Genomic DNA, 226,899 nt, shown 5'->3' on the forward strand with positions numbered 1-226,899 from the left:
TCGATGACGCGCATGGCATTTCGATCTTTGGCGATAAAGGACAAGGCTTTGCCCGCTCCCAGCTTGAGGGCCCGCTTGGGGACAGCACAATTATCGCGGCTTCGCTCGGAAAGGGGTTCGGCGCATCCGGCGGTTTGCTGATGCTCGGAACGGAGCGGCAAGAGGAGCTTTTTCGCAGATACGCGATCGCTCATGCGCCCTTCGGATCCGCTCCTTCGGAACGGCCGGGATCATGATCAAAGGCGTTGGCCGCGCCAACTCGCACTTCTGTTAGTGGATCGGCACGCCGATCTGAAGGAACCTGATGCTGTTCAATCCAAACAACATCAGACAGGGACAACCGTAAATGAAGAAGCCCTCCTCCAGGATCCGCGAAGAAATCGCCAAGCTTCAGGAACAGCTGAAGCACGCCGAGACGCGTGAAGCCGAACGGATCGGTCGCATCGCACTCAAGGCCGGACTCGGTGAAATCGAGATCGAGGAGGCGGATCTTCAGAAGGCCTTCGAGGATATGGCCAAACACTTTCGCGGAGGCAAAGTCGGATCGAACGGAAAGGGGCGGGCAGGGGTTGGCGTCGCGGCCACGACGGAAAGTGCGACGGTCTCGGCTGGCGCGACTTCGGGGAGCGGTCACGAGGCTTGAGCGCATGCGCCGCACTACGACTTCAAAGGCGCGCAAAAAGGACACGCGCGACAAGATCGAACTTGGCGACCTGATCGTCAAAGCAGGTCTGCGATACGAGAAGCGCGCGCTTATTCTGGGCGCGCTCATCGAACTCGCTCGCCGCCTCAAATACGATGAAGGCGAGCGAACCAGGCTGATCGCTATCGGTGCGGAGGCCTTCAGCAATGACGGCGACTAGGACCCTGTTGGTCGTCGCACCGGTCGCACTCATGGTGACCGCCATCTTTGTCACGACCGGAATGGAGACTTGGCTTCAAGGCTTCGGAAACACGGAAGCGGCAAAGGTCGCTCTTGGTCGCGTTGGAATTTCTGCGCCGTATATTGCAGCGTCGGCGGTGGGTGTCGTCTTCCTATTCGCGTCTGCTGGTTCGGCAAGTGTCCGCTTTTCCGGCTGGGGTGTCGTTGCCGGGAGCGGTGCAACAATCCTGATCGCCGCGTTGCGTGAAGCGGTACGTCTTGCCGCGTTTGCGGGGAAGATGCCGGCAGGCAAGAACCTGGCGGCCTCTCTTGACCCCGCAACAGTGCTCGGCGCTGCGATCGCGCTGATGGCGGCGTCTTTCGCTTTGAGGGTCGTGTTGATCGGCAACGCCGCTTTTGCGCGTCCAGAACCGAAGCGTGTCAACGGAAGACGGGCACTTCATGGAGAAGCGGACTGGATGAAGCTCGCATCGGCCGCAAGGCTTTTTCCCGAATCCGGAGGAATCGTTGTCGGAGAGCTTTACCGGGTCGATAAGGATAGCACTGCAGCACAGTCGTTTCGCGCGGATAGTCCCGACACCTGGGGTGCCGGTGGCAAATCGCCGCTCCTTTGCTTCGACGGGTCATTCGGCTCCTCACACGGGATCGTATTCGCCGGATCCGGCGGCTTCAAGACGACGTCAGTGACGATCCCGACGGCACTCAAATGGGGTGGCTCGGTAGTCATCCTTGATCCGTCGAAAGAAGTAGCGCCAATGGTCTCGAAGCATAGGCGAGACGCCGACCGGGACGTCTTCGTCCTCGATCCAATGGCCCCGGAGACGGGATTCAACGCGTTGGATTGGGTCGGTCGGTTTGGTGGAACGAAGGAAGAGGATATTGCGTCGGTCGCTTCGTGGATCATGAGCGAAAGCGGTGGTGTACGTGGCGTGCGCGATGACTTCTTTCGCGCGTCAGCGCTACAGTTGTTGACGGCTCTGATCGCCGATGTGTGCCTGTCGGGACGCACTGACAAAGCGGACCAAACTTTGCGTCAGGTACGCAAGAACCTCTCCGAACCGGAGCCGAAGCTTCGCGAGCGGTTGCAAACAATCTATGACAATTCGGATTCCGACTTCGTGAAGGAGAACGTTGCGGCCTTCGTGAACATGACGCCGGAGACTTTTTCGGGCGTCTATGCAAACGCGGTTAGGGAAACGCATTGGCTGTCCTACTCAAACTACGCCGCACTTGTATCCGGCTCGACGTTCTCAACCGGAGAGATTGCCACCGGACACGCGGACGTTTTCATCAACGTGGATCTGAAAACATTGGAAGGCCACTCCGGTCTTGCCCGTGTCATCATCGGCGCGTTGCTCAACGCGATCTACAATCGCAATGGGGAGATGAACGGTCGCACCTTGTTCCTTCTCGACGAGGTGTCCCGGCTCGGTTACATGCGCGTTCTTGAAACGGCAAGGGACGCCGGTCGCAAGTACGGTATCACGCTCACGATGATCTATCAGTCGATTGGTCAGATGCGAGAAGCTTATGGCGGGCGCGACGCGGCAAGCAAGTGGTTCGAAAGTGTAAGCTGGATCAGTTTCGCTGCCATCAACGATCCTGAAACCGCCGACTACATTTCCCGGCGATGCGGAATGACGACTGTCGAGATCGATCAGGTGAGCCGCAGTTTCCAGTCACGGGGATCCTCGCGGACACGTTCGAAGCAACTCGCGGCAAGACCATTGATCCAGCCGCACGAAGTGCTGCAAATGCGAGCCGACGAGCAGATCGTATTTACTGCTGGCAATCCGCCGCTTCGCTGCGGCCGAGCGATTTGGTTTCGCCGTGCAGACATGAAAAGTTGCGTAGCGGAAAACAGATTCGAAAAAATGAAATAGGAAGCAAGCATGAATTTTCTCAAAGGCTCGTTGGCCATCGCGGGCACGCTGCTCTGTATGGCTGGGCCGGCAGTCTCGCATGCCGCGGCGCGTGAGAGCCTTTCGGCACAGTTTTCGATCTGCTCCAACGCCCCGCGCGTCAATTGCGTCGTAGATGGGGACACCTTCTGGTTTCGCGGTCAAAAAATCCGCATCGCCGACATCGACACACCGGAGCTCAGTCCGCCGCGTTGCGTGCGCGAAGCAGAGCTCGGTGAAGCCGCAAAGTACCGTCTGCTCGTGCTCCTAAATGCCGGGGAATTTTCGCTCACCAGCGGCTTGCGCGATGCAGATCGCAACGGCCGGAAGCTGCGGACAGTGCTGCGCAACGGATCATCGCTCGGCGAAATCATGATATCCGAGGGCCTGGCGCGCAGCTGGGAGGGACAGCGTCGGAGCTGGTGCAACTGACGCAGCAAAAGGCGATGAGACCTGTCGCGGCTTTCGCCCCGCCACTCTTGAGGCAATGAGCGTATCAGGCAGAGGACGCATCCTGCGTCCGGCGCCAATTCGCGCGCCGCTTGACCGGTTAAAAGGGTCGCCGCAGGAGGGTTAGCATAGCGCCGCCGCCAGGCGGAACCCGGGACCGACTATCCCCGGCAAGCGGCTCCATTGAAGCCACCTTTACGAAACATCACCCTCGTGAATCGATTGGCTGCGATCGATTCATATAAGTCGTTGGAGGTGCAACTGCCCGATCGGCGATGCTCGAGCCATGGGGCGTATAGGCCCGCGCGGGCGAGAGCGGGTGACGACAACGAATGAAATCGCCGACAAGATCGCAACCAACCATGGCCTCACCAAAGTGCAAAGCAAGGCGATCGTCGAAGCAGTTTTCTCTGCGATCACGACTGCCGCGGAATCGCCGAGACTTCCATTCCGGGCTTCGGCAGGTTCAAGGTGAAGGATACGCCTGAACGCGAGGCACGCAATCCGGCCACGGGAGCGACGATCAAGGTCGCGGCAGCCAAAAAGCTCACTTTCGCGCCCGCCAAGGCGTTGAAAGATGCCTTGAACCAATGAGCTTTGTTCGCGTGCGCGATCGGGCGCGTCGCGAAAACTCTCTTTGCATGCGCAGGCCGCCATGGCGGCCTTCGCATGCAAAGAGACCGAGTCCGGCGGACTCGATTCCATCTTCGATCCATAGCCGCTGGCAAGACACTGAATGGGAAATGCCGGCTTAGAAGGGCGGCTCAGGTACAGCTCTGTCTTCCTGCTGCGCCGTGATGATTGCCAATTCGGCTTGCGCCAGTTCCAGCTCAATTTTGATCTCGCGCCGTTCACTGTCGCTGATGGTCCCGGTCAGTTCAGCCGGCAGTTCTTCGATCTGGATTTCGAGAGAATGGGTCATCTTCGTTTCCCTGACGTTTGTGAAAGATGACCGACAGTTCCGAGAAGGGGATGGCGAAGTCAGGGATCGCAACAGCGACCGGCAGAGCCGGCGAGTGGGGGAGCCGATTTCCGGGGCAGCAATCAGGCTGCGGGAGGAAATTGGGGGCACCGCTCGTCCTTGAGGCCTGCATGCCCGCTTGGTACAATCGGATATTCTGAGCAGCTTTTCCGCAAGCCGTATGGCACCAGGAAAGCCGGACCGGGCTCGTTGCCGGGTCCGGCTTCGTCTTCTCGACACAAGAAGAGGCCTCACCGGCGCGCGAAGCCACCCGCGCCTGTTGCTCCTACACCGACCGCGGCAAACTGAGCTCGAGCCAAAGTTCCGGCCAGGTTCGCCAAATTGATGTCGCGCGGAGTGAACATCGTCGGCGAATTCCTTCAAATTCATGGCGATACGGGCTATGTCGTCATTGAAGCTGAGGGGGATTTTTCCTGATACGCGGACGACATCCTTTACGCGCTTCGCCAAATTCCTGGAAGCACGGAAATTCGGTTGCGTGGAAGAGATAGCTGGGTGGCGATGGCTATTCGTTCGATCCGGGATACAACAAATCGATGTCGATTGTAGGTCATCGAGACGCATTAAGACGTGTTTGAGACATCTGACAAACTGCGCAAGAGCAAATCCCAACATCGGGTAGGTACGGCGGTTGGCGCGCCTTTGCAGATATTCGGACTGCACAAAACCGGCCCGAGAAATTTGCAACTGATGAAATCCCGCTTCCCGTACCAAGACCGCCAAGACGGAGCCATGTTTTCCTGCATTGCTGGGGGCCCCGCCGGCGGCGGGGCCCCTGGAAACCTCAGTCCCTGCTCGGGCGGGACCAGATGAGCTGGAGTCCGTCTTCGCCTTCCACTTCAGCGAGCGTTGCGTAGATCGGGGCAGGGAAGCTCGGATCGTCAAGCTTGACCGACAGGTAGTCGCGGCCCTGCTCGGAGGTCTTCTGCCAGGCGGCGCCGAGTTCAACGCTGCCGGCGTAGACGCGGAACTGCGGGCCCTTGTCGGAAGGGTTCTCGACCCGGGCGATGCGCGCCTTGACGTTGAGCGCGAGGGTGCGAATGGAGCCGGTGAAGCCGTTTTCGGTGGAGGTGAAGGTGCCGATGGTTGCCATTGTCGTATTCCTTTTCTTGTGTATCGGGCCGCGCCCATCGCGGCCTCGATGGCTGTCGCAAAGACCGGTGACGATCGGACCGCACCCAGCCGGGGTCCCCTTCGCGCCCGCGCGTTGGGGTGGCGATTAGGCCGCAATAAAATGGAGGGCGGCAAGTCGCAGATTTGTTAGTGGGAGAGGAGGAGACCGAGCTGGGGTCCTCGCTCGACTTTTCGAGTGGGGTAGGTGGCTCCGGGGTAAGAAATCTGAGGCTGCCGTTGCGGCAAGACGATCGAGGCGAAGCCGGTCTCCGGTCAGACATGCCTCATCGAGCCCGCAGATGGGTTGCCGGAAACTCTGACGTGAAGGGATATGGCAAAGGCGTGTCGCAGCGCTCGCCGGTGCACAAACGGCACCCGTCGCCTTGACCCACCATGGCCTTTGTCAACCCGCATCAATCGGGGCATCCGCTTCCGCCTCAATGTGCCCGTTTGCCCGACATACCCGGTCGGATATCGTTGCTCTCGCTTGTCGCAGCCTGGAGGATCAATGCGTCAGCAGATCAAGCCGTTCATCGTCGAACGCAAACCGTCCCGCAAACCCAAACCCGATGCCGAGAGACCATCGATCTGGGGAAGGCTGGACGCTGACATCATCGCACAAGGTCTCAAGGAGCCGTTGGATACGGATCAGGCGGCCGCCACCGGTGGTGACGGCCGCGCGAACATCATGCCGCTGCCTTCACTTCCGCCTCTGGCTGCAACGAATGCAGGAAGCTGACGGCGCGCTGCGCGTGAGCCGCCGCCTGGAAAATCGCCTGTTTGTCGTTGGCCACTGCGCCCTCCGCTGCCATTCTGAGCGCGTGGGACTGGACCTCCCTGTCGGCCGCGAACTCCCGCTTGCGTTGGGCGGCGCTGTCACAGCCAACCGGGCCATCGAGGGCATCGTTGGACGCCTTGGCGGTGGCGTCGCGCGGCTCGGTCACGGCGCGGGAGTAGAACTGTCCAGCGCCGCGCGCCGATCCGACAAAGGTCCCGACGATGCGCTGCAGATGGATTTGCATGGCCTTTTAGCCCAGGCCTTCGGAGAGGCACTTGGAAGTGTGGATGATCAACCGTTCATGAAGGCTGCGGATGCCATCGCTGTCGACGACTGCTGTCCGAAGCTTTCGGCGATCTTCAATGCCTGGGTGGCGTGGGGGCAGGAAAGGCGGACCATTGCGAGGGTGGTGCCGCGGCGAGGTTGCGATGACCTGGTGTTGGCAATCCGGTTCGGGCCCGATATCAGTTCCAGACCGAGAGAAGACGACATGGCCAAGCCCGGCATGCCGACCGAAACCGGGCAAGTGTAGCACTGGCGCCGTCGTCTCAGGTCCGCCTATTCCCGCCTGTACCCCACAGCCGCATGATCGCGATATTCAAGCTCGCCGATAACCTGCTTGCCTGTTTGCAACGGCGTCGAGTTCCCGCCATCATTCGAAGGTCAGGCAGATGCGAGAGACGGGGATTGGATCGGCGCCTTTCCGCCTCCGGACCTTCACCGTCGTCGCCTGTCTTTCGGCAGGCGCCGCAATCTGCCGGGTCAGGGCAATCGAGATGCCGCTGCGCGTCATCGTCGCAAGCGGCCGACGGACAGCGACAGCACTCACGAGACAGGTAAAGGCGCTGGATGCCGTGACTATATCCAGCACCAGATCACCAATGCGGGCAACGGCCAAAACATCCGCGCTGCTGGAAAACTCCACCCCCGTGGGTGATGCGATGTTCGATTGAATGGCGGAGGGTCATGCTGCAGCCCTCTTATCGATGTCATGATCATTCTTCTCGTCGGCTGGTAGAACTGCATCCAGTGGATCGCCATCGACCGCGTCGTCGTGATCCTCTTCGGCGGGATCGTGCCCATCGCCGACGCCACATTCTGAGGTCCCGCGCCGATGATATCGGTCGCAGCGCCGGCGCGGACCCAGCCCAGCAGCTCGTCGGCTGGCGGCGCGAAGCGGCCCAACGCATGGACGAAGTGCTCGTTTGCGAAATGCTCGACGAGCGCCGCACGGGTTTCACGTACCTTCGGCCGGGGCTGGACGGACGCCTCCGCGCAAGAGCCTTCCAGCGCCTGGCGCGACAGGCATAACAAGAACTCCTCCGAACCCATGTTCGGCAGAAATTCGTCGGGAGGCTCAATGAGCCGCAAAGGGATAGAGCTCGTGGATGACCTCAAGGTCATCGCCAGCGTCGATCTCGTCAGAGGGAAGGACGCCGTATTCGCCGTCGACTTCGAAGACGGTGACCGGGACCATCAGGTCGCGAGAAAGCTGGAACGCGTGGGCCTGTGCAAGAGAAAGGTCGTGCGACATATGGAAGGCTCCATCTCAGGAGCGGGCCAATTCCCGATCGACGGCGTCCTGGCTCAGGGCCGGATCTCTTCGTCTGCCGGTCATTTCATGCTGCGCTTCAGATCGAAAATCTGGATCATAGCGGTCGAATTTCGACCGCGAAATTGCAGGATTCACCAATGGACCAAACGACGCCAGGAAGCAGCGCGCGTTCCTGATTTCGGCCCGCGTGGCTTAATCAGTGTTCGATGGTCATTGTCGGCTCCCGGCGTTGAAAGAGAGGCCCCGCCTGGCGGCGGGGCCTGCTGCTTGTTAGTCCCGGGTCGGGCGCGACCAGATCAGCTGGTAGCCATCTTCACCTTCGACCCCCGCAAGTGTCGCGTAGATCGGAGCAGGAAAGCTGGGATCATCGAGTTTCACCGAGAGGTAGTCTTTACCGGTCTGCTCGGAGCTCTTCTGCCAGGCCGCCCCGAACTCGACGTTGCCGGCATAGATGCGGAAGTGGGGGCCCTTGTCGGAGGGAGATTCGATCCGGGCGATGCGAGCCTTGACGTTGAGGGCCAGGGTGCGGATCGAGCCGTTGAAGCCATTTTCAGTGGAGGTGAAGGTGCCGATGGTTGCCATGTCGAAGTTCCTTTCTGTGGTTTCGGGCCGCGCCCTTCGCGGCCTCGATGGCTGTCGAAAGGACCGGGGACGATCGGACCGCACCCATTGGGCCGCAATGAAATGGAGGACGGCAAGGGACACTTTTGTTGGTTGGCGGGGAATGGCGGCCTGGGCCGCCAGGGGCAAGAAAAGTGCGCCTGCCGTTGCGGGCGGACGATCGAGGCGTCAGCCGTTTTCCGGTCAGACACGCCCCATCGAGCCCGCGTAGGGAGCGGCCCGAGGCACGGAAGAAACATCTTCATGGCAATGAAGCGGGCCAGCACCGATCAAAACGTTCGGCGGTCGTCCACTGCCGGCGAATGGCGCCGGAACCGACTTTCGCCGTTGCTGTCTCCATCCTCGATCAAGGCCCGGCTGCCAATCCCGTCGCGCGAATTCGTTTGATCGCGACCCGCCCAGTGGAGGAGACATGCGCCAGCAGACAAGACCGTTCGTCGTTGAAATCAAGCCGTCCAGAAAACCGCGGAACTAGGCGCAAAAGGCGTCGATCTGGGGAAAAATGGACCTGCGCGTGACCGACGAACCCATTGCAGCCAATTCGGCAGAACAGGGCCCGTCCACGGCCACCGATGTCGTCGCTCACCGTCAGAGCGAGCGTCCTTCAGTTGCCTGATGGATGCCCATGGGCGCTTGTCCCAATCCAGCGTTGCTGCACATCCAGTGCCAGACCGACCAGGCAAACTGTCCAGGTCGACGCGAGCGTCCTTCGCGCTGGCGTCTTCCGGGTGGGCAGGGGAGTTTGAGGGGCGGGGCTTTGGGGCGCCCCTCAAGGCACGCGATCGTCTCGCGTCCAGATGGATACCGGACGCGAGGAAATCGATCGGCCGAGAAGGTCAGCGGCGGAGCAATGCGGCCATTCTCTCACCAATGAGCCAAAGAGCCTTGTTGAGCTTGATGTCCTGATCGATGCCGTTAATCGGTCGAGACGTCGATCGGCGCGCTCTGCCGAATTCATCACGCCTTACACCACGCAATCCACCTTTAACGCTGTTCTCCTGAACGACATTCCACACGGTCCAAAGGTCTTCTGCCCTGTCCTCGATGCGGCGTGGCACCAGCAATTGCTCCGGTTTGATCGGGTTCGTCACCGACCCTTCGGTGTCGCCAAAACGAACGAGATGTGCAGCCTCGGCCAGGACTTCCCTTGCCTCAGGCCCCACTCTTAAGCCTGACCAGTCCTGCGGCGCCGCCAGAGTGCGCTCCGCCTCCCCAAGGACGCGATAGGTGCCCTCGATCACCTTGCCTTGAACATCACCGGAGTGTCGGACTTTGATCGCGTCGATCGTTCCCGTTTGCGCAACGAGCGAGTTGAGGCAGCACACGCGGAAAAGCCCTGCGAGCAATTCGTATGCACTCGTTCCGTCATTTGCATTCTTGAGAAGGATTTCGCAGACGGTATCGCCGACGTGATAGATATTGCCATCATCGAGACGGCGAAGCCGGATGAGGTGCTTTGTAAAATTCGCCTTTCCTTCGGTGCGGCTAATCGACTGGCGCGCTCCGACCGGCATGAACCCCTCCTTTGCGAGACCGCGCAAAATCTCGATTGTCGGGATCGGCTTGAAGCGCTCGGAGCGGCTCTCGTGCGCTGAGGTGGCAAATATCGAAGGTGCAAAGCCACGCATCTCGTCCTCGGTGAGAGCTCGACCGGTGTCAAATCGGGCAGTTTTGGCGTAAATGCTCATTGTCATTTCTCCTTTTCCCTTGGACCGCGAAGCAGGGCCGCGTCCTGCTTCCCGGGGCCGCGCGAGCGGTGGGGACGGAGGGGAAAACAGTCTTTGCGGGGAACCGCCTGCACGAAAGCGCAAGCGAAGGAAGGTGGGCGAAAGACTGTTTAGGGGAGAGAAGGGGCAAAGACCCTCGGCCCCCTCGACCGATCGCGGTCGATCGGTCAACCAACAATGAAGCGTATCGGAGCTTTCAGCATAGCGCCGCTTCAGCGGGAAAGCGGGAATTCGCGTCACGCGAAGGGCGGGAAAAGGGCCGCCGCAGGAGCTTTAACATAGTGGCCCGAAGGGGAAGCGGGACCGACTGCCCCCGACCGTAGCGTTCCACCTATCAGGCACGTGAAGCCCTCGCGTTGGCAGCGCACTCTCGAGCATTCACGCGTGCGGGCAAAATGCTTCCTTTGACGCGCGTTGCTGAAACTCGGGGACAATAGCTGCGGCCGACCAAGCACGGACGAACGTCGGAGAAGGCTAGGACTGGAAACCGTTCGAGGGTGAAAACGCTCCCGAGATTTCGTTGCATTTAGTCCAGGGGGTGAGGTTTGGCGGGGAAGATCGTCTCTCCCGATCCGACAATCACATGCACAGACACAGGCACAGGCTGTAGGCAGCGGGCGTTGATAATTCCTGTCGCATTGCCGACACTGATTCGGGTGACAGGGGGACAACGCAACGGTGATTGTCCTGCAAGTGACGGCGTCGAGCTTAACAAATGTGTGCGCAGTTTCAGCCGCCGGGAGCGTTGCGTTTGGGAAAAACACACGCGATTCCAACGACTAGCGCGGGTTTGGTCACCGAGTCGTCACAATCGACGTTAAAGCTTTGTTAACCCTATAATTCTGGACGGTTCAGGAGAATCGTGTTCTATCTCTTGGCGGATAATGGCCGTCAAACCGGTCTTTGACCGCCAAGAGGGAAAAATGGCGATAGCTCAACGCGCAGAAAATGACGTTCAACTCAAGGAAGACGCAGCCGCAAAGATCTTGCGGCACGCCGGTCTTTTGTCGAACCAGCTGCAGCAACTGCGGACACGGATGTACCCGCCGAGGTCGGAAAAGGCCTTGAGGTCGTTTCTCACGAACGAAGTCTCGAAGCTGACGTCCATACCGGATTCGACGCTGAAGCTGATGTCATCGGAAGGGCGCGGGCCGACGCCGGGCCGCCTTGAGAACAACCATCGCGTCTACACGCTCGCACAAATCAACGAACTGCGAGAGCTGTTTGCCAAGCAGAAGCCTGCGGAAGCACTCCGCTTCCTGCCTCGCCGCCGACCGGGTGAGCACCTCCAGGTGCTGGCGATCGCGAACTTCAAGGGCGGCAGTGCCAAGACCACCACGTGTGTTCATCTGGCGCATTACCTTGCCCTCCATGGTTATCGCGTCCTCACACTCGATCTTGACCCCCAGGCATCGCTGTCTGCAATGTTCGGTGCGCAGCCGGAAATCGATGTCGGTGCGAACGAAACGATCTACGCAGCGCTTCGCTACGATGACGCCGAGCGGCGACCGATCAAGGACATCATTCGCAAAACCTATTTCGATGGCGTCGATCTCGTTCCGGGCAACCTTGAAGTCATGGAATACGAGCACGAAACGCCTCGTGTTCTGGCAAACAAGTCGAGCTCTGGCGCGATCTTTTTCGAACGCCTGAAGCTTGCCTTGGCAGACGTCGAACAGGACTACGACGTCGTCATCCTGGACACCCCGCCCTCCCTTGGCTTCCTGACCTTAAGCGCGATCTATGCGGCAACCAGTATGGTCATCACGGTCCATCCTGCGATGCTGGACGTGGCATCCATGAGCCAGTTCCTCTTGATGATGGGCGATCTGATCAGCGTTTTGAATGAAAGCGGCGCCCAGCTCGACCAGGATTTCATCCGATATCTCGTGACGCGGCATGACCCGAACGATGCGCCGCAGTCGCAGGTGGTTGCGATGTTGCGACATATGTTCGGGACAGACGTCCTCTTGCCGACCGCCATCGAAAGCACGGCCGTCGAAGCCGCGGGCCTCGCCAAACGCTCGATTTACGAGCTCGAAATGGGCCAGATTGGTCGTGACACCCATAAGCGCGCCCGTGAAGCCGTCGACTCGGTCAATGAGGCGATTATCCGCCTTATCAACGATAGCTGGGGGCGGACATGAGCAAGTCATCTCGCAAGTCAATTGTCGCGAGCTTCGGTCTGCTGTCGCAAGAACTGGAGAACAAGCTCGCGGACGATCCGCAACCTGCGCCACCAGCCCCGTCGCCGCGCGTCGGGGCTGGCGTTGTCGGCGCAGCGCATCGCGCGATCGATGACATCAGGGCAGAGCGGGACCGTTTAAAGGCCATCGTCGAAGCCGGCGGCGGAACAGTCCTTGAGCTCGATCCTGCGCTGATCGATCCTTCCCCCTACCCGGACCGATTGTCGGATGATGACGGCAGCGATTTCGAGACGTTCAAACGCTCGATCGAGGCCGAGGGCCAAAAGGTTCCCATCCAGGTTCGGCAGCATCCCTCGTCTGCAGGGCGCTACCAGATTGTCTACGGTCACCGGCGTTGGCGTGCTGCCAAGGAACTTCTGCGGAACGTTCGCGCGCTCGAGGTCGACATCTCCGATCTCGATCTCGTCGTCGCACAAGGCATCGAGAACGCGAGCCGGCAAGATCTGACCTGGATTGAGCGCACATTGTTTGCATCGCGGATGGATGACGCCGGCATCAAAGCCCGCAACATCTATGCGGCACTGTCGATTGCGGACGCAGAACTTGCTCGAATGCGCGGCGTTTATCGAACGATCCCGGCAGACGTGATCGAAGCGATTGGTCGTGCCCCCAAGGTGGGGCGGCCGCGCTGGATAGAGTTTGCAAGAACGATCGCAAGCGATCCAGGATCGCTTTCGGTGGTGCGTCAGGTCCTCTCGCATGCGCGTGAAGGCGGCTCCCTATCGGATCAACGCTTCCAGCGTGCTTTCGAGGCAATAAAGCCCTCGAGCCCGCCGCGGGAGGACAGTCGTGAACTTTTGGACCATGCAGGATCGAAGCTCGGCGCTTGGAAAATTTCGACCAAGGAGCTTCGGATTTCTGCAGATGGCCCGCTCGGTCAGGACTTCGTGAAGTTCGTCGGCGACGAATTGCCGGCTCTCATCGAACGCTTCTCGCGTGAGCGTCAAAGCTAGACGTTATAGACAAGCTGTCAGCTGGTCTATTCGACAAGGAAATTACGGAAAGGAATACCGCAAAAGAAAAAGGCCCCCTTAACGTTGCCGTCGTGGAAGCCTCTCTCATATCTGGACAATCTGAGAATCGCATTTCCACGAATCCCAGTCAAGAGTTTTTGGCACCGAATTGGGTGAGCGGACATCTTTTGCCTTCTGAAGGGTGAAGGAAGATGCAAAGTGGAAGTGTGACGACGCCTTTTGGGCGGCGGCCGATGACGCTTGCGCTGTTAAAGCGACAAAAAGCGTCCATAGAGATCCTGCCGAACAAATCGGCCGACAAATGGAAAGTGTTCCGGGATGCCTGTGAAGCCAGGGCGCATCTTGGACTGCAGGATCGTGCTCTTGCCGTCCTTGACGCGCTTTTGAGCTTCTATCCTGAGACTTATCTCCGGCAGGGAGATTCTCTCATCGTTTTTCCTTCGAATGCCCAACTGTCGGTGCGTGCGCACGGTATTGCCGGCGCGACGCTGCGACGGCACCTGGCAGCGCTTGTTGATGCCGGGCTGATCAATCGCAAAGACAGTGCAAACGGCAAGCGCTACGCCCGCAAGGACAGGGCTGGCGATGTTCAGGATGCTTTCGGTTTCGATCTTTCCCCACTTCTCGTCCGATCGGAGGAACTTGCGCAGATGGCGCAGCAGGTGGCTGCCGAACACGCCTTGCTTCGGAAGACCAAAGAAGCGCTCACGATCCGTAGACGCGACGCCCGCAAGCTCATCTCTGCAGCAATTGAAGAAGGTGCGAGCGGCGATTGGAGAAAGATCGAAGGTATTTATCAGGCTCTCGTTGCGCGGATACCGCGATCCCCAACCATCCACGACCTGACACCGATCCTCGACGAGATGGAACTGCTTTGCTCGGAGATCGTCAATCAGTTGGATATTTTGGATAATTCCGGAAGTTTGAGCAGCAATGATGCTCAAAATGAGCGCCACATACAGAATTCACATACCGAATCCCTATATGAACTTGAACCTGGCTCTGGAGAGGAGCTGGAGGCAAAATCCGAACCAGCAAAGCGGGTGGTGAACGAGCCGATCAAGGCTTTTCCGCTCAGCATGGTGATGCGAGCCTGCCCCGAGATCGCTCTGTACGCCCAGGATGGAACCGTATCGAGCTGGCGTGACCTGATGTCCGCTGCCGTCGTGGTGCGTTCGATGTTGGGGGTAAGCCCGAACGCCTATCAGGACGCTTGCGATGTGATGGGACCTGAGAATGCTGCGGTTGCGGTCGCTTGCATCCTTGAGCGGGCAGGACACATCAATTCCGCCGGAGGGTACCTGCGCGATCTGACGACAAAGGCACGGCGCGGCGAATTCTCTCTCGGACCAATGCTGATGGCTTTGTTGAGGGCAAATGGAGGCTCGGATCGGCGCGTTGGATAGACCCCCGGCTACCATTGCTTTCATTGTAGATCGAAATCCTTCCGCGAAACGAGGCTGATCTCTCCCGAAATGGAACCGGACCTGCTGACGAGAAACGGTTTCTCCATCGGTATGGTGGGCCCGATCTCAAAAGGGCGGCGATTCCAACCTGGTGAGATCATTGTCTGTCACTTCAATGGGCCGTTCGACCATTGGACATTTTGGGGTGCTCAATGGCGGCTTTTCGTTAGTAAGGAGAAAAGTGTGGCTTCATTGGTCATTCGCCCGCTTTCCCTTTCACTGAGCTGGCTATCGATCTCATGCGTCCAGAATGTCGGTACCCAGATCGCAAAGATCCCGCTGAACAGAAACCCGGTCCCGTTCGGTCCATTGGCGGGTTTCGTGTGTGCAACGGCGTGAAGCACTCGATTGCGGTGCCGTCTGTGATTGATGTCGTGGATGAAGCGGGCTGCGGTTGAGTGGCTTCTTGATCAGACTGCCCGTGAGAAACCCTGGCAGCTGTCAGGGTTTTTGAATGTGAACGTCCCCAACCATGACGGAAGAGCTGTACACTTCGTGCCTCACATAGCAAACACGGGCCACCGACTTAATGCGCTCTCCCGCCCAGTCAAACGACCGGTTTCCATCAAACCCTGACAGCTGTCAGGGTTTTGGATTTTACGGTTCCACGGTTCCATGGTTTGAACTGGTCACTTGGAGCCTAGTTATGGCGACTCCTCTGGCGAACCACTCGGCGCGTTGTGCAGCCTCTTGCCGAAAAACATCGCGCGCCGACGCAAATGGGAACGCTGGTCCGCCTCTTTAAACCGAACAGCAGCCCGCGCTGAGATCGTGACCGCTTATTGGACTTCTTTCGGTATGAGCGACCAGCGAGCAACTGCGTGTGTGCGTGGGCTCAAAGGGATTGGAACACGCAGGTGACGAGGACGCAGATCATGGCGTCCGGAGCTTCTGGAAAGGCTACCTGAAACTATCGCTGGTTATTTGCCTCGTGGCAATGACACCGACGGTGAGCGAAATTGAAAAGGTCCACTCGAGCATTATTGTGATCGCGCATCGACCTCGCATACGACGCCCTTTGGGTCATAGGTGATTTTGACCGTGCCATTGAGCTCGGCGGCCATCAGGCTCTCGATCAGCCGGGAACCAAAACCTCTTCGGGTCGGTGGGGTCACCGGCGGGCCTCCCACTTCCTCCCATCGAACGACCCGTCTCGCGGGAGACCCGGTCCCAATTTGTACTGCCCAAACGATCGAGACGCGGCCCTGGTCCACCGCAAATGCGCCATACGTGGCTGCATTCGTCCGCCGCATCTATTTGGCCGTGGCCAAGCGTTTGGCGCGCGATCGCAAGCACAATCGCTAAAAGGTTCTTCACCCGATGGTTCAGTTCACCGACGAGGACGCTCTGTAGGCGTTCAGCATCTTTTCGGGCCGAGATGTCATGCGAAATTTTCGAAGCGCCGACGATCACGCCATAGGCGTCATAGATCCGTGAGACACTGAGGAGGACATCGACGCTTCGACCGTCCTTGTGGAGCCTTGCCGTGTCGTATGGCTCGACCTTTAGGCCGACGCTGACCTGGCGCAAAATTGCAGGCTCCTCACCCCGGCGCCTCCGGAACCAAGATCTGGACGGATCGGCCTATGACCTCGTCAGCCATGTGTACGCAGAGCTGTTCAGCTCCAGTGTTCCAACGCATGATTTCCATTCCGAGATCGATGCCAAGGATGACATCGTTGGACGAAGCGATGATCGCGGCCAGGCGACGCTCGAAGTCGTGCGCGCGCTTGCGTTCGATAATGTCGACGATGATGGCGGTCATCTGCTGGAAACCGCCACCTTTTCGCAGAAGGCGGGTCTCCATCTCAAATGTCTGGACACGTTCAGCCATCGTTTCAAAGAGCCGGTCTGCCTCGGCGATGTCTCCGGCGACACAGATATCCCGCATTTGCATCGATAACAGCTCGCTTTCGCTATAGCCGAGGATCTCGCAGAAGCGGTTGTCGACCGGGAGAATGCGGCCGGTGAGGTCCGAATGAACGATCCCTGCGGCGGACTGCGAAAAAATCGCCCTCAGTCGCTCTTCGCTCGCCTGCAATGCACTCTCGAACTTCACCCGGTCCGTTGTTTCGTTGACGATGCAAAGAACCCCGCGAACGCGGCGCTCCTCGTCGCGGACGGGCGAATAGGAGATGTCGAAGTGGACCGTTTCCGGGTAGCCGTGGTGTTCGATGTAGAAGGGACGGTCCTTTGCAAAGACCGTCTCCCAGCCGTTAAGGACCCGTCGAAGCAGGGGCTCGAGATCATTCCAGAGTTCACCCCAGTTTTCTCAGGCAGAACGTCCAAATGAGCGAGGGTGCTTGTCACCGACGGAGGGTGCTTAGGCTTCGTTGTAAAGGGCGACGAACTCTTCGCCCCAAACAGCACGATCTGGGCCTGCGCCGGCAACAGAATATCCATTGCGGCGCTTAGACAGTTTGGCCAACGCTCCGTGGGGGTGAGAGGGCTGGCCTGCCAGTGCTAGGTTTCGATTAGGCGCTCAATTGTCCCAGCTGCTGTAAAATCGTTGCTGCTCTTTAGGGCCAAACGCCTCACCGATATGTGCGTGCACTTCGACCTTTTGAGACGGTTGGGTCATCAAGCAAGTGAGGGAACCTGCTGGGCACTATGGTCACGTTTCGGTATGGCCGGGACGGATCGGAAGGGCAGGGAACTGCCGCGGCACGGACCTTTGAAAGGGGCTCGGGCTTGCCTGCAAGTTCGGCATCGCGCAGGCCGTCACCTCGATCACTGGCGGCCAGGCAAGCAAGGCCGGTTCGGCGCAGGGAGTGTGTCACGTCAGCCAAGGAGCTCGGCGTTGCTGACATTCCTTCGGCAGAATGTCGGCCATGGTGCCTGATAGAATGCGCCTCAGCGGTGGATGAGGCCGAACCGATGCGCCTCGTCCAGCAAGTCTCGGACGGAAGAGGTGATCCATTTTCTGGTGCCTCCCATCGGCCGCTCTCCCAGTTTGTCCAGTTCGGCGGCAATTTGGCGAAGCGACAGATCGGGGTTGGCGATCGCGATCGCCGCCACCAGTTGCATTAAATGGTCTTCGGGGGCGCGACGTGGGGATCGGGCCAGCAGATCATTTTCCGCGAGCTTTGCGCGGACCATTCGATGCACGGCGCGACGAAGGCGTTCGACGGTCCAGTCCTGGCCACGACGGTTGAGAACGCGAACGACATTATCCCAACTGTGCTGAGGCCGGAGTTGCCGCACCATCGGAAGCCATGCCTGTGCGGACGCGATCAGCTCATCGAGATAGAGCTTTTCCCGCGCCTTTGAAACCGCGGCAATGGCCTCCGGCCGCCGTTCTCGAAGGCCCGGGTTTCCAGGCAGCCTGCCCCGAGCCTTCGCGGCCTTGATGCCCGCTTTGGTTCGCTCGGCGTTCAGCGAACGCTCGAGCTTTTCGACGGCATCAAGGACCGTGAGGGAAAACAGGCCTTGCGGAGTTGAGGTATCGATCGGATCGTGGATTGACCGAAAGTGTACGCCGCGATGTTCAAGATCCCGGACTACTTGCAGCAAATGGCTCACGGATCTGGCTAGCCGATCGAGACGGACGACGACCAGGACGTCTCCCGAGGTGAGCTCGCCCAGCAATTTGGTCAAGACAGGCCGAGCGCGCGAAACCCCGGTGCCATGCTCCTGATAGATCCGGCCGCAGCCGGCGCCCCGCAGCTCGTCCAACTGGGTATCGTTGGCCTGGTCATCCGTCGACATGCGGGCGTAACCGATTAGCCGCTGCGGAGTTTGGACATCAGCTGTTTGTTGCTTCGCCATCGCGCCTTCGAACCGTCATTTGATTGAGGATGAGAAGGTGCGTGAGAAATAGGTAAGTTGCAAGCGTGTTTTATGGTAGAAATTGGGGGCCATCAGACGCAAAACGGAAGGGAAGATGGTGAGCTGATGGTAAACGATAGCAAAAGCGCTCCAGCGGGCTTCTGCGGGCGAAATCATGACAATTGGCAGCTCCAGACGATGTCGCAAGCCGTCGTAACTCATTGGAAGGAGAATCTGGAGGATAATGCGAGGCGGATAGCGCTCACACTGGACCCGCCCCTTCGGTCAGTCCATTCTATCTAGCAGGTGATTCTCCCCGTGCTGATCCGGGGACCCGAGTCTTTGCGTCCTCGGAGCTATCACTATCCAAACCTGAAACCTATCGATAGGTATACGCCACGAAAAGAGACGTCCGGATGACGGAAGCATATGTCCAATTGATTTCCGTTTGTGAAATTTAAGACGTTAATACAGGTGGTTAATGACCGCCTAAGAAGGCAAAGTCGCTGTATGAGACGGTAACCGGGGCAGATTTAGTGGCACTGCCGCTTTGATGGTCGTGAGCGCTACGCTGCGATCGAATCATAGGGGCATGAGTGCACGAGGCGAATGGCGACGGCGGGTCGGCCTCGAGGAGCGCAAAACGTAGTTTGGCGCCAGTTGATTGGCTCGGTCGGCCCGAAGCTGCGCGTGACATTAGGATGGCTCCGGTCACGTCCTGTAACATTGGGCGAAAGGCCACCCAATTGTGATACGTCGCAAGTGTAGCTTTTATCTGTAACGCTGGAGCGCACCCAAAAGCGACAGCTTCACGGCCATGCCTTCAACACCTGCACACCTTCCGGTTCGGTCATAGGCCAAAGCTGCACGAGGTAGCAGTCGTTCCCTTTGAGTCCGTCTTCGCTGAGTGTGTCGAGACCGGAGAGATTCGCCCGCACGCCGAGCGGCCCGACTTTCACCGCAAGTCGTGGAGCAGTAGGATCGTAGTCCGTCAGACCGGCCAGTACGAGCTGGCCCGATGGACAGTCGAAACTGGCTTCGACCACATGTTGGTAGGCGTCGAGGTCAGGGGCAGGGCGTCGATCATGCCATTCGACGTGGACCGGCACAGTCATATTGCGCACCGTGTGGAGAATGACCGCATACGGTCCGGCCGCAAGGCGGCGGGTGATCGCTTCATCCGTGTAGTCGTCAGGCAGATCGGGATGAGTTTCGTCGCGCAGGTACATTTGAAAGTAGTCGGCAAAGAGATTGCCCTGATACAGGACTTTAAACACGGGCAATCCAGCGGCCACCGACCCCATCGTTGCAAATCCTCCAGTGGCCAGCAGTGTGCGCCGGGTTACGGTCCTACCGTATGTTCTTATATTTGACGCCTTGGATAATGAAAATCCGGCAAATTTTACGATTTACCGTTGTCGTTCTCTACGTCGCCTTTTTCGCAGCTTCGGGCCGACCGGGTCTTATTGTGGTTGGCGACGGACAGCCTGAGGAAAGAACGCCGGGCAGCTTGGCGCCCTGTACTTGCGGGAGGCAGGCGCTGGCTTTTGCCGCGACCAGGGCGGCCAACGGCGGAATGGCCTGGCCTTTGAGACCGATGCGATCGCCGAGATACCGCCAGAAGGAAAGTCCGAGCTTTCTGCAGGTCTTCATCAGTCCGAGCATGGTGTGGCGTGCGACGCGGCCATCGCGGCTCACCGTGCCGCCGGAAATCTTTCGCTTGGTGACGAAGCTGCGCAGATCGTTCTCCGAGGCATTGGTGTGGAGTGGGGTGTCTGGCCGTTCCAGCACCTTGAGCAGTTCGTCCTTGCGGCGAAACAGGCGCGCCAAAAGCTTGTCGAGATCGTGATAGCCGGTGCGCAGCGAGAAGATCCGCGCGAAGCGTTTGTGGAATGCGGCGGCAAGGCCGGGCGAGGGCTTTCGCCTGACGCTCTTCAGCGTCCGGTAGAACCGCCACACGAGATCCCGCACCGTCTAGACGTTGCGGGCCTGCCGCGGCGTTGCCGGCATCAGTTTTTGCAGCAGTCGCTCTGCGTGAACCCAACACAGCGCGTGGTTGCCGACCCGGAACTGGCCGGCATCGTCAGAGACGATGACGGTGTCGCCGAGAAGACCGTGATGGCGAATGGATCCCCAGATGCCGGCTTCCGCGAGCACACGGACCGCTTGCCTGTTGAAGATGTCGATACCCTTGCGGGCCAGATATTCGAGGAACGGCACCTGGTTGCAAAAGCGTCGCGGTTCATGGCTGCAGAGTTTGGCCGCAAGTGCCGGATCGGCGCGACGGTCGTCGAGATAGTCGAAGGCGGCGTCGTTCAAGACATAGTCCTGATAGCTGCCTCTCAGCAGCGACAGGAAGTTCAGCCGGGACTTTGAGGCGGTGGTGCGGAAGACGGTAAAATGCTCGGCCCCGATCTGGGTGGTGTGGCAGTTTTCGCGCGCATGCCGAGCGCCGGTATCGTCGACGGTGATGTAGGGGGCCGAGACAAGGCGGCATGCAGCACCGCCGCATCCTCGGCAACAAAGCCGTCGAGTCCCCCTGTCAGAAGCCGCACGACCTGGCGCTTGGAGACGCTGACGCCGACATCGTTCAATAGCGTCGTCAGCCGCGCCATCGTCACCTGTCCTTGCGCGTGTAGCATCAGGCAAAACCGCCTGAGGTTTGGGCCGTAGCCGCCGACGACCCCTTGCGGCAACGGCGCCAGCACCGCCTTGCCATTCGGCAGGATCCAGCATTCTCGCCGGTAATGCACGAGCTCAGCGGTGACAATCAGTTCCCGGACATGGCAGCTTTTGTAGCCCTTGAAGCGCGAGCCGGGCGGAACATCGAGGTGCAAGACTTCCTCGCGGCTTATCCGCTTGAGATCGAGCTTCGGGCCGCGCGGTTTCTTGCTGGTCGCTTGGCGAGCATCTCGTTTGTCATCTGTCGCCTTGTCCATGCCCGACGGGCGAAACGGCGGTCGGGGCGGCAGGTTCTTCAGCCGCGCGATCTCGTCGCGCAAAAGCTGGTTATCGACCTTGAGGCGGGCGCTCTCCTGGCGAAGTGCTTCATTGTCCTCACGCAGGGCGGCGTTTTTGACACGAAGGTTTTTGACCTCTGTTGAGAGCTCGCGCACCTCATCGACCAAACCTGTCACGAGCTCGCGCAACGCCTTCAGGGAAAGCGTGTCGGCATGTTCGGGCGAGGCAAGTCGCTTCTTCGGCATGATCGAAAGGAATCATGATTTGCCCCAGACGCGGAATCCCACCCACTACTCCGCCCCCCCCCACATCTCCTGCTTATACACAGGTCTCGCATCCCGTCGGCGAAAAGTCACCCAATCGGCACGGGTTAACGATGAGGCTAACCGGGGCATGCCGGATCGAATTTGTAGCTATGGCAGGACGTCGAACCCTGCAGAGGTGGACCAAAATCGCCAGCAATCACTCGCATGACATGCTCCTGGATTGCCGTTGCACTAGCCTCCGCTGATTTCGAAGTAACGTCCAAATCCGCGGCAAAGGGATGTTGGGGATTGAAGACCTGAGCTCTTCTGCTTCTCTGTCTGGAGGCTCGTGCGTCGATCGACTTTAGACGCTCGCGGCGTGCGGGTGTGGAAACGCGACGCGCCAACTCGTCCTCATCACAGAGCAATCTTATAGGTATGAGCGGCGTAGAGCATTGCTGTGCCGCGCCAGAGATCTGTTGAAACGTGCGAAGACTACCTTCGTTGCCTTCGACAAGCGCCTGCGTGAAGATGAAGCTTTCCGACGGAGGGCTGTAGGCCACAATCGCGTCTAGGACGACCTGTCGGATTCTCCCAGTGTATTCCGATATCCCGTCTGGGAGGGGCGTCATCCCGTCGTCGTCCAGCAGGCGAAATATTGGATTGTTGAACCAATGATTATCAATGACTTTTGCAGAAACGAGGGTGCGCAACTCATTGGCTATCGTCAGCTTCCCGACGCCTGGGAAGCCCATGAGCAAGACGAAAACGCGCATAAATACTAGCCTCGTAGCGGTTGATCGTGACAACATTAAGCGATTTCTCGAGCACAACAACCTCCGCCGTGCCACCAAAAGTGCCCCAGTTACGTATGAGACGGAAGCCGGGGCGGATTGGGTGTAGCTTTGGCCTCGTGATTTCAATTGAAGCGCTCAGCGGTAAATACGACGCCGAACTTTCACCTAACGACTTCAGGTCGAGCAAGGGGAGGGAGCTTTCAAAGCCCGGGTGCCCTGGGAAGATTGTGCCGGAAGCGGCGGCCGATACTGTGGTTTGTGCCGCGCTGGCACGCCCGGGATTTAGCACGAACGCTCGTCGACTACCGTTGGTCGCGAACTGCTGTAGCTGCCGTTGATGTTCGATCTTGCAATGACCTGGCAAAAAGTGGCTCACCGAAATCGTTAGCGGAGTACGGCGTTTATCGTCTAAACCCAACGACCATAAGACAATTTTCGGTTTGAAACGGTAAAGCAAAACCCACACCGGGGCTGCGCTCGCGCGTCTGGATGAGCGGATCGCCCCCTCGACCGTCGGCGCCGACTTCCTTGAGCGAATGCATTTTGCCGATGCCTGCGCCTCGCTGTGGATCGACGGCGAGCTATGCGGCGGACATCTCGGCGGACGAAGCAACGGGTGACCCCGGGCCGAGCGTTGTGGTTGAGCTGGTCGGGGAGGGGGATAGGCCCGAAATCGATCCCGCCGATCCCCTGGCACAGGAACTGGCGACGATCGACGCCATTTTGGCGCGCTCGGAAGCGGCCATCACCGAGGTGACGTCGGCCGCCCGGCGCCCAGAGCGGGACAAGGAGACGCTGGTCTACGATCTTGACTGGGACGAGGACGAATGGCGCGCCGTCGCTCGACGAGACCGATTGCCTGCTGCCCTCGACGCCTGGAACGAACTGCAAGTCTTGCAGCGTTGCGCCGTGGCTGGGCCGGCTGCTCGCGGCGGTCCTGCGCCGAGGAAGTAGAGACGCTATTGCTGGCCGACCTGCCACCAGCGCTGATGACCAAGCCGAAGCCGATTGCAGATTTGGGATTCCTATGTTCTCTAGGCAACCAAGAGTATTCACTGCCAAGAAATGCCAGGAAGAATAACCATGGACTACGCTCCGATCATCGCACGGATTTTTGATCACCTTGAAGACGATAAGATCGAAAAGGCAGTTATGGGATGCCTGCGTTTGGCTCGCCATTTGAAGGACTATCCGTCCTCAGCGATATTCCTGCGCGAGCTCAATCCGAACAAACACGAAGTAGCTCGCGTGATCTTCGATGATGCGTCCCATCTGACTAAGGAAGCTCACAAATACCTGTCCGAGTTCTCTCTTGAGCGATGGCTCGAAGTCCATACATTGGACTACAGCCTTGGGCAGAACGAGGATGGAGATGACAGGAACGTCTTGCGAGTTGGTGCAGGCGAGATAGACTCTGAACTGGATCAGTGGGAGCGCACAATTGGTGACATGGCGCTCCCTTCTGGCATGGCTCCGTTCGATATCGCTGTATTCACGGATCGAAACGCGCAAGAAAAAGCAACCATACGTCTGCGCATGGCGGCGCTCAATACCATTCGAGCCCGTCTCAAGACTAGGTGCCTCAACTATGCCATCCAGGTCGAGCGGCAGCTACAGTTGCAAACCAATCCACAGAACTTCTTGGTCGAGGTTCAGACCGAAGTGAACAATTACTTTCGAGCCCATTCCAACGAAATTTACGTCAAGCTGGCCAAGGCTGCCCAGCTGGTGGCCTCTCGTGATAGCGAGGATTCATCGCTGCTGCTTACAGAAGTCAGACGTTCGCTTAAATCGGTCGCCGACCATTTTTTCCCGGCGATGGACGGGTTGGTGCGTTGCGCCGATGGGAAGGAGCGATCCCTCGGCGAGGAACAATACATGAATAGGCTCCAGGAATTTATCGCGCGGAACCTAAGCCGCTCGACGGCGAAGGATTTGCTCCGCGAGGAGCTTGATCAGCTCTCGCTGTTTTCTCGAAGGCTGAATGACATTGCCTCGAAGGGGGTACATGCCGAGGTCAAGCTGGCCGAATCCAAACAGGGGCTGATAGGTCTATATTTTTTTCTGTTCAATCTCATTCAGCATCTACAAACCGCTGAGTTATCGACCACAGCATCATCACCAAATTAAGATCGACTATCCTCGCGAACGGTGCCAGCGGAGATCGCAATGCCACCAGCAACGTCGCGGGTATCTCATCACGAAGATGTCTCTGTTCGCGTTTAGCGGCGACCCCGGATCTGTTGGAGCACCGTGTCGCGTGGCGGCTGACCAACGCCAAAGGCCGAAGCAATGGTACCCCAGGCAGGCACAAGCGCGTCTAACCACTGCTCCTCATTTGTCCCGTTGAGAGTGAATCTGGCCTCGGCACTCTCCTCGAGTGCAATCGGATTTCCGCCCCAGCGGGTTTCCGTTACCCAGTGACGTCCTTTCAAGCCGGTAACGCCCATGATCACTTCAAAAGGTCCTTTAGCGCCTTGGCGAGCAAGGACAGGTAGATTGTCTCTGATGAAGGCGAAGAAATGGCTGATCGCCGCATCGGCGAAGAAGCGCTCGCCAGTCTCTCCATTTGCCTCGAACGGATCGACGCCCCAGAGTTCTCCGCTCTCGCGAAACTGCATGACCATGTTGCGCAGCGGCAGCTCGAGCCCCGCCCGAAAGCTGCCAGTAAACACGAGAAAGCCGCCCTTCGTCGAGCCCCAGCTGCTCCCTTGCGTCGGCCCCAAAATTACAGGTCGCTGGCCGTCCAGGCCGAACTCCGCTGGAACTTTCCAAAACCGTGGTAGGATCCGGACATACCTGTAAGGGCCGGGGCTCATTTCCTTTGTTCCCGGTCTACCATCTTCGTTGATCGTTAGGCGGTTTTCCGGGTTGAACCAGAGCCCGGGTGATTGACCGGTCGGCTGCCACGACGGCACGGACGGGGCCGCTGCGGAAGAGCCGACCGCAATAGAGAGCCTCAACGCGTCTCGAAGTCCTTTGCGCAGCTTCTCGCGGACAACGCGGAGCTCGGCTGTCGTTGCCTCGATTGGCAAATGAAAGGACATGGGCGCACGACGTCCGCGCATATCGAAAGGCAGTTTGTCGATTGTCGCGCCCTCGAAGGCGCTGTTCCAGACGAGGATCACCCGCTCAAGCCCGATTGCCCGCTTTGCATAGCCAAGCTCGATCAGGACATTGGGGTTCGCTAGTGCCTTGCCCTTTGGCGAAACTGCAAGTGGGGTGACGTCGCCGACGAAGACCTGCGCCGTGGCGATCTTCGCGAGGATGGTTGCAACGATGTCGGGCGATCCCGCTACACCCTGCGTGTCTGAAGTAAGCTCGTGCCGTTCGTCAAGCTCGACATCAAGATCCTCGATTGCTCCCGCAAGAGCCTCCCGGATGACATTCCGTGTCACCCGCTCCTCAAGGTCACTCTGCCATGACCAGAAAATCGTGTTCATTTGGCCCTAGTCCTCGTCATCGAAGGCAGCGGCCTCCGCAAGTGTTTGCGCAATGTTTCGTTGAGCATTTTCGTGGATACGCCGATATAGCCTGTACGCTGGAGACAACCGCGACATTGAAGCAAGAATTGCTGCTGAAGCATCTCGCGCCTCGACGTCACGTGGCATGGGCTCGCCGGCCGTCCCTGACCAACTGCCACTCACTGCAGCTGAGCCGAGCTGATCGATGGCGAGATCGACCAATCGCGGCTCCACCGCTTTGCAGCGATTGAGATAGGCCTCGATGAATCGCCGTTGGGTGATCACGAACGTATGATGCGCCTTGTGAAGGATACGGCCGATCCACTCGAGATCACCAGCAGTCGCACGCTCGAGCATCGTGTCAAGGAACTCAACGACCGGCGGACTATCCAGTTTGACCATGGCCGCGATGGTCTCGCCAATTGAATAGCGTGCTCTCGCCCAAACGTCGTCATGCGTATCCAGCCACCGCCAAACCCGCTTCAAAATTGCGGAGATGTCCGGGGACGTCTCAAGCCTAAGGCCACCGCCGCGATGCCCATATCCAACCGCGCGATAGTCCTCGCCGTCTTTCTTTGCGAGAGCAATGTCTGCTCTGTCGAGCAAGAATTCCGCCACGGCAAGTCCGTGCTTTTGGGCGAGGCGGGTGACGAGTTCGCCCGCCCAGTAATCGTCCAGGCGACGCAGGGATTTCATGCGTTCGAGAAGGGTGTCGACTTCTGTCGGCCCCATTTCTTCTAGCGCGCATTCGAAGCGTTGGGTCAACGCGGCTGCGACGTCGTCAAAGAGGGCGGCATTTTCGCCAAATTCGACGCAAAGCAGGAGAGGAACCGCTTCGCGAGCGGACATACCCCGCCAGTTCTGTAGTGCTTTCACGGCATGTGAGGCTACGTCGGGGTGAGCGGACGACAGGGCTGAACTCAGCAGGTCTACATCCGCCTGGTCGTAGTGTCGCCTGAGGCCAATCAGACCTTCCGCCCCCCTCGTTCGGATCTCCGGATCATTTGCTTCAATCATCCGCGCTATCAGCGAACGGCCCTGATCTGCTTGCGTCTCGAACACCGCGCCCACAGCAAGGCCGAGGTAGGTCCGCAATATCGTATCGGGATCCGAGAGGGACCTTTCGATGATGCTTGCGCCGATTCCCGGGTCAGCATTGATCATTTTTTCGACGAGTTGAGCGGCCGGGAACACCGACATGCCAACCGATTTCACAGTTTTTAACCTCTCGACGAGCGCATCGCAAAGGACATTCCGGTCGGGATACGCGGCAAGCAGTTCGCTTACGAACGCAGTACGCCATTCCTTCTCCCGGCTCCAGGAGTCAAAGGGTGTCTGCCCGACGAATGTGAATTCCGCACCTTCAGCAATGCCTGCATGGAAACGGAAGTCGAGGTCGGCCGGCAACATGCGAAACAGCTCACTCACCTGATCATGGAGCAGGCCGCTGCCATACTTCGCATACCAGTCGAGCGACCTGATAAGTCGGATAACAGTAGTAGGCGCGAGCGTGCCCTTGGCGAGAAGTGCCGCGATCCGAACGATCGTCTCGGAGAATTCGCTTTCATACTTTGATCTCAAGTCTGCCGGGACAGAGCTGTTCAGCATGCCATACGGCGAGCGAACGCTGTCCTCGATTATGCGAGCCGCACAGAATGCTGCTCGCTCATTGTCGGACTCCAGCAGTTCGATGATACGGTCAATCAGCCGGCCGCGCAGTTTGGCCACAACGTCATAGTCGACGAGAAAAGGCGACATGGAAATCCCTCTCCCCGTCGATCTTGTCGTCATTCCTTCGCCGCTCAACAGCGGCTTGACGATGTCGAAGGGTGTATACCGTCTGCTCCAGACGTCTGGCTTTTCCAGCAGTTCGAAACCAAACTCCGCCACGGCCTCGTTGAAAGACACCGGCTTGTATTCATCATAACCGACGAGGTCCGCCAGAATCCTGATAGGATGGGTGGGATGGGGGTTCGTGTCGCGATCATCGGTCTGACCTAGATCCCACAGCAATCCCAGCGCGTCGCGGCGATGTTCAGGACTGTACGCTACGCGCTTCAGGATGTTCCCGAACTCCCTCAGGATTCGGCCTTGTTCAATCTGCGCCTGAACGAACAAAAGTGCCTGCGCAGGTTGATAGTAGGCGACGGCCTCGACGGCGGCAATTCGCCCATCATGCGGCTCGTCGATCGCTCGCAGCGATTGCCAGATCGGCTCGAGCCGCTGGCTATTCGAGGGGTCTCCGTCGGCCATACGCCAATCCGTGCGCCCAAGGTTTACAAGTACCTGCGTCAATCGATCCGCCTCGACGTGGTCCGCTACCGCGACAGCGAAATCGGCGAGCCGGCCTTCCGCTCCGATGCAGGTGTCTTCGATTAGAAAGTCGCCGAGAAGGTCTGGCATGAGACGGTAAAGCGTGCCGCGCTTGTATAGGACGCCGCCGTCGACGAGTAGCTTCAGAGCGCGGACTACGTCATTAGAGTGTATGCTGGAACGTGTAATTTGGACCAGCTCGGCGACACGGCGATCGTCGATGTGAAATGGCTGGATGAGTGCGATCACTTCCAACACAGCGCGCAAAAGCGGGGCGTCGGATGGTGCTCCGAGATGCCCGGTAATCACGTTAGTGAAGCGCGAGAGGATGAACCGCCGCAATTTCGCCTCGCCGCGTGCCAGCTCTGGAGCCAACCCCTCCTCGGCGACAACGCGAGCTGCCATCGCTGCGACAAGCGGGCTGTCTGACGCTGCAGCCAGGATCGCGTCGGCCGAGCCGGGATCGCCGCCAAATTCAATCAGCACGTCGATAACGAGCTTGCGCAACGAATCCCTGTCAAGCCTGTCAAGCGTGATCGATTGCGGCTCTGCGATCCCATACAGCGCCAACTCGTTCCTGATCCTTTGCTCGGCATATGGCCGCGAAGCAATCAACAGCTTTGTCTGATTTCCCTCGTTCACGGCATATTCGACAAGCAGCTTCAGCCCTTCGCGATCGTGGGCATCATCGACAACCAACAGCTTGCGGCCAGTACCGAGCGCGGCGAGGCTGGCCGCATTAGGCTCCTGCGAAGCCGACAGGAAGCGGACCAGAGTCCCACGGTGTTGACGGATATATCGAGCGATCGCTTCCTTAAGAATGCGAGTTTTGCCGATCCCACCCGGCCCGAAAAGCAGCATGAATTGATCGGCCGGATTCCCAAGTGCTCTTACCACTCTCTCGACGTCACTGTCGCGGCCAACAAGAGGCCAGTCGTGCGTAAAGATCGCGCTGCGTCCCTGGAATGGGGCGAAATACTCCTCGCTGCTGACCCAGGGGCCGGGTTCGTTACGCCCGAGCAGCGCCATACGCTGGCCTCGGAAGTAGATGTCAACGAGGCGTTCCTGCGCTTCGATGCGCAGAGAGCGAACCTTGCGCGTTAGCACCTGCTTGTCCCAAACGCTCCAACCTGGGTGCGCGGTGACCGTTTCGATTGCGGCCGGCGTCGCGATCTTGCTCAGCACCAGGAATTTGCGTTCCGCGTCGAGCGTGTGGTCAGCTATGGCCTTTTCGATGTCTGCTATCCCAAAGCGCTCGACCCGCTTACACTGGAAGCTCAACACGCGCCCATCTGGGTACGTTACGATAACATCGGAACCCTTTTGGGCATGGCCGCGACTGCCGAGGATGTTGACCTCCGCTTCTGGATAGAGATCGCCGAGTAACGCTTCGACAAAGCGTTCGAAAACATCCGGGGGTAGGGCCTCGACGGGAAAAAGGGTCGATAGGCTGGAGGCAGCAGGCCGGCCGTATTCGGCGAGTGTCATAAGGGTCGAGCTCTCCTCTTCGATCAGCTTAGCGAGTGCAGGAACCTGATCCACACTGGGGCGATGGGTCCCGGCCTCCCAACGGCTGATGGCCTGCTGTTTGAGTCCGAGTTCCGCGGCCAGCTCCGTCTGTGAAAGACCAAGTCGCATGCGACCTTCGGTTATTTTCGCCGCCAGTTCGCCGTATTGCTTTGTCGATTTTTCTTGTCTCATTCTCACACATTACATGAGTGGAATTTATATTGCAATCTTGCACTCATCTAATGTGTAATAATCTTCAGAACTGTTTTCTGGTGCGATAACTGCGTAGGTCGACTGACCGGTCAGGTGTACTTCCGGAGGGACGGTTGCGAGCTTACCCCTTTCAGATCCGAAAATCGGGATGCCTATTGAGCCCCTAGTCGAGGCACTCGAAAGGCTCCAGCGCCCGGTGCTGGGGACAAAATAGCGGCCACCGGGTTCGCCCCGACCGCGGCGGCCGCATCGGGCTACAATGAGTTCGAAGCTTCGTGCCGAATCGGAATCGGCACTGGGAACATGAGCCGTGTCGATGCTAATGACGAACTCTTTGCGTCGATCGTCGGGAAGATGCATTTCGAGCTGGCGCCCTTCATCAGTTTCATGAGGCCTTGCGCGCCGTTCTTCCTGTGCAATCTGATCGCCTAGTCGTTCGCAGATCTTGCGCACAGTGGCATGCGTTTCCGTCGGCTCGACGGATAGGAACTCGGCCAGCAACCTTCAGCTCAAGCTGCTGAACCCGCCCTATCCGGGGCGCCGTTGCCGACGCGCCATTCGCCCAGCTTGGCCACCCTGCCGGCCCGCTGTGGGATCCTGACCCGACCGTACTTGCGGTCGGCGCCCTGGTTGCGCAGGCCGACCCCACCATAGTGCAGATCCATACCTGGACGCGGCAGCTTCAGGGCGAGGTGCAGAGGCACAGGCACGTGCAAAGGAAAGGTGGGATCGACGTCGCGACGCCTGGCGGTGTCGGGATTGGCGACCTTGAAGGTCCATCGCTCGCCGAGCAGATCCGTGCCGGCATTCGGATCGACAGGCCGACCTGAAGGCCCAAAGGAAAGGACGCGGATTCCTCTACGTTATGGAGCGGAGAACCGACGTGTTGCTTGGTACCTAAATGCGAGAATCCCAAGTTCTGATCGCGGTCGCCGAGTTCGGGCTGAAGAAACACGACCGGCTGGCGCTGACGCGGCAACTGATTGGAACGCAAGCTCACTGGCCGGCGCACTTCACCGAAACTGCCGGAGCTGATCGAACTCGTCATGGCCAAACCGCTCGTCTTCGCCGGCATGTTCATAAGAACACCTGACGTCACGCCGCAGGCGGCCCGGCGGATTGTTTTGGGGTTCGGCCACAGAGAGATGACGGGGGAGGGAAAGGCTTCGGGCCTGGGGCGCTATTTTTAAAGCGCCACCCAAATCCGGCCTATCGTAGTAGGCGCACCAGCTCCTTAACGACTTTCTTTCGAGGCAGATCTTCGTGGGAAGTTCCTGTGCTCGAGATCTTTGAGAACGTGATATCTTCCTCGCCGATCAACACCGAACGGTTTTCATCGAATTTCAGCGTCGCTCCGACTGGTGCATCGATGATTTGCCGCGCCTGATCACGGGAAAAGTTGTCGGACCAAGTCCATCCAAATCCGGTATCCATTGAGAAAGAGACTTGTGACATTGAGGGAACCTTCGGATCGTTGAAATAACCTGAAACTGCAACCACGGCCTCTAACGGCAGCAGCCGAAGCGTCATAAGATCCAGAGATTGAGGGATTATTTATTTCCACGACGGCCATCTGGGTGATCCGCGATATCGTGAATTATTATGAGTTGTTGGTAACTCCCGGACGTCGGCAAACTCTTGACTAATTGTCTTGACGGCCAGTATTTCGCAGACCCATTTTCATATTATGAAGTATGATTTCGCGACACTGTCTCCCGACGATTTCGAAGATTTGAGCCGCGACCTTGTCGGCGCGGAACTTGGTGTTCGGTTTGAGGCATTCACCGCCGGCACAGACGAAGGAATGGATGGACGTCACGCAAAGGCGGATGGTTCAATCATCCTTCAGGCCAAGCATTACTTTCGGTCAGGTTTGACAAAACTAAAATCGAAGATGCGCGACGAGCGCGCTTCGATCGACGGACTTGCGCCGCAACGTTACATTCTCACCACTTCAGTGGCCCTGACCCCTGCAAACAAAGCGACGCTTGCGGATATCGTCGGGCCAGCGCTCTTGAGCCCAGGCGATATTTTCGGTCTGGACGATCTCAACGCTTTGCTTCGTTCATACCCCGGTATTCAGAAGGCGCACCAGAAGCTTTGGGCTCATAGCACCGCGGTACTTGAAGAGATTCTGACCTCGGTCGTTCGTCAGGCCATGGCTCCCGTCGATGTGCCGGCTCCGCTGGCGAGGTTGATGCCTCCCGCTTCGTCAGCGCAGGGAGGTGAAACTGAGCCCGTTGAACGCGATACCATTTTCTTGATCAAGGGCGCGACTGTCGACGATGAGTTCACGCTGTGGCTCGCCCCCAAGCTTGAAGCCGAAGGCTATCAGGTGTTTGCCGATATCCTTACGCTTCAACCCGGCGATCGCTGGAGACGAGAGATTTCTGCCGCACTTCGTTACCGGGCTGCCAAAGTTCTCCTTTTTTGTCGAGATACCACTCTCGCCGATAGCAACGTTGAGGACGACCTCGATATAGCCCTGGAGCTGGCGAAGGAACTCGGCGACCAGCGTTTCGTAATCCCGTTGCGCCTGCAGACATTTCGAAAGATCAAGGGGCTTGGAGACACAATTCCCGTTGATTTTGTCAGGAACTGGGGAGGCGGCTTGATCAAGCTGCTCGATACTCTGCAAAGGCAGAAGGTTCCACGCAATTTCGACAAGGTGCAGATCAATCCAAACTGGGAGATCTTTCGCCGCCGCGGCGCTGTCCCCATAGTCGACGAGCCGGAGCGCCTTACCTCGAACTGGTTACGGGTAGCCGAGGCGCCAGATGTCATCCGGTATTACGAAGCTTCCGGCGTGATCGACAATAATCGTCTGCAACGCGCAATCGAACGATATGGCCACCCGTGTGCTTTGGCCGGGGCATCGGGGTTTCTGGCGTTCGGTGAGCCGCCGGAAATCGATATGGCGTTCGAGGCCGCTGGTCGCTTTGAAGTAAAACATGAAATTCCGCTCGTTGCGTTCACTGAAAGCGGATTCGCAAAACTACGCATCGATCGCCAGACCGCTGCCAATCTCGTTATCGCCATGCTCAAGACGGCGTGGTCGAACTACTGCAAGCGCAAAGGGTTCGTCGAGTACAGCTATTCGAATGCAGTTGGCTTCCACGCCTCTCCTGAACTGGCGCCAACCGGAAAGCGCATCCCGTGGGGTAATCAGGCCGAGAAAAAGCGATCATCGATGCTGCGTAATGCCTCGAAGGGCCACATTTGGCAGTTCGGGGTGACGGCGATGCCTGCCTTCTGGCCGTTCTGGCATGTCAAACTAAAGTCTAGAGTGCTCTTCTCTCAAGACAATGGCACACCAGCGGGCGTCGCTATCGATGACGTGAAGAAACTTCATCGACTCAGACGCTCCATTTGTAAGGGATGGCGCAACAAGCAATGGTATGGCCGCATGCTCGCGTTCCTCGAGCTGCTTTCTGGCGAGTCTGCCTTCGTCCGGCTTCCTTTGTCTGAATCGGCCAGCGTCGTTCTTGAGGCAACGCCGATGCTGTTCTCATCTCCAGTGAGCACACTGCTTCCGAATGAACTCGATAGCGATGCTGAGGAAACGGATGAAAGCACTCTAGGACGACCTGACAGCGATGGGGAGGGTGACGAATGAAGCTTCCGGAGCGCTCGCTCGAGGTTGACCATATCCGAGAGCCGGACCTGGAATTTGCGTTTGATCAAAAGAGCGCACATCCAAAAGATGGACTTCACCTTTACGGGCCACATGCGAAGGCGAAGAAGGCGAAAGAGATCCGTGTCGGGGTTATTGGCACCAGTGATGGGATCGCACATTTCCGAACCTGGAGCCGAGAATTACAGTCGATCGTTCAGGTTCCACCGCCTGGCAAGGGCGAGAAGGCTAACCGACTACACCTCGCCAACTTCCCGGGTCTCGAGGAGACATTCGGGATCTTCTATGATCCGGATGAGGTGAGCGCACTTTCGATCCCGCTTTCCGACATCGACCGCGCAACCAGGGTTACCAACCAGCACGAAGCAGTCGACAAGGTCTCCCGTCTTTATATCGATCGGGTGAATAAGTACCTGCATAATGAGGAGCGGGCAGTCGATATCTGGGTGCTCGTCCTTCCGGAAATTGTCTACGAAAGATGTCGGCCGAACTCGAAGCGCACTGGTCTGCCTACCGAGTTGGGTGACTTCGGAAAGCGACAGAAGAGGCGCGAAAGCCTGCCCCTTTTCGCTGGCGTTATCGATCAGAGTGACGAAACCATCTTCGACGACGTGCCGGATTTCCATCGTCGCATTAAGGCCGATTTTCTCAACATCGCCCCGACACAGCTCATTCGTGATACGACCCTTGCCCCGGGGGCTTTCCTCAACAAAGCCGGCTATCCGGTAAGGAAAACTCAGGATCGTGCAACCGTCGCATGGAACCTTGCGACGGGGCTCTATTACAAAACCCAGCCTCGTCCACCGTGGCGTCTGTCAACCATTAGACCGGGAGTGTGCTATCTCGGCATGGTTTATAAGAGCCTCCCGAATGATCCCGATGGACATGCTTGTTGCGCAGCGCAAATGTTCTTGAATGAAGGCGACGGCGTAGTGTTTCGCGGAGCGAACGGGCCATGGAAAACAGGCGACTATGATTACCATCTCAAGGGTCCGGCCGCCAAGGATCTCCTCAAGCTCGTTCTTGAAAGCTACGTCAGCACGCACGGAGAACCCCCAAAAGAGCTTTTTATTCACGGGCAGACGTATTTCAGCGATGAGGAATGGAATGCCTTCGCAGACGCCGCGCCGGCGGGGACAAACGTCGTTGGCGTGCGGATTCGTTCCACGGGAGGCGAAACCAAGCTGTTTCGAGATGGCGACTACCCTGTTCTCCGCGGCACCGCACTGATTCTGGATCCGCAGACCGCATACATCTGGACGACCGGTTATGTACCGCAGCTTGATACCTACATTGGACCGGAGACACCAAATCCGCTGCATATAACCGTGACGCGCAGCAAGGAAAAAAAGCCCGATATTCGCAACGTTCTCGCCGACATCATGGGTCTTACAAAAATCAATTACAACTCATGCAACTTCAACGATGGCTTGCCGGTCACCGTTCGATTTGCCCGCATGGTCGGCGATGTCCTCACCATGGGATCGGCGGCGAAAGGCAAAAAAAAGCAACCGTTTAAGTTCTATGTTTAGGTCGGTTCGATCCTCGAACTTCCACCTAATGTTTGGGGCTGCTGGCGCCTAGAACATCCCTGCGTCAGATCCTACGGATGATATCGACGAAGGCTCTCTGCCAGGCTGAATCGATCTCATCCCCGGTAAATCGTGATCGCACGATGGCCGGATCGAGCTTTCGGACGGCAATTTCCTTCAGCGAGAGTGATGCAGTGTTATTGTCGCTGTCTATAGGGATAGGCCAGTCACCGGTGCACCGCCTCCTTGGAAGCGCTTTGCAAGTAGGCGTACTTCCTTCTCTTCCCTCCAAGTCGCCGGGAGGAAATATACCCCGATGCGCAAAACTCCCTTCAAGATGAAGGTAGGGGAGACGAATTCGCTCATGGAGTCGGCCCGGATCCGCGTGATGCACCCGGGCCTGTCCTACAGCCGAGGGACATGTTCACGCCGGATCTTCATTATCGATACGCTGAAGGTGAAGGCTCGAAACTTCCGTTAGGTTGAACTTTGTCGACCAAGAGAATGGCGTGACCGCACTGCTCCACTCCTACCCCCTGCCCCCTTTGAAACCCCAGTAGCACGGTGAGCACGGAAGAGAACGTGAAGCACGGGAACACGGTGAGCACACCAAAAAAAATACAAACGATTGATTTGGCATCGAAAAATTGAACGACCTGCGCGATATCGCGCAATTGCGATCTTATAACAGCGTGAAATCGCGTTAATGCCTATTGTCGAATAGCCTGATTCATCCCATTGTATAGCGCGAAGCTGAGCGTATCCAATCATTGTTCCTGACGCTTGCTTGAAGCATTGTCGACGGCAAGTCGAAAGGAAACAAAGATATGGCCAACGGTAGACAAGCAAGCGCGAAACGCATGAAAATGGCGGAGCGTGCGCAGCAACAGATGGATGTTCATTTCCCGAACTTTCACCCAGCATGGATTTGGACACGCAAAACAAACGATGGCTTCTTCACCGTGCCGCGCACGATGCCGGTGGTAATGCAGATCATCGATGCTCAGACAAAGGGGCAACCGGCTGGGCACACCCTGCTTTGTCTGTGGGCGCGGTCACCAGACCATCCCGTCATCACCATTGAGAACCCTGCCACCTTTGCAGCAGAGGCAGGGTTTATCGGTGAGCGCGCGGTCGATACGTGGCGGAAACGGATGCGGCAATTGCGAGACCTCCTCTTCATTCAGACCAAGCCGGGTGCGTCGGGCGAGTTTCACTACATCCTGCTGGTGAATCCGAACGCAGCTGTTGAGTGGATGAGAACTCAAGGCAAGGTCCAGGATATCCTTTACGGACGGTTCCTGGATCGGCTCGTCGAGGTCGGTGCTTACGGCGAAATCGAGGCAGTGCGGGAAATCGGGCAGGCCGAGGCGGCCGCTGCTACGGCTGCAGCGGCGGCGACAGCGGCCCAGGCATCGGTCATCGTCCCTCCGCCGCCCCCGCCGGAGAAGGAAAACGCAGCATGACCTGGCTCACCTTCTTCGTGCGCATTCCCGCACTCGCGGTCGCGACGCCAATTGCCATCGTGGCTGCAATCCTGATTGCAGCTATCTATGGTTATCGCCTCGAGATTGACGCGATCGGCTTGCGCTTTGACAAAAGCCCCGCGCCACTTTCCCTGGAAGCGGCTCAGCGATGAGGTTGAACGTCAATCTCTTAACCGCTTTGGCATAAGCGCCGCAACGCGCTTGTGCCTCGCTGCCAAAGCCTCCACGTCTAGCGTTCAATAAACGTCCAGGTCGCCGATGATACATATCCAGCAGGACCTTCGGGCTCATTGCATACGAACGGCCTAGGAGGCCTATAGCGGCGGCGTTCGTTTTGCCGTTAATCTTGAACACTGTTGGAAAAAAGGCAATTGTGACCGGGGACAGTACGATTCCATGCGGGCTGGTGGCGAAGCCATAAAGTCATGTATAGACCTGCTCTGCGACCTGCGACCGGCAGGCGTGAGAAGACTTTTTCAACTATTTGAGTTACGATTCGCGTTGCCGCGAGTTTAAGTCCAAAACCCTTCAGAAACGACCGACATGGCCCGAAGCGACCTTCTCATTTCCCTTGTACGCGCCGGTGCGTCTGGCGATCGGGCGATGCTGAAATCTGCCACGGAAGCGCTCGTCGCCGAAGAGCGGGCACAGAACCACCACATCGTCGCCGATCGACTTGAGCGGGCCCTCTCAGCGGTCGCCGTCACGCCGCCGGCGCTGACGGCCGCCTCCAGCCCTGCCGGTTCCGGCAAGGACACGATACTCGAACTCGAGCCGCGACTTCAGCTCAATCAACTGATGCTTCCTTTTCCGGTGGAACAGGGCGGCCGTCAACTCATCGAAGAACACACGCGCGCCGACGTCTTGCGCGCTCATGGCTATGAGCCGCGCCATCGGATTCTGCTCTCAGGACCACCAGGCAACGGCAAAACCTCCTTTGCCGAGGCTGTGGCGGAGGCCCTCGGGCTCCCGTTTTTCGTTGTACGATACGATGCCCTGATCGGAAGCTACCTCGGCGAGACGAATGCGCGCCTTAGTAAGCTCTTCGACTATGTCCGCACGCGGCCGAGCGTGCTGTTTTTTGACGAATTCGACTCAATCGGCAAGGAGCGCGGCGATACCCACGAGACCGGCGAAATCAAGCGCGTGGTCTCGTTCCTGCTGATGCAGCTCGACCAACTGCCCAGCTACGTCGTCGTGGTCGCCGCGACCAACCACGCCGAGCTGCTGGACCGGGCAGTCTGGCGGCGCTTCCAGATGCGGCTGGCCTTCCCAGCCCCCGACCGGCAGAGGATCGGGGACTTCCTCGACCGCATCATTTCGCAATGGCCCGATACGCCCAAGGCTGCGTCGAATTCGATCGCCAAGAAATTGGGTACCGTAAGTTTTGCAGAGGCTTTGGATTTCTGCCAAAACGTGCGAAGACGACAGATATTGGGCTTGGGGGAGCTTTCCATCGACGATGCACTTCGTTCAGAAGTGGACCTCTGGGCAACAAGAGTTAGCCCCGAGGTTTTGAATGGCGAGCGATCCGACCAAGCCGATATTGAGACTGCATCCGAGCGCCCCGCAGCCAAGAGCACCCGGCCGACAAGCCGTCGTGCGCGGCCCTCAACCAAACTCGACCGCTGACCAGAATCAGCGCTTTGGCCCGCAATTTCGACGCCTGACAGAGGTGCTGCAGCGCGATCCGGCGGGTCTCGCGCTTCGCGCCGATCCAGCGGCGTTGGCGCCCGAGCGACTCCTCGTATTCGAAGTGAAGGGAAGCGTTGCGGCCTTTGCCCGAGCGATTGCCAATGTCCGGGGTCTCGAACTTATCGACGAGGAGGAGCTGCCGAACGATGAGGACAAGGCACCCGTCGCCTACCTGCTCGTTCCGGATTTGCGGGCGCTCCAGCAGATTGAATCTCTCTGGCGAACATGGGTAGGAGGCAGAGCTCTACCACAAGGATTTACCCCATGGCGGGACGTCTTCGCCTGTCTTCGTGACCTTCGTGTTTGGGGGCCGGCCGATCGCGTCCAATCCCTGGATGCGGATGTGCTGGTTGAGGAGATCGAAGGTCGGGAGGATGACGAACTCGTTCCTCTCGAAATCGAACTCGTGTTCCGTGCGTCGCCCGAAGCCGGGGCGATCAGTGAAGCGACGGTCACCGCTGCGGTCCGGCAAAGCGGCGGCCAGCTTCTCAGCCGCGCCCGGCTGGACGACATCGCCTACCACGCTATCCTCGCCGAATTGCCAGTCGCGGCCGTTCGAACTGTGGTCGAGCGTGCTCCCGGCAGCTTGGCCGGTGTCGAGCCGATCATGCACATACGCCCGCAGAGTGTCGTCACCGGGATTGAGTCCAATGATCTTTTGCAAGCTGCTCCCGCTCCCGCCCCGGGACCCGTCACCGCAGACCCGATCCTTGCGCTTCTCGACGGTGTCCCGGTCGCTGGCCACTCCTTGCTCCAGCATCATCTGAGCGTCGAAGATCACTTCGGGCTCGAGCCGGGCGCGCTTGTCTCGCAACGCTTCCACGGCTCGGCCATGGCCTCCCTCATCGTTCACGGAGACCGAAACAGGCCGGAGCCGCCGCTGCCCCGTCAGGTGCACTGCATACCGGTGCTCGGTAACAATGACCGCTTTCCTCCGGACAGGCTGATCATCGACCTGATCTATCAGGCGGTCATGCGTATGCGTACTGGCGATCAACCGTCGGCGCCGCACGTCATCATCGCCAACATTTCGCTCGGAAATGTCAGACGGCCATTTTACGGGCAGCTTTCGCCCTGGGCACGACTTCTCGACAGGCTGGCGTTCCGGTTCGGCATCCTGTTCCTCGTCAGTGCCGGCAATATCACGGCGCAATTTCCTGTGGCCGCCTTTGCAAACAGGGTCGCGTTCGAGGATGCCAACGCCGATCAGCGCGCACGCGGTGTTATCAACGCGGTCGCAGATCTCGTCGCCGACCGCCGGCTGTTGTCTCCATCGGAAACGATCAATGGACTGACAATCGGCGCACGCAATCTTGATTGGGTGCCTGCCGCTGACCGGGCATTGACGCGTGCAAATGTCAATCCTTATTCCGAGCTCGATACAGCCAATCCGTCCAGCGCTTTAGGACCCGGCTTTGCGGGCTCCGTAAAGCCAGACATTCTGATGCCGGGTGCACGAGAGCATCTTCGCGTCGTCGCGAGCGCGGAGAACATCACGGTCGCGCCGGCGAGCGCAAGTCGAGGAGCGGGACTCAAAGTTGCCGCGCCGCCGCGTGCTGGCCTTGAGAATGCCGAGGGGTTCACAAACGGGACGAGTGCGGCAACAGCGCTGGCCTCTCGCACAGCACATCGCATTCACGATGCCCTTGAGGCCGCTTACGGTCAGGAGTTCCTCCAGCTGACGAATGTGCAGCGGGCTGTTCTCATCAAGGCCCTGCTTGTGCACCCGGCGCGCTGGCCGAATGCGGCGGCCGGCCTGGTCAAAGAACTTCTCGGGCCATTTGGGCAGGGCCAGGCTCCGCGTCAAAAGGACAACATCCGCCGCTTCCTCGGCTATGGCGTGTTTGACAGCGATGATGCGGTCGCCTGTGCTGCGGACCGCGCTACCTTCTGGTGCGTGGGGTCACTTGGTCGCGAGCGAAGCGTCGATGTGCTGGTGCCGATTCCGGCTGCGATCGGCGGGCAGGCACGTGCTCATTCGGTGTCAGCCACATTGGCTTGGTTCACACCGGTCATTCCCGGTCGGAAATCCTATCGCGCTGTCAGGATGAAAATCCTCGATCCAGCCGAAATCGATGGCCTTGCCGTTTCGGCGGATGCGTGGCAACCGGATGGCAACCAGACTAATCGTGGCACCGTCTTCACGCGGGTGTGGAGCGGGGGACAGGCCGCGGTCGTCGCCAACGGCATGAATTTGCGCCTGAAAATCCAACGAGAGCCTGATCCGGCTTCCCCCATTGACGATCTGGTGCCTTTCGGTCTGGCCGTCACGCTCGCCATGCCCGGCGAGCTCAGGCTCTATGATCAGGTGAGAAACCAGGTTCAGCCGCGTCCGGCGCAGCGAGCTACCCCATAATCGAGGAAGACAGATATCGTGGTCGAGATACCTTCAAATTTCATCGGCGATTTCAAGGTTGGCGACAATCTCGTCTACAACGCCGGTGTGCTGCGCTCCCTCTGTGAGCACAATGGCGACAGCAGCCTGAATAAGCTCGTGGTTGTTCAGGTCGGCGCCATTATCGAGGCGGCGCTTGGGCAAATCATCTATCGCGCGCAAAATTTCAACCGCGAAGGCGTGCCCAACATCGCTGAAGCCGATAGGCAGGCAATCGAAGGCAAAAAGATCGACAAGCTCAACAACATCATCGATGTGATGCGCAAATACGACCTTCTCAATGAGCTCGGAGGAGGCATCTACGACGAGCTGCACACCCTGCGCAGATACCGGAACAAGGTCCACATTCAGGACGATAATGCGGACGTACCGCGTGACGAGGAAGTGGCTTTCACTTCAGAAAGATGCGTGTGGTCGCTGGGGCTCTGCGTGACTGTCCTTGATCTGTTAAGCCAGAAGTTTCCCCGCCCGGCCGGCATCGACAAATATGTCCAGCCGCTCTCCATTCCGGACGCCTAAAGGCGGAGGAGGTAGGCTCGCAGCGGGCGACAATTGAGAAGCGCCCGTACACCCCGTTATGACCCGCGTGTACGCCTCTTGTTCCCGTTCTGTGCGTTTAAGATCGCATAATGTATCGATCGGAACGGCCCGCAGGTTATCGAGGGGGCTGGCGGAAAGGCTAATCCAATTCTGCTTTGCTCATGATTTCAAACGGGTCGGCGCCGATCGCGCGGCTGATCTTCACGAATTCGGCCGCATCCAACCGGCGTTCCCCAAGTTCAAACTTGGAAACGAACGTTTGCCGTTGGCCAATACGCTGCCCTAGTTCGACCTGAGTGATGTTCGCAGCTTTGCGAGCCTCTATGAGCCCGTCGATCATTCGACCGTAAACTATTGCGTGGAACGAAGACAAATTAGCGCGCCAGTTAGAGAAACTGACGCCTTCAATAAAACCGATTTTCGGATACCCCAAAATAGGGTATCAATGGTTGCGTAGGCGCGGCTCACTCGCGTCTGCGCGGGCCGAAATCGGAGCATGAACATGGAACTGCGCCAACTCTCATTCTTCGTAGCCGTCGCGGAGGAGCTGCATTTCAATCGGGCGGCGGCACGCATGTGCATCGCCCAGCCGGCCTTGAGTGCGCACATCCAGGCGTTGGAGAAGGAGCTCGGTGTCCGGCTGCTTGATCGGTCGACGCGTCGGGTCGAGCTGACGCGGGCAGGGGAGGTGTTCTACGATCGGGCCGTGCGGATCATCGGCGATGTCGGGCTGTCGATGGATGTGGCGCGGTCGGCTGCCGGCAAGGCCGCGCGGACGATCAAGATCGGGACCGTCTATCCCGCGACCATCGGCGTGCTGCCGGCGTTTCTATCGCGTATCGGCCGGAAGTTTCCTGATGTGGCGCTGCATGTGACGAGCGGCTCGACCAGCGACATCATCCGCGGCTTGGAAAACGGCCAGATCAATCTCGGCTTCATTCGTCCCGTCGAAAACATCGGTTCCTTGCGCTTCTTCTCGATCGCCCATGAGCGCTATCTGCTGGCAGTCGAGAAGACGAGTCCTCTGGCACTTCGAAGCGAGATCGACATCGAAGATCTGAGGAAAGAGAAGATAATCGCCTTTTCCCGTCAGAACCTTTCCTATTCAGAGCGCTATTTCTCCGAGATGTTCGAGACCCATGGGCTGACTGGCAACATCGCCTACAGCTGCGACGACACGTTCTCACTGGTGTCGCTGGTCTCCGCCGGCCTGGGCATCGGCTTTGCGCCGGAATGGACGAAGTATTTGCCCAACCGCAGTTTCGAGCTTCGGCCCGTGCGCGGCGTCGATCTGAAGATCGGGCTTGGAGTTGCCTGGAACAAGGAAGACCCAACGGCGTCGCGGGACGACATCATTGATATTGCCCGGTCGCTGGCGCGGCCGGGAAGGTGAGGTAAGCGCTCAATTGCGCCCTGCTGACGCCTTTCGCGGCAACGTGCTTCTAGGACAGCATCTCTAGACCGTGTTTCCGGACGATCGCGAGCAGCTTCAGTGCGGGGCCGCTCGGCCGCTTGGCGCCGGTTTCCCACTTTTGCACGGTCGACTCGCTGGTGTTCAGGTAGCGCGCGAAGACTGGCTGGCTGACATGGTTGTTCTCGCGCAGCGCCTTGATCTCACCCGGCGACAGCTCCTGCGGGATGGACAAGCAAGTCTCATCAAATGTCTTCATAGTTTCCTTGTCGATGGTGCCTGCCGCATACATATCTTCGACGGCGCTATGGATCGCCTCAAAGGCATCGCTCTTGAACTTGCGCTTAGTCGTCATTGCAAATCTCCAGTAGGGCGCCGGTCCCGATTTCCGTATCAAGCTCGGCCTGCGTCTTGCGCCGATAGAGTTCGGCGAGCTTCCGGAAAGCCATGAGCTCGTCGTCATCGATGTTTGCGCGGTCCTTCTTCGCAAACAGATAGGCGAACACCCAATATTCACCGGCTTTCGCCAGAACGATCGAACGATGCATGTTATCGTTGAGCCGCTTCTTGAACACGCCGCCACCGAGATCGTCAGCCTGTCCGCGTGCGACTTGCTCAATCGCCTTGCAAAGGGCTTTGTCGGAGATCCGCGCTTTCTTCGCTGCCTTGGAAAACCACGCCGTTTTGAAAGTCCGTTCTGACATCGCTTCATATAGCACTAGGTGCTACACCTATCAAGTTGTCGGGAAAGATTGCGGAGACTACGCTGCTTCCCATACCTGATTCAAAATCCTGGCAGCAAGCGCCGCCTTGTCCTGCGGCAAGAAGCGGCCGTAATGGTTCGCAACCATCTCCGGTGTGTCTTGGATGGCGTAGCTTGCCTGCTCGTAGGACCCGGTTTGCTTCAGGATATGCGTGGCAAGGACATCTCGGACGTTATGGGGACCATGCGGAAGCAAGCCCTTGATGGCGCCGCGACCGGTATATGGATTGTAGATCCCATAGCGTTGGATCGCCGTTCGCCAAGCCTCGTAAAAGGTCGTCTGGTCGTAAGACGCATCCTTGGTCTTGGTTTTGACCGTCTTCACGAACAGGGTGCCCGGGTCTTCGGCGCCAGCGAGCAGCACGGTGCGATGACGCTCGATATACGCGTTCAGATGGGGATAGAGATCCTGCAGGTTCGGAAGCACCAGACGGAACGGCTTCGAACCGAAGAATGAGGAGTTTGCATTTTTGAAGGCATTGGAAGGGATCAGAACTTCCCAACCGCCATCGCGGTCGCTCCAGCGGATCTCTCCACGCTTCATGTCTTCAAGACGGCGCTCCGACGTCGGGAAATGTCCTCGCGGGCAAACAAGCAGTTGCCTGAGGTTCTTCTGGCGCAGTCCGAGATGGAGGCCGAGGCGCAACATCAGGAAGGATCGAACCGCTTCGGCCGCTGACCGCGGGTAACGATCTTGATCCGGCATGCGTCTGATGATTTCGTCGGTGATCTTGCGATACTCGGCGAGCGGACTATCGGCCTCGAGCACGGACATGATCGGCTCGAAGGGATCGCGGTGAACGCCCGCGACTCGCTGAATCTCCCTCGAACGTTGCGACGCATGCTTGAAGACGATGTCGCACGACGCATGCCAGTCCTTCTGCGCCGCAGCGATCTCCGCAGTTGTCACGAGACCGGGGATTGGTTTGGTGTTCTGGACGAGTTCCGGATGCTGCCACATCCAACCCGTTTCGGGCCGAACCATGCCGAGAAGCACGCTCAGCATGTCTTCTTCCCATTTGGTGTAGAAGCCACGCCGCTTCTCGCGCCACTGCAGGTACCAATCCCATATCCCCGGGAAGACAAGCAGACCAAAGGTCAGCTGGCTGAGCGGCACACCATAGCCTTTGACCGCGCTCTTAGGTGAAGCTGCCAGGGCGCCGAACATGAGGCCCAGATGCTCAATCTTCTGTGCAGCCGTCTCCTCTCCCCAGACGCCATTGCGCTGGAACCCGAGCGTCGTCAGGGTCGCCGTCTTAAAGCGTACGAGGTTTGCCATCTCCATGGCGAGCCGGGGAGGGGCATCGACAACACCAGCAAGCAGGTCCGGATCGTCAATCGCCACGTGATCGGATTCTCTACTCCACTCCATGTTGTTCGATGCAAGTCGCGGAGAAAGCGAGCTTCCATAAGAGATGCCAGGAAAGCGAATGGCATATCGCTGCCGGATCGCGGCTGCCTGGAAGCGTCGATAGTCGGTCGTGCCGGAGATGATCACGCGGCGTACCCAATCGATGATCTCCTCGCGCTTGCTGAAGGGCAGGCTATTGAAGTCATCCGGCAGGTGCCAGGCGAGCCGCCGCCGCTCGGCAGGACTGACGTCACTCTCGAACTCATGTCCGGATACTGATCGTGACTGATGTGGCAGCCGTTCTTTGAAGTATCCGCTAGGGAGCCGATAACGTTCCTCAATGAGGGGCGAGGATCTCGAAACTGTCCGTCGACCTTGGGACGCGTGTGCCGTTCGTCCAACTGAGCAGTGTCTTATTATCGAAGGTCTCATGGTCGCCGGCGACTGCCCGGTGGAGATGCCAGTACGTGTCACCGTGTCGGCGCATCTGGTAGTTCAGCGCTTCTTGGAAATCTGACGGATTTTCAGTCCAATCGAAGAGAGGCGCCGGATGCTCCTCGATCGCCCTTGGTGGAACACCTGGCTTTGCCCTCGGCCGCGTCGACGGTGTTAGTCGTGCTGCGCTCGACGTATTGCTTTGCTTCACAATAGGTTCGCGGGTAGCGCGGCGGGGGCTCTCGATCGGCGGCGTGGGCGTCGGCCGGTCGTGCTCGACAGGTCGTTCCTGATCGATCCAGCGGATGATCGCTTCGAGCCCGGATTGCAGGCCCTTTTTGAGCGCGGGGGACATCTCATCTTCCAAGCCGCAGACGTCAGAAACGGATTGCCAATCGATCCGGCCCATCCGCGTCGGCGGATGTTTGCGGTAAAGGATCAAGCTGGAGAGATAGGGCTTGATGTTTTCTAGGGTCCGCCCGGAAACAAGTGGCGCGACGCGGGCATCGCAGAAGTCGGAAATCTTACGCTGAAAATGAAGTGATGAAGCAGATTGGGTTTTCATGAGATCCAGAATTCGTATCGCTGATCGGCACGGGTGCCGGGGCGTGGCCTGCTAAGGCCATGTGGTAAACGAACTCTAAATTCGACCCGGAGATGCGTGTGAAATCGTATCGGCAAACGCTCCGGCTGTGCTAAGCGTCAATCATGGGATTCGGGGTCTTCATTCATCGCTCAGATTCGATTTACGACGACAGCCCGGCAGATCAGTACCAGTTTCCAAGCCAATATCTTGGACGGGTGCGGGCCTGCCTTGGCGATTGGATCATCTACTATGAGCCGCGGAAGGTTGCGGCGACGCGGGGCTATTTCGCTGTCGCCAAGGTGGCCGAGATCATCCCAGATCCAAAGGCGCCGGGCATGTATCTCGCGCTCATCGAACCGGGTAGCTATCTCGACTTCATCAATCCGGTTCCTTTCAGCGGAACAGACGGTGTGGTTGAGCGGGGCGTTCTAAACGAAGAGGGCAAGATATCGGGCAGGGCACAGTCTGCGGTAAGGCCTATTTCGAACGCAGACTTCAACCGTATCGTCGGCAGTGGTCTTGACGAGCAAGAGCCAGAGTTGCCGCGGACCGGGGAATTGGACACTAGGATCTCGGTTGAAGGACTGGGGGAAGGCGTTCAAACGCCGTTTGTGTTCGAGCAAGAGCGCAACCGCGTCACACAGCTCTCGTCACGGATTGTTCGTGACCGGTTGTTCCGCCGCCTCGTCGTTCAGGCCTACGACAAGCGCTGTGCAATCACTGGCCTGAAGCTCATCAACGGCGGTGGGCGCGCCGAAGTCGATGCAGCGCACATACGGCCGGTTGAGGCGAAAGGGCCGGATATCCTGACCAATGGTATCGCTCTGTCCGGCACGGCGCACTGGATGTTCGATCGCGGCCTGATCAGCCTTTCCGATGACCTCGACATCTTGGTTTCCAGGCATGCCAACGACCCAGACAGCATTCTAGGACTGATCAACAAGACCGGGCGGGCGATCGTGCCGACGCGGGCATTTGAGAGGCCGCATCCACATTTCCTGCGCTGGCATCGCGAGAATTGTTTCAAGCAGTGACGAGCTAACGGAGAAACGCACAGAATGTCTCGATCGAATTTCAGCGAAAATACTAGGCTCATCTTGGCGCACCGCGCGGCTTTTCGGTGCTCTGCGCCGCATTGTGACCGGCTGACTGTCGGTCCGGGCCTGAAACCGGATCAAGTTGAGAAGACGGGGCAAGCGGCCCATATTTATAGTGCCTCTGAGCTTGGACCCCGCGGTCAGGGCGGCTTAGAGCCCGAGGAGCTCAAAGATGCAAGCAATGGCATCTGGATGTGCGGTCATCACTCTGATCTGATCGACAAGAATACCGGTGTTCGTTATCCCGCTACGGTTCTGAAGAGCTGGAAAGCGTTGCACGAGTTTCGTATCGCCTACGAGCACAGCGGTCGGACCAACGCGTTTGGGTTCATTCGCGAATTGCGGATCGAACGGTCGGCGCTGTTTGAGCCCGGTACGACCGTCGAACTCGGCAAGACAACTTTTCTAATTGGCGGTAATTCCGCGGGAAAGACAGCGCTTTGCCAGTGGTTCTCGGTAATCGATAGCCCACAGCATCTTTCGCGTTGGCTGGAGCCGACGGAGCTCGCATACACGATTGAGTTCGATGTGCTGAGTGAGCACAGGCTTGCGGTCCGCACAGGTGACGGCAAAGTGCAGATTAAATTGAACGAGACAGAGGTTGCCTTTAACCATCATCGCGTTGCAGTCGTCTTTGTAGAGGACAAGGGCGAGCGTAAGTATCGCGACGATCTTCAACTGTTCAGTGATGTCTTGAAACTGGATCCCGTAAGCGTTCGGTCCCTGGCCGGGTTAGTCACGGGGCTATCCTTTGTGGAGTCGGCCGAGTTTGTTCACGAAGAAAGTGATGAGGGCGAATGGCAAGATAACCTTTATTGCCGCATTCCCAATCGAGGCAGAATAAGGTATCGCGCGCTTTCAGGTGGTGAAAGAAGCCGAGTTCTGCTGGAATTCGCAATCAGCCAGGCCCGGAGTGTTTCTACGTTTGCTCCAGCGCTGCTCATTATGGAATGGAACGGCTTTGCGATTGACGAGGCTGGCTTCGAACACTACACCACCTATCTCTCGGGGCCGGATTGCCCTTTTCAAACTATTATCACGCGATACGAGACGACGCCATTGATCGAAGGCCTAGGTTGGCAGACATACCGTATCGCGCGCAAATACGGTGAGGTCGGAACGATCTTACCTGCAGTCGTGGGACAGAACACCGCGTTTCCTTGATCGGATCGATGCGCTTTTAACAGCTCAAAATCATCACCCGTGACTGCTTGCAACCTCTCACATTTCTTTGGTCGATTTGACCTGAGACCCATCTTCCCTCCAGTTTTCGGGAGAGTCTTTGGTTTTCAATCTGGCCTCATGCGGCCTGTTTTTCCAGAGCGATTTTCATTGCAGTCATTGGGCGTGATATTGCCCAGTGAGGAATGTGGTCGTTTTCGGTTGTAGTCCTCCTTCCATTCGGTGATGTCTGTCCGCGCTTGTGCCAGCGGTGAGAACAGGGTTTCGTTGAGGCATTCGTCGCGGAAGCTGCCGTTGAAGCTTTCCACGAAACCGTTTTGCATCGGTTTGCCTGGTGCGATGTAATGCCATTCGACGCGCGTGCCTTGGCACCACTTGAGAACGGCCATGCTCGTCATCTCCGTGCCGTTGTCGGAAACAATGATCCGTGGCTTTCCGCGCCGGGCGATGATGGCATCCAGTTCCCGTGCAAGCCGCAGCCCTGAGAGCGATGTGTCGGCGACCAGCGCCAGGCATTCGCGGGTGAAGTCGTCAACGACAGCCAGAACCCGAAAGCGACGACCATCCGTGAAAGGGTCGCTGACGAAGTCGAGGCTCCAGCGCTCATTGGCATGCGGCCGTCGCGTGCCCAAGGCACGCTTGCGACCACCACGTTTGCGCAGGATCAGCTTCTCTTCCCGATAGAGACGCCGGAGCTTCTTCAGGTTCATGACGATCCCCTGCCGATCCAGCATGACGTGAATGCGCCGATAACCGAAACGACGGCGCTCGGACACCACCATCTTCATAGCTTCACGGATATGACCGTCGTTGGGCCGGATGCTGCGGTACCGCACGCTCGACCGATCAATGGACAAAACCTCGCACGCCCGACGCTGGCTCACACCATGCTTCTCGCAGACATGAGCTACAGCATCCCGCTTCACATCGGGCGTCAAATTTTTTTGCGGCAACATCCTTCAAAATGGCATTATCCAGCATGGTCTCGGCCAACAGCTTCTTCAGGTTGGCGTTCTCATCTTCGAGAGCCTTCAGCTTGCGGGCGTCGGAAACCTCCATGCCGCCAAACTTCGCCTTGTATTTGTAGAAGGTCGCCTCGGATACACCGTGCTTGCGGCAGACATCGGCCGTCTTCAAGCCGATCTCCTGCTCCTTCAAAATCCCGATAATCTGTTCGTCCGTGAACCGTGAATGCTTCATGCCCGTCTCCTCGTTGTGACGGACTCTACCAAAAATTGGAGGAAGATCAGGGTCTCAGGTCATCCACCAATTCCACCGTTCCGCTCGACCAATATTACGCGGAGTGTGCCATCGGCGGCGGCGGCTCGTTCATTATCCCCGTGCGCAAGGCGCGCGACTTTGCGAGCGCAATCCGCCGGAAGCTGCTGCTCGAAGTGAGCGGGCTAACGCCTGGCTGGACTCCCCAGCCAGCCGCCGTGACACCTCCAGTCGATTGTTTGATCGGCGAGAAATATCCGGGCTTTCTTGAACCGGCATTCCGGAACCTGTTCATACAGCTCTTGCCGGTGTTGCTTAGGTAATTTATTTTCAGTGCTGGTCAGGCAAGCGTCCATGTTCAGCAGCCTAGATGGTTTCAAACGACCAATCTGCTGGCTCGTCAGAGCGCGATTTAGTCCTGGTGGGCGGCGGCGGTTCACCTCTACGGTCTTCCTTTGGCTCATCATGGACCCATTGACCTGCCACTCCGGTTTCATCAGGCTGCGATTGGAGCCTTGGCGGCTCTTGAACCCAGGTTTTTGGACGACCAGAGTTGGAGTTCCCCGCTTCATTCAGGTGCGGCTGGTTGCGCCTCGGAAATCATAAACGAGGTCATGGGGCCGAACCTTCTTTGCAGTCTCTAGACCATCCTCCGTCTTTCGCGCGCATTTGCAGGCGCTCGGAATGCTATCATGCAGGGTACGATCGTTTGTCGCGACAGCGCACTTTATGAAAACGGCTTGGGTCACAATTACACGCTTGACGGGAATTTAATTAAGCGTACTCTAAAGTAACGTTTGTCGGGGAGGCGAAAATGAGCAATGGCAAATACACGACACTAGTAGTAGGCGAAGAAAACCCACCCATCACAACTCTGGCGCTAGGAGAGGAAGATCCCCCTTTGACCACCCTTGCAAAAGGGGAAGAAGATCCGATCGACACTATGGGAGGTGGCCCGAGAACCATGGTAGTCGGAGAAGGAGATCCTCCAATTACGACACTTCCGCTGAGCGAGGAGACCAATGTGGTCACCACATTGGCTATCGGAGAAGAGGATCCAGACGTAACAACAAAGGCAGTTGGTGAAGAAGACAAGATGTAAGCAGTGGGAAGTTTACATTGCTGCTCGTTGCCGGTGGACAGCTCGACCAAAATATTGGTCGACTTTTGAAACGTATCCTAGAACGAGGGGTGCCGTATTTCGACATTCTGCTCGGTCCGGAGTTGATCCCACGTATCGTCATCGACCTCGATGACGAAGTGTTGGTGGTGAATGGAAGAGCCCTGAATCCATCTAGCTGTTTCATTCGCCATGATGTCTTCTTGCAGCAGGCCATCAAGAGCGCAGAAGCCCAGGCCGCTGCGCTGAACTGGTACTATGCCGTGCGAGGCTGGGCTCTCAGTCAAGATAAAATACGGGGCTTCAATCGGCGCTCGTATATGAGCGAAAATAGCAAGATTCAAAATCTATTATGCGCTCGAAAATTGGGACTCAAGATTCCGAGGACGATCGTCGCGAGCCGGCCCTTTGAAAACATTGCAACTCTGCCAGACTCTTGCGTTTGGATACAAAAGCCGGTTGCTGGCGGGTCCTACACTACCTTGCTCTCAGATTGTCATCCTCGAAACAAACTGGATGAGTTCCCGCGCTTCATCCAACACCGTCTCCTGCGGCCGGAAATGCGCGTTTATAACATCGCGGGAAAGCTATCGGCCTTTAGGCTGGAGAGCCCAGATGTAGACTACCGAATTTCGCATGACGTCAAAATTAGTGCTGTTGAAGTTCCAGACGAGATTAAATTGCCGCTCACAGCACTTTGCAATGAACTCGGAATAGATTTCAGTGCGTCCGATTTCATGCTTGATGATACCGGGGACTTCAATTTCTTAGAGATCAATACGCAGCCGATGTTCGCTGCGTTTGATCGTATCGTGGAGGGGCGGTTGTGTGACGACATTATAAACCACCTCGCGGATCAACAGAACTGACGGAGGAATGCATGGCAAATACGATGGTATATGTCGGCGTTGGAGCAACGTTGGAAGATGCAGTGAAGGCAGCTCACGATCAGATCCCCTTTCGTCCGGAGTCGGACTATACCGTTTCGCGCGTAATCGATTGGGGGATGCAGTTTGGGGGGTTCATCCCGGATAGGCTGATATACGTGAAAGTCGTTCAAGATGAGCACGCTCCATTCATGACGCCCGGTAAGCTGACCGAAGGTGAAGCGCTAACTTAGAGGTGTGTCTTGCAAAAATAATCGTTTTAAACGTAATGGCGAGTTGTACCTCTGTTCTGACGAGGCTTGCTTTTAGCTTGTTGCCCGTATGTTCACGTTCGGGAGATCCTAACTGAAGTGCAACACGCCGGTTTTCAGGGTAGGGGTTCAGCCTCCCTCTTGCAAATGTGCCCGGAACACTTCGGCGGGTGTTCTGTAGTCGAGGCACTTTCTCGGCTGGTCGTTGAGATGGCGAGCAAGCTGGATGAGCTTGCGTTGCGACACGCCTGCAAGGTCGGTATCGCCTGGCATGTATCGACGGATGCGCTTGTTGATGTTTTCCACGGCACCTTTCTGCCACGGCGCGCTGGGGTCACAGAACCAGCTCCGCGCGCCGATGCCATCTTCCAAAGCCCCGAAGCCGGCAAACTCCGTGCCGCGATCAAAGGTGAAGCTCTGCCGGGCAAAGGCCGGCAAGGGAGAGAACGTTTCGATGATGTTGTCCATGATCGGCCGCGAGTGGCGGCTCTGGTTCTTGATCATGACGGTGTAGCGGCTCTTGCGCTCGATCAGCGAGGTTACGTTGGCGTTGCCCAAATCACGTTGGAAGATCAACAAGTCGCCTTCCCAATGCCCAAACTGCGAACGATCACCAATGAAATCAGGACGTTGCGATATCCTGCAGTCAGCGGGAAAAGTGCCGTCGCGCGGCTTCCTCGAGCCGCGGGGGCGGCGTTTGCGGCGGCCTTCCGACAGATGCTGATAGAGCTCCAGCGCCTGATCGTCCTTGCCGTAGATGAAGCGATAGATCGTCTCGGTACAGACCCGCACGGCGCTCACGCCATCGGCGAGCAGACGACCGGCGATCTGTTGCGGGGACCAAAGCGCCTTCAGCTGCTCGATCACCAGTTCGCGCAATTGTGGGTGCCGCACAAGCTTCCTCAAACGCTGCCGCCGCTCTTTGCGGATATCGTCAGCAACGGTCGGGAAGTAACCGCTATAGTCGGGCAGCTCGCGATCGCGGAAGGTGTTGCGCCGGATCTCACGATAAATCGTCGATCGATGACGACCAAGTTCGCGTGCCATTTCTTTGATCGGCAGTTTTCGTTCGACAAAGTGGAAGAGGCGGCGTCGATCGGCCAGATTCAGCTGCGAATAGCGTCGGGACATGCCAAAATCTCCAAGGGGAAACCATTGAAATCATTGGCATGTCGCACTTCAAATTAGAATGTACCTTCTGTGCTCCGATAGTCGCATAATGTATCGGGCCCTTATCAACCAAAGACAGCAACGGCTGATTTGACGATGATCCCACCATCCGGACTTCTGCGTAGCTGACGGCCGGTGGCGGCGCGAAAGACTTGCAACAATTGTAGCGCCGGCGGCACCCGCGACCACAGGGTTTTGATGCGTTCCACGCCATTTCGGCTTTTTCGCACTGCCTGGCCCGTCACAATGCGCTGTGACCAGCGGAAGCCGATCTCGTGGAAATACAGATCGGCGTGCTGCGGGCTGATATGATGAAAGACACCGGGAATGGTGCGGCGGACGCGGGCATTGAAACCTTCGACCGAATCGACATGAACGGCGTCACGAACATAGTCGCGGCTGGAATGCTTCACAGTGTCATGCCTGGCATAGTTCTCGCCAAGGGCCATGAACGCTGTCGCCTCATCGCTCATCAAATAGGCGTCGGGGTCGATCTGCGCTTCGGCGGTGCGCGCCGCTGCACGGAGCGAAAGACCCGTCACCACCGCAGCACGCGCGTCACCGGCCGGAGTGCCGGGTGTGACGTCATCTGGTCGCTGCACGATCACCATGACCGGCGTCTTCTGGGTGTTCGGCAGTCCTTTTCGGCCTCGGCCAGGCGGTGGATCGTCCGGATTTATTCTTGCTCGCCCACCGAGATAAAAATGGTCGATCTCCACCGTGCCATCGAGCATGTGTTCGCGCGCCGCCATGAGACGCAGCGCGTGTCCCATCCGCCAGGCCGTCGGTTGGCTCACCCCCAGAGCCTCGGCCAGGCGCACCGAGGACAAACCTTTATCCGACTGCAGCATCAGCCACATGCCCTTCTCAGAGGAAGCTTTGTGGAATGCATCGGCGTGTGGGTCGTCACCGTAAACTGGAAGCGACAATCGCCGCTGGAGCATTGATAGAGACCCGGGCGCGCACGCGGCCTGCCCATATCGCGCCTGGCGATTGCGATCGAGCGCTTGTAACCACAGGCATGGCAAACTCTCCCGGCCGGCCACACCATGCTTTCCAGCAATCGCCGACACTACTCCTCATTTCGAAGGCCACGACCATATCTTCCGCGGTCCGAATGTTGGTAAGCGCTGCAAGCATCCCCGACATTCTCATCTCCTTCGGATCACCCCCGAAGAATCGCACGGCAGCCCTTGAGCATCAAGCTTCTTGCTGTCTTTGGTTGATAAAGGCCATGTATCGTCGGGAATTCTTGAGGCAGACCGTGCCGACTCTGCGGGCGTTTGCCTATCAGGAGAGTGGGTCGTTGCAAGTGGCTTGAGGCTCAGCGAGGGAGGCAGTTGCAACCTCGGAAGTCTATTCGCCATTATCGGGATTTCTTGGTCGCGGCGATATCGGCATCGACTAGAAACGTTGGCGTGAACCTATTCGACGCCGCGCTGTTAAATCGAAAACTTTCGTTCGGGAGCATGTTCGCGTCGATGGCGAAGCCGTCCGGCGCGAGCGGATGCCATGGGTTACAGTAGGTTGAATTCGGCGGAGATGCGGAAATCCGGTTCGTGCGATACCAATGGCTGCGCTTCTCGCATATGGGGCCCGGGCGGAGCTGGCGAAAATGGAAGAGGTCGGCCAAAAGACGCAGGGATAGGCACACGTCTCCTCACAGCGGGCCGCCAACGACGCCAGGAACGGCTGGTGTGTAGCGGGCGACCACGTTGCCTGCTTGTGAATCTGTCAAACCAATACCCAGATTGAGTATGTTCACAACTTCATGGCGAAATGTGACAATGTAAGGCAGGCCGATGAAGGCTTGCGCGATCAAGTTTTGTGCGGTCATTCGATGACAAATTACGGGAGGCGGTCATGGCGGCAAAGGTTTATGAAGTGGCGAAGCTCGAGCTTCGTTTCGCAACTACTACTGAGCAGACTCCACTCTTGAGCGTGTCGGCAGAAGGGCGCGCGATCACTAACGGCTGGACCGACCCGGAACTGGCTGTTTGGTCCTATGCCGAAGCGCCAGCCGACGGCATCCTGGATCTCGACTTCATCGCCAACCCTCCGGCAGATGATCTAGGAGGCAATGCCGCCACAGAAGGTACCCGCGCGTCGCTGATCTTGCCCGTGCCCGGATGGGTGAAAGGGGTGCGTGTACACTGCTCGCGGAACCACGAAGAGGCCATGCTCACTGAAGACGCAAAAGGTGAGGCGGTTTCGGATGCAATGCCACTGCCTTGGCCATTTCCTTGGTATCGTCCGCCCGAAGCCATTCTCCGGATGGAGGAGCCTCCGGGTGGCCCTGTTGACACGGGTGGACGATCTGACATCACGACCGAGCCCAGCGAAACTTCGGATCCATCGAACTCCGGTGAGCGTAGCAACTAATGGCCGCTGTCCTGGCCGCACTTGAGCTTTGGCTAGAGGACCATGACAAGTTGGTTTCTCTCGTTGGTGGAGTTGTCGGTTTTCTCGGATTTCTTCTGGCGATAGGTAGCCTAATCTATAATATTCGAAACAACACCAGAACTCGCGACTTCACATCCGTGATTGCGCTGCAGAAGCTGATTAACGAGGAAAAGCTGCGGTTTCAGGAAGTCGCGAGGGTGAAACCTCGAAATCAAGAGCACTACAAATGGGCTGCCGCGGATTATTTCAACACGTTGGAGCTTGTGGCGTTCACGCTGAACAAAAGCCTCATAGGCAGCAGAACTGGAGATTACCTTGTCGATTGGATGAAGGCAGAGCTGGACTGGATTTATCAATCCAAAACTCAGGGTTCTGTGATGCGCGAACTTATGGCTGGCTCCGCGATCAACCCGTTCAAAGAGATTTTTGAGTTTCATCCGCCTCGCCGCCCACTTCCCGAATCTGAACTTCGGATCCCGATAAAATATCCCAACTCGGACAACTCTCCGAAGTGACAGGTATAGTTCTGATCGCGGTTGCCGCGCCGAAATTATAGTTGCGCTACACCGCAACGGCGATGGGTATCGTCGGAAAATCGCCCGCAACGCCAATGCCGTTTCGATGATGCTGGTGTAGCCAAGCTTGCGGCGCGAAGGGGCACGATTTCGACTATTGGCTGGGTTCTGTCAGTGCCGCTCGAATTCTCTGGTCGTGCACCCGCACCGATCTCGACGATGCCGAACGTCGGGCGCTCCTGAAGAAGTATCTCAAAGGCTGGGCGATGGGCAGCGAATTTGCCGACCGCAATCCCCGCGCCGCCACCGATCCGCTTCGGTGCGACATCGAAAGCCGAGCGCGCATCCGCCTGATCGATGCTGAAGCGATCGTATTGAAATCGGAGCCGGTCGGGCTCGATCGCGAGATGCGGGTGATGCAGAGCTTCCCGCACCATGGCGCTTGACGCGCCGGCGGAGCTGCGTGATCGATCAGTCAATTTCGCCGAAGCGGTACTCGACCACGAGCGCCGCAAGATGAAGAATCACGGTCGCGCGCTCACCAAGGTCAGAGACGAGGAGCGGCACGAGGCGCGCAAGGATGCCAAGAAGCTGCGCTACGCCGCTGAATTCTCCGCCGTTCTGTTTGGCAACAAGCGCTTCACTGCACGCTCGCCGACACCCGCTGGCCCGCCAGTGTCAGACCACCGGCTTCGTTTGATTCAAAACCGCATCCCATTCTTCGATTTCCGTGTCGAAGCCTTGATTGGGCTCCAGATTGTTCTTGAAAATACTGTCATCGGGAACCGGGCGGAGATCGCCCTTTGCCGCCTTGATCAGCGCGGCGACCTCCTCATGTGCCTCCCGGACGTACTGGCGTTTGCCACCAATGTCGAAGGCGGAAAGTATGCCGTCCTTGCGCTTTGACGGACCAACGGGCATCGGCCCGCTGGCTGCTTGGGCATTGAACCAAAATCGCTCGCCGACGGGTTGAGTCAAGCTGGAAAGAGTTGACAACTCAGCCTGTACCGCCTTTACGGCCTCGGGCGTAAGCTCTTGCACGTATTCAGATCTATTCACATCGAGAAGCGTGTTACCCAGGTCTTCATCGAAGCCCTTTATAGTTTTGCGAATCCGTAGCACCTTCGTGCCATCAAGCTCGAATTTCTGACCATTTGCCCAAGTGAATGTGATCATTTTGCCCTCCACCCTCCTGGCATTCTCCCGGCCGCCACGTTTGCAAGTGCAACTTGTATTAGAGAAGCATAAAACTGCATGTCGGGCAAGTGGGACACTGTAACGGGGGTTCGCGTGCCGGTACTTTCGAGGCTTGGCGCACTCCCTGTTAGTCGATCATGGTTGGCGGCCAGTTTTGACCACGGCCCACCGATTCGCGGCCGTCCCACAGTCGATCCAGTCGTAGTCGCGGCGAGGCGTAACAAAGCAAAGACGCGGTTCGAGCGCACGAGCTTGTACGGCTCCTTGAAATCCTTCCGCCGCGGTCAGTCCCGTCAATAGAACAGAAGTGATTCGCGGCCTGGGAGGCACTAAGGCTATTTAGCGTTATCCCGCTCGGTGAAGCGGCATCGGGGCTGTCAACTTGACGCTCTTTCACGCATTTTGGCCGAAGTGCTTTCCTCTCTGAGTTTGCCGGGGGCGACGGCTCGATTGTAGAGGAGGCAGCCTCCGGCCGTTGCCGGGCAGCTGTATGGACATTCACCACATCGTCAGTGATCTCGTCAATTGTTTTTGGCTCTTGCCATGGTCAGCGTTCGACGCATTACTTGGCCTGGGTCGTCTGCTCGGTGTCGGTCGCTGGCTGTTTAAAGCCCATTTCGGTCAGCGCCTGAATATTCTCTGGCATAGATTCAGTCCCCGGCGTCGCGCCGTTCACTTTGACGATGAGAGCGACGAGGTGGAGATACTCCGTCGGCGTGAGACTCCCAGGGCTCACCTTCGGCATCCGAGTCTTGACAAAATCGTAGAGCGCACCAACCGAACCCTCGTACCATTTGTTTCGGAACAGAGGGCCCGCGAGCGGCGGGCCAAGGCCACCCAACAACGTCGCCCCATGACACCCCCTGCAGCGGCCGCTATACACGATGCCGCCGGTCGTCGATTGTTCAGCGGTGAATTGAAGAGGTCCCAACGCCGTGGGTGTGGCCTGCGGGCCAGCGGCGATCTCCTCAGTCGTGTGAAGGCCCACGGCCGCAAAGGCCAATCTGACTTGTTCGCAGTCGGGAGTGGTCGCCACCTGCGCGAAAACGAGTTCGTTGCACGCATCGTAGCTCGCCTTTGCGGCATCTAAGAACGTCGAGGTCGGGATGAGTTTAGTCGTAAGCGCTCGATATACGATGCGGCCAACCTTACCCGTTCCGATGCCCGCAACGGTGACACCCGACTGGCTACCCCCTTGCGAGGCAAGGAAGAGGGCTCGGTTGACGATTCCACTATTGATATGAACGCACCCGTTGAAGAAATCCGTCGTACTACTGCAGATGCGGTCAAAGGTCGTGACACGATCGCTGTAGTGGTCTGGCTGGCCCTTGTTGGCAGCGGAAAAGTTTGCAGACTTTAGAAAGCCCCCTGTGGTTGGCTGCTCCAGGCTACGGACGGGGTTCGAAGCTGAGTGACCCGGCAGATCTTCGCCTATCAACCAGTCGTCGTCACCACCGGATCTAGAAGCAAGAGTTCCGAAAAAATCGGCAAAGGATTCGTTGAGGGCGCCTGACTCGTTCACGTAAATAAGGTCGGCCTCGGAAGCGATTACGCCATGCATAACTTCATGGGCGGCAATGTCGAGCGAGCGTGTATAGCCTGTGCCGTATACCATTACATTTGGAGCAGGACAGGTGTTTCCGGGGCGAGGGCACCATTGCGCGTTCGCAAATCCTCCGTAGCGAACGTGGGAAACAAGGGGGCCGCCCAGAGCATCGAAACTGAGTCGGCCAAACTCGGATTCCAGGTACCTGTAGACGATTTCGGAATTTGCGTACGCCGCCTGCGCTTCGGCGTCAGGAGCCGCAGCGCCTTGTTGGTTGGTGACTTCGTCGTAGCTCAAGGAGCCCGGGAAGACCTGCCCGTCGGCCAGATCAAATACCTGCCTTCTAAGCGCTGACCTGTGGTCTCGGAAGAAGTAGACTACCTCTGAGGTTGCCGCGTCGACGAAAAACGAAAAGTTGCCGATGTCGACCTTCCACGTGAGCTTAGCCTTTCCTGGCGCGAGATGCAGGACCGCAGGATCGAAGATCGCCAGATCGGCCTTCACTGCCGGCGCTTCTCCTTCTTCGGCAGCCAACTGAGATTTGAGCTGCTCGGCGGCGTTGGTGAGGATGCGCTTATGTTCCGTCTCGGCCGTCGTTATGGCCACTTCGCGCGATATGCTCGGCTGCATTTGGGTCGGAGGAGTGATACTGGCGAAGTTGCCTGTGATCGACGTCACATCCGCCGTCGGCGTCACCAGGACTCTGCTTTTCGCTCCGAATACCGGGATGCCTTCGACCGCTTGCTGAACGTTAACAACGGAACTGGCTGGGAAGTCGGGATCGGGCGCTACCCCTTCGACGACGAACTGTTCGCCGGTGATCGCGGTTGGAAACAGTTGACTGCCGGCTCCGGTGGAGCCGAAAAAGTCGACAACAGCTCGGCGGGCGTTGTCTCTCATCGCATCGAGCGCAGACTGGGACAACGATCCCGTCGGAACGACGGTCGGCTGGTCCGAAAGAGCTTTAGGTGACAAGCCTTGCACGCTGTTCGGTAAACCGGTCACGTCGTCCAACTGGATCGTCAAACCGGGCAGCTTCGTACGAAGCGACTCCGCGTTCTTGAGAACCTGTTCCTTGAGGTCTTGGGCCGCGCTCGGCGTAACGATGCCGATCGCAAGTAGCGATGCGAAACAGGTGACGAGGGAACGAACGGATGGATATCTGGAGAGTGCCATGGACGTATCCTCAGTTTCCGGTTTCGCTGTAGGCGCGGAACGGAATCGACCAAAGGAAATCGATCTGACGGTACCGTTGGCCGCCTGACTCAAAAACCGGTTCGGGAGTGCCGACATCGATGAAGCTGGCCCCTGGGCTTATCGAGCCCACCTTTCCAAGAAATAGTGGGATTGAGGGGCCCGGTGGTAGATTGCTGGCTTGTGGCGCGACGGCCGCCCTAGCGTGACACGTGATGCATGACGAGTTTTGGTTTTGTCTCTCGATGACGGGATTGGAGAGGATCGTGTCCTTGCCGAGAGCATCGGTGAATGCCACCTGTGTGCCGTGCATCACATAGTTTTCCCACTTAGTGCCGCGTGCTTCGTTTCTGACACCATTCGCTCCCGCTGTGGCATTGGGCCCCCGGGTAGTCGTGTCTACAGGAGCTACGGCATCGCCGGAATCGGGCGGCACATCCACACAATCAACATGCCCGAAATCGACCCAGAACCAGTTCGGCAGATCCTTCGTGATGATATGCAGGGATACCAGACCCCAGGTTTGCACCTCGGGCTGTCCTGCTGCATCCGCGCCGGTCAGTGTCCGCCAGTGATATCGCTGCTTGGCAGTGTCGAGATCCGCCCCGTCTGGATTGCATTCGTTCTTTTGATCAATTCTCACCCACCGGGCTTTGACTTCCTTGGCAGATTGCTCGAAGTCAACGATCATAGGGTTACCTGTGGCCTCTGCTGCGGCATATGCGCGGTCGAGTCCTTCCAAGCTGTACAAGTCTTTGTCGCGTATGGTGTCGTAAGTTATCCGGTTCATACGCGTCTCATCGAAACCGGCAATGTTTGCATGGGGAGCGAGTTCAGCCTGCAAAGTTCCGGCGGCCAAGTTGCGAAGTGCGCCCGGTTGCAGCGTGATCAACGGCGAACTTTTCAGCGACGGCGCAAGAATTTTTTGTCGCTCCGGGCGCACCAACTCTTCCCAAGCTACTGGCTTGGTCGCCGGCGACTTGAAGACTTCGCTTACGTTTTCAGCGCCCGCGAGTTCGCCGCCTGTCGCTAGCGCCCACGTTTCCCAGACCACTGGCTTGTCTGAGTCGTACTGCGCGAAGCTCGTTTTGCTATCGTCCGGTACACCGGCCTTGTCTGCACGTGCTTGCTGATTGACGTAGAAGAAGAGTTGCCATCCAAATTCATCTTTGGCGAAGGTGGCTTGATGTGTCGCCGCCGCTGTCCCACCAGGCTCGACGAGATCCGCGGAAAATGACACCCCCGTCAATCCGGCAGCAACTGCGAATGCGGAAATACTTAGTGACCTCGAGGTGTGCATAATGCCCTCCGAACTTCAGAGTGAGACATTTCCAAAGCTGCTGAAGATCGTCATCCACCGGATGGCGCAGTTTCGCGCACAAGCTCGACTCTCTGGATCACAGGGTCTGAACCCGCGGCTACCGGATCAACCGGGACGAAGTAGTAGGTAAACACATCGATCTGGGTCAGTTGGACGTTTGCCTGTCCAAGGGCGTCGGTAACGTCGAACACCAGCCGTTTGGGTTTCGCGGCCTGCTGACCCAGAGGTACCGCGTCGAAAAAGTTTACCGATCCCAGATACACGCCTTTGTCGGGCGAACGGCTGCCGACTTTTCCATACACGTCGAACACTGTCCCTGGTTGCGCGGAGGCAGTGACGCCATCCATAATCAACAACAAGCGTGCGTCTCCCAAGGCTCCCAGGGTGGCAGTCGCTGCTGGCGACAACGGCGCCAGTGACGCTGTGGTGACGTCTTGTCCCAATTTGACTGTCTCGGCGTTTCGGGCAAGCGGTTGAACGGCCTGAGCGATGACGGTCAATTCCGCCGCTTGGGCAGATGGGACAGGAGGGAGAGTGTCATACGAATAGCCGACGTCAGTTAGGTTGCTCACTTTCCCGTTCGTTGCTTCCACACGGTTACCGTCTTTGTCGGCAAAAACATGTTTGACGTCCGTCCAACCAGCGTCCGTGGGGTTTGCCCTCCCAGCCTGGTTCCAAGCGGCCCATAAACGATCGATGTTGCAGTGATGGAGCCAGAAGATCGGGTCGCGGCCCGCAAAGTCGACGGATCCCATGTTCTGGGTGGTGCCGACGTTGACGTGAACGGCTCCGTGAATGCCGCCATCTATTTCATTGTTGAACCCTAGCCGCGTCGCACTCTCGTAGTAACCGGGATTGCGCAATGCATTGAGATTTACGGAGGCGGTGGTGATGGAAGCCCCGGTATTGACCGACGCCCGACGTTCATCAACGTAGAGAACACCCCAGAGGGGATCTCCGGGTCGCCGGAACTCTTCCGGAAGAACGCCGTCAACCGTGTAGTCCCAGTAAGGAAGATTGAATTCTTTCACTCCACTCACGTGGCGAACAATCTCCTCAAAATAATGCAAGCAGGCCCGATGCCATGGAAGGAAGTTGTAGGGGCTCATACCTGAGCCGTGGGGCTGGCATGAGCTCCACATCAGATTTGCTAGGTCCTTTGCAGGGTTGTCCGCGTCACCGAAGAAGTTGGTGAGTTCGATCAGCTTGTCGCTGTCACCGCGAACCCAATGCGTGTACCACTGAAACACCCAGGATTTTGGGTCTGCCCCTGAGAGAGCTTTCATACCCGCGACACCCTTAGCGTACGCCTCTAGCATTCTCTTGCCATTAGGTGTGGTAGCGCCATAGCGAACTCGCTGCACAGCTGTGCGTGCAGCCGCAGGCAAAAGCGAGATTGCTGCGACAGCGCCCACTCCGTTTGCTAAGAGTTCTCTGCGAGACAACTGCATGGCGACCCCCGAAATTTGGACGCAGCAGACTTCCTCCGCATGACGATGCGGCAGTTGTTTCTAGGCTTTATGTAACTTAGGGTATGCTAAAACAGAAGGTGCGAAGTGTAAATAGCGCAACTGTTAATTCGTGCTGACTACAACCGCCTTTCAGGGGTGACTGGTATGGATAATTTACCCCTGGCTTCGCGTGAAAGCGTCACCTGGGCGGATGGAAAGGTTGGAATGGGCTTGTCCTTGCAGAACCTACTAGCATCGGCGGACGGATCGAGATCAGCGCCAATAAGAACAATTGCTGCAGTGTGAGATTACGGATCTGAACGTCTGACCGAGGCAGCGTTTGGCTACTAGATATCGTCGCACAATGCCTCTGGGGCTACATCGTATTTGGCCCTAGAGGAAATGCGCCTTCGTCGCGGAGCCTCATCTCGGAAGTGATGCGCGCCTGTCCGGGACGTCGACAGCGTAGAACTTGAGGCGATGGCGAGTTCGCCAACGTACCCGCGACGTGGCGCGTCTGTCGGTCAGACGGTTCCTTCAAGTTAGAGGTGCGCGATTGCTCGCCTTCGCGCGACCTACTTTCGTGATCTGTTCCCGTTTGGCGCCGAACGCACGCGCGTCGCGAGAAGCGTTTGGAAGCGAACCGGCGGCTTCGTATGTCGAGTTTCCAATGACGAGCGCCAGGCGTCGACCGCTTTCGGCTGCAAACGCATCAGTGGACGCGATCAGAGTCAGTGCGAGCAAGGATAACCATGGAAACCGCCTCTCCCTAAGGCCGTCACAGAATCGAACGTTTGATATCGCTTGAATATTCCCCGCAACCGGCGGACTGGCGTATTCGCTTCAATTGGCTGCCACCCGATATTGCATATTAGCAATTGATGTTGTTTGGGCAAGCACCCGCATGCCGCTCGCCAAGAGGATCGCATTGACGACCTATCAAGCCTCATTCAACTAAGTTGCAGACAATATTCTTGTGAAAAACCGTTCCTTGGGGCACAATTTATAAACGCAACTGAAACTGCGGCGCTCTCTGAATTCCGGCCATCAAGCGCCGCGAAATAGTTCGCGCGGGAGAGGCTGCGTCATGGGCCAGGGGTTCTTCCTTCTGTTTGCTGCGGGGGCCGTCGTTACCGCCCTTACACTCGTCCTGGCACGGAACCCTGTTCACAGCGCATTGGCGCTGATGGCGTGTTTCCTGCAAATCTCGGCAATCTTTGTCCTGCTTGAAGCGCCGCTCCTCGCAGTCGTGCAGATCTTCGTCTATGTCGGCGCCATCATGGTCCTCTTCCTGTTCGTGATCATGATGATCGACGTGCGCGAAGCGGTGTTGCAACGTTTTGTGCCCGGACGAAATCTACCCGCACTGACCCTCCTCGTCCTGCTTGGGGTCGAGATGCTTGCGCTTGTGCTCTGGAGTGGCCGCTTTTCGGCGGTTGAGCCCGTCGCGTCGGGCGGCGGTGACCAGGTGAGGCAGCTGAGCACGGTCCTTTTCGCTGATTATCTCCTGCCGTTCGAAGTCGCTTCGATCATCCTTCTGGCGGCACTTGTTGGTGCCATTGTGCTCGCCCGGAAGGAGACCGGGTGATGGTTCCGCTCTGGTGGTACATTTGCCTCGCCGTGATCCTCTTCGTGATCGGAGCCGCGGGTGTGCTGCTAAGGCGCAACATCCTGGTCGTGCTGATGTCGCTGGAGTTGATGCTCAACTCGGTCAACATCAATTTCATCGCCTTTGGACGGTACTACGGTGACTTTCGCGGGCAGATCTTCGCGATCTTCGTCATCGCCATCACCGCGGCGGAAGTTGCCGTCGCACTCGGCATTCTGGTCGCCCTCGTGAGGAACAAGCCCACCCTCAAGATCGACGACGTGACGACGATGAAAGGATAGCGGCTTGGATCCGGTGCTTTCAATCCGGCCGCTACTTGCCGTCGCCGTCGCAGGACTGGCGGCACTGGCAGTTCTCCTCTTGAACAAGCACGACAAAATCCGGGACGCCGTCTCGCCGCTTGCCGCGGTCGTCATGTTCGCGATCGTCATCTCGATGGCACCCACGGTGCTTTCGGGTGGTACGCTCGATCTCCGCCTGTTCGAGATCCTGCCGGGCATCGCCTTCGCTTTCCGTGTCGATGCGCTCGGCATGGTGTTCTCAACCGTATCGTCGCTCCTTTGGATCGTCGCAGCGGTCTATTCCATCGGCTACATGCGGCACCTGAACGAGCACGCGCAGACCCGCTTCTTCGCCTGCTTCGCCGCCAGTCTCGCCGCCGCCGTCGGGGGTGCCTTCGCAGCCAATCTGTTCACACTGGTGATCTTCTACGAGGCGCTGAGCCTCGTGACCTATCCGCTCGTCTACCATCACGAGGACGAAGAAGCCTGGGCAGGCAGCCGAAAGTATCTTGTCTACCTGATGGGCGCATCGAAAAGCGTGCTCCTTGCCGCGCTGGCGCTGACCTACCAGATTGCCGGATCGCTCGACTTTGTGCCCGGGGGCCTGTTGGCGAAAGTGGACGCCTCGGCGCCGCTGCTGACGGTTGTCTATTTCTGCTACCTTTTCGGCTTCGCCAAGGCCGCCGTGATGCCGATGCACGCCTGGCTGCCCGCCGCAATGGTTGCACCGACGCCGGTGAGCGCGCTCTTGCATGCAGTGGCCGTGGTCAAGATGGGCGTGTTTTGCCTGCTGCGCTTGGTGTTCGATGTCTTCGGCGTGGATCTGGTCGCAAGGCTGGGGCTCGGCATCGCAACGGCCTATCTCGTCTCCTTCACCATCCTTATGGCGTCGATCTATGCTCTGACCCGCGACGACCTGAAGGCTCGGCTTGCCTATTCGACGGTGAGCCAGCTCTCCTACGTGGTGCTGGGTGCTGTGCTTTTGTCTCCGGTCGCGATGATCGGCGGCATCATTCATATCGCCGTGCACGCCTTCTCCAAGATCACGCTCTTCTTCTGCGCCGGATCGATCTACTGTGCCTCGGGAAAACGAAACATCAGCGACATGGCCGGCATCGGCCGCCGGCTGCCCTGGACAATGGGAGCCTTTTTCGTCGCGTCGCTGAGCATGATCGGCGTGCCGCCAACTGCGGGCTTCGTCAGCAAGTGGTATCTGGCGCTCGGTTCGGTCGAAGCAGGCGAGATGGCTTTCCTCGTCGTCCTCCTGGCAAGCTCGGTCCTCAACGCCGCCTACTTCCTGCCGGTGAGCTATATCGCCTTTTTCGGAAGAGAGGCGCCGCAAGGGGCAGAGCCTGTCCGTGAAATTCCGCTGGTAACGATCCCGCTCGTGGCGACCGCTGCCCTGTCGGTGCTGATGGGCATCTTCCCCGGCTATTTCATCGCCTTGGCGGAAGGAGTGGTCAGATGATCAGGCACATCGTCGATTTCTTTGGCGACGAGCGCTATGCGCGGCCTCGCCGCCGGTTGTTTTATCTCGTGCTCGTTCTGATCGTCGTCGCCGATTTCCTGGTTCCGCGCGAGCACGCCGAATATCTGTGGGACCGCTTGCCCGGCTGGTCGGCGGCTTATGGTTTCGGCTCCTGCGTGCTCATCATTTTCGTTTCCAAGTTCCTCGGCCACCAAGTCGGCCTCATGCGGCGCGAGGACGACTATGATTGACTTCGTCCATCCCGGCATCCTGCTCATTCTCGGCGCCGTGCCGATCCCGTTCCTGAAGGGATCGGTCCGCAAGGTCTTTCTGGTGCTCGTTCCTGCTCTTGCCATCGTTGCGGTGCTGACGATGGAGCCAGGCAGTTATGGCGCGGCGCGCGTCTTCGGGCAGGAAATCCTGTTTGCAAAGGTCGACAAGCTCAGCATCGTCTTTGCCACCGTCTTCACCATCATGGCGCTGATCGGCATGGTTTACGCACTGCATCTGCCGCGGGCAGGTCAGCATGTGGCGGCCTTCGTCTATGTCGGCAGTGCGCTGGGCGTGGTGTTTGCCGGTGACTATCTGACCCTTTACCTCTTCTGGGAGGGCATGGCGTTCGCCTCGGCCTATCTGGTCTTCGCGCAAGGGGGCGAACGCGCGATCCGTGCGGCCTTCCGCTATCTGATGGTGCACGTCACGGGCGGCGTCGCTCTGCTTGGTGGCATCGTTCTCCACGGGTTCGCCGCCGGTTCGTTGCTCTTCGGCCCGATCGCCGGAGGCGGTGCCGCGGGAGCAATGGATATTGGCGGCTATCTGATCCTCGCGGGCTTTTTGCTGAATGCTGCGGTGCCGCCGCTGAACGCCTGGCTGACGGACGCCTATCCCGAAGCGACCGTCACAGGGGCGGTGTTCATGAGCGCCTTCACCACCAAGACGGCCGTCTACGTGCTGGCGCGCGCATTCCCGGGGACCGAGCTTCTCGTCTGGCTCGGTGCTGTGATGGCACTCTATGGCGTCATCTATGCGGTGTTGGAAAACGACTGTCGGCGGCTGCTTGCCTATCACATCGTCAGCCAGGTGGGTTACATGGTGGCGGGCATCGGGATCGGCACTGAAATGGCGGTAAACGGAGCCACCAGCCACGCCTTCGCACACATCCTTTACAAGGCGCTTCTCTTCATGGGGGCAGGGGCGGTGGTTGAGGTCACCGGACGGCGGAAACTGACCGAGCTCGGCGGGCTCTACAAAGCCATGCCGCTGACGGTCGCGCTCTATATGGTTGGCGCCTTCGCGATCTCAGCCTTTCCGTTCTTCTCGGGTTTCGTCACCAAGTCGATGGTGATCGCCGCCGCCGGTCAGGATCACAGGGCACTCGTGGTTCTGGTACTCACGATGGCATCGGCAGGCACGTTCCTGCACACGGGCCTCAAGCTGCCCTACTACATGTTTTTCGGGCCTGATCGAAAGCTGGAGGCGCGGGAGCCGCCCAGTAACATGCTGGTTGCCATGGGTATGGCGGCACTGCTTTGCATCGCGATTGGCGTGTTCCCGGGACCGCTCTATGCGCTCCTTCCCTATCCGGTCGCCTTCGAGCCCTATACGGGCGCGCATGTCACCGAGAGCCTCAGCGTGCTGATGTTTACCGCTCTGGGCTTCGTGCTCTTCCTGAAAGCGCTCGATCCGGAAAATACCATCAGCGTCGATACGGACTGGTTCTACCGCAAGGGCGCGCGAGCCTTCCTGTGGCTCGCCGAGAAACCGCTGGCGCGATACGAAAAGGCAGTGAGCAATGTGTCCGAGGCTCTGGTCCTGCCGCTCCTGCACGGGACGGCGCGCGCCGGACTGCGGGTGGATCTAAATGGCGTCGATGCGGCGGTGAATGGGCTTGCCCGCGCCATCCTTGCTGGCGGCGGCGCGTTGCGGCGGTTGCAGACCGGCATGGTCACCCACTACGCGCTGGCGATGATCGCCGGCGTGATCGCGGCGATCACTGTTTTTGCCGTCGTGTGGCAGTAGGGGGTGTGATGGCGTTCCCGCTGCTCAGCCTGATCGTCTTCGTACCGGTCGCCGGGGCGGCGGTCGTGATGCTCCTGCGCAGCGACGAGACGGTTCGGTGGGCAGCGCTCGGCTTCACCTTGCTCGACGTGGCGCTCGCCATTGCGATGCTGTCCGGTTTTAATACCGGGAGCTCAGAGATGCAGTTCGTCGAGAAGCACCCGTGGGTGCCGGCGCTCGGCATAACCTTTGCGCTCGGCGTCGACGGGATCAGCGCGCTCTTCGTGTTCCTGACCGCGCTTTTGGGCTCTGTCTCGGTGCTCGCCTCATGGGTCGCCATCGACCGCAAAGTGAAGCAGTTCATGGTCTGCCTGCTCGCCATGCAGACCCTGATGTTGGGTGTATTCACGGCGCTCGATCTGTTTCTGTTCTATGTCTGCTGGGAGGCGATGCTGATCCCGATGTATCTGATCATCGGGGTCTGGGGCGGCGACGGCCGGGTCTACGCGGCGTTCAAGTTCTTCCTCTACACTCTGGCGGGCAGCCTCCTGTTCCTGATCGGCGTCATCGTTCTTTACTTCGAGGGGGGCAGGACGTTCGACATCCTCGACTTGATGGCACTCGACCTGCCGTTCGACGTTCAATCCTGGCTGTTTTTTGCCTTCCTCGTCGCATTCGCGGTCAAGGTGCCGATGGTCCCGCTCCATACCTGGCTGCCGGACGCCCATGTGCAGGCTCCAACGGCCGGCAGCGTCATCCTCGCCGGTGTACTCCTGAAGATGGGGGCCTATGGATTTCTGAGGTTCTCGCTGCCGATGTTGCCGGAGGCTTCAGTCTATTATTCGACCTTGATGATGGCTCTCTCGGCACTCGCGATCGTTTATGGCGGGCTGCTTGCCCTGGCGCAGGACGACTTGAAGAAGCTCGTGGCCTATTCCAGCATCAGCCATATGGGCTTCGTGACGCTTGGGATTTTCGCCCTCAACCCGCTCGGGCTTCAAGGCAGCATCCTGCAGATGTTCAATCACGGCGTGACGACCGGCGCGCTCTTTCTGTTCGTCGGCCTGATCTACGAGCGGACCCACACCCGCAGCATCGCCGACTATGGCGGTTTGATGAAGGTGGCTCCCGTTTACACCGGATTTCTGGCGCTGTTCGTGCTGTCGTCGATGGCGTTGCCGGGAACGAACGCGTTCGTGGGCGAGTTGCTGGTGCTATCGGGCGGGTTTGCGGCCAACCTCACCCTTGGCGCAGTCGCAGTATCGGGCGCATTGCTGAGCGCGGCCTATCTGCTTGGCATGTACCGGAAAGTGGCGCTCGGTCCGCCGACCGTCGGCGCGCGGTTCAAGGTTCGTGACGTCAACGGCCGCGAACTGGTGGCGATCCTGCCGCTCGCCGTCTTCGTGCTTTGGGTCGGGTTCTACCCCAAGCCCTTTCTCGCCATCATCGACAGCTCGGTCACGCATCTTTTGCAGCAGGTCCACGACAGGGGGAACGGCCCATGACCGCCGCAGCGCTCCTTGCGTCGATCCTTGTAAGCCTGCCCGAAATCATCGTGATTATCGGGTCCTCAATCCTGTTGATTGGCGGACAACTCTTGCCGAAGGGAAAGGACGCTCTTCTTGTGTGGGCGTCGGTCGCGGTCGTGCTGCTTGCCGCCCTGGCGACATTCACGCTGTCAGGAGGGGCAGAGCCGGCTTATGCGGGCATGTTCGTCGCCGACCCCTTCTCCATCTTCTTCAAATCACTGTTCTACCTGTCGATCCTGCTCACGTTCCTGCTCTCGCGAAACTATGCCGATATCGAAGGGATCGGCGGCAGCGAATACTATGTGCTGCTGCTGCTTGCGCTTGCCGGCATGATGATCATGGCGTCTGCGACCGATCTCCTGTCGATCTATGTCGGCCTCGAACTGATGGTGCTCTGCACCTACGTGCTGACCGGCTTCCTTCGGCGTCAACAACGCTCAAACGAGGCGGCGCTCAAATACGTCATCCTCGGCGCCGTCTCGACCGGGATTTTCCTTTATGGTGTTTCGCTGGTCTATGGCCTTACCGGCACGACGCAGCTGGATCGGATGGCGGCGGCAGTCAGCAATGATCCGCTCGATCCGGGTTTGCTTTTGGCGGTCGTGTTCATCGTCGCGGGGCTGGTCTTCAAGATTGGCGCGGTGCCGTTCCACATGTGGGTGCCGGATGTCTACGAGGGTGCCCCGACGACGATTACCGCCTTCATGTCCGTCGGGCCCAAGGCGGCAGGCTTCGCGGTGATCCTCAGGGTGTTCCTCAACCCGTTGGTCGCAAGCTCCAACGTCTGGATCATACTGGCCGTTATCGCGGTGGTGACGATGGCGCTCGGAAGTTTCGTGGCGCTGGTGCAGGATAACTTCAAGCGCCTGCTCGCCTATTCCAGCATCGCCCATGCCGGCTTTGCCATTTTGGGCATCGTGGCCGGCGGTGCGGACGGGATCGCCAGCGTAATGCTCTACCTTCTGATTTACACTTTCATGAACCTCGGCATCTTCGGCGCCGTCATCATGATGCGCAACGGCAATTTCTCGGGCGAAGTCATTGAGGACTATTCCGGCTTCGCCAAGCTGCATCCGGGGCTGGCGCTGTTGATGTTGCTCTATCTGTTTTCGCTGGCGGGCATTCCACCGACGGCAGGCTTCTTTGCAAAGTTCTACGTGCTGGTCGCGCTCGTCGAGCGTGGTTTCGTCCTTTTGGCCGTGATCGCGGTGCTCCTGAGCGCCGTCGCCGCCTACTTTTACATTCGCATCGTCATGGTGATGTTCATGCGCGAACCGGAACGGGCGTTCGAGCCGGCGCTGACGCCTCTCGTTGGCATTACTCTCGCCGTCACCGCGGCCGGCACGATTGGCATCGGACTGTTTCCGGCGTGGTTTCTGAAGCTCGCCCAGCAGTCGGCCTTCGGCGGCTGAGCGATCGCATTTGCATTGGCCTATCCGACAGAATAAACTAGCAGTTTAGGAAAGGAATGCCCAAAGTCGCTTCTACTGGGCGACCGCGTTACCGGCCCGAAAGAGCCGATCGCGGCTTGAGCAACGTCCCCGATGGGTGACCGGGCTGCGCGATATGTCTGCAGCGGATTTCCTGCCGGTTCTTTTCATGATCGCCGGAATTGTTCTGGTGGTGGGGGCGACGCTTTTTGTTTCCTCGCTGTTGCGGCCGTCCAATCCTTATCCCGAAAAGAACATGCCCTATGAATGCGGAATGGACCCGGCAGGCGAGGCAGCCGGGGGACGCTTCAGGGTGCAGTTCTTCATCCTTGCGATCCTCCTGGTCGTCTTTGATGTCGAGGCGATGTTTCTCTTCCCCTGGGCAGTCGTTCTCAAAGAGATTGGTCTCGTCGCTTATCTCGAAATGTTCGTCTTCATCGTGCTGCTTCTCGTGGGTTTTGCCTACGCCTGGCTGAAGGGAGCGCTGGAATGGGAGGAGTAGGAAACACCATCCAGGACAGCGTGCTGTTCACCACGGCCGAGAGCGTCATCAATTGGAGCCGAAGGTCGGCCTTGTGGCCCGAGACCTTCGGCATCGCCTGCTGTGCCATCGAAATGATCTCGGCGGGCTGCGCGCGCTACGACCTCGACCGGTTCGGCGTGGTGTTTCGCCCTTCGCCGCGGCAGTCTGACGTGATGATCATCGCCGGCACGGTGACCCGCAAGTTCGCGCCCGTTGTGCGCCGGCTTTACGACCAGATGCCAGAGCCGCGCTGGGTGATCGCCATGGGGACCTGCGCCATTTCAGGCGGCGTCTATAACACCTATGCGGTGGTGCAAGGGTCAGAAACCTTTGTGCCGGTCGATGTGCACGTGCCCGGCTGTCCGCCACGGCCCGAGGCGCTGATGCATGGCTTCCTGCTATTGCAAGAAAAGATCAAGAAGTCCCGCGCGCTTGCCGGAACGCCTCTCGACCGGGTGGTGGCGTCATGAGTGTCGAACCGTCTCTCAATCGCGCCTTGATCCTGGAGCGCTTCGGGGAAGCGATCGAGGATCTCGGAACTGCGCATGGCATTGATGTCTTCGTGGTTCCGCCCGAAAAGATCGTCGAGTTCTGCCGGTTCCTGAAGGACCAACCCGAGTTCAGGTTCAACTTCCTTTCCGACATCTGCGGGGTCGACCATTATCCCGAAACGCCGCGCTTTGAGGCGGTGTACCATCTCTATTCGCTGCCCAATCGGTGGCGTGTCCGCATCAAGTGTCGGCTTGGCGATCCGCCCGAGGTTCCCTCGGTCACCGGGGTCTGGCGCACGGCCAACTGGCATGAGCGCGAGGCCTGGGACATGTATGGCATCCGGTTCACGGGGCATCCTGACTTGCGCCGGATCTATATGTGGGAGGGCTTCGAGGGCTTTCCCCAGCGCAAGGACTTCCCGCTTAAGGGATACAAGGACAAGCTGAACCCCTTTGGGGCCGAAGGTCCGCCGCCGACCCAGCCCGACCTCGCCACCCGGAACATTCCATAGGAGGAAAGGTGCGGGCGGTTTCCTTTTGGACCGATCCGAAATCACATGAACCGGGGAGACCGATCGATACCGGAAAGTTGAGATGACCGAAGTCACCGAGCTCACGAGGCCGGAAGGAGAAGCACTCAACAGCAAGGAAGTGCTTCTCAATCTCGGACCCCAACACCCCAGCACCCATGGGGTCCTCCGGCTCGTGCTCGAACTGGACGGCGAGTATGTCAAGCGGGTGGACCCCCATATCGGCTACCTGCATCGCGGCACGGAAAAACTGGCAGAAAGCTTTACCTATACGCAGATCTTCCCTCTGACCGACAGGCTCGACTATCTCTGCCCGCCCTCGAACAACCTGGCCTTCGCGCTCGCGGTGGAGAAGCTGCTCGGCATCGAGGCCCCGATCCGGGCGCAATATATCCGCGTGATGATGGCGGAACTCGCGCGCATCTCCGGTCATCTTTTGATCACCGGCGCGCTGCCGATGGACCTCGGTGCCATGACCGCGCTGCTTTACGTCATGCGCGAGCGCGAAATGATCATGGATCTCCTCGAAATGGTCACCGGTGCGCGCATGCACACCTCCTTCTGCCGGGTCGGTGGCGTTCGCGAGGATCTGCCTGACGGGTTCTTCGCAAAGATCAGGGAGTTCTGCGACATCTTCCCAAACCGGATCCGCGACTATGAGCGGCTGCTCGAAGACAACCGGGTGTTCCTCAAACGCACCCAAGGGATCGGCGTCATCACCGCCGAAGACGCCATCGATCTCGGCCTGAGCGGTCCGAACCTGCGTGCTTCCGGCGTCGACTGGGACATCCGTCGTGACGAGCCCTACGAGATCTACGACCGGCTCGATTTCAATGTCATCACGCGCGACGAAGGCGATTGTTATGCGCGTTGGCGCTGCCGGGTCGATGAGATGCGTGAAAGCATGCGGATCATCGAACAATGCATCGAGCAGATGCCCGAGGGGCCGTTCCAGGTCGACATGCCGACGATTGCCTTCCCCGTCGACAAGGAGCGCGTGCATTGCTCGATGGAGGCCCTGATCCAGCATTTCGACCTGTCGGCCTATGGCTTCAGCGTGCCGAAGGGCGAGGTCTATTCGGCAATCGAAGCGCCCAAGGGGGAGCTTGGGTTCTACATCATCAGCGACGGGTCGCCGAAACCGTTCCGCATGAAGGTTAGGGCACCCTCGTTCGTCAACCTTCAAGGCGTTTTCGGCGTCACGAACGCCCGCTATCTGGCGGACATGATCGCCGTGCTCGGCAGCCTCGATCCTGTGATGGCGGAGGTCGACAAGTAGCGGAGATTTGGACGTGATGGCGATGCGCGAGAAGATCGAACAGGCGGCGGCGCGGTATCCCGACCAGCGCTCGGCGATCATGCCGGCACTTTTGATCGCGCAGCGCGAACATGGCCATCTGCCCGGCCCGGTGCTGGAAGAGGTCGCCGAAATCCTCGGCGTCGAGCGGATCTGGGTCTACGAGCTCGCAACCTTCTACACGCTCTTCCATACTGAGCCGGTGGGCAAGTTCCATCTGCAACTCTGCGACAATGTCTCCTGCATGCTGCGGCGATCCGAGGATCTGCTGACGCATCTGGAGAACGTGCTCGGGATCAAGAAGGGAGGCACGACCGGGGATGGGCTGTTCACGCTCTCGACGGTCGAATGCCTAGGCGCCTGTGAAATGGCTCCGGTCATGCAGGTCGGCGACGACTATCACGGCAATCTCGACATCGAGCGGATCGACACACTCCTTGCCCGGCTGCGCGCCATGGTTCCGCACGCGGCCGGCGCCGATCTCGCGGCCGTCGAACCGCCGGGGGAATAACCATGTACGAACCGGTTCTTCTGAAGAATGTGAACGTGCAGGATGGACATCTTCTTTCGACCTATGAGGCCGGCGGCGGCTACCGAGGGCTTCACAAAGCCCTCAAGGAACATACGCCCGACGAGATCATCGATCTCATCAAGCGGTCGAACCTGCGTGGCCGCGGCGGAGCCGGGTTTCCGACCGGTATGAAGTGGAGTTTCGTCCCCAAGCGCGCCGACAAGCCGAAGTATCTCTGCTGTAACGCCGACGAAGGGGAGCCTGGCACCTTCAAGGACCGGATCGTCATGGAGCGCGACCCGCACCAGTTGGTCGAGGGCATGGCGATCAGTGCCTATGCGATCGGAGCCGAGGTCGCCTATGTCTATGTTCGCGGAGAGTATGTGCTGGCGATCAGGCGGCTGGAACAGGCGATCGCCGAGGCCAAAGCCAAAGGCTATCTTGGAACGCGGATACTCGGCTCGGACTTCAATTTCGTCGTCCACGTCCATTGCGGTGCTGGTGCCTATATCTGTGGCGAAGAGACCGCAATGCTCGACTCCCTCGAGGGGAAGAGGGCGCAGCCGCGCCTGAAACCGCCATTTCCGGCGGTTGCGGGGCTCTATGCGAGCCCAACTGTCATCAACAATGTCGAGACGCTGGTCTGCGTACCGCATATCGTGGCGCGCGGCCCTGACTGGTTCCGCGGTATTGGACCCGAAAAGAGCCCCGGCCCGAAGCTCTACTGCGTCAGCGGGCAGGTGCGCATGCCCGGGCTTTACGAACTGCCGATGGGGATCCCGCTTCGAGAACTGGTCGAGGACCATGCCGGCGGGCCGCCGGCCGGTCGCAAGATCAAGGCGGTAATACCAGGTGGTGTTTCCGCACCGGTGATCCCGGAGAAGGGGCTAGACGTCGGAATGGACTTTGACTCGCTTGCTGCTGCCGGCACGATGCTGGGTTCGGCAGGCGTGATCGTCGTCGACGACACGACCTGCATGGTCAAGGTCGCCACCCGCATCATCGAGTTCTTTCACCACGAGTCCTGCGGCAAGTGCACACCCTGCCGCGAGGGGTTGAACTGGGTTGTGAAAGTGCTGCGCCGGATCGAGGCGGGCGAGGGAGCCCCCGGCGACATGGAGCAGCTGGACATGCTCTGCAAGGGCATTTTCGGCAATACGTTTTGTGCTTTGGGTGACGGTGCTGCGATGGGGTTGCGGGCCTCGCTTGCGCATTTCCGCGAGGAGTTCGTCGCCCATATCGAGGAGCGGAAGTGTCCGTTCCACTGAGGAGCGCTCTAGCGCGGGCGAGTAAGTCATGGTGAGCGTTACGATCAACGGGCAAACACTGGAAGTTGCGGCCGGCTCGACTGTGTTGCAGGCCGCTCAGCGCTTGGGCATCGAAATTCCGACCTTCTGCTACCTGAAGCGCCTGCCGCCGCTTGCCTCCTGCCGCATGTGTCTCATCGAGATCGAGGGACTGCGGCGGCTACAGCCGTCCTGCGCCACAGCCGTCACTGAAGGCATGGTCGTGCGAACGGATACGCCACTGATTGATGAAACACGTTCGTCCATGCTGGACATGCTGCTTGCCAACCACCCGCTCGACTGTCCGATCTGCGACAAGGGTGGCGAATGCGAGCTTCAGGACATGGTGATGGCCTATGGCCCGGGGAGAAGCCGCTTTCACGATCCCAAGCGCGTCTTCCATTCTCGCGACATTCGCCTGAGCCCGGTCGTCATCATGAACGTCAACCGCTGTATCCAGTGCCAGCGCTGCGTGCGCATGTGCGAGGAGGTCGTCGGCGCGGTCGCCCTTGGGACCGTCGAGAAAGGCATGGATACGGCCGTCACCGGGTTTGAGGGCAGTCTTGCCAGTTGCGACCAGTGTGGCAACTGCATCGAAGTCTGTCCGGTCGGCGCGCTGATGAGCTTTCCCTATCGCTATAAGGCTCGGCCCTGGGATCTCGCCGAGGTCGACACGATCTGCCCGCATTGCGGCACGGGATGTCAGCTGACCGTCGGCGCGCGCAAGGGCGAATTCATGCGTGTCCGGTCCAAGGAGGAACACGGCGTCAACCGCGAAACGCTCTGCGCACGCGGCCGTTTCGGCCTTGACTTCATCGAAGGGCATGATCGGATCAAACGACCGATGATCCGCCGCGACGGCACTCTTGTGCCGGTCTCCTGGGACGAAGCAGGAGACTATCTGCGCCGGCGGCTAGCAGCGGTCGAAAGCAAGGCTTCCGGCGGACTTGTCTCGCCGCGCCTGCCCAATGAAGTTCTCTATCAGTTCCAGAAGCTCATGCGCACGGTCTTTGCGACCAACAACATCGACTGCTCGTCGCGCTGGTCCACACCCTTCGACGCGCTCGCCCCGCTGATGGCAGGCTACAGTCGTGCACCTTTGACGGAGGTGATCGGCGTCGATCGCGTGCTTGTCATCGGCGGCAACGTGACCGAGGAAAACCCGGTTACCGAATATCTTCTAAGGGATGCCGCCAGGCGGCGCGGGACTGGATTACTGATGCTCTCGACGCGACCGTCCCGCCTCGACGCCGATGCTAAGGCTCTGGTTCGTGTGCCGCCCGGCGGAGAGGCCGCGAGCCTTGCAGCCGTGGTTGCCGGACTTGCTGCGGCCGCCGGCGAGAAACTGTCAGGTGACGCTCTTGCAGAGATCAAAGTGGCACTCGGCGGCCCGGTGGCTGGCAATGGCGGCGATGGACCGGATCGTCTGGCCGCAGCACTTAACGAAGGCGGCACTGTCACCGTGCTTGTCGGTGTCGACCTCCTGAGATTGTCAGACGCGCGGGGAGCGTTGCAGCAGCTCACCAATCTCTTGCAACTGCTTCGCCTCCTCGGCAAGACCCCAGCATTGCAGTTCCTCTTCGACCGCGCCAACCAGCTGGGCGCCTTTGATATGGGGGCTCTGGCGAGCGGTTTGCCGGGGCTGCAGCCGGTTGTCGACGAGACGGCGCGCGCCGCTCTTGCCCGGAACTGGGCCGCCGAAATCCCCCATGGGCCGGGTGCTGATCTCGACGCGATCCTGGATCTCTGCGCCGCTGGGCAGATGGGCGCGCTCTACCTTGTCGGAACCGACCCCCTGATCGCCTATCCGGACAGGGAGTTCATGGCGCGGGCCCTTGGTGCTGCTGGTCTCTTGATCGTCCAGGACAGTTTCCTTACGGAGACGGCCGCACTGGCCGAGGTCGTCTTGCCAGCGGCGGGCTACGGTGAAGAGGCCGGCAGCTTTACCAACAACGAAGGTCGCATCCAAAAGGTCGCCAAGTTCCGGGAACCAGTCTTTGAGGCGCGGGGCAATCTCGCTATCTTCGATTTTGTCGCAGCTGAGCGCGGCCAAATATTGCAGCCTTCGACGCATGTCGCGCTTTTCGATGAGATCGCCCGGCTGATACCGGCCTATCAGGCGCTCACCTGGACCGGACTTGGTGCCGACGGTGCCTTCACGAAAGAAGGCCCGACGCCACCGGCGGGCGCCTTCCATGCACCGCCGACCGTTTCGCAGACGCACGACGGGCTCCTGCTCGTCACCGGCAACTGTCTGTTCCACAATGGCTATCTGACCGAGCGTTCGGAGATCCTGAACACGGTCGCCAACGATCCCTATGTGGCGATGAGCGCTGAGAATGCGGCCGAGCTTCGCCTTTCGGACGGCGATCAGGTGGTCGTTCGTTCAACCCGCGGTGAACTGGTAGCGCAGCTCAAGGTCGAAAGGCCGTTTCCCAAGGGGCTCGTCTTTGTTCCCGAAAACTATCGGTCTCTTCGCCTCAACAGCTTGATGAGGCGAGGTGAATACCCGTGTCCGGTTAAGGTTCACAAGGCAGAAACAGCGCACGCAATCGAGGGCACGAACCGGGTCTGGCGAGGAGCATGAGGATGTGCGCGCGAGGCCCCTGCAAGGCCCGCGTCCCGACCTGTGGGCGCAAAGCCACTCTCAGTGGTAGCCGGCCCCGGCAATGTATTCGTGCAGGTGCCGCTCCGTGCGCTGCGCCTCGTCGAGCCGGTGCTTGACCACGTCGCCGATGCTGACGACGCCGACAATGGCCTCCTCCTCAATGACCAGCACATGACGTGTCCGTCTCTGGGTCATGATCGACATCACCAGGGGCAGCCCATCGACAGCCGAACAGATCGCCACGTTGCGGTTCATGATCTCGGCGACCGGCATCAGCGCTGCCTCAGGCCCATATTCCGCAAGCGCATTGCAGCAATCCCGTTCCGAGACCGTGCCCATGTACCTTCCGGGCGCGTGGCTGACGACCACGAAGCCGATATTGTTGTCACGAAAGAGCCGCAGGATCTCCACCATCGCCTGGTCGGGAGCGACTGCGATCACTCCAGCACCCTTATCCTTCACGATTTCACCGACAAGCATCTGAGCCTCCTATCTGCGCGCCCCGGTTTGCTGCTCCTCACGTTCGCCGGATATTGCGCCACCAGTTGTATCCGCGCGGTTCGCTCGTTTCGACCAGCACGTCCTCATCCGTATTCAGGCGTGCGGCGACGACACCACCGCCGGTCATTGCCTTTCCAGGTTTTTCGAGCAGATCGTCGCGTCCGATCACGAGGTCGCGTGACGAAAAACTCGAGAATTCGTACTGCTGGCCAAGTGCGATGGCGTCCGCAGGGCAGGCGTCTTCACACAGGCCGCAGAACAGGCACCGGGCCGTGTCGATCTCGAATTTTGCTGGGTGTCGGTTGCCGTTTTCGTCCTCGTAGGGAACGACTTCGATGCAGTCGCAGGGGCAGATGCGAGCGCAAAGCTCGCACGCGACACACTTGATCTCGCCCTCTTCGTCGCGTTTGAGGAAGTGATGGCCGCGATAGCGCGAATAGGGGAGCCACTTCTCCTTGTCCGGATACTGCATGGTCACCGGCTTGGAGAACATATAGCCAAAGGTCAGCGTAAAGGCGCTCGCCAGGTCGGCAAAAAGCGCCCAGCCGATCCATGTTCCAGCTCTGTCGACTACGCGTGACATCGTCGCGCCGTTCTACAGCGGCGTGCGTCTATTCCAACGCGGGAGGGTCGCTGTAGTCCCTTCGATTGCTACACGCATCTTCGTCAGATCGACACCGAACCTAGAAGGCGCGTGGACAAGCCGCCTTGGCTCCTAAGTGAAAGCAATACCAGTGATAATTATGTTCGCCATTGCCAGAGGAAGCAAGACTTTCCATCCGATCGCCATCAGTTGGTCATAGCGATAGCGGGGCAAAGTGAAACGGAACCACATAAACACATAAATGAAGAATGCCACCTTGAGCGCAAACCAGAGAAGCGGCGGCAGCGGAATGAGAATACCGTTCCAGCCGCCAAAAAACAGGATGACGGAGAGGACCGATACCAGGAGCACGATGACGTATTCGCTGACCATGAAGAGCGCGAAACGAATACCGCTGTACTCGGTATGGAACCCGGCGCCGAGATCCCCTTCCGCTTCGGCCAGGTCGAAGGGAATGCGCTGCGCTTCGGCCAATCCCGCAACGAAGAAGACGAAGAACCCGATCGGTTGATAGACGATGTTCCAGAGATCGCTCTGGGCGCGCACGATGTCCACCAGGCTCATCGACTGTGCGAGCATCACGACGCCGATGACTGCGAAACCCATGGGGATTTCGTAGCTGATCATCTGTGCGCAGGTCCTGAGGCTACCGAGAACGGCGTATTTGCTGTTGGCGGCCCAGCCGCCGAAGATGACGCCATAGACCTCCAGACCGATCACCGCGAAGACGAAGAGCAATGCCACATTCAGATTAGAAACGTAGAGCGTGATCTCTGCATTGAGCACTGAGACGGTCTCGCCGAAGGGGATCGCGACAAACACCACAAAGGGCGGAGCGAGCGCCAGGATCGGCGCCAGCTTGAATAGGAAGCGATCTGCCTCGGCAGGGATATGATCCTCTTTCGTCAGGAGCTTGATACCGTCAGCCACCGGCTGCAGCAGGCCGTGCCACCCCACGCGCATCGGACCCATGCGCTGCTGCATGTGACCGGCAATCTTTCGCTCCAGCCAGGTCAGCGGCAAAGGCAAGAGTAGAAGCATTGCGATGAGCAATGCGATCTTGAGGGCGATAAGGCCAAGGGCGACGAGAAGTTCCATGATCCGCGGCCATCTATTCGACAGGCAGAAACGTGACTGGGCCCGACCCGGCTTACCCGTTGAGCGGGTCCTTCCAGTTTTCTCCATTTTCTCACGAAACGGCGGCCGTGGACAGGCTGCCGTTTCCTATTCTGGGACGGTCAGGAGGTTGCCGTCGGTTTCTTTCCTAGTCACCGTCGATCGGCCTAATCATGAGGCAAACCGGCTTGGCAGGTTCGAATCCGTTCACATCAGGATCTTTGTCAATTGGTCATTCGAGTGGCATCGAACTTCTCCGTTTTGGCGGATCCACGGTCTGAGCCCATAGTCTTACCGGCCCGTTCGCGGGCCTGTACAACCTCACATTCGGTCGCCGTCCGTGGCGGCTGCACCACTATCCCGTTTTCGACGGGCACGGGCTCAGGAGAACGGGACCAAACTCAAGATCGGCGTTTGAGAGCCAAAAGGATTCCCGGTCCGTCCACCTGGATCCGTCAGGACTGATCAGGCCCTGAGGATGAGTGTGCTGACGATAGTGTCTGCGTTTGCGTTCAGGCGCTTTTCATGATCGCGCCCTCTATTACGACACCGGAACTCACGTACTTCCACAGAGCAACCAGCAACTTGCGAGCCAGTGCTACAATCATCGGCGTTTTAAGGCGGCCGCTGTTGCGTGTGATGCGCTCTTTGAACCATATCGTTAGCGCCGACTTTGGTTGATGCCGCAGCCATAGCCAGGCGAGCTCGACCATTGTCGCTCGCAATCGCGGATTTCCCGCTGAGTGTCGGAACAGGCCTTCCGTGTAGAGTATCGTAGCGAACTCTGGACCAATTCCTCTGATGCCCAAAAGAGCGGTCGCTCCTGCCGGCGTTTCCGGCGTCTCGTGGCCCGCTTACTGACCAGAAATTAGATACAAAATTTGGTCAGCGACGATTGGAATCGGAACCACCGTGTCTTCCTACTTGATGAGTGCATTCTAAAGAATAACTCGCTTCAGGCGGGTAGCTGCACTATCATTGTGTCATCTCGGGGGACTCTCCATGACTGTGATCTATGTTCATGGTGTGAAGGTGCGTGACGAGAAGCAAGGCGTTGAACTTGGGAAACCGTTCAGGCGCTGGCTTAATGGAAAGCTGGCTGTAAATGGCGCCGACATTGGCTACGAGCCCGTTTACTGGGGGAACGTTGCCGCCCACTTTCCGCTGGGAACTGGGCTCGCGCCCGAAACAAAGCTCCTGGGTATGGGAGGCTCGCCTGGATTTGCCGGGTTAGGGTCCCTGCGGAACTCTGGCGCCTCGTATATTGGACCGACCGAAAGCACCCAGTGGCGGCAGCCCAGTCCTGGGTGGGCCACCCGCCGGCCAAACGGCATCCGCACCACCAATATCGTCAATACCCAAAGATAAACGCGCTGATTTTCTAGCGGACCTCTTTCTCGTCCTCTATCCGAAAAAGAAAGAAGGCAATGCCCCCTTGCGGACGATCCGTCCATTGCCGCTCTTGCGGATGCAGCTGTCGCTTGGCAGTTAATCGCGAGAATGCGCCCCTTGGGCAGGTGATGGCACTCAATTTGAGATTTCTGGGTGCGATTTTCGGCCGTTGACGCCGCGCGATCCGGCCAGAACCTTCTGTTATATTCGGGGTTTTCTGATGAGGCTTGGCCTGGGGCAGCCATGGTTTCCACGGTGGCGATTCTCACATTAAGTGCCAAAATCGAAGCCAGGTTCTCAAATTAAGTGCCCAATCGCAATTTACGTGCCGCGCAAAGACATCGAAGCTGCGGACGCGAAGCTCAACGTCTCGATCCTGAGGCCTATCTTCGCGAGATCCTCACGCGCATCGCAAACCATCCGATCAACAGGGTTGAGAAATTGCCGCCCTGGAATTGCTCATTGCCAGCCGCGTGATTGCCACGCAAACAGTCTGCAGAGTTTTAATCTGGAAAAAGCTCGTTACAACGGCGGGCGAAATTGACCAGGACGTCGGCGTCCTTCTCGGCTATGGCTGCTAAGGAATCGACATGCTTTTGCATGTATGCCTCTGCGTCGGCCTTCGTTCGGTTAAACTTCTCAAAATCCGCTTCTGCTTTCAAAGCGAGTTTTTCGAACTTGGCCTTGTAAACTGCCGATTTGCTGATCTCACCGGCGTCCTCATACACTTTAGCCACGATCGCAAACATCGCTCCGCATTGAAACGGATACTCATTGCGTTTGGTATTCTCCCCAGCTTGGCCTTGGCCAAAACTCGGGCATGCGGCAACGATAAATAAAAGCGGTAATAAAATAGACCGACGCAAAGCCGCTCCTTTCCCAAAACAACATTGTCATCGCAGCACTGTAACCAAAAGCAAGTCGACCGCCATCACCGGACGCTTACGGACGCCCGATGAGAACCACTCGTTCGTTGTCCTCACTCGTCGTCGTTTTCGTGAGGCCGAGACGGATTGAGAGGCAGGGAAGGTGAGGGAGCCGGCATCGGCGGGGTCGGCTCCTCGTCGGGCTGGTCCTCGACATGTAGCGCCGCCACTTCGGAGCGGCGTCGGCCGCCGGGGGTGAAAGCGGTCACAAGCAGCGCCTGATCGCGCAGATCGGCTGACCGCTCGACGGCGCAGACCGAGAGGAGTTCTGCCACCGCCTTCTTGCTCTTCGTTGCCCGCGGTCGGGACGCTCGCGCGACCGCAAACCGCAGCGCCGACTTGAACGAGGAGTCGCCGAAAGCCCCTGTGAGACCGCGCCAGCGGGTCAGGATCGACCAACTCGTCAGTCGGCGTCGCAAGGTTGCGAAGGCATGCGGCCCGTCGGCGCGCAAGAGCCGCCCGGTCCCCAAGCTAGTCACAACCTCGACCGGCATGCCGTGGCTTGGATCTTCCGCGCGCCGGCCAGGGTCCCAGAGATGGTGGACGACGAATTTCAGCAGCAGGGGAGGGGAGCCAGTGGTGAGCCGGCACCAGGCCGCAAGATGCCCGTGGTCGGAGGCGAGCGCCCTCAGCGTGTTATCGCCCATGCCTTCGCCCGCGAGATGCTCGAGCGTCGGGGCTTCATCGTCCCTCAGCAGCGCGGCGAGCTGATTGTGGCGATCAAACGGCACGATGGCGTCTAGGGCGTTGAACTCTTCGGCGCGACGGTGGGCTTCGGTGGCAACGGTCGCGTCCTAGTACGGCCTTTGCGCCAGTCACAAAATGTTCTGCACACCCGTTTAAGTAGTCACTAATTCAAGTTATGATTGATTCATTGCTTACGGAGGTGCGCACTTTGAGCGGGCTAGAAATCAGGACCAAACTTATGCCCGGGGAACGCGTTCTTTGGGAAGGTTCTCCGGCGCAGGGGATACTATTCACGAGTCGCGACGCTCTCCTCATTCCGTTTAGCACGGTCTGGCTGTCCTTCACCCTCTTCTGGCTATGGACTGCCATTTCCAATGGTGCTCCGGTTTTTTTTCGCCTTTGGGGCACAATGTTCCTTGCTATAGGGCTTTTCATATTTGCCGGGCGCTTCGCCGTGGATGCTTGGCTCAGGAAGCGGACTGTTTATGCCGTGACCGATCAGCGGGTCCTGATCGTCCGAAAAGGACCGTTCGCGAGCTTCACGTCCATCGGACTGGACCGTCTACCTGAAATAAACTTGATTGGTGACGGAGGGGCGCGTGGTGATATTCGCTTTGGGCCAACCGCAAGTCTTTCTGGCGATCGGGCGATGTCGGCTTGGGTTCCCTCCCTCGATCAGACGCCCCAGTTTCTGGGCATCGCGGCTCCTTCAAGTGTCTTCGATGTGCTCATGCAGGCTAGCCGCACGATGCGAACAAGAACGAACGCAGAGTCAAGCTAGGTCCGCCCTGCGCGCCAAAGCTCCGTAGCGGGCGCGATGCCACCCGGGCGTTTCCGAGGTAAGTTGCATGAGACGACCTCCACAGCGAATTCATGGTCGACCAGGCGGAGCTTCATGTCCCGAACAAGTTCTGAAATTTCTGTGAAATCGAGAAAACCTCTGCTCCGAGAAGAAGCATGATGGGAGGAGATGCTCTTGGCCTTCAGGGAACGGCTTGGCGAAATCGGTCATGGCGCTCCATGAAGGCAAGACGCGGCCAATGGAATTTGGCTGGTTCGCCGCATTATCGCGACAACGGCGTTGTGAGCGAAAACCAGAGACCTTCGCCTTCCCGGGTTTGATACGATTGACTCCTGACACGGTGCAACATTGCTTGACCTTGGTGAAAAACCGCTCGATCATTCACGCCTCGACCCACCTCAAAATGGTGGGGTCGCTTGTTGATTTGGCAGACTACGCTCCTGGAGCAAGGCGATGACAAGCTTCGATTCGCGACGCATTTCCAGTATCCATCACGAGCTGCATCAGCACTTGCCTTCCGAGTCCGTGCTGAGAACCAGAGCACTCGAAAGCCTTCTCGTCGAAAAGGGGCTGATCGATCCTGCGGCTATGGACGCCTGGATCGAAATGTACCGCGACGAGATCGGACCTAAGCGCGGGGCGAGGGTCGTGGCTCGGGCCTGGAGAGAACCGTCGTTCAAAAGGGCTCTTCTCGAAAATGCGACCGCTGCAATCGAGCAGTTCGGATTTGCTGGGCACGGAACGGGTCACCTGCAGGCGGTTGAGAATACATCAGAGATACACAATCTCGTCGTCTGCACCCTTTGTTCCTGCTACCCATTCTCGATTCTGGGGATTCCGCCTGCGTGGTACAAGTCGAACGAATACAGGGCGCGCGCTGTGCGCGAACCGCGCGCGGTTTTGGCGGAGTTTGGCGTGGAAATTCCCCCGACTGTCGAGGTGCGGGTCTGGGACTCGACGTCCGAGAGACGATATCTGGTGATACCGCAGCAGCCCAATGGTGTGGAATCCTGGAGCGAAGAGCAGCTCGCGGAGCTGGTCTCGCGTAATTCTATGATCGGGACGCAGAGGGATCTTTCTCCAACCAGGAGGGAAGCCTGATGGACGGCGTTCACGATCTTGGCGGGCGCGAAGGATTTGGCCCCATTCTAGGCAGGGATGACGAGCGTCCCTTCCGTTCGGATTGGGAAATGCGGGCTTTCGGTCTCGCCCAGGCTGCCGCTGGCGATGCGGACTGGTCGATTGATTGGTTCAGGCATTGCCGCGAGTTGATCGTTCCGGCCGAATATTTGACGCGGCCATACTTCGATCAATGGGTGCTGACGATTGCAGCCCAGATGATTGATGCCGGCTATCTTGCATTGGAAGAACTCGATGTTGGCCGGTCGTCATTTGCACGCCAGCCTGGCTATCCGCCTGAAAGAGCGCACGAGGCGCGCGCCTACGTCAAGTCCGTGCGCAGCTACGCTCTTGATTCCGGGGCGCCGCCGTTGTTCGTCGTGGGCGACGTGGTGCGCGGCAAATCCATGGGACATTCCGGACATACGCGCTTGCCGTCCTATGTGCGGGGGAGGCGTGGAAGCGTGATCGCACATCACGGCGCCCATGTACTGCCGGACGCGTCAGCCGCCGGAACGCCCAGAGGCGAGCACCTCTACACGGTTGGCTTTGCCGCGTCCGAGTTGTGGCCGGAAGCCCACGACAGCCGCGATCAAGTTTTCGTCGATCTCTGGGAGAGCTATCTTGAGCGGATCTGAACCCGGGACGGCCCACCTGACGCAAAGGGACAGCGAACCGGCTTTCGCCGAGCCGTGGCATGCTCAGGCTTCTGCGATGGCAAATTTGTTGGTTGCTTCGGGCGTAATATCAGGAGCGCATTGGGCTGAAACCCTGGGAGCGAAGTTGTGCGAGGCGCATCTCGCCGGACAGTCGGACGACACCGAGACCTATTATCGCGCCGTGTTGTCCGCACTCGAAAGCCTCCTCGATCAAGCACACGCGATTTCCGGCAAGGAATTAATCCAGCGGCGAGATGCCTGGGAGCGCGCATATTTGCGGACGCCGCACGGACGGCCCGTCGTGCTGAATGGGGACTTATGACCAAGCGTTCCCGCTCCTGACGAGTTTTCCGAGCTGTCGTGCCAAGAGACCTGGGATGTGATCCTATTGGCCCGCACACGACACTGCCGGAGGCCCTAGAACATAAATGAGGGATATGGTGGGCCCGGCCCGACTCGAATCTGAAAGAACGAATTCGATCGTCCGGGGTTGAATGATTCGGGTCGTAATCGAGCGCATCAACGACGTTGCTCGCCTGGTCGAACGGGGTAATGGGGCGAGCTTAGCCGGAATCCTTAGGCCGCCACTTCGCCGATCAGTGAACCAGCCGGGATGTTCCATTCTTTGCTGAGCTTTCTAATCTGATCCAGATTGATTTCCCGTTTTCCGTTCAGAAGATCGGCCGCCCGCGCTTTCGAACCAATGACCGCCACGAGATCGGCGCGCGTGTAGTTGTTCGCAGCCATCACCGACTTGACCACCTCAACGGGGCTCGCCGTCGGGATTGGATAGTGCTTGCCCTCGTACTGTTCGATCAGAAGGACGAGCGCGTCAAAGTGCGCAGCTTCCTCAGAGCCTTCTTCGGGTTCGTCTTCGAAATATGGCCGAACTTCCTTCAGTGCGGCGTTGTACTCGGCCTCACTCTGAAGCGTCCGAAACCCTTTCAAATCCAACATGTCGACTTCCTTTCACGTCAGAGTTCTTTGACGTCGATCGCATCGTACTGGGCGTGCGTCCCGACAAACAGGACGAAAATCCGCTTGGACCGAAATGCGACAAGCCCCACAATGCGGTACTTGTTGCCGCCGACGTCGAAGATAACCTTGTTGCCGGCCACCAGATCAGCTGAGTTAAATGTCTTCTTTAACTCGCTAAAATTACTCCAGCTCGCCTTCGATGCGGTGGTATACCATTCCGTCATTGCGGCTCGGGCGGCCTCTCGTGGGACGCCTTTCGGCAAGCTATTCCAAAAGCTGACCAGCGCAGATTTAGCGATAACGTTCACTTGAGCCCCTATTTAACGAATTCCCAATTTGGAAACAAGCACAAAGTTTCCAATTTGGGAATTTTGTTGCGAGTCATTCTTTGATAAGATCCAGTCAACGCTGAAAGCAGATCTCGGGCAGCACTGTCTGACATACCTTCGAGCGCGGGTCCAACTCGGAAAACCCGCCATCCCTTTGGCCGCCAGCGATCAAGTTCACTGATGGGGCTTGGTCGCCGTCACCATCTTTGGAACCTTCCGCGAAACCTCCTCAAGCGTCGTCATAACCCGGCTCACCTGCGAGAGCGTGGACGCCAGCTCAGGAGCATATCGGACAATGAGATACTCTTGAGCTGAGGAGAGCGTTGCCACGTGCGCCAGCGTGCGCTTGCGCAAGACAAGTCCTGCGGCCCCCGCTCTTCGGCCCGGCCCGCCAAGGTCATGTTGGAAGTTGTGGATCGGCTCGTCATCGAGGCCTTTCGCCTGAAGAAGAGCATCGAGATAAAGCTCGATGGCATGAAGAGCCAGCAGCCTTTGCGGAAGATGGTTAGGACTGGATGGGTTCTCACTCAGCTTGACGGCGGCGGCTTTGTATTGCGTCGCCAGGTCCAAAACGTCTCGCACGCCCGTTGATTTGCCGAGGTCCATGTTGCTAGATCTCCCCCTCAGAGTGAAACCGCGGGCTGGGTTCCGACCGCGTCGGCAGTCGTTCGTGACGGTACTGATCGTCTCGCGCACCGTTGATCCGGATGAGGTCCTTCAACAGGGTTCGCAGCTGTGGCCAGGGGGCATCCTCGAGTTTGAGGTCCGGGTCGTGCGTAACGATCAGGCAGTGAAGCTTTGCGGCGACTTCGATCACCGAGGAGACCGGTGCAATCAACAGCACCCGCCCCACTCCCGATCACGCATTCGCCACCCTCCGCCCGGCCGATGCCGTCGAGATCCCGCCGGCGACAAAGCTCGCTAGGGCCGGATGACGAGCGCTCCTGGATTGTTTTGACGGGAAGTAACCGCTTTGCCCCGCCAGACCCGGACGTCCGGCCGCTCGACACCGATAGCGGCTACCACGGCCCGTTGCCTCCACCACCCCTATTCGAAGAGGTGAAGCGTCGCTTTGCCGGGCTCGCGCGCAGCCAAAGACATCAGGCGACCCCGCGTGGTTCCTAAATGCGATTTGTTCCTGCAAGCAAAATGGCGCATCGCATGGCGTTCCGGAAAATACGGGAACCCATCCGGCAACCATCGGTTCGACCGCGCCTTGCGCCGGAATATTGATGCCGTAGAAATGACCGACTTTCTAGACCGCCGTAGCTAACTTCAATCCTGTAAGGCCCAGTCGGCCACCTCCCAGCGCATCTGGCCACGGTCGGCGACGACACGGCCGAGCCCTGGGAAGGGCATGTGCGTGGCGGCGATGAGTGCGCCCTCCGAAGCGGCGCGAGGGAAAAAGCGGTCGCGCATTGCCTTGGCCGCTGCCCGGTCCTGCTCGAACAGGAAGAACACGTCGGTCGCCCCCGGATGCACGACCGGAAAGATCATGTCCGAGGCCATGATGAGGCTCTTTCCGTCATCTTCGACCCGCACGCCGATATGGCCGGGTGTATGGCCGGTCAGGTCGACAATTGAGACGCCGCGCACAATTTCGCGTTCTCCGTCAATCGCCTGGAGTTTCGGGTAGAGGCGCACCACCTCCTCCGCCATCTTAAAGCTGGTTTGCAGATAGTCGGGCGCGCCGCTGCGCTTGGCCGGGTCGGTCCAATGGGTGACGTCGCGACGATCGATGTAGAGCTCCGCCTTTGGGTAGTTGTTCTTGCCTCCGGCGATCAGACCGCCCATGTGGTCCTGATGCATATGCGTTACGATCACCGCGTCGATCTGGTCAAGCTGCAGGCCAAGCGCACCAAGCGCCTGCGGCAGTTTGCCGGTCTGACCAATCGAGCCCGCTGCACCGGCATCGATCAGGATGCGGCGCTCGCCATCATCGATGAGATACTGGTTGAAGAGGAACCGCACCCCGCTCGGCCGGGCGGTGAACTGAGCGACTGCCGCCTCCTCCACCTGGGCCGGCGCGCGTCCCGGAAAATAGTCGAAGGGCATATCGGCGTACCCGTCTGTCAGCGCCGTCACCGTGAAGCGACCGATGCGGATCTGCGCCAGCGGCGTAATGCTGACCGGCGTGTTGGGGGTATTCTGCGCGGCGGCAGGGGCCGGTGCGCCACTGATCAGTCCTCCCCCGAGGAGGCCGAGAGGAAGAGCGCTTGCAAAGGCACGACGTGAAAGTTGAGGCATGACGTCTTTCTCCTGATCATTGGCAATACGGGGAGCCGGCCGGCGTCCCCTGGATCGACGCAAAAGCTAGGATATCCGAAAGCAATAGGGTATCCTGCCATTTCTGGAACTTTCCTCTCAGTTTCCGGAAGGATACGATGGATCGGTTTGAAGCGATGTCGGTGCTGCTGGCGGTGGTGGACGCCGGCAGCCTCTCGGCTGGATCGCGGCGATTGCATGCACCGCTCGCCACGGTCAGCCGCAGGGTCGCGGATCTTGAGAAACACCTTGGCGTGCGCCTGGTCGTGCGCACCCCCCGCGGCCTCTCCTTGACGGATGAGGGGCGCAGCTTCGTCGCCGCGTCACGTCGTATTCTGGAGGAGCTGGACGCGGCGGAGCGGCAGGCCAGCGGCGATTATGGCGCGCTGCGTGGAGGGCTGCACGTGACCGCACCGATTGCCTTCGGCGAGCGCCATCTGCTGCCAATAGCTCTGGAGTTCCTGAAGGAGCAACCCGATATCAACCTGCGTCTGACCCTCGCCGATCGTCAGCTAAGTCTGGCGGACGAGCACGTCGATGTGGCCCTGCGGATCGGACACTTGGCGGACAGCGCGCTTATCGCAACGCGCGTCGGCGCCGTCCGACGGGTGATCTGCGCGAGCCCCGACTATCTTGCCCGCCGAGGCGTTCCGCTTCAGCCAGAAGACCTCAGCCACCATGATGGCATAAGCTTTCAGGGCTTTGCGACCGCGCCGGAATGGCGCTACCGCCGGGACGGCGCGGCCTTTGCCATCGAGCCGCGCCCCAAATTCGCGGTCAATACGACGGAGGCTGCCATTCAGGCTGCAATAGCCGGTATCGGCATTATCCGCGTGCTGTCTTACCAGATCTCCGATCAGTTGCGCTCCGGCGCTCTGCACGAATTGCTGACGGACTTTGCACCGGAACCGCTACCTGTGAACGTTATCCATGGACCAGCCGATCCCCTGCCGCTGAAGGTGCGGTGCTTCCTCGACTGGATCGTCCCAAGCCTACGTGCTCAGCTGGCTTACTAGCGTCCCGCTTCAGGCGCACCCCGTTGATAGCAGTGAGGCGCACCGGTGCGAATGCTGCAAGATGCGGCTGTCCTTCCCTAAGTGCCTAACATGTCTATGCTCCGCAGCGCATCCTCAATATCTCCTTCGGCCTAGGTTAGGCCGCTTGGAAAACGTATGTGAGCGCTGAGAGGGGCCGTCATTTCTTTGGCGAAGACGTCTGCGTGTGATCGTTCGGTCAAAAGCTCACGCGCGCGCCAATCTTCCCGCCGCCCGAGCCCGAACCATCGCCCTCGACGTTAAACAGCAGTGAGAAGTCGATATTCCAGTTGTCGTGGTTGGAGAGAGTGAGCCCGGCGGAGATCCTCCCGAACAGGCCTTCGCCATCAAGCGAGGCAAAGCCGATATCCGCGCCGATCGACGGTGATAGCGTTAGTCCGTTTTCGAGCCCCAGCGTTCTCTCGACATCGGACCCGACGCTGAAGCGGGCTTGTTCCTCTATGAAGCCCTTGAGATCGATTGTTTCGCCAAGGGAATTGGAGACGGAATAGTCCTCTGTCTGCAAGACACGCTCCGCCGAAGGCGGACGCTCTTTCTGGCGACGCGCCCCGATCCAATCTTCGATTACGGTTTCAAGGCGGCCAGGAGGGCTTTTGCCGTTTCGCCAGATGAGGCGGGATTCTGGCCGGTGATGAGCCGGCCATCGACGACCGTGTGGACGCCCCAGTCTTTAACCTTCGAGAAAACGGCGCCGAGACCGAGCAACTCATCTTCTACCAGGAAGGGCACGACCTCCGTCAAACCGACGGCCGCTTCCTCGGAATTCGTAAAGCCCGTGACCTTTCGCCCATTTACGAAAGGTGTGCCGTCCGGGTTCTTGACGCGGTGCAGAACGCCGGGTGCGTGGCATACAAGGGCAATCGTCTTGCCCGCCGCAATGAAGGTTTCGAGCAGCTTGATCGAGTTTCCGTCCTCGGCGAGATCCCACATCGGACCGTGACCGCCGGGATAGAAGACGGTGTCGAAGTCCCCTTGGTTGACGCTGTCGAGGCGAACCGTCTCGGCGAGCTGGGCCTTGGCTTCCCGGTCTGCCTTGAAACGCCGAGTGAGGTCGGTCTCAAACATCGGTTCATCGCTCTTCGGGTCGAGCGGCGGTTGGCCGCCCTTGGGTGATGCAAGGGTGATTTCGGCTCCGGCATCCCTAAAGACGTAATAGGGAGCCGCCAGCTCTTCGAGCCAGAACCCTGTCTTCTTGCCGGTGTTACCGAGGGTGTCGTGCGAAGTGAGGACCATTAGGACTTTCATGGATCATATCCTTTACACTGGAGGCGTAGATTTGAAGTCCGATCAGCCGCGTCGGCTTCTCGATGCACTGATATTGGCGTCGCAATGATATTTGGGAGATCTAGGTCTCACAATCCAGCTTTCCATCTCGATGATGGACGAAGGAGCGAGAACTTCAGCTCGCTCTCGGGCGGCGATTGATCGCCGCCCGGGTGGCCGAAAAGGCTGGTGCGCCCTTCAGGTCTGACCGTTGCGGGCGTCGACCGGCAGGCTGGCTGCAGTGCCATCCGCGCGCGCCAGGACGAAATTGTCGAAGTTGGCGATCGAGGCGCAGGAGTGGTTGGGGAACACGCGCACGCGACTGCCGAGCGGCAGGGCGCGCCCGGAATGGGGGACGAACCCGTGTTCCTCGGACAGCCGCTCGAGCGTCCACCGGCCGGTTTCGCCATCGCCTTCGGCGCTGACGACCGTGCCGAACCCTGCGCCACCCATGCCATGTGCGCCGCGATCGGAGCTCATGGACTTCGAACCAGCGTCGATGATGAAGTGCGCCTCGTTCGACGCAACGACGCGGGCGACGACTGAAAGCGCGAGGTCGTCGGCGGTACAAATGCCAAGCCGAAGGGCGGTGCCGTCCAGAAAGACGTAGTTTCCGGGACGGATGCAATCGACTTCCCGGGGCAGCGGTGCACCGAGGCAAGTCGGCGTTGCGCCGACGGAAATGCAATCGACGGCGAGCCCGCGTTGCCGAAGCCTCTCGGCGAGACCGGCGAGGGCCTCGGCCTCGTCGTGGGCGATCTTGGCCAGGGCATGGGGCTCCGGAGCCCCGTAGGCATGTCCGGCGTGCGAAAGCAGTCCGGCAAATCGCAAACCAGGGGTGCGGGCGATCCTCGCGCACAGTTCAGGCGCTGCCGGGTCAACGGGTTTGAGGCCGACGCGGCCGAGGCCAACGTCGACCTTGAGGAACACGCCGATCTCGACCCCGTGCCGGCTGGCGGCCTCCGACAGCGCATCGACACCTGTTTCGCTCGCCGCGATCGTGCGCAGTTCCACGCCACGCTTCTTGACCGCAGGCAGAAGGCGATCGAGCGACGCCGCGTGGATGATGGGATAGGCCAGGATGATCGACGCAATCCCGGCTTCGGCAAAGACCAGCGCTTCGCTGGGCTTGGAGGCGGTGATACCGCGCGCACCTGCGGCAAGCTGCTGCCGGGCGATGTGGAGGCTCTTGTGCGTCTTCACATGCGGAAACATCACCACGCCGGCTGCATCGGCGCGTTGCTGCATGGCCTTGATATTGCGGGTGAGCCGTTTGTCGTCGACCTCGATATAGGGTGTCGGTCGCTCGGCGGCCGCTGGACGCAGGAACATTGCGGCCGTGGTCCCGCTTGCGCTGTCGCGGATATCTGTCGACGCCATGCCGGCAGCGCTCGCAGCCGGTTGCGTCACTTCGAAAGTGCTCATGTTGGGATACTCTGATCTGGAACGGGGTATAGCGGCTACTGTCAGGCGGTTGCGACCTGGCGCACGTAGTGGGTCGATGAGATCTGCCGCATCGGCAGTTCGCGAGGCACGAAGTCCGGCGCACGCACCGCGCTTGGAATTTCGTCGGACATCGGCTGGCGCCCTTCCGGACGGCGCGTCGGATCGGCAATCGGCACGGTCGATAGCAGCTTGCGGGTATAGGGGTGCTGCGGATTGCTAAACACCGAGCGGCGATCGCCGATCTCGACGATTTCGCCGAGATACATGACCGCAACGCGGTGAGCGATGCGCTCGACCACCGCCATGTCGTGGCTGATGAACAGAAGAGCGATCTGCATCTCGCGCTGCAGGTCCATGAGTAGGTTGATCACCTGCGCCTGGATCGTCACGTCGAGCGAAGCGACTGCTTCGTCGGCGACGATGAGACGCGGGTTGAGCGCAAGCGCCCGGGCGATACAGATGCGCTGGCGCTGCCCGCCGGAAAATGCATGCGGATAGCGCTCGAGATGCTCAGGCGAAAGCTCGACCTTTGCCAGAAGTTCGGCAGCGCGGGCGCGCATGTCCCCGGTCGAACCAAGCTTGTGGACCCGCATCGGATCCATCAGCGATTGCTCGATCGTCATGCGCGGGTTGAGCGAAGAAAACGGATCCTGGAAGACCATCTGCGCTTCGCGCCGAAATCGCGCGAGGACAGGGCGCGGCGCGCCGATCAGTTCGGTTCCATCAAAGCGGATGGAGCCAGAGCGCGGTCGATCGAGCTGCATGAGCGAGCGGGCGACCGTCGACTTGCCGCAGCCGGATTCACCGACCAGCGCTAGGGTCTCACCGGGAAAAATGTCGAAGGAGACGTTCTCCACCGCATGTACCCGGCCGGAGACGTGGCCGAACAGCCCGGCCTTGAGATCGAAGCGCGTCACCAGGTTTCGCACCTCGACAAGTGGGCGAGGGGATTGCGTCATATGAGCCGGCGCGTTCATTCTGTCGCCTCCGCGGGCTGCCGCTCCGGTTCGAACACCAGCAGCGGAAATTTCTCCGGCGCATCCTTGTCGGCCATGCTGCCGAGGCGCGGCACGGCGGAAATCAGGGCGCGCGTGTAGGGATGCTTCGGCTTGGCGAAGATGTCGTAAACCGAACCCGTCTCGACGATTTCACCCTTGAGCATCACACAGACCCGGTCTGCGACTTCCGCGACGACGCCCATGTCGTGGGTAATGAACAGCACCGACATGCCGATTTCGTGCTGCAGGGCGCGAACCAGATCGAGGATCTGCGCCTGAATGGTCACGTCGAGCGCGGTCGTCGGCTCGTCGAGGATCATCAGCGACGGGCGGCAGGCGAGCGCAATAGCGATCATGACGCGCTGGCGCATGCCGCCGGAGAGCTGGTGAGGATACTGGTCGAGCCTGCGTTCCGCATCGGGCACACGTACCAGCTTGAGGGTGTTGAGCGCGATCTGGCGCGCTTCCTCGGGTGTCTTGTGCTGGTGATGGATCACCGCTTCGGCAATCTGGTCGCCGACGGTAAAGACCGGGTTCAGGCTCGACATCGGGTCCTGGAAAACGATCGAGATGTCTGCGCCACGAAGGGCTTCGACCCGCTTTTCCGACAATGTCGCGAGATCGGCGACCTTGTCGTCCTTCAAGCGCATCAGCACCCGCCCGCCGGTAATCGCCGCGCCGTCATACTCGGTCAAACGCATGATCGTCATGGCGGTCACCGATTTGCCGGATCCAGACTCGCCGACCAGCGCAACTGTCTCGCCGCGCGCGATGCGGAAGGAGACGCCTCGCACCGCGCGCAGCTGTGAGCGGGTGCCGGCCGCGAAGGAAACCTCAAGGTCTTCCACGGATAGGATCACATCCTCGGGCAGTTCAGGGGGCGCGGATTTAGACAGGAACATCAGCACATGGACCCGATTTCGAGGGGACGTTGCCCTATCAGGTCTCGCAACGGGGTTGCATCCTGTCAATATGCTCGGATGGCGGAGAACTCCCCGCGAGGTAGACCGTCAGTGCCCGGGCGGCACGCAATCGGCTTTTGTCCGTGCCGCAAAACCGAGTGAAATCAATGTTTCGCGAATGTGGCAATCGAAACTATGCGCTTTCTGCATCGTGTCGCCTGTCTTCGCATATGGCCTCGGTGGGGCGATTTGGGGTATGACGGTGCCTCAGGCGGCGTCGATGCCGACATCGAATCCGTTCTTGTACTGTGGCAATGCCGCACACTGCTTGAGATGCTGCCACAACCCATCGCTGTCGGCGCTACCAGGGCCGGCGCGCCTGAAGATACGGATCTCCATTTCGAGCGACATCTGTGGTCCGCCGATCTGGACGAGGCGGCCTTGGCGCAGGGCTTCCGCCACACAGATCTGCGGCAGCCAGGCGACGCCACGCCCGGCGACGGCCATGTGCTTCAGGCCATCGGCGAGGCCCGACTGATAGACGATGCTGAGATTGAGCGGCCGGCGCCAGCGCGACTGGATCAAGGTCGCCAGCTTGCCGATGTAGCCGTCGCTCCAGGAATAGGCGAGATAAGGGATCTCCGTGCTTTCGGGCCCGTCGATGTCGAACAGGGGTCGGCCGCTCTCGTCGGCTCCCGACACCAGGATCAGCCTGTCCTTGCCGATCTGCAGGGATTCGAACGGGCCGCCTTCCAGCACCGGCGGGCCATCGGGATGCACATAGGTGATGGCAAAATCGCACTGGCCCGAACACAGATGATCGATGCTTTCAAGGAAGTCGGCGGCATGCATGCTGGTGCGAAGCGGTATCCGCGATATCAGCGGCGAGCCGATCCATCTCGGGAAGAAGTACATCGCCAGCGTATGCAGCGAGGTAAATGTCAGCATGGCCGAGCTTTCGCCGGCGACATTGCGGCAATCGGTGCGCAGCCTGTAGGCCTCACGCACGAGCCGCTGGCAACCCGGAAGGAACATCGTTCCCGCCCGTGTCAGTTGCACGGGATAGGTGCTGCGGTCGATCAAGTCCGCGCCGATCCAGTTCTCAAGCGATTTGATGCGGCGACTGAAGGCCGGCTGCGAAATGTTGCGCGCAGTCGCCGCCGTCGAAAAGTTCCGCGTGGCGGCGATTTCGAGAAAATCTTCAAGCCATTGCAGTTCCATGCCGGCCCTCATGCGTGATTTGCATAGTCTATCCTAATTACACATTGGACAGACCTGCAAGCGCTCTTCTAGCCTCCCCTATAACGAGAAGAAAACTTCCGCCTCCACCAAATGGGAACAACGATGAAACGCACCTTAGCCCTAGCTCTGTGCCTGGGGCTCGGCATCGCGGCTGCGCCCGCTATGGCCGAGACCAAGAACCCCGGCACTTTCGTCTTCATGTGGACCGACGACATCCAATCGTTCGATCCGGCCTATATCGCCAACACGCCGAGCTCTTACGGCGCTCTCAACATCTACAGTCGGTTGTTGAACTTCAACGGCTCGAAGATCTCCGAGTTCGTGCCGTCGCTCTCGACCGAAGTACCTTCGCTCGAAAACGGCCTCATCAAGCAGGCGGCCGATGGCTCGGTGAGCTATACCTTCCCGATCCGCAAAGGCGTTTCAGCCCACAAGGTCGGGATCAAGGGCGCCGACGGCAAAGTCACCTGGGAATACTACGACAAGCTGACTGACGCCCAGAAGGCGACGATCGAGCCGGGTTACGGCCAGATCACGCCCGAAGACGTACGCTATTCGTTGCTGCGTGCCATTCTTCAAGGCCAGTCCTGGATGTCGAACGCGATCACCGAGGTGATCACAGCCGGCAAATATACCGACATCGCCAAGTGGGTTGAGGCCGAAGGCGAGGTGAAATCCATCAACGACGCCAGCCCCGAGATCCTGCGCAAGGTCTATGACCAACTCGCGTCGCAGATCGTCGTCGATGGCGATAATGTCACGCTCAAGCTGCCCAAGTCGTTTCCGGCCACGCTTGGGGTGATCGCGCTGCCCTTCGGCACTTCGGTCGTCGACAAAGAATGGGTTGCATCGGTCGGCGGCTGGGATGGCTCGGGCGACACCTGGAAGGCCCACTACCGTCCGGAACTCGGCGCCAATCCGCTGTTTGCGGAAGAAAATGGCACCGGGCCGTTCATGCTCGAGGAGTGGGACCGGACCGACCGGCGCATCACCTTGAAGCGGTTCGACAACTACTTCATGGGCCCCGCCAAGCTTGAGCGGGTGGTCATGCGCACGGTGCCGGAATGGACGACGCGGCGCCTGCAGCTTCTGTCCGGTGACGCCGATTTCGTCACGGCACCCGTCGAGTTCATCGACGAACTCAGCAAGACCGAAGGCGTCAAGGTCATTGACGGCCTGCAGAAAGTGTTCTCGCGCGGCATCTTCTTCGCCTGGCCGCTCGACGACAACGACAATCCGGCGATCGGCAGCGGCAAGCTCGACGGCGCCGGTATTCCGCCGGACTTCTTCGCCGACATCGACGTGCGCAAGGGTTTCAACTACGCCCAGAATTACGACGCGCTCCTCACCCAGGTGCTGCTCAACAAGACCGTGCAGTCTCGTGGGCCGACGGTTCGCGGCATCATGGGTTACCGCCCGGATTCACCTGTCTACAGCTACGATCCCGCCAAGGCCGAAGAACACTTCAAGAAGGCATTTGACGGCAAGCTCTGGGATACCGGCTTTGCCTTCACCGCCTATGTGACCGAAGGCAACCCGCAGCTGACGGCGGCACTCTCGGCGCTGCAGCAGGGCCTGTCGCGCATCAATCCGAAGTTCAAGATGCAGATCCAGGCTCTGCCGTGGGCATCCGTTTCGGACAAGCTCAACAACCGCGAAAAGCCGGCAGCACCCTTGACGGTGATGGGTTGGGGTCCTGACTATTCCGATCCGGGTGGTCCGCTCGGTGCCGCCAGCTATTACCTCTCGCCCACGGGTCTCGTCGGCGGCATGGTCGGCCAAGGTTATCGCGACCTGATGGCGGAGAAGTTCAAGCCGCTCCTGGATGAAGCCTGGGCATCGGTCGATCCGGCGGTTCGCGAGCCGATCTACGCCAAGCTGCAGGAGATGTCGTACGAATACGCCACGACCCAGTTCCTCTGGGAAGATTTCGGCTACGTCGTCACACGCAGCAATATCGATGGTTATGTCGACAACATGATCCTCTACGGTGCGTGGGACTTCTACCCGGTCACCAAGGCCAACGATTGATTGGCCAGGGCTGCCGGGTGGCGATCCCGCCCGGCAGCCCTTGTTTCATTTTCCCTGAAATCGGAACGTGTGAACCGTGCTGAACTACGCACTCAGACGATTGATGATGCTGCCGATCGTCCTCTTCGCGCTGTCGTTGATGATCTTCGCGCTGCAGATGTCGCTTTCGCCGACACAGAGACTGGCGGCCTATGCGCCGTCGCCGGATTATCTCAAGGGTGGTCAGGAGAGCATCCGCCGGATGATCGAGCAGTACGGGCTCAACGATCCCTTCTACATTCAGTACGGCCGCTGGATCGGCGGCGTTCTCAGCGGCAATCTCGGCTGGTCCGAGACCGCCCGCCAGCCGGTGTCGACGGCGCTGATGTCGCTGTTTCCGGCGACGCTGGAGCTGGTCGTGCTGGCCTTCGTGCCCTGTCTGCTACTCGCCGTCTACCTCGGCTCGCGCGCCGGCATCTATCTCAACCGCTGGCCCGACCACGTCATCCGCATCTTCACCATTCTCGGCTGGTCTTTTCCGGTTTACGTCTTCGGCCTCTTAATGCTGCTGATCTTCTATTCGGCGCTTGACTGGTTTCCGCCCGGCCGGCTCAGCCAGTGGGCGCAAACCGTGGTCAGCTCCGGCGATTTCGTGCGCTACACCGGCGCCAATACTATCGACGCGCTGCTCAACGGCAACCTGGCGATCTTCGGCGATGCACTTCGTCACCTTGCGGCTCCCGTCATCACGCTGACCTATGTCAACGTCGCCAGCATGACGCGGGTGATGCGCACCTCGATGCTGGAAACGCTGCGCCAGGACTACGTACGCACCGCCCGCGCCAAGGGCCTGCCGCGCCGCGTCGTCGAATTGCATCACGCCAGGCGCAACGCGCTTCTGCCGCTTGCAACCATCGCCGGCATGGAACTCGCCGTGATGATGGGTGGCGTGGTCATCACCGAGACCATCTTTGACTACGCCGGGCTCGGCCAGTTCGCCGCCAAGACCGCTGCCAATCTCGACTTTCCCGCAGTTCTCGGCTTCGGCCTCTATTTCGCGGTCGTCCTGGTGCTGATGAACCTGGTCGTCGATCTCATCTATCCGTTGCTTGACCCGAGGGTGAAGACGCAATGAAGTTTCTTCGTTACCTCGCACGAAATCCGGTGTCGCTGTTTGGTGTCGTGATCCTCCTCGCCTTCGTGCTGATCGCCGTCTTCGCGCCCGTTCTGGCGCCGCCGCAAAGCTTCCAGCTTTCGCCCTACGACACGCCGCGCGCGGGTTTCCTGGCAACGCCGCAACCGCCTTCGCCGGAGGCGGTGTTTGGCACGACCCAGGGCCAGTACGACATCTTCTATGGCGTCGTCTGGGGTACGCGCACGGCATTCAAGATCGGGCTCGGGGTCGTGGCGATCTCAGTGCTGATCGGCACGGTCGTCGGCGCTGTCGCGGCCTATTACGGCGGCGTCGTCGAGGAAGTGCTGATGCGCATCGTCGACGTGTTCATGGCCGTGCCCTTCCTGATCGCCGCCATGGTGCTGACGGCTTTGCTCGGCAAAGGCATCGTGCCCATCACGATCGCGCTGACGACGTTCGGCTGGATGAGTTATGCCCGCATCGTTCGAAGCGAGATCCTGAGGATCCGCGAGATGGATTACATCCACGCAGCCAGGAGCTACGGCGCCAGCGATCTCAGGCTGATCGTCCTGCATATCCTGCCCAACGCCATGTTCCCGGTGCTGGTTCTCGCGACGATGGCGACCGGTTCCATGGTGCTGTCCGCCTCAGCGCTCAGCTTCCTCGGCGTTGGCACCGAAGAAGGTTATGCCGACTGGGGCCAGTTCATCGCCTATTCGCGCAACTGGATCGTCGGTCAGCCCGGCAATCCCTTCCAGTTCTGGTACACGCTGGCCTTCCCCGGCGCGGCCGTCTTCCTCTTCGTACTGTCGTGGAACCTCGTCGGCGATGCGCTGCGCGACATGCTCGACCCACGCCACGCCCATTGAGACCCAATCCCTTACGACCAAGGAGCATTTTCCATGTCCTCTCTGTCTGCTGCTTCCATCGAGCTGTTCGAGGATCTGATCCGGTACGAGGTCGAGGACAAGGCGATCCCGTCGATCTCCTACGCCCTCGTCGACCGAGACGGTGTGCTTGCCGAAGGCCATGTCCAGCGCCATGACCGCCATTTCGACATGGGCAAGGACACGTGCTTCCGTATCGGCTCGATCACCAAGACCTTCACCTCGCTGGCGATCATGCAACTGGTCGAAAAGGGCCTTGTCGATATCGATGTCGACGTCTCGACCTACCTGCCCGGATTCAAGCCGGTGAACCCGTTCGCCGGCGCTGAAGGCGGGCCCTACGGCTCGGTCATCAGCCTGCGCAAGCTGATGACCCATACGGCCGGGCTCGTGCGCGAACCCAAGAGTGGCCACTATCTCGACGCGACCCGTCCTCCGCTGGAGGACACGGTCGACGAGCTTGCCAGCTCGACCTTGAAGCAGGATCCGAGCCTCGGGGTGATGCATTACTCCAACGCCGGTATCGCCGTCGTCGGTCGGGTGATCGAGGTCGTCACTGGCCAGAGCTATTCCGACTATGTCGCTACCAACATTCTGAAGCCGCTCGGCATGGACAGTTCCTCCTGCGGCATGGCGCCGGGCATTCGCGAGCGGCTTGCGCCGGCCGACATGTGGACGCTCGACGGCGATACGCCGGCGCCGGTGTTCAGCCTTGGCGGCTCGCCGGCCGGCAACATCTTTTCCACCACCGGCGATATGGCACGCTACGCCCAGTGCCTGCTGCGCGGCGGCTTTGACGCTGCCGGCAATTCGATCATCTCGCCGGCGTCGCTGCGCGAGATGTGGACACCGTTCGGCAAACGTCCGGCCGGCCACGACAAGACGCTCAATGGGTATGGCCTGTGCTTTGGTTCCGGTGACGTCGACGGCTGGACCTCGGTCGGCCATGGTGGCGCTGTCTATGGTTATGCTTCGCAGATGATGCTTTTGCCTGCCGCCGGCGTCGGCGTGCTTATTTTTGCGACCCTTGATTTCGCCAACCAGATTGCCTCCCGGCTTGGGGTCGACGGCGTGCGCATCGTTCTTGCCGAGCGCAAGATGGGCACGATGCCGGAGCGGACACAGCGTCCGCCGGAGATCTCCGAAGCGCAGTTCAAGGCCTTGCCGGGCTATTACCGCGACGACGCCACGCAGGAGATCGTCGAGGTCAAATCCAAGGACGGCAAGGTCTACCTGATGGGCGAGGGCGTTCCGCACCGGATCCGTCCGGTGGCGGGCAACGATTTCGTCATCGACGGTCGCATCTACGGGCGCGGCGCGGACTATGCCCATATGAACCTCTCCTTCCCGGCAGCCGGCAAGCTCGCCTGGCGGGATACAAGCTGGACACGCATAGAGACGCCTGAGGACGAGACTGTGCCCGACGCCATTGCGCCGCATCTCGGCGAATATGGACCGGACTTCAACATCACCTACCTGACCTACAGCCATGGCGGCCTGAAGTGCCTGATCGAGTACTTCTGCACGCACACATGCGAACCGGTCGAGGAGGGACGCTTCCGCATGCATGGGCGGCTTTACGAAGACGAGATCCTCGAACTTGATGCCGTCGACGACAACGGCAAGCGCGGCATCCGCGTCGGGCCGATGTTCCTGGCGCGACGCAGCCCGTCCCAGGCCGAAGCGGCGTGACCATGACCGCTCCAATCAAGATGGAGTCACCTCTTGGCGCCCGCATGTCCATCGGCGGGCGCGAGGTCGACTATTATTGCGGCACGTCGTACTTCTGCCTGCATGGCCACTCCGAGGTGATCGAGGCAGCCTGCGAAGCGACCAGGCGCTACGGCATGGGGCCGGGGACGCTCGCCCATATGCAGGTCTATGCCGATTTGCAGGAGCGGTTGCGCGACTGGTTCGGCACAGACGAGGTCGTCTACATGATTTCCGGCTACACCAGCCCCATGGTGTTGCTGCAGGGGCTGCGCGACGAATTCGATGTCATCTTCATGGATTACGCAACGCATTACAGCACCCGTGACGCGATCCCGACGCTCGGCAAGCGGGTTCACGAATTTCGGCATGCCGATCCGGAGGATCTTGCTGCGCAACTGTCGTTGCATGTGAAGGCGGGCGAGCGGCCGGCGGTGCTGACCGACGGCGTCTTTCCGTCATCCGGACGGTTGGCGCCACTTGGGGATTACCGGCAGGCCATGGCCCCCTATGATGGTGCGCTGCTCTGCATCGACGATTCCCACGGTGTCGGCGTCCTTGGTGAGACCGGCCGCGGATCGCTGCAGCACGCGGGGCTCGAAGGCGAGGGCAACTATCTCGCCGGCACGATGAGCAAGGCGTTCGGCGCGCTCGGCGGCATCGTTCCCGGTAGTGCGGATCTGGCCGCCAAGATCGCGGGCAATGCGATGATCATGCGTGGTGCCTCGCCGGCGCCACCGGGTCTTGCAGCCGCTGCAGCCGCATCGTTGCGCGTTCTGCAGGCGACACCGGAAAAGCGCGCCAACCTCGTTCGCAACGTCAAGCACATGCGCAGCGGGTTGCGGACCCTCGGGTTCGACGTTGCCGACACGCCGGTACCGATCGTCACCATCAAGGGCGTCACCGACCTCGAACAGCTGCGCGATCGTCTGGCGGAGCGCGACATCATCGTCAGGGTGCAGCAGCCTGGTGGTTATTCCGACGCGTCAGATGTTGCGACCATGCGGCTTGCGGTGTTTTCCGAGCACACGACCGATCAGATCGATCGGCTCCTGCAGTCGATGGGCGAACTTCTCTAGACCTGCGTGTGGAGTTCTCACCGACTTTGAGCGTCGGCGAGAACTCCGCGCTAGCGACCGTGCACGCACGCATGATCGTGAGGGAGTTATCCATAACCGATTGAAATCTCGGGAGTTAGGCGATTCTTGCATGGAGTTTTGCCCAAATTGAATTGGCCTGTGGCGGCGAGCTGCACCAATGTTCCGTTAAACGACATGCAAATCGCCGATCACCGGTCAGACGTGCCTCGCCGATAACCAAGTCTGCCAAAGTGGCCGCTGAAGCCCCCGCGGTTGGCGGCGCCCATCGCGTTGGTTGGCCTTCGCGATGCCTGCCTGAAACGACCGCATCTATCCCGCTCTTCCCGATTTGACCGATAGAGGAACCCACCCATGAAAGTTTTCATCTCCGCTGACATCGAAGGCACCGCAGGCATCGCGCAATGGGACGAAGCCGAGCGCACCCATCCCGACTGGACCGAATTTCGCGCCCTGATGACCGCCGAGGTGGTCGCTGCCTGCGAGGGCGCGCGTGCCGCCGGTGCGACGGAAGTCGTGGTGAAAGACGCCCATGACAGCGGTCGCAACCTCATCCTCGACCGCCTGCCGGACTATGTCCGCATTGTGCGCGGCTGGTCCGGCCATCCGGATGCGATGATGTTCGGCCTCGATGCCGGCTTCGCGGCCGCGCTCTATACGGGCTATCACTCCAAAGCGGGCAGCGAGGCAAATCCGCTCGCCCATACCTCCACGATGCGCATCTCGCGCCTGCTTTTGAACGGAGAGGTCGCCTCGGAATTTACCGTCAACGCGCTCTGTGCCGCCGGTTACGGTGTACCGTCGGTCTTCCTTGCCGGCGATGCCGGTATTTGCTCTGAGGCGCGGGCGATGGTGCCGGGGCTGAAGTCCGTGGAAACACTGGAGGGTAAAGGTCGTTCGACGACGTCGATCTCGCCTGCTTGGTCGCGCCGGCTTATTCGTGAAGGCGTGGCAGAAGCGCTGTCCGGCGATTTCGCTCAGGTGCTGCCGTCCAGGGCCGAGCGCTACGAAGTGGTGATCGAGTTCAACAATCCGACAGATGCCTATCGTGCCGGCTGGTATCCCGGTGCATATGCGCACGGTCCTCGCGCCGTCGCCTTCAAGCATGCGGATTTTGCGGAGATCCTGCGAGCGCTGGTCTTCCTGAAAGCCTGATCAAGGGCGGGCTCCCGTGCCTGGACGTCGCGGGATAGAGCCACTGGCCTTGATAGGTAGCAACGCGCCAAAACGGGCGCTTTTCGACCGTCACGCCGCCCTCGCTGGACGAAGCTGGCTCAACCTTGTTGCCTGGCTAGCAGCGCGTTGCCTCCAACAAAGGTGGACGCACGGCCGGGGTTGACGGGATGACGGTGGGACGTATCCGAAACAGGAGTGAACATCGCTTCCTGGTCGATCTTCAAGCTGATCTGCGCAGTGGTGCATATCGGCCAAGTCCGGCCAGGCGCAAGCTCATTCCAAAGGCCGGGAAACCGGGGCAATTCCGACCCTTGGGCATCCCCACCATCAGAGACCGCGTCGTACAAGGCGCGGCCAGAATCCTTTTGGAGCGGATCTTCGAGGCGCAATTCTGGCATGTCTCTTATGGGTTTCGACCCGGCAGAAACACCCACGGCGCCTTGGAGTACATTCGTCGGGCAGCCTTGCCGCAGAAGCGGGACAAGGACACTCGGCGAAACCGGTTGCCATATCCTTGGGTTATTGAGGGGGACATCAAAGGATGCTTCGACAATATCAATCATCATCACCTGCTCGAGCGGATGCGCAAGCGCATCGGTGATCGACGAGTGGTGAGATTGGTCGGATTATTCCTCAAGGCCGGTGTTTTGACTGAGGATCAGTTCCTCCGGACGGACGCCGGTATCCCTCAGGGGGGGATCATCTCACCTTTGCTCGCAAACATCGCCCCTAGCGCGATCGAGGAGCGATATGAAAGGTGGACCTATCACCGCAAAAAGACCCAAGCCCGTCGCAAAAGCAACGGGGTGGCGGCAGCGGCGAGCGCCCGGGACAGCGGTCGATTTGATAACTGAGTTCAGCAACAGATCTTCACCAAACACCTGCCGCAGCCGGACCTTCAGGTAGGTGGGATGAGTAGGCGAGTGGTGGTCCGATCGATGCTGGGCGTCAGTCCAAGCGCCTACCAGGACGCCTGCGAGGCGATGGGGCCGGAAAATGCGGCTGCGACAATGGCCTGTATTCTCGAAAGGGCAGGGCACATCAACTCGGCCGGCGGATATCTGCGCAATCTGACGGACAAGGCGCGGCGAGGGGAGTTTTCGCTCGGGCCGGTGTTGATGGCTCTGTTGCGGGCGAATCCAGTGGTTGCTCGAAGCGCCTAGCGAACGGCTCTTTGGGGGTGGCAGTGGCTTGAAACTTCTCGCTACCCCGGCGAATGTCGTAGTCGCTTGCGTTACCGTCAATAGAGTCATATATTTCGCACAATAAATGAGTTGCTGGATATGGCGGAATGATCATGTCTCAGGTTCTGAAATCTTTAGAGCACAGCGGTCCCTTGGTGCTGTCCTATATGGATCGCTCGGGAAAGATCGCTGTGGAACGGGTCGCAACCGGCTTCGGCATGTCTAAGAGCCAGTTGGCCGAGACGGCGGGGCTAGCCCGCGAAACACTGTATAGAAGTGAACGTAGCCTGGGCGCGAAAACGCAGAGCCGTCTTCGGGAAATGCTGGAGATTATCAGTCGTGTCTCAGATTGGGCCGGTGGTAAGGAGCAGGCAATGGCTTGGTACCGGGCCCAACCTCTACCAGCTTTTGGCGGGCGTACGCCCGAGGCTCTCGTAAAAGACGGCAAGGCCGCGGCGGTGCGAGATTACCTCGATCATATGGCCCTAGGGGGCTTCGCTTGAGGTTTGTGGGCAATTGTTACCGTGCGCACGATCCACGCTGGGCTTTCAAACCGGTTTCAGGAGATGGCGCGGCTATAAGAGGCGCGCGGTTCAACCCAAAAGTCGTGCCAGCTCTCTATCTCGCCCTCAGTGTGATGACGGCGGTAAAGGAAGCCAATCAAGGGTTTGCCCATCGCATCGACCCTTGTGTACTTTGTTCCTACGATGTCGACTGTGATGACATTGCGGATCTTACTTCTGAAGTTGGTCGGGCCTCGAATTCCGTTTCGGTGGAGGAAATAGCCTGCAGTTGGGCCACCACGCTTTCCGAAGGAAGGAGACCCCCATCCTGGTCGATATACGATCGACTCAAGGCGAGGGGCACGGCAGGCATCATAGTACCCAGCTTTGCGCCCGGCGCCGAAGAGGGAGATCGAAATCTGGTGCTTTGGAACTGGGGCCCCAACCTGCCGCATAAAGTGCAGGTACACGACCCAAGTGGTCGGCTTCCGAAGGATCAACTGTCCTGGGATTAGGCGCAGCTCGCATGCTTTTCGTTGACGCCGGAACCGTCTACTAATGTGAGCGTACCAGTATCATTCGAGCCTATCGGTCCGACACGACGATGATCAAAGGAGGATACTTTGGCAACCGGTACAGTAAAATGGTTCAACACAACAAAAGGCTTCGGTTTCATCCAGCCGGATGACGGAACTGCCGATGTGTTCGTCCACATTTCCGCGGTAGAGCGAGCTGGTCTACGCGGACTCAACGACGGCCAAAAGGTTACCTATGAGCTGGTGAAAGACCGCAAGTCCGGCAAGATGTCGGCGGACAACCTCCAGGCCTGAGCGCATTGCGATTCTGCAGCTTACTGCATGCAGTGTTTGCTCTGCTCCAGCGGTGCCTCTTGGCCGGAACCCGCCGGTATGACCGGCGCTTTCAGGTGATCAGCCGGGCCGCGCGACCTTGTTTTCGCTCAAATCGGTCGGCGTATGGTCGATCTGGCAGACGTCGAGTGGGTGCGGTGCGTGGATATAGCCTGGTCGCGGTTTTAACCGCAGCAGGTGCTTTGGATTGGCCGACCGCTTTCTGGCGATCTCTTCAGGCGAAAACAGCGCCGGGATGCGCCGGGCAATGGTGACATAGGACGGCAGGGCAAGACCAGCCTCTTCACAGCGCGCACGGATTTCGGCGACGACCGGTGCGAGAGGAGGCGCCTCGAGCGTCAGCCATTGCTCGCGCAGTGTCTTGCTGATGATTGCCTTGATGCCTTCTGACGCCATCGTCCGCCTCGTCGGCGCGATCCTGCTCGAGCAGAACGACGAATGGGCTGTCCAACGCGCCAGATACATGACGCTGGAAACCATCAGCCAGATGAGCGATGATCCGCTCATCAGCCTGCCAGCCGTGGCGCGCTGATCATCCCGGCCCATGCCGGAGAACGCGGCGACCAAAGCCGCCACTTACACCACTCCCTGGGACATGATCCCGAACGCAGCACCGACGACCTTTGTAAGTCCGCAATCCTTGATTTCAGTTATTTCAGCTATAAGGTGGAGGCATTGCCCAAAGGGGATTACAGGCCAATGCTCCCAGAGAAGAAGGACCGTTCGCCTGTTGCGCTGGAACAGCGCGACGTCAGCGCCGACCAGCGCATGTTCTCACCTTCCGCTGCGCGAAATTCGGCGCCGATCCTCGCGGTCCTACAACGTGTCCTTCCAACACGTGGCACCGTGCTGGAGATTGGATGCGGGACCGGTGAGCACGCCGTGTGTTTTGCGGGGGCAATGCCAGACATCACCTGGCAGCCGAGCGATCCGGATGCCGACGCCCGCGCCAGTACGTCTAGCTGGATCAAATTCTCAAGGCTGAAGAATGTGCTGGCACCGCGGGATATTGATGTGTGCTCAGGACAATGGATCGTCGAACAAACGGGGCATTTTGACGCCATCTTATCGATCAATATGATCCACATCGCGCCATGGACGGCAAGCTCAGGATTGTTCGAAGGAGCTGGCCGTTTGCTTCACGATGGTGGGCTTCTCCTTCTCTACGGTCCCTTTATGCGCGACGGCGTACACAACGCCCCCTCGAATGCTGCTTTCGACGCCGCTCTAAAGGAGCGCAACCCATCTTGGGGTGTGCGTGATATCGCTGACCTTGAACAAATGGGTGAGGCCGCTGGACTTGTTCTCCGCGAGACGATCGAGATGCCTGCCAACAACATGTTGCTGGTCTTCTGCAGAGGTACTGTCTCAACGACAAGCCGGCGCGAAAGAGAGATGTGACCATGCAGTAAGCTGCCGTCCGAGGTCGATGCTCGAAACGTGCGGTATAGGCGAGAATGCGGCCGAAGGCGGAACGCGACAGGCGCACTGCGCGGGGTGTGATCTAACCGGAACCCGCGGGGATGGATACCGAGGTTGTGCTTTTGGAAGGAGAGACGAGAACGATGCCGACACCAGAGCAACCCAGCCTGATAGTTCGACAAAAATCCCCACAGAATACCGAGTTTCCATTTGCGTCGCTCTCCGATTTGCTGATCCCAACCGAGCTGTTCTTCGTGCGAAACCATTTCCCATCGCCGGACCTCGATGCGCGAGACTGGAGATTGCGCGTTGACGGGGCGGTGGCGCGGCCGCTCGAACTTGACCTCGACAGCATCAAGGCGATGCGGAGCACGACCTTGACTGCCGTCGTCGAATGCGCCGGGAATGGCCGCGTCTACTATGTGCCACCGAAGGAGGGGTTGCAGTGGCAGAACGGAGCCGTCGGCAATGCTGCGTGGACAGGAGTTCTTCTCAGCGAGATATTGGAAATGGCGGGCGTTAAGCCTAACGCGCGTGAGGTCCTGCTTGTGGGCGCAGACAGCGGCGTCGTCGACACGAACAAAAAAACGGCTTCTCCTGGCCCCATCGCTTTTGCGCGCAGTCTACCGCTGGAGAAGGCCATGGCGCACAGCACGATCCTTGCCCATTCGATGAACGAGGAGCCGTTGACGCGCGATCACGGCTACCCGCTGCGCGCGGTTGTGGGTGGCTGGTTCGGCATGGCTTGGGTCAAGTGGATCACCCATATCACGGTTTTGGAACAACCATTCCTTGGCTACTGGCAAGCGCGTGAGTACTTCCGTTGGGAGCGCAACCTCGGGGAACCGAGCCTAGTCCCCCTCACGGAGATGGAGGTCAAAGCGCAGATCGCGCGACCCGTGCAGGGCGCGCGTCTCATCGCCGGCCAACCCTATCGAATTTTTGGAGCCGCCTGGGGCGGCGAGGCTGCTATCCGGCAGGTTCAGGTCTGCACCGAAGATGGTAGTGGCTGGCGCGAGGCAAGCCTCCTCGAGAAAGAACGTCCCTTTGCATGGCGCTTGTGGGAGTACATGTGGACCCCTGAAAAGGTGGGGCAATACAAACTGCGATGTCGCGCGATCGATGCGGCGGGGCGCGTGCAGCCCGACCAGCAGCGTTCCGACTTCGAGAGCTACGCGGCCAATTGGATCGTACCGGTGGAGGTTACGGTCGTTCCCGAGCCGCAGACCTATGAGGAGGAATTCGTGATCTAATCAACCGCATGGGGCGAAATGGCGGCGAGTGTCACCTGTTAGCGGTTGTTGATCCGCTCGAACACTCTGTCGAGCACTCGCGTCAGCGCTAGGGTTCCGCACCTTTCGTCGAAGTCCCGGAACACCTGTTCGTTGAGGCCGCTCTTGGTGGCAAACTCGCGGCTCATCTCGACGAAATCGACATCCTTGCCTTGCGTGAAGTGCCGCTTCGGAACGACCGGCAAACAGGGGCACGGGATAGGCGCGGCCCTTTTCTTCCGGCAGGCCATTTTGGGCGAGCCATTCTGTCGTGCGTGCATGATGTCGAAATAGGCGGCCATCAAGGCGCTGGCTTTGGCGAGAAGGTCATATTCCACCTTGCTCTCGCATTCGACGGCGTTGCCGAGCACGTCGAAGATCGCCGCCGTCGCTTGGTCCCCAGGGAAGATGGCCGTGACGCCTTGGCCACGGGCAACGAAGGGCAGACGGGTCGCTTGGGTCAGATGGACGCCTGCAACGAACCAGCGGTTTGTCGGCGAAGTCACAAGGACCCGTCGGCTGCGCTTGACAAAAGACCGTGGTTTAAACTATAGGGTAATCGATAACCCAACGGAGTTCAGGAGCATCGTGGCAATCTCGCTTTCTGACATTGCGGAGCGTGCAGGCGTCTCGGTGAAGACGGTCTCCGGCGCATTGCACGGCGGCTCCGCGCGCATGTCGGACGATACCCGCCAGAAGGTGAAGGCGATCGCGGAGGAACTGGGTTACGTGACCAATCTCGCCGCGCGCGGTGTGCGTCAGGGATGGCTACCGCTGGTCGGCGTCGTTTCTGATGGCCTCATCACTTCGCCGTTCGCCACCGAAATCGTGCGCGGGCTCGATGGTGCTGCGCGCAGTGCAGGCATGGCAGTGTTTGCCGTCAACCACAGCAGCGGACAGTCAATCGGCTCGGTGGTCGACGAGGTGCAGCAGTTCCGGCCGCGTGCCGTTGCCTATGCCGCCATGTACCACAAGGACGTCGATCTGCCGCCGGCACTCGCGGGCTCCGTCGGCGTGATGATCAATTGCCGCGAGGCCTCCGGGCGCGTCACGTCACTGGTCCCCGACGAAGAAGGTGGGGCGCGCGAGATCGTGCGTTACCTGCTCGCCTCTGGCCGCCGCCGCATCGCCTTCATCAACCTGCCGGGTATCCTTGCCGGGGCGCTACGAGAGAAGGGTTTTCGCGCAGCCCTTGAAGAGGCCGGCCTCGAACCGATTGGTGTGCTTCCGGCCGTGCGCCGCAGCGTTTATAGCGACCGCGCTCCGAGCCTCGTCGCGTCGCATGTCGAGACATTGCTGGCCACCGGTCAGCGGCCGGACGCGATCCTGTGCGGCAACGACCGTGTCGCAATGGAAGTCTATGCGGCCCTTGCGCGCGCCGGCCTTAAAATCCCGGACGACATTGCGGTGGCCAGCTTCGACAACCAGGTCGAGCTCGCCTCGCGGCTGGATCCGCCGTTGACGACGATGGCCCTGCCGCACCGCGCGATGGGCCGCCTGGCCATGGAGATACTGCTCGCCGGGGAACCTCAGCCGCCGCATCTGCGCAAGCTGCCGTTTCATCTCGTGGAGCGGGCATCGGTCTAGCAACCAGCATTCTTGTCGAACTGAATAGGAGGAGAAGATCAATGACAACTTATCTGGGTAATCGTTTACTTAGCGCGCTTTTCGCGTCTTCCGCACTCTTGTGGACCGCCGGTTCTGCAGAGGCAAAATCCGTCATCCATGTGATGCACCAGGGCGATCCGGGTTGGGTGAAGGCCTATGGCGACGTCGCCAAGCGCTTCGAGGAAGCCAATCCCGACATCGACGTCGAGATGATCTACGCGCCGCACGACGCCTATAACGAGAAGTTCAGCGCCGCCGTCATGGCAAAGCAGTTGCCCGACGTGATGGAACTCGACGCGCCGTTTCTCGCTAACTACGTCTGGTCGGGCTACCTGCAGCCCATCAAGCCACTCGTCGACAAGGATGTCCTCGACGACATGACCGGCTCGAACATCGCTCAGGGAACCTACCCGATCGACAAGGACCTCTATGCAATCGGCCTTACCGACTCCTCGGTCGTTCTCTACGGCAACAAAAAGTATCTCGAAGCCATCGGCGCACGCATTCCGAAATCCGTCGACGATGCCTGGACGCGCGAGGAATTCGAAGGCTATCTCGAAAAGCTCTCCAAACTCGAAGGCGTGAAGTGGCCGATCGACACGTTCCGCGGTTACGGGATCAAGACCGAGTGGATCACCTATGCCTACGGCCCGCTGCTCGAAAGTGCGGGCTGCGACCTGATCGATCGCAAGGCTTGGAAGGCGAGCGGCACGCTCGACAGCCAAGCCTGCGTCAAGGCGCTGACGATGATGCAGACCTGGGTGAAAAACGGCTGGGTTGTTCCGACCTCGTCCGGCACCAACCAGTTCTATGCAGAGGGGCAGCCGGCAGCGCTTGCCATGGGTGGGCACTGGTTCTACGCCGAAGCTGCCGCTGCGATGAAGGACAACATCGTCGTCATGCCGCTGCCGAAGATCGGCGAAAAGGGCGTCAGCCCGAACGGCACCTGGATCTGGGGTATCTCGGCGAGCTCCGAAAACCCTGAGGCCGCCGGAAAATTCCTGAGCTTCCTTCTGAAGGACAAGGACTATCGCGACTATGCAAAGACCCAGTCGGCCTATCCGGGCCTGAAGAGCTTTGCCGCAGAATCCCCGCTCTACGCTGAAGGCGGGCCGCTTGCCGTCGCCTTCGAGCAGGCCTCGAAAACCGCCGTCGCCCGTCCGCCGCACCCGGCCTATCCGACGATCACCTCGGCCTTCATGCAGGCGGTCGACAAGATCTTCAATGGCGGTGATGCGCAGGAGGCACTGACGGCTGCGGCCAAGAAGATCGATCAGGACATCGAGGACAACGCCGGCTACCCGCCCTTCGACGAGCAGCAATAGGGCGAATTTTGCAGGGCCTTCCCGCTGGCCGGCCCTGCGCGATTTCGGGAGGATGAGCGATGAGGAGGAGACCATGACCTTGCAACAGACGTCTACGGCCGCGCTGCCACGCCCCGCCAGGCGGCGCGACCGGCAGCGGTTCTGGCAGGAGGTCGCGATGATCGCACCGGCCGTGCTGCTGCTCGCCGTCTTCCTGATCACGCCGTTTCTTCTATCCTTCTGGACGGCGATGACCAATCAGCCGCTGGTGCCGCGTCCGACGCCGGTGCGTTTCGTCGGCCTCCTGAATTTCCAGCGGGTGTTCGCCGATCCGCTGTTCTGGACGTCGCTCTGGAATGTCACCCGCTTCACCGCTTGGGTGCTGCCGGTTCAGTGCGGTCTTGCCTTCCTGACGGCGCTGCTGCTGCACCAGAAGCTGCCGATGCAGAACCTTCTGCGCGGAATGTTCTTTCTGCCGGCGATTACATCCATGGTGGTCGTCTGCGTGATCTGGGGCACGTTGTTCCAATATCCGAGCGGTCCCCTCAACCAGATCGTCGGTTTCCTGTCCGGCGGCATGATCCAGCCGATCGACTGGCTCGGCGACCCGAACTGGGCGATGTTCTCGATCGTGCTGCTCTCGGCCTGGCAGGCCTATGGCTTCCAGATGATCATTTACCTCGCCGGCCTGCAGGGCATTCCGGACGAACTTTACGATGCCGCCCGCATCGACGGCGCCAGCGCGTTTCGCCGCTTCTGGCACGTCACCATGCCGGGCCTGCGTCCGACCCACGTCTTCGTGCTGGTCATCACTACGATCCAGGCCTTCAAGCTCTACACGCAGGTTGCGATCCTGACCCAGGGCGGACCGAAGGAAAGCACGGAGACCGTCGTGCACTACATGGTGCGTGCCGGCTTCGAGGAACAGAAGCTCGGATACGCATCCGCCGTCTCCGTCATTCTCTTCGTCATCGTTCTTCTGATCGCGCTTCTCCAGCGCAAACTCCTGAGGCGCTTCGATGTCTGATCTCGTGCTCAGCCAGCCAGCCCCGCTGGCGATCCCCCGCGGCAACAGCAAGACGGGCCTGCGTGTCGTCCAGACCGTCTGCATCTTCATCATCGCTCTGGTGATGATTTCGCCGCTCTTCATGCTGCTGATCGCCAGCCTCAAGGATGACCGTTTCCGCATCCTTGCGGACATGGGCAGCTTCCGCGCCTTCTGGGTCAGCGATCCGACCCTGTCGAACTACCGCGAGATCGCCAATTTCTCCGGCGAACTTGCCTATGGTCGCTACCTCGTCAACTCGCTGGTGATCCTCGTCGTCACCGTCGTGTCCGGGCTGATCATCAATTCCATGGCGGGCTTCGTTCTCGCCTGGGGGTCGCTTCGCGGCAAGGCGATCCTGCTTGCCCTCGTGGTCGCGCTCTACGTCATCCCGCAGGAAAGCATCATCATGCCGCTGGTCGTGATGATGTCGCGGGTGGGCCTGACGGATACGTTTGCCGTGCAGATCCTGCCCTGGGTGGCAAGCCCGCTCTATGTCTTCCTGTTCTACCAGTTCTTCGCCCAGCTACCGAAGGAACTCTACGAAGCTGCGGAGATGGATGGAGCGTCGACGTTTCGCATCTACCGGTCGATCTACATGCCGCTCAGCCTGCCGGCGCTTGCGACGGTCTCGATCCTGATGGGGATCGAGAGCTGGAACCAGTATCTGTGGCCGACGCTGGTCACCCAGACCGACTATGCCCGGCCGATCTCCGTCGCGATCGCCACCTTCTTCGGACAGGACAGCATTTACTGGGACCGCGCCATGGCCGCGTCCGTGCTGATGATGATCCCTGTCCTCATCCTTTACCTCGCCTTCCAGCGCTGGTTCGTAAGTTCGTTCGTCGGCTCCGCCGTGAAAGGTTGATTATGACTTCGCAGACAAAACCCGCGAGCCCCGTGCTTGAAATCGTCGAGGCCGAACTCCCGGCCGGGACCGTGCTGCATCTCTGGCTGAAGGCGCGCAAAATTGGCGACGAGGCAATACTGTCCGTCACCTTAGACCGCAGTGAGATTGCCGGTCCGTCCACGCGCCGCGCCGGGGAGTTCGAATTCTTCGCGGTGACGCTCGGGACGACTGGCCGCACGGTGCTTGCCTATGATGCGGAAACAACTGCGCTCTCCGTCGCCTATGCGTTCCACCCGCAGACGGTGCTGGAGGAGGGGATCCGCGTCCTCCATCACGACGTCCGCACGGCGCCGCCTGAGGTTCCCGGCAGCTACCATTTCCGACCGCCCTTCGGCTGGATGAACGACCCGAACGGCTTCGGCCGGTTCAAGGGTCTCGGCCATCTCTTCTACCAGCACTATCCGCATGGCTTGCGTTGGAACACCATGCACTGGGGCCATGCGGTCTCGAAAGATTTGATCCGCTGGACGCACCTGCCGATGTTCCTGTTTCCGGCGGACCACCTGTCGGAAAAGGACGATGGCCGTGGCGGCGCCTTTTCCGGCTCGGCCGTCCCCGTCTCCGGGCCGGACGGGGACGACATCCGGGTCTTCTACACCGAACACGTTCGCGACCGGGAGCCGGAGGAGCAGATCCAGCTCTCGGCCGTCAGCCGAGACGGCATCGTTGCCGGCCCGTCCGAGGTGATCCTGCCTATCCGTCCGGAGGGTCTGAACCTCACGACTGATTTCCGCGATCCCTATGTGTTCAAGGGCCCGGACGGCCGCTGGAAGATGCTGCTTGGCAGTCGCGACCGATCGGGCGGTGTCGTCCTGCTTTACGAGACGGCGGATCTGCAGGGTGCCACGGGCTGGACCTTCCTCGACATCATCCATCGCGAGGACGGTTTCGGCATGACCGCAGCGGAGTGCCCTTGCATGCTGCCGGTCGGCGGCATGGCGGATGATCCGGAGACCCGCTGGGCGCTGATCTTTGGCCTGCTCACAAGCCGTGACCCGGCCACCGGCCGGCGCAACCTCACATCCGTCACCGTCGGCCGCTTCGACGGCCGGTCGTTCACGGCCGAATTCGAACAGGAACTGGATTTCGGCTCCGACGCCTACGCCTTCCAGGCCTTCGTCGACGGCGACGAACCGGTCGGCATCGCCTGGCTTGCCAACTGGACAGACTTTTCCAAGAAGGACGATTTCCCGACGGCGATGACCTTGCCGCGTCGCGTGCTTCTCGATGGGGGTGCCGTGTTGACGCCGCCGGTCGCGGCAGTCGAAAACCTGCGCCACAGGCTGCTCGATGAAACAGCCCTTGCTGCGGGCGAAACGGTTCCACTCGAAAGCGGTGCGGTCGAGATCGTGCTTGCACTGCCCGAGGCCGGCGCGGCTTTCGAGCTCGTCCTCGATCACCCGGATGTCGCGCTTGGCGTCAGGCTCGATGACGAGGGCCTTGCAATCCTCTTCGATGCCGGTACCGGCAAGCCGCCACCGCGATATCTGGCGTCAGGCGCCAGACCTTCGCAGCTGCGCATCTTCCTCGATGCGGGCTCGATCGAGGTCTTTGCCGACAACGGCCGCTGGACAGGCACCAAGCGCATTCCGGGATTTGCCGCCGCGCGATCGGCAAGGCTGACGGGCGCCGTCACGGGCGCGAAAATCTGGCAACTCAAGCTTTGAGGGAGGAAGAAAAATGGCATCGGTAGCGATCGACCGCGTTCTGAAACAGTATGGCGCAGCCTCCGTCATCCACGGCGTTTCCGTGGACATTGAGGATGGAGAATTCGTCACGCTCGTCGGACCGTCCGGCTGCGGCAAGTCCACGCTCCTGCGCATGCTTGCGGGGCTCGAGGACATCAGCGGCGGCGAAATCCGCATCGATGGGCGCGTCGTCAACGACGTCGCACCCAAGGAGCGCGACATCGCCATGGTGTTCCAGAGCTACGCACTCTATCCGCACATGACGGTCAAGGAGAACATGGGCTTCTCCCTGAAGCTCCAGGGTCGAGACAAGGCGACGATCGATAAGCTGGTGAAGGAGGCCGCCGGAATTCTTGCGCTCGAACCATTGCTCGACCGCCTGCCCAAGCAACTCTCCGGTGGCCAGCGCCAGCGTGTCGCCATGGGCCGCGCCATCGTTCGTCACCCCAAGGTATTCCTCTTCGACGAGCCGCTGTCCAATCTCGATGCTAAGCTGCGCGTGACCATGCGCAGCGAGATCAAGGAATTGCACCAGCGGCTCGGCACGACCATCGTCTACGTTACCCACGACCAGATCGAAGCCATGACCATGGCCGACAAGATCGTCGTCATGCGCGCCGGCCGCGTGGAGCAGATCGGCAAGCCGCTCGACCTCTACGATCGCCCGGGCAATACCTTTGTCGCCACCTTCATCGGCTCGCCGTCGATGAACCTCTTTGAGGGCAACGTCGGTGATGGCGGCTTTTTCATTGACGGCGGTGTTTCCCTGCCGCTGCCGGCGTCGCTGGGTCACGGTGAAGCTCGCACCTATGGCATCCGCCCGGAAGATCTGGAGCTCTCCGAAACCGGCATACCGGCAACCGTGCTGACGGTCGAGCCGACTGGCGCCGAAACTCACCTTCTGGTGCGCGTCGGCACGCAGACGGCGGGGATCGTGTTGCATCGCCGCGTGGACCTGAAACCTGAGGAGCAGATTTATCTCCAGCCGAAGAACCAGAAGATCCATCTGTTCTGCGCCGAAGGAGCCCGGGTCAACTGATCCTTTGGCGAGCGTCGACAAACCGGGGAACGTGATTGCTTCGCGTCAGTCTATGCCGCTTCGAGCTTCTTCGCAGCGAAGCAGCATGCCCTAGAGGTCACGCGGTTCGTCGGGATCCGCGAGGAGGTCGAGTTCTGTGAACATGGCACCCCCCGGCATCAATCGGCCAATCGGCAGGTCGCTGGTAACTCGAACGGCAACTACGTCGAGCGTCGCGCCCCGTTCGTCGAGGCGAACTCTGTCGGCAACACTTCGGCAAGCTCACCCTTGCGCCTCGGCCTTTCGAGCCGCGCGCGTCCAAATTCGTCGTCAGCTTTCGACCGCAAGAGCCGGCTGACCGGATCGCTGGCGGGCGGCGGCACCGACAAATCGGCAATCGGCAAGGAGTCTTTACCTAACACGCCTTTTGCCGACTAACAGATGCCATCCGGCTGCGGATCACTTGCTCGGTTAGAAATGCTAGGGATGTTCGATTGGGCTTCGAAAGATAAGATGGGCTCCTGCCTACCAGCGCGCCCGAACGGCACTAGTCGAAGAAAGGCCCAGGTATAGGCCGATGCAAAATCCGATAAGCGCGGCCGTACTGACGATTGTCGTTGCTGTTCCGGGATTTTCCCGCGCGGCCTCTATTGCGCCCTGTCCTTGCTGTCGGACCGTCTGGGCTGCGTTCCTAGCTATTCCAGAGGCGCCTTCAGCCGCAGAATTGACCCGCTCACTCACAGCTTGCTTCACCTCCGCGATCTGCGATCTCAATTCGGCGATTTGATCTTCAATCGATTGCTGGTTCACACCAATCATCTTCCACCTCCCGGTTTGTGAACGCAAAACCGTTGAGCTGCGACAATGTTCCAGCAAAGGGGAGTGGGGTCGCCGCCTGTTTCTGACTCCCTGCTGAAGTGCGCCAACGCACAGTATTCGTCCCGCGTTTGCGCAACGCGTATCCTCCGGTTCTGTGCCGCGACGCTCCAGCGGCGCCAGAGCTGTTGTTTAGCGATGGCGGAAGATCGGGCTTTCTCGAAATGGCGAGGCCCCAGGGATGGCCTGAAGACCGGCACAACGCTTTGGGAATAACACCTTTCCCTTACAGTCTCAAAAATATTCTAGTTGAGATTGCAGCGCGAAGATGGTGCTATGTGCTGCGCGTAGCAATGTTCCCTTCTTCTCCCAGGACAAAAGCGAGCGGCCTATGTCGATCTCAGATGCTGTCTATCGTCCCTTCGAAACGCTGATCCGCCCGCTCGACATCCCCTATCAACCGCTTCCGACCAAGGGGCCGGTCGCCGTCCTGATGCACTTCATCCGGATGTTCCGAGGCGTCATCATTGCCATGGCACTAACCTCGATGGCCGTCGAAGCAATCAACCTGATCGTTATCTGGGGACTATCGGTGATCGTCGATGGTGTGGCGACACAAGGGGTCGGGCAGTTCGTCGACAGCCGGTTCTGGTTGCTGGTGTTCCTCGCCGTTCTGATTTTTCCGGTGATGCCCATCGTCTTCTATATTACCAATATTCTGAACTCGCATACCGTCGGCATCAGCCTCCCGATTGCTATTCAATGGCAGGGGCACAAAGCCATTGAAGGGCAGGACCTTGCCTTCTTCCATGACCTTTTTGCCGGCCAGGTAGCATCACGCCTCGGCCAAGTGGCCAATGCAGTACAGCAACAGATCCTGATCGCCTTTCAGACTGCGCCCCGCTTCCTGCTTCAGATTGTCGGCTCGGTTCTGCTGTTGCTCGCGCTGTCCTGGCAGTTAGCGCTCCCGGTCGTCGCCTGGGTGATCGTCAATGTGCTCTTCACCCTCAAGGTCGTACCTGATTTCACGGAGCGTGCGCGGCGCTCGGCGAGGCAGAATAGCCTCGTTTCCGGCGCCATGACGGACATTTATGGCAACATCCAGATGGTCAAGCAGTTCGCCGCCGAAGACACCGAAGCGGGCGCACTTAGGAAGATCATGGCAAGAGCGGTCAACACACAACACCACGAGCAGCGCATCTATCGAACCACTGAATTGGTCGTCATCACCCTCAACATGGTTCTCTGGCTCGTCATGCTCGGAATCGGCTTTTGGGGGCTCTTCGATCGTTTCCTGACGGTGGGCGAGTTTGTGGCGACGGTTTACATCCTTCAGCGGCTGTCGGCTGGATCTTTCACGTTTATCCAGATGGGCCAGCAGATCTTTAAGGCTCTAGGAACAATCAGGGATGCGATGCCCGTCATGACCACTCCGCCGACCATTACCGATCGGCCAGGCGCAAAGCAGCTCATCGTTCGCCATGGCGAAATCCGTTTCGAGAATGTTCAATTTGCCTACAAGTCGGACAAGGGCGTCATCGATGATCTATCCCTTACCGTCCGAGCAGGCGAGAAGGTTGGACTGGTCGGGCTGTCCGGCGCCGGCAAGACGACGGTGGTCAATCTGCTGCTACGCTTCTATGACATCCACGGCGGCGCCATCCATATAGACGGTCAGGACATTCGTGCCGTAAGCCAAGCGAGTCTGAGGCAAAACATCGGCGTTATCGCCCAGGATGTCGCGCTGCTGCACCGGTCCGTCGGCGACAACATACGCTACGGCCGCCCCGAGGCGACGTCAGCAGAGATCGAGCAGGCAGCGCAGGCGGCGCAAGCCGATTCCTTCATTGCCGATCTGACCGATGGTGAGGGCCGCAAGGCCTATGAAGCCTTCGTCGGCGATCGAGGCGTAAAGCTATCCGGAGGTCAGCGACAGCGCGTTTCGATCGCGCGGGTGCTGCTGAAGAATGCGCCCATCCTGATCCTCGACGAAGCGACGTCGGCGCTGGACAGCGAGGCGGAGGCCGCAATCCAAGAAAAGCTCAACCTGCTAATGGAAGGCAAGACAGTGATTGCCATCGCACATCGTCTTTCCACCATCTCCAGGATGGATCGGATCATTGTTCTCGATCGTGGCCGGATCGTCGAGGAAGGCACACCGGATGCGCTTATCGAACAGGACGGGCTCTATGCCCGTCTCTGGAAGCGGCAGACGGGTGGCTTCATTCCTGGGGACATTTGAGGCTGCTTTTAGGGGCCTTTGGTTCGATTCCCTTCAAGGCGCTCAATTGGCGTCTATCAGGCTGCTTGGCGACTGACGCCCAGCGTTCCCCGGCTTGACCGTCGACAAACCGGGGAACGTGATTACTTCTCGTCAGTCTATGCCGCTTCGAGTTTCTTCTCACACCGCAGAAGCATGCCGTAGAGGTCACGTGGCTCGTCGGGATCAGCGAGGAGGTCGAGTTCTGTGAACATACCGTGTTCGGCAATCTGGTCCCGGACGTAGCGAAGGGCGGAGAAGTCCTCGATCGCAAAACCGACACTGTCGAAGAGCGTGATCTGATCCGGACTCTTGCGGCCCTCTGTCTCGCCGGTCATGACCTGCCAGAGTTCAACGACGGGGTGCTCAGCCGGCAGCTGCTGGATTTCGCCTTCGATGCGTGTCTGCGGCGGATACTCGACGAAGATGTCCGAGCGCAGGAGAATGTCCTTGCTGAGTTCGGTCTTGCCGGGGCAGTCACCGCCCACCGCGTTGATGTGGACACCGGGACCGACATGGTTGTCCGATAGGATCGTCGCGTACTGCTTGTCGGCGGTCACCGTGGTGATGATGTCCGCGCCTTCGACCGCCTCTTCGACCGAGGTGCATTCCTCAATGGTGAAGCCGAGGCCTGCGAGGTTGCGTGCGCATTTCCGGGTGGCGGAGGCGTCGATATCGTAGAGGCGAAGCTTGTCGATGCCGAGCAGCGACTTGAAGGCGCGAGCCTGGAATTCGCTCTGCGCACCATTGCCGATGATGGCCATGGTCCGGGCATTCGGCCGGGCAAGGTACTTCGCCGCGACCGCGGACGTTGCCGCAGTGCGCAGCGCGGTCAGGATCGTCATTTCGGTGAGCAGCATCGGGTAGCCGTTGCCGACATCCGAGAGCACGCCGAAGGCCGTCACGGTCTGGCGGCCATCGCGCGTGTTCTTCGGGTGACCATTGACGTATTTGAAGCCGTAAAGCGTTCCGTCGCTGGTGGGCATCAGCTCGATGACGCCTTCCTGCGAATGGGAAGCGACGCGCGGGGTCTTGTCGAAGACCGGCCAGCGGCGGAAGTCCTCCTCGATTGTGGCCGCCAGGTCCGTCAGGAACCGGTCGATGCCGACCTTCAGAACCAGTTTCATCATGTGGTCGACGCTTACGAACGGAACCACGTTCAGTTTCGGATCAGTATTCATTTTTCCTCCAACCAAAGAACAATCGAAATCAGCCAGTGACAGTCGGGCGATCCATCACCCGCTTGCCCATCAGGCTGGCGACGAGATCGACGAGCAGCCGAGCGGTCTTGCCGCGCTCGTCGAGGAACGGATTGAGTTCGACAATGTCGAGGCTGGTCACCAGCCCGCTGTCATGCAGCATTTCCATGATCAGGTGCGCCTCGCGGAAAGTTGCTCCTCCCGGTACCGTGGTGCCAACGGCCGGCGCGATGTCCGGCTCGAGGAAGTCGACATCGAAGCTGACATGCAGGAGGCCGTTTGCGGCCCGGACCCGTTCGATGAAATTGCGGACGAGGACGGCCACGCCATGCTCATCGATTACGCGCATGTCGTGCACCGTGATGCCGGTGGTGCGAATGGCGGCCTTTTCGGCGGCGTCAACGCTGCGGATACCGATCATGCAGACGTTTTGTGCGGCAACGGGATGGGCAAGCGCAGGGAAGAAGCCATCGAAACCGGTCTGGCCGGTATAGTAAGCGACGGGCGTGCCGTGCAGGTTGCCGCTGACCGTCGTTTCGAGAGTATGGAAGTCGGTATGGGCGTCCAGCCAGAGCACGAACAGCGGCCGCCCGAGTTCGGCGGCTCGGCGTGCGAGACCCGGAACGGTGCCCGCGGAGATGGCGTGGTCGCCGCCGAGGAAGATGGGCATGCCTGCCTTGCTGTGTTCGTAGGCAGCAGCAGACAGCGCTTCGACCCAGGCGACCGTTTCGCCGAGGTGATGGACGGCCTTGTTCGGATGGGGCATCTCGTCGAACGCACGCGGGCTGAGATTGCCATTGTCCTTGACCGAATGGCCCAGTTCTTCCAGTGCCGTACGAAGGCCAGCGATGCGCAGGGCGCTCGGCCCCATCTCGCAGCCAAGCTGCCCTGCCCCGATTTGCAGGGGCGCGCCGATGAGCGTGCAGTCCATAGTGTACTCCCGTTTGTTTTCATGATTATAAAAGTCATAGATGGCGGATTGAACATTGAATTTTGGCATATCGAGATGCTAGTTTGACCAAATTGATAAGAACGGAATCCAAATCGGCATGGATGCTCTCGACCAGAAGATCGTGATGCTGTTGCGCGGCAATGGGCGTCGAAGTGTCTCGGACCTCGCGCTGGAAACGGGCGCCTCGCGGGCGACCGTGCGGGCGCGCATCGAGCGGATGGAGCAGGACGGGACCATCCTCGGCTACACGGTGATGCTGCGTGCCGATGCGCTTGAAGATGTCGTTCGTGGGGTGATGATGGTTGAGATCGAGGGCCATGTGACCGATCGGGTGATCCGCACGCTCGGCGGCTTTCCTGAAATCTCGCAGATTCACACGACGAACGGTCGGTGGGATTTGCTGGTGGAACTCAGTGCATCGAGCCTGGCCAACTTCGATGCCGTGCTGCGCAAGATCCGTCTCGTGCCCGGCATTATGGGCAGCGAGACGAGCCTTCTTTTGTCCACGCCGCGGTCGACGAGGGCGAAGCTCTAACCTGACGAGCGTCGACCTGGAAACTCACTTCGACGGGTGTCGCTGCGGCTGGCGCGCCGCGTTTTCCTGCAATGGGTTGCCGCACCGGCGGCACAAGCGCCGGCGACAATCATCGAGCGCTTTCGGGCCTTGAGGCGACGGCTTTGTCGATAGCGGCGCATCTGGTCGCGGCCGGGCCTCGGCCGACGAATGATCGGCCGGGGTAATTATGACATCGAGCGGGGCTCGACAAGGACGGGCGTGGACGCGCGGAATGGTGCAATGCCTTCGGTCAGTGCAGGATCTGGCTGAGGAAGAGCTTGGTGCGCTCGTGCTGCGGATTGTCGAAGAACTCAGCCGGCGAGTTCTGTTCGACGATCTGGCCCTGGTCCATGAAGATCACGCGGTTGGCGACCTGACGGGCGAAGCCCATTTCGTGGGTCACGCACAGCATGGTCATGCCTTCTTCGGCGAGCGACACCATGGTGTCGAGCACTTCCTTGACCATTTCCGGGTCGAGCGCCGAGGTCGGCTCATCGAACAGCAGGATCTTCGGCTTCATGCACAGCGAACGCGCGATCGCCACGCGCTGCTGCTGACCACCGGAGAGCTGGCCCGGATACTTGTTCGCCTGCTCGGGGATCTTGACGCGCTTCAGGAAGTGCATCGCCAGTTCCTCGGCCTGCTTCTTCGGCATCTTGCGCACCCAGATCGGCGCAAGCGTGCAGTTTTCGAGGATCGTCAGGTGCGGGAAGAGGTTGAAGTGCTGAAACACCATGCCGACTTCGCGGCGCACTTCGTCGATCTTCTTCAGATCGTTGGTGAGCTCGATGCCGTCGACGACGATCTTGCCCTTCTGGTGCTCTTCGAGGCGATTGATGCAGCGGATCATCGTCGACTTGCCGGAGCCCGAGGGGCCGGCAATGACGATGCGCTCGCCCTGCTGAACATCTAGATCGATGTCCTTCAAGACATGGAAAGCGCCGTACCACTTGTTCATGCCGGCGATCTTGACTGCTGACTTTGACATTTTTTCTCCTCCAGAAGTGTGCATTGGCTGCGCCGCGCGGAAGACGTTCTCCGCTTGCAGTTCTCGCGACTGTCGATCGTGTTGGCTTATCGGCCTGGGATGGCGAACCTTGTTTCGAGCCCCTTGAAGACCCGCCCGAAGGCGGCGCCGATCAAGAGATAGATGGCACCCGCGATCAGGAACGTTTCGAATGGTGCATAGGTCTTGGCGACGAATACGCGGGCTGCACCGGTCATTTCCATGACCGTGACCGCGCTGGCGAGGGTCGACCCCTTCATGACGAGGATCAGTTCGTTGCCGATGCTTGGCAACATGGCGCGGTAGATCTGCGGCAGGACGACCTTGATCAACAGGACGTATTTTGCCAACCCGAGGGCTTTCCCGGCTTCCCACTGCCCTTTGGGCACCTGCCGGATTGCACCGGCCAGGACCTCAGCCGAATAGGCGGCCGAGTTGAGGGCGATCGTCAGGACGGCGCAGTAGACCGGGCTGCGGAGGATGGGCCAGAGGACGCTCTCGCGAACGGCCTCGAGCTGTCCTAGGCCATAGTAGACAATGAAGAGCTGCACGAGAAGCGGGCTGCCACGGATGACGAATGTGTAGGCAGACGCCGGAAGCCGCAAGCACCTTGAGGGAGAGGACAGAGCCAGGGCGACCGGCAGCGCGAGCACCTGTCCCACGAGGAAGCTCGCCAGGGTGATGATCAGTGTCAGAACGAAGCCGTTCTTGATGGTGATGAAAGCGGGAAGAAAGAGATCCAATGACATGGGACTACCGCAGATGAGTGGTCAGGCGCTGATTGTAGGCATTGATGAAGAGCGTCGAGACGCCGGTCACCAGCACATACAGCGCTGCAGCCGTAAGGTAGAAGGCGAGGGGCTTGTGGGTTGCGCCGGCCGCGACGACGGATTTGCGCATCAATTCCTCGAGTCCGACGATCGAGACCAAGGCGCTCTCCTTCAGGATCACGAGCCACTGATTGCCGAGGCCGGGCAGGGCTCGGACCATCATCTGCGGCAGGACGATGAGCCGGAACGCTCCGGGCCCGCGAAGGCCGAGAGCGAGTGCCGCCTCCCATTGACCTGACGACACCCCGACCAGTGCGCCGCGGACGATCTCCGTCAGATAGGCGGTCGAGACGACAGTCAGCGCTGCGATGCCGGCGGTGAGAGCATCCACTTCGACATAGACGCCGAAAAGACCGGTCAATAGAACCGTGCCGCCGTAGAAGATCAGGAAGATGACCAGCAGTTCCGGCAGACCCCGAATGAGGCTGACGTAACCGGCGATGACCTTGCGAACCGGGGCGGATCCGTAGACCGCGGCCGGTGCAAGCACGACCGCGAAGATCAGTCCAAGGACAAAGCTTCCGACGGCGACGGAGAGCGTAACGAGGAAGCCCTGCAGGAGCTGGGGAAAATACTGGACAACCGCTTCGATCATGACCCGGTCTCGCGTTGCTGGTAACCAACGTCTGCCGCCGATCCGCACTGGCTGGCGAGCGCGGAGAAGAAGTCTGCGGAGAAGCCGATCATCTGGTGGAACTGGTCGATGAGGATGTTCTCATCGGGAGAGTGCAACATTGCGCCATGGTGCGTGATGCCCGCACCGAAAAGCGTGGCGCCGAGCTGATGCACGAAGGGGTGCGCAAGACCCGAGGCTGCCGAACTCGGCTGAAGGATGGCAGGCTGGCCGAACCACTTTTCCAGCAACTTCGCCCCGAGCTTGACGGCCCAATGCGACGGATCGCTGCGAACACCCAAGACCTCGGCGTCGTGAACGATCAGCTCGATATCGTCAAAGCCGTTGTCGTCCAGGTGCAGGCGTACCAGGTCAGCGACGGCTTTGGGGTTCTGTCCAGGGACGAGACGAAAATCGAGCTTGGCGGTCGCGGTCGCCGGCAGAACCGTCTTCGTGCCAGCGCCCTCGTATCCGCCATGGATACCGTTGACGTTCAGGCAGGGTTCGAAGTTGAGGTGCTCGTAAAAGTTGGATGGCGTCACGGCGCCAAGAAGCTTTTGCCCCCCGGTTGCCGCCATTAAGTCTTCCAGTGCAAACGGGGGCGAAGCGGCAAGTTCTCTCGTCGCTGGACCGGGCTTGATGCCTTCGTAGAAGCCTTTGATCAGGACACGGCCGGCTGCATCGCGCATGGAAGCGACAGCAGAGGCCAGCCGCCATAGGGGATTATCGAATATGGCGCCGAGGCTGGAATGCAGATCAGCGCGTGCGGTGCGAACGCTCAGCTCGATCGCCAACACGCCCTTGAAGCCCATGAGGACCACCGGTCGGCCGCGTGTATCGACCTCCCCGAATTCCCACCAGCAGAGGTCAGCTTGAAGGCCTGCATAACGTTTCTCAAGGAAGCGTACGAGCGAAGGACTTCCGATTTCCTCTTCGCCCTCGACGATCCAGATCAGGCGAAAGGGTAAGGGGCCGGGGTGTCGTTCCCGGAACAGGCGCCATCCGGCAAGGCGGCTGACGAATTCGCCCTTGTCGTCTGCCGCACCGCGGCCGAAGAGCGCGCCGTGGCGCTCCGTCAGGCTGAAGGGCGGTGCCGTCCAAAGATTGACAGGCTCTTCAGGCTGAACGTCGTAGTGGTTGTAGATCACCAGTGTGAAGGGGCCCTCACCGATTTCTCCGGTTACGAACGGACCGACGTCCCCTGGCTCGATTGCAGTTTGGAAGCCGGCGTCGGCGAGAAGAGCGGCAACCTTATCGGCGCACGCATCGAGGCCTTCAACTCGGGCGCTGACGGAAGGGATCGCGACGAGGTCCGTCAGGTCTCGTGTCGCTTCGATCGTGATATGGTCTGGGAGTGTCATCGTCCAATTCCTCTCGCGAGGAGGCGGGCTTGCTCGCCCCCTCGCGTGGTTCACGTGTTCGTCATTTCTTGGAAATGTCGTAGCCGAACCACTTTTCGGAGATCGTCTTGATCGTGCCGTCGGTGAGCATCTCCGCCACGGCCTTGTCAACCTTGGCGGCGAGTTCCGTGTTGCCTTTGGCGATGGCGACGCCCTGTCCCTTGCCGAATTCGGGGAAGTCCGCGCTGGTCAGGAGCGGGCCGGCATAGGCCAGCTTGTCAGCGCCACGATCCTTCACAAGCGGCTCCAGTGCGGATCGCTCCATCAGGCCGGCATCGATGCGTCCGGCGACAACGTCGTCGGCAATCTGGTCCGGGCGGTCATAGACGCGCACGTCCGCATCCGGGAAATGGGCGCGAACCACCTGCTCATGGGTTGTGCCGGTCTGCACGCCGATCGCGACCTTCGCAAGCTTGTCCTGCAGATCCTTGGCGGACTTCGCCTCGGCAACCAGGCTGCCCGCGGCAACGACCATCGCGTTTGGGGCGTCCGCGTAGGCGACGGAAAAGTCGACCTTCTGCGCCCGTTCCTCGTTGATTGATACGCCCGAGATCACCAGGTTGAACTTACCGACCTGCAGGCCGGGCAGCAGACCGTCATAGGCCTGGTTCTGCCATGTACAATTCGCCTCGATGCGCTTGCAGATTTCGTTACCGACGTCGCGGTCGAAACCGACGACCTCGCCGGCGGCATCGACGGACTCCCACGGCGGATAATCTGCGCTCGTGCCGACCCGCAGATCTTGCGCACTGGCGACACTCGCTGCCAGCGAAATCGTCATCACGGCAAGCAATTTCTTCATGTTCACTCCCCTTTCGTTATGAGACATTGCATCTCCACCGCCCTGATCACGCGGCCGCGGTTTGATAGCCCTTAAGAAATTCGGACATGCGCTTCAGGCCTTCCTGAAGGGTGGTGCCGTTGTTGGTGAAGCCGATCCGGACGTACCCTTCCATGTCCATCGCGCTGCCAGGCGTCAGCATGACGCCGGTACGTTCCAGAAGCCGGATGCAGAACTCTTCCGAGGAAATGGGCAGATCGTACTTGAGGAGTGCCGTGGTGCCGGATTTCGGTTTGATCCACGAGATCAACGGCTCGTTCTCGACCCAGTCGGAAAGCAAGGCGAGGTTGGTGCGCGTGATCGCCTGGCTGCGCGCAAGAATCTTGTCGCGGTTCTCCAGTGCAATGGCTGCGAAATGATCGTCCAGCATGCCGACGCTGATCGTGTTGTAGTCGCGATGGACGGAGACGGCATGGATCAATTCTACGGGAGCGACGATCCATCCAAGGCGCAGGCCGGCAAGCGCGAAAGTCTTGGACATGCTCGCAGTGCTGATGCCTTTCTCATAGAGGTCGGCGATCGACGCCGTCATTCCGTCGCCTTCCTGGTCCGTACCGCGATAGACCTCGTCACACAGGATCCACGCGCCGCAGGCGCGGGCAATCTCGACGATTTTCTCCAGATAGGCGCGATCCATCAGCGAGCCCGTCGGATTGTTCGGATTGTTGATGGCGATGAGTTTCGTGCCCGGTGTTGCAAGGCGCTTCAGCTCTTCCAGGTCTGGCAGGAAGCCAGTCTTTTCCGTGAGCTTGAGGATTTGTACGTCGGCGCCGTAGCTTTCCGGGATGGAATAGTGCTGCTGGTAGGTCGGCAGGACCGAGATCACACGGTCACCCGGTTCGACCAGTGTTGCGTGCACCAGGGCATTCGCACCGATGGCGCCGTGCGTGACCACGACATTTTCTGCACTTTGCTTTTCGTGGAGGCCGGCAACCAGCTTGCGGAGGCGTTCGCTGCCTTCGATGGCGCCGTAGGTTAGCTTCATGGGCAGAAGCTCGGAGAGGATCGTGTCGGTCTTGCCGGCCATCTCCAAAAGTTCGGCGACTGTCAGCGACTCGACGCAGGTCTCGGCGATGTTCCAGTCGCATCTGGTTTCGTAGCGGTTCATCCAGATCTCGACGCCGAAATTACGAATCTTCATTGCCTATCTCCTGTGCTGTCTTGGAATTGGTTAGCTGCGTGCTGCGGAAAGCAGGGCGCTGGCGGTTGCTATGTCTTCGAGCCCGAGCCCGATCGAACGGAAGAAAGCTGGACGGCCAGTGTCCCGGGCGGTTGCTCGGCCCGACAATAGTTCGGGCAGGTCGCCAACAAGGCGATCGGTGCTCCACTGGCCACGTTCCGCGGCAAGTTTCATTTCGCCGGCCGCAGCCGGCGTGGTGGCCCGATAGTCGCAATAGACATCGAACCGATTGAGCGTGTCGGGGGCGATCTCGTGGGCGTTGGCGACATTGGTGCTGATGGATGTGACGAGTACGCCCGCGCCGAACCTCGACGCGTCGATGACCGGTGTGCCGGACGAGGTGCATAGCATGACCACGTCGGCGCCGGCCGCGGCCGTATCGGTATAGGTGGATTTCGTCACCGGGCAGCCAGATTCGAGCTGCACCGGAAGACCGTGCCGGTTGGCAATATCCGGAGAGCACAGACGAATTTCCTGCCACGGACGGATCGATGCGGCATGCCGAAGATGCGCAAGGCCGATTTCGCCTGTGCCGATGATCGTCAGGATCTTTGCCTCCTTCGAGGCGAGCAGATCGGCGGCAATCGCGGTGGTCGCGGCCGTTCGTTCGGTCGTCAGGCGTTTGGAATCACACAGGAGCAGCGGCTTCCCGGTCTCCATCGACATCAGAAGCGTCCAGGCGGTAACGGTCGCCCCATTCGTGCCGGGGATATAGGGCGACAGCTTCGTGCCAAAGACACCATCGCTTCCAAGAACGCCTGGATAGGTGATGAAGTCTCCGCCGCCGGCTGGGAACAGGCTCAACGCCTGTGGCGGCTGCACAGCCCGTCCATCGGCAAGCGCGATGAACATACGCTCCAGGGCTGCGCGAACATCTGTCCGGGGCAACAGTCGGGTGATATCTTCGTCGTTGAGTACGACCAATTTCTGCATTGTGACGATCCCAAAAAGGCGTGCGAAGTCACGCTGCATGGACGCCAAAGCCTTGGCGCCCCATGCAGGGCAAGACGCACAGAAATGTGTTGAGCTGTGAAAGCCGGTAGTCTAGAAGGACCATATGAGCAATATATTGCACAGTCAAGACCGGGCCGATGTGTTGGCCCACGTTTCCGGAAACCTCCGCCGTTTAAGGCTCGCCTCGGGCCTGAGCCAAACGGCGCTGGCAGATGCATCCGGTATCAGCCGGCGGATGATCGCGGCGGTCGAGAGCGGCGACGCGAACATCAGCCTTTCCAGCCTCGATAAATTGGCGACCGCGATGGGCGTAGACTTCGTCGAGTTGGTGCGCGATCCGTCGAGGGAGACGCGCGCCGAGATCAACGAGGTCACCTGGCGCGGAAGCCAACCGGCGAGCGCCGCGATGCTGCTTTGTTCGGCGCCCGCCTCGCGGGAAACACAGATGTGGCTGTGGACCCTCGGCCCGGGCGACAGCTACGTGGCCGAGCCGGACCCCGAAGGATGGCACGAGATGCTTTTCGTTGTCGAAGGAGCGCTGCGTTTGATCCAATCGGGCGAGGCGCAGGACTATGCCACGGGCGAGTTTGTCACTTACAGCACGGCCCAGCATTATTCGTACTGCAACGTCGGAAAGAAGATCGTCCGCTTCATTCGCAACGTCGTCTCGTAGATCGAAATACCGCCCGGCAGGGAGATAGTGCGCGGCTCCGCACAGGGATTTCTCGGATGGCTTCAGCGAAACAGTTCAATTATCCCGTTTGGACCATGGTCGTTCGAGAAAAGTCCGGTGGGCCGACGTTGCAGGAGCAGCTCTTCATCCAGTTGCGCCGGCTGATCGTCAACGGACAGCTTGCGCGCGGCGCCCGATTGCCGGCCAGCCGGTCGATGGCGAGAGATCTCGCGATATCGAGAAACACGGTCAACATTGCCTATGATCGCTTGGCGGCCGAGGGCTATATCAAGCGTCGCCCGAGTTCCGGCTTCTACGTGGAAGAGAGCCTTCCAGAAGACTCGGTGCGGCCTGGAGGAGAAAGAGGCCTGCCGCCTTCGAGTTTACCGGTTGCGCTGTCTGCACGGGGGAGAGAGGCGTCGGTACGGCATTGGAGTTGGTCGCGCCAGGACAAGTTGGATCTCAGTCCTGGCATGCCGGCGCTGGATATCTTCCCCTACAAGCAGTTCGGCAAGATCGCCGCCAACTATTGGCGACGCTTCACGGTTTCTGACCTCGGGTATGGCGAAGGCGGCGGTCTGGCGGTTCTTCGCCAACAACTCGCCATCTATCTTAGCGAGGCGCGCGGTATTCGATGCGAGGCTGACCAAATCATCGTCGTGGGAAGCACGCTTCAGGCTGCCAATCTCGTCGCGCATGTTCTTCTCGACGCCGGTGACGTTGTCGGCGTCGAGGACCCGGCCTACGCGACGCTCTTGTCCACTCTGCGTTCGGCTGGGCTTCGGCTCACACCCGTGCCCGTTTCTCGTGACGGACTGAACGCTGACGACATCGCGCATCGTGCCGCGGATGCCCGGATGATCCTGGTTTCGCCGGTCGGCCAGTTTCCCGCGGGTGCAACCATGTCGGAAGCGGCGATTGAACGGCTTCTCGCCTGGGCCAATACGTCGCAGCGCTGGATATTCGAGGACGACTTCAACAGCGAGATCAGATGGCGCGGTACGCCGCTCGTGCCGCTCGCCGCGCGCAAGGGTGGCGAGCGGGTCATCCATGTCAGCTCCTTCAATCGTGTGCTCGCCCCCGGGCTGCGGCTTGCTTATCTCGTCGTGCCGCGCGAGCTGATCACCTCGTTTACGGCAGTGCAAGACAGCCTTTCCTGCTATGCGCCGCTGACGCACCAGCATACGGTCGCCGACTTCATGGCGAGCGGAGAACTCGCATCTCATATCCGGCGCACGCGCGCTCTCTACAGGGATCGTGCCACCGCGATGATCGCGTCCCTGAAAGAAAAGCTGGGCGACGTGTTCGATGTGCCGGAACTGGACGCTGGTCTCCATTTGACGCTTACGGCGCGCGAGCCCTTCGACGACGTCGAGCTTTCACGGCTCCTGCGCGGGGCATGGATCGACACCCCACCGCTCTCTTCCTATTGCATTGAGCGGAAGGATCTTTTTGGTCTCGTAGCGGGATTTGGAAATCTCTCCACCGAGCGGCTGGCCGGGGCGGTTCAGCGGATGGAGCTTGTCACGAGGCGGTTTCTGGAGAAAGCCGGCAAATCTTCCTGAAGCTCGGTCTGGTACCATCAGTTCATGGGAATTGGTACTTTAGCTCGTTCTGCTTCCGCGCCATCCTTTGTTCCAGAAGACAGGTTCTGGAGGGAGGCCAGAATGCAAGTCGGATCCAAAGACATGACCAGATAGTCGCGCTCACCAGCATCGCCGGAGCAGGTACGTGCTGCTGGCTTTGAACACAGGTCGCCGCCAGCGACACCTCATATGCAGCCGCCCGCTTAAAGCAGCTGCCCTGTTCCCATGCCGAAAAACCGCAGCCTTTTGACAAGGAAGGTCCCATGAAAAAGATCATCGTATTCACCTTCGCCGGCCTTCTGCTCGGCGCAACGTCGTCGCAGGCCGCGGCGCTGAAAGTGGCAGCCGACTGCACCTATCCCCCGTTCGGATATCAGGACGCGAACGGGGAAATCAAAGGCTTCGACGTCGATGTCGCGCGTGCCATAGGCAGGCAGATCGGCAGTGAGGTCGAAATCATCTGCCAGGCCTGGGACGGCATGATCCCCGGCCTGCTCGCCGGAAAGTACGACCTGATCTCCGCATCGATGTCCATCACCGAGGAGCGGCTGCAGAGCATCAATTTCTCCGTTCCCTACCGCTCGTCGGCCGCCCGGTTCGTCGGACTAAAGACCTTGGACGCCAAGCCGGTGACGGATGCAGGCGAGCCGAACCCGGAAGGCGTTGCCGGTAAGACCATCGGCCTCCAGCGCTCGTCGACCTATGCGAAATACATCGCAGAGAAGTATCCGCAGGCGACCGTGTCCGAGTATGACAAGGTCGACAACATGATCCTCGATCTTCAGGCCGGCCGCGTCGATCTCATTTTTGCTGGCCCCATCAAGCTCGACAACGATTTCCTCAGCAAGCCGGAAGGCAAGGACTACGGTTTCGTCGGTCCGGAAATCGACGACGTATCCTACTTCGGCCCCGGTATCGGTATCGGCATCCGCAAGGCCGACGAAGATCTTCTGAAGAATGTCGATGGTGCGCTGACCGCCATGTTCAAGGATGGCAACTTCAAGGCGATCAACGACAAATACTGGTCGTTCAGCGTCCTTCCGGCCTCCGCAAAATAATCTGCGACGACAACCGGATGGAGCCGATTGAGGGCTCCGTCTTTCTTTGGAGACGACCATGGATCTATTGCAGGGATGGGGTGACGAGATCGCCCACGGCACCCTTTTGACCATGAAAGTGGCAGTCCTCTCGCTGCTCGTCGGCCTGTGCTGGGGCATGCTGGGCGCGTTGGCGCAGATGTCACCGAACCGGGCCGTGGCATCCCTTGGCCGTGGCTTCAGCCTGGTGATGCGAGGTACCCCCGAACTGTTGGTCATCCTGATCGTGTACTTCGGCGGCACGGTGGCGCTGACGAAAGTGGTCAACCTCTTCGTCGCGGATTTCGGCTTCGTCGAGGTGCCGCCTCTCCAGGCTGGCGTCTTCGCGCTCAGCCTCGTCTTCGGTGGCTATGCTGCCGAAGTCCTGCGCGGTGCGTGGCAATCCGTTCCGAGCGGAGTGATCGAGGCGGGGCACTCGCTTGGCCTCGGGTGGTTCGTCATGTTCGCCAAGATCCGTCTGCCGCTGCTCATGCGCTTTGCATTGCCAGGCCTCGGCAACAACTGGATTTCGCTGATCAAGGATACCTCGCTGATCTCGATCGTCGGTTTGCATGAACTGATGGGCCTGTCGCAGATGGCCACTTCGGTCACCCGCCAGCCCTTCACCTTCTACATGACGGCCGCCCTGATTTACCTGGCTCTGACATTGGCAAACACGCGCCTCATCGCCTGGTTCGAAGGACGGTTGATGCGCGGCGAGAGGAGGTCCCCAGCATGAACTGGTCCCTGATGCTGGAGAGCGTTCCGGCGCTGCTCTACGGTGCGCTCGCCACGGTGCAATTGCTCCTTATGACCCTTGTTTGCGGAGCCCTGCTCGCCTTGCCGCTTGGCATCGTCGCAGCCAATGGTCGCCCGATCATCCGGCTCCCGGTGATGGGCTACATCACCTTCTTCCGTGGAACGCCTCTGCTGGTGCAGGTTTTCCTGGTTTATTACGGATTTTCGCAGTTTCAGATCATTCGCAGCAGCATCTTCTGGCCAGTTCTTCGTGAAGCCTGGTTCTGCGCACTGCTGACGCTCGCGCTCCATACCGCAGCCTACACCGCGCACATCCTGCGCGGCGCCATTCTCGCAATCCCGGCCGGTCAGAAGGAGGCGGCCGTCGCCTTGGGCATGCGCCCCTCGCTCATCTACCGGCTCGTTATTCTTCCCCAGGCGTTGCGCATCGGCATGCCGGCCTATGGCAACGAAATGATCAGCATGATGAAGGCGACCTCGCTCGCCAGCACGATCACGATCATGGAGCTCACGGGAACGGCAAATACGATCGTCGCCCGGACTTATGCTCCCTACGAAGTCTTTATCTCCGCTGCGCTCGTCTATCTCTGCGTCGCCTGGATGCTCTCACGCCTGGTGCGGGCGATCGAGGCCCGACTTTCCCGCCACATGCGACCGGCCGTAGAGGCACAAAACACATTGAGGAGGGTACCCGCCCATGCTTGACCAGCCGCTTCAGCTTTTTTCCAGTTTCGCCAGCGAGATCGCCGATGTTGCGCGGCAGATCGTGCGCACTGCTGCGGCCGGCCCGCGCCGCCCCGTTGCGAAATCGGATTCGAGCCCGGTGACGGAAACGGATCGCGCGGTCGAGCAGTCGCTGCGCGAACGCATCGCAGACCGCTTCCCCCGCCATGGGGTCCTCGGGGAGGAGTTTGGCGCCGAGGGTTTGGGAGAGGAGTTCGTCTGGGTCATCGATCCTATTGACGGCACCAAGGCTTTCGTCGGAGGACTTGCTGTCTATGGCACGTTGATTTCATTGACGCATGGCGGGACACCGGTCCTTGGACTGATTGACAATCCTGTCACCGGCGACCGCTGGCTGGGACTGTCAGGGCGCGCGACGACCCTCAACGGTGTTGCCATCCGGACCGCATCGACTGCTCTCCTTTCGGAGGCTTTCATGGCCAACGGCAATCCGGAGCCGTTCCAGCAAAGCGAGAAGGATGGCGTTGAACGCCTGCGCCTATCTACGCGGTGGTGCGTCTATGGGGGGAGCTGCATGGCCTATGGCCGCGTCGCGGACGGCAGCATCGACATCAGCATCGATGGAGGGCTCGATCCCTACGACTATTGCGCCCTTGTCCCGGTGGTGACGGGTGCGGGCGGATGTATCACGGACTGGCAGGGTCGGCCGCTCACGTTGACTTCCGGCAATCTGTGCCTCGCGGCCGCCAACGAAGCCTTGCATCGCCAAGTCCTCGAAACGCTGAATTGATGCAGGTCTGACTGGAGTGCAGGGCTGCTCTGCCTGGTGATGGGGCGGCTCGGACAGACCTGACGTTCTTGGTTCTCGTTTTTTCGGTCTTGCGATCCTGGCCGACGTCATAGCTGACCTTCTGACCGTCTCGCAGAAGGCCTCCCGTCGATCGCTGAGACGTGGACAAACACGTCCGTTCCGCCGTTATCGGGAGAGATTAAGCCGCAGCCCTTTTCCTGGTTGAAAAACATCACGGTAACAATTGCCATTTCCATTCGCTGCGCGGACGTCGCGATGGCGGGTGCTGATTCAACGTTATCGCCTCTCGCAATCGCGCAAATTCGCTGAAATTTGCGGCAAGTCGGTCAAGGGAAGTCGATTGATCAACTTCACTGGTCCACCGAGGTTCAGATCCGTCAATTCGGTTAGCTGCACGCAACGCTTACTAAGGTGATGACGAGTCACCAGGCGGTATTTGAACTGAGAACTCTCGCACCGGCTGAGACGTAAGTTGCCTGTCTCGTCGCCGGCGGTAGGCATCGGAGCGAAGCAGGTCCCGCCAATTGGGGCTTGTGAAAAAGGCAGTTTGAATCAGCAATTCCGCAAGCAGAAGGTTTGGAACAAACTGCAGCGATCGCAGGGGCTCGTAGATAAGGTCGAAGTCTGCCCCAAGCCAAAGGGATAAATGCAGTTCAGCGCGGAAAGTCACATTTGTGAGGGTCAGGGCGTAATTTCGGATCATCCATTCAGCATGACGAGCATATCGCCCTTGAACAGCCCGCAACCAGGCAAGAGCGGCCGTGACGAACCATAGGACCGACAGAACGGCAAAGCCGAAAACCGTCAAGGGCCCCTCGGTTTCGTTCAGGCTCATCTTCAGCGTTGCGATCGAGGTGACAAGCACTGTCAAGATGTACGCGCGGCCGCCCCAGCGGTGAACAGTGGGGAACCGTTGCGGGAGCCGGTCAAAGAAAAGAAGTGCCCCGCCGACAAGAAGCACCGGCGCCGTAAAAAGGTGCAAATACAGCTCGAACTTTTCATTCTCGAGGTGATCAATGGCTCGATGAAATATGGTGTGAATATCCACCAAGATGAACCGCGAATTCAGTATCGCGACCGAAATCGCAGAGAGGGTCATCAACAGCCAAAGCGATTTGCGAAAACGTCTTAATTCAACCATGGCACGCCCGCCAAAAAATTGCATACGTTACAATGGTTTAAGATGAAAACAGAAATTCAATTTGAGGTCGTGCCTCAAAGGCGCGCTCAGTGTAGTTTATTATTAGAAAAATGTCATGTAGTTGGTCGTTGTTAAGGCTGCAATTGTGGGGTCTGTAGTCAGTCGACGCGTTGCTGTGTCTCTCCTGATGTCGGATCGTTGCGGGCGCGCGACACGAATGGCTGTCGCAAATATCTGCCTGGTCCGATTCCTCAAAGGCTCCAGTGCCTGATATCGTCAGGGATCTGCACGCGGGCCAGCGCTCCCTTGACATCGACAAGCACACCACCGCGATCAAGCATCCGGGCGATCTCCCCATCGTTGGCGAGATAGGTGTCGTGCGGCACGGCGAGGATCAGCGCCTGCAATTTTTTGAAGTGTGAAAGGTCATCAAGAGCGATGCCATATTCGTGTTTCGCTTCATGCGCCGAACAATGCGGGTCGTGAACGAGAGCCCGAATCCCGAAGCTGCGCAACTCGTCGACAATATCTGGTACTCGAGAGTTGCGCAGGTCTGGCACATTCTCCTTGAAGGTCAGCCCAAGAACGCCAACCCGGGCAGTGCTGAGTGCAATGCCCATTTCGACCATGAGTTTCACCGCTTTCTGCGCTACAAATCGCCCCATTCCATCGTTGATCCTGCGGCCCGCAAGGATGACCTCGGGACGGTAGCCGACTTCCTCGGCTTTTGCCGTCAGATAGTACGGATCGACACCGATACAGTGTCCGCCGACCAGCCCGGGCGTGAACGGCAGGAAGTTCCACTTGGTCCCGGCTGCAGCGAGAACCTCGCCCGTCGGAATGGCAAGTCTTTCAAAAATCATCGCCAATTCGTTCATCAGCGCAATGTTGATGTCGCGTTGGGTATTCTCGATAACTTTCGCCGCCTCGGCCACCCGGATGGAGCTGGCGCGGTGGATGCCTGCATGGATGATGGCGCCGTATGCGGTTGCGATCCTTTCCAGGGTCGTCATGTTCTGTCCTGCGACAACCTTGACGATCGTCTCTAGCCGGTGAACGCGGTCGCCCGGGTTGATCCGCTCCGGCGAGTATCCGAGGAAAAAATCCCGACCACACGTCAGGCCGGAGGCGTGCTCCAACTCCGGACCGCAGATCTCTTCGGTTGCGCCCGGAAAAACCGTGCTTTCAAGCACGACCATCGCCCCTGGCGTCAGATGAGGAGCAACAGCGCGGCAGGCGGAGAGCAGGGGCGTAAAATCCGGGCGCTGCGCCTTGTCGACCGGCGTTGGCACAGTGAGAACGTATAGCGTGGCATTCCCCAGGCATTCGGGATCATTCGAAATCGTCAGTCGCGTAGCGGACAGTTCGGAGCTCGAAATTTCGCCGGTGTCATCGCGTCCGGTTCCCAGGGCCTCCACTCGCCGGCGCGAAATGTCGTAACCCACGACGTGCTCTGCCACACGTGCGAATGCAACGGCCACCGGTAGTCCGACATAGCCGAGCCCGACGACTGCGATACGCTCCTGAACCGGGAAACCGCTCACGGGGCACCTGCTCCCTGTAGTGGAAGACTTCTGTCCCGCGACCCAGGAAGCACCGGGTCCAACCCAAGGCCGGCAAAAAGCGTCTCATTGACCGCATGTACGTCGTAGCGCTCCTCCGCGCGGCGACGAGCTTCAGCGCCCATGGTTTCGATCAACGTGGGGTCGGCGATGAATCTCTCCATCGCAAGCGCGAGAGCATCAATGTTTCTGACCGGGGTGACGTAGCCGGTGACGCCGTGCTGGACCGGCTCTGCGCAGCCGGGTGCATCGCTAGTCACCACCGCTCGGCCTGTTGCCATAGCCTCGAGAATAGTGCGTGATAGTCCCTCCCTATAGGAAGGCAAGACGAAAACCGAGCAATCGGCAAGATGGGGCCGTACGTCCTTCGTCTGCCCGAGATATTCTATCGCACCCTCAGCGACCCAGCGATCGACTTCGTCGCGCGAGATCGCTGCGGGATTGGAATCGAACGGTCCAAGCAGTCTGAAGCGGGCTTGCGGATGGCGCATCCGAAGGATCTTTGCTGCCGCCACGAATTCATTCACACCCTTGTCATGCAAGAGACGCGCGATCATCAGGAAGACCGGCGGCCCGATCGGCGGCGGGCATGCAGCAAACCGTTCAGTGTCGACGCCAGAACCGGGTACCAGCGTCAGAACGTCTTCTGCGACGATCGCGCGCGCCTTCAGTTCAGCCGCGTCCGTTTCGTTGTAGACAAAGACGCGCTCCGCGCCCTTCAGAGCCATGCGATACAATTTGACGCTCAACCACCGCAGCGCAATCGTGCGCAGCGTGTGTACCCGTTCAACAAAGACGTAGCCGAGGCCCGTTACCAGCGCGAAGCGGTGCGGTACGCGCGTGAGCTGGGCGGCGAGCCCGCCGTAGATGATCGGTTTCATGGTGTAGGGCAGAATGATGTCTGGGCGGATTTTCCGAAAGATGCGCACGAGTGCTGCGAAGGTTGTTAGATCGCCGATTGGTCCGGTCGACGTTCGGGCCAGTGGTATGCGGATGTAGTGAACGCCGAGGCTTTCAAGCACAGCGGTGGTCTCCGCGTCGTCGTCTGGTCCCAGTGCATAAACATCGCAGCCACGCTGCCGAAGACCACGCAGCAACTCCAACCGGAAATTCACCAGTGACGAAGTGAGGCTCGCAATCACGGCGATCCGGGGAGAACGGATGTCCACCTCTGATCTGCCACGAGCCGTTGCTGTCACTGCGTCGATCCCCCAAGGTACGTCGGCGAGCTGCTTGCGAAGTGCCAAAGCGCTAACTGCCTTCCGCCTGGATTGTCGTGTCTTGTCGTACGGCTGAAGCGGCGGCCTCGGCCATGTTGAGTGTCGGCCAGCCGTAACGCTCGCGCAGGCGCGCGGCTTCTGCGGCGATAGCTGACATCGTCGCGAAATTCTCGTCCTGGTCGACGCCGAAATTTTCTGGATGAAACCACAGATGAAACACGCCGCCTCGTTGCGCGGCACGGCGCATGGCGTTCAAGATCCGTTGTAACTTCAGACCCTCGCCAGCCGCCAGGCGATGCGAAAAGGGTCTCAGGAAAAGGCTTGCCGGGACGTTGCACATCCCATCATGCCTCTCGACCCCAAGTTCTCGTCGGGCCCCCATTTCAAGATAGCTGTCGGCAAACCGAACGGCCCGCCGAAGAACGCCTTCTCTTTCGCGAGCGACACCTCCGCCGCCAGCTGCGCGTCCCGTTCCCCGGTAAACCGTAATTCCGGCCTCCCGGCAGACCGCCAGCGCCGCAGCGCTGACCTGGTTGCGTGGAAAGACGATCGTGCGGATGGAGTATCCTTTGGCAGCAGCGACATCGAGCGCCGCATCGATGTCGGCAGCGAGAGCCTCGTACGTTTGGCCCTCTTCAAGGCAATAGTAGTGGGAGAATGTATGCGTGGCGATTTCCTGATGCGGTCGCCTGCTGATGTCGCGAATAAGGCTTGGGGCGAAATGGTAGGGATCCTTGCTTTCATCCGCGCCTACGGTGTTCAGATATGAGTAGTTCGAAAGACGCGGATTGCGATAGGAAGGGCGGATCGCGGGCAGGCGAGCAAGGAGTTCGTCCCGACCGTCGCAGAAGAGGAATCCGACTGTCGCCCAGGTGCAACCAAGTTCGTAATGATCGAGCAGGTCAAGCATCCGCGGAACCATGTGGCGCACTCCAAGGATGTTGCGGCCATAATTGGCAACCGTGCGGGAATCATTGACGCCCCACATAAGCTCAAAATCCAGAGACAGGACAAAGCCTCCCCCGTCGCCCATTCGACTTACCCATAAGTATTTCTGTTTACATAATTCGAGCGATGCTTGTCATTGTCGCATCTTAATGTGCTATCATTTCCAATGAACTAAATTAAACTTGGAATTTATTGACAGGGTATTGTAATGGTACAAAATCGGCAAGAGAGATTATTGGTTTGCCCTCCAACGGCAGCGTTGGTGTCGGCATGTTTGAGCTGTTCCTCTACGTAAAGAGTCAATATGTCCGATGTCCGTGCTCGTAGGAATGATGAACACGTCATTGTGCTCGGGGCAGGCCCATCTGGCCTTGCAGCATCACTCGCGCTTTGTCGCGGCGGATTGCAGCCGCTTGTGCTGGAGCGGGATGACGATGTCGGTGGATTGATGCGTTCATTCAGGTGGCGTCAGTTCACTGTCGATCTGGGCCGCAAGGAACTTTACACCCGGTTTCCCGAAGTCGATGCACTTTGGAACGAGGCGCTTGGCGGTGCGTACGGTCCGTATCCTCATCGTGTCGGCAGCCTTTATCGCGGACGCATCCTTGAGTTGTCTGGCAAATATCGCGGAATTCTGCGTGGCATCCCTGTTCCCTGGCTGGTCCGTGGAGGACTGTCGATGCTGGGAGGCTGGGCCTGCGCAGCGATGCGCTCCCCGAAATCCTACGAGGCCTATTGGCATGGTCGCGTCGGACGGGTTTTTGCAGAGTTGCTGGCGCAGGGCTACTGGGAGAAATTCCGCGGCCGGCGCTGGGTGGAAATGCCCGTGCCACAAATGGACGACGAAGTCCCCTCGAAACGCTCCCGATCATTCGAAATTGCGCGACAGGCCTTACGACTTGCCCAACGCGGAGGTGTACAAACTCAAGCCGCCTGGCGTCACCCCACGCACGGTACCGGCCAGATTTTCGAAGCGCTGCGCAGCGAGATTGATGCCCGTGGCGGCAGGATACGGTTCCAAGCAGAGGTCCGGGCGATCCGACCCCAGGCGGACGGTTCATTCGAAGTCGACTATTTGGAGTCCGGCGTTGTTCACAGTAGAACGAGCCGCCATGTGATTTCCAGCCTGCCTATTGAGAAGCTTACGGAGTTGCTTGGCGCCGGTCCGAACGATGTGGATTGCCGCGAAGCACGGCGGAGCGTTATCCTCGTTTATCTTTTTTTTGACGAACCACCACAGTTTCCACACGCTTGGTTGGAGGTCAACGATCCCCTGACATCCATCGGGCGCATTACCAATTACGCGGCATTTGGCGGGGCAATGGTTCCACCAGGGCATTCGAGCCTCTGCATTGAATATTTTTGCCAGGCCGACGATCCGATTATCCAAATAGGAGACCAGGCCCTTACTGAGCGCACTCTCAACGAACTTGCTTCCGCTGGGCTGGTCGATCCGGGAAGACTGATCGGCTCTTCTGTTCGCCGCCTGCAACGCACAAACGCCGCAGCAAGTTGGCGCGAGCAGCAGACGGAGCGACGTCTGTCACTTCTGCGAAGCTTGGCAAGATATCCAACGCTCTACCACGTCAACAGGCCGGGGTCCGACTGGGCTACGCTCGCGGGTTTGCTCGCAGCAGAGGCGGTCCTGACGAAGGATCGCGCGGTCTTCGATCAGCGTGCCGATCCGACGGTCAGGCATGTGGAAAGACCCATCAAAGCCTCCGGTAGCCGCGGAGATCACGAGATGATCGGACCAGCGGAGGGGCACGAAATGGGCGCACCGAATTAGCACGGCGGGAAACGGCAAGAATGCGCGTGATGCATATTATAACCAACATGATGGGGACTGGCGGTGCGGAGGTGATGCTGCTGCGACTTGCGAGCGCGATCGGAGGCGAACGTCCAATTATCGTGTCTCTCATGGATGTCTCCGAACGACATCGGCAGGTGATTGCGGATCATGATCTCGATGTTCGTCCCTTGAAGGTTCGGTCGACCGCCGGAATGATGAAATCGGTGCTCACGGTTCGCCAGCTCATCCGCAATGAGCGGCCGGATGCATTAATGTGCTGGCTGTACCACGCCATGGTTGTCGGACAGGTGGCTGCGTGGCGGGTTGCTCACGAGGTGCCGGTTTACTGGAACGTCAGGCAGTCGTTGGACGACATGAGTTCGTTCAGCGCGAGCACCCGTACGGCGCTACACTTGACGCGTCTTCTGTCGAGCCGGCCAACGGGGATTGTCTTTAACTCCTCGCGCGCCCTCCATTTGCATCGACAATTCGGCTACCGCAATCCGAACCTCGTCACGATCCCGAATGGTTTCGATTTCGTAGAGGAAATACCAGTAAACGCCCGCCGGCCTTTGGTATTCGGCATTGCCGGTCGGTTACATCCGCAGAAGGACTACGCGACCTTCTTCGCAGCCGCTTCACATGCCCACCGGTGCCACCCGGAGATCCGCTTCGTCGCTGCTGGATCTGGCCTGACCCTCGATAGCGCCATCGTTCGCCAGATGATCGCTGATGCAGGCCTGCCTTTGAGCGCCATCGAACTACGCGGAAATGTTTCAGACATGGCGGGTTTTTATCACGACATCGACGCTCTTGTACTTTCGTCACGCACAGAAGGTTTCCCCAATGTGGTGGCCGAGGCGATGAGTTTTGCCAAACCTGTGATTTCGACGGACGTGGGCGACGCGGCGGTCATAGTCGGCGACAGTGGTTTCATCGTTCCGCCTGGCGACGTCACCGCATTGGCCGATGCGATGGATCGTATGCAGGGTCTCCGTCCATCCGAATATGCAGTGCTCGCCGCAGCGGCCAAGCGCCGGGTCGACAGCGTTTATCCGCTTGCACGTGTCGCCGAACTTTATGACTTGTTTTTCCGGGGAGCGCCCGCGCCCCCGGCTGCATCAGAGCGGAAGTCACGGTCTGTGTAGTTGCCCCGCCAAGCAGGTCTTGCGGTGGGGTGCTCTCATCTGAGTAAGCGGTGCATAGACCCCAACTGGCTATAGCAAGCCAGCGGGCCTCTTCGTCTGCACTCTATGATCGAAGCCGTTGCGGATTGGTTGTCGCGGCATTTCTTGTAGCCGCGGCGCCTGTCGACCCAGGTCGCATACGGTCGAGCCACGAACAGACTTAGTGGATCGCTCCCCCATCGCAGCGAACTCATTTCACCGGGGCAGCAAGCGGCGTATCCTTCGCGACGATGTAAGTCGCAAGCTCCGACGCCTCGCCATCGCCAACGTTCTTGGCGATGTGCGCAACACCCGCCGGAATGAAGAGGGCTTCACCGGCCTTCAGCGTTACCGGCTTCTGACCCTCGAGGGTGTACTCAAGCGTACCTTCGAGCACATATGCAATTTCTTCGCCGGGATGTTTATGATTGATAGATGCAGCCTTTGGCGGGAAATCTACCCGGACCTGAAGCGCTTCCTTGCCCGGCACGCTGATATCGCTTTGAACCAGACCAGTCCGTTTGAGTTCCTGCGCCTGGGCAACGCCGCCCAGCGCGAAACTGATTGAAGCCGCCGCGGCAGCGATCGCGATGCTATGCATAATTTTCATTTGGAACCCTTTCCAGTGGTGGCCAGTTGTCGAAGTTGGAGTGTGCAGCCGAAGATGCAGTCGCGCTTTTGCGGCGGGACGTCAGTCCTCACGAAATCCGTTTCTACTAGCGCGTTCAGTTGACGCGCTGCTTGTGTATGGATTGTTTCGCGATGAGCAGGGGTTTGTACCGAATCTGCGCCAATAGATTGGCTGAAACGATCAGTTACAAATTGCGATGATGGTTCGTCGAAAGCTGGAGCAAGTCGAGCCAGGCTATCCTTGACACTGCCCGCGCTGCGTTCTGGTATCTTTCCAACCCCGAAAGTCAGTCGGTCACCGCGCGGTGGGCTTCTTGGCGGCTAAGCCGGCGGCGCTGAGCATTGAGCTATCCACCATCACTTTTCTAAGGACAGCAGAACCGATAGATCAATCGCGTGGCGGCTTTCCTGAAATCTCGCAGATTCACACGACGAACGGCCGGTGGGATCTGCTGGTGGAACTCAGCGCGTCTAGCCTGGGCAACTTTGATGCTGTGATGCGCAAAATCCGTCTCGTGCCCGGCACGGCATTATAGGCAGCGAAACGATCCTTCTTTTCCACGCCGTGGTCGACGACGGCGAAGCTCTAACGAGCGTCGATTTAGGTCACGCCGCGGCGTGGGGCTGCTGCGATGATATCGATCGCATCTCCGCTGGAAACATGGACGACCATCAGCGGGACGCCGGTCACCCACACCAGCTGCATTTCGCAAGATCCTCGCGCAGCTGCCAGGGCGTCGAGAAACTCGCGGTGGCCGTAGCCCAGAATAAAGACAGGATGCTTTGCCAAACGCAGTTTCGCCGAGACATGAAGGCGACGAAGCTTACTTCCGCTAGAAAGCAGACGGCGTCAATGGAACGGCATTGCTGCTGCTCCAAGTCAGACACCAGATGTTTACGTGCAAACCCTGTAGACCGGCGACGCTTCAGCAGCGGCATTCGCCTGATGACGTTGTTGGTCGCGAAATCTGGTAATATCCGCCCCACTTCTGCCCAATGGACCCGCAACGATCTTGACTTCCTTGTTCGGAGATACAGCGCCATGCCGACCCGGCGACATTTCCTTATCAGCTTCGTCGCCACGCCGATTGTGCTGCCGAGACTCGGCCATGCAGCCGCCGCTTCCGTGGAGTTGCCGCTTACGGCCAATTGCGGTGATGACGACGATCTGACGCCGGCACAGACCGAAGGCCCGTATTTCACACCGGAGAGCCCTGAAAAAAAGGACTTCGCCAGCGATTCACCGGGCGGTGAAAGAATGACACTTGTTGGCTACGTGTTAACCAAGGACTGCCAGCCGGTAGCCAAAGCGTTGATCGAGTTATGGCATGCCGATGAGACCGGCACCTACGACAACAGCGGATACAAACTCCGCGGACATCAATTCACGGACGCAGAAGGCAAATGGTGGTTCGAGACGATCGTGCCTGGGCTGTATCCTGGTCGCACCCGGCATTACCACGTGAAAGTCCAAAGGCCGGGCGGGAACGTGCTGACGACGCAGCTGTATTTTGCCGATGAGCCGGACAACAGGCGTGACCGCATATTCAATGCAGACCTGTTGCTCGACATCAAAACGACGAGCGACGGAAAATTCGGCCGCTACGATTTCATAGTGGCGTGACTGGCACTTCATGATTTCCCTGATGACCGTTCACCTCTCCGCCTACGCTGTGTGGACCGATCTCCGCGAATGGACCGACACTGAAAACCGTGCGCACCAAGGCCAAGGACTCTCGCTTTGGCGCTGTCGTCGCCGTTTGCGGCCATTTTTTCTCCCCCTCCCGGCTTTCAGATCGAGCCGGAACCAATCCTGACGTCGTAGGTTTGAAGATCGTCCTGGCTCTCTTACACCAGGATTTTGGCACGTACCTCCTAGGGTCCCGTTATCGGCTTTCGGGGCCCCTTTTTTTTCTTCGGTGCTGGAACCTCTGTCAAATGTACGCGTTTCTAGGTCTGCCTACGATCCACCATCCCCCGCGGGATCTAGGCTAGGCTCCATCTAATAGCCCAGCATGGAGCCCATGGCACCTCCGTGCCGAGGCCCCGCTCTCCCCGGACGGGGCCGTCTCTTCTCCAACTGGGAACCACTTTCACACGCGGCAGTTAGAGGATAGGCAATGATCCTTTCCGGGATCACAGCCCGCTTCATGGAGTACTCCCATTCCCCGCGTAGAAGCGCCAACGATACCAACTGGCCCCGACACCCCATCGGGGCCATTCTTCCGTTTGCTCCGAATTCCGGTGAGCGTTTTGTCCCTGTGGGAACCGCTCGACCTCACAGTAGTTTCTCGTTTCAAAGCGAGGATGTCATGATTGAGAGCAAGCGCGAAATGAACGCAAATGAGATCCCAAGTTTTGTGGCCGAAGTGATCGCGGCGGGTTGCGATATCAACGCCGTGGGACACGATATGTATGTGCTTGGCGATGTCGATGAGCAGGAAGAAGCCAAGGAGGAACTTAGTCGGATCGGCGAGAGGTATGGCGACCGCGCAGCTCTGAGGTCCGAGATCATCGCCTACCTTCGGTCCATTGGTCGGTTCGTGGACGTGACATGGCCCCAGACCATCCATTAGCGCAGCCTGCGCGACCTTACGGAGCCATCTTTATTCAACGGCAGCAGGAACCTATCCGGGACCTATTGGTTTGTTCATTGCTGATGATCCCGGATCCCTCCGGATCAAACGTAGAGAGCCCCATCGTCGTGCCGTCGGAGGTGGGGTTCTTCTTTCTGCTTACCAACCTTACCCCATGATCACGAAGATGATCCGCCGTATCGCCTCGGCCTGACTTATCCCGAGCGCCCTGGCCGCAATTCCGGTGACTCCAAGCCACCGATGCCTCAGCTTCCATCGCCTCACGTCATCGGTCACCAGCTTCATCTCGGAGACCTCCTCCCCAATCGTTATCGCGGACGCCTCCAGATGGCCGACGCGGTCGACAAGCTGGTTCATGCGCCAATGAACCACTTGCCGGCTAGTCGTCGCCTTGTCTTGACGGCCAGACCTCGGCCAGGCGCGCGGCCGAGTAATTGAGCTTCTCGATCACCCGCTGCATCGTGCCGCCGGTCTCGTGAAAGACGGTCGCGAGCTGTCGGCGAGCCACCGGTCGTCGATTACCTTACCGGCCGATTGGGGCCGATAGGATGACACTCACGGCGCCGACCTGGGATGCATGAGCCGGCCGCCAAAAGGCGCGCGCGTCGCATAGGCGAGGAACGTCGTTCTGTTCATCGAGTTTTCCTTTAGTGAGATGAAAAAATGAGATAAAAATCGCCGGCCGAAGTCGACGCTGGAGCTGTTAAGGGCTAGTCATAGCCCGTTTTGAAGACCATATTTTGTCTGATCGCTGGACCATGAAACGGGCTCCAGCGACTGATGGACCATCATCACTTTCGCCTTAAATGGAGGAGGTTATGTTTGATCGACTGCAATCCGGATACATTCTTCCCGAGGGGCTCACCGTCATTTCCACGGTCTTTGATAAGGTCGTGAACGCACGGAATATCCCCCGACAAAGTGAAGAAGGCGAATGGCTGGCTCGCGAGGCGCTCCGTTTGTTCATGAGTGGCGTACGAGACGCCTGGGAACTGGAACGCCGACTTAAAGATGCTCGCCGCCCGCTCGACCATTCACCGCCATCGGGAGGCGTTGGCATGGTCGTGGATCTGCTGCCAGAGCTGACGGCATGGGCGCAGAGCTTGACCGCCTCACAGCGTGCGGCAACCGCGCTCACCGAAAAAACACTCGAATACGCCATCGAAAACATCGATGAATTCGTGGCGACATCAGATGTCAGGAGATGGCTGGTCCGTGTGATGTTGGACCTCCGACTTGGCCGAAGACGAGGCCAACATCGAACGTAGGCCCGGAGGGGCAATCATCGGGATTTGCCTCTTTGTTAGGAACGCCAGCCACCATTCACGAACGGCATGAAGCCGGCTGAGGAACACATGGGCTATGACTGGAATGGTGCTCGCGGGCGCCGGATGAAGATCGCGCGAATTGGAACGGCTGTCGCGCTGGCCGCCTTGTTGGTGTCCGTCGCGCCGGAGGTTGTGACGCGAGCTATTTAGAGGGTAATAGACGATGGATACTTTGGGGGCGACGGTGCTGATCGCAGGGCTGTTCTGGCTGACCAGAAGAACACTAGCTGGGGGCCTCGTACGCAACCTTAACCAGGGTCGAAACCTTCCCGTCGAGCAAAATCGCCGCCTGGGACCGACGCCTTGACTGGCTGGGGTCCCTGCCGGCTTGGCCTGGAGCCGCGTTCGTCTTCATCGGCGTCTCCATGATCTCCTGGCCCTGAGTGATTGCACTCGTTCAATCTACCCCATTAAGCATCGCGAACCCGGCGCCGGCTTTGCGGATCGATCAAAAGCCACTATTTTAGTGATGTCTTTCGTACCATGCAGGAGGCATCCATGGGGCTTGGCAGCACAACGGTCCAGGGTGAATTTCTGGGTTCTTTTTCTATCGCGTCCATTGACCCGCTCCTGGGGGGTTTCGAACTATCAACTTCCGCTGGTACGACGATCGAGGTTCAGCTTGACCGCTACAGCGCTGAGACATTGATGTCGGCACTTGCGCAGTTCCTGGCTCAAGGGCAAGCAGCGGAGTTTGACGACGGGATGTGAAGGGTTTGCTGGGTGAGGCGAGCTCTTTAGGGAGGAAAGGAGAGGCCTACTTGGGGGTGATCGCGCTGATCGCAGGTGTGTTGCGGCTCGATCGAACGGCCCTGCCGGAGGGAACTATCCGCAATTGCTTGACTGGATCCCCGCGATGCCGGCTTGGCCTCGAGCCGCGGTGATCGTCGTCAGGGGGATTGTGATATTGATGTGAAAAGGCTCCAGATCGAAACGGGTACGATCCAGAGCCTTCGTCTGAGTGTTGCCTTCCATCTGCGCCTTCGATTTCGACAGACGACGCAATTGAGAGCGCATTCACTCGCAGAATGCAACCAAACGATTTCTGTTGCTTCGTCGGCTGGACCATCGAGGGCGAGCGGTCGTCGCTCTGGCGGCCGGTCCGTCGAGGAATCGCGGACCTGCTCTGCGCGGTGATGGCGCCCGCCGGTTACTGATATGCGTGGGGCAGGCAAAGTAGCCAGGCAACTTGCTAATGAAGTCGTGTTCGAGGAGACTGCGTTCAGCCTTGCCTTTAGGGGGTGTAAAATGGACTTCCAAAAGGTCGGTAGAGCCCGGATGATGATGCGCTTGCCACGACATCGGAAACAAATTGCCGACGCAAACTTCGTTGCGATAACCGATCTGCTCGAAGCTTACGGTAAAGCCGCTGTGACCCGTGACGAACTGCGCGAGCAGGCGGCTCCCGCCCCAGCACTTTTGAAAGAATATGAAGACCTGTGCCGGAAGTTGGAGGACGACATCCTGAGAATGCTGAGTGCCGTCAGTCCACGTATGATCCGCTAGCGCACGAGAGCGATGTTGACAGCGATGTCTTTCGACACTCCCGCCGCACCGTCCGGAACGGACGCAATCGTCGCCATTCGGAACACGCCTCCGCAAACACGTTAGGATGTTGTTCTTCTCGAGTGGCAGATGCCGAAAATGGATGGAAGAGAGACTGCAATGGCGCCCCGCTCGCTTGGGATGACCGACACGCCGTGTCTCATCATGGTAATGGCCCATGGCCGTGAGGAAGTAGGCAAGGCGGCGGGAAGGGCGGGAGTATCGGATGTGCTGGTCAAGCCCGTTCAACCATCTGCTACGCGATGCGGTCATCCGTGCGATGGGGACGAGCCGCCGACAGGGCCGAGGGAGGCGCGCCTTCGCTCCTGCGACACAATTAGATGAGTACAACCAAAGGGTGAATACTGCATCTTAGAAAACTAATCGTTGACGCGCCAATCCAAGTCACTTATACATGCGGCATCGATCTTTTGCTTGCCGAGCTTTGTCTACCGCGCGACTGGCACCGCGCTTTAAGCGAACTTCCCTTTCAAAAACAGTCGGTTTCCACCTGCTTAGCATAGGCTGAGCGGTCCCTCACTCTATGCTTTGAAAGGGTTCATCATGACCACAGGCACAGTAAAATGGTTCAACTCCACCAAGGGCTTCGGCTTCATCCAGCCTGATAACGGTGGCGCAGACGCGTTCGTGCACATCTCCGCCGTCGAGCGCGCTGGAATGCGCGAACTCGTCGAAGGGCAAAAGATCGGCTTCGAGCTCGAGCGCGACAATAAGTCGGGCAAGATGTCTGCTACCAATCTGCAGTCTGCCTAAAATTGAGATTTGCTTCCCTTTGACCACGGATGTACTGGCATTGCCGGAAGCAGTTTCAACAAGGCCGGGCGTTTCGCCTGGCCTTTTTTGTTCGCGACGCCGAACTAGTTGAGGTTCCAATGATAGAAGCACATAGCAAATCCCGTCAGCAGGCGGAAATCGCCTTCATGAAAGTCCAGACGCAGTTCTTCTCCAAAAACAACGCGATGGAAGAGGTGGAATCCGTTGCTCAGGCCCGGGATGCCAAGACTCTCCGGCTTCGAGAGGAACGCCTTGCAAAGGAGTTGGCCGACCGCTTGTCGGCGACACGCAACCTCATCGCCAAACGCGCCAACACACGCTGATCTCTGACGCACTTACAATTGGGATACGAATGAAGAACGCCGGAAAAAACGACATCTCCGACCGCCGAGCCGCATCGGCAGACGCCAAAGCTGCTCTCTTGAACGCCTACCGAGCGGCAAGGACTGCAGCAGAACCAGGGAGGATGGCAAGGCAGGCCGAGCGCGAAGCCCTTTCCACCGCTCGTGAAGAGCGGCGCGTTGAACGCGAGCGTCTGAAGCTTGAGGAACAAAAGCGTATCGAGACCGAGGCGACAGAGCGGCAGGCAGCCGTTGAGGCGGCAGCGGTCGCCGAAACCGAAGCGCGGGCGATCGCCGAAAACGCGCGTATAGCGCGGGTGATCGAAGATGAGGCGGTGCGAAAGGCCAACCGCGACAGGCGCTATGCCAATCGCAAGGCAAGACAAGGATAATTTTTCCGTTGCGCCGTTACCCGACAGCATGGCGATGTCATGCTCGGGACACTCAATACGAAAGGGAACGCCGATGGCACCGGATGCGAATGAACTCCAGGCGATCAACACGTCGTGGCAAATCGCAATCCAAGAAATCCTGCGCATGGTTATACGGGACATGTACCATGCCGGCGGCGAGGCAAATTTCAAGGCGCACATCAAACGCATCGAAGAGGCCGCCGTCGACAGCATCTACACCGATCTAAGGCTTCGAGGAACCAATGAGTGGACCGAGGTGCTCGTCAAGGAACGGGCGAGCAATTTCGTAACCACCTTGCTGACGTCCTTTACGTACGACCGAGCCTGACTGGATGCATACGCTCGCTGTGATCGGCGATGTCACGTTGCTTCATCAACCCGACTAGTCGCTAGGCTGGGCGGCCCTCACCGTCATCTCATCCCAAAGCAATGATGCTGTCCGTGCGAACGCGCTGTAACCGGCTTCAAACGGATGGCCGTCTCTTTCAGGATAAAGGCGCTGCCCGGCAACGATCGCATCCTGCAGGGCATCGGCGGTTGCGGCAAGCGCGCTTCGATACGGCAAACCGAGCTCCTTTGCGGTCTCGCGAATCTTGTCTTCAAGCGCAACCTGACGTTCAACGCTGAGGACAAATTCCGGCGCGGCTGACGCCAGCCGGTCATGGCGACGCAGGCATTCGAAGATCACGCGCTCTTTCGACGGAATGAGCAGAATGCCCACCCGCCCCGGCCGCTGCTGTGCCCAATCGGCCGCAAACCGCTGGAAGTCGCTGAACATTGCTGCGGTTTCGGGTGATGCCAGATCCGCCATACGGCCGTGGTCGTCGACATAGCGTTTCAGGACGGAAGGGCATCCGTCCGGAAACGTATAGTATTCGGATGTTTCGCCATCGCCCGTTTTGAACAGTCGGGCGTAAAGACTCTCCAGTCGTTCCGCTATCTCATGGTGATAGGCACTCAGGATCGCGACATTCTCGACAAGCTTCGTCTTGAAGCTCACGAATTGCGCATCCGCGCACTGCGAGTAACCTCCCGCGTCACCGAACAGGGCCTGCAGATGAAGACGCTTCCGCTCTGAGAGCCAGAAGTCGGAACGTGCGTTCATGATATCACAGGCTGAAAAGACGACCGCGAAGTCGTTGGCAGGGAAAACGGCGACAATGTTGCCTTTCGCGCCCGCGGCCAAAGCATCGTGCACGATGGCGTGATAAGTGTAGATACCGTAGCTCCCAACACCGAAGTTGTAGGTGCGTTGCCCCGTCATTGCCTCGAAAGCCACCGGCCAGGAATGCGCACTATCAACGTTGTTGCCATAGGTCATGGAGTCGCCAATCGCTGCGACCTGAAAGTCATGACCTGCTCCAGGTGGATCCCGGAAGCCGGCCTTGTCTACGTCGCCGAGTGCCGGATCGAGGCGATAGCCATATTTCTCGTCGATGATCTTGTGCGTCCGTGTGCCGATCGGAAACGGCGTAAACATACGCAGCATTGCTTCCCCGGCCCCGAGCGCCACCGTGAGCGAGATCAACAGTAGCATCATGTTCTTCAGCATGTCCCCTCCCTCTCATACCAGATGCGAAATCGATCCGGCATAGTTGCCGGTCGCAGCCGCGCAGTCCCCCACATGCCTGCCGCGCGGCGGTCCGAGCGATCCCGTCAGGTTGCGGTGGCTTCCCGCGAATGTCGGAAAGGTCGACGAGAGGAAAGTCAGCCGGAAAAAATGCCCACCGACAGCGTAGGCAAGCCATAAACGTCCATTGAAGGAACGCGAATTATGTCGCCTCCAACAAGTACAAGTACAAGCAGATTTATATGCGCAATAACTAATATTAATCTATCATGCGTTTGACCGTCCCGCCATTAGCCCGGATGGAGGATGAACTGCGCGAGCCGTCTTCGGTCAGGCAAGAGCAAGGCTCGGGCTCGCGTTGCCTGCCCCGAGCGACGCCGGCGACCCAGGTGCGAAGGGCCTGGGTTGACTCACCCTAGTTGCTGCGCTGTTCACGTTCTGGGCCAAAATGATTGCGTAATGTGCACCATTCATTTCCGACAAAAGGAAGATCTGGCCAAATTTGCTCAGCAAGTTCGGTGTCGCATGCAAGTCCTGCGAGTAAGCTCGCGTGGCGTTGCGGGCAGAGGTCTATCGATCGCGCTTTTCCCCGTTAAATCGCGAGCGACAGGATTTATATAGCTAGACAGTCTAGTCAACTTGGAGTGGAGCTAGGAATGGCAACTGCAGGACGCCAAGAACCAATTCTCGAAGGTGGTGCAGAAGGCCCGCCACGAGGGACCGCAGATTGTCACGCTGCGCGGGGAGCGCACCGCCGTTGTACTGTCCGCTCATGACTACGACGCCCTACGGGCTTGCCGGCCGACGTTGGTCGATGACCTGCTTGGCGGTCCCGCTGGGGACGACCAACTCGCTGATGCGTACGCATCAAGACGCCAAGCCGCGATGTGGCATTCTGATGTACCTGGTTGACACAAACATTGTGTCAGAGGCGCGACGTGGCACGTTGCAGGCGGTGTCTTGGCTGCGCTCTGTCGATCCGCTCAGCATCCACCTGAGCGCGCTCACCCTCGGCCAAATCCTGCGCGGCATTGCCCTGAAACAGAGGTCGGATCCAAAGACTGCAGCGCACTCACCGAATGGCTGCGCAAGCTGCGCCACGACCATGGCGACCGCATTTTGCCTATAACAGACCAAATCGCGGTCGAATGGGGCCGCATCGCGGCAATCCGCACCCGCGGTGATATTGACGGGTTAATCGCCGCGACCGATCGTCCACGATCTCATCCTTGTCACTCGCAACGTCAAGGATTTCGAAGACACAGATGCCTCCGTAATCAATCCTTGGGAAACGTCGGCGTGAGCCGCCCGGCGCGACGGACACCCTTCGAGGATAGTTTTTCGGACCAACTGTTCGCCGGGGCTTGGATCTTGCGGTATGCAATTGATTGAGCCTCCGCAGTGAGCGGAGGCTCAATCACGGTCGTTATTGCGAGGCGCTCGCGTTGCATGGCAATGCCGAGCCGAGCCTAGCCTAGCCTTGGACTTTCCCATTGCGAGAGCCTTATTGTAGGTCGGCGGCGATGACACGCTGATCGGCGTCCGGGTAGCGACCACCCCTATGCTCCATGTTTGGGGCGCGCGCGGACGAAGCACCCATCGCTGAAACTTTGACGCAATCACTTTGTGCTGCTCCGCCGCTCGATATCCGCGCTCACCGCGGCCGCCTCTCGACCGATCTCCCTGAGCAGGCCGGTGACCGGATTGTGGAAACCGACGAGATAAAGGCCGAGCGCGGCGGCTTGGCGAGTGACGCCGCTCTTGCCGGGCCGCAATGCCGCCGGCAGGAACTTCTCGAAACTCGGCCGGTAGCCGGTCGCGAGGATGACGCTGTCGAACTCCGCATGCCTGCCGGAAACGAAAGTGGCACCGCGCTCGGTGAAACGCTTGATGTCTGATGCCACTTTGATGTCGCCGGTTTTGATCGCTCTCACCGTGCCGACATCGATGACCGGGATGCGTCCGGCGTTGATCTGCTCAAGAATGCCCTGCTTCGGCCTGGCGATGCCGTATTTTTCGAGCTTACCTAACGCGAGGTCGAGGATGGTGGGGAACAACCGGTCGTTCACAGCTCGCGGCAGCGGTTGGGTTGCGATGGCGATGATCTGGATCGGCACGCCGAACAGCTGGCGCGGCACGATGTGGATGCCGTTTCGTACCGACAGCGTCGGGCGGGCGCCGCACTCGGCAAGGTCGAGCGCAATCTCAGCGCCGGTGTTACCCATACCGACAACCAGAACCGACTGGCCGGCGAAGGGCGCGGCTTCAGTGTAGTCAGCGCTGTGCAGCCGCCTGCCCTTGAAGGCCTCGATTTCGGGCAGGCTGGGAACGAAGGGCTCAGCATTGTTGCCGCTGGCGATCACGACGTGGCCTGCGCAGAATGTCTCCGTTCCGGTCTCGACCAGGTAGCCGCCGTCCTTGCGGCGGATGGACTTGACCGTCTCGCCGAAGCGCGGTCGTAGCTCGAAGCGCTCGGCATAAGCGTCGAGATAGGCGACCATCTTCTCGCGCGGCACATAGCGCGGATAGTCCTTGGGGAATGGCATGTGCGGCAGCGCGGAGAACGCCTTCACCGTATGAAGGTGCAGCCGCCCGTAGTGGCGTCGCCAGGCGGGGGCGATCTCATGCGCCATTTCGAGGATGACGAAATCCAGCCCCGCCCGTCTTAGGCAGGCGCCGACCGCAAGGCCGGCCGGCCCGGCTCCGACAATGACGACATGGGTATCCACTCGATGGTCGCTCCCAGAATAGAGCCTAATTCGACAGGGGTCGGCCGACAAGTGGGCGGGGCGCTGTCCCTTATTACCCCGCCTGCATCGCCCGGGTTGCGTTTCCATGCCTTCGTCGAGAATGTTTTTTCGGGGCCGCAGCCGCCGCGTCGTCGTTGCCGCCCCATTTAGGCGGATTTCATTTCCCAAGCGCAAAGAATAAGTGAGGAGAGAGCGGAAGCCTCACGATCTGATCGCACAATGTATCGACTGGAAGGTGCCTCACTGGGGTAGAGCCGGGTCTGCCACTCTATGGGGAACAAGTGCTACTTCCTCGGTTTTGAGGTTCTAGCTTGTGCAGAAATGCTTGGTGGCGCGCGCCGAGAGGTATCCGCCGGCAGATTTTACCGTTGGGACGGCGATTGCATCGATCAAAAAATGGGGCCGGACGTTCTCTGCGCCGATAGGGTCATCTCATTTTTCAACCAGGCGACAAACGCCTCTATCGCTTCGAGTTTCTTCGAGAGCGGGTCAAAGGCTGCCCAGTATGCAGCTTTCTGTGAGCTCAACGAAGCCGACAAGGGCCTAACCAGGCGCCCCGCCCGAATATGCTCCCGAACAAGAAGGCCTCGCCCCATGGCGACACCCTGACCATCAAGAGCAGCTTGCAATACAATGTTGTAGTCAGTCAGCCGGGTCTGTTTGGCCCTCTCAAGCGGAAATCCGGCTGCCTCCGACCACAGCTGCCACTCGAGGCCGCTCTTGGCCTGTAATATCTCTTGGTTGAGCAGGTCTAGCGCGGATTGAAACTGGGATCCGTCTCCGTATAGCGCCGGGCTCAACACTGGAGACAAATCTTCGTTTGCGAGGTGCACGCAGGACTGTTTGCTCCCGCCAAAATCGCCAAATCGGATCGCGATATCCGCTTCGCCTCGCCCGACATCGACAATGCGCAGGGTCGGATCCAATTCGAGTTCGATCGCCGGGTAGCTCTTGAGGAAACTGCCAAGTCTGTTGACCAGCCAGTTGGCGGCGAAAGAGGGAAGCAGGCTCACACGCAAGCTGGTCTGCCCGGATCGCGAGCGCACCCTCGCGGTGCCCTCCGACAGCACAGTGAAGGCCTCGTCGACGGTGGCAAGAAACATTGTGCCCGCCTCGGTCAGCTCAATGCTTTTACTCTTGCGACGAAAGAGTGGAGTACCGAGAGCACTCTCGAGCTGCTTGATGTGGTGGCTCACCGCGCTTTGCGTAATGAGCAGTTCCTCGCCCGCCAATCGAAAGCTCCCTCGGATTGCTACCACCTGGAAGACCCTGGCCGCGGAAAGGGGTGGGAGGAACGGGGAACTGCGCAATGCCGATGCCTCGCGGATCAATGACGGCTGACATTAACGAATTCGATCGCAGGGCGCAAAGCTTTGAACTGGCGGGCTCCTCGGATTTCTTTCATGAAGCAAGAAAGAAAAGGAGAAAACGATGACGATTTCCATCCGTGACCAACTGGTTACTCTTGGCCTGGAACTTCCCGCGCCGACGTCTCCGGCTGCGAATTACATTTCGGTGGTCCACGCGAGCAACCTGTTGTTCATTTCCGGTCAGATCAGCAAGGCGCCGGCTGGTGAGATAATTGCAGGCACCCTGGGTGCGGACATATCTCACGAGCAGGGGGTGCAAGCGGCGCGTATCGCAGCCCTTAATCTTCTCGGACAGATCGCTGCCAATACAGACGGCTCGCTTTCGTCTGTCCGTCGCATCGTGAAGCTTGGCGTATTCGTCGCGGCAACGAGCGAGTTCAAGGATCACTCGAAGGTTGCAAACGGTGCCTCCGACCTGATGGTTGCGGTGTTCGGCGAAGCCGGGCAGCACACGAGGGCCGCCATTGGTGTCAGTTCGCTTCCCTCGGGCGCAGCCGTCGAGATCGATGCGGTTGTGGAACTGGAGCAGACCAGGTGCTGACCGACGCAAAAATCGACGGCCTGCGCAACGACACACCCGGCTGCGCCCAGCGAAGTCACTTCAATCACGCCGGAGCTTCGCTCCCACCGAGGCGGGTCACCGAAGCGATTGTCGGACACTTGATGCTGGAATCGACGCGAGGTCCGATGGAAGCTGCCGCACTGGTTGCGCACGAGCTCGCGATACTTCGTACCAATGCTGCCAAGTTCATCGGCGCCGACGAAGGCGAGGTTGCCTTCGGTGGATCGGGGTCTGCCCTTTGGGGGAGCGTGTTTGCCGCGTTGCCACAGCTAAGGTCGGGCGAGCGCATTTTAATTGGCCGACAGGAATGGGGCGGTAATGTCGCATCGATGCAGCGTGCGGCAAGCCATGCCGGGGCAAGTATCGAGACCATTCCCTGCGCGGAAGACGGCAGTGTCGATCCGAACGCTCTTTCCGCAATGATCGACGACAAGGTGCGCATGATCTCGCTAACATGGCTTCCCGCCAACGGGGGATTGATAAACGACGCCGAAGCCATCGGGCGGGTCGCCAACGCGGCTCGCATCCCATACTTCGTGGATGCCGGGCAGGCACTTGGTCAGCTTCCTATCGATGTGTCGAGGATAGGTTGCGATGTGCTCAAGGCGGCCGGCAGGAAATACGTTAGAGGGCCGCGCGGAACGGCTCTCGTCTACGTTCGCTCCAATTTTCTTGAGAAGCTCGATCCCAGTTTCGTTGACGTGAGCTCCGGCCCTCTCGTGAATGGAAAAGTCGAGCTGAGGAAAGATGCTCGTCTATTCGAAACGTCCGAAGCGCCTATATCACTGCTCCTGGGGCTCGGCGAAGCACTCGCGCTGGCTTCGGAGTTGGGTGTCGAGGCGATCCAAGCCCGCATAGCCCGACTGGCAACCCGGCTTCGGGACGGGTTGAAACGTATTCCGGCGGTTGAGGTGCGCGATCTCGGGGAGAAACAGTCGGGCCTTGTTTCTTTCACGGTGGAGGGAATTTCGGCATCGGTTGTGAGACGCAGACTAGCAGAGAAGAGTATCTCAATCGGGGCGAACGGCGTACCCTACACGCCCTTCGACATGACGGCGCGCGGACTGCAGGAAATAGCTCGAGCCTCGGTCAGTTATTTCAATACGGCGGGAGAGGTCGATGGCCTGATCCATGCGGTTGAGCACATCGCAAAAGATGCGATCCAATAGAAGGACGGAACCACGATGGATTTGGGAATAAGTGGCAAGCGCGCGATCGTCTGCGCGAGCTCGAAAGGGCTGGGCAGAGGCGTGGCGCAGAAGCTCGCAGAGGCGGGCGTGATCGTTACCCTGAACGGTCGTAACCGGGACGCGCTGGAGGCCACCGCGAGGGAGCTTCGCGAGCTGACAAGTGCCGAAGTCTATGCCGTGGTAGCAGACGTGACGACCGTAGAAGGTCGGCAAGAGCTTCTCGAAGCGGAACCGAAAGCCGACATCCTCGTCACCAACGCAGGGGGACCGCCGCCTGGGTTATGGACTGATTGGGAGACGAATGAATGGTTGAACGCACTGAACGCTAACATGCTGACCCCGATCTTGCTGATGAAAGCGGTTCTGCCCGGTATGATCGATAGGAGCTGGGGGCGCGTCGTCAACATCACCTCCGCCTCGGTAAAGTCACCGATCCCGGAGTTGGGCCTGTCCAACGCATCCCGCAGCGGACTGACCGGTTTTGTGGCAGGGACGGCAAGGCAAGTCGCGAAACATGGCGTAACGATCAACAACCTCCTACCGGGGTCACATGAGACTGATCGTGTAGCCGTGCTTCTCCAGCGACGGGCAGAAGTGAAGGGCATCTCAATCGACCAGGCGCGGCAGGAGGCGCATGCGGAGAATCCGACCGGGCGCTTCGGCACGATTGAGGAGTTCGGCGCTGCCGCGGCATTTCTTTGCAGCCAGTACGCAGGCTATATTGTCGGCCAGAATATTCTGCTCGACGGTGGCGCTTTCAGGTCGACGCTTGCTTAAGTTCCAACGTCTCACGGCATCGCGGACCTCATTTCCGTGTCAGAGGGTATTCGAATATTATCAAATACCCTTTGATGATCAGATCGACTTGAGTTTGACGCGCTGTTCCGGCTTCTCCGCGTCTTCCTTGCGCTCGCTGTATCGGTCGACGAGATAGGCCGACGCGTCAGCAGCGTGAATTTCATCAGCTCCTCGCAGAGGTCGACAACGCGGTCGTAGTGGGACGATGGCTTCATACGCCCATTTCCGTCGTACTCCTGATAGGCCTTGGCGACTGACGTTTGGGGATCGTGATCATGCGCATCCAGCGGCCGGGCAGCCGGAGGGTATTGATGGCATCGAAGGACTGAGAACCACCCGACTTGCATGACCGCAAGGGACTTCCCCTGCGTCGCACAGATCGAGCCGACGGACAGCGGGATCCAGTCGATCTGCGCCTTCATGATCCTGGGGCGCTCCGGGCTGCCCCAGACCTGGCCCTCCGACCATGCCGAAAGTTCCCGGCGTTCCTGGACCTTCGGATGGCGCACGGGTGCATCATCCGGAAGCGGTAAGCCGGAGGGATCAGATGAAGCACACCTCAGCCCCGAAATGCTCCCAAGTACCCCCAGTGCGCTAAGGAGGCGGAAGGCGACGGCTCTTGCTTTTCAACCCACAAGCGTCCCAGCGATTAACTCTAAGGCCCTGGTCGTAAGTCGCTCTCAGAGCTCACTTTGCTGGACGATCCCAGGCTCCATCCTCAAGACGGCGATCCTCGATCAGTTTCCCCACCTGAAGCAAATCGGGCGCATCCGCAAGCGTTCGCGCCAAAGCATCGTTCCGCGGATCCCTGCAGCCGAAATTGAAGACAAGCTGGTCAGAACGTCCGACCTCGATCCACGTCACCGAGACTGAAGCATGATCCGTGGCAAACTGTCTGCACCGCGCATGCCCACGGTAATGGTCTCCGTTCCTTGTGGCCGATGCGGTGCGAGTGCCGACTGAAAGGTGGACCATTCCTTTGGCGTGATCGAGAAAGGCTGTTCGCCATGAACGTTTGTAAAGCGCCGGCCCTCGAACATACCCCCGCTGGCGCTCACCTGGAAACGGTAAACTGGGCACTCGCCGAGACATGGTTTGCGTTCGACAATGATGCTCGGCGTCTGGCTTTGCTCCACCAGCAGCGCTGCCGCAGCCATTATAATCTTCGCAACCAGAATCATATCGTGCACCCTTTCAGGACCCAGGGCCGGTCGTCAGGTCCGCTCAACACGTGTGTCACGGGTCAGCATCTTTTGCGTGTTAAGAAGTCAACCTCAACCAACACGCAGTCCCAGTCAACGCCCTTTTGTGGCTGTCAATCTTGACCTGTATGCGGGCGGTCACGCATCTGCCCTTAGCGAGGGGCCGGCTGCCAATGTCGAAAGCTGGTTCATTGCCGTTAAAGAACGATAGGTCACGAATTTATGTCGGCCACAAACCCGACACGTCGTCAGTTGGAACAAAACTCCCAAGGTACTGTTTACCTACAAATATGCAGGAGGATCAAACATGGCCGATATCGGGCTGCCTATTCCGAAGGCGATCGTCGATCCCACTAAAGATTTCGTGGGCATTCCGGCACAGCAGAGAAACACTGCTAAGGAAATCAATCGACTTAGAAAGCAGGTGCGTCGCTTGCAGACGCGTGTTGAGAACATGGGCATAGTGGCAATTCGTCCGAGGCGAAGGACGCATCGACTGGTAGGCGCGGCTGTAACCATTGCCTTTGCGGGGCTTTCATGGGCCCTTTGGAGATCACGCGATACGGCGACTTTTCGTCGAATAGTATCGGTCGCGCTTCCGTTTCGCGGTCGCGGCAACTTCTGACCTCCGCCCCAAGGCCGGCTTTTCAAGCCAGGATCGCCCCCGTCGGGAAGCGGGACTGAGGACGCGCCAATCGGCTCCAGTACGGGGAATATCGATGGAACTCGGCCCCGGTCCGCGGGGATAATTGGGGCTCGCCGATCTCCCCAAGAGTCTCGCCGTCGCATGCGAAACGAATGTAGGCTGGCTTGGCGAAGGCAAGAGCTTTCTTGCCAGGTCAACAGCGGTGAGCAAGGTTGCCGCGCTACCTTTGGAAGCCGACGGGTTGACGGCTCCGTGGATCGGTTGTCCAAACCCTCTGTTAAATCTCTGCCGCTAGTCTGTTTCAAAAGGGGATACGGAAAGGCATTTTTGATGAGAGGCGCGGCGCCGGTGATGTATCAGCACTTCCTGAACAAGCAAGAGTCCTTCATGTACGATCGGGAAACCAACTTCCCGATGGAGGACACGCGGAACGATGCGCGCATCGAATACACTGAGAAGGGCATGACGCAACTGAGCTCTCGTCGCTGCGAGATCATCAAGCTTTCGAAAAGCGGCGCCCTGATCAGCATCCTCACGCAGTACCCGCTGCCACAGAATTTCTACCTGGACATCCCGAGCGCCCGCATCCAGATGGTCGGCTGCCTGACAAAGCGGGTGCATGCTAACAACATTATCGAAGCGCGGTTCCTGCGCATGCTGACGGACCGCGACCTCAATCGCATCTTCGTCTACAGCACCCATCCGAACCACCGTAATCGCACGCTCGACATTTACCGCTAGAAAGCAAATCGTCGGCGCCGCCGCCAACGCAGCGCCTGCGGTAGCGACCACCAGGCCGATCCCAAAAGGGAGCGGCGATGTCCCTCAAGGCGCCGAGTGAACTAGGCAGATCCCATCAAGCACCTTGACGGTCTGCGAGCACATTGACGGACAAGGCAGCTCGGTAGGTTGCTTGGCATGGCATCGGCTGTGCCTAACCACCGCGCCGCCGGCAGAGGATATTCTTCACACGAAACACCTGCCATCGGACAGGCGGGACCTGTCCTTGGAGGAACAACAATCCGGCGCGGGGGTTTTCGACTCCAGTGTAAGGAATTTCCTGATGGGATGGATTGAGGTCGATCATGGCGGCTGACAAGCTCTCAACCTACAAGAAGAAACGGGACTTCAAGCAGACAAAGGAACCGAGCGGCGCGGCCGCTGTCAAGCCGGCCAATCGGCTTCGCTTCATCATCCAGAAACACGACGCGACGCGCCTTCATTACGATCTTCGCCTCGAACTCGACGGCGTGTTCAAGTCCTGGGCTGTGACGAAGGGGCCGTCACTTGATCCGCATGACAAGCGGCTGGCGGTCAAGGTGGAGGATCATCCGCTCGGCTATGGGGATTTCGAGGGCACCATCCCGAAAGGCCAGTATGGCGGTGGCACGGTCATGCTGTGGGACCGGGGCTATTGGGAGCCGGAAGGAAACAAGTCGCCGGAGGAAGCCCTGAAGAAGGGCGATTTGAAATTCGTGCTGCAGGGTAAGCGCCTAAATGGCAGCTTCGTGCTCGTGCGGATGCGCAACGACCGCGACGGCGGTAAGCGCACCAATTGGCTGCTGATCAAGCATCATGACGATCATTCCGTTGAAGAGAACGGCGCTGCCATCCTGGATGAGAACATGACCTCGGTGGCTTCTGGACGAACCATGGAGCAGATCGCAAGCGGCAAGGGGCGCAAGCCCAAGCCGTTCATGATGGCGAGCGGTGAGGTCGAGGCCGACGCAGTCTGGGATAGCAAGCGAGGGCGCGCAGCCGGTAAACGCAAAGAGCGGGGTCGGGAGGATGTGGCGGCGTCGACCGGGGTTGACTTGCCCGACTTCATTGCTCCGCAACTCTGCGAAACCGTGGAGCGCCCGCCGGCCGGGAAGAACTGGCTGCATGAGATCAAGTTCGATGGATACCGCATCCAAATGCGGGTCGCTGACGGTGAGGTCATGCTGAAGACCCGCAAAGGGCTGGACTGGACGGCCAAATATCCGGAGATAGCGAGCGCTTCCTCCCAACTGCCCGACTGCATTATCGACGGCGAGATCTGCGCGCTCGACGACAATGGCGCTCCGGATTTCGCGGCGCTTCAGGCCGCCTTGTCGGAAGGCACCACCGGCAACCTGGTCTATTTCGCGTTCGACCTCCTGTTCGACGGCGGCGAGGATTTGCGGCCGAGGCCGCTTACCGATCGAAAGGCGCGTTTGCAGGAGCTGCTAGCAGATGCGACCGACAATCCTCGTCTTCGCTTCGTCGAGCATTTCGAGACGGGCGGCGATGCGGTCCTGCGTTCTGCGTGCAAGCTTTCCCTCGAGGGCATTGTCTCGAAGCATGCCGATGCGCCCTACCAGTCCGGCCGTACCGACACCTGGGCGAAATCGAAATGCCGCGCCGGGCATGAAGTGGTTATCGGCGGATACGCCAACACGAATGGCAAGTTCCGGTCGCTACTTGCCGGCGTCAATCGCGGTGAGCATTTCGTTTATGTCGGCCGCGTCGGCACAGGCTACAGCGCCAAGAAGGTCGAAACACTGCTGCCAAAGTTGAAGGCTGTGGAAACGACGAAGTCGCCGTTCACGGGGATCGGCGCGCCGAAGAACGAAAAGGAAGTCGTCTGGGTGAGACCCGAGTTGGTCGCCGAGATCGAATTCGCTGGCTGGACCGCAGACGGGCAAGTCCGCCAGGCCGCCTTCAAGGGCCTGCGGGAGGACAAGCCGGCCGATGAGGTGGAGGCGGAAAAGCCGGCATCCCCCGCGAAGACCAAAACGCCCAAGCCCGCGCCGATGGTGAACAAGGTCCCGCGCCGCAAGGGCGCGAAAGCCGAGGTCATGGGCGTGCTCATCTCCAATCCGGACAAACCGTTATGGCCGGACGCCGACGACGGCAAGGCCGTCACCAAAGAAGAGCTGGCCCGGTATCACGAAGCGGTCGGCTCTTGGCTGATCGAACATGTCAGGGGCCGGCCGTGTTCGATCATCCGCGCGCCTGACGGCATTGGCGGCGAACAGTTTTTCCAACGCCACGCCATGCCGGGTACGTCAAACCTGCTGGAGCTGGTCAAGGTGTTCGGCGACAAGAAGCCGTATTTGCAAGTCGACCGTGTAGAAGGCCTCGTCGCCGTCGCCCAGATCGGCGGCATCGAACTACATCCATGGAACTGCGAACCAGGAAAACCGGAGGTGCCGGGCCGGCTGGTTTTCGACCTCGACCCCGGTCCGGATGTGCCGTTCGCGGCTGTGGTTGCGGCCGCCCGTGAAATGCGGGACCGGCTTGATGATCTGGGACTTGTCAGCTTCTGCAAGACGACTGGCGGCAAGGGACTGCATGTGGTGACGCCGCTGGCCGTGAACGCGCGTACGCCACTTTCATGGGCGCAGGCGAAGGGCTTCGCCCGTGACGTCTGCCAGGAGATGGCCCGCGATAATCCAGACCTTTACCTCATCAAGATGACGAAAAGCCTGCGGGAAGGCCGCATCTTCCTCGACTATCTGCGCAACGACCGCATGGCGACGGCGGTGGCCCCGCTGTCGCCACGGGCGCGTCCGGGCGCCACCGTGTCGATGCCGCTAACCTGGACGCAGGTCAAATCCGATCTCGATCCGAAGCGGTTCACCGTGCGGACCGTACCGGCGCTGCTAACGAAGACGATTGCGTGGGAGGACTATTGCGACGGACAGCGCGAGCTCGAACAGGCCATCAAGCGGCTCGGCAAGCACAAGGCTGCGGCATGAGCTCTGAACGGCAGGGGCGCCAAGACCACATAGGACGCATGAAAAATCACACTGTCCCCATCGAGCACCTGACCCGCCTTCGGCGCATCCGCGGCCTGGTACGGTTGATGGACACGGCGCTCCGCATTCCCGGCACGCGCGTATCGGTGGGCGCGGACTCGGTTCTTGGCCTCATCCCAGGCGTGGGCGATTTCGCAGCGGCGGCTATCAGCCTCGTCATCGTAAACGAGGCGCGCCGTCTCGGCGTGCCGAATGACAAGCTGGTGAAGATGCTTGTCAATGTCGGCTTCGACACGGTCGCAGGAAGCGTGCCGGTCCTCGGCGATGTCTTCGATATCTATTTCAAGTCCAACCGCCGCAATCTGCAACTCGTGCTGGACCACTTGGGCCTCGACCACGCTGACCTCGATCGGTAACGCCGGTCAGCTGCGGTCTCCAAGCGTGGCGATATCGAACACCGCGGCATTGTCCTGGATTTCGCGCAAGCCTTTATAGGAGGCGTGGCGCAGATTTCCCTCGACCGTCCAGCCGCGGAACTCGATCTCGGCGATAAGCGTCGGCAGCGCGAACAGGTAATTCTTGCCCTTGACTGGCACGACCGGTTTCTTCGTCTTCAGCTTGTCCAATGTCTTGCGCAGGTATTCGGCATCCTTCGCCTTGAACCCGGTCCCGACAGAACCCGCCGACACCCAGCTATCGCCCCGCCGGGCGGCAAGCAGAAGGCTGCCGATCCCGCTACGCGCTGCAGCGGACTGCTCATAGCCGACGATCATGAAGCTCTCACTTTGAACGCATTTGACCTTGATCCAGTCGCCTGTTCGTCCCGACCTGTATGGCCGCTCGCGGTGCTTGGCAACAATGCCTTCCAGCCCCATCGAACATGCATTTGCCAGCAACTCGACGCCATCACCGTGCGCTTCTTCCGACAGCTGCACCGCGCCGCTTGCGCCGTCGAGGAAATCCGTAAGCAGATGCCGGCGAACCGAAAGCTCCGTCTTGGTCAGATCGTGGCCATCAAAATAGAGAAGATCGAATGCGACAAAGACCGCCTCCGTCGAGGCGCGCTTGCCGCCGCGGCCCCCGAGCGAGCGTTGCAGCGCCCCGAAGTCCGCATGGCCCTCCTTGTTGAGGACCACGGCCTCGCCATCGAGGATGGCGGTCCCGACGTCCAGCCTCTTCGCGGCTTCCGCGATCCGTGGAAAGCGATCGGTCCAGTCGTGGCCGCCGCGCGTGATGACCCTAACACCCTTCGCTTCGATGTGGATGGCGAGGCGATACCCGTCCCATTTGATTTCGTAGAGCCATTCCGGTCCTTCCGGCGGCGTCGGCCGGAGAAGCGCCAGGCACGGCTCGATGCGGTCGGGCATCGGATCGAAGGGCAGAGTGGGCTGGTCGCGATTGCGTCGGCGGACTGGCCGGGACTGGAGCGCAGTACCGGATTTATCGAGCAAGGGTATGGCCGATCGGCGCTTCGCTTTCATGGAGATCCATCATGCGCAAGAGAGAATACGAACATAAGTGCCTTCCGTGAAGTTTTCAGGATGAGCGCTTTCCTTTTCCGCTCGCCGCTAAACTCTTGCGAAGAGCGTCCATGATGTCGATGACGTTGCTGCCAGCCGCGCCGGTCTCTTCCTTGGCCTTGCCCTTCTTCAAGGGCCTCAGCCCCTTCTTCTTTTTCGCGATAATGTCCAGGAGAGCGTCCTGCACGGGGTCGGAAACCATATCCGGGGACCAGGTCTTGGTGTGCTGCTTGATGAATTTCTCGACAAGAGGAATAAGATCAGGGTCCGATGCATCGTCGATATCCTCGAAATAGGACTCTTCTGGCCGGACCTCGTCGCCGAAGCGTAGTGTCCAGAGCACGATACCTTCGCCGCGCGGTTCGAGCACGACTGCCCGCTCGCGCCGGCCGATGACGAGTTTCGAAATGCCGAGCACCTTGTCGGACGCCATGGCGTCGCGAATGACCGCGAAGGCCTCATGGCCGACGGGATCGTCGGGCACAAGATAGTGCGGCTTTTCGAGATAGATCCACTCGATGCTGTTGCGCGGGACGAACTTATCGATGTCAATGGTTTTGACGGTGTCGAGCGCGACGGCATCCAGTTCGTCGTCCGTGAGAAGCACAAAGTCGTTCTCGCCGCGGGGATAGCCCTTTATCTCGTCCTCATCCTTCAGCGGTTTGCGCGTGACCGCGTCGACAAATTGGGAGACGACGCGATTTCCGGTCTCTTTGTTGAGCGTGTGAAACCTGACTTTTTCGCTCTCCGACGTTGCTGGCGACATCGAGACCGGGCAGGTGACGAGCGAGAGCTTCAGATAGCCTTTCCAGTATGGGCGCGGCGCCATGATCGTGCTCCTCAGCCGGCTTTACGCTGTCCGGACGTCGAGCCGCGCGATTTCGAGGCCGCGGCGCGCGACGCCGGCTTGCGCCCGGCGCCCTTGTTGGCATTGGCGGCGGGTCGCGTCAGTTGACCGCCGCCGGCCTTCAGCATCTTCGCGCTTTCGCGTAGGGCGGCCAGTAGGTCGTCCGGTTTGGAGACCTTGACCTCCTTTCGCTTCGGCAAGGCCTTGCCTTCAATTTTCGCCTTCACCAGCTCAGCGACCGCCGTCTCGTAACGATCGTCGAACGCGGCCGGGTCGAAGGTTCCTTTCTTTGTTGCGATGATGTGCTTGGCAAGATCCAGCATCTCACCTTTGATCCGCAGCTTCGGCACCTCCTCAAACGCCTTCTGTGATGAGCGGACTTCGTAGTCATACTGCATCGTGGTGGCGATCAGGCCTTTGCCGTGGGTGCGGATCAAGAGTGTGCGTATGCGACGAAACAGGACCGTGCGCGCGACCGCAGCGACCTTCGACTTCTCCATTGAATCGCGCAGCGCGGTAAAGGCGTCTGACGAAACCCGGTCGGTCGGCACGAGATAGTAGGGTTTGTCGAAATAGACGTCGTCAACGTCGGAGCAGGGAATGAAGGCTTCGATCTGCAGGGTCTTGTCGCTGTCCGGAACGGTAGCGGCCACCTCCTCCGGATCGATCATGATGTACTGGCCGTTTTCGATCTCGAAGCCCTTTGTCTGATCCTCCCGCTCGACCTCCTTGCCGGTGTCGCTATCGACGAAGACACGGTTAACGCGATTGCCGGTGCGGCGGTTGATGGTGTGAAACGCGATGCGTTCCGAGGTGCTGGCGGCCGTGTAGAGGCCGACTCCGCAACTCACCTCGCCGAATTTGATGAAGCCCTTCCACTGGGCGCGATGACCGGCCATCTTTAAAACTCCCGCCTCGAGGCAACCAAAGCGAGTCAAGCGAATCACGAGCGAATTTGTTCCGCCTCGAAAGGAATCGAAAATCAATAACCTAGGCATGCGTTGGCGCCCTTTTTAACCAGTCTCGACCATGGCGCTGATTCGCTGCATCTTTTCGGGGCGGCGTGCGTTCTTCCGAAGCCACAACTGGAAGGGAGATGTCATGACGAAACGTGAATTCGTCGATACCGGAACCGATAGGCGCTATATTCGGCGCTGCGGGAAACGCCAGTTCAAGGAAAGTATCGATGTGAGCCGGGTCCCTGTTCGCCGATCAGCGCACAAAGGCGAAGACTGAGGCAAAACCCGGCAAGGCGGTCGCGGAGATTGGCATAAGAAGCATTGGCGCGCGGGCCGCCCTCTGTCGTAGCGACGGGTGATGCGATGGCCGACGATGTCGAGATTGATCATGAGGACAAAGGGGCTGGCGAGCGCGTGTCGGTCGCATTTCCGTTCGACCGTATGGCCGTGCAGCGGTTTCGCGAGGCTTTTCCACGCGCCCGCTGGAGCGACCGGCGAAAGGCCTGGATCGTCCCCGGCACGACCGCGCGCCGGCGCATCGATCGCTGGCTGGCCAGGGAAGAATCCCGCGTCGATCCATACGCAGAGGGCAAGGGCAGGGATGCTTATGCGTTCGAGCCGATCCTCAGCCCTTATCTCAACGTCGACAAGGACGGGTTTCGCATCCGGACGCCTTTTTCACGCAAACTGGTCGAGGAAATCCGGCAGGTTCCATTTGCCCGTTGGGATGGCGAGCATAAGGTCTGGCGGGTGCCATTCGCTTCCTATGATCATCTTGTCGATCGCTGGGGGGCTATCGAGGCGGAAGCGCAGCGAAATGAGCCTGAAGAAAAACGCAAGCGGGCCGAGGCGCGCAAGGGAACCTACGAAGAAAGACTGTCCCGCCGCCGGGCGGCCGAGCGCAAGCGCCGGCGCATCCCGCTTGCCGCCAATGATTTGCCCCCGATAGATCGGCCGCTTGCGACGCCGCTCTACGGGATCGTCGTAATTAGAGACATAACCGGCGAGCTAGTCGATTGCCATGAGGTAGCCGACCTTTATCCGGACATCGCCGGGGATCACGTTTGGGGCCTATGGCGGACGCCTCTGCTGGAGGAACTGGTGCAGACCTGGCCCTCGAAAAGGGCGGCGGAAGAGCGTGAGCGCTGGCGCGGCTGGTGGCTGCCGACCCTTGAGGAATTGCGCGAGGCGCGGCTGACCGCCAAGGCGCGCGAACGCAGGGCCACACAAAAGGCTCAGGCCTGACTTCAATCCGATGGTGGTTCGATCATCGATGATGACCGGCGCATGGTCGCTGGTGTGCTTCCAGCCCCGAGGGCTCTCGATCGCATGAAGAGCCGTTGTCGAAGGTGGGTGGGCTGGGATGCGATCTCCCAGCTTGACGGCGGCGGCTCTGTTAAAAGGTCGCGTCCGCTCGCTGTTTCGCGCCGGTCCATCCTGATAAACCTCCCGTCAGAGTGAAACGTCGTGCTCGGTTTTGACCGCGTCGCCAACCGATCGTGACTGATGCCTTTGGTTTCGCGTCCCGGCGATACGGATGAGATCTTTCAGCATGGTCAGCAGCCCTGGCCAGGGGCGTCCTCAAGCTTGAGCCCTGGATCGCGCGCAAGATTAAACAATGAAGCTTTGCGGTGACTTCGATTACCGAGGAGGCCGGTGCCGCGACTTGCTCCGCGATGAGGGCCGCGAAAGCCACGATCCTTGTACTGGCGGTTTGCGGCCGGCCCAACTTAAGCGCGCCATTGCCCCGATGATCTGGAGCCTACAGATGGCGGCCTGACCAGCCTTCGACACCCGGCCAAGCCGTTCTTTCCCACCAGAAGAGAATGGTCGTGGAACAAGGCCGAGCCAAGCGGCAAAGTCACGTCAACAGAAATATCCCAGCCGGCGGCAGGGATAGTGTACGCTCGGCAATCTGCGGTCAGTTACTGCCCGAGAGCGTTGATGAGATCGTCGGGTGAAATGCCTACGGCCAGACTGCAGACCCGGCTTGACCTTCGGATTCTACCTTTCGCAACAGTATCAAGCGTCCGTCTCTCTTTGTCTTGCATGTTGGTGCTTGTTCCACGCGCCGCTGTTCGTGTGGAAATGCAGGCCTCGCTTTTAAGGTCAGCTACGATGACTACGACATAAAGAACGGCGATTGAGCCGTACAGGCATGCTTCACCATACTCCAAACGGCCCAGGCGGCGCTGAAAGGAAGCCATGTTCTTTCAGAATTATGATCGCTTGAAGTCCGCATTGCTCTTGGTTGCGATGCTCGGGCTCGTGAGTGGGCTGGTATTTTTTACGGCCGGCAGGCCCGATGCAGCCACTCTAGCTTGGCGAACCGGCGTCGTCCCAGTTCTTCTTGCGCTGATCGTCGAGATTCTTCGCAGTCTTTGGCGAGGCGAAGTCGGACTGGATATCGTGGCGGCGCTTTCGATGTCAGCGGCGCTGTTGTTCGGTGAAACGCTCGCCGCATCGGTCGTCGCTGTGATGTATTCTAGCGGGACATTTCTGGAAAGTTTCGCCGAGGGGCGTGCCAGGCGCGAAATGAGCGCACTTCTGTCCCGGGTGCCGAGAACGGCCACGCGGCATGCAAATGGCACTCTTGAAGATGTAGAGCTCGACAACATTAAGCCGGGCGACCTTCTTCTGATCCATCAGGGCGCCGTCGTGCCAGCGGACGGCGACATCGAGAGCGAGAAGGCGAGCCTCGACAAGTCAGCCCTCACGGGGGAATCGATGCCCGTGCGGCTGGGGCGTGGTGAAGAGGCGATGAGCGGATCAACCAATGCGGGCGAGGCTTTTGACCTGCGCGTTCGACATCGTGCAGCCGACAGCACCTATGCCGGAATCGTCCGGCTGGTAGAGGCAGCACAGGCATCCAAAGCGCCGATGGCACGGCTTGCCGACCGCTATTCCATGCTGTTCCTGGCTGTGACGATAGCGCTAGCAACTGCTGCGTCGTGGTTCACTGGTGACCCGATCCGCGCTGTGGCGGTGCTTGTCGTCGCCACGCCGTGCCCGTTAATACTTGCCGTACCCGTCGCCCTGGCGGCCGGTCTTTCACGTGCAGCGCATTTTGGTGTTCTTATCAAGGGCGCAAAGCCATTGGAGGCTTTGGCAAGGAGCAGTACACTCGTCCTCGACAAAACCGGAACCTTGACGGATGAACGTCCACAGATCGTTTCGACCGAAGCACACAACGGCATGTCGGATGACGAAGTATTGTATTTCGCCGCAGCTCTCGAACAAGCGTCAAAGCATCCTATGGCTCAGGCGATTGTCACGGCGGCACGCTGCAAGGGTTTTATGCTGCCGGCGCCCGATCACCCTACCGAGCGTCCTGGCGAAGGAATTTCCGGAACAATTTCAGGCCGACAGGTCACCGTGGGAGGAGTTGCGTTCGTCAATCAACAGGTCGGCACGACGGCTTTGATGAACCCTATCATGATGGCTGGTTCTGTGGTTGTCGCCCTTGCCGTCGACAATAAAATTGCTGGCTACATTACCATGGCGGATGCTCTCCGGACAGGTACTGCCGAGCTAATAGCAAACCTTCGGCGGCTGGGCATTGGCCGCATCGTGTTGGCTACCGGCGACAGGCGGGCGGTCGCAGAAAATATAACCAAAGGACTCGGGCTGGATGCGGTCAGGTCGGATCTGACACCGGACCAGAAAGTTCTTCTCGTGCTCGCAGAGCGTAAGAATGGGCCAGTGATGATGGTCGGCGATGGTGTCAACGATGCGCCGGCTCTTGCAGCTGCCGACATAGGCGTGGCCATGGGGGCTCGTGGCGCCGCTGCCTCGGCTGAAGCCGCCGATATCGTTCTTCTGGTCGATCATCTGGATCGCTTGCTGCCGGGGATCGAGATCGCCCAGCGTTCCCGGCGTATCGCGATGGAAAGCGTGGTGGTTGGTATCGGGATGTCAATTGTTGGCATGATGGCCGCCGCCCTAGGCTTCATCACTCCCGTGCAGGGAGCGATCATCCAGGAATTAATCGACGTGACTGTGATCCTCAATGCATTGCGCGTTCTCGGGATCAAACCCCGAGTAGGGCAGGAGAACGCGGCATAGTTTGGCTGTCCACTCCGGCCGGCAGATCTGGTCGCAGATGTGGCGGCTGGACGGAATTTGTCGGTGTAGGCAGGTTTCGAGCGCAGACCAAAGAGATGAATTCCGGTCGGCCGCAACGTGCGCTCCTGCTCCGGTAGAAACCGGCAGGCCAGCGGAATCTCGCCCCCCTGTTTCCGCCACACGGCAATTGGGGGGGCGGCCCAAACTGCTGTGGATCTACTGATGGTAGGAGCCGACAATGTCGAGGCCTATCTAACCGTTCGACGAAATCATCGAGATCTGGAATGATTGAGCAGAGCATCCTGAATTGCCACGGTTCGAACTCACAAAGACAGGGTCTTCGCACGCGTCGCATCAGCAGAAGGCGCGCGACTTCGGCCGGCGAAGTCCAGGGCAGCTGGCATAACCGCCGCCTCCATGACTTGCCTGTTCAGGGTTCTTTGCGCGATAGCATTCAGGCGGATTGTGTTGTTCATCGACGCCGCCGAGCCTAGATGGCGGATGTCGAGAGGGTGAGCCCTGTTAGCGCGAGCAAAATCCTGGGGACTAGTCCGGATCGGCGAGGCGCCTACTCCGCCTCGACTTAACACGGCATAGAAGCAAGGAAGGAACTATCGTGTCTTGTCATGGCGGCGTGAGGGAGGGGCTGGGCGCGACTGTTTTGGCTTTTGGGGCGAGGTCGCCCCTGGCGATGTGCCGAATATGATCATCCGGATGTCACGGTCGCATTTGACGTCGACCAGAACGCCGCTGCAGCAACCCGCGCGACGGCTTTTGCTGAGGCGGCCGACGGGCGCTATCTGGTCGCCGGTGCGCACCATGCTTTTCCGGGGATCGGGCATGTTCGCTGCGATGCGGACAATTACGACTGGGTACCGCTGGTATACCGGGCCGTCTACTGAACGCCAAACGCATGGAATGGTCGTCATCCGCAGCGATCACTGTCGATGCCGACCTCCCAGGCGAGAAGTGGCTTGATATTTACGCGCCCTTGCCGATGCCCGCGGGAATGGCCTTGTTTGGCTTGCCCGCAGAGGCAATTTGCACATCGGATCATCAAGAGGTGACGACGGGGCATCCTGGATGTGATTAAACGGAGCCTGGCGCGAGCACACTCGCCAGGAGGTCGGGAATTTGGAAGAGTCGGAAGAAATCTCTCGCGGTCCACTTTCGAAAGGAGCGTTATCGAAGGGCCGCACCTTGCAGGTCTCGCAAGACCGGGAAGAAGCGGCTGCTCCACCTGAGCGGACCTCGCCGCTCGGCCTCGAGCAATACATCGCGGGCAGGACGCTTGTCAGTGGCGATGGCCCGGCCTGGAAGGACCTGTTCGTTCAAGTCTATTCCCGCCGCGACAGGCAGGAAGCGTTTCTTGTCCCGGCTGTTGCAGAACCGCTGATCGTCTGGGTTATGTCGGGCGAGGCGAATGTCGAAGAGCGCGAACTCGGCGGCGATTGGATATCCAATATTGTGTCAGTCGGAGACTTCTTCCTGACCCGTTCCCCGACGCCCTATGAAATGCGCTGGCGTTCGACTGGGACGGCGCCCTTTCAGGTGATGCACCTGTATTTGTCGGTTCCTCTGTTTGAGCGTGTCGCCAAAGAGGTGCTTGGCGGCGATGGGCCGCCCGCGCTGCTCGACGTCTCCGGCGGGAAAGACGAGCAGCTCTCGCATCTTCTGGCCTTGATCCATCAGGAACTTGCCGCTGAAGGAAAAGGCAGCCAATTGTTCGTTCAAGGATTGGCTCAAAGTCTCACGGTGCACCTGATCCGCAACTACGTATCGGAGGATCGGCAAGACAATCGGCAGACGGCTCTGCCAGGCTTTAAGCTTCGGCGCGCCATTGCTTATCTCGAAGAGCACCTGGCTGACCCGTTCAATCTGGCGCAGCTCGCCGTCGCGGTGGGCATGAGCGAGTTTCATTTCAGCCGACTGTTTAAGAAAGCAACAGGCCTTTCGCCCTCCCGCTACCTCATTCGCCAGCGCGTCGCCAAGGCACAGCAGCTCCTGCAGGAAACGGATACGAGCATCATCGAGATTGGCCTGTCCGTTGGCTATTCGAGCCCAAGTCACTTTGCCCAAGTCTTCCGCCGCGAGACAGGTCTGGCGCCGAGCCACTATCGTCGAGGATGATTTTTCATCCGTCTGCGATTTGAGCAAGATCGCGACAGGTCGCGCAAGGCCCCGTGAGAAGGGCCCGCGTGAAACGCTTAGGTTCCTCCTTGTCGAAACGAAACGCCCACCGCGGTGGTGGGCTTCAAAGACAAGGAGTGAAGACAATGGCCAACCTCAACGAAAAGATCGCATTGGTAACTGGCGCGTCGAGTGGCATTGGCGCCGCTACCGCCGTGAAGCTCGCCGAAGCCGGCGCAAAAGTCGGCATCGCGGCTCGCCGGACCGAAAAACTCGAAGACCTGAAGAAGCGGATTGAAGCTAAGGGCGGCGAGGCTCTGGTGATAGAGATGGATGTCGTTGATCCGAGCGCCATCGAAACCGGCGTCAGGAAGCTTGCCGAAGCCTACGGCTCGATCGACATCCTGGTCAACAATGCGGGCCTGATGCCACTCTCGGACATCGACCAGTTCAAGGTCGACGAATGGCACCGGATGGTGGACGTGAACGTAAAGGGCCTGCTCAACACGACGGCTGCCGTTCTGCCCCAGATGATCAAGCAGCATTCGGGCCACATCTTCAACATGTCCTCGATCGCGGGCCGCAAGGTCTTCAAGGGTCTTTCCGTCTACTGTGCCACGAAACATGCGGTCACGGCCTTCTCCGACGGACTGCGCATGGAAGTTGGCCAGAAACACAACATCCGCGTGACCTGCATTCAGCCAGGCGCTGTTGCCACCGAGCTCTACGACCACATCACCGATCCGGGTTACCGCAAGCAGATGGATGAGCTGGCCAGCCAGATGACTTTCCTTCAGGGCGAGGACATCGGCGACACCATCGTCTTCGCCGCTCAGGCTCCGGCGCATGTCGACGTCGCTGAGCTGTTTGTCCTGCCGGTTGAGCAGGGCTGGTAAGCGACTGTCCTACCGGGCCCTGCCCAAAGGTGGGGACCTTTTCACTGGAGAGTACGATGAAAGAGGTATCCGCACTACAAACCTACCGTGTGTTGGAGCCAAGCCCGATCGTTATGGTAACGACCAGCGATCGGGGAAAGCCGAACGTCATGACCATGGGCTTTCATATGATGATCCAGCACGCGCCGCCGCTGATCGGCTGCATCATTGGTCCGTGGGACCATAGCTTCGAGACACTTCTGGCGACGGGCGAATGCGTCATCGCCGTGCCGGGTCTCGACCTCGCCGAGACGATTGTCGATGTGGGAAACTGCTCGGGCGACAGCGTCGACAAGTTTCAGCGTTTTGGACTGCGCACCGAAACGGCGAAGGAGGTCTCGGCACCTCTTATCGCCGACTGCCTCGCCAACATCGAATGTGTGGTGGTCGATCGGCGCAACGTCGAGCCGTACAACCTGTTCATCCTGGAAGCCAAGCGCCTATGGGTGAACGAAACCCGCAAGGAGCGTCGAACGCTTCACCACCGGGGCGACGGCACCTTCACCGTCGACGGCGGAACGCTCGATCTCGAGGACCGCATGGTCAAGTGGCGCCATCTTCCCTGAGGAGCGCCAGCCGCTTCACCCGAAACCGAAATTAGAGGAGAAACACCATGTCTGCTTATCTCGTCGTCGACCTCGATATTCACGATATGAATTCGATCGAAGACTATCGTTCCAAGGCGTTGCCGCTCGTAGCCAGAGCAGGCGGCCGCTTGATCGCTCTCGACGTCACGCCACTTGCGCTCGAAGGCTGGGAAGCCACCAACATGCTGATTATTGAGTTCCCGGACAAGGAAGCGATCCGCCAGCTGTTTGCATCGCCTGAATATGGCCCGCTTGCTGCGCAGCGCCAGGCTGCTGCCAATTCGAGGATTATCGCGATCGAGGGCGCCTGAAGTCTCTCAAGAAGGATTATCGATATGGCCGAACTGACCAATGTAGCCGTCTTCAAGGCAAAGCCTGGTCGATCAGAGGATCTCGCCGCCGCGCTTCTGGCGCTAGTCTCCCCCTCGCGACAGGAAGCTGGAAACTTGCGTTACGAGATATTCCAGTCCAGGGATTCGCTCGAGAATTGGATGGTGGTTGAAGACTGGCGCTATCCTTCAGACTTCGACGAGCACATGGCGACCAGCTATGTCCGAGATTTTCTGGCGAAGGTTCCTGACCTCTGTGTCACCGATGTTGAGATCCGAGGCTTTCAGCAGCGCTCGGTGCCGCATGCATAACCGCTGGATAATCGAACGCAAAAGAGCCCGGGCTTTTGGCCCGGGCTTTTTTGCGGCTTACGCGGGGTTAGCGGCGAGCGTCGAGGCTGAGGCGGCCCGCGCCGAACGCGACGACCTGCAGCAGGCCACCGGCCATGGCGATGTTTTTGAAGAAGTGAATGAACTGGTTCAGGTCGTTGAGGTTGTTATGGAACGTCAACGCGGTGGCAAGGCTGAACAGGGCGAGGATCAGGGCGACGACGCGGGTCTGGAAGCCGAGGATCAGGGCAACGCTGCCGAGGATTTCCGTCACGACCGCTGCACCATAGGAGAGGGGCGGGAAGGGCAGGCCAACCATATTGATGTAGCCGATTGTTCCGGCGGGGTCCGAGATCTTGCTGATGCCGGAAAGCAGGAAGATGGCAGCAAGAAGAACACGGCCGGCGAGCGGGGTCACGCCGTTGACGAGGATCGACTGTGAAAGAGTTTCTGCGCGCTCAGCGATTGCATCGGAATAGGACATCGACGTTTTCTCCTGTGGTGGGGCGCAGCCACCGTGGCTGCTTCGTGAGAAGAAATTGCCATCACGCAATCAAACGAAAAAGCTGGATAATTTCGCGGATTATCGTCGATGATTTCGAACGATCTAGGCAAAGAAAAACCCGCGCTTTGGAGGCGCGGGTCCGACTGCAGGGGCATGGAATTTAGATAACGGAGAGAAGGCCTCCGTCTACCAGGAGTGCTGTCCCGGATATGTAACTGGAGAGATCCGACCCCAGAAATACCACAGCATCTCCTACTTCCGAAGGTTTGCCCAGACGACGCAGGGGCGTTCGTTGGCGGAAGCCTTCAGAGGCCTGGGCAATACCTGGGCTTGTGCGGAGAAGTTCCGTGTCTATCGTCCCGGGTGCGACCGCATTCACACGAATGCCGTCTGGGCCAAGCGCGTCCGCCAGTGACTTCGCCATCAGCACCACACCGCCTTTGCTTGTCGAATAGGCAACGGTAATGCCGGCACCAGAGATCCCCCCCATGCTCGCCATGAGGACAATGCTGCCCTGCTTGTTGAGCGCCTTCATCTGGCGCGCAGCTGCCTGCGCACCGAACAACGGGCCATCGAGGTTGACCGACATCAGGCGGCGGTAATCGTCTTCCGGAACTTCCGCTCCGTCTGTCTTCAGCGTAATGCCTGCGTTTGCCACCATGACATCAACGCCACCGAACTCCTCTGCTGCCGCAATCAGGGCGTCATTGTCTGCCTTGCGGCTGACATCTGCTTTGACGAAAACGGATTTAACCCCCAGTTTTCTGATATCGGAGGCAGTGGGTTCACCGCCTTCGCGAGGTGCTTCCACGACGTCCGAGACGATAACGGCTTTGGCGCCATGTTCGGCAGCCCGGATGGCGATCGCACGGCCAATGCCGCTCGATGCGCCGGTGACGATGACGACCTTGCCGTCTAGAATGTTACTGTTTCTCATTGTGGTGATCCTTAGTGTTCCGGCACTTTGGGGGCCGAGGAGGGCAGCGCGTCGAGTTGCTGCAGGAGGTAGTAGAGGTTGGCCACGCCCCAGTGCTCGACGATCTGACCGTTGCGGATGCGCATAGCATCAATCGTCTCGAACTTGATCTTGCGGCCCGTCGGTTCGATCCCGAGGACAACGCCCTGATGGGTGCCGTGATAGGTCTTGAAGGTCGTGACGATATCGCCGTCGACCGCCTGCCAGTGGATCTCGGCATGGAAGTCCGGGAAAGCGACGCGCAGCGCGCGGTAAAGGCCGCGCGCACCCTCCTTGTCGGGTGTCCCGCCCGGCTGCGGTGTGTGGTCGAGAAAGTCGTCAGCGAAAAGCGCGTCGAAGAGTTCGAAATTGCCACCGGACTGCACTTCGAGTGTGTTGCGGCGCACGACTGCTTTCAATGCTTCCTGTTGGGCTTCATGGGGGGCTGACATGGCATGATCCTTTTCTCGGTTCGGCGTTAGAGTTCAAAGCCACCGATCGTCATGCCGCCATCGACGGTCAGCATGTGTCCGGTGACATAGGAGGCGGCGTCGGAGGCAAGCCAGATCGCGGCGGCCGCGATTTCCTCCGGCTTGCCGCCCCGTTTGGCGGGGATGGCATTTTGAGCAAGTGCCGCAAAGCCCGGGTTTTGTTGGCTATTCGCCGCGACCATGGGTGTTTCAGTCCAGCCGGGCGCAATCGCGTTGACGCGGATGCCATGCGCTGCATTTTCCATAGCGACGACGCGGGTCAGTCCCTGGACGCCGTGCTTGGAGGCGGCGTAGGCACTCATGCCACCAGGACCGGTCAGCGCCGCGACAGAGGCCGTGTTGACGATCGAGCCACCACCACTGCGCTTGAGGAGCGGGATCTGGTACTTCATTCCGAGAAAAACGCTTTGCAGATTGACGGCTATGACCCGCTGGAAATCCTCGATGGGATAGTCCTCGATCCGCTTTGCCGGACCAGTGATGCCGGCATTGTTGAAGGCTGCGTCAAGCCGGTCGGACGTGGACTGAATCTGCTCGATCCAGCCTACCATCTGACGTTCGTTCGATACGTCAAATTCGGTGGCGAACGCCCGGCCATCTTCAGCGCGGATGAGCTCGGCAGTTTCGGCAAGCCCGTTAGCATCGCGATCGGCGATATGCATAGTCGCCCCTTGCCGGGCCAGATCGAGCGCGATGGCGCGACCAATTCCGGAACCTGCACCGGTGACTGCGACGACCTTTTTTGAAAATAGCGAGGTCATGCCACCTCCTTGCCAACCGATCGCGATCGGCTGGTCTGGTTAGACGGGTTTTGGGGGTTGGTTAGACGCGTGCTGCGACGAGTGCGGATGCGGTGCGGGCGACAATCTCGCCCTGATGGAAGGCGCCTTGAAGATCGATCTGTGACGGCTGGCGAGAACCGTCGCCACCGGCGATCGTCGTTGCGCCGTAAGGGGCGCCGCCAACAATCTCTTCCATGCTCATCTGTCCCTGGTGGCTATAGGGCAAGCCGACGATGATCATCCCGAAGTGCATGAGGTTGGTGATGATCGAAAATAGGGTGGTTTCCTGACCACCATGCTGTGTGCCGGTGGATGTGAAAGCTGCGCCCACCTTGCCATTTAGGGCACCGCGCGCCCAAAGGCCGCCAGCCTGATCGAGAAAGCCGGCCATCTGCGACGACATACGGCCGAAGCGGGTCCCGGTACCGACAATGATTGCGTCGTAGTCGGCGAGTTCAGCCACGGTCGCGACTGGCGCTACCTGATTGATCTTGAAGTGCGCCTTGTCAGCGATTTCGAGGGGCACGGTCTCCGGTACCCGCTTGATCGTGACCTCTGCGCCGGTGCTTAGAGCGCCTTCAGCGATCGAAGCGGCCATCGTCTCAATATGGCCGTAGGACGAGTAGTAGAGAACGAGAACCTTGGTCATTTGCTTGTCTCCGTCGAGTGTTGCTGTCGATGAAGCCAAAATGCGGGTTTCGTTCATTTCGGAGAAGCCGGATAAAATCGTCGCTTACGATCGAAAAATTCGAAATGCTGGAGCTCTTCCAAACGGTAAACGATCGGCCAAAGACGCTGCCTTCGACGTCGCCCTACTAAGACGCCATCCGCTCGCGGCGCAGCACCATTCCAGCGTGGTAGAGGATACCATCAACAAACTCGCCATCGGCGGTAAACCCAGTGTCGTCGACATAGTCGATGTGGTTACCGATAACGGTATAGCTGCCCTGATAAGCGCTCTCCCTCTTTCCGCGCGCCTCGTCGTATCGTCCGTCGGGGAGAAGATTGTGGCGTATGCGGCCGTCGGCGGTAACCCACATGCCTACGTAAGGGTGAATCTCGGCCATCGTATTTCTCCTAAGGTTGGGTAGAAGGTCGGTGAAGGGGCAGCGATCATCATGATCAGGGTTCCACGACAGGAGATTGCCCGCGACCCGAGCCGGGCGGTAGACAAGCCCTCCAGGAAACTTGCCCGTTTCTACACATCATCGCCGTCCAACGACGGAAGCCGCCCAGATGCCTCCTCTGTGCGGTAATGGTGGCCCTTCGATCCCCAGGCACAGAGTCGAGGGAACCACCTGAGCACGCTTGGAGGAATAGGCAATTCTGGCGGAGGTCCGTTCTACCGGTCTCCGTCGGGGACTGACTAAATTTCCTCTTGTGCCCAAGCACAATGCCGCAGAAAACGAGAGGATAGTCATTATGAGCAAAGTCTGGTTCATCACGGGAGCCGCCCGCGGTATCGGGATGCAGGTTGCAAAGGCCGCACTGGCGGCCGGCGACAAAGTCGCTGTAACTGGTCGCAAAGTCGAGCAATTGGCTGAAGCCTATCGCGAATTCGGCGGCGACGCGCTTCCGCTTAAACTCGATGTATCCAACGAAGCGGAAGCGGAAGCAGGCGCAAAGGCTGCAACCGATCATTTTGGACGTATCGATGTCCTCTTGAACAATGCAGGCTTCGGGCAGCTGGGGCTGTTCGAAGAAATTGGTGCAGCGGCGATCGTCAATCAGTTCAACACCAACGTTTTCGGTCTGTTCAACGTGACACGGGCGGTACTTCCCATCATGCGCCGCCAGCGAGCGGGCCACATCTTGAATGTCTCTTCTATCGGTGGATCCCTTGGCTTTGCAGGCTCGACAATCTACTGCGCGACGAAGTTTGCGGTGGAGGGGTTTTCGGAATCACTCGCCCAGGAGACCGAGCAGTTTGGCATCAAGGTCTCAATCGTCGCACCTGGCTTTGTTCGCACCGATTTCCTCGACAACTCGTCTGTCCGCTATGGCGACAAGTCCATCGAGGACTATGCGGCGCTGTCGGAGCAGATCCGTTCCACCTACGACAGCTACAGTCATAAGCAGGCAGGCGATCCGGCGAAACTGGCCGCAGCGATCGTATCTCTGTCACAGCAGGCACGACCACCTCTGCGGCTTCTGACGGGCTCTGACGCAGTGGAGATGGCGAGTGCCAAGCTTGGGCGCGTCAAAGCCGAAATCGACACGTGGCACGATCTGTCCGTTTCGACTGACATTATAGAGTGAAGCCAGATCATACGGCGATGCTGATCTCGCAAGGAAGCGAGGTCGGCATTCTGTTTTCCAGACGGACCATGGACAACGTTCGCAGACTTGGCGACATGATCGAAGCCCAAACGGGTTCGAATGGTGTCTTCGCCGCATCTATACCCCGCGTTTTCCCGTTTTAGGCGTCGGAGCCCACACAATCGGTTCATACGCTGTATAGACCGAGCATCTGCTTGGTCGCGCAAGGCGGCAAGCGCGTTGAATGCGGTGGTCACAAGCTCACCTACATCTCAGGATTCACACTGGCCGTTGCTTCGGCGACGTCCGTCAAAGGTCGAGTGATTGAGGCGAGCCGCGAGCGCCCGCTTCCATGCGCTCGCATTGAGCCGGGCATCTACCTCATGCGGATTCCTCACTGTCGCATAGATACTCAATTCTCAAGCGCTCAGAGAAGGGGTTAGCGCCTTTCAGGCCATCAGTTGAGTTGGATGATGCAATTTTCCGCCTCATCCGGCTACTTGATACCCCGAGGGACATCAACGTTCTGGGCCTTTGGTTGAGATCGAAATCCTTTATCATATCGGGCGAGCGATGCCCGCGTTCCGTCAATTGGCTATCTCGACCGAACCGCGGAAGCGGCGAATTATCTCCGCCGTCATTTTCGCAAGAACCCGAAAATTATAAGAGGATGCTGCGAGTTCAGGAGGCCCGGCGGCTGATCTCCCTCGGCGTGCCGCCGGAAGCCGCTGCCAGATCTTCCGGCTACACGGATCAATGCGAATTCGGGGCCGACTATGCGACCGCGTTGCAATGCCCTGCATCGAGGCGGTTTGCTTGCGCACCACATCAGCGGTCGATCTTGAAGAATAGGATCCAAGTAAGGGGCGGGGCTGGCAGCGCCGCCTAGGCTTCGAAATTCTATTGCCACGTTGTGGCCGGCATCGACCTCATCTTCTCGACGTCCTTCTTCGGGGGTAGTCCGTACATTCGCGCATATTCGCGCGAGAACTGAGACGGGCTTTCATAACCGACGCTGAAGCCGGCGGAAGCGGCATCGAGCGCCTGGGCGATCATCAGTCTTCGCGCTTCCTGAAGCCGGATTTGCTTCTGGTACTGCAATGGGCTCATCGCGGTGACCGTTTTGAAGTGTTGGTGGAATGACGAGACGCTCATGTTCACTTGCGCGGCGATATCCTCGACCCGCAGAGTTCGCTCATACTGGCACCTGATAATTGCGACCGCCTTGTTGATCTGACTGAGCTTGCTCTCCGCCATTGCGATCTGACGAAGACGATCGCCTTGGTCTCCCAAAAGCAGTCGATAGAGAATTTCCCGTTCGGCAAGAGGTGCCAGGACCGCTCGATCGCTGGCGCGGCCGGACTCAAGCAGTTCCGCCAGGCGCAGGATTGCGCCAAGAAGGTCTGTCGGAACGTCGCTGACCGCGATGCCGCGCTGCGGCTTTTCGTTGCGGATGCCGGCGGGAATGGCCGCGCCGATCACATCAGCGATCGCCGCGGGCTCAAGATCAAGGCGTAGACATAGATAGGGTTGGTCCGGGGAGGCGCTGAGGATCTGGCCGGCGATGGGCAGATCAACGCTCACAATGAGGAACTTCATCGGGGCGTAGACGTAAGCTTCGTGCGCAAGCGTCGTCTGCTTGCGGCCTTGGGCCACGAAACAAACAGCTGGCTTATGGAGGATGGGAATCGGCTCGGTCGGAGTGGTTGAGCGCAGAATGTTCAACCGCGCTATACCCGTCTCGTTTACCCCGTCGACCGCCGCGTTTTTTTCCAGGATGCTAGCCAGCCGTTCAATCATCTGTGTCTCGAATTGCGATGCTTGCCAGAAACGTAGCGGCATTCGATGCCGCCGACAACCATCTCGGCCCATTGTGAATTCGGTCGCCGCCTCAATTGTAGCCGCGGTTTTCGACGATCGCACTCGTTCGGATGGGCATGGTGAACTCGTGTGACCTAAGATGGAGCCGCCCGTCGGGCGGGCGGCTCCATTTGTCAATCCTTAAGCAGGTTTAGAGCGACGAGCGCCTGTCCGAAATGCTGGAGAGAGCCGGAGTCTTTGAAGCTGCCGAGATCGGAAGGCGCAAAACCGAGGCGAGCGATCAGGTCAGCGACCTTCTTGCTCGCTTCCGGAAAATTGCCCGACAGGAACAACACGCGTCTACCGCTTTCCTTGACGGGATCCGCAGCCAGAACAGCAGCCGGGAGCGTGTTGAATGCCTTCACGAGCTCAGCGCCGGGGAACAGTTCGGCGACGATTTCCGAAGACAGACGGCCGCCGAGATCGCGCGGCTTGAACGCAGGAAAATCGATAGCGTTCGTCGCGTCGACGATGATGCGACCACCCCAGGCCGACCTTCTCTTGGCAACTTGCGGTACGGCATCATACGGTACGGCCAAGATAACGACGTCGGACTGAAGAGCTTGCTCCAGTTCCACAGCCTTCACCGTGCTGCCGAATTTGTCGGTGATCGTCTGAAGCGAAGCCGGGCCGCGTGTATTGGCGGTAACGGCATCGATGCCTGCGGCGTGGAAACGTTCTGCCAGTGCAGAGCCGATCGCGCCAGAACCAATGATTGCATATGTCGTCATGGTCGTTCTCCTTTGAAAGGCTGAGATTTTCAGTCGAAGTTGTCGGGGAGGGGGATGAACTCGTCGTCGCCGGGCACGCCGGGGAATTGCCGTTCGCGCCATTGATTGGCGGCACGGCGGATGCGCTCTTGATCGGTGGCTACGAAATTCCAGCGGATGAAACGCTTTTCCGGAAGTGGTTCTCCTCCAAACGCAAGGAACCGGGCTGGCTCCCTCGCCTTCACTACGATTTCTGAGCCGGGCTTGAACAAGATGAGACGGTCGGGGCCGTGGGTACCGTCCTGGCCGGCGATCTCGATTGCGCCGTTGACGACGAAGATCGCGCGCTCGATATGCTCGCCGTCGATCCTGTACCGGGCGCCCGCCTGAAGCTGAATGTCGGCGGAAAACAGATCAGAGAAGGTGGCGGCAGGTGAGCGCCGGCCGTGCAGGGTGCCGGCCAGAAGCTTCATATTGATGCCCTCGCCACTAACCGTCGGCAGTTCGCTGATGCTTAGGTGCTGGAAAAGTGGTGCCGTCTCTTCAGACTGTTTCGGAAGGGCGATCCAGCTCTGCAAGCCTGTGAGCTTCCCTCCGTCCTTGCGAATGTGTTCCGGCGTGCGTTCGGAATGAACAATGCCGGAGCCGGCCACCATCAGATTGACCTCGCCTGGGCTGATCGACTGCACGTAGCTTTCGCTGTCACGATGCAGCAGTTCACCCTCGAGAAGATAGGTGAGGGTCGATAGCCCAATGTGCGGATGAGGTCGGGTGTCGATCCCTTCGCCGGCCCCAAAGCGGACCGGTCCGAAACTGTCGAGAAATATGAACGGTCCGACCATCTGGCGCATGGCGGCGGGAAGTGCGCGGCGGACGGCGAAACCTCCAAGGTCTCGGCTCGAGGGCAGAATGACCTGCTCGATGTCGGCGTTCGACAAATAGGACATTGTCAGCTCCGGCGGTTGAATTTCGATGAGCTGAAAATAAGTCCACTAGACGTTTCGGAAAACTCAGATAATTTCGGCGAAAACGATCGAGGAAATCGAAATGTCAGATCCCGGCCAGCCTACGCTGGATCAGCTAAAAGTCTTCATCACCGTGGTTGAAACGGGGAGTTTCGCGGCCGCGTCCCGCAAGCTGAACCGAGCTACTTCAGTCATCAGCTACACGATCGCGAATCTTGAAGCGCAACTGGGCGTGACGCTATTCGATCGGCTATCGACGAAGAAGCCGCAGCTAACCTTAGAGGGCAGGACCGTCCTTGCTGAGGCGAAGAGCGTTGCTCATGGCATCGACAATCTCCGCGCCAAGGTGAAGAGCATGCTCCGCGGCGTGGAGCCGGAAGTTCACCTAGCACTTGATGTCATGCTGCCGGCTGCCCGCGTCATGGACGCGCTGAAGGCGTTTCGGAAGGAGTTCCCGAGCGTATCTCTTCGCTTGTATGTTGAGGCGCTCGGAGCGGTCACTCAGATGGTGCTGAACCGAAACGCCGGGATCGGCATTAGCGGCCCCCTCGATCTCGAAGTCGCAGGGCTTGAACGCATCGGCGTGGGGTTCGTCAAACTGATACCGGTGGCCTCGCCTGACCATCCTCTGGCGGGCGGTTCACAGCCGCCTGGGGCCGCACGAAGGCACATCCAGTTGGTCTTGACCGACAGGTCTCCGCTCACTCAGGGACATGAGTTTGCTGTTGTCGGAAATCACACGTGGCGTCTGGCCGACTTGGGCGCAAAGCATATGCTTCTCAAAGAGGGCATTGGTTGGGGCAACATGCCCGAGCCGATGGTACGTGATGATATCGTGGCGGGTCGTCTCGTGCAGCTCGACCTTCCCGACTGTAAAGGCGGCCCGTATCGCCTTCAAGCAGTGTATCGCACCGACACGCCCCCTGGCCCTGCGGCCAGTTTCCTGGTCGACCATTTCCGAAATCAGGATGTGGATGAGCCAATCGCCGCTGCTTAACGGACGCGTTTGAACCTCTCCGGCTCACGGCTTCGACGCTTGGCGTAGGGTGCTTGAAGCGCATTATCATTCTCAAGATGGGAACGACGCCATCAGGCGAACCGGGAGGTGCTTGGTTTCGTTCCTGTTTGGGAGATCCTAACTGAAGTGCAACGCCGGATCGGGCGGTCCGGATCATCGGCGATGTCGGATTGTCGGCCGAGGTGGCGCGATCAGTGGCTGGGAAGGCGGCCGGGACGATCAGGATCGGCACTGTATATCCAGCAACAACCGGCGTGCTGCCGGCGTTTCTCGCCCGCATCTGCCGGAAGTTTCCCGATGTGGCGCTGCATGTCAGAAGCGGCTCGACGTCAGACATCATCCGTAGGCTGGAAAACGGCCAGATCGCGCAAATCGGACGACACATCTGCCGCCGGCGACGCGGCAATTCCAAATGAAGCCTTCAGCATCCACGCAGGAGCCGTCCGGCAGACATCGCTCAAAACCAGAAAGTATCGCGGTTTTGGGTATCCCGTCGCGAACGAGGGGAAGGTCCCTCATGGCACGTATCAGCAGGACCGGCCCCTTCGCCAAATATCGCCGAACGCATTCTTCCCCTCGATCCTGATCGTCCATTCCACAGCCATCGTCGCCTGCTGCATCGAGGCAACCAAGAGGCCCCACCGGCAAATGGAAGTGCGTGCGCCCCCAAGGAAAGTTACCGGTCTAGTCAAGAGCGCAGCCATATACGGCGAGGATCAACTTGGATCGGCGCCCATGACAAGTCCCTCGATGTCGTGCTTTTGGGTAATCGGCACGAGCTCGTCCACGACGCGGCAGACGAGGTGCTTCTTGCCGATTTCCGGCAGTGCATCATACCAGTCCCGCGTGACCATCATGTCGTGCAACTCTGCATGCCCGGCCCCCGGCCTGTCCACACCCAGCACCATGACGGGTCGAGCGATAGGGGACTGATGCTCCGTGCCTCGGTGCACCGTCAGCGCCGAGCGGCAGGAAATGTCGCCGCGCTGCGGATACTTGCGTGTCGCACGCTCTTGAAACCGGCCCCAGAGCGCCTTGTCCGGGAACATTTCGTGCTTCCATTCCCGGCCATCGTCATATTGCGTTCCCGGCGCCACTTCGAACGGTCCCATATCCTCGGTGACGTCAACGCCGGTGAGGTTGAAGGCAAGCGAGGTAATCTGGTGGTCTCGATAGGTTTCTACGGGCGAGGGGAAGTCGCGGTGCCACGGCTGGTATTTCGCTCCCTGGAACGGCACGTCGAGGCCTATCTCTACGATCTGGTAGTCCGATCCAAGCACGTTGGTGCAGACCTCGACCACCCATGGATGGGTGATGAGATCGACGAAACCGCGGAAGGCCTGGGGATGGATTTCGACATACCAGCGGCGCGGTCCCCGGCCGACCGCGCCGCCGGGCCTTTGAATGGCCGACCAGAAGGCCGTCATCATGTCCTCGTGCATATCGTCGGCCCAGGCCAGACTAAAAGCACCCTTCAACCCGATGATGCCGTCTGCCGCCAGCTGCGCCACCTGCGCAGCAATATCGTACTCGGGTGCTGGCTTCGTTTTCATCCGGTCTCCTCCCAATTTTCAACAAGGCTACTGCGACTAATAAATATTAGTCAATGGCCGATTCTTATTAGTTGGTGTAGAGAGGGCAAAACGGGGGCGACATGAGCGGTGGAAAAACGAAGACACGCGTAACCATGATGGATGTGGCCAAGGCGGCCGGCTGTTCGCAGGCGACGGTCTCGGTGGTTCTCAACAATGTCACGGACATCAAGATATCCCCTGAGCTTCGGGCGCGCGTGCTGGACGTCGCGCATAGGCTCAGCTACGGGCTTGCAAGCCCTATCCGTCGCGCGGGCCTTGAGGATCTTCGCGGCGGGTGTATCGGCTTCATCGTCGATCAGCTCGCGACGACCCCGGAAGCCGTCAACGCCATCGAGGGCGCGCGGCACGCTTCTTGGGAGAATGATGTCACAATTCTCGTGGCGCAGACGCAGGGACGGGCCACGCATGAGCGCAAAGCGGTGGCCAGCCTTCTGCAGGCCGGTGCGCAGGGGATCGTCTACATGTCCGTGTTCACCCGCCGCATATCGCTCGACCCGGTCTTCGAGGACCTTCCCGTTCCGCTCGTGCTGATCAACTGCTATACCAGCGATAACCGTTTTCCCGCTGTGGTTCCTGATGAGGTGACCGGCGGGCGCATGGCGACGGCGACTCTTATCAGGAAGGGGCATACACGTATCGCAACGATCGTCGGCGAAAGCTTCATGGAGGCGGCGCAGGATCGCCTCGCGGGCTATCGTGAGGCGCTGGCGGAGGCGGGGCTGCCCTATGATGACGGCCTGGTGGCCGAAGGAAACTGGACACCGACATCCGGCTTCGAGGCTACCCAAAAACTCCTGTCGCTTCGAGAGCCGCCGACGGCGATCTTCTGCCAGAACGACAAGATGGCGATGGGCTGTCTCATGGCGATTGGCGAAGCAGGTCTGCGCGTTCCGCGGGACATCTCTGTCGTCGGCTACGATGACGACGAACTGTCGCGCCATCTGCGGCCGCAACTGACCACCCTGGAGCTTCCGCACCGGCCGATGGGCGCCTGGGCGATTGAGCACCTTGCAAAGAAGCCGCGCTCAGGGCATCACAACCTAAAAAAGCTCGGATGCACGTTGCTCGTCCGGGGCTCGGTCAGTCGCAAATCGGCCTGACATGATGAAGGCGATGAGTAATTATTTCAGCGGGCGAAAATCTTGGAAATTGCACTCGAAGAGAGCGCAAGACCAACTGGAACGCATCGATCTACTGGCCCACAGGACGCTATCGTGCACGAGCTTGCGGTTCGTACCGACTGGATGTTGCGGCGGTGGGCCTGTCGCGCGCCTATCTAAATCCACAAGAAGGCCTCCCATAGCCTGCCCAGACAGAGCAAGACGAACTAGGGGAGGCCAGCGCTTCGGCGGTTGGAGGTTACGGTGCGACGGCTTCAAAATCGCCGGGCGTCCAGCTCTTGTCAAAAGCCGCCTGCTCTGGTCCGTAGATGCGGATGTAGGCAAACCAACCCTTGCCGGGCGATGTCTTGATCCACCGGTTTTCGCTGTCCTTCGGCTGTTCCGGGCCGAAGAACAGGCTGAGCGGTTCAGAGCCTTTCACGTCCTTCAGTTCGAACAGGGAGCGCAGCGCCGCCTTGTCCTGATCAGTCTGCACCTGAGAGCGGGTGGCGGAATCGTAGACAGTAACCGACCAGAACAGCTTGCCCGGCACGGGTTGCGGTATCGTCAGTCTGTAGTTCTTGCCGCCGTCGAGATACGCTCCCGAACTGTCGCGTACGCCGAGCCAATAGAGGGAGCCTGCTCCGGCATCGCGCCGAAACATTGCCGGAGATGCGACGATCGCCTGCGCAAACCAGCGATCGCGCGCTTCGAGGTCGATACCGGCGGGCGTTTCGAACTGCGCGTTGTCCGGAACGAGGCCGGCCCATTCCCATTGCCGCTCTGGCCAGTTCTTGCGGTCCGGCCGGTCGCTGTCGAACGCGGAAACCAGCATCTGGTCGCGACCCTGCCTTGCAGCCTGCTCCAGCACAGCCCTCATGCCGTCATCGGGATTGAACGGCTTGCCTTTTTCAATGCCGAGTTCTGCAAGCAGACCGTACATCGGCAGGAAAGCGGGGTTGGCGGTCTCGGCATCGATGACGCCGTGCAGGACTTGCCAGAACTGCAGATTGTCTTCCCAACGCAGCGATGAACTGTCCATCGCCTTTTCCGTGGTCTCGATCACTTCAAGCGGCTTCGGATTGTCGGCCTGCGCAAGCGGATAGATCTTGACCGACCGCAGGCCGTCCAATGCCTTCTTGACGTCGCCGCCCACCGGCAGGGCGCGAAGGGCGATAAGGTTCTTGATCGAGGTGGAGCGACCGACGAAGTACCCTTCGGGCACCTCGCCATCATAGCCCGGAGGCAGGACGAGATGTTTGCCGCCCTTGCCCTTGTCCGGTCCCGGCAGGCCCATGTCCTGAACCCAGCCCTGGTTGTGATCGTCCACCAGCCCGATGAAGGCACCTTCCGGAAGCTCGATGACCATGGGACCGTTCGACAGATCGAGAACGCCCGAACCGTAGGGCGTATCCGAGTTGAGCGTGAAGCCGACCTGGCGCGGTCCTGTCGAGGCGATCCCCCATTGTTTGCCGTCTTCGATCCCGACATTCCGGTTGCCCTGGAATATGCCTTCCACTGATACGGTCGGATACCAGAACCGATAGGCGACAAGGGCGCGCTGCAGCAGAGCGTCCACGCGCACCTTCTGCGTTGCTTCCGGCGTCGGATAACCGCGCTCGAACGCATAGGGGGATGCCGCTGTTGCATCCTGCGACAGGGCCGGAGACGAGTAGGCGAAGGTGAGCGCTAAAACTGCGAGTGAGGCGCGATAATACATGCGGAATTCCCTTTGTCTGAACGGTGGACGACGGTGGCGGCGACAGGCTAGTGCAAAACCCAAGTCGCCGCTGAAACACCGACTTAGTGCTATTGAAGCTTCTCCAGGTCTCCCGGTTTCCACGACTGATCGAAGAAAGGCGCCTTCGGTCCGTAGAGCCGGAGGATGGCGAAGAACCCTTCGCCGGGGTTGGTCTTCAGCCAATTCTTCTCGTGACCCTTAGGCGCATCCGGTCCGAAATACATGTCGTAGGAGCCGTCGGCATTGGCCACAGGCTTGTCCATCGTGTTGAGCGACGGGAAGGGTTGGCCGTTGGCGAGGCCCGAGGCTGTGTCCGGCCGGTAGACCGTGACCGACCAGAAGATTCCGGCTGGAATATCCTTGGGCAGATGCAGTTTGTAGGACTTGCCGCCGGACAGCGGATCGCCATCGGCATCCGTGAAGGCGACTGGATACTTCGCTCCTATGCCGGCCATGTTGACTGCCATCGCCGGGCTCGCCGAATAGGCGAGCGCAAAGAAGCCGGTCCTAAGGTCGATGTATTTGAAGGACGGGCCGGTGAACTCCGTATCGGCCGGGAACGGATTGACCCATTGGCGGTCCTTGTACCAGCGCGTGTTCGGCACGATCGGCGGTGGATCGTAGGCGATCGCGCGACCGATGCGGAACGCGGTCTTGCCCGCCTTGTCGAGGATGTCGCGGGCATGTTGGTCGGGATTGAATGGCTGCCCCTGGATGATGCCGATGCTTGCGAGCATGCCCCGCATGTCCGCGTCAGCCGGGTCGACATATTCGCTGTCGATGAAACGCGACAGCATGTCGAATGCGCTTCCGTCGGTCGGATAGAGCATGTCGGGAGATGCCTTGGAACCGTCGGGGAACTCCATCGGTTTGGCGGTGTCCTTCTTGCCGAGAGGGTAGATCTTTGTCTTCATGACGAGATCGACCGGCTCAGAGAGATTGGCGGGATCCTTGAAGAAGGCACGCCAGAAGACGAAGACATTGTAGGTGCGTGATTTGTAGACGATGAAGTCCTTGGGGATCTCGCCCTGATAGTCCGGCGGAATGACGAGATAGTTGGCGCCTTTGCCCTTGTCGGGACCTGGAAGGCCGACGTCGCCGCACCAGATGTCCTTCGCGTAGGGCTCCGGATACCAGGTCTTTTCCGCCACGGGGGCGGGGTTGCAGATGGGGCGCTGGAAGAAGTCATCGAGAATGCCCTGGAGACCCGGGGGGACCTCGAGCACCATCGGTCCATCTTGCTTCAGGTCGAGATAGCCCATGGCGTAGATCACGTCGGAGTTCGGCGTGGTCACCTGCGTATTGGCGTTGAGGCGTTCCTTCCACACCGGAAGGACGTTGTAGCCTTTGCCGAACAGCTTTTCGGAGCCTTCCTTCATCGCAAAAATGTTGAGCGCAGGCTGGGCCCAGAGGTAGCTCTGGACGGCTCGCTGGAACAGCAGCTCGTCCTTGAGCTTGGCATTGTCCTCTTTCGACAGGTAGCCTTCGGTGAGCGGAATGGTCGACAATTCGTCATATCGTGACGATTGCGCATGGGCGTTCGAGCCGATTGCCATTAGGACGGCAAGGACCGCCGATTTCACCAATCGCGATGTCATTCCAGTCATCCCTGTCTCTCCCTTCTCGGTATCCAAAGTCAGGCGCCCGCGCGGAGCGCAGTGTTTAAACGTGTTAGATTGAGGGGCGTGCACGCGGCAGTTGGCAAGTACGTAACAGTTACAGCGAGCCACGGTCGCCGCGAAACGGCGCCGTTGTTGCGCGTCGATTTACAGTTACGTACTGGCTCGCACCTTCGCTACATGATCTCATGGACATCGCTGGAAGGAGGCGGAACATGAAGGAACTGAAGGCGGTAGCAGCTCTGGTCATTCTATGGGGCACAGTGGCTACTGCTGCAGCTCAGGAACATGCCGACGTCAACGAGGCGAACAACCCGTTGACGCCAAAGATAACGATCAATTTCCAGAACTATTACATCCCCGAGTTCATCGGTGCGCCCGGCGACCCGCACGCCAACCAGTTCCTGTTGCGTGGGCTCATCCCGTCGGATCTGGGAGGCCTGCCGCAACTCTTCCGCTTCACATTACCGATCGCGACCTCTCCCGATGTGCCGAGCGGATATGTAACGGGGCTCGGCGATCTGACTTTGATGGATCTTTTTATTCTGCCCAAACAGGACGATGTGACGTTCGGAGCGGGACCGCTTCTCGTGCTACCGACGGCAACCGACGATTCTCTGGGAAGCGGAAAATGGCAGGTCGGTGCAGCAGGCGTCGTGGTGGCGCCACAGGACTGGGGCCTTCTCGCAGGACTCGTGACTTACCAGACTTCGTTTGCTGGCGCCGACGATCGCGAGGATGTCAATCTCTTGACGTTCCAGCCCATCGTGAACGTCAACCTGTCGCAAGGGTGGTATTTGCGGTCCTCGGCGATCTGGAACTTCGACCTCGAGAACGAGAACAACTACATCCCCGTCGGTCTCGGCCTCGGCAAGGTGTTTCAGCTGGAAAATGGGATCACGATGAACGCCTTCATCGAGCCTCAATACACCGTGTGGCACAACGACGAGGGCGCCCCCCGGTGGCAGATCTTCGCGGGCGTGAACTTCCAGTTTCCGATCGCCAAACCGGCGGATTGATGAGGCCTCACCAGAAAAGGGTCGAATGACAACAATCGATTGATCAAGCGATTAAGTTTCGCGCCGAGATGAAAATTCCGGCGTGAATGCTCAACGCCCTTACAGGCGCCGAGTGTCGGCGCAACGGCAAACCGCCATCACTTTTTCGCTGCGATGCCGGTTGCGAAGATGCCGAAGAGGGGTCAGGAGCGCAATGAGGTCCGGGGTATTGTTAATGGAAGAGGCTCACGGAATGCCTGGAAGTGCCGTTGGATCGGGCCTCGAGCGGCGATCTACTGGCCAATCGGGTTCGCAGGAGGTTGATGTCCGATGGCCTGCTGTTGCGATGGCCAAACCGCCTGGAACATCGCGAACATGAAGGCAGTGGTGAGACCGAACAGCAGCAGGCCGGCCAACGACTGCAGCACGCCCATCATCTGCCAGTGCGGCGGCAACGAAACATTCCCTGTTCCAAAACCTGTCATGGCCCCCAGAGAGTAGAGCATCGCAGATTTTGGATCCGAGATTGCGCCGAGCCCCAGATAGGCTAAAGCCCAGCTGGTTGCTTCAATCCCGTGCAATATCACGATCAAGAGTACCGCGGCGTTCATGCCCACCGTGAAGCGGAATATAAATTTGCGCTGGCGATCCATCTCCCGAAGGAGAACCGTGAAGCCATCGTAGATGAACGCCAAGCCGAAGACGTGGATAATGACGTTCAACAGAATAAGCGGCAGGCTCCAAGCCCAATCGGTGCCCCACGGTGTCTCGTTGAGAACATTCATCTAATTTTGCCCCTTCCAATTCGGATCCATTGAGCCACGACGGGCAACGGCGCACCTGCAAACAGCGGCAGGCCCTCGGCCCGAAAGCAAGGGCGCTAGCAAACGGGCAGACCGAACTGCTTATGCTCGTCTGCAACCCCAAGGAGGGGCCTAGATCTAGAATCTTCAGGCTAGCCCAAGAATTGGACCCTGCTGGACCGCGTCGAACAGAAAGCCATCGTCCCTATAGTCCACACCCAATGCTCGGTAATCGGCAATCGCTGAAACCCGATCGTTGAATTCGTAGCCGATGCCCAACGCAACGTCCCAGTCAATGTCGGCCCCACCACCGCCGACCACTCCCCATCCCGTCAGGTAGACTTCCCGGGTAAGGGAGTACTTGCCGCGCAGGCCGACTATGCCGTCAAACCAGGTCGCGCCATCGCTCCTTTCAATACCGCCAAGTATGCCGCCATTGAAGCGGATCGTCGTGTCCACCGACCAGACCCGTATGCCGCCAACGACGTCCAAATGTCCCTGCGGCGTATCGATAACAGCGTATCCGGCACCCAACAGTCCCGAGAACGTCTCAGAGTTCACATCAACGCTGGTTGCCAAGATGCCGTCTGGCGTGTCGCCATCGGCTCCGAGCTTCGTGTAGATGATGTCGCCGATGACACTAAATCGGCCGTTTCGCGCCTCTCCTGCCGCCATGAAGGCGAAGTCGAGGTTGCCGAGGATGTCATTGAAGTCCGCATCCATTTCAACGGTCGGGAGGCCGAATTGCGAGGTTTCACCCGACAGCCCTGCCATCCAAAAATAGGGTGCGGCCGAGAACGACCACCCGCTCTGGCTTTCGACCGTCTGCTGATCCAGGGTGAGCAGAGGAGAAAAGTCGGCAGCAACGGCACTCCCGCCGCCTATCAGCGCTGCGATTGCTGCCGCCGGGCCCAGGTTGATGTGACTATTCATTGGCTGACCCTTCAGTTTTGTTGTGCGCTGCACGCCGGATTACGTTCGGCGCGTTGCTTTGAACCGCAGTCGTTAACCGCAATCTTCTGCGTGCCGCCCGACTGGCCCCTTAAACCGCTGACATGGTTGGAATAGTTGTCGCGGGTCGCTTGATCGACAACAGCGACTGGCGCGGCCAGAATGAGGCCGGCGGCGCTGCCGGCCGCCGACGCCGCGCCCGTCGTTCCAGCGATCAGGTGATCGCCAAGGCCCATCTTGCTGTCCGTCAGCGTCTGCCCGTCAGAAATCCGGGCACCGATCAGTTGAACCACTTGAGGCGATTCTGCGAACTTGCCGTGATGCATGCTGTCCCCGGCCTTCACCTTGGTCAGATCGATGACGGTAATGTCGTTGTCCGCCAACTCCTGCTTGTAAGGTGCCTGCTCCGGATCAATCGAACCCAGACGTGGAATGTCGCCCCAGACCCGTCGCGAAAAGGCCAGCGCCCGGTCGTCCTGCGACACGAAGAGGGTGAACTGGGGGTGCGTGTCGCCCATGTCCTCGATCTGCGAACGGAACACGTCGACGTCGACGTCGGGAGCTGCGAGCATCACGTTCTTGAATTTTGCCGGGAGGCGATCGTTGCGGATGGCCATCTGGCGAAGCGCTTCCAGCGTCAGCCAGTTCCCCATCGAATGAGCAAGGATCGACACTTCTTTCACCTCCTTGTCCGCAGCCAGATACTGGAACAGCGATTCCAGCGCGTTGCGGGTGTAGTTGGTGCTTTCGCGATCGTAGCCATAGGCAAGTAGGCTACCCCGCGACGGCCATGTCACCAGGACGGGCGCGCTTTTGACCCCGGAATCATGGACGATCTGCGCAAATCGGTAGACGGAATCTTCGAAGCGGTTGTTGAACCCGTGGATGAACACCAGCACGCTGCGGTCGGGACTCTTCCTGACCGAAGCGTTCAGCCAGGCCTTGGCTTCATCCTTCGTCAACTCGTTTCCTTTCAGGGTTGCAAAGTCAGTGGCCGGATTGGGGGGAAGCTTCTTCGGCCATGCGACGTCGCCGACCTTGCGTTTAGGAGGGATGGACACGGTGATGTCCGCAAACGTTGGAGCCCGCGCCCGTTCACCCGTGAACATTTCTCCCGGCGTTTCCGAGCGGCCACGTGTGGTCGTAATCAGCATATCCACCCGGCTTGCGTCGGCTGACGTCTCGGCGATGGGCGTCAGCACGCCCTTGGGATGGCCGCCGCATCCGGTAATTATGACCAGTGGCAAGCAAAAAAGGATTAGCCGCTGCAGGCGGCCTGTTGAAGCGTCTGAATTGGTCAACACGCCCCCAAATCTCCGCTGATATGGCTCTAGCAATAATAGACGCCGACGGCGCAGCGCCGGACTGTTCTGCGCGCCACGCCCGCGACGCTCACAGGTGTCAACGGGCGACCGACGCGGGCCTCAGCGGGCTTCGCAACGCTGTAGGTTCCCAGGATCGATATCTGCTCCGCGGCATCAATCGCTGGAAGCAGCAGCGCCGCAAGAAACAGAACTGCTTTCAGTTTCCCCAGCATGGTCATTTCCCGTCTCCCATGGTCAAGTGATCGGGCAGTTCATCGATGTTGGCAAGGTCCTTCATGTCAACTCTTTTGGCGCCCGTCGTGTTCGCGAAACTGTAATCTTGTGCCTCGACGTCGACACCGGTCTTCCAATCGGAAATCTGAATGCTGTATTGTGGAGCCTGGTCGACCTGGCTGGCTGTGATCACGTAGCGGCAGGGACGGGGGGTGTCCCCCTGCTCAATCCAGATCTGCCAATCGACGTCTTTCGCTCGGAAGGCGAGGTGGTCGCATTCGACACCGCCGATCACGCCGCTGCCGAGGTCCTTCACGTCCGTCACGCCCTCCAGCAGCTTGTCATAGGCGTCGGGCAGCAGCAGGTCCGCTCCCGGCACTGGCTTTCGGAGTTTTTCGCGCATCTCGTCGACAAGATGTTCGACTGTGCCGGGAACTTCGAGTTGGGTGTAGAGGTTGGTGTCCTTGCCGAAGAGCGTCACGGTCTTGCCGTCGAAGACCATTTCGACATTAGCAAAGCCGCCAAACCGCTTGGCGCGCAGCTTATCTGGCCGCCCCAAGTCGATCTTGCCGGAACTCGCCAGCAGCAGTTTCTGATGTTCTCGTGTGACAACTTCCAAGTTTGAGTCGTAGGTGAACGAGATCGCCTTTTGCGAAGCGAGATAGTCTGACATCGCTTTGAGGAGGCTCCTGCCCTCGGCTTCCCCCGCCATAGCTCCAGGTGGCGCCATTAGCCCCAAAGCGAGAGCGAGCTTGGCTGCTAAGAGAGTCGTATCTTTGCTGTTCATTGGCGAGTCTCTTGCTTGCATGGTCTGACACGGTCGCCGTGGCGGCCTTCGCCGCAAACTCTAAGTGCCGCGGACAGCGAACACCCGTAACCTCTTGTAGGTTCTATGCTGCCCAAGCCGTAGCATCTGCTCATTGCGAAGGCGCTTGGGGCGATGATGCGGGTGCCAATAGCTTCGCTTCTACTTCTTTTTCGCTCGGCACGGGGAGTCCCGCTTTGCGAAGCGACGCGATCATGCGGACGTTGTCTTCCGGCTTGATGTTACGCTTTCTGTGTTCTTCGATGATATTCGAAATATAATCTGGACGCATCTTCACGAAGATCTCTCCTTCGCGCCTCGCATCATCCAACAACCCAGCCTCGGCGTATATGGCGGCTGCTACGAGGTGAAACATCGGAAACTTTTGTAGATCCGTCTTGCGGATAAGGCCCACAGCTTTATCGTGATCGTTCAGCATGTAGGCCGCGAGCGCCCTGGCCCCGTGGTAATAGCTCGCGCCACCCGGATTGAGCGAAAGGGCCTGGTCAAGAAGGTCTGCGCCCCGCTGCCACTGGCCACAGATTGCAAGGCGCGTTCCAAACTCTCCCAGAAGTTCGGTGTCGTTTGGGTTCATTGCCAGCGCCTGCTCGCCAACTTGGAGCGCCTCGGTAAGTTCTTGGTTGAAATACAATGCGATCATCAAAGATTGAAGAGCACGGGCGTTTCCCGGTTCCAATTTGATCGCCCGCCGAGCAGCGCGTAATGCGCGCTCAAGCGGCGTCAATTGACCGGGCCTGAGGTTGAAACGAAAGCGGTCTTCATCGAGGTACACGATGGATGACATTGCCCATCCGGTCGCATAGGTCGGATAACGGGCCACCGAGCTTTCAAGACAGTCTCGGGCGGCCAGGTGGGTCTCTGGGCTCAGTTCCGCACGATAGACGCCGAGATCGTCCGGAGGAGCGCTGGCGGTCTGGGCTTGCGCGATGATGCCGTAAGGTTGAGCAACAGTGGTCGCAACTTTGCTCGCGACGTCTGATTGGATGGCAAATAATTCGCGGCTGGTCAGGTCGTCGTCGTAGTTCTGCGACCAGAGGATTGCTCCGTCAAATGTGTCTAACAGGCGAGCCGTCACCCGTACCTTGGAGCCGGATACCCGGACGCCGCCTGCCAGCAAATAACGAGCGCCTAACTCGCCACGGATTTCAGAAGCACCAACCTCGGGGGAAAGCGACTTCGAGGTCTCTCGACCGAAGACCTTGATTTCCTTGAACCGTGGGAGAGCGGTGAGCAGCTCCTCAGTCAGTCCGGCCGTGTAGAGCTGCGTCTGGTGATCGCCCCCGAGATTTGCGAAGGGTGCGATCACCAGCGTCGGCTCGTCGGGGGCTTTGGCTCCGCCAGCCCGCTTTGCCTCCTCGATCATATGGTCGCCAGCCCAGTAGGCGAGCGTGGCGAAGCCTGCAGCGCCGAAAAGGAAGGCAACACGCGCGGTCCGCCGGCTCCGTGATGGAGATCGGTCTGCTTGTTCGTCATGCGCGCGAACGGTCTCTGTCTCGGGGCGCGTCGATGCCGGGCCATTCCAGGCGAACGAAGGCGCATAACGCCCTTTAGGAATATCTATTCTGATGGGGTCTTGCAGGCCGGCGACGAGATAATAGCGCTCAAGCGTGCGCCTCAATCGCCCGGCCTCGATGCGAACGACAGGGTCATCTTGAGTGAAGTCTTCGTTGCGTTTGAATACCTCGATCGCGATTGTGTATCCCTTCAGGCGGTGCGCGCGCCCCGCTAGAGCTTCCTCGACGACATAAGTGAGAAAAGCCGCACCGCGGCCTGTGCGTGGAAACTCTGGACTGGAAACGATGCGCGTGAGCTGGACTCGAATCTCCGCCGGGCTTGGCAGTGACCCTGTCGCGTCCGCGGACCCGTGTGCCACAGAGGTGTCCATCAAATGCTCCCCACCAGGCCCGCTAATTCGCGACAATCACAGATTTAGTTAGCGTCGCCTAGTATAACCTACGCCGCGAACAGCGGTTCGTCTAGGTCATCGCGGCGACTTGATCCCGCGTGCGCTACCGTCCCGACGCAGATGGTTGTCGATTTAGCTTGTCATCGGTGGTGTGGGTCCAGGCACGGCAGACGCGACCATCGCGACGCAACTGTAGTTTCAGGGAGGAATACTGGCTTCACATCCGCGGCCAGGTTGAGATTCGCAGACGACCTTCAGAACGCACCCCTTCATTTTAAGGCATTGCCCGAAATAGTAAGAGAGCCGTCATAGGTTTTGTTTGCATCGGGATCCGTTATCTTCCCTGCATATTCGCCGCCCCTGCTGGAAGGTGCCGATCTGTTTGCCTGCGTGCTTGCCAGATTTCAAAGTGATGCAATAGTCTCCTCCGCACGAGGCGATGGCGGCGGTGTCGCCCAACCCTGTCTTCCAGTTGCCAACTATCGGATCGTCTGCGTTGGCGTTGTTTGCAACCAGGGTGAGTATCGCGGCTATGGTGAAGATACGCATCATGTTTTCCCATGAACGGGAACCTCAGCTGCTCTGACACTACACCGTGCTTGCCGCCTCCTGCCCGTAACATCTGGTAGACGCTGCAGTTGAAACTATGTTCATGTCTGACCCGCTACACGACAACTGTAACATACGGTGCCTGTGCGAGAGTATTGGTGCATCATGTGATCCCGACGAACGTTCGTTTGTCAGGCCGATCCGGCACTGGCGTTGGGGGCCACTCATGGGTTGCGACGTCTCTCTCGTGAAACGATGTTTCGCTGACAGGACCAGCCTGATCGATGAACTTGCCGCCCGCGACGATAGTTTCCGCGACTTGTGCGATGACTTCGCCACCGCGGATCGTCTCCGACTGTCGTTCAACAAGGCTGCGGTCCCCAACGGGGACGAGCGCCTTGCCGAGTATGTGGAACTCGTGAACTGCCTCAGGGACGAGATAGCGATGGTCCTCGACAACGCTGTCATTGTGCCGTTTCCTCGCCAGAAGAAAGGAAGAGGCGGCGACGGTCGGGGTGTTGTATACTGTAAGATACTTTCCTTTCGCCAAATCCCATAGAGCATCTGGACTTGGCCAACGCCTTGGCCATCGGTCCGAGAGGCGGAGTTCAACGGTGATTTTGATCGGACTGGCAATGACCAACAGACATGTAGTTTTTGCGGCGATCCTGACCATCGCAGCGCTCAGTTTCTGTTAGCACCTCGCCAACAGGCCAATGAACTGGACAATTGCGTCCCAGGTTCCAAAGCTGCCCTACAGCTCGGGTCATTTCGACAACTGATCGAATAAGAAAGGGATAAGAACATGCTGACGAAGAGAGATCTGCTTCGCTCCACTGCGGCGATTGCCGTCTGCGCCGCGATTGCGAGGCCAAGCCTTCTAATGGCGGAGGGCACCCCCGGTATCATCGAGGCCAAGGAAATCGCCGAGGCAGGTTTCATCTACGGCCTACCGCTCGTGATGAACTATGCCATCATGTACGAGTACGCGGTAGATCGCAATTCGGGGCAGTTCAAGGCGCCGTTCAATCAGATCAAGAACGAACCTAATGTTTTCACCTACAAAGATACGGCAATCGTGACGCCCAACAGCGACACCCCCTATTCCTTCGCGTGGCTCGATTTGCGGGCGGAACCGGTGGTGCTGTCGGTGCCAGCGATCGACCCGAAGCGCTACTACTCGGTCATGCTCTGCGATGGCAATACTTACAATTTCGGCTATATCGGCACCCGAGCCACAGGAAGCGAGGCCGGCGACTACATGGTCGTCGGGCCCGACTGGACGGGTGACACCCCGGCAGGCATCAAGCAGGTGTTTCGGTCGAGCACACAGTTTTCTCTTGCGGGTTATCGCACCCAGCTATTCGGCCCGGATGATCTCGACAACGTCAAGCAGGTGCAGGCCGGCTACAAGGTGCAGATGCTTTCGGCCTTTCTGAAGCAGACACCGCCGCCGGCGGCGCCAGCGATTGACTTCCCGAAGATCGACAAGGATTTGGTGAAGACCAACTTCTTCGACTATCTCGACTTCGCGCTGCAATTCGCGCCGGAGCAGGGGAATGAGAAGGAGATCCGCGCCAAGCTGGCACGCATCGGCGTCGGGCCAGGCAAGACGTTCAATTTCAAGGATCTGACACTGGAGCAGAAGCTGGAGCTCGGCCTCGGCATGAAGGAAGGTCAGCGGAAGGTTGACGAGGCCGTCGCCAATGTCGGCAAGACGATCAATGGTTGGCGGGTTAGCGGCCTTCCAGGCGACAGCGCCCACTACAATGGCGACTGGATGAAGCGTGCCGTCGCCGCTCAGGCCGGCATTTATGGGAACGACCCGGAAGAAGCGACCTATCCGTTCACGCGTGTTGACAGCGACGGCCAAACGCTCGACGGCAGCAAGCACAACTACACGCTGACGTTCCCACCTGGTCAACAGCCGCCGGTGAACGCATTCTGGTCGCTGACCATGTATGACGGCAAGTCTCAACTCCTGATCGAAAACCCGATCAACCGTTACCTCATCAACTCGCCGATGTTGTCGGCGATGACGAAGAACGACGACGGTTCGCTCACGCTCTACATTCAGAGGGACAACCCCGGCGCAGACAAGGAGGCAAATTGGTTGCCTGCGCCCGATAACACGATCTATCTCGTGATGCGCCTGTACTGGCCGAAGACGGAAGCACCGTCCATCCTGCCGCCGGGGCAGGGGACATGGCAGCCGCCCGGCATCGTTGTGGCGGGATAATTTTCTCGCCTCGCCTCGCCTCGCCTCGCCGATCTGGCTGGCGCCTCTCTCTTGGCCGTCGCGTTTGTACTGGCCGAAGACGGAAGCGCCGTCCTGCTGTGACCGTTCTAGCTGCTCCTCCTCATTGCCGCCTAAAACAAGACCCATCCGCGCTCCGATCTCGAAGCGCGCCGACGGGCGTCCGCGATGCGAAGTCATGCCGACTTGCACGCAACACACCAGACGGCCAGCGTGAGGTGTCCCGCGACAACAGGCCAAAAGGCAATTCCGGAAATGCCGTGACGGAGCCATGTGAGTGTGAGGATTGCGACGACGGCGAGATTGTAGAGAAGCATCGCCGTGACCAATCCTTTTGCCGCCTTGCCTTCCACATCGTTTCGCGCCCGCCAGCACGCGACGGCCAAGGCGAGGACTGCCGCCCCGGCTACCCGGGCCACTGTCAGGCCAACAACGGCATCCGGTGCTGCCCCGAGCAGCAGTTCGGCCAAGAGTGAGGGCATCACAATCAACGACAAGCCCGTCGCGGCTTCTACCAAGCCCGTTACTGAAAGCAGCAGCTTAGAATACGCTCCCATAGTTCCAGACATGTCGTCGCCCCATACTACTGCCCGAGTTTGAAGGTCAGCTTGTCTATCTTGCCGGAGAATTTGAACGGAGCGTCGTAGCGATATTCGATCATGGCGACCCCCGTGCGTGTGTCCTGCCCGACATCGAAGCTCTCGTCCTCCGGAAACGTGACCGGGATCGTGTGCTCCAGCACGTTTGTCGCCACCTGCTTGCCGTCCACCGACAGGACGCCGGTACCGCCCTTGCCGAGGCCGGGACCATCGGACTTGAACTCGAAGACGATCTCATGCTTGCCGGGTTCCAGTTCCGGCCCTTCCCACATCGTGCGCTTGAGATCGAGCAGGTTGTATAGAAACACCACCTTGCCGCGCCCGACGCCGAAGTCGCCTTTGCTAAGGAACAGGCCGTAGCCACCGAACCGTCCGCCCTCTGTAACGATCATGCCGTCGGCGCCGCCTTCGGGTATCTCGACCTCGGCCATGATCGTATAGGACTTGTTCAAGATGCTTGGGGCAGCACTGGGCGGCACGCCGCTCAGTTGGCCCGAATAGGTAAATTCGGTTCGACCGGCTGTAAGGTTCGGGCGCGGCGTGTTCCAGCGGGCAAGCGTCGAATTGTCCAGTGGCAGCACGTTGTACTTCTTCGCCTCGGAGTAGAAGAGGTCCTGCATCTGCTTGAGCTTCTCGGGCATCTTGCTCGCAAGATCGTTGAACTGGGTGGGATCATCGTCGACGTTGTAGAGCTCCCAGTTATAACCGGAGATGACGTCGGGCGGCGTCGCGGTACTCAGTTCCCATGGGCGGGTCGCCGGCGTCGTCGCCGCCACCCAGCCATTGTCGTAGATGGCGCGGTTGCCGAGCATCTCGAAGTATTGCGTCGTGTGTCGGGTGGCGACGTTGGCGTTCCTCTTGTCCCACGTATACTTCATGCTCACCCCTTCGACCGGCTTCTGCACGATGCCGTTGATTGTCTCCGGCGCCGGAATGCCTGTCGCCTCGAGGATCGTCGGTACGATGTCGATGACGTGGTGGAACTGGCGCCGGATGCCGCCGACATCATTGATATGGCCGGGCCAGGACATCGCCACCCCTTGCGAGGTTCCGCCAAAGTGCGACGGCACCTGCTTCACCCACTTGAAGGGCGTATCCATGGCCCATGCCCAGCCTGCAGCAAAGTGGGGAAACGTCCGCTCCGATCCCCAGAACGGATACCAGGGCAGTTGGTCCTTCACCGGCACAGGTATGCCATTGAAGGTGGTGAATTCGTTCGGCGTGCCGTTGAGCATGCCTTCGGCACTCGCCCCGTTGTCGCCACCGATATAGATGATCAGGGTATTGTCGAGTTCACCGAGATCTTCGACAGCCTGAATGACCCGGCCGATCTCGTTGTCGGCATAGGCGAGGTAAGCGCCGTAGACATCCGCCTGCTTGATGAAGAGCTTTCTCTCCTCAAGGCTTAGAGTATCCCACTCCGGCAGCTCTTTCGGCCACGGCGTCAGCTGAGCGTTCTCGGGCATGATACCGAGCCGCTTCTGGTTGGCGAAGATCGTTTCGCGCAGCTTTTTCCACCCCTCGTCGAAGAGGTGCATGTCGCCGATCTTCTTCACCCATTCCGGGGTGGGATGATGCGGTGCATGTGTAGCACCCGGTACGTAGTAGACCAGCCAGGGCTTGTCGGGTGCAATCTCTTTCAATTGCTTCATGTACTGGATGGCTTCGTCGGCCATCGCGGTTTCCAGGTTCCAGCTCGGATTGCCTTCAAAGGGGTAGATAGCCGTCGTGTTGCGGTAAAGGTTTGGTTGCCATTGGCTAGCGTCACCGCCGACAAAGCCGAAGAAATATTCAAAGCCCATTCCGTTCGGCCATTGATTGAACGGTCCCGCCTGGCTCGACTGATAGGAGGGTGTGTTGTGGTTCTTGCCAAACCACGACGTCGCGTAGCCATTCTCCTTGAGGATCGTGCCGATGGTGCCTTTCTCAATCGGTATGATCGAGTCGTAACCCGGATATCCCGTAGCGATCTCGCCCACCACGCCGGCACCGACCGAATGGTGGTTTCGCCCCGTGATCAACGCTGCCCTTGATGGGGAACAGAGCGACGTCGAGTGGAAATTGGTGAAGCGCAGGCCCTGATTGGCGATGCGATCCATCGCAGGCGTGGGAATGACGCCGCCGAAGGTGCTTGGTGCCCCAAATCCCTGGTCATCCGTCATGATCAGCAACACGTTCGGTGCGCCTTTTGGCGGCGTGACGCGCGGCGCCCACCAAGGCTGAGATTCCGATGCCTTCTCCTTGATCACCCCACCGAAATTCGGCGTGGGGGGTGGAAGCTGCTTGCCGTCGAGCGTAATCGTTGCTCCAGGTGCTCCAGTTGCCGTCTGCGCGAATGCCGCCGCGCAGCCAAAACCCGTCAATGCCGTGAAACCCAGCGCGGCAACCACGCCACGAGAAATGCTCTTTACTCCATAGCGACGCATGAAACCCCTCCCTTTGCCAGCGGAGCAGCGTCTACCAAAAAGTACGAACCAATATTCGCTCGCGGGAGCACATGGTCGGAAACCAGAAGGCGTCTGGCCAGAATGAACGAGAGCAATCGTTGGCAGCACTTCCATCGCGGGACGCTTGCAACCCTCAGAGAGTGCCCGATTACCGAGCACCTGCATAGCAAAATACCGCACGATACGGATGCTATCGGCGGCCCAGGTCCGCTTAGGGCCGTCATTGAATTCCCTGCGGCCGAACCCAATTGCGAAAAACGGCCACGGCCCAGGGATGCCGGGTAGGTCGAGCTCCCCGCGGGGATCAAAGATGAAATTTGCGCCGACGGTAAGATCGCGCACGGTGCGGGCCCTTCCCGTGCTTATGCCGCAGAAGGTCCTCATTCTCCTTGGCTATCCACGAGCTGACGAGGCCACGAAGAGTACTTGCTTGATATTTTGCTTGCATTGACATCAACGCCTTGGGCGGTGTTCCACGACCCGTGACCGGCGGCTTGGCAGACCGTCAGCTTTCGGGAAGCTCCGACGGTGGTCTGAATGGCGGAAAATGAAGGCGCAATGCTGCCGTTGACAGACTTAAGCTCGGCCGTCGCCTTCGGGGCGGACAGCATCTTGCTCCAAGGATCCCTGCACGACATGTTGCTGTGATGTTCATGTTATGTGCCAAGATTATCGCATTCGGTCGTGCTGCTTTTGTGAGTATCTCGAATGGCTCGCCGGTTGCCTTCGCACCGCTCGACGCTAGTTACCTGTGTCAACGGAGGGCAAAATGGACACAAGCGTTATGTCGAAGGCCAAAACAGGTGTAGAGGGGCTGGACGACATCCTTTCGGGCGGTCTGTCACGTCGCCACGTATTCCTTCTCGAGGGTGCGCCGGGCACGGGGAAGACCACGATCGCCATGCAGTTCGTTCAGCAGGGCGCTACTCTCGGTGAGAAATGTCTCTATATCACGTTGTCCGAGACCGAGGATGAGCTACGTGACAGTGCGATGTCGCACGGGATGGAAATCCATAGAAATATCGAAATATTCGAGCTCGTTCCGCCTGAGAGCTTGCTGAACGCCGAACAACAGCAGAGCTTGCTCTACTCGTCGGATCTGGAACTCGGCGAGACCACCAAAATGATATTTGAGGTTTTCGAAAGGGTTCAGCCGAACCGCGTCGTGCTCGACAGCCTCTCGGAAATCAGGCTGCTTGCCCAAAGCTCCCTTCGCTATCGCCGGCAAATCCTGGCGTTGAAGCACTTCTTTTCGTCTACGGGCGCCACGGTCTTGCTTCTCGACGACATGACTTCCGACAGTCTCGACAAGACGGTCCACAGCGTAGTGCACGGGGTTATTCATCTTGAACAACTGGCGCCCAGCTATGGTTCGGAAAGACGCCGCCTTAGGATTACCAAGTACCGCGGCCAGGCATTCCGCGGTGGCTATCACGACTTCATCATCAAGACTGGAGGTGTTTCGGTCTTTCCGCGATTGCGAGCGATCGAGCACCGCACGGAGTTCGAGCGCTCTACGTTAAAGAGCGGGATCGCTGAACTAGACGCGTTGCTGGGTGGCGGCATCGAGCGGGGATCGAGCACGCTGCTGATCGGTCCTGCGGGCATGGGTAAAAGTCTCTTTGCGCTTCAATTCGTCGAGGCGGCCGTCAAGCGCGGCGAAAAGGCCGCCCTCTTCATCTTCGATGAAGAACTGGGGCTGCTGTTCCGGCGCATGAAAGACCTTGGCTTTGACTTGGAAGACTACCAGCGGAACGGCTCGATTCACATCGAGCAGTTGGATGCAGCTGAGGTTTCACCTGGCGAGTTCGCCCAGCGTGTGCGCGAGCACGTTACCAGATTTGACGCAAAGACGGTCGTCATCGACAGCATCAACGGCTATCAGGCCTCCATGCCCGAAGAAAGCGCGCTCGTCCTCCACATCCACGAGCTGCTGCAGTATCTGAACCGCCAGGGCGCGAACACCTTCGTGACGGTGGCGCAGCATGGGCTGGTCGGTGACATGAAGTCGCCGGTAGACGTGACCTATCTCGCCGACACCGTCGTTCTGCTGCGCTACTTCGAGGCGGTCGGCAAGGTCAGGAGGGCGATCTCCGTCGTGAAAAAGCGGACCGGCAAACACGAGGACACGATAAGGGAGTTTACGATCGGCCAGGGCGGCCTTTCGCTTGGAGATCCGCTTTCGGATTTCCAGGGCGTGTTACGCGGCGTCCCGACCTTTGTCGGTGAGAAACAACCGCTGCTGAAGTCCAGTGAGGGCGAGGACGATTCCAAATAGAGACGCCATTGCTCTGATCCATGCCCCTTTGGGAAGGGACGCGCAGATCGCGGCTGCGCTTTTGTCGGAAGCCGGCATCCGGCCGAAAATCGGCAAGGACGTTGCCGCTTTCGTCTCGGCTCTGGATGAGGATATCGCTTTTGCCGTCGTGACGGAGGAGGCCTTACGGTCGGCCGACCTTCGCCTGCTCTCGGCGTGGATCAAATCGCAACCGAGCTGGTCCGACCTTCCCTTCATCATCTTGACCCATCGAGGAGGTGGGCCTGAGCGTAACCCTTCCGCTAGCCGTCTGTTGGAGGTGCTGGGGAACGTCAGCTTTGTTGAACGACCATTTCATGCCACGACGTTCATCAGCGTTGCGAGGTCGGCCCTGCGGGGCCGCCGACGCCAGTACGAAGCTCGACTCCGGATCGAGGCGCTGGACGAGGGGGAACGGCGGCTAAAGACGGCGCTTGAGGCAGGTCATCTGGGTGCGTGGGAACTTGACCTCACCACCTATGCTTTGATGACATCGATCACCTGTCGGGGAGTGTTTGGCAGGAGCGCTGGCGGGACATTTACCTATGGCGACCTCCTTGCCGCCACTCATCCTGACGATATCGAGAGAGTGAAATCGGCGATGCAGGCCACCATCGAGAGCGGGGCCGACTATGCAATCGAATATCGTACCGTCTGGCCCGACAGGTCCATTCATTGGGCGGAAATGCGCGCGCAGCTTTCTCGCGACCGGAGTGGGAACGCGGTCAAGTTGGTTGGCGTCTCTTCTGATATCACCGCCAGGGTATCGTCCGAAGAGCAGCAGAAGCGATTGAACGAAATCCTTGAAGAGCGTGTCGCCGAGCGAACGGCCGAACTGCACAAGGCTCACGGAACCGTCATGGCGGAAGTGGCCCAGCGCGAGCGCGCCGAGGCGCAGCTTCGGCAGGCCCAGAAGATGGAGGCTATCGGTCAACTGACAGGTGGAGTCGCTCATGATTTCAACAATCTTTTGATGGCGGTGCTAGGAAACCTGGAACTCCTGCGCAAACACACTGGTGGTGACGCGAAAGCCGAGCGTCTGATCGATGGTGCGCTTCAGGGCGCAAAGCGCGGTGCGTCGCTGACGCAGCGGCTTTTGGCATTCGCGCGCCGGCAGGACCTCAGTGTCGATCCTGTAGATCTGGGCGAGTTGGTGAGGGAGATGACCGATCTCCTTAATCGATCAGTCGGCACGGGCATCGTGATCGAAATTCGCATTCCCGAGCGAATGGATCCGGTACTCGCTGACTCCAACCAACTGGAGCTAGCCCTTCTCAACCTCGTGGTGAATGCCCGGGATGCTATGCCCAACGGCGGGACGATCCGCATAGCGCTTCAGGTTGAGAACCTGGCGAATCAGGAGGGCGAACTCGCGGCGGGTCGGTACGGCGTGCTCTCCGTTGCCGACGAGGGCCACGGCATGGATGACGACACGCTGCAAAAGGCGATAGAGCCGTTCTTCTCGACCAAGGAACTTGGCAAGGGAACGGGCTTGGGCTTGTCGATGATTCATGGCCTCGCGCTTCAGCTTCAAGGAGCACTGCGGCTCACCAGCACGCCAGGGAAAGGCACCAGAGCCGAACTCTGGATTCCGGTTTCGGACGACAGCCCTGTCGTGTCCAAGGACACGGAGGTCGCGGAACCGGACCAAAAGGTAGGACCGCTACGCGTTCTTCTCGTGGACGATGATTTCTTGATCGCCATGAGTTCGGTCGACATGCTCGTCGATCTGGGCCACGAGGTGGTCGAGGCGCATTCTGGAAAGGAGGCACTCGCCCATCTTAAGGACGATGGGCGCTTCGACCTGCTCATCACGGATTATTCTATGCCGGAAATGACGGGGGGAGACCTCGCAAATGCCGCGCGCGACCTATTTCCCGATCTTCCAATTCTCATTGCATCGGGATATGCCGAGCTGCCACCCGGCATCGATTTCGACGTGGCGAGACTCGCAAAGCCCTACAGTCAGCAACAACTCGCCGTGGAAATCGAGAGTGTCCTCAGGGGTCTAATTTAGACCAACGCGGTAGGTGATGAATGGCTTTGGCACAGTGCCGATCGTGACGTCCTCTTGTTAGACGCCCCCCAGCTTGGGTGGCGCGCCATTGCTTCTACTTGATCAAGCTCAAGCGACTGCAGGCGATTTGACAAGTGACGGGTGCCGGCGGTGACGAACATTCTCACCGCCATCGCTATTTCAAATAATTCCGCCTCGTCGCTGACGCCGCCACGAAACTCATCCATCAGAAAGCTGCCAAGGGATCGGCAAGCGAAGCAGCCATACAACTGGAAAACCAGAATTCCGCTCGATATGTCAAAGTTCCTTTCCATTGAGCCTTCAGAGGCGCACAATGTGATCATCGCTGGACTTTAAGAAGGGCTCCGGCGGCTGGAAGATCAAAATGCGCTTTCGCCCCACTGGAGGAGATTGCGCCATGTTCGTTCCGCGGCAATCCGGATACATACTTCCTGAAGATTTCACTGTAATTTCCACGGTCTATGAGAAGGTCTTGAGTGCGCGCGCGATAAGCCGCCAAAGCGAGGAGGGAGAGTGGCTGGCCCGATACACCCTCGAATTGTTCATGACCGGCACGCGTGATGCGCGGGAACTCGAAACGCATTTGAAGGAGTTCAGCCTCACGATGAGGGGCGGCGGCAACTCCAGCGTAGTAGATTTGTTGCCTGATTTGTCGGCATGGGCGCGGAGCCTGACTACCTCGCCGAGTGAGGCGACTGCTCTGACTGAACAAACGCTCGAATACGCCATCGACCATGTAGAAGAATTTATTGCGACCTCGGATGTCAGAAGGTGGTTGGTTGGCCTGATGGTGGAGCTCCGCCTGGGGCGTCGACCGCGGTAGAGATCAATTGAGCTGGTAAACGTCGTCCTTATCGTTTCGCTCGCCGACCCTCTTAGATGACGGATGTGCAGCGTGCGGTCATGGGTCCATGCTCGGTAGGGGTTCGGAGAAAATGGCGCCCCTTCGTTTCAGCAACTGGCGGGCGCTTCGCCGGCATCGCGTCGAGAAGCTCGCGAAGCTGCACGGATTCCTTTTTGTTCCATCCGGCACCGTAGCCGCCAGCCTACACGAGTTCCGCGCCCTTCTTTGCCGCCAGCAGCAGTCGGCCAATGGCGCCAGTTACTGTCGCGCCCCCATAGCCGACGATCACCAAGGTGTCGCGAGGCACGCATTTGATCTTCTGACGCTCCGGCCGGCGCCCCGATCGATAGGGCGCGTCCCCCTGCTTGGCTTGATCCCTTCGAGCCCGTGTTCGCACCCGACGCGGAAGAACGCGACGCCGTAGGCGTGCACTTCCTCCGCTAAGCGGATCGCGCCAGTCCTCCCAGATGCGATCGGTTTCGAGCAGTTGCTGTCGTTCGGCAAGTGGCATCATCCCGAGATAGATACCGAAGAACGAAGGCAAAGAAGATGATTTCGGCGGCATCGTGCAGGCTCGGATGCCTGCCAACCGCGCGTTGAAGCAGGCCGAAGTGGGAGCGGCCCTGGCCGTCGAGAACAACCGCCTCGCCATCAAGGATCATCGTCGCCGAGCTCGCGCGCCTCGGCGACGATCCTGCCGACTTTTTCGTCCAGTCGTAACCGCCACGGGTGATTGCCATCACCTTGGCCGCTTCAACATGGCGAGCCGATAGCCGTCCCACCTCCAAGGCGTCCTAGCGGCGGCCAGTCGACCAGGGTTGCACCGCGGCGTTGCAGGGTCAAAAGGAGGAGGCAAGTGCCTGGGCCTCGTTTAGCCGATCCGAGCCAGACTATGGTCTGGGCAGCCGGCAAGACCTAAGTTTAAGTACATGCGACTGAAGTCTGACCCTGGAACGGTAATTCCCCAAGAACGTTTGCAAAGTGTTCCCGCTTTGAGAGCAGGGAATTCAAAACAGATGGAGACGTACATGAAGAAGGTTGTCAGTTCTGCCCTTGCAGGTTTGTTTCTGCTTGGGGCTTCCGGCTTTGGTTTTGCTCAAACCGTCCTAGTCACGCCAGAGCAGGAAACGGTCGTTCGCGAATATGTGAAGAAGAAACCCCTCGCTTCCATCAATCTTCCGGGCGTTGAGCTTAATGTGGGCTCCGCACTCCCCGAGACGGTGGAATTGCACACCCTTGATGCGCCGGACATCAAATACCGCTATGTGGTCATCGATAATCGCACCGTGCTGGTAGATCCAGGCACTCGCAAGATCGTTCGCGTGATCGAATGACTGAAGGCATGTCCCTTCCTTTCGGGGAAGGGACGGCACTTTGCAGCTACCGAAGTAAGAACGGCGATAAGAGATGAGATCGAGGAGATGGACTGCATGGACTTTAGTCCCATAATCGGTCCGCAAAGGTCTTAATCCGTAGTCGTCCTATATCATCGCGTTATTTTAGCTTCAGCCTGTGGGCAATCCATCCAGTGCTCCATAGGCCGACAACGGCGCCGGGGCAGCCTACCCGCCCTTCGGTTCGTTCTGGTGTCGTTGCCGACAGGAGGATCGACAATGTACGAACCATACTGCTACGGCGAGCCACCGCGAAAATTTTCTACAGGATTTCCCATCGGTATCCTGCTCTTGGCGATGGTTGTCATCGGAGCCTATCTGTTCGTGGGCAGCACGCTCTCGAACGATCCTCAACAAACCAGTGCCATTGTTCTTCCGACACCCGCCCCAACGTCAAAATAGCCTTGAGCTGCAGCGAGGGAGCAACCATGAGATTGATGCATTTAGGTCGAGCCCGTCTGGGGATGGCTTTACCCCGGTATCGCCCTCAGCTGCGTCAAGCCAGAGAACCTTGCCTCCTAGATCTTTTCGAGGCGTACGCGCTCGCCGCGCCGACGCTCGACGACCTGATGCAGGAGTACCCGGCGCGCGTAGAGCTGATCAGCGAATACAGACAGGTGTGCTCGGACCTGCAGGCAGAGGTCGTCGTCCTCCTCACGCTCACAGATGAGCGACTATTTTCATAAGATTGAGGGCGCCCGCCTCTTGCAAGTATATTTTCGATTGGAAATGTGGATTCAATTGTCTTTAGCGAACGAGAAGCGCCGATGAAGTTCCGCCTCTTCGCAGGTGCAAGTTTTTTCTTGCTTGGGGAACGCAAGACTATCTTTGACGAAGCGTCCCAGCAGATTTTCCAACTCAATGAGTTGAGCGCCTTTCTTACCTGCCTCCTCGCCGAGCCCGCGCGGGCGTATCAGTTGGAAGACGCCCTGGTGGCACGGGGCCTAAGCCGAGCGCGTGCGCACGCGTCGGTGCAAGACTACCTGGCGTATTTGTCACGATGGAATCTGCTGGAGATCATGTTTGATGAGCACGAGGGCAATCCACTAGACACCCAGACATTTGATTTCGAAGGTACTGCCGTATCGCTCGCCTTTTATGATCAAGAGCTTCGCGACCTCGTTGTCCCGATTTTCGCCCACAATAGGGCAGATGCTGCTACCTCACACACGGCTGCGTACGACGTCGCGCGTTTTGGCAAGCGCGTATGCATCAGCCGACATCGTTCCTCGGGCATGATTGTTGCTGGCTTGGAGGTTGCCCCAGCGATCAAGGCGCTCGTGACAGACGACATTCTTGCTAACCTTGGCCTGAATGTCGCACTTCACGCGGCATTGCTCGTCAAGAACGGCAAAGGCCTCTTGATCTGTGGCGCGGCGGGGGCCGGCAAGACGACACTCGCCATGGCATTGCTCGCGGCAGGTTTCACCTACGGCGGAGATGATATCGCGCTTATGGATGAAGATGGCCTGCTCGTGGGAGTGCCCTTCTCGCCCGCGTTGAAGCAGGGGTCTTGGGGGCTGCTCGGCCACATGTCGGATGCAATTCTAGCAGCGCCAATCCATAGGCGGCTCGACAATAAGCGTGTGCGCTATCCGACAGGGCTGCCCTATGCTGCAGACGAGCGGGTTCAGCCTGCAGCTGTCGTGCTGATCCGCCGTCGTCGCTCCGGGCGGCCAGTCGAGGTTTGCGACGTTGAGCCCATACGTGCCCTTACGGAACTACTGGCCGGTGCGCACACGCCAGAGCGTCGCCTCGCCTTGCCGCAGTTTCAGCGGCTCCTCGATATGGTTTCACAGGCGCGCACCGTCGAGCTGACCTACTCTTCCCTCGATAGAGCCGTGGAGACATTGAGGCGCCTTCATGACAGGCAATAACTGGCGCGATCTGGTTACGCTCGCCTCCTGCCTCAACGGGCAGATACCGAAAGAGGCGAACTGGGACGGGATCGTAGCCCTTGCGAACAGGAGCCTGACGATCACCTCACTTGCAGGCGTGGCGAAGGACGCCAAACCCCACTTGCCGGAGGATCTATCCAACTATCTGTCGATGATATACCGGCGAAACACTGAGCGAAATTGCAGACTGAAGGCTCAGCTGGGCGAGGCGGCCGCATCTCTGAACGAGATCGGTATAGAGCCCGTCGTGCTGAAGGGAACGGCCATCCTTGCGAGTGCGGCCCCTGAAGCGCTTGGGGCACGGCTCCTGACCGATTTGGACATTCTTGTCCGCCCCCAGGATATGCGAGATGCATCAAAAGCACTGTGCCGTCAGGGATATGAGGTCGCGCTATCTTCCGGTGAAGGTTCCTGGCCAGGGAACGCGGAATATCATCTCCCGGTCGTCCTGATCCGTCCAACGGATGTCGGAAGCATTGATCTTCAGTGTCGACCGAAAGGGCCGGCCTCCTTCGGCGACGCGGAATGGCTTTATGGCGATAGTTGCGTGGTCGTTATTGGCGAAGGCCGTGTGCGCGTTCCAACGGCGTTTGCGCAGATCATTCTTTTAATTCTTCACGATCAGTTTCAAGATGGTGACTATTGGCGCGGGCTACTCGACCTGCGCCATCTGCTGGACATAGCAACGCTTGCCCGCGCGTCATCGGTCGACTGGAACGGACTTAAAGCGCTTTTCGCGAACGGCTATGAGAGGAACGCAGTCGAGACCCAAATCGTAACAGCCGCCGCGCTTTTCGGCCTTGACCGAACGGCTATTGGCGGAGTGGGATCGACGGCCAGGATCCAGTTTGCCCGGCGGCGATTTCAGCTCGGCTGTGGCTACCTGAGGCCTCCGCTCACGCTCCTCACTCTCATGTCGGAAGTTACCCACTATCGTTCCTGGGATCGTTTCGGGGGCGAGCCTTATCCTTCTATGCGCCGGGAGCTTGTGCGAAAGGCTCGCGAATTGCGGCGCAACTTCCGCGCGAAGCCTCCCGGAAAACTGTAGCCGATTGGGGGGGCCTGTCGGGTTTGCAACCGAGCATTGACCGTGGGTAGATACGCGGAGTGCACCCCAGTTATATCTAAAGATATATGGATAACTCGTAGCTTTTAATGTAAAAGTAGTTATCTCTAATATAGGTGACATCCGTTGGACGGGTGGGAGGGCAGATGGCCGAAGAAATCAACCAATCACGAAGTGACCACGATCGGCGCGAGTTTCTGAAGGGCTGCGGTCGATTTGCGGTCGTAACCCCACCAGTCGTCACAATGCTTCTGTCAACTAGCCTGACGTCGCAAGCGATTGCCTCTTCCGGTGGTGGCGGTGGCGGCAGCAAAGGAAACAATGGGTGGGGTAACGGCCCGAGTTCGACAAATAAAGGAAGCAGCCACGGGCGTGGTGTTTCGCAAGGGGGGCCGGGTGCCGGTCAATCGCAGAGCAGCAGCAAAATGAACGGACGTCCTTAGACCACATTTAGCTCGTCGTGAGTTCATGAGATGAAGCGGCGGTCACGCCGGTTGCCGCCCACGCCGCGGCAGTTGTGGCGCGGGAGTCCCACTTGGCAATCGGACTTTCCAAACGCAGCTTGAAAAGGTGTCTGCAATGAGAACTGGTTGGGCAGCATGCCAATCAGGGGGAATTTTTGTTGGCATATGCATCACCCCCAAGTGAGCGGATCCAAGCGCAGATAGAAGGCAAGGCGCTCACGATCAGGAGCGTCGATCCCCAAACTTGTGAACAGGATATCGAAAGCGCGCTTTGCTTCCGCTGGGGAAGCCCAGTTCTCGTCAGCGTTGGCGATCATCAGCGTCAGATCTGCATAGCGGTCCGCTTTTCCAAGTCGGTCAAGGTCAATCAGACCTGTACATTGCAGAGTTTCGGCGCTTACCATAAAATTCGGCATGCAGGGATCACCATGGCAAACCGTCAATTCGGTGCTTTCTTGCTCGAGACGTACCGTTAGCTCTCGTTCGATCCGAGCTAAGAGATCGGGCTGCGGCGTATGCTTGTCCTCGTCTGGTAAGAAGTCAGGATTAACGGCATTGCGGGAAACCACATCGACAGCGCGTGCCAACATTCCTGACAACCTACGCTCAAACGGGCATTCCTCTGGCGACAGGCCGTGAACAGCGTTAAGTTGCTCCACCATCGACGGCCATGCCTTGAGCAAGTCGGATCCTGAAAGATCTGCTGCCGGCACTCCGGGGATTGCCGTCATCACCAGGCACGCGCCTTCCTGTTCTTCCCGCCAACTGATTACTTCGGGACAAGCCACACCTCGGCCTTGCAGCCAAATGAGTCGGTCGCGCTCCCCGGCAAGTTCGGTGCGATGAGCTGCAGCAGCAATTTTTGCGTATGCCTGCGCATTGGCACGCTGAAAAACGATATTGCCGGATTCTCCACCTCTGAATGGCAACCAGTTCGAGTGCAGTTTTTCAAGAAAGACAAAAGCCAGATCCAACTGAGGCTCCTTTGATTTGGCTGTAAATCGCCCCCCTCGACGGGATCACTAGGCACAATTCTCGCGCATGCTGAATCTCGCCACCGAAATACTCTTGCGAAACCTGCCGCTTGAGACCCACTGTACGTTCGGTGCTTTACCATTGGCGTTCACTCTCTAAGAGCCTGGCGGCAGGTTGCTTGACGCAACCATTCGGCGTTGAAACCGCCTGCGCTTAGGGTACGCTCCAACTCAGCATTGGAAGCGAGATACTGACGTGGCTCATCGCGTGCGAATGACTTTGAAGATAGCGCAATGCTCCTCCGCGCCGTACCCTGCCTCCGCAGCGCTGCGAAAGAGATCAGCAGCAAATTCGGGAAACGCGGAACTGATGTTCAAATCATCCGCAATCTCCACGAGCCGGGAAATGTCCACACCAACTGACCTTATGGTGCTTTGAGGATCAGCGAATCTGCTCCCTGAAATAGCTCTCCCCATGTGGCGCACATCGTCTGCAAACATTGGTGACAGGGCAGCGATAGCTTCGCCAAACTCAGCGACGTCCATTCCTTCTGCCGCGTACATTGCCGCACCATGGCTGAAGCCAATCCAGTGTGCGGCGAAGTAGGAAAGGGCCGCATTGAAGAGAATCTTTGCACGCCCAATGTCTGTTCCGACGTGAGAGAGATTTGGAGCGAGCAGTTTCAAGATTTGCGCGATCGGGGTTAAGACACTTTCTCGCCCGGCGATAACAATGGAGGCGTCAGGTCCACCGATCTGATCGGGCCAGGCCGAAATTGCGCCGTCAAGATAGCTTCCTCCACGGGCCTCGACCCACTGCCCGAGATTGCGCGCTTGTTTCGGCGTGCCCGACGTGAGTTGGACGAGGGTCTTTCCTTCAATCAAATCAGTAGCGTGTGCTTCATCAAGGACGATCGACGTTGCAGCATAGTCTGAGAGGCAGACGATGAGCGTGTTGCTGTCAGCAATAGCAGCGGCTGGCGTTTCCGCCTTCAAGGCGCCGATGCGCTCAAGAGCGTCCGTTTTGCCTTGGCTTCGGTTCCAGACGGTGACGCTTTTGCCGGAGGTCACAAGGGCCTTGGCAAGCGCACTGCCCATATGTCCCAGCCCGATCACGGCTATGTCACTCATCACGTCATCCTTGACTAAGATGCTACATTTTGTAACTTACAGATGGTAGGATCCTGCGCAAGAGGGAAATGTGAAGCTCAAGAGAGATATGCGTCGCGAACAGATGCTCGATGTCGCGATGGAAATCGTCCGCAATCAGGGTGCGGATGAACTGACGCTCGGGACCTTGGCCGGAAAAGCAGGGGTCAGTCGCCCAATTGCTTACGAACACTTTTCTACCCGGGCCGGCCTCTTGGTGGCGCTGTTCAAGCGGTTGGAGGACAACTATGTCCACTGGCTCCGCTCTGCTCTCCGTGAAGCGCCAACTGACCTCACCGCCGTAGCTGACGTCATCAGCGATGCGTATTTCAAGTGCCTTGCCCAGTTTGGTCCAGAAGCTCTCGCAATCTCCGCCGCACTAAAAGGGACAGAGGAGATGGCCGCACAGCAACGGCTCATGCTCAACGTATACGTCGAGCTGATGTGTGACGCGCTTCGGCCGTTCTCCGGCCTAGAAGATGAGCGCTTGCGCCCTGTGTGCGTCGGTCTTCTAGGCGCAGCGGAGGCCCTTGCCTCCGAGGCACAAGCCGGCGCGATATCCCAGCAGATAGCCACGTCCGTATTAACGTCACTCATCGTAAGGGCTGTGGCTGATAGGCCCCACAAAGCTGGGTAACGTTCCTGTCGCAAAGCCCGGGAAAGAACGATGAACTTTGACAAGGTGCCCAGAAGGGCACGCAGGGTCTGCCCGATCCCTGGCGCGGCCGGGCAGGTGAGACGTAGGCGCTGCATGAAAGCCGCACGACCATTCCGCAGCGAAGAAGGGGTATCACTTGTTGGAACGCTCCTACGGGTCGTTCCACCGCTCGATCCCGTTACCGTCGGGCGTCGACGCGGACAAAGCCGCCGCCCAGTTCCAGAACGGCGTCCTGACCGTGACGCTTCCAAAAACGGAGGAAGCGCTGTCGCGTATTAGGAAGATCGAGGTGAAGGCGACCTGACATCGACTTCACGGTGGTGAGATGCGGCGGGACACGGTACGACACCGTGTTGATGGCTGCAAACGCTGACATCGGGCCGCCGTGGACATCCTTTGCCGGCTAGAATGAAATCCAGATGAACGGGCCGCTTATCACCCCTGATTTGGAAGCCCTTGAACACAAGAGACAAAACTATATAGAAGGTGCTCCCGGTGTATAAGGAGATTTGAAATCAAGAAGTTGGTTCAATTCGCTATTGTCATTTTCCTGGCGGTAGTGGTGATGTTTGGTGGGCGCTGGTACATGTATGTCGCGTTTGGCGAAAGCCCTTATGACGAAGTAGGGATCGCGCTGAACGGCTATATGCCGCTCCCCTTGCGGAGCTGGGGCTGCCATAAAATACAGTCGAGGTTCGAAGGAAAACTTCCGCCCTACGGGTGCAGTGGACCTGATGGACGCAGCTGGCTCTGACTGAAAGTTTGAGCCTACGCGGTGCGGCTCGATCGTGGTCGCGCCGCTTCGACTAGCACGCAGCCGATCGGCATCACGCCCGCTACGGCCACCACCAAGATTGCCGAGCCGAAACCTGTGCGAACTTGCGGCACTGCTCGGTCGACGACGTCGGTACAACCGATCCTGCCGTGAACAAGTAGGCCACGGCCTGGACACCAGCGTACAGGACGCTTAGAATCTGACCTGAAAGCTGTCTGCCGTCGCGCGGGCTTGCTGAACAGCTACGGAGCTGATCCGTCGCCGCTGCGATGCTGGTGCTGCTGTATGACCTCGTTGGCAGAAATTCTATTCGAAACATCCCGAAAGAGAGGCGCTTCTTAGTGGCAATCCCGGGCCGGCCTCCATCGCAAATCAACATCCCTGCCTCTATTTTAACTTGCATGGATGACTTTAGCCGTACTAAAGTTTCTTCAGGTCAAGAAGATGCGGAAGACAACATGAGTTCCAATGATCGGGAGGCGCAGCAGAAGGGCTCTGAGAGGTCCCTTCTTTTTCCACCTGCCGTTTCACTAGGGCGTGCGCTTCGCCAGCGACGTAAAGAGATCGGCAAGACGATGAGGCAGGTTGCACGCGAGGCCGGCCTCAGTGAGGGCTTTATCAGCCAGATAGAGCGCGGTCTTTCCACGCCCTCGTTGATCTCGCTTTGCAACCTTGCCTCCAGTTTGGATACCAGTGTTGAGGCTTTTCTGCCGCAAGCGCCGCAGCGCAGCAACTCCATGGTCTCGCATGCTAGCGAGCGGCACAGCTACAGCATTGAGGCGGAAGAACGAGTGTACCAACTATTGCAGCGCGGTTTTCCAGGGGCGAAACTCAATAGTTGTATCACGCATATGCCTCCCGGCTATGTCTCCGATGTGACGCGTCACGAGGGCGAAGACTTCCTTTATGTCATCGAGGGTGAGATGCACTACGAGGTCGGCGATCGCGAGTATCTGCTCACGGCAGGGGACACACTACACTTTCCCGCATCGCTGCCACACAGGGCACGCAATGTCGGTTCCGGCGAGGCGCGGGAACTTTGGGTTGGCACGACGCGGATCATACCGGAGCGGTGATGGGGTCGGAACAGCCACTTCAGTTCTCCCAGAAATTGTCACAAGACCGATTGACAAGAGCCGCCTAAAAACTTTAGCCTGACTAAAGTTCCGGGATGGAGTGGTGGAGGTCACTTCAAGGCGGGGCGCTTCGTCGGTGCGGTATCTGCGTCACAGGACCGGGGCGGAAGCGGACAGGCATTTCAAAACAACGCAACGCGGGGCAGGCGGTGACAGGTGAAACCCTTCACGCCTGAAGGAGGAAAAATGCGCGTGAAAAAATTGATCAACGGCGCGGCGCTCGTGCTGGCGTTGGCGACCGGCCAGGCCCTGGCCGAAACGCCGAAGAACACGCTCGTCGTAGCTGATGCCATCGACGATATCATCACGCTTGATCCGGGCGAGGTGTCGGAGGTTGGCGGCGTGCTTGCGGCAAATCAGATCTACCAGCCGCTTTTGACTGCAGCGACCGACGATTCTAGCAAGATCATCGGCGTGCTCGCCGAAAGCTGGACGGCGTCGCCGGACGGCAAGACCCATACCTTCAAGATGCGTCCGGGGCTGAAGTTCGCCTCCGGCAATCCGGTGACGGCGAGGGATGCGGAATATTCGCTGCGCCGCGTCGTGCAGATGAAGTCGCGCTCTGCCTTCATCCTCACCCAGTTTGGCTTCACGCCTGAGAACGTCAAGGATCGCATCAAGGCGACTGACGACATGACGCTGGTCATCGAGATCGGCGACACCTATGCGCCGTCGTTCCTCTATTACTGTCTGTCTTCCTATGTCGGCGGCATCGTCGATTCCAAGCTGGTGCAGGAGCACGAGGTCAATGGCGACTTCGGCAATGGCTGGCTGAAGGTTGAGAATTCCGCCGGTTCCGGCCCGTATGTGCTGACGCGCTGGGAGCCCAAGCAGTCGATCATGTTGACCCGCAATCCCAACTATACCGGCGAGACCGGAGGCCTGGAGCGGATCTTCCTTCAGCATGTTCCCGAAAGCGCCGCGCAGCGCCTGTTGCTCGAAAAGGGCGACATCGACATAGCCAACAAACTCGGCCCGGATGATTTCGGCGCTATCGAGGAGAACCCGGACGTCGGCTTCGTCGACGGTCGTTCCGGAACCATCTACTACATGGGCTTGAACGTCAGGAACGAGCACCTGGCCAAGCCCAAGGTCGTGCAGGCGCTGAAGTATCTGGTCGACTACCAGGGCATCGCTGACACGATCTCGCGCGGCACGGTGGAAGTCCACCAGACGCTGGTGCCGAAGGGCTTCCTCGGCGAAATCGACTACAATCCGTACAAGCTCGATATCGAGAAGGCGAAGGCGCTGCTGGGCGAGGCCGGAATTTCGGGTGAGTTGACGCTGGATACCGTTGTCTGGAACACACCGCCCTACACCGACTTCGCCCAGGCGATCCAGGCGACCATGGCGCAGGCCGGCATCAAGCTGAACCTTGAAGTGGTCGACGGCCAGCAGTGGCTGGAACGCTATCGCTCGTCAAACCTCGACATCTGGCTCGGCCTGTGGGGCCCGGACTATCCCGACCCGCACTCCAACGCCAAGGCCTTTGCCGTGAACAAGCAGGACGCACCGGACGGTTCCGCTGGCCTTGCCGATCGATTTGGCTGGAACGCTGGAAGCCTGTCGCAGGAGGCGATGGCGGCCGTGCGCGAGCAGGATACGGACAAGCGCCGGGTGATGTATGAAACCCTGCAGAAGGCACACACCGACACCTCGCCCTTCCTCTACATGTTCCAGCAGGTCCGAAAGGTCGGCGTGCGCAGTTCGATCAAGGGGGTCGTCCTCGGGCAGACCTTCGCCGACGACCGCTACTGGAACGTAACGAAGTAGCCGTTCGAACCCATGTTTCGGCAGCGAACGGGGCTCCGGCGCCGGTCGCGGCCGAGATCAATCGCATTAGATCAAACGGAGTGGTTCGTGCCGGCAGTTCTCATCAACCGGGTTCTCGGTGTCACCGGCCGGATCCTCACGCTTCTCCTCACCGTGGGCATCACGCTCATTGGCCTGGTCGCACTCACCTTTTGCATCGGCCGCGTTGTGCCGATCGATCCGGTCCTGTCGGTGGTCGGACAGAAGGCAAGCGAGGAGGTCTACCAGCGCGTCTTCCTCGAAATGGGCCTCGACAAGCCGCTCTGGCAGCAGTTCCTCGTCTATGCCGGAAAGCTCGTTCGGGGCGATTTTGGCATCTCATTCGTGACGAACCGGCCCGTGCTCTCGGACCTTGCCGGCTTCTTTCCCGCGACGTTGGAGCTTGCGACGCTCGGCCTTCTCGCCGGCACACTCATCGGCGTGCCGGCTGGCGTGGCCGCTGCCTATTGGCACGACAAATGGCCCGACTACGTGATCCGCTTTGTCGGCCTCATTGGCTATTCCGTGCCGATCTTCTGGCTTGGGCTGGTCGGTCTCTTCGTCTTTTATTCCCGGCTCGACTGGGTGTCTGGTCCTGGCCAGATCGACGTCTTCTATCAGGGCATCGTCAAACCGGTGACCGGTTCGCTGTTGATCGACTCGCTTCTATCAGGCGAGTGGGAAGTCTTCGGCAATGCCTTGAGCCATATCGTTCTGCCGGCAGCGCTGCTGGGCTACTACAGCCTTGCCTACATCTCCCGCATGACGCGCTCGATGATGCTCGACCAGCTGTCGAGGGAATATGTGCTGACGGCCCGCCTCAAGGGGGCGACTGAATATCGCGCGGTGATGCTGCATGCGCTGCGAAATGCCGCCATACCGCTCGTCACGGTGATCGCACTTTCCTACGGCGGCCTGCTGGAAGGCTCCGTGCTCGTCGAGACGGTCTTCGCCTGGCCGGGCATCGGCAACTACATAGCCTCATCACTCTTCAGGGCCGACATCAACGCCGTGCTCGGCGGCACAGTGCTGGTCGGCGCCGTGTTCATCCTGCTCAACATGGTCTCGGACGTCGTCTACCAGATGCTCGATCCGCGCTCCAACCTTCGCCGCCGGTAGGAGGCCACCATGACCGCCATCAATCTCACCCATGCCGAGACCCGCCGCCAGCTTCGGCGCGCGCGCCTCGGTGAATTCACCAAATTCGCCCGCCGTTTTGCCGGTAATCCGCTTGGCATGATCGGCCTTGCCATCCTCGGTGTGCTCATGGCGAGCGCAGTCTTTGCGCCACTTCTCGCGACCCATGATCCCTACCTGCCCGATCTCGTGCATCGCCTTTCGCCGCCGAGCTTTAAGAATTGGCTCGGCACGGACGAGCTGGGTCGTGATATCTTCTCCCGCATGCTCTACGGCGCCCGGCTGACACTGCTCATCGTGGGGCTGGTCGTGGCGACATCTGCACCGATCGGCCTCATTATCGGCGCGGTGGCGGGAACGTCGGGCGGCTGGGTCGATGCGGTGTTCATGCGCATCACCGACGTTTTCCTTGCCGTCCCGAAACTGCTACTGGCGCTTGCATTTGTTGCCGCGCTCGGGCCTGGGATCGTCAATGCGGCGCTGGCGATCACGCTCACCGCCTGGCCGCCCTATGCGCGGCTGGCGCGGGCTGAAGCACTGATCGTGCGCGACAGTGACTATGTCAACGCCGTCAGGCTGGCCGGCGGGTCAGAGTTCCGCGTCGTCTTTCGCCATATCATGCCGATGTGCCTCTCCTCGGTTATCGTGCGCATGACGCTCGACATGGCCGGCATTATTCTGACGGCCGCTGGTCTCGGCTTCATCGGCCTTGGCGCGCAGCCGCCGCTGCCGGAATGGGGCGCAATGATCTCGACTGGCCGCAAGTTCATTTTCGATCAATGGTGGGTGGCAACGATGCCTGGTCTTGCGATCTTCATCGTTAGCCTCGGCTTCAACCTTCTGGGCGATGCCATGCGCGACCTGCTCGACCCGCATTTGAGGAGGCGCGCATGAGCGAGACGCTTGTCACCGTGGAAAACTTGCGCATCGCCTTTGCCGGCGAGGGCCGCACAATGATCGAGGCGGTTAAGGGCGTCTCCTTCGAAGTCGGCCGGGAAAAGCTCGGCATCGTCGGCGAAAGCGGCTCGGGAAAAAGTCTCTCCAGCCGCGCTCTGATGGGCGTTCTGCCGGAGCATGCGCGCGTCTCGGCTGATGTGATGTCCTTTGACGGCATCAACCTGCTTACGGCTTCGCCGCGCGTACGTCGGCAGTTGCGTGGCAATCGCATGGGCATGATCCTGCAGGATCCGAAATTCTCGCTCAACCCGGTCATGTGTGTCGGCAAGCAGATCGCCGAGGCGATCCGGCTCGGTGCCCGATCGCTGCCGGCAGCAAAGGTGCGACAGAAAGTGCTTGACGTGTTGGAGGCGGTGCATATCCGCGCGCCGGAGCGCGTCTACGACCTCTATCCACACGAACTCTCTGGCGGCATGGGCCAGCGGGTGATGATCGCCATGATGGTGGTGCGCGAGCCGGAACTGCTGATCGCTGACGAACCCACCTCCGCCCTCGACGTTACCGTGCAGTTGCAGGTGCTCGAGATCATGGACGAACTGGTCAGGCGCCGCGGCATGGGCCTTGTCTTCATCAGCCACGACCTCAATCTCGTCTCGCGTTTCTGCGACCGGGTCCTCGTCATGTACGCCGGCCGGATCGTCGAGACGCTGGATGCGCGGCGCATGCACGAGGCGGTCCATCCCTATACGCGGGGCCTGCTCGCCTGCCTGCCCGCCATCGACGGGCCGCTGACACCACTGCCAACTCTCGCGCGCGACGCAAGCTGGGGAGAGGCCCGCCCATGATCCGCATCGACAATCTCAGCGTCCATTTCGGCAGCGCCGTCGCGGTGCAGAACGTCAGCCTCTCAGTGGAGAGCGGCGAGAGTTTCGGTCTCGTCGGCGAAAGCGGCTCGGGCAAATCGACCGTCTTGCGCACAGTCATGGGTCTCAATCGCCATTGGACCGGTGATATCCACATCGGCGGTATAGATCGGCGCAAGGGAAGGCGGCGCGACCTCGTGCGCGTGGCGCAGATGGTGTTCCAAGATCCCTATGCCTCGCTTCATCCCCGCTACACGGTCGGCCAGGCCATCGCCGAGCCGATGCTGATCAACCGCATGTCGGATGTGGATGCGCGCACGGTCGAGTTGCTGGAGATGATCGGGCTGACGGCGGCACACCGGTTTCGCTTCCCGCACGAACTTTCCGGCGGCCAACGCCAGCGCGTGGCGATCGCCCGCGCACTGTCGCTATCCCCAAGGGTGCTCCTGCTCGATGAGCCGACTTCGGCCCTCGACGTTTCGGTCCAGGCTGAAATCCTCAACCTCCTGAACCGCCTTCGTCGTGAACTTAAGCTGACCTTTGTCATCGTCAGCCACGATCTCGCGGTCATCTCCTATATGTGCGATCGATTGATGGTGATGCAGAACGCCCGTGCAGTCGAAACGCTGACGCGCGCGCAATTGCGCGCCGGCGACATGCAGCACGGCTATACCCGCACACTCTTTCGCGCGAGCCATCGCGATCGTACGGTTGGGCGCGCTGCGGCCGAAGCTGGTTGTTGAGGATGAGCGCTCTGCGGCGTTTTTGCCAAAGCTCGTACAGAATGTGTTCGTCTCATCCAGGCGTTGGCAGCCGCCGGCATTGCCGTAGTGTTGGTCGTCCTGATCAGATCGCGTCAGCCGCATGCCACACGGTTTCAAGACGTTGAACCTGGTGAAGCAGCGCCTTGCAGAGCCAACGCCGGTCGCCTTCGCCATGATCCCGTCAGTCCCGGCGGCATGACGACAGATGTTATGGTTCGACAGCGCCTAGCAGAGGCGGCTTCCGGCACAGCGAAAACTGCATCCTGTTGCGTGATGAGAGCAACAGCTTTTCCCGTTTCGGGCAGCCAAAGAGAACGTCATTCCTATAATCTATAAAAATTATGTATTTAATGTATTGATGTGATCAACCGTGGTGGAACTGCAAACCATGCCCTATCTGCTCAGCCTTCTCGACAAGAGCCCGGTCGATCCTGGTGGCACGCCGACACAGGCGCTGCATGCGACGGCTAACCTTGCTGCCAAGGCTGAAGAATGGGGCTACCACCGCTTCTGGGTCGCCGAGCACCACAACATCGCCGGCCTCGCGAGTTCCGCACCTGAGATCTTGATCGCTCATCTCCTCGCCAAGACGTCGAAGATCCGTATCGGTTCCGGCGGCGTCATGCTGCAGCACTATAGTGCCTACAAGGTCGCCGAGACGTTCAACCTGCTTGCCAGTCTCGCACCGTCCCGGGTCGATCTCGGTGTCGGCAAGGCACCCGGTGGTTTTCCGTTTTCGACCAGGGCGTTGCAGGTTGGCGTTGATCCGGCTTTGCGGCCGAGCTTTCCCGAGCAGCTGGCCGACCTCAACCGCTACTTGCTGGCAGGAGGTAGCGAAGCTTCGGAGCTGTTGGCGACGCCGCTGCCGCCGGTCGCACCGGACCGTTTCTTGCTGGGAGCAAGCGTCGATAGCGCATTGCTCGCTGCCGAAAAGGGCTGGAAGCTCGTCTTTGCCGGTCACCTCAACGGTGATCCGGAAAACCTGCAGAGAACCTTCGACGCCTATGACCGCGCAACGAACGGCGATCGGCCGCTTCTTGCTCTTGCAGCTTTCGCGGCCGAAAGCGAACAGCGGGCGCGCGAGCGCGTCGCGGACCTGAAAATCTTCAAGGTGCTGCTTGCAAATGGCCAGAGCGTCAATGTCGGCAGCGAGGAGCAAGCTGCCGAATTCGCCCGCCAGGCCGGCATCGCCGACTACCGCGTCGAAGAGAAGACGCCGAGCGTGCTCACCGGTACTTCGCGCCAGGTTCGCCAGGAACTCGATGATCTGCACCGACGCTACGGCATCAAGGAATTCGTCATCGACACCCCCGCAGTCAGCGCCAGCGAGCGCTTCGCCTCGATCGAACTCATCGCGCGCGAACGGGTTTCGCTCGCCGCCTGAATTTTCCCTGAAGGATTTGCCATGACCAAGAAGAACGTGACTTTCGGTATCATGCTGCAAGGGCCGGGCGGGCACATGAACGCCTGGAAGCATCCAAGCGGCCCGGCGGACGCAAGCGTCAACTTCGACTTCTTCGTCGAAACGGCGCGAAAGGCGGAGGCCGCCGGCATCGCCTTTGCCTTCGTTGCCGATGGCCTCTACATCAACGAGCAGTCGATCCCGCATTTCCTTAACCGCTTCGAGCCGCTGACCATCCTGTCGGCGCTCGCCGCTTCGACGTCTAAGATCGGCCTGGTCGGCACGGTTTCGACCTCCTACAGCGACCCGTTCACCATCGCTCGCCAGTTTGCCTCGCTCGACCTCTTGAGCGGTGGCCGCGCCGGTTGGAATGCGGTGACATCGCCGCTCGAAGGCTCCGGCCGCAACTACGGACGCGAACATCCGGAACATGAGCTGCGTTACGAGATCGCCGACGAGTATCTCGATGCGATCAAGGGGCTGTGGGACAGTTGGGACGATGATGCCTTCGTGCGTGACCGGACAACCGGCGTTTACGCCGACAAGACGAAGCTGCGTCGGCTCAACCACAAGGGACGGTTCTTCCGGATCGAAGGGCCGCTCAACATCGAGCGCTCCAGGCAGGGACAGCCGGTGGTGTTTCAGGCAGGCGCCTCCGATTCCGGCGTCCGGCTTGCGGGTAAACATGCCGATGCCGTCTTCA

The 226,899-nt window shown here is 59.3% G+C and carries 211 protein-coding genes and 32 pseudogenes (2 of these 243 only partly in view); 137 read left to right on the forward strand and 106 right to left on the reverse strand.

What is annotated here, in order from left to right; genetic code table 11:
- The 6 genes and pseudogenes from IB279_RS17375 to IB279_RS17400 all read left to right on the forward strand — a co-directional run.
- Window positions 1-197 (forward strand): annotated as a pseudogene (locus IB279_RS17375) (aminotransferase class I/II-fold pyridoxal phosphate-dependent enzyme) (its annotated part extends 679 nt beyond the left edge of the window); the annotation flags it as partial.
- Window positions 198-346: 149 nt separating this feature from the next.
- The gene (gene traC, locus IB279_RS17380) at window positions 347-643 is read left to right on the forward strand and encodes a conjugal transfer protein TraC (protein WP_060520078.1); all 297 of its coding nucleotides are present in this window, start codon (window positions 347-349) and stop codon (window positions 641-643) included.
- 4 nt (window positions 644-647) lie between these two features.
- Window positions 648-863 (forward strand): type IV conjugative transfer system coupling protein TraD, encoded by a 216-nt coding sequence (gene traD, locus IB279_RS17385; RefSeq protein WP_058328780.1) that lies wholly within the window; start codon window positions 648-650, stop codon window positions 861-863.
- Complete coding sequence (traG, locus tag IB279_RS17390; RefSeq protein WP_029742455.1) at window positions 850-2,766, forward strand: Ti-type conjugative transfer system protein TraG; 1,917 nt, start codon at window positions 850-852, stop codon at window positions 2,764-2,766. Before traD ends, traG begins: the two co-directional genes overlap by 14 nt.
- A 57-nt stretch (window positions 2,767-2,823) precedes the next feature.
- Complete coding sequence (locus tag IB279_RS17395; protein WP_246802024.1) at window positions 2,824-3,216, forward strand: thermonuclease family protein; 393 nt, start codon at window positions 2,824-2,826, stop codon at window positions 3,214-3,216.
- 337 nt (window positions 3,217-3,553) lie between these two features.
- Window positions 3,554-3,828, forward strand: a pseudogene (locus IB279_RS17400) (HU family DNA-binding protein).
- 157 nt (window positions 3,829-3,985) lie between these two features.
- Here IB279_RS17400 and IB279_RS17405 read toward each other — a convergent pair.
- On the reverse strand, window positions 3,986-4,156 hold the full coding sequence (locus tag IB279_RS17405) for a hypothetical protein (RefSeq protein ID WP_192339405.1): 171 nt from the start codon (window positions 4,154-4,156) through the stop codon (window positions 3,986-3,988).
- A gap of 387 nt (window positions 4,157-4,543) precedes the next feature.
- Here IB279_RS17405 and IB279_RS38140 point away from each other — a divergent pair.
- A pseudogene (locus IB279_RS38140) lies at window positions 4,544-4,693 on the forward strand (phosphoglycerate dehydrogenase); the annotation flags it as partial.
- Window positions 4,694-5,000: 307 nt separating this feature from the next.
- On the opposite strand, the gene IB279_RS17410 reads toward IB279_RS38140, so the two are convergent.
- Window positions 5,001-5,309, reverse strand: a complete 309-nt coding sequence (locus tag IB279_RS17410; RefSeq protein ID WP_029742943.1) for a DUF736 domain-containing protein — start codon at window positions 5,307-5,309, stop codon at window positions 5,001-5,003.
- Window positions 5,310-5,837: 528 nt separating this feature from the next.
- Between IB279_RS17410 and IB279_RS17415 the strand changes: the two genes are divergently transcribed.
- A complete protein-coding gene (locus IB279_RS17415) occupies window positions 5,838-6,068 on the forward strand; it encodes a hypothetical protein (RefSeq protein ID WP_113189224.1) in 231 nt (76 codons plus the stop codon).
- On the opposite strand, the pseudogene IB279_RS38145 reads toward IB279_RS17415, so the two are convergent.
- The 7 genes and pseudogenes from IB279_RS38145 to IB279_RS17445 form a co-directional block, all read right to left on the reverse strand.
- A pseudogene (locus IB279_RS38145) lies at window positions 6,016-6,123 on the reverse strand (antirestriction protein ArdC); the annotation flags it as partial. The gene IB279_RS17415 and the pseudogene IB279_RS38145 overlap by 53 nt on opposite strands.
- Window positions 6,100-6,506: pseudogene (locus tag IB279_RS37160) on the reverse strand (hypothetical protein); the annotation flags it as partial. The pseudogenes IB279_RS37160 and IB279_RS38145, both read right to left, overlap by 24 nt.
- A 253-nt stretch (window positions 6,507-6,759) precedes the next feature.
- The gene (locus tag IB279_RS17425) at window positions 6,760-6,978 is read right to left on the reverse strand and encodes a hypothetical protein (RefSeq protein WP_162741378.1); all 219 of its coding nucleotides are present in this window, start codon (window positions 6,976-6,978) and stop codon (window positions 6,760-6,762) included.
- On the reverse strand, window positions 6,966-7,478 hold the full coding sequence (locus tag IB279_RS37950) for a hypothetical protein (RefSeq protein WP_375292950.1): 513 nt from the start codon (window positions 7,476-7,478) through the stop codon (window positions 6,966-6,968). Before IB279_RS37950 ends, IB279_RS17425 begins: the two co-directional genes overlap by 13 nt.
- On the reverse strand, window positions 7,465-7,641 hold the full coding sequence (locus IB279_RS17435; protein WP_029742947.1) for a hypothetical protein: 177 nt from the start codon (window positions 7,639-7,641) through the stop codon (window positions 7,465-7,467). Before IB279_RS17435 ends, IB279_RS37950 begins: the two co-directional genes overlap by 14 nt.
- Window positions 7,642-7,932: 291 nt before the next feature.
- Window positions 7,933-8,244 (reverse strand): DUF736 domain-containing protein, encoded by a 312-nt coding sequence (locus tag IB279_RS17440; protein ID WP_090428466.1) that lies wholly within the window; start codon window positions 8,242-8,244, stop codon window positions 7,933-7,935.
- Between the two features lie 875 nt (window positions 8,245-9,119).
- Complete coding sequence (locus IB279_RS17445; RefSeq protein ID WP_192339407.1) at window positions 9,120-9,971, reverse strand: DUF932 domain-containing protein; 852 nt, start codon at window positions 9,969-9,971, stop codon at window positions 9,120-9,122.
- 923 nt (window positions 9,972-10,894) lie between these two features.
- On the opposite strand from IB279_RS17445, the gene repA reads away from it, so the two are divergent.
- The 3 genes from repA to repC (IB279_RS17460) all read left to right on the forward strand — a co-directional run bounded on the left by repA (window position 10,895) and on the right by repC (IB279_RS17460) (window position 14,597).
- Window positions 10,895-12,157, forward strand: coding sequence for a plasmid partitioning protein RepA (gene repA, locus IB279_RS17450; RefSeq protein ID WP_089045425.1), 1,263 nt, complete (start codon window positions 10,895-10,897; stop codon window positions 12,155-12,157).
- The gene (gene repB / locus IB279_RS17455; protein WP_192339408.1) at window positions 12,154-13,170 is read left to right on the forward strand and encodes a plasmid partitioning protein RepB; all 1,017 of its coding nucleotides are present in this window, start codon (window positions 12,154-12,156) and stop codon (window positions 13,168-13,170) included. The genes repA and repB overlap by 4 nt, the downstream gene beginning before the upstream one ends.
- A gap of 212 nt (window positions 13,171-13,382) precedes the next feature.
- The gene (gene repC, locus IB279_RS17460; protein ID WP_192339409.1) at window positions 13,383-14,597 is read left to right on the forward strand and encodes a plasmid replication protein RepC; all 1,215 of its coding nucleotides are present in this window, start codon (window positions 13,383-13,385) and stop codon (window positions 14,595-14,597) included.
- 1,040 nt (window positions 14,598-15,637) lie between these two features.
- Here repC (IB279_RS17460) and IB279_RS37955 read toward each other — a convergent pair.
- The 10 genes and pseudogenes from IB279_RS37955 to IB279_RS17495 all read right to left on the reverse strand — a co-directional run bounded on the left by IB279_RS37955 (window position 15,638) and on the right by IB279_RS17495 (window position 22,407).
- Entirely contained in the window at window positions 15,638-15,772 is a 135-nt protein-coding gene (locus IB279_RS37955; RefSeq protein WP_309142302.1) for a hypothetical protein, read from the reverse strand.
- 178 nt (window positions 15,773-15,950) lie between these two features.
- Window positions 15,951-16,187, reverse strand: a pseudogene (locus IB279_RS38150) (PAS domain S-box protein); the annotation flags it as partial.
- 13 nt (window positions 16,188-16,200) lie between these two features.
- Entirely contained in the window at window positions 16,201-16,893 is a 693-nt protein-coding gene (locus IB279_RS37690) for a PAS domain S-box protein (RefSeq protein ID WP_256439273.1), read from the reverse strand.
- Between the two features lie 617 nt (window positions 16,894-17,510).
- Window positions 17,511-18,425 carry a recombinase family protein gene (locus IB279_RS17470; protein ID WP_192339410.1) on the reverse strand — a complete coding sequence of 305 codons (915 nt, stop codon included), beginning with the start codon at window positions 18,423-18,425 and terminating at the stop codon, window positions 17,511-17,513.
- A 15-nt stretch (window positions 18,426-18,440) separates the two neighbouring features.
- Entirely contained in the window at window positions 18,441-18,647 is a 207-nt protein-coding gene (locus IB279_RS17475; protein WP_192339411.1) for a hypothetical protein, read from the reverse strand.
- 587 nt (window positions 18,648-19,234) lie between these two features.
- The gene (locus tag IB279_RS17480) at window positions 19,235-19,729 is read right to left on the reverse strand and encodes a hypothetical protein (protein ID WP_192339412.1); all 495 of its coding nucleotides are present in this window, start codon (window positions 19,727-19,729) and stop codon (window positions 19,235-19,237) included.
- Window positions 19,730-19,850: 121 nt separating this feature from the next.
- On the reverse strand, window positions 19,851-20,396 hold the full coding sequence (locus IB279_RS37170; protein WP_309142288.1) for a transposase: 546 nt from the start codon (window positions 20,394-20,396) through the stop codon (window positions 19,851-19,853).
- 3 nt (window positions 20,397-20,399) lie between these two features.
- Window positions 20,400-20,744: a hypothetical protein gene (locus IB279_RS37175; protein ID WP_246801996.1), complete on the reverse strand. Its 345-nt coding sequence runs from the start codon at window positions 20,742-20,744 to the stop codon at window positions 20,400-20,402.
- Between the two features lie 41 nt (window positions 20,745-20,785).
- On the reverse strand, window positions 20,786-21,574 hold the full coding sequence (locus IB279_RS37180; protein ID WP_192339413.1) for a cell division protein ZapB: 789 nt from the start codon (window positions 21,572-21,574) through the stop codon (window positions 20,786-20,788).
- A 194-nt stretch (window positions 21,575-21,768) separates the two neighbouring features.
- Window positions 21,769-22,407, reverse strand: coding sequence for a chloramphenicol phosphotransferase (locus IB279_RS17495; protein WP_192339414.1), 639 nt, complete (start codon window positions 22,405-22,407; stop codon window positions 21,769-21,771).
- A 549-nt stretch (window positions 22,408-22,956) separates the two neighbouring features.
- Here IB279_RS17495 and IB279_RS17500 point away from each other — a divergent pair.
- Together IB279_RS17500 and IB279_RS17505 are read left to right on the forward strand one after the other, a co-directional pair.
- Complete coding sequence (locus IB279_RS17500) at window positions 22,957-23,382, forward strand: hypothetical protein (RefSeq protein ID WP_192339415.1); 426 nt, start codon at window positions 22,957-22,959, stop codon at window positions 23,380-23,382.
- 129 nt (window positions 23,383-23,511) lie between these two features.
- Window positions 23,512-24,558: a hypothetical protein gene (locus IB279_RS17505; protein WP_192339416.1), complete on the forward strand. Its 1,047-nt coding sequence runs from the start codon at window positions 23,512-23,514 to the stop codon at window positions 24,556-24,558.
- 92 nt (window positions 24,559-24,650) lie between these two features.
- Here the strand turns inward: IB279_RS17505 and IB279_RS17510 are convergent, their stop codons facing one another.
- Entirely contained in the window at window positions 24,651-25,871 is a 1,221-nt protein-coding gene (locus IB279_RS17510) for a hypothetical protein (protein WP_192339417.1), read from the reverse strand.
- A 6-nt stretch (window positions 25,872-25,877) separates the two neighbouring features.
- The gene (locus IB279_RS17515) at window positions 25,878-29,906 is read right to left on the reverse strand and encodes an XRE family transcriptional regulator (protein WP_192339418.1); all 4,029 of its coding nucleotides are present in this window, start codon (window positions 29,904-29,906) and stop codon (window positions 25,878-25,880) included.
- A gap of 940 nt (window positions 29,907-30,846) precedes the next feature.
- Between IB279_RS17515 and IB279_RS17520 the strand changes: the two are divergent.
- Window positions 30,847-31,145 (forward strand): annotated as a pseudogene (locus tag IB279_RS17520) (helix-turn-helix domain-containing protein); the annotation flags it as partial.
- Here the strand turns inward: IB279_RS17520 and IB279_RS17525 are convergent.
- Window positions 31,137-31,457: a hypothetical protein gene (locus tag IB279_RS17525; RefSeq protein ID WP_192339419.1), complete on the reverse strand. Its 321-nt coding sequence runs from the start codon at window positions 31,455-31,457 to the stop codon at window positions 31,137-31,139. The pseudogene IB279_RS17520 and the gene IB279_RS17525 sit on opposite strands and share 9 nt — an antisense overlap.
- Window positions 31,458-31,578: 121 nt before the next feature.
- Between IB279_RS17525 and IB279_RS17530 the strand changes: the two genes are divergently transcribed.
- The 7 genes from IB279_RS17530 (at window position 31,579) to IB279_RS17560 (ending at window position 41,189) form a co-directional block, all read left to right on the forward strand.
- The gene (locus IB279_RS17530; protein WP_246801998.1) at window positions 31,579-33,543 is read left to right on the forward strand and encodes a toll/interleukin-1 receptor domain-containing protein; all 1,965 of its coding nucleotides are present in this window, start codon (window positions 31,579-31,581) and stop codon (window positions 33,541-33,543) included.
- Window positions 33,540-35,093: a hypothetical protein gene (locus tag IB279_RS17535; RefSeq protein ID WP_192339420.1), complete on the forward strand. Its 1,554-nt coding sequence runs from the start codon at window positions 33,540-33,542 to the stop codon at window positions 35,091-35,093. Before IB279_RS17530 ends, IB279_RS17535 begins: the two co-directional genes overlap by 4 nt.
- Before the next feature lie 827 nt (window positions 35,094-35,920).
- Window positions 35,921-36,559, forward strand: coding sequence for a hypothetical protein (locus IB279_RS17540; protein ID WP_192339421.1), 639 nt, complete (start codon window positions 35,921-35,923; stop codon window positions 36,557-36,559).
- Window positions 36,556-36,732: a hypothetical protein gene (locus IB279_RS17545; protein ID WP_192339422.1), complete on the forward strand. Its 177-nt coding sequence runs from the start codon at window positions 36,556-36,558 to the stop codon at window positions 36,730-36,732. Before IB279_RS17540 ends, IB279_RS17545 begins: the two co-directional genes overlap by 4 nt.
- Window positions 36,733-37,183: 451 nt before the next feature.
- Window positions 37,184-38,212 (forward strand): AAA family ATPase, encoded by a 1,029-nt coding sequence (locus IB279_RS17550; protein WP_246801999.1) that lies wholly within the window; start codon window positions 37,184-37,186, stop codon window positions 38,210-38,212.
- Window positions 38,100-40,631 carry a S8 family peptidase gene (locus tag IB279_RS17555; RefSeq protein WP_210338653.1) on the forward strand — a complete coding sequence of 844 codons (2,532 nt, stop codon included), beginning with the start codon at window positions 38,100-38,102 and terminating at the stop codon, window positions 40,629-40,631. Before IB279_RS17550 ends, IB279_RS17555 begins: the two co-directional genes overlap by 113 nt.
- An 18-nt stretch (window positions 40,632-40,649) precedes the next feature.
- Complete coding sequence (locus tag IB279_RS17560; RefSeq protein WP_192339424.1) at window positions 40,650-41,189, forward strand: hypothetical protein; 540 nt, start codon at window positions 40,650-40,652, stop codon at window positions 41,187-41,189.
- 160 nt (window positions 41,190-41,349) lie between these two features.
- On the opposite strand, the gene IB279_RS17565 is transcribed toward IB279_RS17560, so the two are convergent.
- Window positions 41,350-41,550: a helix-turn-helix transcriptional regulator gene (locus IB279_RS17565; protein WP_192339425.1), complete on the reverse strand. Its 201-nt coding sequence runs from the start codon at window positions 41,548-41,550 to the stop codon at window positions 41,350-41,352.
- A 162-nt stretch (window positions 41,551-41,712) separates the two neighbouring features.
- Here IB279_RS17565 and IB279_RS17570 point away from each other — a divergent pair, with 162 nt between their 5' ends.
- A complete protein-coding gene (locus IB279_RS17570; RefSeq protein ID WP_192339426.1) occupies window positions 41,713-42,603 on the forward strand; it encodes a LysR family transcriptional regulator in 891 nt (296 codons plus the stop codon).
- 49 nt (window positions 42,604-42,652) lie between these two features.
- Here the strand turns inward: IB279_RS17570 and IB279_RS17575 are convergent, their stop codons facing one another.
- The 3 genes and pseudogenes from IB279_RS17575 to IB279_RS17585 all read right to left on the reverse strand — a co-directional run bounded on the left by IB279_RS17575 (window position 42,653) and on the right by IB279_RS17585 (window position 45,735).
- A complete protein-coding gene (locus IB279_RS17575) occupies window positions 42,653-42,976 on the reverse strand; it encodes a DNA-binding transcriptional regulator (protein WP_192339427.1) in 324 nt (107 codons plus the stop codon).
- Complete coding sequence (locus IB279_RS17580; protein ID WP_060586641.1) at window positions 42,966-43,325, reverse strand: type II toxin-antitoxin system RelE/ParE family toxin; 360 nt, start codon at window positions 43,323-43,325, stop codon at window positions 42,966-42,968. The genes IB279_RS17575 and IB279_RS17580 overlap by 11 nt, the downstream gene beginning before the upstream one ends.
- Window positions 43,326-43,382: 57 nt before the next feature.
- Window positions 43,383-45,735: pseudogene (locus IB279_RS17585) on the reverse strand (hypothetical protein).
- Window positions 45,736-45,878: 143 nt separating this feature from the next.
- Between IB279_RS17585 and IB279_RS17590 the strand changes: the two are divergent.
- Together IB279_RS17590 and IB279_RS17595 are read left to right on the forward strand one after the other, a co-directional pair.
- Window positions 45,879-46,790 (forward strand): HNH endonuclease, encoded by a 912-nt coding sequence (locus tag IB279_RS17590; protein WP_192339428.1) that lies wholly within the window; start codon window positions 45,879-45,881, stop codon window positions 46,788-46,790.
- 24 nt (window positions 46,791-46,814) lie between these two features.
- Complete coding sequence (locus tag IB279_RS17595) at window positions 46,815-48,017, forward strand: hypothetical protein (protein WP_192339429.1); 1,203 nt, start codon at window positions 46,815-46,817, stop codon at window positions 48,015-48,017.
- Between the two features lie 125 nt (window positions 48,018-48,142).
- Here IB279_RS17595 and IB279_RS17600 read toward each other — a convergent pair.
- Window positions 48,143-49,235, reverse strand: a protein-coding gene (locus IB279_RS17600) for an IS3 family transposase (RefSeq protein ID WP_375292951.1) whose coding sequence is annotated in 2 segments (ribosomal slippage) — window positions 48,143-48,971 and window positions 48,970-49,235 — 1,095 coding nt in all. Because the reading frame shifts where the segments join, the coding sequence is not laid out codon by codon here.
- 71 nt (window positions 49,236-49,306) lie between these two features.
- Here IB279_RS17600 and IB279_RS17605 point away from each other — a divergent pair.
- The 4 genes and pseudogenes from IB279_RS17605 to IB279_RS17620 form a co-directional block, all read left to right on the forward strand.
- Window positions 49,307-49,576: pseudogene (locus IB279_RS17605) on the forward strand (DUF1194 domain-containing protein); the annotation flags it as partial.
- A 491-nt stretch (window positions 49,577-50,067) separates the two neighbouring features.
- Window positions 50,068-50,355, forward strand: a complete 288-nt coding sequence (locus tag IB279_RS17610) for a hypothetical protein (protein ID WP_192339432.1) — start codon at window positions 50,068-50,070, stop codon at window positions 50,353-50,355.
- A 17-nt stretch (window positions 50,356-50,372) separates the two neighbouring features.
- Window positions 50,373-51,242 carry a hypothetical protein gene (locus IB279_RS17615; protein WP_192339433.1) on the forward strand — a complete coding sequence of 290 codons (870 nt, stop codon included), beginning with the start codon at window positions 50,373-50,375 and terminating at the stop codon, window positions 51,240-51,242.
- Window positions 51,243-51,253: 11 nt separating this feature from the next.
- Entirely contained in the window at window positions 51,254-51,493 is a 240-nt protein-coding gene (locus IB279_RS17620; RefSeq protein WP_192339434.1) for a hypothetical protein, read from the forward strand.
- Between the two features lie 147 nt (window positions 51,494-51,640).
- On the opposite strand, the gene IB279_RS17625 is transcribed toward IB279_RS17620, so the two are convergent.
- From IB279_RS17625 to IB279_RS17635, 3 genes and pseudogenes are all read right to left on the reverse strand, one after another.
- Window positions 51,641-52,642 carry an IS30 family transposase gene (locus tag IB279_RS17625; protein WP_192339435.1) on the reverse strand — a complete coding sequence of 334 codons (1,002 nt, stop codon included), beginning with the start codon at window positions 52,640-52,642 and terminating at the stop codon, window positions 51,641-51,643.
- 104 nt (window positions 52,643-52,746) lie between these two features.
- Window positions 52,747-53,830, reverse strand: a pseudogene (locus IB279_RS17630) (IS1595 family transposase).
- A 511-nt stretch (window positions 53,831-54,341) separates the two neighbouring features.
- A complete protein-coding gene (locus IB279_RS17635) occupies window positions 54,342-54,518 on the reverse strand; it encodes a hypothetical protein (RefSeq protein WP_192339436.1) in 177 nt (58 codons plus the stop codon).
- A gap of 26 nt (window positions 54,519-54,544) precedes the next feature.
- Between IB279_RS17635 and IB279_RS17640 the strand changes: the two genes are divergently transcribed.
- The 4 genes and pseudogenes from IB279_RS17640 to IB279_RS37185 form a co-directional block, all read left to right on the forward strand.
- Window positions 54,545-55,063 carry a hypothetical protein gene (locus IB279_RS17640; protein ID WP_192339437.1) on the forward strand — a complete coding sequence of 173 codons (519 nt, stop codon included), beginning with the start codon at window positions 54,545-54,547 and terminating at the stop codon, window positions 55,061-55,063.
- A complete protein-coding gene (locus tag IB279_RS17645) occupies window positions 55,063-55,599 on the forward strand; it encodes a hypothetical protein (protein WP_192339438.1) in 537 nt (178 codons plus the stop codon). The genes IB279_RS17640 and IB279_RS17645 overlap by 1 nt, the downstream gene beginning before the upstream one ends.
- 266 nt (window positions 55,600-55,865) lie before the next feature.
- Window positions 55,866-56,045 (forward strand): hypothetical protein, encoded by a 180-nt coding sequence (locus tag IB279_RS17650; RefSeq protein ID WP_192339439.1) that lies wholly within the window; start codon window positions 55,866-55,868, stop codon window positions 56,043-56,045.
- A pseudogene (locus IB279_RS37185) lies at window positions 56,035-56,223 on the forward strand (CHAD domain-containing protein); the annotation flags it as partial. The gene IB279_RS17650 and the pseudogene IB279_RS37185, both read left to right, overlap by 11 nt.
- A gap of 54 nt (window positions 56,224-56,277) precedes the next feature.
- Here the strand turns inward: IB279_RS37185 and IB279_RS37190 are convergent.
- The 4 genes from IB279_RS37190 to IB279_RS17670 all read right to left on the reverse strand — a co-directional run bounded on the left by IB279_RS37190 (window position 56,278) and on the right by IB279_RS17670 (window position 62,143).
- Window positions 56,278-56,775 (reverse strand): hypothetical protein, encoded by a 498-nt coding sequence (locus tag IB279_RS37190; RefSeq protein WP_246802041.1) that lies wholly within the window; start codon window positions 56,773-56,775, stop codon window positions 56,278-56,280.
- Window positions 56,776-57,358: 583 nt separating this feature from the next.
- Complete coding sequence (locus tag IB279_RS17660) at window positions 57,359-59,518, reverse strand: M4 family metallopeptidase (RefSeq protein ID WP_192339441.1); 2,160 nt, start codon at window positions 59,516-59,518, stop codon at window positions 57,359-57,361.
- Between the two features lie 10 nt (window positions 59,519-59,528).
- Window positions 59,529-60,836, reverse strand: a complete 1,308-nt coding sequence (locus IB279_RS17665) for a hypothetical protein (protein WP_192339442.1) — start codon at window positions 60,834-60,836, stop codon at window positions 59,529-59,531.
- A gap of 50 nt (window positions 60,837-60,886) precedes the next feature.
- Complete coding sequence (locus tag IB279_RS17670; RefSeq protein ID WP_192339443.1) at window positions 60,887-62,143, reverse strand: tyrosinase family protein; 1,257 nt, start codon at window positions 62,141-62,143, stop codon at window positions 60,887-60,889.
- 1,252 nt (window positions 62,144-63,395) lie between these two features.
- Between IB279_RS17670 and IB279_RS17675 the strand changes: the two genes are divergently transcribed.
- From IB279_RS17675 to nuoG, 14 genes are all read left to right on the forward strand, one after another.
- Window positions 63,396-63,896: an NADH-quinone oxidoreductase subunit J gene (locus IB279_RS17675; protein WP_192339444.1), complete on the forward strand. Its 501-nt coding sequence runs from the start codon at window positions 63,396-63,398 to the stop codon at window positions 63,894-63,896.
- A complete protein-coding gene (gene nuoK / locus IB279_RS17680) occupies window positions 63,896-64,198 on the forward strand; it encodes an NADH-quinone oxidoreductase subunit NuoK (RefSeq protein WP_060517314.1) in 303 nt (100 codons plus the stop codon). The genes IB279_RS17675 and nuoK overlap by 1 nt, the downstream gene beginning before the upstream one ends.
- A 4-nt stretch (window positions 64,199-64,202) precedes the next feature.
- Entirely contained in the window at window positions 64,203-65,666 is a 1,464-nt protein-coding gene (locus tag IB279_RS17685; protein WP_192339445.1) for a monovalent cation/H+ antiporter subunit D family protein, read from the forward strand.
- Entirely contained in the window at window positions 65,663-65,917 is a 255-nt protein-coding gene (locus IB279_RS17690; protein ID WP_192339446.1) for a hypothetical protein, read from the forward strand. Before IB279_RS17685 ends, IB279_RS17690 begins: the two co-directional genes overlap by 4 nt.
- Complete coding sequence (locus IB279_RS17695) at window positions 65,910-67,685, forward strand: Na(+)/H(+) antiporter subunit D (protein WP_192339447.1); 1,776 nt, start codon at window positions 65,910-65,912, stop codon at window positions 67,683-67,685. Before IB279_RS17690 ends, IB279_RS17695 begins: the two co-directional genes overlap by 8 nt.
- 8 nt (window positions 67,686-67,693) lie before the next feature.
- Entirely contained in the window at window positions 67,694-69,169 is a 1,476-nt protein-coding gene (locus IB279_RS17700) for an NADH-quinone oxidoreductase subunit M (RefSeq protein ID WP_192339448.1), read from the forward strand.
- Entirely contained in the window at window positions 69,166-70,605 is a 1,440-nt protein-coding gene (locus IB279_RS17705) for an NADH-quinone oxidoreductase subunit N (RefSeq protein ID WP_192339449.1), read from the forward strand. The genes IB279_RS17700 and IB279_RS17705 overlap by 4 nt, the downstream gene beginning before the upstream one ends.
- A gap of 154 nt (window positions 70,606-70,759) precedes the next feature.
- Entirely contained in the window at window positions 70,760-71,125 is a 366-nt protein-coding gene (locus IB279_RS17710) for an NADH-quinone oxidoreductase subunit A (RefSeq protein WP_029742550.1), read from the forward strand.
- Entirely contained in the window at window positions 71,113-71,616 is a 504-nt protein-coding gene (locus tag IB279_RS17715; protein WP_192339450.1) for an NADH-quinone oxidoreductase subunit B family protein, read from the forward strand. The genes IB279_RS17710 and IB279_RS17715 overlap by 13 nt, the downstream gene beginning before the upstream one ends.
- Complete coding sequence (locus IB279_RS17720; protein ID WP_029742552.1) at window positions 71,613-72,149, forward strand: NADH-quinone oxidoreductase subunit C; 537 nt, start codon at window positions 71,613-71,615, stop codon at window positions 72,147-72,149. Before IB279_RS17715 ends, IB279_RS17720 begins: the two co-directional genes overlap by 4 nt.
- A gap of 82 nt (window positions 72,150-72,231) precedes the next feature.
- The gene (nuoD, locus tag IB279_RS17725) at window positions 72,232-73,446 is read left to right on the forward strand and encodes an NADH dehydrogenase (quinone) subunit D (protein ID WP_113135617.1); all 1,215 of its coding nucleotides are present in this window, start codon (window positions 72,232-72,234) and stop codon (window positions 73,444-73,446) included.
- 16 nt (window positions 73,447-73,462) lie between these two features.
- Window positions 73,463-73,975, forward strand: a complete 513-nt coding sequence (gene nuoE, locus IB279_RS17730; RefSeq protein WP_060517296.1) for an NADH-quinone oxidoreductase subunit NuoE — start codon at window positions 73,463-73,465, stop codon at window positions 73,973-73,975.
- A 2-nt stretch (window positions 73,976-73,977) separates the two neighbouring features.
- Window positions 73,978-75,243, forward strand: coding sequence for an NADH-quinone oxidoreductase subunit NuoF (gene nuoF / locus IB279_RS17735; RefSeq protein WP_113189415.1), 1,266 nt, complete (start codon window positions 73,978-73,980; stop codon window positions 75,241-75,243).
- Window positions 75,244-75,271: 28 nt separating this feature from the next.
- Window positions 75,272-77,848 carry an NADH-quinone oxidoreductase subunit NuoG gene (nuoG, locus tag IB279_RS17740; protein ID WP_192339451.1) on the forward strand — a complete coding sequence of 859 codons (2,577 nt, stop codon included), beginning with the start codon at window positions 75,272-75,274 and terminating at the stop codon, window positions 77,846-77,848.
- A gap of 60 nt (window positions 77,849-77,908) precedes the next feature.
- Here nuoG and IB279_RS17745 read toward each other — a convergent pair whose 3' ends face one another.
- From IB279_RS17745 to IB279_RS17760, 4 genes and pseudogenes are all read right to left on the reverse strand, one after another.
- The gene (locus IB279_RS17745) at window positions 77,909-78,349 is read right to left on the reverse strand and encodes a CBS domain-containing protein (RefSeq protein ID WP_029742557.1); all 441 of its coding nucleotides are present in this window, start codon (window positions 78,347-78,349) and stop codon (window positions 77,909-77,911) included.
- Between the two features lie 37 nt (window positions 78,350-78,386).
- Window positions 78,387-78,953 (reverse strand): NADH-quinone oxidoreductase subunit I, encoded by a 567-nt coding sequence (locus IB279_RS17750; RefSeq protein WP_060517290.1) that lies wholly within the window; start codon window positions 78,951-78,953, stop codon window positions 78,387-78,389.
- A gap of 132 nt (window positions 78,954-79,085) precedes the next feature.
- Window positions 79,086-80,072, reverse strand: a complete 987-nt coding sequence (gene nuoH, locus IB279_RS17755; RefSeq protein ID WP_060607611.1) for an NADH-quinone oxidoreductase subunit NuoH — start codon at window positions 80,070-80,072, stop codon at window positions 79,086-79,088.
- A 530-nt stretch (window positions 80,073-80,602) separates the two neighbouring features.
- Window positions 80,603-80,926, reverse strand: a pseudogene (locus IB279_RS17760) (IS110 family transposase); the annotation flags it as partial.
- Window positions 80,927-81,092: 166 nt separating this feature from the next.
- On the opposite strand from IB279_RS17760, the gene IB279_RS17765 reads away from it, so the two are divergent.
- Both IB279_RS17765 and IB279_RS37195 read left to right on the forward strand, forming a co-directional pair.
- On the forward strand, window positions 81,093-81,458 hold the full coding sequence (locus tag IB279_RS17765) for a hypothetical protein (RefSeq protein WP_192339452.1): 366 nt from the start codon (window positions 81,093-81,095) through the stop codon (window positions 81,456-81,458).
- 393 nt (window positions 81,459-81,851) lie between these two features.
- A pseudogene (locus IB279_RS37195) lies at window positions 81,852-81,959 on the forward strand (transposase domain-containing protein); the annotation flags it as partial.
- 26 nt (window positions 81,960-81,985) lie between these two features.
- Here the strand turns inward: IB279_RS37195 and IB279_RS17775 are convergent.
- Both IB279_RS17775 and IB279_RS37200 read right to left on the reverse strand, forming a co-directional pair.
- A complete protein-coding gene (locus IB279_RS17775) occupies window positions 81,986-82,348 on the reverse strand; it encodes a hypothetical protein (protein WP_192339453.1) in 363 nt (120 codons plus the stop codon).
- Window positions 82,349-82,427: 79 nt separating this feature from the next.
- Window positions 82,428-83,142: pseudogene (locus tag IB279_RS37200) on the reverse strand (integrase); the annotation flags it as partial.
- A gap of 161 nt (window positions 83,143-83,303) precedes the next feature.
- On the opposite strand from IB279_RS37200, the gene IB279_RS36975 reads away from it, so the two are divergent.
- The 4 genes from IB279_RS36975 (at window position 83,304) to IB279_RS17795 (ending at window position 85,997) form a co-directional block, all read left to right on the forward strand.
- Window positions 83,304-83,876 (forward strand): hypothetical protein, encoded by a 573-nt coding sequence (locus tag IB279_RS36975; RefSeq protein ID WP_063891176.1) that lies wholly within the window; start codon window positions 83,304-83,306, stop codon window positions 83,874-83,876.
- A 474-nt stretch (window positions 83,877-84,350) separates the two neighbouring features.
- The gene (gene nthA, locus IB279_RS17785; RefSeq protein ID WP_029742561.1) at window positions 84,351-84,998 is read left to right on the forward strand and encodes a nitrile hydratase subunit alpha; all 648 of its coding nucleotides are present in this window, start codon (window positions 84,351-84,353) and stop codon (window positions 84,996-84,998) included.
- Complete coding sequence (gene nthB, locus IB279_RS17790; protein WP_060517274.1) at window positions 84,998-85,654, forward strand: nitrile hydratase subunit beta; 657 nt, start codon at window positions 84,998-85,000, stop codon at window positions 85,652-85,654. The genes nthA and nthB overlap by 1 nt, the downstream gene beginning before the upstream one ends.
- Complete coding sequence (locus tag IB279_RS17795) at window positions 85,641-85,997, forward strand: nitrile hydratase accessory protein (protein ID WP_060539250.1); 357 nt, start codon at window positions 85,641-85,643, stop codon at window positions 85,995-85,997. Before nthB ends, IB279_RS17795 begins: the two co-directional genes overlap by 14 nt.
- 254 nt (window positions 85,998-86,251) lie before the next feature.
- On the opposite strand, the gene IB279_RS17800 is transcribed toward IB279_RS17795, so the two are convergent.
- The 4 genes from IB279_RS17800 to IB279_RS17815 all read right to left on the reverse strand — a co-directional run bounded on the left by IB279_RS17800 (window position 86,252) and on the right by IB279_RS17815 (window position 87,826).
- Window positions 86,252-86,632 carry a type II toxin-antitoxin system HigA family antitoxin gene (locus IB279_RS17800; RefSeq protein ID WP_029742565.1) on the reverse strand — a complete coding sequence of 127 codons (381 nt, stop codon included), beginning with the start codon at window positions 86,630-86,632 and terminating at the stop codon, window positions 86,252-86,254.
- Between the two features lie 17 nt (window positions 86,633-86,649).
- Window positions 86,650-86,961, reverse strand: coding sequence for a type II toxin-antitoxin system HigB family toxin (locus tag IB279_RS17805; protein WP_060517270.1), 312 nt, complete (start codon window positions 86,959-86,961; stop codon window positions 86,650-86,652).
- A 195-nt stretch (window positions 86,962-87,156) separates the two neighbouring features.
- Window positions 87,157-87,588, reverse strand: a complete 432-nt coding sequence (locus tag IB279_RS17810) for a hypothetical protein (RefSeq protein WP_112976304.1) — start codon at window positions 87,586-87,588, stop codon at window positions 87,157-87,159.
- Window positions 87,589-87,592: 4 nt separating this feature from the next.
- Window positions 87,593-87,826, reverse strand: a complete 234-nt coding sequence (locus tag IB279_RS17815) for a hypothetical protein (protein WP_162728810.1) — start codon at window positions 87,824-87,826, stop codon at window positions 87,593-87,595.
- A gap of 8 nt (window positions 87,827-87,834) precedes the next feature.
- On the opposite strand from IB279_RS17815, the pseudogene IB279_RS38155 reads away from it, so the two are divergent.
- Window positions 87,835-88,107 (forward strand): annotated as a pseudogene (locus IB279_RS38155) (plasmid maintenance toxin (PemK-like)); the annotation flags it as partial.
- Window positions 88,108-88,257: 150 nt separating this feature from the next.
- Here the strand turns inward: IB279_RS38155 and IB279_RS17820 are convergent.
- A complete protein-coding gene (locus IB279_RS17820; RefSeq protein ID WP_089045264.1) occupies window positions 88,258-89,229 on the reverse strand; it encodes an MBL fold metallo-hydrolase in 972 nt (323 codons plus the stop codon).
- A 137-nt stretch (window positions 89,230-89,366) separates the two neighbouring features.
- On the opposite strand from IB279_RS17820, the gene IB279_RS17825 reads away from it, so the two are divergent.
- Window positions 89,367-90,263 carry a LysR family transcriptional regulator gene (locus IB279_RS17825; RefSeq protein ID WP_192339454.1) on the forward strand — a complete coding sequence of 299 codons (897 nt, stop codon included), beginning with the start codon at window positions 89,367-89,369 and terminating at the stop codon, window positions 90,261-90,263.
- A gap of 217 nt (window positions 90,264-90,480) precedes the next feature.
- Here IB279_RS17825 and IB279_RS17830 read toward each other — a convergent pair whose 3' ends face one another.
- The 5 genes and pseudogenes from IB279_RS17830 to IB279_RS17855 form a co-directional block, all read right to left on the reverse strand.
- Complete coding sequence (locus tag IB279_RS17830) at window positions 90,481-90,807, reverse strand: hypothetical protein (protein ID WP_192339455.1); 327 nt, start codon at window positions 90,805-90,807, stop codon at window positions 90,481-90,483.
- 59 nt (window positions 90,808-90,866) lie between these two features.
- Window positions 90,867-91,547 (reverse strand): type 1 glutamine amidotransferase domain-containing protein, encoded by a 681-nt coding sequence (locus tag IB279_RS17835; protein WP_192339457.1) that lies wholly within the window; start codon window positions 91,545-91,547, stop codon window positions 90,867-90,869.
- Between the two features lie 216 nt (window positions 91,548-91,763).
- A complete protein-coding gene (locus IB279_RS17840; protein WP_192339459.1) occupies window positions 91,764-92,990 on the reverse strand; it encodes an alanine racemase in 1,227 nt (408 codons plus the stop codon).
- Window positions 92,991-93,031: 41 nt separating this feature from the next.
- Window positions 93,032-94,911, reverse strand: a pseudogene (locus tag IB279_RS38160) (ABC transporter ATP-binding protein).
- Window positions 94,912-95,178: 267 nt separating this feature from the next.
- Window positions 95,179-96,132 carry a LysR family transcriptional regulator gene (locus IB279_RS17855; protein WP_192339463.1) on the reverse strand — a complete coding sequence of 318 codons (954 nt, stop codon included), beginning with the start codon at window positions 96,130-96,132 and terminating at the stop codon, window positions 95,179-95,181.
- A 123-nt stretch (window positions 96,133-96,255) separates the two neighbouring features.
- On the opposite strand from IB279_RS17855, the gene IB279_RS17860 reads away from it, so the two are divergent.
- The 11 genes and pseudogenes from IB279_RS17860 to IB279_RS17910 all read left to right on the forward strand — a co-directional run bounded on the left by IB279_RS17860 (window position 96,256) and on the right by IB279_RS17910 (window position 106,685).
- The gene (locus IB279_RS17860; protein WP_029742575.1) at window positions 96,256-98,184 is read left to right on the forward strand and encodes an ABC transporter substrate-binding protein; all 1,929 of its coding nucleotides are present in this window, start codon (window positions 96,256-96,258) and stop codon (window positions 98,182-98,184) included.
- 76 nt (window positions 98,185-98,260) lie between these two features.
- A complete protein-coding gene (locus IB279_RS17865) occupies window positions 98,261-99,298 on the forward strand; it encodes an ABC transporter permease (protein WP_029742576.1) in 1,038 nt (345 codons plus the stop codon).
- On the forward strand, window positions 99,295-100,167 hold the full coding sequence (locus tag IB279_RS17870) for an ABC transporter permease (protein WP_029742577.1): 873 nt from the start codon (window positions 99,295-99,297) through the stop codon (window positions 100,165-100,167). Before IB279_RS17865 ends, IB279_RS17870 begins: the two co-directional genes overlap by 4 nt.
- Window positions 100,168-100,200: 33 nt before the next feature.
- Complete coding sequence (locus tag IB279_RS17875; protein WP_113553779.1) at window positions 100,201-101,877, forward strand: serine hydrolase; 1,677 nt, start codon at window positions 100,201-100,203, stop codon at window positions 101,875-101,877.
- A 2-nt stretch (window positions 101,878-101,879) separates the two neighbouring features.
- The gene (locus tag IB279_RS17880; protein WP_060517260.1) at window positions 101,880-102,974 is read left to right on the forward strand and encodes a pyridoxal phosphate-dependent aminotransferase family protein; all 1,095 of its coding nucleotides are present in this window, start codon (window positions 101,880-101,882) and stop codon (window positions 102,972-102,974) included.
- A gap of 372 nt (window positions 102,975-103,346) precedes the next feature.
- On the forward strand, window positions 103,347-104,147 hold the full coding sequence (locus IB279_RS17885; protein WP_029742580.1) for a M55 family metallopeptidase: 801 nt from the start codon (window positions 103,347-103,349) through the stop codon (window positions 104,145-104,147).
- Window positions 104,148-104,335: 188 nt separating this feature from the next.
- Entirely contained in the window at window positions 104,336-105,022 is a 687-nt protein-coding gene (locus IB279_RS17890; protein ID WP_246802002.1) for a reverse transcriptase domain-containing protein, read from the forward strand.
- A 57-nt stretch (window positions 105,023-105,079) separates the two neighbouring features.
- A pseudogene (repC, locus tag IB279_RS17895) lies at window positions 105,080-105,331 on the forward strand (replication initiation protein RepC); the annotation flags it as partial.
- 134 nt (window positions 105,332-105,465) lie between these two features.
- Window positions 105,466-105,855, forward strand: coding sequence for an antitoxin Xre/MbcA/ParS toxin-binding domain-containing protein (locus IB279_RS17900; protein ID WP_060517432.1), 390 nt, complete (start codon window positions 105,466-105,468; stop codon window positions 105,853-105,855).
- Entirely contained in the window at window positions 105,852-106,370 is a 519-nt protein-coding gene (locus IB279_RS17905; RefSeq protein WP_082566354.1) for an RES family NAD+ phosphorylase, read from the forward strand. Before IB279_RS17900 ends, IB279_RS17905 begins: the two co-directional genes overlap by 4 nt.
- 108 nt (window positions 106,371-106,478) lie before the next feature.
- Complete coding sequence (locus tag IB279_RS17910) at window positions 106,479-106,685, forward strand: cold-shock protein (protein ID WP_060517255.1); 207 nt, start codon at window positions 106,479-106,481, stop codon at window positions 106,683-106,685.
- Between the two features lie 126 nt (window positions 106,686-106,811).
- On the opposite strand, the pseudogene IB279_RS17915 reads toward IB279_RS17910, so the two are convergent.
- Window positions 106,812-107,096: pseudogene (locus IB279_RS17915) on the reverse strand (transposase); the annotation flags it as partial.
- 16 nt (window positions 107,097-107,112) lie between these two features.
- On the opposite strand from IB279_RS17915, the pseudogene IB279_RS17920 reads away from it, so the two are divergent.
- The 3 genes and pseudogenes from IB279_RS17920 to IB279_RS17930 all read left to right on the forward strand — a co-directional run.
- A pseudogene (locus IB279_RS17920) lies at window positions 107,113-107,256 on the forward strand (IS256 family transposase); the annotation flags it as partial.
- 167 nt (window positions 107,257-107,423) lie between these two features.
- Window positions 107,424-108,125 (forward strand): DUF938 domain-containing protein, encoded by a 702-nt coding sequence (locus tag IB279_RS17925; RefSeq protein WP_060517245.1) that lies wholly within the window; start codon window positions 107,424-107,426, stop codon window positions 108,123-108,125.
- Window positions 108,126-108,247: 122 nt separating this feature from the next.
- A complete protein-coding gene (locus IB279_RS17930) occupies window positions 108,248-109,399 on the forward strand; it encodes a sulfite oxidase (protein ID WP_060517243.1) in 1,152 nt (383 codons plus the stop codon).
- A gap of 38 nt (window positions 109,400-109,437) precedes the next feature.
- Here IB279_RS17930 and IB279_RS17935 read toward each other — a convergent pair.
- Window positions 109,438-109,896 (reverse strand): annotated as a pseudogene (locus tag IB279_RS17935) (pyrroline-5-carboxylate reductase); the annotation flags it as partial.
- A gap of 109 nt (window positions 109,897-110,005) precedes the next feature.
- Between IB279_RS17935 and IB279_RS17940 the strand changes: the two are divergent.
- The 6 genes from IB279_RS17940 (at window position 110,006) to IB279_RS17965 (ending at window position 117,011) form a co-directional block, all read left to right on the forward strand.
- Window positions 110,006-111,004 (forward strand): LacI family DNA-binding transcriptional regulator, encoded by a 999-nt coding sequence (locus IB279_RS17940; RefSeq protein WP_060517241.1) that lies wholly within the window; start codon window positions 110,006-110,008, stop codon window positions 111,002-111,004.
- Window positions 111,005-111,045: 41 nt separating this feature from the next.
- A complete protein-coding gene (locus tag IB279_RS17945) occupies window positions 111,046-112,350 on the forward strand; it encodes a sugar ABC transporter substrate-binding protein (RefSeq protein ID WP_113544670.1) in 1,305 nt (434 codons plus the stop codon).
- 73 nt (window positions 112,351-112,423) lie between these two features.
- Window positions 112,424-113,356: a carbohydrate ABC transporter permease gene (locus IB279_RS17950; protein ID WP_060517238.1), complete on the forward strand. Its 933-nt coding sequence runs from the start codon at window positions 112,424-112,426 to the stop codon at window positions 113,354-113,356.
- Window positions 113,349-114,242 carry a carbohydrate ABC transporter permease gene (locus IB279_RS17955; protein ID WP_192339465.1) on the forward strand — a complete coding sequence of 298 codons (894 nt, stop codon included), beginning with the start codon at window positions 113,349-113,351 and terminating at the stop codon, window positions 114,240-114,242. The genes IB279_RS17950 and IB279_RS17955 overlap by 8 nt, the downstream gene beginning before the upstream one ends.
- Before the next feature lie 2 nt (window positions 114,243-114,244).
- Window positions 114,245-115,951, forward strand: coding sequence for a GH32 C-terminal domain-containing protein (locus IB279_RS17960; RefSeq protein WP_192339467.1), 1,707 nt, complete (start codon window positions 114,245-114,247; stop codon window positions 115,949-115,951).
- Window positions 115,952-115,964: 13 nt separating this feature from the next.
- Window positions 115,965-117,011 (forward strand): ABC transporter ATP-binding protein, encoded by a 1,047-nt coding sequence (locus IB279_RS17965; RefSeq protein ID WP_089045273.1) that lies wholly within the window; start codon window positions 115,965-115,967, stop codon window positions 117,009-117,011.
- Between the two features lie 504 nt (window positions 117,012-117,515).
- On the opposite strand, the gene IB279_RS17970 is transcribed toward IB279_RS17965, so the two are convergent.
- The gene (locus IB279_RS17970; protein WP_089045275.1) at window positions 117,516-117,809 is read right to left on the reverse strand and encodes a hypothetical protein; all 294 of its coding nucleotides are present in this window, start codon (window positions 117,807-117,809) and stop codon (window positions 117,516-117,518) included.
- 388 nt (window positions 117,810-118,197) lie between these two features.
- Between IB279_RS17970 and IB279_RS17975 the strand changes: the two genes are divergently transcribed.
- Window positions 118,198-120,048 carry an ABC transporter ATP-binding protein gene (locus IB279_RS17975; RefSeq protein ID WP_192339548.1) on the forward strand — a complete coding sequence of 617 codons (1,851 nt, stop codon included), beginning with the start codon at window positions 118,198-118,200 and terminating at the stop codon, window positions 120,046-120,048.
- Between the two features lie 137 nt (window positions 120,049-120,185).
- Here IB279_RS17975 and ocd read toward each other — a convergent pair whose 3' ends face one another.
- Complete coding sequence (gene ocd / locus IB279_RS17980; protein ID WP_060529605.1) at window positions 120,186-121,247, reverse strand: ornithine cyclodeaminase; 1,062 nt, start codon at window positions 121,245-121,247, stop codon at window positions 120,186-120,188.
- A 28-nt stretch (window positions 121,248-121,275) separates the two neighbouring features.
- The gene (rocF, locus tag IB279_RS17985; RefSeq protein ID WP_060517226.1) at window positions 121,276-122,196 is read right to left on the reverse strand and encodes an arginase; all 921 of its coding nucleotides are present in this window, start codon (window positions 122,194-122,196) and stop codon (window positions 121,276-121,278) included.
- 118 nt (window positions 122,197-122,314) lie between these two features.
- Here rocF and IB279_RS17990 point away from each other — a divergent pair, with 118 nt between their 5' ends.
- Window positions 122,315-122,752, forward strand: coding sequence for an Lrp/AsnC family transcriptional regulator (locus IB279_RS17990; RefSeq protein ID WP_060517223.1), 438 nt, complete (start codon window positions 122,315-122,317; stop codon window positions 122,750-122,752).
- 271 nt (window positions 122,753-123,023) lie between these two features.
- Here IB279_RS17990 and IB279_RS17995 read toward each other — a convergent pair whose 3' ends face one another.
- The 7 genes from IB279_RS17995 to IB279_RS18025 form a co-directional block, all read right to left on the reverse strand.
- A complete protein-coding gene (locus IB279_RS17995) occupies window positions 123,024-123,785 on the reverse strand; it encodes an amino acid ABC transporter ATP-binding protein (RefSeq protein WP_064817053.1) in 762 nt (253 codons plus the stop codon).
- Between the two features lie 62 nt (window positions 123,786-123,847).
- Complete coding sequence (locus IB279_RS18000; protein ID WP_089045279.1) at window positions 123,848-124,528, reverse strand: ABC transporter permease; 681 nt, start codon at window positions 124,526-124,528, stop codon at window positions 123,848-123,850.
- Between the two features lie 4 nt (window positions 124,529-124,532).
- Window positions 124,533-125,204: an ABC transporter permease gene (locus tag IB279_RS18005; RefSeq protein ID WP_089045280.1), complete on the reverse strand. Its 672-nt coding sequence runs from the start codon at window positions 125,202-125,204 to the stop codon at window positions 124,533-124,535.
- Entirely contained in the window at window positions 125,201-126,583 is a 1,383-nt protein-coding gene (locus tag IB279_RS18010; RefSeq protein WP_089045281.1) for a M20/M25/M40 family metallo-hydrolase, read from the reverse strand. Before IB279_RS18010 ends, IB279_RS18005 begins: the two co-directional genes overlap by 4 nt.
- A 61-nt stretch (window positions 126,584-126,644) precedes the next feature.
- A complete protein-coding gene (locus IB279_RS18015) occupies window positions 126,645-127,424 on the reverse strand; it encodes a transporter substrate-binding domain-containing protein (protein WP_113187601.1) in 780 nt (259 codons plus the stop codon).
- Window positions 127,425-127,470: 46 nt separating this feature from the next.
- Entirely contained in the window at window positions 127,471-128,604 is a 1,134-nt protein-coding gene (locus IB279_RS18020) for an aminotransferase (RefSeq protein ID WP_113187600.1), read from the reverse strand.
- A gap of 30 nt (window positions 128,605-128,634) precedes the next feature.
- Entirely contained in the window at window positions 128,635-129,576 is a 942-nt protein-coding gene (locus IB279_RS18025) for an ornithine cyclodeaminase family protein (RefSeq protein ID WP_192339469.1), read from the reverse strand.
- 124 nt (window positions 129,577-129,700) lie between these two features.
- Between IB279_RS18025 and IB279_RS18030 the strand changes: the two genes are divergently transcribed.
- The 6 genes from IB279_RS18030 (at window position 129,701) to hisN (ending at window position 135,165) form a co-directional block, all read left to right on the forward strand.
- Window positions 129,701-130,270: a helix-turn-helix domain-containing protein gene (locus IB279_RS18030; RefSeq protein WP_060581641.1), complete on the forward strand. Its 570-nt coding sequence runs from the start codon at window positions 129,701-129,703 to the stop codon at window positions 130,268-130,270.
- 95 nt (window positions 130,271-130,365) lie between these two features.
- Window positions 130,366-131,835: a PLP-dependent aminotransferase family protein gene (locus IB279_RS18035; protein WP_256439274.1), complete on the forward strand. Its 1,470-nt coding sequence runs from the start codon at window positions 130,366-130,368 to the stop codon at window positions 131,833-131,835.
- Window positions 131,836-132,119: 284 nt separating this feature from the next.
- Window positions 132,120-132,914: a transporter substrate-binding domain-containing protein gene (locus IB279_RS18040; RefSeq protein WP_089045286.1), complete on the forward strand. Its 795-nt coding sequence runs from the start codon at window positions 132,120-132,122 to the stop codon at window positions 132,912-132,914.
- A 58-nt stretch (window positions 132,915-132,972) separates the two neighbouring features.
- Window positions 132,973-133,671, forward strand: a complete 699-nt coding sequence (locus tag IB279_RS18045) for an ABC transporter permease (protein ID WP_089045287.1) — start codon at window positions 132,973-132,975, stop codon at window positions 133,669-133,671.
- Window positions 133,668-134,396, forward strand: coding sequence for an ABC transporter permease (locus IB279_RS18050; RefSeq protein ID WP_113187598.1), 729 nt, complete (start codon window positions 133,668-133,670; stop codon window positions 134,394-134,396). Before IB279_RS18045 ends, IB279_RS18050 begins: the two co-directional genes overlap by 4 nt.
- Complete coding sequence (gene hisN, locus IB279_RS18055) at window positions 134,389-135,165, forward strand: histidinol-phosphatase (protein ID WP_112983454.1); 777 nt, start codon at window positions 134,389-134,391, stop codon at window positions 135,163-135,165. The genes IB279_RS18050 and hisN overlap by 8 nt, the downstream gene beginning before the upstream one ends.
- 61 nt (window positions 135,166-135,226) lie before the next feature.
- Here the strand turns inward: hisN and IB279_RS37205 are convergent.
- From IB279_RS37205 to IB279_RS18080, 5 genes and pseudogenes are all read right to left on the reverse strand, one after another.
- Window positions 135,227-135,416, reverse strand: a pseudogene (locus IB279_RS37205) (cold-shock protein); the annotation flags it as partial.
- 176 nt (window positions 135,417-135,592) lie between these two features.
- The gene (locus IB279_RS18065) at window positions 135,593-136,327 is read right to left on the reverse strand and encodes a DUF2306 domain-containing protein (RefSeq protein ID WP_162741147.1); all 735 of its coding nucleotides are present in this window, start codon (window positions 136,325-136,327) and stop codon (window positions 135,593-135,595) included.
- 251 nt (window positions 136,328-136,578) lie between these two features.
- Entirely contained in the window at window positions 136,579-137,871 is a 1,293-nt protein-coding gene (locus IB279_RS18070) for a nucleotide sugar dehydrogenase (protein ID WP_089045290.1), read from the reverse strand.
- Window positions 137,868-139,136, reverse strand: coding sequence for a glycosyltransferase family 4 protein (locus IB279_RS18075; RefSeq protein WP_210337717.1), 1,269 nt, complete (start codon window positions 139,134-139,136; stop codon window positions 137,868-137,870). Before IB279_RS18075 ends, IB279_RS18070 begins: the two co-directional genes overlap by 4 nt.
- Before the next feature lie 4 nt (window positions 139,137-139,140).
- Entirely contained in the window at window positions 139,141-140,142 is a 1,002-nt protein-coding gene (locus IB279_RS18080; RefSeq protein ID WP_063891175.1) for a polysaccharide deacetylase family protein, read from the reverse strand.
- A 219-nt stretch (window positions 140,143-140,361) separates the two neighbouring features.
- Between IB279_RS18080 and IB279_RS18085 the strand changes: the two genes are divergently transcribed.
- Both IB279_RS18085 and IB279_RS18090 read left to right on the forward strand, forming a co-directional pair.
- Window positions 140,362-141,846, forward strand: a complete 1,485-nt coding sequence (locus tag IB279_RS18085; RefSeq protein WP_089045291.1) for an FAD-dependent oxidoreductase — start codon at window positions 140,362-140,364, stop codon at window positions 141,844-141,846.
- A 20-nt stretch (window positions 141,847-141,866) separates the two neighbouring features.
- Window positions 141,867-142,997: a glycosyltransferase gene (locus IB279_RS18090; RefSeq protein ID WP_246802006.1), complete on the forward strand. Its 1,131-nt coding sequence runs from the start codon at window positions 141,867-141,869 to the stop codon at window positions 142,995-142,997.
- Between the two features lie 229 nt (window positions 142,998-143,226).
- On the opposite strand, the gene IB279_RS18095 is transcribed toward IB279_RS18090, so the two are convergent.
- Complete coding sequence (locus IB279_RS18095; protein ID WP_089045292.1) at window positions 143,227-143,625, reverse strand: cupin domain-containing protein; 399 nt, start codon at window positions 143,623-143,625, stop codon at window positions 143,227-143,229.
- Window positions 143,626-144,043: 418 nt separating this feature from the next.
- On the opposite strand from IB279_RS18095, the pseudogene IB279_RS38165 reads away from it, so the two are divergent.
- The 3 genes and pseudogenes from IB279_RS38165 to IB279_RS18110 all read left to right on the forward strand — a co-directional run.
- A pseudogene (locus IB279_RS38165) lies at window positions 144,044-144,235 on the forward strand (Lrp/AsnC ligand binding domain-containing protein); the annotation flags it as partial.
- Between the two features lie 356 nt (window positions 144,236-144,591).
- Window positions 144,592-145,269, forward strand: coding sequence for an intradiol ring-cleavage dioxygenase (locus IB279_RS18105; protein ID WP_309142290.1), 678 nt, complete (start codon window positions 144,592-144,594; stop codon window positions 145,267-145,269).
- A gap of 688 nt (window positions 145,270-145,957) precedes the next feature.
- The gene (locus IB279_RS18110) at window positions 145,958-146,221 is read left to right on the forward strand and encodes a hypothetical protein (RefSeq protein ID WP_034803228.1); all 264 of its coding nucleotides are present in this window, start codon (window positions 145,958-145,960) and stop codon (window positions 146,219-146,221) included.
- 168 nt (window positions 146,222-146,389) lie between these two features.
- Here the strand turns inward: IB279_RS18110 and IB279_RS18115 are convergent, their stop codons facing one another.
- Together IB279_RS18115 and IB279_RS37695 are read right to left on the reverse strand one after the other, a co-directional pair.
- The gene (locus IB279_RS18115; RefSeq protein WP_089045295.1) at window positions 146,390-146,599 is read right to left on the reverse strand and encodes a DUF1515 family protein; all 210 of its coding nucleotides are present in this window, start codon (window positions 146,597-146,599) and stop codon (window positions 146,390-146,392) included.
- Window positions 146,600-146,621: 22 nt separating this feature from the next.
- Window positions 146,622-146,750, reverse strand: a complete 129-nt coding sequence (locus IB279_RS37695) for a hypothetical protein (RefSeq protein WP_256436137.1) — start codon at window positions 146,748-146,750, stop codon at window positions 146,622-146,624.
- A gap of 310 nt (window positions 146,751-147,060) precedes the next feature.
- On the opposite strand from IB279_RS37695, the gene IB279_RS18120 reads away from it, so the two are divergent.
- From IB279_RS18120 to IB279_RS18155, 8 genes and pseudogenes are all read left to right on the forward strand, one after another.
- On the forward strand, window positions 147,061-147,510 hold the full coding sequence (locus IB279_RS18120; RefSeq protein WP_110819564.1) for a hypothetical protein: 450 nt from the start codon (window positions 147,061-147,063) through the stop codon (window positions 147,508-147,510).
- 558 nt (window positions 147,511-148,068) lie between these two features.
- Entirely contained in the window at window positions 148,069-148,281 is a 213-nt protein-coding gene (locus IB279_RS18125) for a hypothetical protein (protein ID WP_113187610.1), read from the forward strand.
- Between the two features lie 537 nt (window positions 148,282-148,818).
- Complete coding sequence (locus IB279_RS18130) at window positions 148,819-149,076, forward strand: hypothetical protein (protein ID WP_127890585.1); 258 nt, start codon at window positions 148,819-148,821, stop codon at window positions 149,074-149,076.
- Window positions 149,077-149,193: 117 nt separating this feature from the next.
- Window positions 149,194-149,460: pseudogene (locus tag IB279_RS38170) on the forward strand (hypothetical protein); the annotation flags it as partial.
- Between the two features lie 219 nt (window positions 149,461-149,679).
- Complete coding sequence (locus IB279_RS18140; RefSeq protein ID WP_034806062.1) at window positions 149,680-149,889, forward strand: cold-shock protein; 210 nt, start codon at window positions 149,680-149,682, stop codon at window positions 149,887-149,889.
- A gap of 119 nt (window positions 149,890-150,008) precedes the next feature.
- Window positions 150,009-150,233 (forward strand): hypothetical protein, encoded by a 225-nt coding sequence (locus IB279_RS18145; RefSeq protein ID WP_034806064.1) that lies wholly within the window; start codon window positions 150,009-150,011, stop codon window positions 150,231-150,233.
- Between the two features lie 29 nt (window positions 150,234-150,262).
- Window positions 150,263-150,643 (forward strand): DUF6481 family protein, encoded by a 381-nt coding sequence (locus IB279_RS18150; RefSeq protein WP_034806060.1) that lies wholly within the window; start codon window positions 150,263-150,265, stop codon window positions 150,641-150,643.
- 73 nt (window positions 150,644-150,716) lie between these two features.
- On the forward strand, window positions 150,717-150,992 hold the full coding sequence (locus IB279_RS18155) for a hypothetical protein (protein WP_034799791.1): 276 nt from the start codon (window positions 150,717-150,719) through the stop codon (window positions 150,990-150,992).
- Window positions 150,993-151,046: 54 nt separating this feature from the next.
- Here the strand turns inward: IB279_RS18155 and IB279_RS18160 are convergent, their stop codons facing one another.
- Window positions 151,047-152,216, reverse strand: a complete 1,170-nt coding sequence (locus tag IB279_RS18160; RefSeq protein ID WP_246802008.1) for a hypothetical protein — start codon at window positions 152,214-152,216, stop codon at window positions 151,047-151,049.
- A gap of 681 nt (window positions 152,217-152,897) precedes the next feature.
- Here IB279_RS18160 and IB279_RS18165 point away from each other — a divergent pair.
- Window positions 152,898-153,133 (forward strand): annotated as a pseudogene (locus tag IB279_RS18165) (type II toxin-antitoxin system Phd/YefM family antitoxin).
- Window positions 153,133-153,537, forward strand: a pseudogene (locus tag IB279_RS18170) (type II toxin-antitoxin system VapC family toxin). The pseudogenes IB279_RS18165 and IB279_RS18170 overlap by 1 nt, the downstream one beginning before the upstream one ends.
- 316 nt (window positions 153,538-153,853) lie before the next feature.
- Here the strand turns inward: IB279_RS18170 and IB279_RS18175 are convergent.
- Together IB279_RS18175 and IB279_RS18180 are read right to left on the reverse strand one after the other, a co-directional pair.
- Window positions 153,854-154,963, reverse strand: a complete 1,110-nt coding sequence (locus tag IB279_RS18175; protein ID WP_113187594.1) for an NAD(P)/FAD-dependent oxidoreductase — start codon at window positions 154,961-154,963, stop codon at window positions 153,854-153,856.
- A 410-nt stretch (window positions 154,964-155,373) separates the two neighbouring features.
- Window positions 155,374-156,315 carry a LysR substrate-binding domain-containing protein gene (locus IB279_RS18180; RefSeq protein WP_309142291.1) on the reverse strand — a complete coding sequence of 314 codons (942 nt, stop codon included), beginning with the start codon at window positions 156,313-156,315 and terminating at the stop codon, window positions 155,374-155,376.
- Between the two features lie 100 nt (window positions 156,316-156,415).
- Here IB279_RS18180 and IB279_RS18185 point away from each other — a divergent pair, with 100 nt between their 5' ends.
- Genes IB279_RS18185 through IB279_RS18195 form a run of 3 tightly spaced genes read left to right on the forward strand, consistent with a single transcriptional unit; the run spans window position 156,416 to window position 158,883 of the window.
- Entirely contained in the window at window positions 156,416-156,895 is a 480-nt protein-coding gene (locus IB279_RS18185; RefSeq protein WP_113187592.1) for a RidA family protein, read from the forward strand.
- Window positions 156,889-158,085, forward strand: a complete 1,197-nt coding sequence (locus tag IB279_RS18190) for an aminotransferase class V-fold PLP-dependent enzyme (protein WP_309142292.1) — start codon at window positions 156,889-156,891, stop codon at window positions 158,083-158,085. The genes IB279_RS18185 and IB279_RS18190 overlap by 7 nt, the downstream gene beginning before the upstream one ends.
- Before the next feature lie 15 nt (window positions 158,086-158,100).
- The gene (locus IB279_RS18195; protein ID WP_034799800.1) at window positions 158,101-158,883 is read left to right on the forward strand and encodes an SDR family oxidoreductase; all 783 of its coding nucleotides are present in this window, start codon (window positions 158,101-158,103) and stop codon (window positions 158,881-158,883) included.
- Window positions 158,884-158,961: 78 nt separating this feature from the next.
- Here the strand turns inward: IB279_RS18195 and IB279_RS37210 are convergent.
- Window positions 158,962-159,480: pseudogene (locus IB279_RS37210) on the reverse strand (NAD(P)H-dependent oxidoreductase); the annotation flags it as partial.
- A 284-nt stretch (window positions 159,481-159,764) separates the two neighbouring features.
- Complete coding sequence (locus tag IB279_RS18205; protein WP_113505733.1) at window positions 159,765-160,085, reverse strand: DUF6438 domain-containing protein; 321 nt, start codon at window positions 160,083-160,085, stop codon at window positions 159,765-159,767.
- 328 nt (window positions 160,086-160,413) lie between these two features.
- On the opposite strand from IB279_RS18205, the gene IB279_RS18210 reads away from it, so the two are divergent.
- From IB279_RS18210 to IB279_RS18225, 4 genes are all read left to right on the forward strand, one after another.
- The gene (locus IB279_RS18210) at window positions 160,414-160,731 is read left to right on the forward strand and encodes a hypothetical protein (protein ID WP_192339471.1); all 318 of its coding nucleotides are present in this window, start codon (window positions 160,414-160,416) and stop codon (window positions 160,729-160,731) included.
- Between the two features lie 351 nt (window positions 160,732-161,082).
- Window positions 161,083-161,493 (forward strand): hypothetical protein, encoded by a 411-nt coding sequence (locus tag IB279_RS18215; protein ID WP_110819557.1) that lies wholly within the window; start codon window positions 161,083-161,085, stop codon window positions 161,491-161,493.
- Window positions 161,494-161,837: 344 nt separating this feature from the next.
- A complete protein-coding gene (ligD, locus tag IB279_RS18220) occupies window positions 161,838-164,474 on the forward strand; it encodes a DNA ligase D (protein WP_113187590.1) in 2,637 nt (878 codons plus the stop codon).
- A 38-nt stretch (window positions 164,475-164,512) separates the two neighbouring features.
- Window positions 164,513-164,890: a DUF4112 domain-containing protein gene (locus IB279_RS18225; RefSeq protein WP_113187589.1), complete on the forward strand. Its 378-nt coding sequence runs from the start codon at window positions 164,513-164,515 to the stop codon at window positions 164,888-164,890.
- Window positions 164,891-164,896: 6 nt separating this feature from the next.
- Here the strand turns inward: IB279_RS18225 and ligD (IB279_RS18230) are convergent, their stop codons facing one another.
- Genes ligD (IB279_RS18230) through IB279_RS18240 form a run of 3 tightly spaced genes read right to left on the reverse strand, consistent with a single transcriptional unit; the run spans window position 164,897 to window position 167,740 of the window.
- A complete protein-coding gene (ligD, locus tag IB279_RS18230) occupies window positions 164,897-165,955 on the reverse strand; it encodes a non-homologous end-joining DNA ligase (protein ID WP_192339473.1) in 1,059 nt (352 codons plus the stop codon).
- 55 nt (window positions 165,956-166,010) lie between these two features.
- Complete coding sequence (locus IB279_RS18235; protein WP_113187587.1) at window positions 166,011-166,823, reverse strand: Ku protein; 813 nt, start codon at window positions 166,821-166,823, stop codon at window positions 166,011-166,013.
- 11 nt (window positions 166,824-166,834) lie between these two features.
- On the reverse strand, window positions 166,835-167,740 hold the full coding sequence (locus tag IB279_RS18240; protein ID WP_192339475.1) for a Ku protein: 906 nt from the start codon (window positions 167,738-167,740) through the stop codon (window positions 166,835-166,837).
- A 202-nt stretch (window positions 167,741-167,942) separates the two neighbouring features.
- Between IB279_RS18240 and IB279_RS37965 the strand changes: the two are divergent.
- A pseudogene (locus IB279_RS37965) lies at window positions 167,943-168,149 on the forward strand (hypothetical protein).
- A 14-nt stretch (window positions 168,150-168,163) separates the two neighbouring features.
- Complete coding sequence (locus IB279_RS18245) at window positions 168,164-169,045, forward strand: hypothetical protein (protein WP_113187607.1); 882 nt, start codon at window positions 168,164-168,166, stop codon at window positions 169,043-169,045.
- Window positions 169,046-169,441: 396 nt separating this feature from the next.
- Here IB279_RS18245 and IB279_RS18250 read toward each other — a convergent pair.
- Window positions 169,442-169,666, reverse strand: a pseudogene (locus IB279_RS18250) (transposase); the annotation flags it as partial.
- A gap of 339 nt (window positions 169,667-170,005) precedes the next feature.
- On the opposite strand from IB279_RS18250, the gene IB279_RS18255 reads away from it, so the two are divergent.
- The 6 genes from IB279_RS18255 (at window position 170,006) to IB279_RS18280 (ending at window position 176,158) form a co-directional block, all read left to right on the forward strand.
- Window positions 170,006-171,865, forward strand: coding sequence for a heavy metal translocating P-type ATPase (locus tag IB279_RS18255; protein ID WP_192339477.1), 1,860 nt, complete (start codon window positions 170,006-170,008; stop codon window positions 171,863-171,865).
- 1,200 nt (window positions 171,866-173,065) lie between these two features.
- On the forward strand, window positions 173,066-173,995 hold the full coding sequence (locus IB279_RS18260; protein WP_246802028.1) for a helix-turn-helix domain-containing protein: 930 nt from the start codon (window positions 173,066-173,068) through the stop codon (window positions 173,993-173,995).
- 146 nt (window positions 173,996-174,141) lie between these two features.
- On the forward strand, window positions 174,142-174,891 hold the full coding sequence (locus IB279_RS18265; protein ID WP_192339479.1) for an SDR family oxidoreductase: 750 nt from the start codon (window positions 174,142-174,144) through the stop codon (window positions 174,889-174,891).
- 56 nt (window positions 174,892-174,947) lie between these two features.
- A complete protein-coding gene (locus tag IB279_RS18270; RefSeq protein WP_192339481.1) occupies window positions 174,948-175,496 on the forward strand; it encodes a flavin reductase family protein in 549 nt (182 codons plus the stop codon).
- Window positions 175,497-175,543: 47 nt separating this feature from the next.
- Window positions 175,544-175,828 (forward strand): DUF1330 domain-containing protein, encoded by a 285-nt coding sequence (locus IB279_RS18275; RefSeq protein WP_113187582.1) that lies wholly within the window; start codon window positions 175,544-175,546, stop codon window positions 175,826-175,828.
- A 24-nt stretch (window positions 175,829-175,852) separates the two neighbouring features.
- Window positions 175,853-176,158: a putative quinol monooxygenase gene (locus IB279_RS18280; RefSeq protein WP_090297499.1), complete on the forward strand. Its 306-nt coding sequence runs from the start codon at window positions 175,853-175,855 to the stop codon at window positions 176,156-176,158.
- Window positions 176,159-176,225: 67 nt separating this feature from the next.
- Here the strand turns inward: IB279_RS18280 and IB279_RS18285 are convergent, their stop codons facing one another.
- From IB279_RS18285 to IB279_RS18310, 6 genes are all read right to left on the reverse strand, one after another.
- Complete coding sequence (locus IB279_RS18285) at window positions 176,226-176,660, reverse strand: DoxX family protein (RefSeq protein ID WP_113187581.1); 435 nt, start codon at window positions 176,658-176,660, stop codon at window positions 176,226-176,228.
- Between the two features lie 181 nt (window positions 176,661-176,841).
- Window positions 176,842-177,618: an SDR family oxidoreductase gene (locus IB279_RS18290; RefSeq protein WP_113187580.1), complete on the reverse strand. Its 777-nt coding sequence runs from the start codon at window positions 177,616-177,618 to the stop codon at window positions 176,842-176,844.
- Between the two features lie 11 nt (window positions 177,619-177,629).
- On the reverse strand, window positions 177,630-178,088 hold the full coding sequence (locus tag IB279_RS18295; RefSeq protein WP_113187579.1) for an ester cyclase: 459 nt from the start codon (window positions 178,086-178,088) through the stop codon (window positions 177,630-177,632).
- A gap of 26 nt (window positions 178,089-178,114) precedes the next feature.
- On the reverse strand, window positions 178,115-178,888 hold the full coding sequence (locus tag IB279_RS18300) for an SDR family NAD(P)-dependent oxidoreductase (protein ID WP_090297509.1): 774 nt from the start codon (window positions 178,886-178,888) through the stop codon (window positions 178,115-178,117).
- Window positions 178,889-178,949: 61 nt separating this feature from the next.
- Window positions 178,950-179,558, reverse strand: a complete 609-nt coding sequence (gene wrbA / locus IB279_RS18305) for an NAD(P)H:quinone oxidoreductase (protein WP_113187578.1) — start codon at window positions 179,556-179,558, stop codon at window positions 178,950-178,952.
- Window positions 179,559-179,724: 166 nt separating this feature from the next.
- Window positions 179,725-179,976: an Atu4866 domain-containing protein gene (locus tag IB279_RS18310; RefSeq protein ID WP_113187577.1), complete on the reverse strand. Its 252-nt coding sequence runs from the start codon at window positions 179,974-179,976 to the stop codon at window positions 179,725-179,727.
- Between the two features lie 355 nt (window positions 179,977-180,331).
- Between IB279_RS18310 and IB279_RS18315 the strand changes: the two genes are divergently transcribed.
- Both IB279_RS18315 and IB279_RS38175 read left to right on the forward strand, forming a co-directional pair.
- Entirely contained in the window at window positions 180,332-181,168 is an 837-nt protein-coding gene (locus IB279_RS18315; protein ID WP_192339483.1) for an oxidoreductase, read from the forward strand.
- Window positions 181,169-181,347: 179 nt separating this feature from the next.
- Window positions 181,348-181,611, forward strand: a pseudogene (locus IB279_RS38175) (AraC family transcriptional regulator N-terminal domain-containing protein); the annotation flags it as partial.
- Between the two features lie 457 nt (window positions 181,612-182,068).
- On the opposite strand, the gene IB279_RS18325 reads toward IB279_RS38175, so the two are convergent.
- The 3 genes from IB279_RS18325 to IB279_RS18335 form a co-directional block, all read right to left on the reverse strand.
- On the reverse strand, window positions 182,069-182,968 hold the full coding sequence (locus IB279_RS18325) for an AraC family transcriptional regulator (protein ID WP_113187606.1): 900 nt from the start codon (window positions 182,966-182,968) through the stop codon (window positions 182,069-182,071).
- A 194-nt stretch (window positions 182,969-183,162) separates the two neighbouring features.
- Window positions 183,163-183,759, reverse strand: a complete 597-nt coding sequence (locus IB279_RS18330; RefSeq protein ID WP_113187574.1) for an NADPH-dependent F420 reductase — start codon at window positions 183,757-183,759, stop codon at window positions 183,163-183,165.
- A 29-nt stretch (window positions 183,760-183,788) separates the two neighbouring features.
- Window positions 183,789-184,685 carry a pirin family protein gene (locus tag IB279_RS18335; RefSeq protein ID WP_113187573.1) on the reverse strand — a complete coding sequence of 299 codons (897 nt, stop codon included), beginning with the start codon at window positions 184,683-184,685 and terminating at the stop codon, window positions 183,789-183,791.
- A gap of 100 nt (window positions 184,686-184,785) precedes the next feature.
- Between IB279_RS18335 and IB279_RS18340 the strand changes: the two genes are divergently transcribed.
- Window positions 184,786-185,700: a LysR family transcriptional regulator gene (locus IB279_RS18340; protein WP_113187572.1), complete on the forward strand. Its 915-nt coding sequence runs from the start codon at window positions 184,786-184,788 to the stop codon at window positions 185,698-185,700.
- Between the two features lie 158 nt (window positions 185,701-185,858).
- Window positions 185,859-186,086 (forward strand): annotated as a pseudogene (locus tag IB279_RS18345) (LysR substrate-binding domain-containing protein); the annotation flags it as partial.
- Here the strand turns inward: IB279_RS18345 and IB279_RS38180 are convergent.
- Both IB279_RS38180 and IB279_RS18350 read right to left on the reverse strand, forming a co-directional pair.
- Window positions 186,058-186,315, reverse strand: a complete 258-nt coding sequence (locus IB279_RS38180; RefSeq protein WP_375292952.1) for an SMP-30/gluconolactonase/LRE family protein — start codon at window positions 186,313-186,315, stop codon at window positions 186,058-186,060. The pseudogene IB279_RS18345 and the gene IB279_RS38180 sit on opposite strands and share 29 nt — an antisense overlap.
- A gap of 122 nt (window positions 186,316-186,437) precedes the next feature.
- Window positions 186,438-187,274, reverse strand: coding sequence for a phytanoyl-CoA dioxygenase family protein (locus tag IB279_RS18350; protein ID WP_113187570.1), 837 nt, complete (start codon window positions 187,272-187,274; stop codon window positions 186,438-186,440).
- 101 nt (window positions 187,275-187,375) lie between these two features.
- Here IB279_RS18350 and IB279_RS18355 point away from each other — a divergent pair, with 101 nt between their 5' ends.
- Window positions 187,376-188,416 carry a LacI family DNA-binding transcriptional regulator gene (locus IB279_RS18355; RefSeq protein ID WP_113187569.1) on the forward strand — a complete coding sequence of 347 codons (1,041 nt, stop codon included), beginning with the start codon at window positions 187,376-187,378 and terminating at the stop codon, window positions 188,414-188,416.
- Between the two features lie 259 nt (window positions 188,417-188,675).
- On the opposite strand, the gene IB279_RS18360 is transcribed toward IB279_RS18355, so the two are convergent.
- On the reverse strand, window positions 188,676-190,136 hold the full coding sequence (locus IB279_RS18360) for a DUF1254 domain-containing protein (protein WP_113187568.1): 1,461 nt from the start codon (window positions 190,134-190,136) through the stop codon (window positions 188,676-188,678).
- Window positions 190,137-190,225: 89 nt separating this feature from the next.
- On the reverse strand, window positions 190,226-191,755 hold the full coding sequence (locus IB279_RS18365) for a DUF1254 domain-containing protein (protein ID WP_113187567.1): 1,530 nt from the start codon (window positions 191,753-191,755) through the stop codon (window positions 190,226-190,228).
- 236 nt (window positions 191,756-191,991) lie between these two features.
- On the opposite strand from IB279_RS18365, the gene IB279_RS18370 reads away from it, so the two are divergent.
- The gene (locus IB279_RS18370; protein ID WP_113187566.1) at window positions 191,992-192,795 is read left to right on the forward strand and encodes a hypothetical protein; all 804 of its coding nucleotides are present in this window, start codon (window positions 191,992-191,994) and stop codon (window positions 192,793-192,795) included.
- 272 nt (window positions 192,796-193,067) lie between these two features.
- Here the strand turns inward: IB279_RS18370 and IB279_RS18375 are convergent, their stop codons facing one another.
- The 8 genes and pseudogenes from IB279_RS18375 to IB279_RS18410 form a co-directional block, all read right to left on the reverse strand.
- Window positions 193,068-193,559: a hypothetical protein gene (locus IB279_RS18375; RefSeq protein ID WP_113187565.1), complete on the reverse strand. Its 492-nt coding sequence runs from the start codon at window positions 193,557-193,559 to the stop codon at window positions 193,068-193,070.
- Window positions 193,560-193,724: 165 nt separating this feature from the next.
- A complete protein-coding gene (locus IB279_RS18380; protein ID WP_113187564.1) occupies window positions 193,725-194,510 on the reverse strand; it encodes a hypothetical protein in 786 nt (261 codons plus the stop codon).
- 11 nt (window positions 194,511-194,521) lie between these two features.
- On the reverse strand, window positions 194,522-195,799 hold the full coding sequence (locus IB279_RS18385) for an alpha/beta hydrolase (RefSeq protein ID WP_375292954.1): 1,278 nt from the start codon (window positions 195,797-195,799) through the stop codon (window positions 194,522-194,524).
- Between the two features lie 59 nt (window positions 195,800-195,858).
- A complete protein-coding gene (locus IB279_RS18390; RefSeq protein WP_113187562.1) occupies window positions 195,859-196,071 on the reverse strand; it encodes a hypothetical protein in 213 nt (70 codons plus the stop codon).
- Window positions 196,068-196,853, reverse strand: a complete 786-nt coding sequence (locus tag IB279_RS18395; RefSeq protein WP_113505747.1) for a DUF2092 domain-containing protein — start codon at window positions 196,851-196,853, stop codon at window positions 196,068-196,070. Before IB279_RS18395 ends, IB279_RS18390 begins: the two co-directional genes overlap by 4 nt.
- A 130-nt stretch (window positions 196,854-196,983) precedes the next feature.
- Window positions 196,984-198,777, reverse strand: a complete 1,794-nt coding sequence (locus tag IB279_RS18400) for an adenylate cyclase (RefSeq protein WP_192339485.1) — start codon at window positions 198,775-198,777, stop codon at window positions 196,984-196,986.
- A 219-nt stretch (window positions 198,778-198,996) separates the two neighbouring features.
- Window positions 198,997-199,350: pseudogene (locus IB279_RS18405) on the reverse strand (DUF2147 domain-containing protein).
- Window positions 199,351-199,510: 160 nt separating this feature from the next.
- Complete coding sequence (locus IB279_RS18410; protein ID WP_192339487.1) at window positions 199,511-200,023, reverse strand: hypothetical protein; 513 nt, start codon at window positions 200,021-200,023, stop codon at window positions 199,511-199,513.
- Window positions 200,024-200,152: 129 nt separating this feature from the next.
- Here IB279_RS18410 and IB279_RS18415 point away from each other — a divergent pair, with 129 nt between their 5' ends.
- Complete coding sequence (locus IB279_RS18415; protein WP_113187560.1) at window positions 200,153-201,586, forward strand: DUF1254 domain-containing protein; 1,434 nt, start codon at window positions 200,153-200,155, stop codon at window positions 201,584-201,586.
- Between the two features lie 194 nt (window positions 201,587-201,780).
- Here the strand turns inward: IB279_RS18415 and IB279_RS18420 are convergent, their stop codons facing one another.
- Together IB279_RS18420 and IB279_RS18425 are read right to left on the reverse strand one after the other, a co-directional pair.
- Complete coding sequence (locus IB279_RS18420; protein ID WP_113187559.1) at window positions 201,781-202,173, reverse strand: hypothetical protein; 393 nt, start codon at window positions 202,171-202,173, stop codon at window positions 201,781-201,783.
- Between the two features lie 14 nt (window positions 202,174-202,187).
- The gene (locus IB279_RS18425; protein ID WP_113187558.1) at window positions 202,188-204,629 is read right to left on the reverse strand and encodes an arylsulfatase; all 2,442 of its coding nucleotides are present in this window, start codon (window positions 204,627-204,629) and stop codon (window positions 202,188-202,190) included.
- 790 nt (window positions 204,630-205,419) lie between these two features.
- Between IB279_RS18425 and IB279_RS18430 the strand changes: the two genes are divergently transcribed.
- Together IB279_RS18430 and IB279_RS18435 are read left to right on the forward strand one after the other, a co-directional pair.
- Complete coding sequence (locus tag IB279_RS18430; protein ID WP_090297548.1) at window positions 205,420-206,928, forward strand: ATPase domain-containing protein; 1,509 nt, start codon at window positions 205,420-205,422, stop codon at window positions 206,926-206,928.
- Window positions 206,903-208,963: an ATP-binding protein gene (locus tag IB279_RS18435; RefSeq protein WP_309142293.1), complete on the forward strand. Its 2,061-nt coding sequence runs from the start codon at window positions 206,903-206,905 to the stop codon at window positions 208,961-208,963. Before IB279_RS18430 ends, IB279_RS18435 begins: the two co-directional genes overlap by 26 nt.
- Here IB279_RS18435 and IB279_RS18440 read toward each other — a convergent pair.
- Window positions 208,960-209,277 (reverse strand): hypothetical protein, encoded by a 318-nt coding sequence (locus IB279_RS18440; protein WP_090297551.1) that lies wholly within the window; start codon window positions 209,275-209,277, stop codon window positions 208,960-208,962. The genes IB279_RS18435 and IB279_RS18440 overlap by 4 nt on opposite strands.
- Window positions 209,278-209,381: 104 nt before the next feature.
- Here IB279_RS18440 and IB279_RS18445 point away from each other — a divergent pair, with 104 nt between their 5' ends.
- Complete coding sequence (locus IB279_RS18445) at window positions 209,382-209,807, forward strand: hypothetical protein (protein ID WP_113187557.1); 426 nt, start codon at window positions 209,382-209,384, stop codon at window positions 209,805-209,807.
- Window positions 209,808-210,030: 223 nt separating this feature from the next.
- Here IB279_RS18445 and IB279_RS37220 read toward each other — a convergent pair whose 3' ends face one another.
- The gene (locus tag IB279_RS37220; RefSeq protein ID WP_246802010.1) at window positions 210,031-210,393 is read right to left on the reverse strand and encodes a hypothetical protein; all 363 of its coding nucleotides are present in this window, start codon (window positions 210,391-210,393) and stop codon (window positions 210,031-210,033) included.
- A gap of 463 nt (window positions 210,394-210,856) precedes the next feature.
- On the opposite strand from IB279_RS37220, the gene IB279_RS18455 reads away from it, so the two are divergent.
- The 5 genes from IB279_RS18455 to IB279_RS37225 all read left to right on the forward strand — a co-directional run bounded on the left by IB279_RS18455 (window position 210,857) and on the right by IB279_RS37225 (window position 214,629).
- Window positions 210,857-211,162: a DUF1236 domain-containing protein gene (locus tag IB279_RS18455; protein ID WP_090297556.1), complete on the forward strand. Its 306-nt coding sequence runs from the start codon at window positions 210,857-210,859 to the stop codon at window positions 211,160-211,162.
- Between the two features lie 279 nt (window positions 211,163-211,441).
- Window positions 211,442-211,624 carry a hypothetical protein gene (locus IB279_RS18460; protein WP_143034237.1) on the forward strand — a complete coding sequence of 61 codons (183 nt, stop codon included), beginning with the start codon at window positions 211,442-211,444 and terminating at the stop codon, window positions 211,622-211,624.
- Window positions 211,625-211,989: 365 nt separating this feature from the next.
- Window positions 211,990-213,099, forward strand: a complete 1,110-nt coding sequence (locus IB279_RS18465) for a serine kinase (protein ID WP_192339489.1) — start codon at window positions 211,990-211,992, stop codon at window positions 213,097-213,099.
- Window positions 213,086-214,168, forward strand: coding sequence for a nucleotidyltransferase family protein (locus tag IB279_RS18470; protein ID WP_192339491.1), 1,083 nt, complete (start codon window positions 213,086-213,088; stop codon window positions 214,166-214,168). Before IB279_RS18465 ends, IB279_RS18470 begins: the two co-directional genes overlap by 14 nt.
- 164 nt (window positions 214,169-214,332) lie before the next feature.
- A complete protein-coding gene (locus tag IB279_RS37225) occupies window positions 214,333-214,629 on the forward strand; it encodes a hypothetical protein (RefSeq protein ID WP_113187553.1) in 297 nt (98 codons plus the stop codon).
- A gap of 191 nt (window positions 214,630-214,820) precedes the next feature.
- On the opposite strand, the gene IB279_RS18475 is transcribed toward IB279_RS37225, so the two are convergent.
- Window positions 214,821-215,624 (reverse strand): APH(3'') family aminoglycoside O-phosphotransferase, encoded by an 804-nt coding sequence (locus tag IB279_RS18475; RefSeq protein ID WP_113187552.1) that lies wholly within the window; start codon window positions 215,622-215,624, stop codon window positions 214,821-214,823.
- Between the two features lie 261 nt (window positions 215,625-215,885).
- The gene (locus IB279_RS18480) at window positions 215,886-216,755 is read right to left on the reverse strand and encodes an NAD(P)-dependent oxidoreductase (protein WP_113187551.1); all 870 of its coding nucleotides are present in this window, start codon (window positions 216,753-216,755) and stop codon (window positions 215,886-215,888) included.
- A gap of 70 nt (window positions 216,756-216,825) precedes the next feature.
- On the opposite strand from IB279_RS18480, the gene IB279_RS18485 reads away from it, so the two are divergent.
- The 10 genes and pseudogenes from IB279_RS18485 to IB279_RS18530 form a co-directional block, all read left to right on the forward strand.
- Window positions 216,826-217,410 carry a TetR/AcrR family transcriptional regulator gene (locus tag IB279_RS18485; RefSeq protein ID WP_309142294.1) on the forward strand — a complete coding sequence of 195 codons (585 nt, stop codon included), beginning with the start codon at window positions 216,826-216,828 and terminating at the stop codon, window positions 217,408-217,410.
- A gap of 148 nt (window positions 217,411-217,558) precedes the next feature.
- Window positions 217,559-217,735, forward strand: a pseudogene (locus tag IB279_RS18490) (Hsp20/alpha crystallin family protein); the annotation flags it as partial.
- A gap of 740 nt (window positions 217,736-218,475) precedes the next feature.
- Entirely contained in the window at window positions 218,476-219,282 is an 807-nt protein-coding gene (locus IB279_RS18495; protein ID WP_113187548.1) for a helix-turn-helix domain-containing protein, read from the forward strand.
- Window positions 219,283-219,528: 246 nt separating this feature from the next.
- Entirely contained in the window at window positions 219,529-221,115 is a 1,587-nt protein-coding gene (locus IB279_RS18500; protein WP_113187547.1) for an ABC transporter substrate-binding protein, read from the forward strand.
- Window positions 221,116-221,202: 87 nt separating this feature from the next.
- Window positions 221,203-222,252, forward strand: coding sequence for an ABC transporter permease (locus tag IB279_RS18505; RefSeq protein ID WP_234852880.1), 1,050 nt, complete (start codon window positions 221,203-221,205; stop codon window positions 222,250-222,252).
- 9 nt (window positions 222,253-222,261) lie between these two features.
- Window positions 222,262-223,164 (forward strand): nickel transporter permease, encoded by a 903-nt coding sequence (gene nikC / locus IB279_RS18510; RefSeq protein WP_113187545.1) that lies wholly within the window; start codon window positions 222,262-222,264, stop codon window positions 223,162-223,164.
- Window positions 223,161-224,012: an ABC transporter ATP-binding protein gene (locus IB279_RS18515; RefSeq protein WP_113187544.1), complete on the forward strand. Its 852-nt coding sequence runs from the start codon at window positions 223,161-223,163 to the stop codon at window positions 224,010-224,012. Before nikC ends, IB279_RS18515 begins: the two co-directional genes overlap by 4 nt.
- On the forward strand, window positions 224,009-224,773 hold the full coding sequence (locus IB279_RS18520; RefSeq protein ID WP_060583688.1) for an ABC transporter ATP-binding protein: 765 nt from the start codon (window positions 224,009-224,011) through the stop codon (window positions 224,771-224,773). The genes IB279_RS18515 and IB279_RS18520 overlap by 4 nt, the downstream gene beginning before the upstream one ends.
- Window positions 224,774-225,182: 409 nt before the next feature.
- Complete coding sequence (locus IB279_RS18525; RefSeq protein ID WP_192339493.1) at window positions 225,183-226,178, forward strand: MsnO8 family LLM class oxidoreductase; 996 nt, start codon at window positions 225,183-225,185, stop codon at window positions 226,176-226,178.
- Window positions 226,179-226,199: 21 nt separating this feature from the next.
- Window positions 226,200-226,899 carry the 5' portion of an LLM class flavin-dependent oxidoreductase gene (locus tag IB279_RS18530; RefSeq protein WP_113188554.1) on the forward strand. 650 nt of this gene lie beyond the right edge of the window, so the window shows 700 of its 1,350 coding nt (coding positions 1-700); it begins with the start codon at window positions 226,200-226,202; its stop codon lies off the right edge, out of view.

Origin of the sequence: Ensifer sp. ENS06 (assembly GCF_014852205.1) — a bacterium.
Taxonomy (GTDB): Bacteria; Pseudomonadota; Alphaproteobacteria; order Rhizobiales; family Rhizobiaceae; genus Ensifer; species Ensifer adhaerens.

Excerpts from the sequence above, each read along its gene's own strand:
- traC (WP_060520078.1), top strand. The coding sequence starts at position 347 with ATGAAGAAGCCCTCCTCCAGGATCCGCGAAGAAATCGCCAAGCTTCAG.
- traD (WP_058328780.1), top strand. The coding sequence starts at position 648 with ATGCGCCGCACTACGACTTCAAAGGCGCGCAAAAAGGACACGCGCGAC.
- traG (WP_029742455.1), top strand. The coding sequence starts at position 850 with ATGACGGCGACTAGGACCCTGTTGGTCGTCGCACCGGTCGCACTCATG.
- IB279_RS17395 (WP_246802024.1), top strand. The coding sequence starts at position 2,824 with ATGGCTGGGCCGGCAGTCTCGCATGCCGCGGCGCGTGAGAGCCTTTCG.
- IB279_RS17405 (WP_192339405.1), bottom strand. The coding sequence starts at position 4,156 with ATGACCCATTCTCTCGAAATCCAGATCGAAGAACTGCCGGCTGAACTG.
- IB279_RS17410 (WP_029742943.1), bottom strand. The coding sequence starts at position 5,309 with ATGGCAACCATCGGCACCTTCACCTCCACCGAAAACGGCTTCACCGGC.
- IB279_RS17415 (WP_113189224.1), top strand. The coding sequence starts at position 5,838 with ATGCGTCAGCAGATCAAGCCGTTCATCGTCGAACGCAAACCGTCCCGC.
- IB279_RS17435 (WP_029742947.1), bottom strand. The coding sequence starts at position 7,641 with ATGTCGCACGACCTTTCTCTTGCACAGGCCCACGCGTTCCAGCTTTCT.
- IB279_RS17440 (WP_090428466.1), bottom strand. The coding sequence starts at position 8,244 with ATGGCAACCATCGGCACCTTCACCTCCACTGAAAATGGCTTCAACGGC.
- IB279_RS17445 (WP_192339407.1), bottom strand. The coding sequence starts at position 9,971 with ATGAGCATTTACGCCAAAACTGCCCGATTTGACACCGGTCGAGCTCTC.
- repA (WP_089045425.1), top strand. The coding sequence starts at position 10,895 with ATGGCCGTCAAACCGGTCTTTGACCGCCAAGAGGGAAAAATGGCGATA.
- repB (WP_192339408.1), top strand. The coding sequence starts at position 12,154 with ATGAGCAAGTCATCTCGCAAGTCAATTGTCGCGAGCTTCGGTCTGCTG.
- repC (WP_192339409.1), top strand. The coding sequence starts at position 13,383 with ATGCAAAGTGGAAGTGTGACGACGCCTTTTGGGCGGCGGCCGATGACG.
- IB279_RS17470 (WP_192339410.1), bottom strand. The coding sequence starts at position 18,425 with ATGGCGAAGCAACAAACAGCTGATGTCCAAACTCCGCAGCGGCTAATC.
- IB279_RS17475 (WP_192339411.1), bottom strand. The coding sequence starts at position 18,647 with ATGAGTTACGACGGCTTGCGACATCGTCTGGAGCTGCCAATTGTCATG.
- IB279_RS17480 (WP_192339412.1), bottom strand. The coding sequence starts at position 19,729 with ATGGGGTCGGTGGCCGCTGGATTGCCCGTGTTTAAAGTCCTGTATCAG.
- IB279_RS17495 (WP_192339414.1), bottom strand. The coding sequence starts at position 22,407 with ATGCGCGTTTTCGTCTTGCTCATGGGCTTCCCAGGCGTCGGGAAGCTG.
- IB279_RS17505 (WP_192339416.1), top strand. The coding sequence starts at position 23,512 with ATGGACTACGCTCCGATCATCGCACGGATTTTTGATCACCTTGAAGAC.
- IB279_RS17510 (WP_192339417.1), bottom strand. The coding sequence starts at position 25,871 with ATGAACACGATTTTCTGGTCATGGCAGAGTGACCTTGAGGAGCGGGTG.
- IB279_RS17515 (WP_192339418.1), bottom strand. The coding sequence starts at position 29,906 with ATGAGACAAGAAAAATCGACAAAGCAATACGGCGAACTGGCGGCGAAA.
- IB279_RS17525 (WP_192339419.1), bottom strand. The coding sequence starts at position 31,457 with ATGACGCTTCGGCTGCTGCCGTTAGAGGCCGTGGTTGCAGTTTCAGGT.
- IB279_RS17535 (WP_192339420.1), top strand. The coding sequence starts at position 33,540 with ATGAAGCTTCCGGAGCGCTCGCTCGAGGTTGACCATATCCGAGAGCCG.
- IB279_RS17540 (WP_192339421.1), top strand. The coding sequence starts at position 35,921 with ATGGCCAACGGTAGACAAGCAAGCGCGAAACGCATGAAAATGGCGGAG.
- IB279_RS17545 (WP_192339422.1), top strand. The coding sequence starts at position 36,556 with ATGACCTGGCTCACCTTCTTCGTGCGCATTCCCGCACTCGCGGTCGCG.
- IB279_RS17550 (WP_246801999.1), top strand. The coding sequence starts at position 37,184 with ATGCTGAAATCTGCCACGGAAGCGCTCGTCGCCGAAGAGCGGGCACAG.
- IB279_RS17555 (WP_210338653.1), top strand. The coding sequence starts at position 38,100 with ATGGCGAGCGATCCGACCAAGCCGATATTGAGACTGCATCCGAGCGCC.
- IB279_RS17565 (WP_192339425.1), bottom strand. The coding sequence starts at position 41,550 with ATGATCGACGGGCTCATAGAGGCTCGCAAAGCTGCGAACATCACTCAG.
- IB279_RS17570 (WP_192339426.1), top strand. The coding sequence starts at position 41,713 with ATGGAACTGCGCCAACTCTCATTCTTCGTAGCCGTCGCGGAGGAGCTG.
- IB279_RS17575 (WP_192339427.1), bottom strand. The coding sequence starts at position 42,976 with ATGACGACTAAGCGCAAGTTCAAGAGCGATGCCTTTGAGGCGATCCAT.
- IB279_RS17580 (WP_060586641.1), bottom strand. The coding sequence starts at position 43,325 with ATGTCAGAACGGACTTTCAAAACGGCGTGGTTTTCCAAGGCAGCGAAG.
- IB279_RS17590 (WP_192339428.1), top strand. The coding sequence starts at position 45,879 with ATGGGATTCGGGGTCTTCATTCATCGCTCAGATTCGATTTACGACGAC.
- IB279_RS17595 (WP_192339429.1), top strand. The coding sequence starts at position 46,815 with ATGTCTCGATCGAATTTCAGCGAAAATACTAGGCTCATCTTGGCGCAC.
- IB279_RS17610 (WP_192339432.1), top strand. The coding sequence starts at position 50,068 with ATGAGCAATGGCAAATACACGACACTAGTAGTAGGCGAAGAAAACCCA.
- IB279_RS17620 (WP_192339434.1), top strand. The coding sequence starts at position 51,254 with ATGGCAAATACGATGGTATATGTCGGCGTTGGAGCAACGTTGGAAGAT.
- IB279_RS17625 (WP_192339435.1), bottom strand. The coding sequence starts at position 52,642 with ATGTCCCGACGCTATTCGCAGCTGAATCTGGCCGATCGACGCCGCCTC.
- IB279_RS17635 (WP_192339436.1), bottom strand. The coding sequence starts at position 54,518 with ATGACCGCACAAAACTTGATCGCGCAAGCCTTCATCGGCCTGCCTTAC.
- IB279_RS17640 (WP_192339437.1), top strand. The coding sequence starts at position 54,545 with ATGGCGGCAAAGGTTTATGAAGTGGCGAAGCTCGAGCTTCGTTTCGCA.
- IB279_RS17645 (WP_192339438.1), top strand. The coding sequence starts at position 55,063 with ATGGCCGCTGTCCTGGCCGCACTTGAGCTTTGGCTAGAGGACCATGAC.
- IB279_RS17650 (WP_192339439.1), top strand. The coding sequence starts at position 55,866 with ATGGGCAGCGAATTTGCCGACCGCAATCCCCGCGCCGCCACCGATCCG.
- IB279_RS37190 (WP_246802041.1), bottom strand. The coding sequence starts at position 56,775 with ATGATCACATTCACTTGGGCAAATGGTCAGAAATTCGAGCTTGATGGC.
- IB279_RS17660 (WP_192339441.1), bottom strand. The coding sequence starts at position 59,518 with ATGGCACTCTCCAGATATCCATCCGTTCGTTCCCTCGTCACCTGTTTC.
- IB279_RS17665 (WP_192339442.1), bottom strand. The coding sequence starts at position 60,836 with ATGCACACCTCGAGGTCACTAAGTATTTCCGCATTCGCAGTTGCTGCC.
- IB279_RS17670 (WP_192339443.1), bottom strand. The coding sequence starts at position 62,143 with ATGAAAGCTCTCTCAGGGGCAGACCCAAAATCCTGGGTGTTTCAGTGG.
- IB279_RS17675 (WP_192339444.1), top strand. The coding sequence starts at position 63,396 with ATGGGCCAGGGGTTCTTCCTTCTGTTTGCTGCGGGGGCCGTCGTTACC.
- nuoK (WP_060517314.1), top strand. The coding sequence starts at position 63,896 with ATGGTTCCGCTCTGGTGGTACATTTGCCTCGCCGTGATCCTCTTCGTG.
- IB279_RS17690 (WP_192339446.1), top strand. The coding sequence starts at position 65,663 with ATGATCAGGCACATCGTCGATTTCTTTGGCGACGAGCGCTATGCGCGG.
- IB279_RS17695 (WP_192339447.1), top strand. The coding sequence starts at position 65,910 with ATGATTGACTTCGTCCATCCCGGCATCCTGCTCATTCTCGGCGCCGTG.
- IB279_RS17700 (WP_192339448.1), top strand. The coding sequence starts at position 67,694 with ATGGCGTTCCCGCTGCTCAGCCTGATCGTCTTCGTACCGGTCGCCGGG.
- IB279_RS17705 (WP_192339449.1), top strand. The coding sequence starts at position 69,166 with ATGACCGCCGCAGCGCTCCTTGCGTCGATCCTTGTAAGCCTGCCCGAA.
- IB279_RS17710 (WP_029742550.1), top strand. The coding sequence starts at position 70,760 with ATGTCTGCAGCGGATTTCCTGCCGGTTCTTTTCATGATCGCCGGAATT.
- IB279_RS17715 (WP_192339450.1), top strand. The coding sequence starts at position 71,113 with ATGGGAGGAGTAGGAAACACCATCCAGGACAGCGTGCTGTTCACCACG.
- IB279_RS17720 (WP_029742552.1), top strand. The coding sequence starts at position 71,613 with ATGAGTGTCGAACCGTCTCTCAATCGCGCCTTGATCCTGGAGCGCTTC.
- nuoD (WP_113135617.1), top strand. The coding sequence starts at position 72,232 with ATGACCGAAGTCACCGAGCTCACGAGGCCGGAAGGAGAAGCACTCAAC.
- nuoE (WP_060517296.1), top strand. The coding sequence starts at position 73,463 with ATGGCGATGCGCGAGAAGATCGAACAGGCGGCGGCGCGGTATCCCGAC.
- nuoF (WP_113189415.1), top strand. The coding sequence starts at position 73,978 with ATGTACGAACCGGTTCTTCTGAAGAATGTGAACGTGCAGGATGGACAT.
- nuoG (WP_192339451.1), top strand. The coding sequence starts at position 75,272 with ATGGTGAGCGTTACGATCAACGGGCAAACACTGGAAGTTGCGGCCGGC.
- IB279_RS17745 (WP_029742557.1), bottom strand. The coding sequence starts at position 78,349 with ATGCTTGTCGGTGAAATCGTGAAGGATAAGGGTGCTGGAGTGATCGCA.
- IB279_RS17750 (WP_060517290.1), bottom strand. The coding sequence starts at position 78,953 with ATGTCACGCGTAGTCGACAGAGCTGGAACATGGATCGGCTGGGCGCTT.
- nuoH (WP_060607611.1), bottom strand. The coding sequence starts at position 80,072 with ATGGAACTTCTCGTCGCCCTTGGCCTTATCGCCCTCAAGATCGCATTG.
- IB279_RS17765 (WP_192339452.1), top strand. The coding sequence starts at position 81,093 with ATGACTGTGATCTATGTTCATGGTGTGAAGGTGCGTGACGAGAAGCAA.
- nthA (WP_029742561.1), top strand. The coding sequence starts at position 84,351 with ATGACAAGCTTCGATTCGCGACGCATTTCCAGTATCCATCACGAGCTG.
- nthB (WP_060517274.1), top strand. The coding sequence starts at position 84,998 with ATGGACGGCGTTCACGATCTTGGCGGGCGCGAAGGATTTGGCCCCATT.
- IB279_RS17800 (WP_029742565.1), bottom strand. The coding sequence starts at position 86,632 with ATGTTGGATTTGAAAGGGTTTCGGACGCTTCAGAGTGAGGCCGAGTAC.
- IB279_RS17810 (WP_112976304.1), bottom strand. The coding sequence starts at position 87,588 with ATGGACCTCGGCAAATCAACGGGCGTGCGAGACGTTTTGGACCTGGCG.
- IB279_RS17820 (WP_089045264.1), bottom strand. The coding sequence starts at position 89,229 with ATGCCTCAACTTTCACGTCGTGCCTTTGCAAGCGCTCTTCCTCTCGGC.
- IB279_RS17825 (WP_192339454.1), top strand. The coding sequence starts at position 89,367 with ATGGATCGGTTTGAAGCGATGTCGGTGCTGCTGGCGGTGGTGGACGCC.
- IB279_RS17835 (WP_192339457.1), bottom strand. The coding sequence starts at position 91,547 with ATGAAAGTCCTAATGGTCCTCACTTCGCACGACACCCTCGGTAACACC.
- IB279_RS17840 (WP_192339459.1), bottom strand. The coding sequence starts at position 92,990 with ATGAGCACTTTCGAAGTGACGCAACCGGCTGCGAGCGCTGCCGGCATG.
- IB279_RS17855 (WP_192339463.1), bottom strand. The coding sequence starts at position 96,132 with ATGGAACTGCAATGGCTTGAAGATTTTCTCGAAATCGCCGCCACGCGG.
- IB279_RS17860 (WP_029742575.1), top strand. The coding sequence starts at position 96,256 with ATGAAACGCACCTTAGCCCTAGCTCTGTGCCTGGGGCTCGGCATCGCG.
- IB279_RS17870 (WP_029742577.1), top strand. The coding sequence starts at position 99,295 with ATGAAGTTTCTTCGTTACCTCGCACGAAATCCGGTGTCGCTGTTTGGT.
- IB279_RS17875 (WP_113553779.1), top strand. The coding sequence starts at position 100,201 with ATGTCCTCTCTGTCTGCTGCTTCCATCGAGCTGTTCGAGGATCTGATC.
- IB279_RS17880 (WP_060517260.1), top strand. The coding sequence starts at position 101,880 with ATGACCGCTCCAATCAAGATGGAGTCACCTCTTGGCGCCCGCATGTCC.
- IB279_RS17885 (WP_029742580.1), top strand. The coding sequence starts at position 103,347 with ATGAAAGTTTTCATCTCCGCTGACATCGAAGGCACCGCAGGCATCGCG.
- IB279_RS17890 (WP_246802002.1), top strand. The coding sequence starts at position 104,336 with ATGACGGTGGGACGTATCCGAAACAGGAGTGAACATCGCTTCCTGGTC.
- IB279_RS17900 (WP_060517432.1), top strand. The coding sequence starts at position 105,466 with ATGTCTCAGGTTCTGAAATCTTTAGAGCACAGCGGTCCCTTGGTGCTG.
- IB279_RS17925 (WP_060517245.1), top strand. The coding sequence starts at position 107,424 with ATGCTCCCAGAGAAGAAGGACCGTTCGCCTGTTGCGCTGGAACAGCGC.
- IB279_RS17930 (WP_060517243.1), top strand. The coding sequence starts at position 108,248 with ATGGATACCGAGGTTGTGCTTTTGGAAGGAGAGACGAGAACGATGCCG.
- IB279_RS17945 (WP_113544670.1), top strand. The coding sequence starts at position 111,046 with ATGACAACTTATCTGGGTAATCGTTTACTTAGCGCGCTTTTCGCGTCT.
- IB279_RS17950 (WP_060517238.1), top strand. The coding sequence starts at position 112,424 with ATGACCTTGCAACAGACGTCTACGGCCGCGCTGCCACGCCCCGCCAGG.
- IB279_RS17955 (WP_192339465.1), top strand. The coding sequence starts at position 113,349 with ATGTCTGATCTCGTGCTCAGCCAGCCAGCCCCGCTGGCGATCCCCCGC.
- IB279_RS17960 (WP_192339467.1), top strand. The coding sequence starts at position 114,245 with ATGACTTCGCAGACAAAACCCGCGAGCCCCGTGCTTGAAATCGTCGAG.
- IB279_RS17965 (WP_089045273.1), top strand. The coding sequence starts at position 115,965 with ATGGCATCGGTAGCGATCGACCGCGTTCTGAAACAGTATGGCGCAGCC.
- IB279_RS17970 (WP_089045275.1), bottom strand. The coding sequence starts at position 117,809 with ATGATTGGTGTGAACCAGCAATCGATTGAAGATCAAATCGCCGAATTG.
- IB279_RS17975 (WP_192339548.1), top strand. The coding sequence starts at position 118,198 with ATGTCGATCTCAGATGCTGTCTATCGTCCCTTCGAAACGCTGATCCGC.
- ocd (WP_060529605.1), bottom strand. The coding sequence starts at position 121,247 with ATGAATACTGATCCGAAACTGAACGTGGTTCCGTTCGTAAGCGTCGAC.
- rocF (WP_060517226.1), bottom strand. The coding sequence starts at position 122,196 with ATGGACTGCACGCTCATCGGCGCGCCCCTGCAAATCGGGGCAGGGCAG.
- IB279_RS17990 (WP_060517223.1), top strand. The coding sequence starts at position 122,315 with ATGGATGCTCTCGACCAGAAGATCGTGATGCTGTTGCGCGGCAATGGG.
- IB279_RS17995 (WP_064817053.1), bottom strand. The coding sequence starts at position 123,785 with ATGCACACTTCTGGAGGAGAAAAAATGTCAAAGTCAGCAGTCAAGATC.
- IB279_RS18000 (WP_089045279.1), bottom strand. The coding sequence starts at position 124,528 with ATGTCATTGGATCTCTTTCTTCCCGCTTTCATCACCATCAAGAACGGC.
- IB279_RS18005 (WP_089045280.1), bottom strand. The coding sequence starts at position 125,204 with ATGATCGAAGCGGTTGTCCAGTATTTTCCCCAGCTCCTGCAGGGCTTC.
- IB279_RS18010 (WP_089045281.1), bottom strand. The coding sequence starts at position 126,583 with ATGACACTCCCAGACCATATCACGATCGAAGCGACACGAGACCTGACG.
- IB279_RS18015 (WP_113187601.1), bottom strand. The coding sequence starts at position 127,424 with ATGAAGAAATTGCTTGCCGTGATGACGATTTCGCTGGCAGCGAGTGTC.
- IB279_RS18020 (WP_113187600.1), bottom strand. The coding sequence starts at position 128,604 with ATGAAGATTCGTAATTTCGGCGTCGAGATCTGGATGAACCGCTACGAA.
- IB279_RS18025 (WP_192339469.1), bottom strand. The coding sequence starts at position 129,576 with ATGCAGAAATTGGTCGTACTCAACGACGAAGATATCACCCGACTGTTG.
- IB279_RS18030 (WP_060581641.1), top strand. The coding sequence starts at position 129,701 with ATGAGCAATATATTGCACAGTCAAGACCGGGCCGATGTGTTGGCCCAC.
- IB279_RS18035 (WP_256439274.1), top strand. The coding sequence starts at position 130,366 with ATGGTCGTTCGAGAAAAGTCCGGTGGGCCGACGTTGCAGGAGCAGCTC.
- IB279_RS18040 (WP_089045286.1), top strand. The coding sequence starts at position 132,120 with ATGAAAAAGATCATCGTATTCACCTTCGCCGGCCTTCTGCTCGGCGCA.
- IB279_RS18045 (WP_089045287.1), top strand. The coding sequence starts at position 132,973 with ATGGATCTATTGCAGGGATGGGGTGACGAGATCGCCCACGGCACCCTT.
- IB279_RS18050 (WP_113187598.1), top strand. The coding sequence starts at position 133,668 with ATGAACTGGTCCCTGATGCTGGAGAGCGTTCCGGCGCTGCTCTACGGT.
- hisN (WP_112983454.1), top strand. The coding sequence starts at position 134,389 with ATGCTTGACCAGCCGCTTCAGCTTTTTTCCAGTTTCGCCAGCGAGATC.
- IB279_RS18065 (WP_162741147.1), bottom strand. The coding sequence starts at position 136,327 with ATGGTTGAATTAAGACGTTTTCGCAAATCGCTTTGGCTGTTGATGACC.
- IB279_RS18080 (WP_063891175.1), bottom strand. The coding sequence starts at position 140,142 with ATGGGCGACGGGGGAGGCTTTGTCCTGTCTCTGGATTTTGAGCTTATG.
- IB279_RS18085 (WP_089045291.1), top strand. The coding sequence starts at position 140,362 with ATGTCCGATGTCCGTGCTCGTAGGAATGATGAACACGTCATTGTGCTC.
- IB279_RS18090 (WP_246802006.1), top strand. The coding sequence starts at position 141,867 with ATGCGCGTGATGCATATTATAACCAACATGATGGGGACTGGCGGTGCG.
- IB279_RS18095 (WP_089045292.1), bottom strand. The coding sequence starts at position 143,625 with ATGAAAATTATGCATAGCATCGCGATCGCTGCCGCGGCGGCTTCAATC.
- IB279_RS18105 (WP_309142290.1), top strand. The coding sequence starts at position 144,592 with ATGACGTTGTTGGTCGCGAAATCTGGTAATATCCGCCCCACTTCTGCC.
- IB279_RS18110 (WP_034803228.1), top strand. The coding sequence starts at position 145,958 with ATGATTGAGAGCAAGCGCGAAATGAACGCAAATGAGATCCCAAGTTTT.
- IB279_RS18115 (WP_089045295.1), bottom strand. The coding sequence starts at position 146,599 with ATGAACCAGCTTGTCGACCGCGTCGGCCATCTGGAGGCGTCCGCGATA.
- IB279_RS18120 (WP_110819564.1), top strand. The coding sequence starts at position 147,061 with ATGTTTGATCGACTGCAATCCGGATACATTCTTCCCGAGGGGCTCACC.
- IB279_RS18125 (WP_113187610.1), top strand. The coding sequence starts at position 148,069 with ATGGGGCTTGGCAGCACAACGGTCCAGGGTGAATTTCTGGGTTCTTTT.
- IB279_RS18130 (WP_127890585.1), top strand. The coding sequence starts at position 148,819 with ATGGACTTCCAAAAGGTCGGTAGAGCCCGGATGATGATGCGCTTGCCA.
- IB279_RS18140 (WP_034806062.1), top strand. The coding sequence starts at position 149,680 with ATGACCACAGGCACAGTAAAATGGTTCAACTCCACCAAGGGCTTCGGC.
- IB279_RS18145 (WP_034806064.1), top strand. The coding sequence starts at position 150,009 with ATGATAGAAGCACATAGCAAATCCCGTCAGCAGGCGGAAATCGCCTTC.
- IB279_RS18150 (WP_034806060.1), top strand. The coding sequence starts at position 150,263 with ATGAAGAACGCCGGAAAAAACGACATCTCCGACCGCCGAGCCGCATCG.
- IB279_RS18155 (WP_034799791.1), top strand. The coding sequence starts at position 150,717 with ATGGCACCGGATGCGAATGAACTCCAGGCGATCAACACGTCGTGGCAA.
- IB279_RS18160 (WP_246802008.1), bottom strand. The coding sequence starts at position 152,216 with ATGCTGAAGAACATGATGCTACTGTTGATCTCGCTCACGGTGGCGCTC.
- IB279_RS18185 (WP_113187592.1), top strand. The coding sequence starts at position 156,416 with ATGACGATTTCCATCCGTGACCAACTGGTTACTCTTGGCCTGGAACTT.
- IB279_RS18195 (WP_034799800.1), top strand. The coding sequence starts at position 158,101 with ATGGATTTGGGAATAAGTGGCAAGCGCGCGATCGTCTGCGCGAGCTCG.
- IB279_RS18205 (WP_113505733.1), bottom strand. The coding sequence starts at position 160,085 with ATGATTCTGGTTGCGAAGATTATAATGGCTGCGGCAGCGCTGCTGGTG.
- IB279_RS18210 (WP_192339471.1), top strand. The coding sequence starts at position 160,414 with ATGGCCGATATCGGGCTGCCTATTCCGAAGGCGATCGTCGATCCCACT.
- IB279_RS18215 (WP_110819557.1), top strand. The coding sequence starts at position 161,083 with ATGAGAGGCGCGGCGCCGGTGATGTATCAGCACTTCCTGAACAAGCAA.
- ligD (WP_113187590.1), top strand. The coding sequence starts at position 161,838 with ATGGCGGCTGACAAGCTCTCAACCTACAAGAAGAAACGGGACTTCAAG.
- IB279_RS18225 (WP_113187589.1), top strand. The coding sequence starts at position 164,513 with ATGAAAAATCACACTGTCCCCATCGAGCACCTGACCCGCCTTCGGCGC.
- ligD (WP_192339473.1), bottom strand. The coding sequence starts at position 165,955 with ATGAAAGCGAAGCGCCGATCGGCCATACCCTTGCTCGATAAATCCGGT.
- IB279_RS18235 (WP_113187587.1), bottom strand. The coding sequence starts at position 166,823 with ATGGCGCCGCGCCCATACTGGAAAGGCTATCTGAAGCTCTCGCTCGTC.
- IB279_RS18240 (WP_192339475.1), bottom strand. The coding sequence starts at position 167,740 with ATGGCCGGTCATCGCGCCCAGTGGAAGGGCTTCATCAAATTCGGCGAG.
- IB279_RS18245 (WP_113187607.1), top strand. The coding sequence starts at position 168,164 with ATGGCCGACGATGTCGAGATTGATCATGAGGACAAAGGGGCTGGCGAG.
- IB279_RS18255 (WP_192339477.1), top strand. The coding sequence starts at position 170,006 with ATGTTCTTTCAGAATTATGATCGCTTGAAGTCCGCATTGCTCTTGGTT.
- IB279_RS18265 (WP_192339479.1), top strand. The coding sequence starts at position 174,142 with ATGGCCAACCTCAACGAAAAGATCGCATTGGTAACTGGCGCGTCGAGT.
- IB279_RS18270 (WP_192339481.1), top strand. The coding sequence starts at position 174,948 with ATGAAAGAGGTATCCGCACTACAAACCTACCGTGTGTTGGAGCCAAGC.
- IB279_RS18275 (WP_113187582.1), top strand. The coding sequence starts at position 175,544 with ATGTCTGCTTATCTCGTCGTCGACCTCGATATTCACGATATGAATTCG.
- IB279_RS18280 (WP_090297499.1), top strand. The coding sequence starts at position 175,853 with ATGGCCGAACTGACCAATGTAGCCGTCTTCAAGGCAAAGCCTGGTCGA.
- IB279_RS18285 (WP_113187581.1), bottom strand. The coding sequence starts at position 176,660 with ATGTCCTATTCCGATGCAATCGCTGAGCGCGCAGAAACTCTTTCACAG.
- IB279_RS18290 (WP_113187580.1), bottom strand. The coding sequence starts at position 177,618 with ATGAGAAACAGTAACATTCTAGACGGCAAGGTCGTCATCGTCACCGGC.
- IB279_RS18295 (WP_113187579.1), bottom strand. The coding sequence starts at position 178,088 with ATGTCAGCCCCCCATGAAGCCCAACAGGAAGCATTGAAAGCAGTCGTG.
- IB279_RS18300 (WP_090297509.1), bottom strand. The coding sequence starts at position 178,888 with ATGACCTCGCTATTTTCAAAAAAGGTCGTCGCAGTCACCGGTGCAGGT.
- wrbA (WP_113187578.1), bottom strand. The coding sequence starts at position 179,558 with ATGACCAAGGTTCTCGTTCTCTACTACTCGTCCTACGGCCATATTGAG.
- IB279_RS18310 (WP_113187577.1), bottom strand. The coding sequence starts at position 179,976 with ATGGCCGAGATTCACCCTTACGTAGGCATGTGGGTTACCGCCGACGGC.
- IB279_RS18315 (WP_192339483.1), top strand. The coding sequence starts at position 180,332 with ATGAGCAAAGTCTGGTTCATCACGGGAGCCGCCCGCGGTATCGGGATG.
- IB279_RS18325 (WP_113187606.1), bottom strand. The coding sequence starts at position 182,968 with ATGATTGAACGGCTGGCTAGCATCCTGGAAAAAAACGCGGCGGTCGAC.
- IB279_RS18330 (WP_113187574.1), bottom strand. The coding sequence starts at position 183,759 with ATGACGACATATGCAATCATTGGTTCTGGCGCGATCGGCTCTGCACTG.
- IB279_RS18335 (WP_113187573.1), bottom strand. The coding sequence starts at position 184,685 with ATGTCCTATTTGTCGAACGCCGACATCGAGCAGGTCATTCTGCCCTCG.
- IB279_RS18340 (WP_113187572.1), top strand. The coding sequence starts at position 184,786 with ATGTCAGATCCCGGCCAGCCTACGCTGGATCAGCTAAAAGTCTTCATC.
- IB279_RS38180 (WP_375292952.1), bottom strand. The coding sequence starts at position 186,315 with ATGGACGATCAGGATCGAGGGGAAGAATGCGTTCGGCGATATTTGGCG.
- IB279_RS18350 (WP_113187570.1), bottom strand. The coding sequence starts at position 187,274 with ATGAAAACGAAGCCAGCACCCGAGTACGATATTGCTGCGCAGGTGGCG.
- IB279_RS18355 (WP_113187569.1), top strand. The coding sequence starts at position 187,376 with ATGAGCGGTGGAAAAACGAAGACACGCGTAACCATGATGGATGTGGCC.
- IB279_RS18360 (WP_113187568.1), bottom strand. The coding sequence starts at position 190,136 with ATGTATTATCGCGCCTCACTCGCAGTTTTAGCGCTCACCTTCGCCTAC.
- IB279_RS18365 (WP_113187567.1), bottom strand. The coding sequence starts at position 191,755 with ATGACATCGCGATTGGTGAAATCGGCGGTCCTTGCCGTCCTAATGGCA.
- IB279_RS18370 (WP_113187566.1), top strand. The coding sequence starts at position 191,992 with ATGAAGGAACTGAAGGCGGTAGCAGCTCTGGTCATTCTATGGGGCACA.
- IB279_RS18375 (WP_113187565.1), bottom strand. The coding sequence starts at position 193,559 with ATGAATGTTCTCAACGAGACACCGTGGGGCACCGATTGGGCTTGGAGC.
- IB279_RS18380 (WP_113187564.1), bottom strand. The coding sequence starts at position 194,510 with ATGAATAGTCACATCAACCTGGGCCCGGCGGCAGCAATCGCAGCGCTG.
- IB279_RS18390 (WP_113187562.1), bottom strand. The coding sequence starts at position 196,071 with ATGACCATGCTGGGGAAACTGAAAGCAGTTCTGTTTCTTGCGGCGCTG.
- IB279_RS18395 (WP_113505747.1), bottom strand. The coding sequence starts at position 196,853 with ATGAACAGCAAAGATACGACTCTCTTAGCAGCCAAGCTCGCTCTCGCT.
- IB279_RS18400 (WP_192339485.1), bottom strand. The coding sequence starts at position 198,777 with ATGGACACCTCTGTGGCACACGGGTCCGCGGACGCGACAGGGTCACTG.
- IB279_RS18410 (WP_192339487.1), bottom strand. The coding sequence starts at position 200,023 with ATGGTCAGGATCGCCGCAAAAACTACATGTCTGTTGGTCATTGCCAGT.
- IB279_RS18415 (WP_113187560.1), top strand. The coding sequence starts at position 200,153 with ATGCTGACGAAGAGAGATCTGCTTCGCTCCACTGCGGCGATTGCCGTC.
- IB279_RS18420 (WP_113187559.1), bottom strand. The coding sequence starts at position 202,173 with ATGTCTGGAACTATGGGAGCGTATTCTAAGCTGCTGCTTTCAGTAACG.
- IB279_RS18425 (WP_113187558.1), bottom strand. The coding sequence starts at position 204,629 with ATGCGTCGCTATGGAGTAAAGAGCATTTCTCGTGGCGTGGTTGCCGCG.
- IB279_RS18430 (WP_090297548.1), top strand. The coding sequence starts at position 205,420 with ATGGACACAAGCGTTATGTCGAAGGCCAAAACAGGTGTAGAGGGGCTG.
- IB279_RS18440 (WP_090297551.1), bottom strand. The coding sequence starts at position 209,277 with ATGGAAAGGAACTTTGACATATCGAGCGGAATTCTGGTTTTCCAGTTG.
- IB279_RS18445 (WP_113187557.1), top strand. The coding sequence starts at position 209,382 with ATGTTCGTTCCGCGGCAATCCGGATACATACTTCCTGAAGATTTCACT.
- IB279_RS37220 (WP_246802010.1), bottom strand. The coding sequence starts at position 210,393 with ATGCCGCCGAAATCATCTTCTTTGCCTTCGTTCTTCGGTATCTATCTC.
- IB279_RS18455 (WP_090297556.1), top strand. The coding sequence starts at position 210,857 with ATGAAGAAGGTTGTCAGTTCTGCCCTTGCAGGTTTGTTTCTGCTTGGG.
- IB279_RS18460 (WP_143034237.1), top strand. The coding sequence starts at position 211,442 with ATGTACGAACCATACTGCTACGGCGAGCCACCGCGAAAATTTTCTACA.
- IB279_RS18465 (WP_192339489.1), top strand. The coding sequence starts at position 211,990 with ATGAAGTTCCGCCTCTTCGCAGGTGCAAGTTTTTTCTTGCTTGGGGAA.
- IB279_RS18470 (WP_192339491.1), top strand. The coding sequence starts at position 213,086 with ATGACAGGCAATAACTGGCGCGATCTGGTTACGCTCGCCTCCTGCCTC.
- IB279_RS37225 (WP_113187553.1), top strand. The coding sequence starts at position 214,333 with ATGGCCGAAGAAATCAACCAATCACGAAGTGACCACGATCGGCGCGAG.
- IB279_RS18480 (WP_113187551.1), bottom strand. The coding sequence starts at position 216,755 with ATGAGTGACATAGCCGTGATCGGGCTGGGACATATGGGCAGTGCGCTT.
- IB279_RS18495 (WP_113187548.1), top strand. The coding sequence starts at position 218,476 with ATGCTGGTGCTGCTGTATGACCTCGTTGGCAGAAATTCTATTCGAAAC.
- IB279_RS18500 (WP_113187547.1), top strand. The coding sequence starts at position 219,529 with ATGCGCGTGAAAAAATTGATCAACGGCGCGGCGCTCGTGCTGGCGTTG.
- nikC (WP_113187545.1), top strand. The coding sequence starts at position 222,262 with ATGACCGCCATCAATCTCACCCATGCCGAGACCCGCCGCCAGCTTCGG.
- IB279_RS18515 (WP_113187544.1), top strand. The coding sequence starts at position 223,161 with ATGAGCGAGACGCTTGTCACCGTGGAAAACTTGCGCATCGCCTTTGCC.
- IB279_RS18520 (WP_060583688.1), top strand. The coding sequence starts at position 224,009 with ATGATCCGCATCGACAATCTCAGCGTCCATTTCGGCAGCGCCGTCGCG.
- IB279_RS18525 (WP_192339493.1), top strand. The coding sequence starts at position 225,183 with ATGCCCTATCTGCTCAGCCTTCTCGACAAGAGCCCGGTCGATCCTGGT.